The organism is Paenibacillus sp. BC26 (assembly GCF_900116125.1).
GTDB lineage: Bacteria > Bacillota > Bacilli > Paenibacillales > Paenibacillaceae > Paenibacillus_Z > Paenibacillus_Z lignilyticus.
The window spans coordinates 519043-749728 of record NZ_FPAD01000001.1 but is presented as its reverse complement, the minus strand read 5'-3'; the positions used below and the strand labels follow the sequence as shown (position 1 = coordinate 749728).

General features: G+C 51.1%; 191 protein-coding genes, 3 pseudogenes and 1 riboswitch (2 of these 195 running past the window's edge). Of the genes and pseudogenes, 40 read left to right on the top strand and 154 right to left on the bottom strand.

Annotated elements, in window-relative coordinates:
* The 13 genes from BM412_RS03155 to BM412_RS03095 form a co-directional block, all read right to left on the bottom strand.
* Positions 1 to 399, bottom strand: partial view of an alpha-mannosidase gene (locus BM412_RS03155; RefSeq protein WP_091213835.1) — the start only. Its footprint begins 2349 nt before the window's first position; 399 of the gene's 2748 nt are visible here — the first part of the coding sequence; it begins with the start codon at positions 397 to 399; its stop codon lies beyond the left edge, outside the window.
* A gap of 64 nt (positions 400 to 463) precedes the next feature.
* Entirely contained in the window at positions 464 to 2080 is a 1617-nt protein-coding gene (locus BM412_RS03150; protein ID WP_091213834.1) for an ABC transporter substrate-binding protein, read from the bottom strand.
* Between the two features lie 70 nt (positions 2081 to 2150).
* Positions 2151 to 3038, bottom strand: coding sequence for a carbohydrate ABC transporter permease (locus BM412_RS03145; RefSeq protein WP_091213832.1), 888 nt, complete (start codon positions 3036 to 3038; stop codon positions 2151 to 2153).
* Between the two features lie 37 nt (positions 3039 to 3075).
* A complete protein-coding gene (locus tag BM412_RS03140; protein ID WP_371264705.1) occupies positions 3076 to 3966 on the bottom strand; it encodes an ABC transporter permease in 891 nt (296 codons plus the stop codon).
* 328 nt (positions 3967 to 4294) lie between these two features.
* Positions 4295 to 5263: a formimidoylglutamase gene (gene hutG / locus BM412_RS03135; protein ID WP_091213827.1), complete on the bottom strand. Its 969-nt coding sequence runs from the start codon at positions 5261 to 5263 to the stop codon at positions 4295 to 4297.
* On the bottom strand, positions 5260 to 6564 hold the full coding sequence (gene hutI / locus BM412_RS03130; RefSeq protein WP_091220129.1) for an imidazolonepropionase: 1305 nt from the start codon (positions 6562 to 6564) through the stop codon (positions 5260 to 5262). The genes hutG and hutI overlap by 4 nt, the downstream gene beginning before the upstream one ends.
* Before the next feature lie 35 nt (positions 6565 to 6599).
* Complete coding sequence (gene hutU / locus BM412_RS03125; RefSeq protein WP_091213824.1) at positions 6600 to 8273, bottom strand: urocanate hydratase; 1674 nt, start codon at positions 8271 to 8273, stop codon at positions 6600 to 6602.
* 28 nt (positions 8274 to 8301) lie between these two features.
* On the bottom strand, positions 8302 to 9867 hold the full coding sequence (gene hutH, locus BM412_RS03120) for a histidine ammonia-lyase (RefSeq protein ID WP_091213822.1): 1566 nt from the start codon (positions 9865 to 9867) through the stop codon (positions 8302 to 8304).
* A gap of 241 nt (positions 9868 to 10108) precedes the next feature.
* The gene (locus BM412_RS03115; protein WP_091213819.1) at positions 10109 to 11890 is read right to left on the bottom strand and encodes a cache domain-containing sensor histidine kinase; all 1782 of its coding nucleotides are present in this window, start codon (positions 11888 to 11890) and stop codon (positions 10109 to 10111) included.
* Positions 11880 to 13451 (bottom strand): response regulator, encoded by a 1572-nt coding sequence (locus tag BM412_RS03110; protein WP_091213816.1) that lies wholly within the window; start codon positions 13449 to 13451, stop codon positions 11880 to 11882. The genes BM412_RS03115 and BM412_RS03110 overlap by 11 nt, the downstream gene beginning before the upstream one ends.
* A 122-nt stretch (positions 13452 to 13573) precedes the next feature.
* Positions 13574 to 14662 (bottom strand): WG repeat-containing protein, encoded by a 1089-nt coding sequence (locus tag BM412_RS03105; protein WP_091213813.1) that lies wholly within the window; start codon positions 14660 to 14662, stop codon positions 13574 to 13576.
* Between the two features lie 157 nt (positions 14663 to 14819).
* Positions 14820 to 15587, bottom strand: coding sequence for a sugar phosphate isomerase/epimerase family protein (locus BM412_RS03100; RefSeq protein WP_091213810.1), 768 nt, complete (start codon positions 15585 to 15587; stop codon positions 14820 to 14822).
* Positions 15588 to 15605: 18 nt separating this feature from the next.
* Positions 15606 to 16661 carry a Gfo/Idh/MocA family protein gene (locus BM412_RS03095; RefSeq protein WP_177245636.1) on the bottom strand — a complete coding sequence of 352 codons (1056 nt, stop codon included), beginning with the start codon at positions 16659 to 16661 and terminating at the stop codon, positions 15606 to 15608.
* Between the two features lie 245 nt (positions 16662 to 16906).
* Between BM412_RS03095 and cysC the strand changes: the two genes are divergently transcribed.
* Positions 16907 to 17518: an adenylyl-sulfate kinase gene (cysC, locus tag BM412_RS03090; RefSeq protein ID WP_091213806.1), complete on the top strand. Its 612-nt coding sequence runs from the start codon at positions 16907 to 16909 to the stop codon at positions 17516 to 17518.
* 780 nt (positions 17519 to 18298) lie between these two features.
* Here the strand turns inward: cysC and BM412_RS03085 are convergent.
* The 45 genes from BM412_RS03085 to BM412_RS02875 form a co-directional block, all read right to left on the bottom strand.
* Positions 18299 to 20104 (bottom strand): ABC transporter ATP-binding protein, encoded by a 1806-nt coding sequence (locus BM412_RS03085; RefSeq protein WP_091213803.1) that lies wholly within the window; start codon positions 20102 to 20104, stop codon positions 18299 to 18301.
* 15 nt (positions 20105 to 20119) lie between these two features.
* Positions 20120 to 21055, bottom strand: a complete 936-nt coding sequence (locus tag BM412_RS03080) for a phosphoenolpyruvate carboxykinase (ATP) (protein WP_091213800.1) — start codon at positions 21053 to 21055, stop codon at positions 20120 to 20122.
* A gap of 117 nt (positions 21056 to 21172) precedes the next feature.
* On the bottom strand, positions 21173 to 21313 hold the full coding sequence (locus BM412_RS31760; RefSeq protein WP_143111554.1) for a paeninodin family lasso peptide: 141 nt from the start codon (positions 21311 to 21313) through the stop codon (positions 21173 to 21175).
* 29 nt (positions 21314 to 21342) lie between these two features.
* Positions 21343 to 23283 carry an asparagine synthase-related protein gene (locus BM412_RS03075; protein WP_091213797.1) on the bottom strand — a complete coding sequence of 647 codons (1941 nt, stop codon included), beginning with the start codon at positions 23281 to 23283 and terminating at the stop codon, positions 21343 to 21345.
* A gap of 68 nt (positions 23284 to 23351) precedes the next feature.
* Positions 23352 to 24521, bottom strand: a complete 1170-nt coding sequence (locus BM412_RS03070; RefSeq protein ID WP_091213795.1) for a nucleotidyltransferase domain-containing protein — start codon at positions 24519 to 24521, stop codon at positions 23352 to 23354.
* A 12-nt stretch (positions 24522 to 24533) separates the two neighbouring features.
* Positions 24534 to 24938 (bottom strand): lasso peptide biosynthesis B2 protein, encoded by a 405-nt coding sequence (locus BM412_RS03065; RefSeq protein ID WP_091220126.1) that lies wholly within the window; start codon positions 24936 to 24938, stop codon positions 24534 to 24536.
* 37 nt (positions 24939 to 24975) lie between these two features.
* Entirely contained in the window at positions 24976 to 25278 is a 303-nt protein-coding gene (locus BM412_RS03060; RefSeq protein WP_091213791.1) for a lasso peptide biosynthesis PqqD family chaperone, read from the bottom strand.
* A 2-nt stretch (positions 25279 to 25280) separates the two neighbouring features.
* Positions 25281 to 26222 carry an HPr kinase/phosphorylase gene (locus BM412_RS03055; RefSeq protein ID WP_256256095.1) on the bottom strand — a complete coding sequence of 314 codons (942 nt, stop codon included), beginning with the start codon at positions 26220 to 26222 and terminating at the stop codon, positions 25281 to 25283.
* A gap of 83 nt (positions 26223 to 26305) precedes the next feature.
* Positions 26306 to 26437 carry a paeninodin family lasso peptide gene (locus BM412_RS31755; protein WP_143111553.1) on the bottom strand — a complete coding sequence of 44 codons (132 nt, stop codon included), beginning with the start codon at positions 26435 to 26437 and terminating at the stop codon, positions 26306 to 26308.
* A 224-nt stretch (positions 26438 to 26661) separates the two neighbouring features.
* Positions 26662 to 28602, bottom strand: coding sequence for an asparagine synthase-related protein (locus BM412_RS03050; protein WP_091213788.1), 1941 nt, complete (start codon positions 28600 to 28602; stop codon positions 26662 to 26664).
* On the bottom strand, positions 28599 to 29843 hold the full coding sequence (locus tag BM412_RS03045; RefSeq protein WP_091213786.1) for a sulfotransferase family protein: 1245 nt from the start codon (positions 29841 to 29843) through the stop codon (positions 28599 to 28601). Before BM412_RS03045 ends, BM412_RS03050 begins: the two co-directional genes overlap by 4 nt.
* 40 nt (positions 29844 to 29883) lie before the next feature.
* Positions 29884 to 32826, bottom strand: a complete 2943-nt coding sequence (locus tag BM412_RS03040; protein WP_256256094.1) for a chitobiase/beta-hexosaminidase C-terminal domain-containing protein — start codon at positions 32824 to 32826, stop codon at positions 29884 to 29886.
* Between the two features lie 21 nt (positions 32827 to 32847).
* Positions 32848 to 34188: a UDP-glucose dehydrogenase family protein gene (locus BM412_RS03035; RefSeq protein ID WP_091213780.1), complete on the bottom strand. Its 1341-nt coding sequence runs from the start codon at positions 34186 to 34188 to the stop codon at positions 32848 to 32850.
* A gap of 57 nt (positions 34189 to 34245) precedes the next feature.
* Positions 34246 to 35616 (bottom strand): sugar phosphate nucleotidyltransferase, encoded by a 1371-nt coding sequence (locus BM412_RS03030; protein ID WP_091213778.1) that lies wholly within the window; start codon positions 35614 to 35616, stop codon positions 34246 to 34248.
* A gap of 75 nt (positions 35617 to 35691) precedes the next feature.
* Complete coding sequence (locus tag BM412_RS03025; protein ID WP_091213775.1) at positions 35692 to 36657, bottom strand: polysaccharide pyruvyl transferase family protein; 966 nt, start codon at positions 36655 to 36657, stop codon at positions 35692 to 35694.
* 107 nt (positions 36658 to 36764) lie between these two features.
* Positions 36765 to 37316, bottom strand: coding sequence for an acyltransferase (locus BM412_RS32745; RefSeq protein WP_177245635.1), 552 nt, complete (start codon positions 37314 to 37316; stop codon positions 36765 to 36767).
* Positions 37317 to 37334: 18 nt separating this feature from the next.
* Positions 37335 to 38675, bottom strand: a complete 1341-nt coding sequence (locus BM412_RS03015; RefSeq protein WP_091213773.1) for a lipopolysaccharide biosynthesis protein — start codon at positions 38673 to 38675, stop codon at positions 37335 to 37337.
* 21 nt (positions 38676 to 38696) lie between these two features.
* Positions 38697 to 39596, bottom strand: coding sequence for a glycosyltransferase (locus BM412_RS03010; protein WP_091213771.1), 900 nt, complete (start codon positions 39594 to 39596; stop codon positions 38697 to 38699).
* Positions 39593 to 40642, bottom strand: coding sequence for a glycosyltransferase family 4 protein (locus BM412_RS03005; RefSeq protein WP_177245634.1), 1050 nt, complete (start codon positions 40640 to 40642; stop codon positions 39593 to 39595). The genes BM412_RS03010 and BM412_RS03005 overlap by 4 nt, the downstream gene beginning before the upstream one ends.
* A 5-nt stretch (positions 40643 to 40647) precedes the next feature.
* Positions 40648 to 41865, bottom strand: coding sequence for a glycosyltransferase family 4 protein (locus BM412_RS03000; RefSeq protein ID WP_091213766.1), 1218 nt, complete (start codon positions 41863 to 41865; stop codon positions 40648 to 40650).
* Positions 41862 to 43175 carry an O-antigen ligase family protein gene (locus tag BM412_RS02995; RefSeq protein WP_091213763.1) on the bottom strand — a complete coding sequence of 438 codons (1314 nt, stop codon included), beginning with the start codon at positions 43173 to 43175 and terminating at the stop codon, positions 41862 to 41864. The genes BM412_RS03000 and BM412_RS02995 overlap by 4 nt, the downstream gene beginning before the upstream one ends.
* Before the next feature lie 29 nt (positions 43176 to 43204).
* Positions 43205 to 44461 carry a glycosyltransferase family 4 protein gene (locus BM412_RS02990; RefSeq protein WP_091213760.1) on the bottom strand — a complete coding sequence of 419 codons (1257 nt, stop codon included), beginning with the start codon at positions 44459 to 44461 and terminating at the stop codon, positions 43205 to 43207.
* 19 nt (positions 44462 to 44480) lie between these two features.
* Positions 44481 to 45131 (bottom strand): sugar transferase, encoded by a 651-nt coding sequence (locus BM412_RS02985; RefSeq protein WP_256256343.1) that lies wholly within the window; start codon positions 45129 to 45131, stop codon positions 44481 to 44483.
* 13 nt (positions 45132 to 45144) lie between these two features.
* On the bottom strand, positions 45145 to 46044 hold the full coding sequence (gene galU / locus BM412_RS02980) for a UTP--glucose-1-phosphate uridylyltransferase GalU (protein WP_091213754.1): 900 nt from the start codon (positions 46042 to 46044) through the stop codon (positions 45145 to 45147).
* Between the two features lie 263 nt (positions 46045 to 46307).
* A complete protein-coding gene (locus BM412_RS02975) occupies positions 46308 to 46952 on the bottom strand; it encodes a CpsD/CapB family tyrosine-protein kinase (protein WP_091213753.1) in 645 nt (214 codons plus the stop codon).
* Positions 46933 to 47688, bottom strand: a complete 756-nt coding sequence (locus BM412_RS02970; RefSeq protein WP_177245633.1) for a YveK family protein — start codon at positions 47686 to 47688, stop codon at positions 46933 to 46935. The genes BM412_RS02975 and BM412_RS02970 overlap by 20 nt, the downstream gene beginning before the upstream one ends.
* Before the next feature lie 300 nt (positions 47689 to 47988).
* A complete protein-coding gene (locus BM412_RS02965) occupies positions 47989 to 48633 on the bottom strand; it encodes a response regulator (protein ID WP_091213748.1) in 645 nt (214 codons plus the stop codon).
* Positions 48634 to 48638: 5 nt separating this feature from the next.
* Positions 48639 to 49337 carry a sensor histidine kinase gene (locus BM412_RS02960; RefSeq protein ID WP_177245632.1) on the bottom strand — a complete coding sequence of 233 codons (699 nt, stop codon included), beginning with the start codon at positions 49335 to 49337 and terminating at the stop codon, positions 48639 to 48641.
* A 748-nt stretch (positions 49338 to 50085) separates the two neighbouring features.
* Complete coding sequence (locus tag BM412_RS02955) at positions 50086 to 52038, bottom strand: beta-N-acetylhexosaminidase (RefSeq protein ID WP_091213741.1); 1953 nt, start codon at positions 52036 to 52038, stop codon at positions 50086 to 50088.
* On the bottom strand, positions 52038 to 54314 hold the full coding sequence (locus BM412_RS02950; RefSeq protein WP_091213739.1) for a beta-glucosidase family protein: 2277 nt from the start codon (positions 54312 to 54314) through the stop codon (positions 52038 to 52040). The genes BM412_RS02955 and BM412_RS02950 overlap by 1 nt, the downstream gene beginning before the upstream one ends.
* Positions 54307 to 56883: a glycoside hydrolase family 3 N-terminal domain-containing protein gene (locus BM412_RS02945; RefSeq protein ID WP_091213736.1), complete on the bottom strand. Its 2577-nt coding sequence runs from the start codon at positions 56881 to 56883 to the stop codon at positions 54307 to 54309. The genes BM412_RS02950 and BM412_RS02945 overlap by 8 nt, the downstream gene beginning before the upstream one ends.
* A gap of 43 nt (positions 56884 to 56926) precedes the next feature.
* Positions 56927 to 57811 (bottom strand): carbohydrate ABC transporter permease, encoded by an 885-nt coding sequence (locus BM412_RS02940; RefSeq protein ID WP_091213734.1) that lies wholly within the window; start codon positions 57809 to 57811, stop codon positions 56927 to 56929.
* Between the two features lie 25 nt (positions 57812 to 57836).
* Complete coding sequence (locus BM412_RS02935) at positions 57837 to 58706, bottom strand: ABC transporter permease (RefSeq protein ID WP_091220120.1); 870 nt, start codon at positions 58704 to 58706, stop codon at positions 57837 to 57839.
* 249 nt (positions 58707 to 58955) lie between these two features.
* On the bottom strand, positions 58956 to 60503 hold the full coding sequence (locus tag BM412_RS02930) for an ABC transporter substrate-binding protein (RefSeq protein WP_091213731.1): 1548 nt from the start codon (positions 60501 to 60503) through the stop codon (positions 58956 to 58958).
* 95 nt (positions 60504 to 60598) lie between these two features.
* Entirely contained in the window at positions 60599 to 62218 is a 1620-nt protein-coding gene (locus BM412_RS02925; RefSeq protein ID WP_091213728.1) for a response regulator transcription factor, read from the bottom strand.
* Between the two features lie 8 nt (positions 62219 to 62226).
* The gene (locus BM412_RS02920; RefSeq protein WP_091213726.1) at positions 62227 to 63981 is read right to left on the bottom strand and encodes a cache domain-containing sensor histidine kinase; all 1755 of its coding nucleotides are present in this window, start codon (positions 63979 to 63981) and stop codon (positions 62227 to 62229) included.
* 241 nt (positions 63982 to 64222) lie between these two features.
* The gene (locus tag BM412_RS02915; RefSeq protein ID WP_091213723.1) at positions 64223 to 64891 is read right to left on the bottom strand and encodes a PspA/IM30 family protein; all 669 of its coding nucleotides are present in this window, start codon (positions 64889 to 64891) and stop codon (positions 64223 to 64225) included.
* A 2-nt stretch (positions 64892 to 64893) separates the two neighbouring features.
* Entirely contained in the window at positions 64894 to 65370 is a 477-nt protein-coding gene (locus BM412_RS02910; protein ID WP_091213720.1) for an LPXTG cell wall anchor domain-containing protein, read from the bottom strand.
* Between the two features lie 125 nt (positions 65371 to 65495).
* Positions 65496 to 66857 (bottom strand): sensor histidine kinase, encoded by a 1362-nt coding sequence (locus BM412_RS02905; protein WP_256256093.1) that lies wholly within the window; start codon positions 66855 to 66857, stop codon positions 65496 to 65498.
* Positions 66847 to 67521 (bottom strand): response regulator transcription factor, encoded by a 675-nt coding sequence (locus tag BM412_RS02900; RefSeq protein WP_091220117.1) that lies wholly within the window; start codon positions 67519 to 67521, stop codon positions 66847 to 66849. The genes BM412_RS02905 and BM412_RS02900 overlap by 11 nt, the downstream gene beginning before the upstream one ends.
* A 93-nt stretch (positions 67522 to 67614) precedes the next feature.
* The gene (locus BM412_RS02895; protein ID WP_091213717.1) at positions 67615 to 68544 is read right to left on the bottom strand and encodes an ABC transporter permease; all 930 of its coding nucleotides are present in this window, start codon (positions 68542 to 68544) and stop codon (positions 67615 to 67617) included.
* Complete coding sequence (locus tag BM412_RS02890) at positions 68541 to 69428, bottom strand: ABC transporter permease subunit (protein WP_091213714.1); 888 nt, start codon at positions 69426 to 69428, stop codon at positions 68541 to 68543. Before BM412_RS02890 ends, BM412_RS02895 begins: the two co-directional genes overlap by 4 nt.
* A 20-nt stretch (positions 69429 to 69448) precedes the next feature.
* The gene (locus BM412_RS02885) at positions 69449 to 70198 is read right to left on the bottom strand and encodes an SDR family oxidoreductase (protein WP_091213711.1); all 750 of its coding nucleotides are present in this window, start codon (positions 70196 to 70198) and stop codon (positions 69449 to 69451) included.
* A gap of 39 nt (positions 70199 to 70237) precedes the next feature.
* Positions 70238 to 70876, bottom strand: coding sequence for a succinate dehydrogenase cytochrome b558 subunit (locus tag BM412_RS02880; protein WP_091213708.1), 639 nt, complete (start codon positions 70874 to 70876; stop codon positions 70238 to 70240).
* A 174-nt stretch (positions 70877 to 71050) separates the two neighbouring features.
* Positions 71051 to 71230: a hypothetical protein gene (locus tag BM412_RS02875; protein ID WP_091213706.1), complete on the bottom strand. Its 180-nt coding sequence runs from the start codon at positions 71228 to 71230 to the stop codon at positions 71051 to 71053.
* A 224-nt stretch (positions 71231 to 71454) separates the two neighbouring features.
* Between BM412_RS02875 and BM412_RS02870 the strand changes: the two genes are divergently transcribed.
* The gene (locus BM412_RS02870; RefSeq protein WP_091213703.1) at positions 71455 to 71772 is read left to right on the top strand and encodes a nuclear transport factor 2 family protein; all 318 of its coding nucleotides are present in this window, start codon (positions 71455 to 71457) and stop codon (positions 71770 to 71772) included.
* Between the two features lie 161 nt (positions 71773 to 71933).
* Here BM412_RS02870 and BM412_RS02865 read toward each other — a convergent pair whose 3' ends face one another.
* From BM412_RS02865 to BM412_RS02855, 3 genes are all read right to left on the bottom strand, one after another.
* The gene (locus BM412_RS02865; RefSeq protein ID WP_143111552.1) at positions 71934 to 73616 is read right to left on the bottom strand and encodes a right-handed parallel beta-helix repeat-containing protein; all 1683 of its coding nucleotides are present in this window, start codon (positions 73614 to 73616) and stop codon (positions 71934 to 71936) included.
* A gap of 135 nt (positions 73617 to 73751) precedes the next feature.
* Positions 73752 to 75095 carry a glycoside hydrolase family 30 protein gene (locus tag BM412_RS02860; protein ID WP_177245631.1) on the bottom strand — a complete coding sequence of 448 codons (1344 nt, stop codon included), beginning with the start codon at positions 75093 to 75095 and terminating at the stop codon, positions 73752 to 73754.
* 29 nt (positions 75096 to 75124) lie between these two features.
* Positions 75125 to 75691, bottom strand: a complete 567-nt coding sequence (locus BM412_RS02855; protein WP_177245630.1) for a TetR/AcrR family transcriptional regulator — start codon at positions 75689 to 75691, stop codon at positions 75125 to 75127.
* A 272-nt stretch (positions 75692 to 75963) separates the two neighbouring features.
* Between BM412_RS02855 and BM412_RS02850 the strand changes: the two genes are divergently transcribed.
* From BM412_RS02850 to cyoD, 5 genes are all read left to right on the top strand, one after another.
* Complete coding sequence (locus tag BM412_RS02850) at positions 75964 to 76149, top strand: hypothetical protein (RefSeq protein WP_256256091.1); 186 nt, start codon at positions 75964 to 75966, stop codon at positions 76147 to 76149.
* Between the two features lie 157 nt (positions 76150 to 76306).
* Positions 76307 to 77350: a ubiquinol oxidase subunit II gene (cyoA, locus tag BM412_RS02845; protein ID WP_091213687.1), complete on the top strand. Its 1044-nt coding sequence runs from the start codon at positions 76307 to 76309 to the stop codon at positions 77348 to 77350.
* 14 nt (positions 77351 to 77364) lie between these two features.
* The gene (locus tag BM412_RS02840) at positions 77365 to 79335 is read left to right on the top strand and encodes a cbb3-type cytochrome c oxidase subunit I (RefSeq protein ID WP_091213684.1); all 1971 of its coding nucleotides are present in this window, start codon (positions 77365 to 77367) and stop codon (positions 79333 to 79335) included.
* Positions 79335 to 79937, top strand: coding sequence for a cytochrome o ubiquinol oxidase subunit III (gene cyoC, locus BM412_RS02835; protein WP_091213681.1), 603 nt, complete (start codon positions 79335 to 79337; stop codon positions 79935 to 79937). The genes BM412_RS02840 and cyoC overlap by 1 nt, the downstream gene beginning before the upstream one ends.
* Before the next feature lie 3 nt (positions 79938 to 79940).
* A complete protein-coding gene (cyoD, locus tag BM412_RS02830; RefSeq protein WP_091213679.1) occupies positions 79941 to 80282 on the top strand; it encodes a cytochrome o ubiquinol oxidase subunit IV in 342 nt (113 codons plus the stop codon).
* Between the two features lie 123 nt (positions 80283 to 80405).
* Here the strand turns inward: cyoD and BM412_RS02825 are convergent, their stop codons facing one another.
* Positions 80406 to 81014, bottom strand: coding sequence for a TetR/AcrR family transcriptional regulator (locus tag BM412_RS02825; RefSeq protein WP_091213677.1), 609 nt, complete (start codon positions 81012 to 81014; stop codon positions 80406 to 80408).
* A gap of 42 nt (positions 81015 to 81056) precedes the next feature.
* On the opposite strand from BM412_RS02825, the gene BM412_RS02820 reads away from it, so the two are divergent.
* Positions 81057 to 82052, top strand: a complete 996-nt coding sequence (locus tag BM412_RS02820) for an NADPH-dependent F420 reductase (protein WP_371264702.1) — start codon at positions 81057 to 81059, stop codon at positions 82050 to 82052.
* 114 nt (positions 82053 to 82166) lie between these two features.
* Here the strand turns inward: BM412_RS02820 and BM412_RS02815 are convergent, their stop codons facing one another.
* The 9 genes from BM412_RS02815 to BM412_RS02775 all read right to left on the bottom strand — a co-directional run bounded on the left by BM412_RS02815 (position 82167) and on the right by BM412_RS02775 (position 91502).
* The gene (locus tag BM412_RS02815; protein WP_091213671.1) at positions 82167 to 82700 is read right to left on the bottom strand and encodes a P-loop nucleotide/nucleoside kinase family protein; all 534 of its coding nucleotides are present in this window, start codon (positions 82698 to 82700) and stop codon (positions 82167 to 82169) included.
* A 120-nt stretch (positions 82701 to 82820) separates the two neighbouring features.
* Positions 82821 to 83936, bottom strand: coding sequence for a Ger(x)C family spore germination protein (locus tag BM412_RS02810; protein WP_091213668.1), 1116 nt, complete (start codon positions 83934 to 83936; stop codon positions 82821 to 82823).
* Between the two features lie 13 nt (positions 83937 to 83949).
* Positions 83950 to 85287: a spore germination protein gene (locus tag BM412_RS02805; RefSeq protein ID WP_177245629.1), complete on the bottom strand. Its 1338-nt coding sequence runs from the start codon at positions 85285 to 85287 to the stop codon at positions 83950 to 83952.
* Positions 85284 to 86336 (bottom strand): GerAB/ArcD/ProY family transporter, encoded by a 1053-nt coding sequence (locus BM412_RS02800; RefSeq protein ID WP_177245628.1) that lies wholly within the window; start codon positions 86334 to 86336, stop codon positions 85284 to 85286. The genes BM412_RS02805 and BM412_RS02800 overlap by 4 nt, the downstream gene beginning before the upstream one ends.
* 129 nt (positions 86337 to 86465) lie before the next feature.
* Positions 86466 to 87995 carry an alkyl hydroperoxide reductase subunit F gene (ahpF, locus tag BM412_RS02795; RefSeq protein ID WP_091213660.1) on the bottom strand — a complete coding sequence of 510 codons (1530 nt, stop codon included), beginning with the start codon at positions 87993 to 87995 and terminating at the stop codon, positions 86466 to 86468.
* Between the two features lie 14 nt (positions 87996 to 88009).
* Positions 88010 to 88573 carry an alkyl hydroperoxide reductase subunit C gene (gene ahpC / locus BM412_RS02790; protein ID WP_091213656.1) on the bottom strand — a complete coding sequence of 188 codons (564 nt, stop codon included), beginning with the start codon at positions 88571 to 88573 and terminating at the stop codon, positions 88010 to 88012.
* A gap of 180 nt (positions 88574 to 88753) precedes the next feature.
* On the bottom strand, positions 88754 to 90283 hold the full coding sequence (gene ahpF, locus BM412_RS02785) for an alkyl hydroperoxide reductase subunit F (protein ID WP_091213652.1): 1530 nt from the start codon (positions 90281 to 90283) through the stop codon (positions 88754 to 88756).
* 137 nt (positions 90284 to 90420) lie between these two features.
* Positions 90421 to 90984 carry an alkyl hydroperoxide reductase subunit C gene (gene ahpC / locus BM412_RS02780; RefSeq protein ID WP_091213650.1) on the bottom strand — a complete coding sequence of 188 codons (564 nt, stop codon included), beginning with the start codon at positions 90982 to 90984 and terminating at the stop codon, positions 90421 to 90423.
* Between the two features lie 332 nt (positions 90985 to 91316).
* Positions 91317 to 91502, bottom strand: a complete 186-nt coding sequence (locus tag BM412_RS02775; protein WP_091213647.1) for a hypothetical protein — start codon at positions 91500 to 91502, stop codon at positions 91317 to 91319.
* A 111-nt stretch (positions 91503 to 91613) separates the two neighbouring features.
* On the opposite strand from BM412_RS02775, the gene BM412_RS02770 reads away from it, so the two are divergent.
* Positions 91614 to 92012 carry a MerR family transcriptional regulator gene (locus BM412_RS02770; RefSeq protein ID WP_091213645.1) on the top strand — a complete coding sequence of 133 codons (399 nt, stop codon included), beginning with the start codon at positions 91614 to 91616 and terminating at the stop codon, positions 92010 to 92012.
* Positions 92013 to 92231: 219 nt separating this feature from the next.
* On the opposite strand, the gene BM412_RS02765 is transcribed toward BM412_RS02770, so the two are convergent.
* Complete coding sequence (locus tag BM412_RS02765; protein WP_091213642.1) at positions 92232 to 92708, bottom strand: ArsI/CadI family heavy metal resistance metalloenzyme; 477 nt, start codon at positions 92706 to 92708, stop codon at positions 92232 to 92234.
* 1049 nt (positions 92709 to 93757) lie between these two features.
* Between BM412_RS02765 and BM412_RS02750 the strand changes: the two are divergent.
* Positions 93758 to 94234: pseudogene (locus BM412_RS02750) on the top strand (SDR family oxidoreductase); the annotation flags it as partial.
* 120 nt (positions 94235 to 94354) lie between these two features.
* Here the strand turns inward: BM412_RS02750 and BM412_RS02745 are convergent.
* From BM412_RS02745 to BM412_RS02730, 4 genes and pseudogenes are all read right to left on the bottom strand, one after another.
* Positions 94355 to 94690 (bottom strand): annotated as a pseudogene (locus BM412_RS02745) (IS3 family transposase); the annotation flags it as partial.
* A gap of 329 nt (positions 94691 to 95019) precedes the next feature.
* Positions 95020 to 96432 carry a hypothetical protein gene (locus BM412_RS02740; RefSeq protein ID WP_091213637.1) on the bottom strand — a complete coding sequence of 471 codons (1413 nt, stop codon included), beginning with the start codon at positions 96430 to 96432 and terminating at the stop codon, positions 95020 to 95022.
* A 57-nt stretch (positions 96433 to 96489) separates the two neighbouring features.
* A complete protein-coding gene (locus BM412_RS02735; protein WP_177245627.1) occupies positions 96490 to 97848 on the bottom strand; it encodes a sensor histidine kinase in 1359 nt (452 codons plus the stop codon).
* A 5-nt stretch (positions 97849 to 97853) separates the two neighbouring features.
* Positions 97854 to 98537, bottom strand: a complete 684-nt coding sequence (locus tag BM412_RS02730; protein ID WP_091213631.1) for a response regulator transcription factor — start codon at positions 98535 to 98537, stop codon at positions 97854 to 97856.
* Positions 98538 to 98643: 106 nt separating this feature from the next.
* On the opposite strand from BM412_RS02730, the pseudogene BM412_RS02725 reads away from it, so the two are divergent.
* From BM412_RS02725 to BM412_RS32025, 6 genes and pseudogenes are all read left to right on the top strand, one after another.
* Positions 98644 to 98820, top strand: a pseudogene (locus tag BM412_RS02725) (arsenic transporter); the annotation flags it as partial.
* Positions 98821 to 99392: 572 nt separating this feature from the next.
* Complete coding sequence (locus BM412_RS32030) at positions 99393 to 99539, top strand: hypothetical protein (protein ID WP_177245625.1); 147 nt, start codon at positions 99393 to 99395, stop codon at positions 99537 to 99539.
* Positions 99540 to 99585: 46 nt separating this feature from the next.
* Positions 99586 to 100941 carry a cytochrome ubiquinol oxidase subunit I gene (locus BM412_RS02715; RefSeq protein ID WP_091213624.1) on the top strand — a complete coding sequence of 452 codons (1356 nt, stop codon included), beginning with the start codon at positions 99586 to 99588 and terminating at the stop codon, positions 100939 to 100941.
* Positions 100938 to 101963 carry a cytochrome d ubiquinol oxidase subunit II gene (locus tag BM412_RS02710; RefSeq protein WP_091213620.1) on the top strand — a complete coding sequence of 342 codons (1026 nt, stop codon included), beginning with the start codon at positions 100938 to 100940 and terminating at the stop codon, positions 101961 to 101963. The genes BM412_RS02715 and BM412_RS02710 overlap by 4 nt, the downstream gene beginning before the upstream one ends.
* A 25-nt stretch (positions 101964 to 101988) precedes the next feature.
* Positions 101989 to 102090: a cytochrome bd oxidase small subunit CydS family protein gene (locus tag BM412_RS32830; protein WP_371264700.1), complete on the top strand. Its 102-nt coding sequence runs from the start codon at positions 101989 to 101991 to the stop codon at positions 102088 to 102090.
* Between the two features lie 86 nt (positions 102091 to 102176).
* Positions 102177 to 102329, top strand: coding sequence for a DUF6254 family protein (locus BM412_RS32025; protein WP_177245624.1), 153 nt, complete (start codon positions 102177 to 102179; stop codon positions 102327 to 102329).
* A gap of 369 nt (positions 102330 to 102698) precedes the next feature.
* Here the strand turns inward: BM412_RS32025 and BM412_RS02705 are convergent, their stop codons facing one another.
* From BM412_RS02705 to BM412_RS02695, 3 genes are all read right to left on the bottom strand, one after another.
* Positions 102699 to 105500, bottom strand: a complete 2802-nt coding sequence (locus tag BM412_RS02705; RefSeq protein WP_091213617.1) for an EAL domain-containing protein — start codon at positions 105498 to 105500, stop codon at positions 102699 to 102701.
* Positions 105490 to 107262 (bottom strand): ATP-binding protein, encoded by a 1773-nt coding sequence (locus BM412_RS02700; protein ID WP_177245623.1) that lies wholly within the window; start codon positions 107260 to 107262, stop codon positions 105490 to 105492. The genes BM412_RS02705 and BM412_RS02700 overlap by 11 nt, the downstream gene beginning before the upstream one ends.
* Before the next feature lie 85 nt (positions 107263 to 107347).
* Positions 107348 to 107441: riboswitch (cyclic di-GMP riboswitch) on the bottom strand.
* A gap of 186 nt (positions 107442 to 107627) precedes the next feature.
* Entirely contained in the window at positions 107628 to 108707 is a 1080-nt protein-coding gene (locus BM412_RS02695; protein WP_091213613.1) for a Gfo/Idh/MocA family protein, read from the bottom strand.
* Positions 108708 to 108872: 165 nt separating this feature from the next.
* Here BM412_RS02695 and BM412_RS02690 point away from each other — a divergent pair, with 165 nt between their 5' ends.
* On the top strand, positions 108873 to 109742 hold the full coding sequence (locus tag BM412_RS02690; protein ID WP_091213610.1) for an AraC family transcriptional regulator: 870 nt from the start codon (positions 108873 to 108875) through the stop codon (positions 109740 to 109742).
* A 22-nt stretch (positions 109743 to 109764) separates the two neighbouring features.
* Here the strand turns inward: BM412_RS02690 and BM412_RS02685 are convergent, their stop codons facing one another.
* The 5 genes from BM412_RS02685 to BM412_RS02665 form a co-directional block, all read right to left on the bottom strand.
* On the bottom strand, positions 109765 to 110556 hold the full coding sequence (locus tag BM412_RS02685) for a sugar phosphate isomerase/epimerase family protein (RefSeq protein WP_091213607.1): 792 nt from the start codon (positions 110554 to 110556) through the stop codon (positions 109765 to 109767).
* A gap of 62 nt (positions 110557 to 110618) precedes the next feature.
* On the bottom strand, positions 110619 to 111338 hold the full coding sequence (locus tag BM412_RS02680; RefSeq protein WP_091213605.1) for a response regulator transcription factor: 720 nt from the start codon (positions 111336 to 111338) through the stop codon (positions 110619 to 110621).
* A gap of 119 nt (positions 111339 to 111457) precedes the next feature.
* Positions 111458 to 113239: a two-component system histidine kinase PnpS gene (gene pnpS / locus BM412_RS02675; RefSeq protein ID WP_091213602.1), complete on the bottom strand. Its 1782-nt coding sequence runs from the start codon at positions 113237 to 113239 to the stop codon at positions 111458 to 111460.
* Between the two features lie 55 nt (positions 113240 to 113294).
* Entirely contained in the window at positions 113295 to 114212 is a 918-nt protein-coding gene (locus BM412_RS02670; protein ID WP_091213599.1) for a bile acid:sodium symporter family protein, read from the bottom strand.
* A gap of 79 nt (positions 114213 to 114291) precedes the next feature.
* Entirely contained in the window at positions 114292 to 115836 is a 1545-nt protein-coding gene (locus tag BM412_RS02665) for a fumarate hydratase (RefSeq protein ID WP_091213596.1), read from the bottom strand.
* A gap of 149 nt (positions 115837 to 115985) precedes the next feature.
* Here BM412_RS02665 and yfbR point away from each other — a divergent pair, with 149 nt between their 5' ends.
* Complete coding sequence (gene yfbR, locus BM412_RS02660) at positions 115986 to 116588, top strand: 5'-deoxynucleotidase (protein WP_091213593.1); 603 nt, start codon at positions 115986 to 115988, stop codon at positions 116586 to 116588.
* A gap of 220 nt (positions 116589 to 116808) precedes the next feature.
* A complete protein-coding gene (locus BM412_RS02655; protein ID WP_091213591.1) occupies positions 116809 to 117201 on the top strand; it encodes a cupin domain-containing protein in 393 nt (130 codons plus the stop codon).
* A 382-nt stretch (positions 117202 to 117583) separates the two neighbouring features.
* Here BM412_RS02655 and BM412_RS02650 read toward each other — a convergent pair whose 3' ends face one another.
* Together BM412_RS02650 and BM412_RS02645 are read right to left on the bottom strand one after the other, a co-directional pair.
* Positions 117584 to 118579: a phosphotransferase enzyme family protein gene (locus BM412_RS02650; protein WP_091213589.1), complete on the bottom strand. Its 996-nt coding sequence runs from the start codon at positions 118577 to 118579 to the stop codon at positions 117584 to 117586.
* A gap of 30 nt (positions 118580 to 118609) precedes the next feature.
* Positions 118610 to 120418 (bottom strand): ABC transporter substrate-binding protein, encoded by a 1809-nt coding sequence (locus BM412_RS02645; RefSeq protein ID WP_177245622.1) that lies wholly within the window; start codon positions 120416 to 120418, stop codon positions 118610 to 118612.
* Positions 120419 to 120533: 115 nt separating this feature from the next.
* Here BM412_RS02645 and BM412_RS02640 point away from each other — a divergent pair, with 115 nt between their 5' ends.
* A complete protein-coding gene (locus BM412_RS02640; protein ID WP_091213585.1) occupies positions 120534 to 120737 on the top strand; it encodes a hypothetical protein in 204 nt (67 codons plus the stop codon).
* A 14-nt stretch (positions 120738 to 120751) separates the two neighbouring features.
* Here BM412_RS02640 and BM412_RS02635 read toward each other — a convergent pair whose 3' ends face one another.
* The 3 genes from BM412_RS02635 to BM412_RS02625 form a co-directional block, all read right to left on the bottom strand.
* Positions 120752 to 121285, bottom strand: a complete 534-nt coding sequence (locus tag BM412_RS02635) for a cysteine hydrolase family protein (RefSeq protein ID WP_091213582.1) — start codon at positions 121283 to 121285, stop codon at positions 120752 to 120754.
* 32 nt (positions 121286 to 121317) lie between these two features.
* Entirely contained in the window at positions 121318 to 123066 is a 1749-nt protein-coding gene (locus BM412_RS02630; protein ID WP_091213580.1) for a Rieske (2Fe-2S) protein, read from the bottom strand.
* Between the two features lie 76 nt (positions 123067 to 123142).
* Positions 123143 to 124372, bottom strand: coding sequence for an MFS transporter (locus BM412_RS02625; protein ID WP_091213578.1), 1230 nt, complete (start codon positions 124370 to 124372; stop codon positions 123143 to 123145).
* A 325-nt stretch (positions 124373 to 124697) separates the two neighbouring features.
* On the opposite strand from BM412_RS02625, the gene BM412_RS02620 reads away from it, so the two are divergent.
* On the top strand, positions 124698 to 127574 hold the full coding sequence (locus tag BM412_RS02620) for a family 78 glycoside hydrolase catalytic domain (protein WP_256256087.1): 2877 nt from the start codon (positions 124698 to 124700) through the stop codon (positions 127572 to 127574).
* A gap of 58 nt (positions 127575 to 127632) precedes the next feature.
* Here BM412_RS02620 and BM412_RS02615 read toward each other — a convergent pair whose 3' ends face one another.
* Positions 127633 to 128061: an Lrp/AsnC family transcriptional regulator gene (locus BM412_RS02615; RefSeq protein WP_091213573.1), complete on the bottom strand. Its 429-nt coding sequence runs from the start codon at positions 128059 to 128061 to the stop codon at positions 127633 to 127635.
* 157 nt (positions 128062 to 128218) lie between these two features.
* Here BM412_RS02615 and BM412_RS02610 point away from each other — a divergent pair, with 157 nt between their 5' ends.
* Positions 128219 to 129271 (top strand): oxidoreductase, encoded by a 1053-nt coding sequence (locus BM412_RS02610; protein WP_091213569.1) that lies wholly within the window; start codon positions 128219 to 128221, stop codon positions 129269 to 129271.
* A gap of 67 nt (positions 129272 to 129338) precedes the next feature.
* Here BM412_RS02610 and BM412_RS02605 read toward each other — a convergent pair whose 3' ends face one another.
* The 5 genes from BM412_RS02605 to BM412_RS02585 form a co-directional block, all read right to left on the bottom strand.
* Positions 129339 to 130394, bottom strand: a complete 1056-nt coding sequence (locus tag BM412_RS02605) for a DUF4037 domain-containing protein (RefSeq protein ID WP_091213566.1) — start codon at positions 130392 to 130394, stop codon at positions 129339 to 129341.
* A gap of 112 nt (positions 130395 to 130506) precedes the next feature.
* On the bottom strand, positions 130507 to 132441 hold the full coding sequence (locus BM412_RS02600) for a cellulase family glycosylhydrolase (protein ID WP_091213564.1): 1935 nt from the start codon (positions 132439 to 132441) through the stop codon (positions 130507 to 130509).
* Between the two features lie 222 nt (positions 132442 to 132663).
* On the bottom strand, positions 132664 to 133080 hold the full coding sequence (locus BM412_RS02595; RefSeq protein ID WP_091213561.1) for a hypothetical protein: 417 nt from the start codon (positions 133078 to 133080) through the stop codon (positions 132664 to 132666).
* A 129-nt stretch (positions 133081 to 133209) separates the two neighbouring features.
* Positions 133210 to 133740, bottom strand: coding sequence for a GNAT family N-acetyltransferase (locus tag BM412_RS02590; protein ID WP_371264697.1), 531 nt, complete (start codon positions 133738 to 133740; stop codon positions 133210 to 133212).
* A gap of 106 nt (positions 133741 to 133846) precedes the next feature.
* Positions 133847 to 135235, bottom strand: coding sequence for a DUF4832 domain-containing protein (locus BM412_RS02585; protein ID WP_177245621.1), 1389 nt, complete (start codon positions 135233 to 135235; stop codon positions 133847 to 133849).
* 484 nt (positions 135236 to 135719) lie between these two features.
* Between BM412_RS02585 and BM412_RS02580 the strand changes: the two genes are divergently transcribed.
* Together BM412_RS02580 and BM412_RS02575 are read left to right on the top strand one after the other, a co-directional pair.
* Positions 135720 to 137471, top strand: a complete 1752-nt coding sequence (locus BM412_RS02580; protein ID WP_091220114.1) for an ABC transporter ATP-binding protein — start codon at positions 135720 to 135722, stop codon at positions 137469 to 137471.
* Positions 137472 to 137530: 59 nt separating this feature from the next.
* Entirely contained in the window at positions 137531 to 139558 is a 2028-nt protein-coding gene (locus tag BM412_RS02575; protein WP_091213554.1) for an ABC transporter ATP-binding protein, read from the top strand.
* A 114-nt stretch (positions 139559 to 139672) separates the two neighbouring features.
* Here BM412_RS02575 and BM412_RS02570 read toward each other — a convergent pair whose 3' ends face one another.
* The 24 genes from BM412_RS02570 to BM412_RS02455 form a co-directional block, all read right to left on the bottom strand.
* On the bottom strand, positions 139673 to 140560 hold the full coding sequence (locus BM412_RS02570) for a metallophosphoesterase family protein (protein ID WP_091213552.1): 888 nt from the start codon (positions 140558 to 140560) through the stop codon (positions 139673 to 139675).
* Between the two features lie 28 nt (positions 140561 to 140588).
* A complete protein-coding gene (locus tag BM412_RS02565) occupies positions 140589 to 142049 on the bottom strand; it encodes a leucyl aminopeptidase family protein (protein ID WP_091213551.1) in 1461 nt (486 codons plus the stop codon).
* Positions 142050 to 142081: 32 nt separating this feature from the next.
* Positions 142082 to 143035 carry a carbohydrate kinase family protein gene (locus tag BM412_RS02560; RefSeq protein ID WP_091213549.1) on the bottom strand — a complete coding sequence of 318 codons (954 nt, stop codon included), beginning with the start codon at positions 143033 to 143035 and terminating at the stop codon, positions 142082 to 142084.
* A 47-nt stretch (positions 143036 to 143082) separates the two neighbouring features.
* Positions 143083 to 144093: a LacI family DNA-binding transcriptional regulator gene (locus tag BM412_RS02555; protein WP_091213546.1), complete on the bottom strand. Its 1011-nt coding sequence runs from the start codon at positions 144091 to 144093 to the stop codon at positions 143083 to 143085.
* 77 nt (positions 144094 to 144170) lie between these two features.
* Positions 144171 to 145064 carry a CehA/McbA family metallohydrolase gene (locus BM412_RS02550; RefSeq protein ID WP_091213543.1) on the bottom strand — a complete coding sequence of 298 codons (894 nt, stop codon included), beginning with the start codon at positions 145062 to 145064 and terminating at the stop codon, positions 144171 to 144173.
* 23 nt (positions 145065 to 145087) lie between these two features.
* Positions 145088 to 145996, bottom strand: coding sequence for a carbohydrate ABC transporter permease (locus tag BM412_RS02545; protein ID WP_091213540.1), 909 nt, complete (start codon positions 145994 to 145996; stop codon positions 145088 to 145090).
* Between the two features lie 122 nt (positions 145997 to 146118).
* Positions 146119 to 147867, bottom strand: coding sequence for an extracellular solute-binding protein (locus tag BM412_RS02540; RefSeq protein WP_091213538.1), 1749 nt, complete (start codon positions 147865 to 147867; stop codon positions 146119 to 146121).
* 86 nt (positions 147868 to 147953) lie between these two features.
* On the bottom strand, positions 147954 to 148907 hold the full coding sequence (locus tag BM412_RS02535; protein WP_091213535.1) for an ABC transporter permease: 954 nt from the start codon (positions 148905 to 148907) through the stop codon (positions 147954 to 147956).
* A 182-nt stretch (positions 148908 to 149089) separates the two neighbouring features.
* The gene (locus tag BM412_RS02530; protein WP_177245620.1) at positions 149090 to 149812 is read right to left on the bottom strand and encodes a glycerophosphodiester phosphodiesterase; all 723 of its coding nucleotides are present in this window, start codon (positions 149810 to 149812) and stop codon (positions 149090 to 149092) included.
* Positions 149813 to 149850: 38 nt separating this feature from the next.
* On the bottom strand, positions 149851 to 150618 hold the full coding sequence (locus BM412_RS02525; RefSeq protein ID WP_091213531.1) for a sugar phosphate isomerase/epimerase family protein: 768 nt from the start codon (positions 150616 to 150618) through the stop codon (positions 149851 to 149853).
* Positions 150615 to 151544 carry an aldo/keto reductase gene (locus tag BM412_RS02520; RefSeq protein WP_091213529.1) on the bottom strand — a complete coding sequence of 310 codons (930 nt, stop codon included), beginning with the start codon at positions 151542 to 151544 and terminating at the stop codon, positions 150615 to 150617. The genes BM412_RS02525 and BM412_RS02520 overlap by 4 nt, the downstream gene beginning before the upstream one ends.
* Before the next feature lie 127 nt (positions 151545 to 151671).
* Positions 151672 to 152688 (bottom strand): LacI family DNA-binding transcriptional regulator, encoded by a 1017-nt coding sequence (locus BM412_RS02515; protein ID WP_091213526.1) that lies wholly within the window; start codon positions 152686 to 152688, stop codon positions 151672 to 151674.
* A gap of 36 nt (positions 152689 to 152724) precedes the next feature.
* A complete protein-coding gene (gene iolB / locus BM412_RS02510) occupies positions 152725 to 153543 on the bottom strand; it encodes a 5-deoxy-glucuronate isomerase (protein WP_091213523.1) in 819 nt (272 codons plus the stop codon).
* A gap of 18 nt (positions 153544 to 153561) precedes the next feature.
* Positions 153562 to 154605, bottom strand: coding sequence for an inositol 2-dehydrogenase (iolG, locus tag BM412_RS02505; RefSeq protein WP_091213521.1), 1044 nt, complete (start codon positions 154603 to 154605; stop codon positions 153562 to 153564).
* Between the two features lie 18 nt (positions 154606 to 154623).
* Complete coding sequence (locus BM412_RS02500) at positions 154624 to 156069, bottom strand: CoA-acylating methylmalonate-semialdehyde dehydrogenase (RefSeq protein WP_091213519.1); 1446 nt, start codon at positions 156067 to 156069, stop codon at positions 154624 to 154626.
* A gap of 42 nt (positions 156070 to 156111) precedes the next feature.
* A complete protein-coding gene (gene iolC, locus BM412_RS02495; protein WP_091213517.1) occupies positions 156112 to 157122 on the bottom strand; it encodes a 5-dehydro-2-deoxygluconokinase in 1011 nt (336 codons plus the stop codon).
* Between the two features lie 8 nt (positions 157123 to 157130).
* Positions 157131 to 158039 carry a myo-inosose-2 dehydratase gene (iolE, locus tag BM412_RS02490; protein ID WP_091213510.1) on the bottom strand — a complete coding sequence of 303 codons (909 nt, stop codon included), beginning with the start codon at positions 158037 to 158039 and terminating at the stop codon, positions 157131 to 157133.
* 18 nt (positions 158040 to 158057) lie between these two features.
* Positions 158058 to 159923, bottom strand: coding sequence for a 3D-(3,5/4)-trihydroxycyclohexane-1,2-dione acylhydrolase (decyclizing) (gene iolD / locus BM412_RS02485; RefSeq protein ID WP_091213508.1), 1866 nt, complete (start codon positions 159921 to 159923; stop codon positions 158058 to 158060).
* Between the two features lie 167 nt (positions 159924 to 160090).
* Positions 160091 to 161659 (bottom strand): hypothetical protein, encoded by a 1569-nt coding sequence (locus BM412_RS02480; RefSeq protein WP_091213506.1) that lies wholly within the window; start codon positions 161657 to 161659, stop codon positions 160091 to 160093.
* Between the two features lie 214 nt (positions 161660 to 161873).
* Positions 161874 to 162212: a hypothetical protein gene (locus tag BM412_RS02475; RefSeq protein ID WP_143111551.1), complete on the bottom strand. Its 339-nt coding sequence runs from the start codon at positions 162210 to 162212 to the stop codon at positions 161874 to 161876.
* A 41-nt stretch (positions 162213 to 162253) separates the two neighbouring features.
* Positions 162254 to 162712, bottom strand: a complete 459-nt coding sequence (locus BM412_RS02470; RefSeq protein ID WP_143111550.1) for a hypothetical protein — start codon at positions 162710 to 162712, stop codon at positions 162254 to 162256.
* Complete coding sequence (locus tag BM412_RS02465) at positions 162679 to 163479, bottom strand: aminoglycoside phosphotransferase family protein (protein WP_091213499.1); 801 nt, start codon at positions 163477 to 163479, stop codon at positions 162679 to 162681. Before BM412_RS02465 ends, BM412_RS02470 begins: the two co-directional genes overlap by 34 nt.
* A 144-nt stretch (positions 163480 to 163623) precedes the next feature.
* Positions 163624 to 164169, bottom strand: coding sequence for a histidine phosphatase family protein (locus tag BM412_RS02460; protein WP_091213496.1), 546 nt, complete (start codon positions 164167 to 164169; stop codon positions 163624 to 163626).
* A 30-nt stretch (positions 164170 to 164199) separates the two neighbouring features.
* Complete coding sequence (locus BM412_RS02455; protein WP_091213494.1) at positions 164200 to 165822, bottom strand: stalk domain-containing protein; 1623 nt, start codon at positions 165820 to 165822, stop codon at positions 164200 to 164202.
* 216 nt (positions 165823 to 166038) lie between these two features.
* Between BM412_RS02455 and BM412_RS02450 the strand changes: the two genes are divergently transcribed.
* The 3 genes from BM412_RS02450 to BM412_RS02440 all read left to right on the top strand — a co-directional run bounded on the left by BM412_RS02450 (position 166039) and on the right by BM412_RS02440 (position 168751).
* The gene (locus BM412_RS02450; protein WP_091220112.1) at positions 166039 to 167031 is read left to right on the top strand and encodes an ABC transporter substrate-binding protein; all 993 of its coding nucleotides are present in this window, start codon (positions 166039 to 166041) and stop codon (positions 167029 to 167031) included.
* Positions 167032 to 167102: 71 nt separating this feature from the next.
* Positions 167103 to 167879 (top strand): ABC transporter ATP-binding protein, encoded by a 777-nt coding sequence (locus BM412_RS02445; protein WP_256256086.1) that lies wholly within the window; start codon positions 167103 to 167105, stop codon positions 167877 to 167879.
* 8 nt (positions 167880 to 167887) lie between these two features.
* On the top strand, positions 167888 to 168751 hold the full coding sequence (locus BM412_RS02440) for an ABC transporter permease (RefSeq protein ID WP_177245619.1): 864 nt from the start codon (positions 167888 to 167890) through the stop codon (positions 168749 to 168751).
* A 20-nt stretch (positions 168752 to 168771) separates the two neighbouring features.
* On the opposite strand, the gene BM412_RS02435 is transcribed toward BM412_RS02440, so the two are convergent.
* The 14 genes from BM412_RS02435 to BM412_RS02365 all read right to left on the bottom strand — a co-directional run bounded on the left by BM412_RS02435 (position 168772) and on the right by BM412_RS02365 (position 189966).
* On the bottom strand, positions 168772 to 169743 hold the full coding sequence (locus BM412_RS02435; protein ID WP_091213485.1) for an RNA polymerase sigma-70 factor: 972 nt from the start codon (positions 169741 to 169743) through the stop codon (positions 168772 to 168774).
* 18 nt (positions 169744 to 169761) lie between these two features.
* A complete protein-coding gene (locus BM412_RS02430) occupies positions 169762 to 171054 on the bottom strand; it encodes a phytoene desaturase family protein (protein WP_091213482.1) in 1293 nt (430 codons plus the stop codon).
* Between the two features lie 229 nt (positions 171055 to 171283).
* A complete protein-coding gene (locus BM412_RS02425; protein ID WP_091213480.1) occupies positions 171284 to 172897 on the bottom strand; it encodes a glycoside hydrolase family 3 protein in 1614 nt (537 codons plus the stop codon).
* A 21-nt stretch (positions 172898 to 172918) separates the two neighbouring features.
* Positions 172919 to 174589, bottom strand: a complete 1671-nt coding sequence (locus BM412_RS02420; protein WP_091213477.1) for a response regulator transcription factor — start codon at positions 174587 to 174589, stop codon at positions 172919 to 172921.
* Positions 174586 to 176400 carry a sensor histidine kinase gene (locus BM412_RS02415; protein WP_091213475.1) on the bottom strand — a complete coding sequence of 605 codons (1815 nt, stop codon included), beginning with the start codon at positions 176398 to 176400 and terminating at the stop codon, positions 174586 to 174588. Before BM412_RS02415 ends, BM412_RS02420 begins: the two co-directional genes overlap by 4 nt.
* A gap of 69 nt (positions 176401 to 176469) precedes the next feature.
* Entirely contained in the window at positions 176470 to 177369 is a 900-nt protein-coding gene (locus BM412_RS02410) for a carbohydrate ABC transporter permease (protein ID WP_091213472.1), read from the bottom strand.
* Entirely contained in the window at positions 177369 to 178250 is an 882-nt protein-coding gene (locus BM412_RS02405) for a carbohydrate ABC transporter permease (protein WP_091213471.1), read from the bottom strand. The genes BM412_RS02410 and BM412_RS02405 overlap by 1 nt, the downstream gene beginning before the upstream one ends.
* Before the next feature lie 90 nt (positions 178251 to 178340).
* Positions 178341 to 179702, bottom strand: a complete 1362-nt coding sequence (locus BM412_RS02400; protein ID WP_091213467.1) for an ABC transporter substrate-binding protein — start codon at positions 179700 to 179702, stop codon at positions 178341 to 178343.
* Between the two features lie 253 nt (positions 179703 to 179955).
* Positions 179956 to 180933 (bottom strand): aldo/keto reductase, encoded by a 978-nt coding sequence (locus BM412_RS02395; RefSeq protein WP_091213464.1) that lies wholly within the window; start codon positions 180931 to 180933, stop codon positions 179956 to 179958.
* A gap of 1051 nt (positions 180934 to 181984) precedes the next feature.
* Positions 181985 to 182479 carry a hypothetical protein gene (locus BM412_RS02385; protein WP_091213459.1) on the bottom strand — a complete coding sequence of 165 codons (495 nt, stop codon included), beginning with the start codon at positions 182477 to 182479 and terminating at the stop codon, positions 181985 to 181987.
* A 203-nt stretch (positions 182480 to 182682) separates the two neighbouring features.
* On the bottom strand, positions 182683 to 185616 hold the full coding sequence (locus BM412_RS02380; RefSeq protein ID WP_091213456.1) for a DEAD/DEAH box helicase: 2934 nt from the start codon (positions 185614 to 185616) through the stop codon (positions 182683 to 182685).
* Positions 185613 to 187208, bottom strand: a complete 1596-nt coding sequence (locus tag BM412_RS02375; protein WP_091213453.1) for an SWIM zinc finger family protein — start codon at positions 187206 to 187208, stop codon at positions 185613 to 185615. Before BM412_RS02375 ends, BM412_RS02380 begins: the two co-directional genes overlap by 4 nt.
* Positions 187209 to 187372: 164 nt before the next feature.
* Entirely contained in the window at positions 187373 to 189121 is a 1749-nt protein-coding gene (locus tag BM412_RS02370; RefSeq protein WP_091213451.1) for a sensor histidine kinase, read from the bottom strand.
* A gap of 170 nt (positions 189122 to 189291) precedes the next feature.
* Positions 189292 to 189966: a tetratricopeptide repeat protein gene (locus tag BM412_RS02365; RefSeq protein ID WP_091213448.1), complete on the bottom strand. Its 675-nt coding sequence runs from the start codon at positions 189964 to 189966 to the stop codon at positions 189292 to 189294.
* 158 nt (positions 189967 to 190124) lie between these two features.
* Here BM412_RS02365 and glsA point away from each other — a divergent pair, with 158 nt between their 5' ends.
* Positions 190125 to 191063: a glutaminase A gene (gene glsA / locus BM412_RS02360; protein WP_091213446.1), complete on the top strand. Its 939-nt coding sequence runs from the start codon at positions 190125 to 190127 to the stop codon at positions 191061 to 191063.
* Positions 191064 to 191148: 85 nt separating this feature from the next.
* Here glsA and BM412_RS02355 read toward each other — a convergent pair whose 3' ends face one another.
* A complete protein-coding gene (locus BM412_RS02355; protein ID WP_091213444.1) occupies positions 191149 to 192621 on the bottom strand; it encodes a DHA2 family efflux MFS transporter permease subunit in 1473 nt (490 codons plus the stop codon).
* Between the two features lie 227 nt (positions 192622 to 192848).
* Here BM412_RS02355 and BM412_RS02350 point away from each other — a divergent pair, with 227 nt between their 5' ends.
* Positions 192849 to 193454: a TetR/AcrR family transcriptional regulator gene (locus BM412_RS02350; protein ID WP_091213442.1), complete on the top strand. Its 606-nt coding sequence runs from the start codon at positions 192849 to 192851 to the stop codon at positions 193452 to 193454.
* A 91-nt stretch (positions 193455 to 193545) separates the two neighbouring features.
* Here the strand turns inward: BM412_RS02350 and glpX are convergent, their stop codons facing one another.
* The 5 genes from glpX to BM412_RS02325 all read right to left on the bottom strand — a co-directional run bounded on the left by glpX (position 193546) and on the right by BM412_RS02325 (position 198323).
* A complete protein-coding gene (gene glpX, locus BM412_RS02345) occupies positions 193546 to 194514 on the bottom strand; it encodes a class II fructose-bisphosphatase (RefSeq protein ID WP_090979418.1) in 969 nt (322 codons plus the stop codon).
* A gap of 15 nt (positions 194515 to 194529) precedes the next feature.
* The gene (locus BM412_RS02340) at positions 194530 to 195348 is read right to left on the bottom strand and encodes a pyruvate, water dikinase regulatory protein (RefSeq protein WP_091213439.1); all 819 of its coding nucleotides are present in this window, start codon (positions 195346 to 195348) and stop codon (positions 194530 to 194532) included.
* An 11-nt stretch (positions 195349 to 195359) separates the two neighbouring features.
* Entirely contained in the window at positions 195360 to 196019 is a 660-nt protein-coding gene (locus BM412_RS02335) for a CBS domain-containing protein (RefSeq protein WP_091213435.1), read from the bottom strand.
* Between the two features lie 205 nt (positions 196020 to 196224).
* Positions 196225 to 196446 (bottom strand): helix-turn-helix domain-containing protein, encoded by a 222-nt coding sequence (locus BM412_RS02330; protein ID WP_090641524.1) that lies wholly within the window; start codon positions 196444 to 196446, stop codon positions 196225 to 196227.
* 962 nt (positions 196447 to 197408) lie between these two features.
* Positions 197409 to 198323 (bottom strand): phytanoyl-CoA dioxygenase family protein, encoded by a 915-nt coding sequence (locus BM412_RS02325; protein WP_091213432.1) that lies wholly within the window; start codon positions 198321 to 198323, stop codon positions 197409 to 197411.
* 187 nt (positions 198324 to 198510) lie between these two features.
* Between BM412_RS02325 and BM412_RS02320 the strand changes: the two genes are divergently transcribed.
* Positions 198511 to 199374 carry a helix-turn-helix transcriptional regulator gene (locus tag BM412_RS02320; protein WP_091213430.1) on the top strand — a complete coding sequence of 288 codons (864 nt, stop codon included), beginning with the start codon at positions 198511 to 198513 and terminating at the stop codon, positions 199372 to 199374.
* A 78-nt stretch (positions 199375 to 199452) separates the two neighbouring features.
* On the opposite strand, the gene BM412_RS02315 is transcribed toward BM412_RS02320, so the two are convergent.
* Positions 199453 to 200238, bottom strand: coding sequence for a YhcN/YlaJ family sporulation lipoprotein (locus BM412_RS02315; RefSeq protein ID WP_091213427.1), 786 nt, complete (start codon positions 200236 to 200238; stop codon positions 199453 to 199455).
* A gap of 283 nt (positions 200239 to 200521) precedes the next feature.
* On the opposite strand from BM412_RS02315, the gene BM412_RS02310 reads away from it, so the two are divergent.
* The 3 genes from BM412_RS02310 to BM412_RS02300 are packed head-to-tail and all read left to right on the top strand — an operon-like array spanning position 200522 to position 203985.
* A complete protein-coding gene (locus tag BM412_RS02310; RefSeq protein ID WP_177245618.1) occupies positions 200522 to 201841 on the top strand; it encodes a spore germination protein in 1320 nt (439 codons plus the stop codon).
* Positions 201838 to 202896 (top strand): GerAB/ArcD/ProY family transporter, encoded by a 1059-nt coding sequence (locus BM412_RS02305; RefSeq protein ID WP_091213422.1) that lies wholly within the window; start codon positions 201838 to 201840, stop codon positions 202894 to 202896. Before BM412_RS02310 ends, BM412_RS02305 begins: the two co-directional genes overlap by 4 nt.
* A 9-nt stretch (positions 202897 to 202905) precedes the next feature.
* A complete protein-coding gene (locus BM412_RS02300; protein WP_091213419.1) occupies positions 202906 to 203985 on the top strand; it encodes a Ger(x)C family spore germination protein in 1080 nt (359 codons plus the stop codon).
* 42 nt (positions 203986 to 204027) lie between these two features.
* On the opposite strand, the gene BM412_RS02295 is transcribed toward BM412_RS02300, so the two are convergent.
* The 5 genes from BM412_RS02295 to kduI are packed head-to-tail and all read right to left on the bottom strand — an operon-like array spanning position 204028 to position 209449.
* Positions 204028 to 205173 carry a YyaL domain-containing protein gene (locus BM412_RS02295; protein ID WP_091213416.1) on the bottom strand — a complete coding sequence of 382 codons (1146 nt, stop codon included), beginning with the start codon at positions 205171 to 205173 and terminating at the stop codon, positions 204028 to 204030.
* 15 nt (positions 205174 to 205188) lie between these two features.
* Positions 205189 to 207030 (bottom strand): hypothetical protein, encoded by a 1842-nt coding sequence (locus BM412_RS02290; RefSeq protein WP_091213414.1) that lies wholly within the window; start codon positions 207028 to 207030, stop codon positions 205189 to 205191.
* A gap of 32 nt (positions 207031 to 207062) precedes the next feature.
* Positions 207063 to 207812 (bottom strand): 2-dehydro-3-deoxy-D-gluconate 5-dehydrogenase KduD, encoded by a 750-nt coding sequence (gene kduD / locus BM412_RS02285; protein ID WP_091213412.1) that lies wholly within the window; start codon positions 207810 to 207812, stop codon positions 207063 to 207065.
* Positions 207813 to 207814: 2 nt separating this feature from the next.
* Entirely contained in the window at positions 207815 to 208582 is a 768-nt protein-coding gene (locus BM412_RS02280) for a DeoR/GlpR family DNA-binding transcription regulator (RefSeq protein ID WP_091213346.1), read from the bottom strand.
* Between the two features lie 33 nt (positions 208583 to 208615).
* Entirely contained in the window at positions 208616 to 209449 is an 834-nt protein-coding gene (gene kduI / locus BM412_RS02275; protein ID WP_091213343.1) for a 5-dehydro-4-deoxy-D-glucuronate isomerase, read from the bottom strand.
* 243 nt (positions 209450 to 209692) lie between these two features.
* Between kduI and BM412_RS02270 the strand changes: the two genes are divergently transcribed.
* From BM412_RS02270 to BM412_RS02250, 5 genes are all read left to right on the top strand, one after another.
* On the top strand, positions 209693 to 210736 hold the full coding sequence (locus BM412_RS02270; protein WP_091213341.1) for a LacI family DNA-binding transcriptional regulator: 1044 nt from the start codon (positions 209693 to 209695) through the stop codon (positions 210734 to 210736).
* A 433-nt stretch (positions 210737 to 211169) separates the two neighbouring features.
* Positions 211170 to 212138 carry an ABC transporter permease gene (locus BM412_RS02265; protein WP_091213338.1) on the top strand — a complete coding sequence of 323 codons (969 nt, stop codon included), beginning with the start codon at positions 211170 to 211172 and terminating at the stop codon, positions 212136 to 212138.
* Positions 212139 to 212150: 12 nt separating this feature from the next.
* On the top strand, positions 212151 to 213035 hold the full coding sequence (locus BM412_RS02260; protein ID WP_091213335.1) for a carbohydrate ABC transporter permease: 885 nt from the start codon (positions 212151 to 212153) through the stop codon (positions 213033 to 213035).
* Positions 213036 to 213081: 46 nt separating this feature from the next.
* Entirely contained in the window at positions 213082 to 214734 is a 1653-nt protein-coding gene (locus tag BM412_RS02255) for a type 2 periplasmic-binding domain-containing protein (protein ID WP_091213332.1), read from the top strand.
* Positions 214735 to 214803: 69 nt separating this feature from the next.
* Positions 214804 to 216063 carry a Gfo/Idh/MocA family protein gene (locus BM412_RS02250; protein WP_091213329.1) on the top strand — a complete coding sequence of 420 codons (1260 nt, stop codon included), beginning with the start codon at positions 214804 to 214806 and terminating at the stop codon, positions 216061 to 216063.
* Between the two features lie 77 nt (positions 216064 to 216140).
* Here the strand turns inward: BM412_RS02250 and BM412_RS02245 are convergent, their stop codons facing one another.
* From BM412_RS02245 to BM412_RS02210, 8 genes are all read right to left on the bottom strand, one after another.
* A complete protein-coding gene (locus BM412_RS02245) occupies positions 216141 to 216968 on the bottom strand; it encodes a carbohydrate ABC transporter permease (RefSeq protein ID WP_091213327.1) in 828 nt (275 codons plus the stop codon).
* Between the two features lie 4 nt (positions 216969 to 216972).
* Positions 216973 to 217833, bottom strand: coding sequence for a carbohydrate ABC transporter permease (locus BM412_RS02240; protein WP_091213324.1), 861 nt, complete (start codon positions 217831 to 217833; stop codon positions 216973 to 216975).
* Between the two features lie 74 nt (positions 217834 to 217907).
* On the bottom strand, positions 217908 to 219260 hold the full coding sequence (locus BM412_RS02235; RefSeq protein ID WP_091213323.1) for an ABC transporter substrate-binding protein: 1353 nt from the start codon (positions 219258 to 219260) through the stop codon (positions 217908 to 217910).
* Between the two features lie 96 nt (positions 219261 to 219356).
* Positions 219357 to 220937 (bottom strand): response regulator, encoded by a 1581-nt coding sequence (locus tag BM412_RS02230; protein ID WP_091213320.1) that lies wholly within the window; start codon positions 220935 to 220937, stop codon positions 219357 to 219359.
* Positions 220918 to 222639, bottom strand: coding sequence for a sensor histidine kinase (locus BM412_RS02225; RefSeq protein ID WP_091213318.1), 1722 nt, complete (start codon positions 222637 to 222639; stop codon positions 220918 to 220920). Before BM412_RS02225 ends, BM412_RS02230 begins: the two co-directional genes overlap by 20 nt.
* A gap of 136 nt (positions 222640 to 222775) precedes the next feature.
* Positions 222776 to 225808, bottom strand: coding sequence for a discoidin domain-containing protein (locus BM412_RS02220; RefSeq protein ID WP_177245617.1), 3033 nt, complete (start codon positions 225806 to 225808; stop codon positions 222776 to 222778).
* 490 nt (positions 225809 to 226298) lie between these two features.
* Positions 226299 to 227291, bottom strand: a complete 993-nt coding sequence (locus tag BM412_RS02215; protein WP_091213314.1) for a glycoside hydrolase family 43 protein — start codon at positions 227289 to 227291, stop codon at positions 226299 to 226301.
* Positions 227292 to 227407: 116 nt separating this feature from the next.
* On the bottom strand, positions 227408 to 227854 hold the full coding sequence (locus BM412_RS02210; RefSeq protein WP_091213311.1) for a divergent PAP2 family protein: 447 nt from the start codon (positions 227852 to 227854) through the stop codon (positions 227408 to 227410).
* Positions 227855 to 228096: 242 nt separating this feature from the next.
* Between BM412_RS02210 and BM412_RS02205 the strand changes: the two genes are divergently transcribed.
* Both BM412_RS02205 and BM412_RS02200 read left to right on the top strand, forming a co-directional pair.
* On the top strand, positions 228097 to 229089 hold the full coding sequence (locus BM412_RS02205; RefSeq protein ID WP_091213309.1) for a ketoacyl-ACP synthase III: 993 nt from the start codon (positions 228097 to 228099) through the stop codon (positions 229087 to 229089).
* Between the two features lie 133 nt (positions 229090 to 229222).
* The gene (locus BM412_RS02200) at positions 229223 to 230152 is read left to right on the top strand and encodes a hypothetical protein (protein WP_091213307.1); all 930 of its coding nucleotides are present in this window, start codon (positions 229223 to 229225) and stop codon (positions 230150 to 230152) included.
* A 475-nt stretch (positions 230153 to 230627) separates the two neighbouring features.
* Here the strand turns inward: BM412_RS02200 and BM412_RS02195 are convergent, their stop codons facing one another.
* Positions 230628 to 230686, bottom strand: the 3' portion of a protein-coding gene (locus BM412_RS02195; protein WP_091213304.1) for a sn-glycerol-1-phosphate dehydrogenase. 1087 nt of this gene lie beyond the right edge of the window; 59 of the gene's 1146 nt are visible here — the last part of the coding sequence; the start codon falls outside the window, past its right edge; the stop codon is at positions 230628 to 230630.

Here is a 230686-nt window from a genome sequence, read left to right as displayed (position 1 = left end):
CAGGCTCGCAATACTCCCGAAGGAATCCGGCACATAACCGAGCATCATGGGCCTGCCTCGCATTTGCCGAATCAAATCCATGCCGATCAGCAAATTCCGAATCGTGGACTCTCCATTCTCCAGAAATTGATCGGCGAGCACGTACCAAGGTCCGGTAACCAGCCTGCCGGTCGCCATCAGAGCGGCTATCCGTTCCCTTTGCTCCGGTTTGATGGCTAAGTAATCTTCAAGCACAATGGCTTGCCCATCGAGCAGAAACCGGTAGGTCGGATGTTCGTCCATGATGCGCAGCAGCCGATCGATCAAATGAACCAAACGAACCTGAAATTGCCCTTTCGTCATGACCCATTCGCGGTCCCAATGCGTGGTTGGTGTAAGGAACATGGTTTTCTTATCCATTTGAACCTCCGTTTGTTCAAAAAAAGGGCTGCTACCTTCCGGGAGCAGCCCTCTTCCGTTATGATTACTGCGCTTGCTTGGATGCAACGAATGCCGCAGCTTGCTTCTTCACTTCCTCGAATACTTTCTCGGCGCCGGCTTTTTTGTATCTTTCGATCAGGTCGGCTACTGCGGCGTCTACGTCTTTCACCAGACCCATTTGGATCGGTGCAGAGTACTGCTTATCGATGTTCACGATATTGGCGAGCTCTGTTTTAATGTTTGTTGTGTCGATATTGAAGCCGTTCAGCAAGTATGGTGCAGCTTTCTCAAGGAGCGCTTTCTTCGTGTCGATGTATTGCTGCGTATAGCTCTCAAGCGGGGGCCATTGGTCACGGTTGTTAGACCACCAGCCTGCGCCGTACATCGGATACGGATTCGGATCGGCTTGAGCGACAACCAGCTTGCCATCGCCATTAAGCGTATAGTTTTTGCCTTCGATACCGAATGCGAGCAGCATGTTATAAGCTTTGTCTTGGTGCAGCAGGTCGATCGCCATGAGCGCTCTTTCGTAGTTCTTCGTTTTCGGCGAGAATGCGAAACCGTTGCCTGTAGCAGGACGCGTCATGACAACGCCGCTGTCTGTCAGGTTGTTGACCGCGCCAAGCTCCCAGCCTTTAGCGATCATGTCGGAGCTGTATTGCGCATAGTTTTCGAAGGCGTTTGCCCAATAGCCGGATTTGCCTTCTTTGGCAAGATCAGCCGCAGCCGTCTTCTGTGCGAAAGCGTTCTTAGGCAGCAACCCTTTGTCCGCCCAATCCTTCATCGTTTTGGCAGCGTCGATAAACTTCGCTTTGAACGCATCGTCGAGTAAGCCCGTAATCGTATAGTTCGTATCATCCGGGAAGAAACCGGTGATATACGGAGCTTCTTTAATAACGTAGTTCTTCATCAAGCCGCCGAAGATGCCTTGAATATCTGAGGCAGAACCGTCGACAGGAAGCATGCCTTTTTCATTGTCTTTCAGCGCTTGGAAGTAAGGTCCCAAGTCTTTGAACGTTTTAATTTCAGGTACATTGTACTTTTTGCGAAGATCTTCACGGATGAAGCCTGTACCAACGTCCAATTCCTTGAACGTTTGCGGAATCATGTAGATTTTGCCGTTTACGCGGGCATCCGTCCATTGGCCTTCGGACGTAGCTGATGCCGTCAATGGCATAAACTTGTTTACGTCGTCAATCGTAATTTCGTGATAACCGCCTTTGGAAGCGTTGGAGCCGTAGTTGACGTTACCGAAGATGACGTCCCAATCCTGCGGGGAAGCCAGTACGAGCGGATACTTCGTATTAATGTCGGCGAACGGAATATAAGTCAATTCAATGGTCGCGTTAATGTCTGCTTCGAGCTTCTTGTTGACTTCGGCCATGACCGCTTCGTTATCCTTCGGAGCTTCGCCGAGAAGAACGAATTTCAGCGTCACTTTATCCAATTGCGGTTTCTCTGTGTTGTCGGCAGCTGTGTTGTCGGCTCCGGCGCTGTTGTCCGTATTGCTGGCCGCTGCGTTGTTCTTCGTCTCATTGGCAGGCGTGTTGTTAGCTGTGTCTTTGTTGCCATTGTCATTCTTGGAACAAGCGGACAAGATTAACGTCAAGCAGAGCATTAGCGATAAACCAAGACTTAGTGCTTTTGATTTCTTGCTCATCTTTGTTTAACCTCCCAATTATTGAATGAACTATGTTAAACCGCCGCGTAGCGGAATTAACCAAACCCACCTATCCTTTGACTGACCCGATCGTAAGACCGGCAACGAAATACTTCTGAACGAACGGGTAAGCGAATACGATCGGCCCCGTCGCGACGACTGTCAGCGCCAGCTTGACGGTTTGCTGCGGCAATTCGATGGCGGATGCGGCTCCGTTATTCTGCAGCATCTGTTTCGCGAAGGTCGTTGAGCTCAGAATTCTGTATAGCGTGTACTGAAGCGGAAACAGGTTGTCTTTGGTAATGAACAGCGTTGCCGTATACCAATCGTTCCAATACCCGAGAGCGATGAACAGCCCGATCGATGCGAGCGCCGGCTTCAGCAGCGGGAACACGACTCTGATAAAAATGGAGAAGTCGTTCGCCCCGTCGATCTTCGCCGATTCGGAGATGGAATCCGGAATGCTGTTCGCGATATAAGTTCTCAGAATCAGGATGTAGATGACGTTAAACATCCCGTTCAAGAGCAGAATCATCATTGTATTTCTTAGCTGCAGATAGTTGGACATCAGCAGATAGTAAGGCACCAAGCCCCCGCTGAACAAGGTCGTAAAGAAGAGGTAGAAGGCCATCCCGTTACGGTATTTCACATCTTTTCTGGCCAGTACGTAAGCAGTCATCGAGGAGAAGAAGATGGATATTCCGGTACCTGCTATCGTAAGAAATATCGTGACCAGATAACTGTGGAAGATCTTCTCGGGCTCCATAAAAATGAATGTATAAGCGCCAAGGTCAAAGGTCCGCGGAAGAAGCGAGTACCCATACTGCAGGATCGAGCTCTCGGATTGGAAGGATCCCACAAGCAGCATGATGAATGGCAAAATCGTGGCGATGCCAATGAAACCTACGACGATGAATGCGATGATATTAAAGGTGATGACGTCTTTTCCCATTTTCATAGACTTGAACCGCCTTCCCTGCTCGAACCGAGAGTCACTAATAGAGCGCATAATCGCTGTTCCATTTCTTAACGCCCCAGTTTACCGCGTAGATAATGAAGAAGCTAAGCACGGATTGGTACACGCCGCCGGCGGAAGCCATTCCGAAGTCGTTCGCGAATATAAGGGATCGGAAGACGAACGTATCGATAATGTCCGTCGTGTCGGCCAAGAGACCGTTGTCGCCGATAAGTTGGTAGAACATATCGAATTCTCCGCGCATGATTCTGGATAGTCCGAGCAGAACCAGTGTAATGATGGTCGGCTTCAGCATCGGAATGGTAATGTACCAGATTCGTTGGTATAAATTCGCGCCGTCGATCTTGGCGGATTCGTAGCTCTCATGATCGATCCCCATAATCGCCGATAGGTACAGCACGCTGGAGAAGCCGATTCCCTTCCATACATAGAATAGCGGTAGGAGGAAAAGCCATATATTCGGATTGGAGTAAATGTCGACCGGCTCTGCGCCGAGCGACTTCAGCCACGTGTTGAGCGCCCCGTAATCATAGTTGAAGATGTTGTAGAAGAAGGCCGAGACGGTAACCCAAGAGATGAAATACGGCAGGAACATGAACGTCTGCGCCGTCTTCTTGAAGTACTTGCCGACCATTTCCGCAATCAGAATCGCGACGATAACCGATAGAATCGTACTAACCGTCAGAAACACGAGATTGTAAAGCACCGTGTTCTTCGTAACGAGCCACAGCTTGCCGGATTCGAAGAAATATTTGAAGTTTTCGATTCCATTCCATTTGCTTCCGAAGATGCCGCCGTCATAGGAGTACTCCTTGAACGCAATGACGATACCCGGCATTGGAAGATAAGCCAGCACGAGGAAGTAGATCCCCACGGGCAAAAACATCAGATAGAGAATACGGTTTTTCATAATCTCGTACAGGAATCCTTTTTTCTTCAGAACCCTTTGCATTCATCCACCTCTTACCGAATGTCGTTTGTTGGTTACGCTTTCATAATAAAGCGTTTTCATAATCTGTGCTACGAGATAAAATTACGATCCCTTTGCAATCTTACGCAACTTTACCAAGAGAAATTTGTCGACTATACGGCCCATCTTATCATAGGGTGGCGAACAATTGTACAATCCCAGAGTCCTACTCGACAAGAAAGCTTACCGGAATTCCCCCTCCGAGCATGGCTGCTCTTGCGGAAATTCAAGTAAGCTCAGGTTCCTTCTATAGTCACTGATTAGCGGATTATCCGTTGCGATTTGCCATTCCTGCCAAGAAGCTAAGCATAAACTGCACGGCAAGTCGAGAGGTCACGTTGCGTACGTCCACGGCTGGGTCTATGCAAACAAAATCGATCCCCTTCACCTGGGGTAAAGCTCCGAGTCGATGCAAGGCATCAAGCGCGTCCCAAGGATGCAGCCCCCCTGTCCCGATAGCCGGACAGCCCGGCGCATAAGCCTGATCGATGACGTCTACGTCGAAGCTGACATAGATCGCTTCCGTTCCGTCGCCGGCATGCGCGAGCGCTTGATCGATGACCGGATCGATGCCCATGCGACGCACATCGCGCGAGGAGAATACATGCACGCCATGGCTTTTCACATAGTCGTGATACGGCTTCGCATTCATAAATCCTCGGATACCGATTTGCGCGATATTCCGTCCATCGACGACACCGGACTCCAAGATCCCTCGGAAAGGGGTACCATTCGTAACGCCGCCGTCTTCGAAATTACGAACGTCATGGTGCGCGTCGAAATGAATAATCCCCACTTTCTTGCCCGGATAACGCCGGGAGAAAGCTTTAATAGAGGGGCAGCTTATCGAATGATCCCCGCCCAATAGGATCGGTACGATAGAAGGCTGAGCCCTGTAGATCGCGTTCATGCTTTCCTCGATGCGGCGGTGGCATTCCGCGATATCCGTAACATGCATCTGAATGTCGCCGAGGTCGCGGACGGCCATGTCCTGCAGATCAACGTCATATTCAAGCGAGTAGGTCGTGAACGACTTGAACGCCGTACGAATCGCCGCAGGCGTCGTCGAAGCACTGGATATCGAGATGGAAGGCTTGGAGAGCGGTACTCCGATGATCCCCGCCAGCAATTGTTCCTTGCCATCCCACTCTCGGATCCAATGCGCGACCTTTGTCTCCAGATGGTCTCTAAACACGGCCTGATCCGGTCTTTTCAGAAAAGGGATCTCCCGGCTCATGGAAGCGTCCCCTCCTTCTTGGCTTGCAACGGGACGATTTGCCGATCCCAAACGGCGACATTCCCGTTCTTGATCACGCCGTACGTGTGGTTGATGCCGAAATGATAGGGCAAATAAGCAAGGTTCGGCGCGTCGAATAGCGTGAGATCTGCGTGCTTCCCTACCTCAATCGAGCCAATCTGATTACCTCGGCCAATCGCATTTGCCGCATTGATCGTGCAGGCCGTCAGAATCTCCTCCGGCGTCATCTTCAAGTTGAGCGAGGCGAGCATGATGACGAGTTGAATGGATTCGGTCGGACAGGATCCCGGATTATAATCGGTTGACAGCGAAACCGGAAGGTTGAATCGATCAATCATGTCCCGCGCCCTGGCATGCTTGTTAAGTCCAAGGTTAAACGAAGTGCCGGGTAACAGCACCGGGATGACGCCGTTTGACGCAAGCATCCGCAAGCCTTCGTCGGATGCCGCCAGCAGATGCTCCGCGGAAATCGCGCCGACTTCCCCCGCTAATTCGGTTCCGCCGAGCGATTCGATTTCATCGGCATGAATTTTGGGAAGCAGTCCGAGACCCCGCCCTTCGAGCAATATACGACGGGATTGTTCTACGGTAAAAACCCCATGTTCGCAAAAAACGTCGCAAAACTCCGCCAAGCCTTGTTGCGCCACTTCGGCAAGCATGTCGCAGACGAGGTCTACGTAATCGTGAGTCCTGCCTTTATACTCGGGCGGTACTGCATGGGCACCCATGAACGTTGAAACGACGTCAATCGGATGTATTTCGTTTAGCCGTTTCGCCGTACGCAGCTGCTTGAGCTCATCATCTAAGGTTAGGCCATACCCGCTCTTCGCTTCCACCGTCGTAACTCCTTGCATGAGCATGATATCCAAGCTTCGATACGCCTTGTCATATAATTGCTGCTCGCTCGACGCCCGGGTAGCTTGAACGGTGCTTAGGATGCCGCCGCCTTGAGCCAGAATATCCAAATAAGGAACGCCGGCACGCTTAAGCGCGAGTTCATGCTCCCTCGAGCCGCCATGTACGAGATGCGTATGCGGATCAACGAGACCAGGCGTAACCAGATATCCGCGAGCATCCAGCGTCTGCGCAATTTCTACGCCTTGCAGCCGGTTTGTCACGTCTTCTTCGGAACCGACGAGCGCTATTCGCCCGCCTTGTATCGCGATCGCGGCGTTTGTAATCTCTCGGAGCTCCTTCATCTCTCCTCCGTAACGAGGTGCGTTCCCGATAGGAGTTATCAAACGGCCGATTCCTGTAACCAGTAAGTCTATCCGTTCTATGATCGTCACGCTCCTTAAGGTTATTGCGTTATCGCCTACTCGCGCATCGGGATGCGGATTCCATGTTTCTCCGCGCTGTCGACGGCTTTCTCGTAACCGGCATCGACGTGACGGATGACGCCCATTCCCGGATCAGACGTCAACACGCAGCGCAGGCGTTCCGCTGCTTCGTCGGTGCCATCGGCAACGACAACCATGCCTGCATGCAAGGAGTAACCCATTCCAACGCCTCCTCCATGATGGACGGATACCCAAGATGCGCCTGCCGAGGTGTTGATGAGCGCGTTCAGAATCGCCCAGTCGCCAACCGCATCCGACCCGTCTTTCATCGCTTCCGTCTCCCGGTTCGGCGATGCCACGGAGCCGCAGTCCAGATGATCGCGGCCGATCACGACCGGGGCTTTCAACTCCCCGCTCTTCACCATCTCGTTGAGCGCGAGACCGAACTTTTCCCGTTCTCCGTAACCGAGCCAGCAGATACGTGCCGGAAGACCTTGAAACGCTACGCGTTCGCGCGCCATCTCAATCCAGCGGCGAAGATGATCATTCTCCGGAAACATGCGGAGAACAAGCTCATCCGTCTTGCGAATGTCCTCGGGGTCGCCGGAGAGCGCTGCCCAGCGGAAAGGGCCTTTGCCTTCGCAGAACAGAGGACGGATATAGGCAGGCACGAAGCCGGGAAAGTCGAAGGCATTCGCAATCCCTTCATCGAACGCGACTTGACGGATGTTGTTCCCGTAATCGAACACGACCGAGCCGAGCCGCTGCAAGTCGAGCATCGCCTGAACATGGATTGCCATGCTTGCCTTGGACAGCTTCATGTATTGCTCCGGATTACTCGCTCGCAGTGCCGCCGCTTCTTCCAAGGAATAACCGGCCGGAATGTAACCAACAAGCGGATCATGCGCGGAGGTTTGGTCCGTCACGAAATCCGGCTTGATGCCGCGGCGCACGAATTCCGGATAAATATCCGCCGCGTTCCCCAACAGGCCAATGGCTAGCGCTTCTCCTTCCGATGCCGCTTTGTTCGCCAATGCCAAGGCTTCGTCCAGCGTTTCCGCGAGAACATCGCAGTACCTCGTTTGAATGCGCCGTGCGATACGCGCGCGATCGACTTCGACAGCGATGACGACGCCTTCGTTCATCGTGACGGCCAGCGGCTGCGCGCCGCCCATGCCGCCTAGCCCCGCCGTCAAAGTCAGCGTGCCTTTGAGCGTACCGCCTGCATGTTGACGGGCGGCTTCGGCAAAGGTTTCGTACGTCCCTTGCAAAATCCCCTGGGTCCCAATATAAATCCAGCTGCCAGCAGTCATTTGACCGTACATCATCAGCCCCTTCTGCTCCAGCTCGCGGAAGTGCTCCCAAGTTGCCCATTTCGGTACGAGTACGGAGTTGGATAACAGTACGCGTGGAGCGCGTTCATGGGTTCTGAAGACGCCGACCGGCTTACCGGATTGGATCAGCAGCGTTTCGTCGTTCTCTAATCGCTGCAGCTCGCGCACGATGGCGTCATAGGATGGCCAGTTGCGTGCTGCTTTGCCGATGCCGCCGTAAACGACCAGTTCTTCCGGACGCTCCGCAACCTCAGGATCGAGATTATTCATCAGCATGCGGAGTGCCGCTTCCTGCACCCAACCTTTGCAAGACATTTCCGTACCGCGCGGCGCTCGGATTACGCGTTTTGGTTCCGGTTGATTATACGTAGTCATCTCGGATCCTCCCCTAGAACATGATTGACTAATACAGTGGTCCGGTAATGGCTTCCACCGCGACCAGAAATTCGCCGGACAGCAATGCGTTCGCTGTTCTTTCAATATCGGCCGAAGTGGAACGGTCATCCACAACCGGCGGAACGAGGGTTCTCAGCTTCTCGTATAACGCACGCGTTGCGGGAGCTAACCCGTCTGCCCCGATAAACTCGGCTGCCTCGGCGGCACAGATCAATTCAATCGCAAGCACCTTGGAAACGTTGTCAACTACCTGTACCGCATGTCTGGCAGCCGTTGTCCCCATGGAAACGTGATCCTCCTGGTTGGCCGATGACGGAATCGAATCTACGCTTGCCGGATGGGCGAGTACCTTATTCTCCGAAACGAGCGATGCACTTACATATTGCGTTATCATCAAGCCTGATCCGATACCCGGGTTGCGACTAAGGAAAGGCGGCAGGCCACCGGATAACGCCGGATTGACGAGCCGTTCGGTTCGGCGTTCCGAAATATTCGCAAGCTCACTCATCCCGATTTTCAGAAAATCCATGGCAAACGCGATCGGTTGGCCATGGAAATTGCCTCCCGAGATGACCTGCCCATCTTCCGGGAATAAGAGCGGATTATCGGTAGCGGAATTGATTTCGATCGTCAGTTTATCCCGCACATAATCAAGCACTTGGCGAGTAGCCCCATGCACTTGCGGCAGGCAGCGAAGCGAATAAGCATCTTGTACCCGGATCTCTCCCTGCCGCGTCGTTAGTTTACTGCCTTTCAACAGCGTACGGAGATTCTTGGCTACGCCGATTTGTTCCGGATAAGGCCGTGCGAGGTGCACTTCCTCAGCGAATGCTTCCGGGATCCCGCGCAAGCTTTCCAAAGTCAGCGATGCGATCGCGTCTGCGATTTGGGCCAATCGCTGTGCTTTCATGAAGGTAAGCGTGCCGATCGAGGTCATGATCTGGGTACCGTTGATGAGCGCTAACCCCTCTTTTGCCTGCAAGGTGATGGGTTTCAGCCCTGCTTGGGCCAGCGCCTCAGCGCCCGAAAGCCGCTCCCCTTGATAGAATGCCTCCCCTTCGCCCATCAGCACGAGCGCCAGATGGGAAAGCGGCGCTAAATCACCGCTGGCGCCGAGCGAGCCTTGCTCGGGTACAACGGGATGCACGCCTAAATTGATGCAATCGATCAGCAATTGCAGCGTGACCGGACGAATGCCGGAATACCCTTTGGCAAGCGCATTGGCGCGCAGAAGCATGAGCGCCCGAACCGTTGCTTCCGGCAAGGGGCTGCCTACCGCGCAGGCGTGACTGCGAATTAAGTTGATTTGCAGCTTCGCGGCGTCTTGAGGGGAGATATGCACATCGCTGAATTTACCGAAACCCGTACTTACGCCATAAACGACTTTGCCGGCGGCAACCAGCTCTTCCACCATTTCACGGCATCTGCTCACGCGCTCGGCCGCATCCGCACACAATGTGACCGCTCTGGAATCCAATGCCACTTCCGTCACCAGTTCAGGTACCAGCTGCTTTCCATCCAATACGACAGGCGTCATGTCAACACCCCTCTCTTGTTGTTCAGCGACTAACATGCCGAGTGATCCCCTTTCTTGCTTTAATATAAGAAAGGGACCGAGCGGAAGCTTTAAGCTTCCACGCGGTCCCTTTTCGAAAAGGGGATATGCGATTGTCCGGTATCATGCTTGCGCCAATACTTCATCGCGACCCACTCGTTTCAGTTGTAGTTTTCGATTCATCTTTAATTGTCACATGCCGGTTTGAATGTTGTCAATGGGTTCTCGCGGACGCAGCACAGGAAATGGGGCCGATGGGTTACCACGGCAGCTCGATGATGACCGTGACGCCCGGGCCATCATTGCGCCGATAAGTGAGTCCATACTCTTCTCCATAAAGCAGCTTAATACGCTTATTGATATTATTTGCGCCATATCCGTGGAAGGGGTCGGTTCGATCCCGGTTGAAAATACGTTCCAGGTTTTCCTGCGAGATGCCCACCCCATCGTCTTTCACCATGATCACGATTTTGCCATGGACGGCATTTGCGCTGATCGTAATGGTCCCTGTCTCGCTTTCCGTCTCCAGAATGCCGTGAATGATCGAATTTTCGACCAAGGGCTGCAGCGTGATTTTGGGCATCGCATGTTCATAGAGCGCTTCCGGAATATCGACCACAAGCGTAATGCCGTTCTTGAACCTCGCGTTCTGAATGTCAATGTAAGCGGCAATATGCTCCACTTCATTGCGCAAGGAGACGATGTCCTCCCCTTTGCTTAAGCTAAGCTTATAGAATTTGGACAGCGATTGGACAAGATCATAGATGCCTTGCTCCTGAATGCGCATCGCCTTCCAGTAAATCAGGTCAAGCGTGTTATAGAGAAAATGCGGATTAATTTGCGCCTGCAGTGCTTTGAGCTCCATCGATTTCACTTCTTGCCCCAGCGCATACTTCTCATCGAGCAGCTGCGTAACCTTGGCGATCATCGATTTGAAGTTCCGCGATAATTCCCCGATCTCATCCTTGCCCTCGTGCTGAATTTGCAGGTCGAAATCGCCCTGCTTCACGCTCTTCATTTGCGAGATCAGACCGCGAATTCTGCGCGTACCGGACGCGGCAGCGAGAAAGGCCAGCGGCAGCAGGAACATCGCAATTAAGAAGGCAATGGCCAGCATCTGCTTCATCGCTTTCTTCTGCGAGCCCAGAATCTCCTTATACGGAGTCAAGCTGACCAAATACCAGTCCGAATCCTCGACCAGCTGCGCCCCGACCAAATACTCCGCATTGTCGAAAACCCGCTTGCCCCAGACCCCTTCCTTGAACTGATCGTTCGTGCTCCCTTTCAGAATGTCCGACTTGAATGACAGCATCCCTGCATTCGCATGGGAGGAATGAACCAAGATCTCGCCCGCCTGATTGATCAGAAATACGGAGGATTCCTTCGTAAACGCTACCCGATCGAGAATCGATTCGAATATACTCTTCGGCATATCGACGCTGAGTACCCCGATCACATTCTGGAAGCTTTCGTTATCGAAGATACTTCTTGCGATTGTAAACGTCGGCGTCTTCTCCTTCTGCAAATCATTCAGCAGAATCATGCTCGGGAATACCTCAAACGTCGTGCTGCTCTTATTCAAATTCGCATACCACGCGGTGGACGAAATCCGATTGGTGCTCATAACGTCATCGGTTTCGTTCGTGCTTGCGACAGCCTGAGAGGTATATAAGCTTGTTTTGATAATGTCTTCGCTTGGCTTCGTAATATAAAATTGCTTGCGGATGCCTTCGACATCGAAGCTCCATAACCCGTAGCTGTTGTAGTAATAGCTGGCGCTCCGATGCAAAATATCTTGGATTTTCTCATTCGAAGCCAGGATGGTTAAGAAGTTCTTGGCGACATATAGCTTAAACTCCATAAACGAACGGCTCTGTTCGAATACTTGCCGGGAGGAATACCTCGCTTGCGTCTCGAGATCCTTAGACGAGATGCGGTAATTCACGATAATAAACAATGTGAATGGAATCGCAAGCAGCAGTAAATATTGCAGGAAAAGCTTATAGTGCATTTTCAAATCGCGGTAGATGTTAACTCTCATAGAGCTGCTTCATCCTATACTCGGATGGTGTGGAGCCCGTGTATTTCTTGAAAAGCGTGGAGAAATAGTTCGTATCCGTGAGTCCGATTTCGGTTGTAATATCGTACAGCTTCTTGTTGCGGTCCTGCAGCAGCCCTTTCGCTTTCTCGATGCGAAGCGCCGTGATGAATTCATTCAGGGTACGGCCGGTCGATTTCTTGAAAAAAGCGCATAAGTACGTTTGACTCAAATACGTATGCTGCGCGATCGTCTGAATCGACAGCTGATTGCTGTCGTAATGGCTTGCGATATACTTCTTGATCTCGTCGATTTTCTCGATGCCGCCTGCCTTGCTCTCCGGCTTCATCATCGTCATTTCGATATTCGAGCGCAGAAACGCGGCAAGCTCGTTAAGGGTAATCCGCGTATCGATTTCACGCCACATATACGTCGTTTCTTGCTCGTCGCCGGAATCGGCAGCATCCCACTGCATCGTCACTTCAAACAGAATCCGCAAATGATTGAAATAGAGGTTTCTGATCTTATTCATGTCGGGGTCCTCGGCGCCGGCGATTGCTTCTGTCAACTGATTGACATAGTCGATTATTGCTTCGGGCGGGTCGCTTCTGAGCATCTTCTTAAAGCGGTTATAAACTCCTTTGTCCAGGTCATAACAGCCGGGCGCAGCAGCATTCGGAAAATAAATCCGATTCGTTCCCGCGTAAAATTGACGTCTCGCTGCTTCCGTCGCCGCCTTGTACGACAAGGAGAATGCATCGGTTCGGACCGTTTGATCGCTGCAGCCCGCAGACAGCGAATAATTCCCCTGCGAAGCCTCTTGAATCCAGTCCAGCATATGCCTGGCGAATGCATCGGCTTTCGCCTGTTGAACCGCGGCTGCATCATTGGCGATGATCGCCAAACATCTGTCTCCCACGAATCCGGCGATATAGCGTAGATCCGTGTTGCTCGGCGCATGATTCAACAGGTGAAGGATTCGCTGCTTGATCAGCGGTTTCTCGTCTTCTGCTGTGGCAGAGGACCAATTAAACAGAAATGTATAGACGCGGAAGGGTTCGCTTGCCGTTAACGGCAAAATGCCGGAGTCGACACGATCCATCCAGACAGACAGATCCGTTTTGTTGCAGATTACATCCACAACGATCTCCTCGCGCCGGTACTGAATATCTACCTTTTGGGTAGCCGCATGTTCAATCTTCTTCACAACTGCGATAAACAGCGTCTTCAGTTGCTCCATGTCGACAGGCTTGTCCAGATAATCGACGGCATGCAGCTGAATCGCCGATTTCAAATACTCCTTGTCCGAGAAGCCGCTAAGGAATACAATCTCGCACTCCGGATAGAGGTTGCGGAACCTCTGTGCCAGCTCAATGCCGTTCATCTTCGGCATGCGAATATCGGTCAGCAATATCGACGGCTTGAACTTCTCTGCAAGCGCAAGCGCCGCAATGCCGTTCTCCGCCGAATGCGCCTCTGTAATTCCCCAATCAGACCAGGGCACTAGCTCCATCAAACTATTTCGCGTCGTTTCTTCATCATCGACGATCATCAAGTTAATCACCCTGCTCCCCCTTCCTGAAATCGCTTTCAAACAACTCTATTATATAACTTAATGTTTCAGAGTGACATAGAAAAACCGCTTACCCCCATCGATGGATGGAAGTAAGCGGCTGTTGTGGCGACTCATAACTGCGGCGGCCATACAATCGTTCCGCTGCGGTTCATATATCCTCGTATATAGTCCCGCGAGTCCGGAACGTTAATATAAACCTCTGCCAACTCCCCGATGAATGAGGCCGCCCATTCGAGCTGCACCTTGATCACGAACTTGCCGGAAGTATTGATAAAGCCGTATTTCTGCCCTGTGCTTGCCGGTGCCAGACCGCCGGAGAAGGTTCCGCCCGCATTAATATTCTGGATGATCTTCTGTCCCTTCTTGTTGATATAGAAGGTTACCCCATTGCGTTCCACGAACGCCAGCCCTTCCGAGAACGGCTGCGCCATCGAGAACTGCGGCTTCAGTATATACTTCCCGGTTTTATCGATATAACCATATTTGCCATTCTCATATACAACTGCTGTTCCGTCAGAGAATGACGCTGCTTGCGTAAAACGCGGAGAGACCACTAGCTTCCCTTGTTTGTTGATATATCCGAACTTGCCGTTGAGGGCCAGTTTAACGGCCGACATTCCCTCCGAGAAGTCCGCGGTGTAACTGAATTGATAAGGAATAACCAACTGCCCCTTCGTGTCGATGAAGCCGGAAGCCTTGCCAAGATTGACTCGGGCAAGCCCCTCCGAGAAGTTGAACGCCATCCTATAAATCGGCTGAATGGCGATCTGTCCTTGGCTGTCCTTATAGCCGTACCGAAGCTCAGTCTTGCCGTTAGCGCCTAGAATCTTTTCCGAATAAATGGCCAGTCCGTCATACATCAAACCGCAACTATTCATCGCACAATCAAACAGCTTGTCTCCCGCAAGGTTATAGTACGTCTGCTTCTTCTCTGCAAGATTCGTGATGACATAAGAGTTTCCCGGCTTGTTGTCGTACCATATGCCGTCATAGATCGGCGCTACTACCGGCTCGCCTTTACTATTGATGAGACCATATTTACCATTTAATTCGACGCGATACAGCCGTTCCTCCGCTGGCTTCTGTTCCGCTGCGATCGGTTTACCCGCGACAGACACTTCTGCCTGTCCGTGCCCCAACCAAGCAAATCCCGTCATTGCAAGCATCATTGCAGCAATGACTGCGACCCTTTTCAGCATGTGATTGCCCCCTATTTTCCAATAACAAGTAGATATCTCAATATCTAGACGCAGCGGGAAGAGAAAAGTGTGCAGCTTGCCTGCAATTAAAAAGAACAGGCTGCCGAGTTATTAGCCCGGCAGCCTGTCCATATTGCTTGTATTTGATCAAGATCTATTAGAGCAAGCCTTTTTCTTTCAAGTTCAAGTAGCTGACTGTCGCCGTCTCGATGCCTGTGAGATTACGCAGCTGATCTTGCTCGACCGTCATCCATTCCACGCCGATTTCGGTAGCTGCTTCGATCGATGCTTGAATGTTGACGACGCCGGTACCGACAGCCGTCCACTTCCCAACCTCGTCTGTACCGTACACATCTTTCAGATGAATGGCCGGAACACGGCCCGCCATCTTGCGAAGGATATGCGCCGGATCCGCGCCGCCGAGCGTAATCCAAGCCACATCCATACGGAAGAACAGATGCTTCGGATCCGTATGCTCAGCCAGAATATCCAGCGAGTATACGCCGTTAAACGTTCTCTCGAATTCATGCGCATGGTTGTGATAGCAGAATCGCAGCCCCTCAGCCGCAAAACGAGCACCTGCCGCATCGTACAATTCAGCATCGCGTAGCAGCTGTTCTCTATTATCAACGACGTCCCACCAGAACGTAACGTCCTTCGTTTGCAGCGCGTGTGCCTCACGAATCAGGCGATCGACTTCCTTCTCGTCGCGAAGCAATTCCTTGCTGGGAACACTATGCGTAGCCACTTGCAATCCCAATTCATGGAATCGCGCGACATTCGCGTCGACATCTCCCTTGAGCAGCTCGCCGCCGCCTTCGATTCCCTTATAGCCGATCTCGGCTACGCGCTTCATCGTACCCCAGAAATCCTGCTTCGCTTCTTCATGAACGATTCCAATTAATCCAAGTTTCGGTCTGGTCATGGTTAGTTTCCCGCTCCTTTATTTCGTGAATTGGCCGTCATTCAGCATAGTGATGAAAGGACTGTCCGTAACGCCGGTAAGCGGAAGCTCTACCCGCGCATTGCGGCGTACCGACTCATATACTGCGAAAATAATTTCCGAAGCGCGAGTTGCCTTCTGATGCGAAGCTTCAGGCTCCGCGCCTGACTCCAAGCAGTCAATCGCATGGCGGACATAACCGATCATTTGATCGGACATCGAGGACAGCTCCATCTCAGGCTTCCAAGACGGATCGTCGTAGTTGATTCCCTTGACGATTTGCCCGTCCCACATTACTTCGATAAAACCTTCGGTGCCAATGACGCGAACGCCGGCCCAGATCTTCGTCATATCCTGACTCGGTTCCCATGTATCGATAGAGCCGGAATAGAGGCTCGCCTGTACGCCGTTCGCGAATAGAATTTGACCGGTCGCGCCGCATTCGGACGGCACGTTGAACCAGTTATATATTTCGGTAGTATCGACTGCCCCAAGCACTGTTTTCGCCGGCGTTTCGTCCATGTAGCTAATCGCTTGATCAAACGTATGGATGCCGCAATCGAGCAGATTAGGCGGAGAATAGAGGTCTAGGCGAAGCACCTGGCCGATTCGGCCTTCTTTGATAAAACGGCGCACCGTTTGATTTCCCTTAGCGAAACGTCGTTGCAGCGAGAAGGTCAGCTGGCAGCCGAACTCGTCTGCGATCTTACCCATCTCTTGGCATTCGCCCCATGTTGCCGACATCGGCTTCTCGCACAATACCGCTTTCGCGCCCGCTTCCGCACAATCGCGGAATACCGGCAGATGCAACGGTGTCCAGAGACAGATGAGAACAACGTCAGGCTTCTCCTTCTCCAGCATTTCCTTGTGGTCGGTATAGATGTTGGCTTGAAAGCCAAACTCATTATTCAGCGTTTCGGCTGATGCGGCTGAAATATCGGACAACGCGACAACCTTTAATCTGCTGTCGGTTTGTACCCCGATCGCATGTTCATGCGCACGTTTGCCGCAGCCGATAAAAGCGACTTTATAAACGGATGATGATGATGAATTCACTTCGTAATCCCTCTCCCTCAAACTCTATTCTCACAGCTAATCTTGCAACGAATTGAAACGTTTCACATACCTCCAGAATACATCAACAGTTGCAGCGCTTTCAACCCAATTTTTTCAAATCTTCGCGTTTTCTTGATGTTCTTTGCACTGCACAAGGAACGGAACAATTTGCCTGTCATGATTCGACTATTTCCTCCATGTTTAATTAATCAGGTGTACAAGTTTTTGGAGGGAGAGAGGAACCGTTGGACCACAAGAGCGACAATATCACATGGCATCACTCTAATATTTCAAGGGATGACCGGCAGAAGAGGAATCGTCACAGAAGCTGTACGTTATGGTTAACGGGCTTATCCGGCTCCGGTAAATCAACGCTGGCGTTTGCACTGGAGAAGGAATTGTATGCCAGAGGTATTGCATCTTATGTACTCGATGGGGACAATATCAGGCATGGACTCAATCGCGACCTCGGGTTCTCTGATGAGGATCGCCAAGAAAACATTCGCAGAATCGGTGAAATCTCGAAGTTGTTCGTGGATGCCGGCTTAGTTGTGCTGGCGGCGTTCATCTCTCCGAACGAGAAAGACCGCAATATGGTGAGAGAGCTGCTTCAACCGGGGGATTTCAACGAAATTTTCGTAAAATGTTCGTTAGAAGAATGCGAGAAGAGAGATCCGAAAGGCTTGTACCGCAAAGCAAGAAGCGGACAGATTCCCAACTTCACGGGGGTAAGCGGTCAGTATGACATCCCGAGAACGCCCGAGCTAATTATAGATACGGAACAGTTAACCGTTGAACAATCCATAGCGGCTATTATCGACTACCTCGAAGAACGAAACTACCTCACCGGCCACTAACCCGAAACTAACTCACTGGCAACTAACCCCCTCTGCTCGAAATAATCTTGATCTGAGAGAGCCACTTGGCTCTCTCTTAACATGTAAAGAACTTTACTGACTCTTACCTCCACCTCCACCTATCTTTCGCTCAATTGCCCGTGTCTCCAGAGGTTTGTCGAATCGATTGATACATTCCCCTGCTAGGCGGAGGGATTCTGTTTATTTAACCGTTAGACTTTGGGGAGCGACTTTCTCGGGCAGCTTTTTCGGGCAACCTTCACTCCCCTGCCGCTGTCAACATCTCCCTAGTGCGTGCCGCTTTAAAGAATTGTAGAGGCCTTTATTTTGTAGAAAAGGGCACTTCGGAATTTCTAACGAATCACAGAAGCCTTATTTTGCAGAAATGGGCACCTTCGAAATTCTAACGAATCACAGAGGGCTTATTTAGTAGTATTAAGCAGAAATGCAGGGGTTTTGGAGCAAATAAGACCTGTACGATTCGTTAGAATTCCAAAACGTGCTTTTTAGGGCAAATAAGACCTGTAAGATTCGTTAGAGCTTTCCTCGAAAATCCAACGAAGCGTACAGGCTTGCTTTATAGGAAGATTTTCTCGTCGCTGGGAATCCAGTGAATCGTACAGGTCCAACCGTTAGACTTTGGTGCAACATTCTCGGGCAACTATCTCTGGGAACCGTCGGACTTCGGGAACGACTTTCTCGAGCGACTTTCTCGGTCAGCCTTCACTTCCACTACTAGGACTCGGATAACAGACCGCGTGGTACCGCCCCACTCCCCCATTAAGGCACAACTTTATCCGATTGAAAATGCAGCAATTTGCTAAACGTGCCTTTCATGTCCGCGGAAAGCTGCTGATAGCCGCCCCGTTGAATCACTTCGCCTTTCTCCAATACAACCACTTGATCCGCGCTGCGTATGGTTGACAGCCTGTGAGCAATGACAATAATGGTCATTCTCCCTCTTAAACGACCAAGCGCGCCTTGTATATGGGCTTCATTCTCGCTGTCTAAGGCACTGGTTGCTTCATCCAGAATCAGAATACTCGGCTTCCTTAATACCGCCCGAGCCAGTACGATCCGCTGCCGTTCCCCGCCTGAAAGCCGAACCCCGCGGTCACCCAGTATGGTATCCAGTCCTTGCGGCAGGTTGCGAACAAATTCATCCGAAGCAGAGAACTGCAGCGCCTCCCACATTTGGGCCTCCGTTGCTTCCGGAGAAGCAATCAACAGATTGTCCCTGATGCTTGCATGGAACAAGAAGGGATCCTGCGAGACATAACTGACAGATCTTCTAAGCGAGAAGTTGTAGTCACTGGCCAAATTGCGTCCATCTACGAGAACCTCTCCTTCATCCGGTTGAATGAGTCCGATGATGATATCGATTAAGGTGCTTTTCCCGGCACCGGATTTTCCAACGATAGCTGTCATTCGATTAACCGGAATGGACAGGTTGATATTCCGTAAAGCGTAAGAGGATTGACCTCCATGATAACGATAAGAGATTCCTCTGCATTCGATGCCTCGCTCCATACGAACCGTTTCTTCGTTTGGCGAATGGGTTTGGACATCCAATTCTTGGGCCATGGCGCAATCCTTCTGAAGATCCGCAAGGCTCTTGAACGCGGGAAGCGATTGGGCAATTTGTTCCCAGTTGGCTTGTAAATTCGAGAACTTCGGCCACAGCCTTGAGAAGATGATGATGATCAGCATGAGCTTCTCGGCCTGCACATGAAACACTTCCAGAGATACGTAAACAAATAGCGTAATAATAATGACGGATGCCACTTTATAAATGTACTGGGACGTAGCCTGCGTTTTCCCAAAGTGAACGAGGTTATGCTCCATTTTGCCGCAAAGCGCGCGAAACCAAGTTAAATGCTGCGCTTCTGAACGATTGCTCTTAATGTCTTTCATCCCGTTAAAATGATCGGTCATCCCGCCCATATAATGCTGAGCAAGCTCGGAGGTTTCATCCCCGATGCTTTTGGACCGTTTAATGAATCGGCTTGCATACACGGCAAGGGCTAATCCGCAGATCAAGACCATAATCGTCAGTTGTGCCGACAACCACAGCGCAAAGCCGATTTGTACCGCTGTGAACAGAATCGTGGTCATTAAACGCATCGCGAGATAAGCGCCTTGGCTGACACGCGACAGCTCGTTGGTCATGATGTTATAGAAATCCGATCTTCTTCGTTGCAGATAGAACGCCCACTTGGCCTGCAGCAACCCCTGATAGATTTCCATTCGGAGATACCTGATAAATCCATGCTGAATTTCCAGATTCAAATGCGTTTGCCTGCGCTGCATATGCGCCTGACCTGCAATCAGCAGAATGAACCCGCCAAGAACAACAAGCAATCTCACTTCGTCCGGTATAGCCTCTAACGGTTTCACCAAGGCGGCAGCGAACGGGATTCCTTCCGTGTTCAACCCCAGAACCCCGATTAAACCAAGCACCGGAATCAACAGAAAGATGCCAATCCCTTCCAGAAAGCTGATTACCATCATGCCGATGAGATTGATATAGAGCTTGCTTCCGGCAAAATGATGCAATTTTTTGATATAGTTCAGCAAATGCTCCAAATTTGATCTCCCCCCTTATCCGTGCGAAATCCGCTTTCCTTCATCAATTGTATTCAAGATTCGGCTTACTAGATCGTCTACGGTAAATCCCTCAGTCGGCCTGCGCAATTGGTACATGTCAATACGATCGGCGATCGATACGGAAGCAGCGAAATGCCACTGCTCCAAGCCTAGCTGAGCGATCAGAAATTGGCGGTAGGTATGATAACGAATGGTAGGTAGTCTCTCCAGCCCTTGGAGATGACGAAACTCCGTTTCCTTCCTGTCTGCCTTCGCAAGTTCAAAGATGCCGGCTAGAGGGACAGGCTCCTTGCAGAACATGGAAGCTACAGGTATCGCATATTTGGTCTCGTACAGCGGAACATAGCGATCGGACTGCATCCCCAGCTTGTCGATGCTTTCCTGCCAAAGCTTCTGCTGCGGGTAAGAGGGAATGACGACGGGGATTCGGTCGCGGTTAAACGTTACGGCAATCACGTCGTCGGTAAGAAGCGTATAGCCGCGTTTTAGAAATGCGGCGGCAAGGGTAGATTTGCCCGCGCCGGAATCGCCGACGAACGCATAAGCCTTGCCGTTAATGACAACGGCGCTTCCGTGCAGGGGCATCAGCTTGCGCTGGAACAGCAGCGCGCCCATGCAGGTGCCGAGCAAGTATAGCCGAACAACGGGATCCTCCGCTCCGATTGTCGGAGAGACAGCGATCCGGTTCCCTCCCCGGACTCTGTAAATGGCCGTGCCTTCTATGTTCAGCATAAGTTCATCGCCGTCAAGAGCATAATAATCGTCGCTGCCGCTGCGCTCGTTCCAGGCTTGACGCAAGTCTTCCTTTTCGAAATAAACATCCGCTTCGCACGCTTGTTCCGGTCCCAGAAGTAGCTCCGGCAAGGCGATTTCGCTTGCTATCGTCAGCCCAAATGCTCTATAAATCGTTCGTTTGACAGCAGGGTTCATCTTCCTCACCTCATTTTCAGTAGAGTATCTACGACTAATTAAGAAGAAACTTGAAGAGGCCCTTATACGCTTTTCTTCGTATAAGGGCTCAAGTGGTATGCCATGTATCAGGTGCTTTTAGGATTCAAAAGCGTGTCCTTTGTTGGAACCTTTGCCGTTCTTGTCCGGGAATACACCGTTCGGTCCACCCATCGTCATGTTAACGTCGAGTACTTCGAGCATCGGTTGTTGCCATTCTTTCCGTGTTTGCTTCTCCATATGTATCACCTCCCTTCAAGCGGAATTAATCACCTAAATTGCTTCAGGAACCGGTAAGCAATCAAGCCACGCATCAATAATCTCGCATCCGGATCGTATGCATGCTCCGGCTTTGGCGCATGGCCGATTTTCTCAAGCGATGCCTTGATTTGACCCACGTTCAAATAATGCGAGGCGATGGGATCCCGGCAAAGCTTCCGAAGTTCTTCGTTAAATACGCCCCATATCGGAATCATGCGATGAACCCAATCCGCTCCTTGAACGCCGTGAATGCGTTGGTTTAACCGTACCTCATCAGGCAAATACGATTCGGTTGCCCTCCGGACTAGCGAACGGTCCATCCCGTTTTGTACATACTGCTCAATCGGCACGGACAGGCAGAAGCGAACCACTCTCGGATCGGAGGTCGGGTCCCTTTCCCAAACGCCATAGCGCAGGGAAAACTTGGTTACAGATGTGCCTTGATGGTTTGAGGTTGCCAAATTTCCGAATTGATAGTCTCTCGCCTCGAATTCATCGAACGAGGCCCCGCCCAAGCCGACGTCATGGTGTTTAAGCTTTTCGAAGACATTTGTTCTTACTGCCAAATCCGGATGGACGAGATTCGGAATTTCGTTCTTCGGTCCCTTGGAGTAAAAAGACCTGGTCGCAAATGGAAAGGCTTGTTTAGCGATAATGGGCAGCAGCCGGGATCTTCCTACATTCATCTGTCTTCCGTATTGCTTTAGCTCGCGGTAAAAATGGAACCAGCGCAGCTTCCTTAGCAGCTTGGCATAGTAGTCCATGGCCGGTCCCCAAGAAACGGAATAATTTCCCCGCGCGCCGTTGAGCAGTATGCCGACCCCATCCAGCCGCGCTTTTTCAAGAATCCCTTTGATCCAGAATGAATTCTCGAAAAACTTATAAGGCGCTTCCAGAAGCCCGACCAAGTCGTCGATTTCCCCGAACGAGTTCCTGTCCGAAAAATCCAAGCTCTTGTGCCTTATATTCCCTACGTGCCGTACCGTTGCCTCAATGTGCGGACTTTCGTCGGGCATCATGCTTCTCGAAGTCCAATCCACGAAATCGGGCGAAGGAACGTAACTGTATGTGTGCAATGGTTTCCCTTCCTTACGCAAGGGGACTGCGGCAAAGCTTATGACTGCGCCCGAATCCAATCCACCGCTTAAACTTGCGCCGACCGAACGGAATGTCCGAATCTTCGACGTTACGGCCTCTTGAAAAACATCGCGAAAAGCTTCCTCGTATTCGCCGTTTGATTTCAGCCGAAGCTGATCCCGGGGTACCTCCAGCGTCTCGTACTGCTCCAGGGTCATTTTACGACCCTCGATCGTAAAGCTGTGTGCAGGGGGAATTTGCTCCATATTCCTGTATACCGACCCGTTCACGTCGACGGAATCGAGAATAATCGGAATGGCCAAAAACTCTGCAAACCATGACTCATTAATCGCCTTCCTGACACCTGTGATCTCGAATAACGGATTGACCGCCGTGCAAAAGGCAAAGTGCCGCTCTTGCCGATGATAATAGAGTGTGCGGTTTCCCAATAAATCGCGTGCTCCGAAAAGAAGGCGCTTCTTCTCGTCCCAGATGACAAAAGCGAAATCGCCGATCAAATAGCGCGGAGCTGCCTTCCCCCACTTCAGGTATGCCGACAAAATAAGCTCACTGTCCGTCATCCCTTTCCGCCGGGAATAATCAATTCGCAGCCGGTTAAACAATTCATCCCGGTTGTCGATGATCGCATCGGCGGTAATGGCCAGTTTATGTACCTCATCATAGAACGGCAGACGTTCATGAACCGATTCCGGTGTAATCCACTGGGCATGGCATCCCAGAAATACGGACCCGCCATACCAGGTTTGTACATCATCGGCCGGGTATCTTTGCAAAGCTTGCATAAGCTTCATGCAATCCTCTATCGATACAGCCTCTTCGTTGCAACAAAGAATACCTGCAATTGCGCTCATGTTTGCCTCCGAGGTGCTTGTCATTCTTTTACGTGCTATCGTGTCATACTTGAATAGGCTGGATCCTTCTATGCTTCCTGCCTCATTTGCCGCCATAACCAGACGAACGGCCTTAAGGGAAAGTATAGAAAATGCAATTGTTTCGGAAGCGGCATCGCCTCCGTATCCCTGAAGCTGGGATATAATTGTCCGACTATATAAACCGACTTTTGCCGGGTCGTTTTCAATGCAAATAAGTAACGTTTATAGGTTTTGGCCAATTCCTGGGAACTCGGCACTGGCGAGAAGGCGACGATATCCCGGATGAAATAGAGCGAGCGCTGAGCCAACTCGCGATGGTGGCTGCCAGTGATCATCGGTTTGGCTGGGCTTGGTATCGGCGTGCCAAGCAGTGCGGAAGCGAGAATTAGAGCCTGTCCTCCAAGCTGAAGGCATTCATAGCGTCGCATAAGCGAGATGAGCGTTTCAAAGTTCACACCTTGGCGCACCAACCGATCAATATCCGCCAGCCAGCGGAGCCTAAACCAGCCGTGACGGGCGCCGTGCGAGACCAAATACATGAAGAGATCTTCGCTCCCTAGCATATAAATCTCGTTTCTCGTAAGAGAACTGCGTCTCCTCCGTTCCCAAAGCTCCTCGAATGGGGGTTCTTTCCCCATGTCGGAATTGAGCCGCCAATGAAGCTCCACTTGAATTCTCGTTTGCGGGTGCGTATACGAAATATGATGCATCTTCCACTTCCAATTGAATAACCGCGGAACGTGACTATCGCTCTCATATCCGAGCTTGGTCAACATTTCTTCCGCCGTCTCCACGCTCTCCATAGGAACAAGAATATCTAAATCTTTGGACGTTCGGAGCGAGATATCGCCATATAGCAGATTGGCAAGCACGGGTCCTTTAAGAACCAATGAAGGAATCCCTTGGTCCAGGAAGGATTGGCACACAAGGTCCATTTCGCCGCTTAAACGGAGCATTTGAAACGTATTCCTACCGTAATCCTGATGGATGGCTTGCAAAACATCGGCAGGAATCCGGTTGTTGTTCTTCAGCTTCGAATACAGCTGCGGGTAAACGCGATGATGCCGGATCAGTTTCAGAAATTGATACCAATCGATGTCAGGCATCGATGGCTTGCCCCAATGCTGCGCCTGATCGGCATTCATCTGCATGAACGCCAGCATGATGTTTAATTCTTCAGGAAAAGCGCTTAGATCCAGGGTACGATTGTTCTCCATATTGGGACACCTTCATTCCTTTCCTTGCGTTTCGTCCGATCCGAATGAAGCCACCATCGTGAACATCTTCATCTCCTCGGCCCCGGTTACGTAGAATGGCCCGCTGCGCAGCCAGGCATGCGCGATCATGTTCCCCTGCTCGTCCCTCGCCGTACCTAAGTAGAGCGTGCTTTCGATCCGGCGTCTTTTCAGCATTTTGCTCGCTGCGATCGCTCTGACCATACACTGGCTTTCCCAGAGGGTATGACGGCTCATCAACTGGATCGCCTGCGCAATTAGGCGAATCGACTTTTCGTTTACCGGATCATGCGAGTGCGGGGTTTCGAACATGCGTCTGCCCAGCGATGGCGCGAGCCGAGAAAACGGTACGGCCTTCAATATACGAGCCCAGCCTAAGTAGAGGAACGCTTCGAGCATGAACCGTTTCTTCTCCGCAGGCAGAGCGAGAAACTTCTTAACGCTGCGCTTCAAGGTTCCGAACCTCGATCAGTGATTCCTGATGCAGCTTGCGAAGGAACGCGTCAACCTGTTCCTCGCAGGTTGTCCGTGTAACGTTGTATTCCTGCAGGAGCGTCTCTACCAATTCGCTGGCCGTAGCCGGTGTCGAGATGAGCTCCCAAATGCGGCCGCCAATCATGCCGAGATTATAATATTTGCCGCTATGAATGCTGAACATGACCTTCTCCCCATTCATGTCGCTCACAATACTGTCAGGCGACTGGGTAACCTGTTGTTCCGCCAAGTAAACTTTCGTCATGACTATATGCCTCCTTCTTCGATGGTGCGAATGATTTCTGATGCAAGCTCGTTCGCCGTAAATCCTGCCGTTGGCCGAATGAGCTGATAGACGTTAACCTGATCCGCCATGCCGGACGAAACCTTGAAATGCCACTGCTCCAGCCCTAAGCGCGGGACCAGCATGTTTCGGTACGTATGCATGAGCACGATACGCAACCGATCCAGATTGGACAACCGTTTGATTGAAACCGCAGCAGCCGATTGAGACTTCACCAGCTCGAACACGCCTGCAAGAGGAACCGCCTCGTTACAAAATCTTGAAAGCACCGGCACGGCGTACTTCGTCGTTTCCCGGTATACGGATTGGTAGTGCCCCGATGCCAAGCCCAGCTGATCAATGCTTTCCTGCCACAGCTTCTGCTGCGGATAGGCCGGCAGAACGACAAGCCTTCCGCCTTCTCCCGAGAAGGAAACCGCGATGACATCGTCGCTTATGAGCTCATATCCTTTGCTTACCAGCGTGGCTGCAAGCGTTGATTTGCCTGCTCCCGAATCGCCAAGAAACGCGTAGGCTTTGCCGTCTATCACGATGGCGCTTCCATGCAAAGGCAGCACATTGCGTATCATGAGCAGTGCGCCCATACAGGTACCCAGCAAATAGACACGTACTTTCTCCTGATCTGCGCCATCAAGCGGAGCCACCGTAATGCGATATCCGTCTTCAATGCAATAAATCGCCGTCTCCGGAATGAGGAACAGGAATCGGCCGTCTTTGTACATGAAATTGCTGCCGCCAAGCTGCAGCTCGTCCCATAACTTATCCGGTTCAGCCGCATGAATGATTACATCCGGATTCTCCCCCTCTTTCATCGGACCGGATACAGGTAGTTCGGGCAGCGGAATTGTACTCGATATCCACATACCGAAAGCCTTATATATCGTGTGTTCGCCGGCAGATATCAAATCAACCTCTCCTTTCTGGGCAATAACAAAAAATCCCTTATACAATCCACTTGCGCGGATTGTATAAGGGCGCTTGGACCGAACTAGCTCGGGTTATAGATATCCATATCGTCCGTCGTTACAAAGTCAATATTCGTCATCCCTTTGCCATACATCGTTTCGCTCACGTCAAGCATTTCAACAGTCGGAACTTGCCATTCTTTTTTGTTCGTCATGGTTTTTCACCCCCTCTCAATGGAGTTAACGAGTTTATAGTTATTTTAAAAGCGATCTAAAAGTAGGAGCTTCAGGGATCAGGGATGTGCCTGCGGCCGCTGTTGATACTGTGTTCTCTATCATGAGATTAGAAGGTAACAACACACTATCAAAGGCGGCGCGTAAACTCTCCGGCACATACCCTTTCTCCCTTATGCAACTTTTAGTTGCTTCATAAAATCTTCTAAAACCGTTTTAGGAACCGGTAGATGATCAGGCTGCGCATGAGCATTCTCATCTCCGGATGGAACGCGTGCTCCGGGCGAGGCGTATCGCCAAGCCGAGAGACGGCGTCCCGGATCCGGTTGACGTGCAGGTACTGGGCTGCTGCAGGATCCGTGCACAGCTGCCTCAGTTCATCGGTCAACGGCTTCCAGGATGGCGCGATGCGGTGCACCCAATCCGCTCCTTGAATGCCGCGAATGCGCTGGTTCAGCCTTACCTCGTCGGGCAAATAATGCTTTGTCGCCCTCCGGATAAGCGCACGATCCAAGCCGCCTTGCACATACTGTTCCACCGGGACCGAGAAGCAGAACCGCACGACTCTGGGATCGCAGGTCGGATCGCGTTCCCACGCGCCGTAACGCAAGGACAATTTCGTTGCCGACGCGCCGTTCTTGTTCCCGACAGCAAGATCTTGCATCTTCTCCTTGCGCAGCTCCAGCGGATCGCTGATTGTAGAGCCGTTCACGCCGATTCGATGCTCCTGCAGCTTGGCGAACACATCCGTTCGCCTGGCAAAATCGGGATGAATCAGCATCGTCGGAATCGCTTCCGGTTCGCTCGCCTGCTGCGAACGTTTAGCCAGAATCGGGAATGCCTGCTTGCCGATCACGGATAATAAGCGCGATCTGCTTATCCCTTTATTAGCGCTGTACAGCTGAAGCTCCCGCATGAATGCCAGCCATTTCAGCTTTCGGAGCAGCGTAGCGTAATAATAGAGCGCCGGCCCCCAGGAAACGGTGAAGTTTCCTCTTGCCCCGGTGAGCAGCACTCCTGCGCCTTGTCCGCCGGCTCGCTCGTGTATCCCTTTCAACCAGTAGGAATTCTCGAAGAATTTATAAGGCATCTCGAGCATGTCCAGCCACTCGTCTACTTCGGATAACGGGCTGATCCCTTCGAAATCCATCGCTTGGTGAGAAATGTTCCCTACATGCCGAACCGTGGCAGCAATGAACCGGCTTTCGTCGGCTGCTGTGCTGCTGGGCGTCCAATCGGTGAAATCGCCGGTTGGAATGTAGCTGTACGCATGCAAGGACTTCCCTTCCTCACGCAGAGCACGTGCGGCGAAGCTGGCGACGGAGCCGGAGTCCAGTCCGCCGCTTAACGTTACCGCCACTTGACGATGCGTGCGCAGCCTTGACCTCACCGCTTCATCGAATACCTCCCGGAATGCCTCTTCATACTCTTGATTCGAAGAGAGCCGAAGCATCGACCTCGGTTCCAAGGAACCGTACCTGCTGAGCGAAACGCGTCCATCCGCGACCGTTATCGTATGAGCAGGCGGCAGCTGATGAATGTTCCGGTAAGGCGTGGAGGTGACGTCCGTCGATTCGAACATCTCCGGAATGGCCATAAACTCCGCAAGCCACGGTTCATGAAGCGCTTTGACAACATCCGGCAAGGCGAATAACGGAGCAATCGTCGTGCCGAAAGCAAACCGATCGCGGCCGTGAACATAATACAGCGAGCGATGCCCCAGCAAATCCCTTGCACCGAACAGCTCCTGCTTCGCTTTATCCCAGATCACGAATGCGAAATCGCCAATCAGATATTCCGGAGCATGACGCCCCCATTTGCGATACGCTAGCAGAATAAGCTCGCAATCCGTAATCTTACCGCGATGAGCGGGATAAACCTGCAGCAGCTCAAACAATTCCCGGCGATTGTCGAGGATGGCGTCGGCAACGATTCCAAGCTTGCGCTCGGCATCGTAATAAGGCATTCGCTCGCCTACCGACTCGGGGGAGATCCACTTCGCCCGGCAGCCGAGGAAGACCGCGCCGTTCGTCCATGTTTGAACATCATCGGCATCGTACCGCTCCATGGCTTCCATCATTCCGCCGCTGTCCCTGCTGCTGATCGGATGCCCAGTATGCTGATAAATGCCGACAATCGCGCTCATTTGTTCAGCCTGCCGTTATTGAAGTAGTTCGAAGCCAGCTGGGACAGTCGATTGCCGAAAGGAATCAGCATTTTCAGCCGATTGGCTTTGCGCTTCATGGTGTCGAGCTGCAGTTTCAGCTGTCTGCGCTCTTTGGCGCTGTTCTCCAGACGTTTCTCAAGCATGCGCACGGTCATCTGCAATTGAAGCTCCTCCGGATGCAGCCATTTCTCATCATGGTACCGTTCCGGTATCACAATATTTTCGGATGTACCCGAATCCGTTCGCATCTCGTAATCCGCTTCCCACCTGCAGCCTGTCGCATCCGCCAGTTGCTTGGTGTACAGATCGAGTAGCTCCGCATCCGGTTCAAGTTCGAAGCGTACACCCGTGAGCTTCTCCGCTTCAGCCAGCTCCTCGCTGTACCCCAGATCATGAAAGAGTTGAGCGCCAAGCACTCGGCCGTACATTTCGATCTCCTGCTTGTCCAGCACGTCTTTCCAGATCGCGATGGAATCCCGATTCGCCTCCGAATGATTCGAAACAAACGGATCTCCTACCCCCATGCTGTAATACAAGTCAGACTTGGCGGTGTTTCTAAAGTTCCCGTACTGCTCCAGTCCCTCTTCATAGGCAACGCCCAGAAATCGGCACACCTCGATCATCTGCTCTCTCGGGTTCGTCACCAGCTTCTCGTAGGACAACCGGTGCGTGAAGGGATTAGCTTGAGCGAAGTAGCGGAAATAGCGGAACAACCCGATCGTCAGATCGGCAACCTTCATATCGAAGGCTCCGTTTCGCATGTCTTCCTTCAGATTGAAGCTTGTTCCCCGCTGTCCGTTCACCTTCTTATGGGAAGCGAGCACCGCGAACGGATTGCGAATGAGCCAGATCCGCCGAGAGTGCGGAAACAGAGCATCCAGAAACTCAAGCAGATAATAATATCTGGGCGACTTGTCGATCACCATCTCCGCTCCGGCGCTGCTTTGCATTAAGCCGTTATAGACCTGGAGGGCAAAAGCTCGGCAAGCCTGCTCAAAGCTGTGTTGAGGCAGAACGCCGTTATAGAACTGGTTAAGGATGCCCGTCCCGCCATAAGCGCGGCGCTGCGGCGATTGCAGATCATACAAGCTCATCAGGAACCACATTTCCTGGGTGGCGAACAATTTACTGTGATTTTGGAGCATAACCGTGGCCAGAGAGCTTCCGCTCCTCGGCGTACAAAGTAGAAAAACAAGGTTGTTGCCGCTCGAATCGACCAACGTGTACCTCCTTCAAGGTTAGGATTGCGAAGCAATCATCTTAGCCTTTATTGAAATCATAATAAAATTTCGCGCGCTCCCCGAGCATGACCTTATAGATGTCATAGTTCGTATCCATGATCGCTTTCAGATAGTCCTTGTAAGGGCGATCCGCGACATTGACCAGGCCGGAGTTGTAATGCTCGCCTCCTTCGCCCTGCCAGTACCTGCCAAGCCCTGCTTGATCCACGTAATTGAACACATGTGCACCGACTACATAAGGCAGCGTGACTGCACCTTCCACGTAATTCCGATAGCGCATGCCCCTTTGGAACTGGTTCACTGCGGAGTTCGGAAGGAGAGGCGCAAGCCCCTGCTCGCTTGTCCCATAACCGAATTCGCTGAACAGAATCGGTTTGTTGCCGGATAGATCGTAAATCTTCTTCAACAGATCGGGTTCAAGCTTATAGGTGTAATAGTTGATACTGATGACATCCACGTATTTGCCTTCCGCTTTGGCGAGCGCGCTGCTGATTTTCTCATTATGGAACGTTGTCGTAATCCATCGATCTCCCAGAAGGAGATGGTTCGGATCGTATTTCCGATATGCACGTGACACGGTTCCGAAGAACGTATCCAGATAGTAGTCGAAGAAGGCTTCCATATCGCGCCATGATTGGGAGGTTGAAACAGGCAGTTCCGCCTCCTTCATCTCGTCGAACGATTTGAATGTCGTCTTCCAATTGGCGTTGAAGGAGCTGATGGTTTGATATTTATCCTTCAGCCTCTGGACCAATTTCCCTTTCATGGCAGCCGAGCTCGCTTTGAGCTTGGGCACATTCGTATAAAATTTGTGAAAGTCGTATTCGTTATCGATAAAATAACCGATTAGATTCTTATCATTTTTGTTCGGCGTGAGCGCATTCTTGAATGCTTTATCGATCTGCTCTGCGGCATTCGGAGCAAAGATATCGAATAACGAGAGTCCATTGATTCGAGCCCATGCCATTCCGTTAAGCGGAAGCATCCTTACGTACGGAAGCTTGCCATCCTCGCCGTATTTCTCGGGCGAATAATTGCCTACGCCGTTAAAGCCCCACTTGGGAAGCCGGGTTACCGCTTCCGAGTAGATCGCATGCTCGGTCGGGAACACGCCTTTCTTCCGGAAAACATTCGCCACGTAGAACGAATAGTTATCCTTGCCGATATAAGCGTTTTTGTTGACGCCTTGATTCGGGAGAACGGATTCGAATTTCTGCTCCCGCCCGGCGATCCGGGTGTAGGTTTCATTGGCCGTCACGCCATTCACGGCTAAGCTGAAATAGAGGTTCCCATCCGGCGTCGTCATCACTTTGCGCTCACCCATTCGCTGGATCGCGAAGTAACCCTTGGCAGCCAAATTGTATTTCTTCGCGCTGCCGGCAAGTCCGCCGTATGGATCGCGGCCTCCCGGCGGCTTCAAACTTCCGTAGTAAGCAGCATCTGCCGCCGCATCCGCTGCCAGCTCTTTCTCATCGGTCACTTTACCCGTGAAATTCGCAGTCTTCATTTGACCGAACCGATCGACAAGGATCTCGCTGCTCGCGTTCACCGTAAACTTGCGAATTGGACTTGGCAGCCAGCCGTCTTTCACCGCGTACGTTTCCAGCACGTTATACCCTTGAAGCTGGAGCGGCTTCGAATAATACACGAAATCCGGCCCTTTGTTTAATCGATAGTAAATGCGCGCACCTTTCGTAATCGAGGTCAATTCGGTCTTCACCGAAGATTCGCTTCGGGAGGTGGCCAGCTTCACGGAAGCCGTGTTCTGATTAATGACAACCTTCGAAACTTGAGGCGACCAGGCTTTAGAACCGAGCAGCACGATTTTCAAATACCTCGAATGTTCGGGCAATCCCGAAGCTTCATACGCGTATTGCTGCCAGTTTCCCGTCGGATAGCCGACAGGGTTGATCGTCACGGGAATTTGCTTGTAGTCTTTTCCGTCCGACGAGACAAACAATCGATGCTCCTCCAGCGGGTTACCGGTAAAAAAGCTGCTGTAGACCGTAAACGATTGGATGTCGTAACCCGTATGGTACACCATGCTGCCGGGGGCACTCGTCGTACGCGCGAGCCGGCCTTTGTCGTTATCGAAGTAGCCCGGTTGGTTACTGGCTACATACAGATTGGCGCGATTGGCGAGCAGCTTGAAATTATCAAGCGGATCGATTAACCCAACCGGCGGCGCCAACTGAGGAGCAGGCACATATCGATAAGTCGATACGCCTGTCGCTGCCGACTGGCCCGTGCTTGAATGGCCAACAGCCGTTATTTGAAGCAGCAAATTTTGAACGACTGCAATTGGCGAGCTGTAATGCATGCGAGTCAGCGATGTCCTCGGGTCACTGCCATCGGTTGTGTAATAGATGGTTTCACCCTTCTCGCCTTGGTTCAGCATAACCATTCGGCCGTAAGGCACTGTCCCCGAAGGCACGCTGGTGTCTGCGCTGGAAGGTCCGTTTAGTACAACCTTCCCGATGGCAGGCGATCTTGCGATACTGCTGCCCTGGTAGACGACTTTGAGAAACTTCGTGCCTGCCGGGAACTTTCTCGATTCATACACGATGTTTACCGCTCCGCTGTCTACTTCGTGCCTATCCGGTATGACCTTGATATAGGTCACGCCGTCTTTGGAGATGTAGAATGCCGGATGGTCATAGGTCTTACTCCCGTTCGGCTGATAGTACGCGTAAACCGCGAAGGACCGGAGATAACCTTCCGCCTTGTACACCATGTTCTCACCTGAAACGCCGCTGCGTTTCACTCGGGTCGGATCCGAGGTTTCGCCCGGAGCCTTCGTCAGAAAGAGCGTATCGGAATGCTTGTATACCTGCTTCCAATCTCGCAGATGGTCGATTTCAATCTCATAGTAGGAAAGCGGAGCGGCATCTCCCGTAGCGGATAACGGTATCAAGCAGCCGAGCAGCCCATATAACAACAGCAATGAAGCATTTTTTCTCACAATAAAGGCCCTCTTCATCCTTTAGTAATGTAAAGCCAATACTTCCTCCTTGACGCCTTGATTCAAGCTGGGGCGGCCGATGGAATAGTAAATGAATGCCGTACCCGCCAAATCTTCTTCTTTGAACACGTTGCGGCCGTCAATCAGAATAGGCTTTCGCAGTACTGTTTGCAGCTGATTCAGATCCACGTGAATGAATTCATCCCATTCAGTCAACAGGCAGAGCGCATCTGCATCGGCTGCCGCTTCCAATGCTCCTTCGCACCAAACCACGCCGTTCTTGCCGTACATACGGCGGAAGTTCGGAATTGCGATGGGATCATAAACCTTCACCACTGCCCCGCTGTTCACCAGATGCTGAACGATCTCGAGTGCCGGAGATTCCCTCACGTCGTCGGTATTGGGTTTAAAGGATAATCCCCAGATGGCGATCGTCTTGCCGTGGAGGTTGCCCTCAAATATCGTTTCAAGTTTTCGGATCATTTTGAACCGCTGATCCTGATTGACCTCGACGACAGCACGAAGCAATTTGAATTCGTAATCGACATGGCCGGCAATTTGGATCAGCGCCCGCGTATCCTTCGGGAAACACGAGCCTCCATAGCCGATGCCCGCTTTCAGAAACGAATGGCCGATCCGGTTGTCGTATCCCATTCCTTGGGCGACCTGGGTCACGTCTGCGCCCACCTTCTCGCAGATGTTCGCAATCTCGTTAATGAACGAAATTTTCGTAGCGAGAAAAGCATTGGAGGCATACTTGAGCATCTCGCTGCTGCGAATGTCCGTCATCACGATTTGATCCGTCAGCGGCGCGTGCAGTTTGGCCATCGTGTCTGCGGCACTCTGACTGTCGGCACCAATGACGATCCGGTCCGGATGAAGCGTATCCTGGACGGCCGAACCCTCTCTCAAGAACTCCGGCAGCGAAATGCTGTCGAACTTTTCGCTCGTCAGGCGGCGGATCCGATCTCGCACGCGTTCGTTCGTTCCGACGGGCACCGTACTCTTCACGGCGATGATCTTATATCCGTTCATCGCTTCCGCAATTTCGTCGGCAGCCTGATCGATGTAAGACAAATCCGCTTCGCCGTTTGCCAAGGAAGGCGTCCCGACCGCGATAATCACAATATCCGACAGCTGAACCGCGCGCTGCAGATCGGACGTATAGCTCAGCTTCCCGGCAGCCATATTTTTAAGCGAAAGTTCCTGCAGGTTCGGTTCGTAAATAGGTATAGCTCCGTTTCGCAAAATATCGAGCTTGGCTTGATCCTTGTCTACGCAGATGACTTGATTGCCAAGCTCCGCATAACAAACCCCCGATACAAGCCCGACATAACCAGCACCGATAACCGTGATGTTCATCTTCAACAACTCCTTCGAATTTTCGGAGAAAACGCAGCAGCGAGAGCATTCGCTTCGTTATTTCGTACAGAGCTGCATAATTTCGTTCCAATCATGTTCAAGCCTTACAATGTCCTCTTCAATCAGCTGCGAACCGGTTTGGATTTCGATGATTTCGATATCCGCCAGCGCACGCAGGCTATGTTTGTTTTCCTTCGGTATCAGGAGGACGTCCCCGGTAGTAATGGAGAATCGCTTGCCGTTAAGCACCATTTCCCCGTGTCCGGCAACCACCGTCCATACCTCGTCCCGAAGACTATGGTATTGGTAGCTCAGATTGCTTCCCTCGGAAATGAAGATCCGCTTGGTCAGCACTTCCCGGCCATCCGGATAAGTCACGTAATCGAGCACCCGATAGCGTCCCCAGCGCCGCTCTTCGTACATGGGGCGCTGCTCCGAATGTTTCATGACATCCTTGATCTGCGGACTTGATGCTTTGTCTGCCACAAGAATGCCGTCCGGACTCGCCGCAACAATGACATCGGACAAGCCGAGCAGCGTAATCGGTACTTCCAGCTCGTTAATGACATGGGTATTGATCGAATCTGCCGTAATAATGCCTTTGCCGATCAGCGAGGTTTCGATTTCCTCCGTCAACGTATTCCATGTGCCAAGATCCTTCCAGGACCCGTCATATTGAATGGCAGCTATCCGATTCGCTTTCTCCACCACTTTGTAGTCGAAGCTGATCTTCGGCAGCTTGCTATACTGCTTCAACATTTCTTCGTACTGAATCGGCAGCCCGTTCACGATCAGAATGTTAATGATCAGATCCAATTTGAATGCGAAAACACCGCAATTCCACAGCGCATCCTGACGAATCATCTCTATAGCTTCAGCTTCGCTGGGTTTCTCGCGGAAGCTCTGAACATCCATGAACGTTTGAGCGGAGTCGTCGCTTTGCTTCGGAATGATATACCCGTATTTCTCCGACGGATATGTCGGTTTAACCCCCATCAGCGCTAAGTCGGCATCGGAGCTGGCAAGCACCTGCTCTAACTCCTTCAGCTTCTCGAAGAAGCCGATCTCAACGAAGGGATCTACCGGCATGACGACAATCGCTTCGTCAAGGCTCACGCCTTCGACCGAGTAGAGATAAGTGGCTGCAAGCGCGATCGCAGGAAATGTGTCTCTTCGTTCCGGCTCGACGATCAAGTTGATTTCATTCCCAAGCTGACTTTGAATCATCTCTACCTGAGGTTTGCTCGTCGTGACGTAAGCATGTTTCTGCAAGTCGGCTTCACCGATCTGCCCCCACACTCGTTGTATCATGGACTCCAAACGGTCATCGTCTTTTTTCAAGATTTTCAAAAACTGTTTCGACCGGGCGTCATTCGACAACGGCCACAGCCGTTTCCCCGATCCTCCCGAAAGCAATACGACTTTCATGATATACCTCCTTTAATTGGGAGTTTGACGAGAGTCAAACTCTCTCAGCTATTGCTAATAGGGAGTTTGACGGAGTCAAACTCTCTCTGCGCTCGTCTGCTGCGCCAATAGCTTCGCTGAGGTTATTCCATTCGTCCAGGTGCGATAGTAGCTGGAATTCTTTCCGTAGGAATTGTCCAGCAGGATGTTCGGCTTATCCATGAGACAAGACAGAATATGTCCATGAAGCCTTGAGGTCTGCACTTTCTTGTATTTACTAAACCGGTTAACGGCTTTGTTCACCAGATAGTCGGTGTATTTGCCCCAAATCATGCTTACAGGCAATTTCCCGTTGCTTGCTGCGGACATTTTGAAAATCGCGCGAATCGATTTCTGCTCAAATCCGCTGAACAGCGTCGCCCAATCCAGATAGTCGCCTTGGCCCGAAGCTTCAAGCCGCTCCTGCTCTGCCGTCTTCTCGATGTCGATGCGAAGGAAACAAAGCAATTCCTTATCCGGGTTCGTCTGGCTCCGAATCGGCCATAATTGATGCGCCATATCCGGAGACAGGTAGACATGGCAGGTCTTGAATTTGACGGTAGCCATCTCTTGCGAGAAGGTATCGCGGACATAAAGATGCAAGTCCTTATGCTGATTGAAGATACTTGCCGTCCGGTTGAATTCCGCCTCGCTCTTGTAGAAAATCGTCTGCGGCAGCATGACTACCCGATGGCCGGGATAGTCGGACACGATTTGCTCGCGCAGCCTCTGGTGAGCCGGATACAGATCACCGAAGTTCCCGCCGCCATGCAGCACGATAATATGATCCTGCGGAATCTTCACGCCGCTTGGGAAATCAAGCACGCTGTAACGCGCCATAACGCGAATATGATTATCTTTGAAGAACGCTTCAGTGCCTTTCATGATCAACAGATCTCCACCATTACCATGAACCGGATAGTCCAGGTAATAGATCTTGGAATGGGGCGGAATCACCTGCAAAATCTGCCGAAGCCGGTCCTTGAGCTCATCCATCGGATGAGCAAACTGTACGCTTTCCATTCATCCGTCTCCTCCGTGTCTCTTCTCTCTCTCTCTCTCGAGCTTGTTCAAAAAGCGAGGCTGCAGGGTTAAGCGATGTGCCTTCCGCGCTTTTTGAACAAGCTCCGTCACTTGGTCCACTTCACGTTCTTCTTGATGGGCTTCGCGGGGACGCCTGCGACAAGCGTGTGGGCTGGCACGTCTCTCGACACAACCGACCCTGCAGCCACAACCGCGCCTTCCCCGATCGTGACCCCTTTCAGAATAATCGCCTTATTGCCGATCCAGACACGATTGCCGATAATGGTCGGCTTGGTCGCCAAGCTGCCCTCCATGCTGTGATAGTCCGTATCCATAATGGTGACATCCCACGAGATGGCGCAGTGACTGCCGATTGTTACCTGCTTCTTGCATCTGATTTCGGTTCTTCGATTAATGAACGTGTGGTCGCCGATTTCAATGACAGCCTCGTTGGAATCCAAGTAAAATCCGGTATGCTTGTGCAGGATGACGTAGTCGCCGATGAAGAGCTTGGCTCGTTTGGCCTTCGACACCGTCATGCTTCCGCCTACCCGCAGCAGCTTCCCGCATTGATCGACATGCCTCCGAAAGAACGCACCGAGCAATACGCGATACCCGAATTTGAAGTAATCCTTGATGCTTCTGTTGCTTATGTTCATGCCGGTGATGCCGCCTTCCTAAGTTTGCATTCTTCGCGAGATGTGCTCGTATAGAAAGCGCAGATCGCTTTTGTCATACAGAATGCCGAGAATGCGAACCTTGAACACGATCCTCATCGCTGCGATCGTAATCAGAATGCGGATAACCGCGCCGAGCAGCAAAGCAATTGCGATGCCGTTCAAGCCATAAAGCGGCGTAAGGATGAAAAACAACCCGACCGTGATGGCCAGCGCGATCGCTTGCCGCATCGCTACCAATCCGGGGCGTCCCATCGCATTGAAGGAAGAGGCCAGAATCCATGAACCTCCGCCGATGATGCATTCGAGGGACAGCAGGTAGAACGCCGTGCCGGCTTCCAGAAACTGCTCTCCGTACAAGAGGCCCAGCAAATAATGGCCGATGAGCATTCCCGGAATAACCGCGATGGTCATGAGCAGGAAGGACAGCCGGAAGGCTCTGCCGACGGAAGCGATTATTTTGTCCTGACTGAGCCCCGTCACCTTCGGAAAAATAACGTTCGAAATGGCCGTCTGCACGACATTGAACACGCGAGATAACGTATAAACGACCGTATAGAGCCCGAAATCCCTCGGCGTTAGCAGCGTTAAAATAATCAGCTTGTCGCACTGTGAATACAGCGTGCCGAGCAGCTCTACGCCGAACACTCGTCCACCGTAGCCAAACAGCGTTCCCAGCACGATACGATCCGAGAATTTGCGCAGCCAGTTGAACGATAATTCATGCCGCAGCCGGTACAGCGCCCAGAAGATGACCATCAAACTCGTACAGAAGAATACGAATGCGGCGCCGTGCAGCGATAATTTGCCGATCGCCCACAAGACCAGCAGTCCCAGCAGATTGCTAAGCGGAACGTATAAGCGCAGTCCGTTATAGAGCACGAATTTATCCATGCTTTGCGTGAGTGCCGTCAGCAGATTGACAGCCAGCAGCATCGGCAATGTCAAGATCGTGTACCACTGGGCTGTGCGAATGACGTCATCGGGATAGTTACCGAGCCAGACGGGCAGGCCGATCCAGGCAATAATGCCGACAAGTACGCTGACCGGCACCTGAAACATGAATCCTGCTCGGATGTACTCTGCCGCTTTCCCCGCATGAATCTTCATGTTGTAAATAAGGGAGGTCGGAAGCCCGAATGAGACAAGCCCGGCCAACAAAGTCGGCCAGAACAGAATAGCCGAGAACATCCCTTTCCCCTCGACGCCGAACAATCGTGCGGTCACGATGGAGGTTAAAGTGCTTAACACCATAATGAGCAGATTGGCGACGCTGGTATGCAGGATCGTTCGGAATACGCTGCGGCCTGCTCCCGCTCTTGTAGCAGCTAGTTGATTCATGATTCAAAACATCCTCAAAGGTTAGATTCGCTTCAGCTGGTAGCTTCGCAGCACGCCGCTGATCAATCCGTTGTTATAAATAATCTTGCTGACATTCCGGAATATTCGCCGTTTATCGAACAGGAACAAGATCGTCAGCACGAGAAAGATCGGCAGCTTCACGAGCGATTTCATGATGATCCCCGTTTTTTGCTTCGAGGACACCGCGCTGCTGACCCCTTGCCAATAAATGCGCCGCAGCAGCCACTTCCGGCTGATTCGGCTTTGCGGAATCTTGTGCAGCACGGAAGCATGAGGCGTGTAGTAGACCGAATACTGCGTACGTATACGCGCAATCAGTTCGGCCTCTTCGCTGGAGAGCAAATTGCTTCCCACTCTGCCGAGATCCTCGCGGAAGGCATCCATCGTATCGAATACCGACATCCGGAAAGCAACATTGGCTCCGAACGGAATCGCCGGCTCCTTCATCTCCACAATGTCATCCGAATAATCCAATATGCTGTAGAGGGAATGGTTATCTCGGGACAGCCACCTTGGCGGGCTGCCTTCCCATGCGGGCTCGATTTTGCCGCCGACACAGCCGATTATCGGATCCCCGTCGAACAAGTCAATGATGTCGGCAAGCCAGTCCTTCGAAGCCTTCGCATCGTCATCCAAGAAGAGAATGATCTCGCCTCTTGCCTCGCGGATCGCACGATTCCGGGCGACGGATAAACCAAGTCGTTCCTCATACACGTAGCGAACCTGAATATCGACCATGTTCCGGAAGTCCAATACCGTTTGCTTGGTATGATCGGTGGATCGATTGTCGATCACGATGACCTCGAAAGGTTGTTTGCAGCTTTGCTGCAGCAGGCTGAGCAGCGCTTCCTTCACATCTGCTGCCCGATTATGTGTACAAATTGCTATCGTCGCTTTCATGCTTTCACCTCGTGCAGCTTTGTACCGCTATAAATAGGGATCATTTTACCGGCTATCCGGCTCCAATCGAGCTCTCGCAGCTTGGCCTCAATTTGCTTCTCCGTTTGCTTCATATCCATGTCCATGGACTTTCGAAGCGCATTGCGCAAGCCGTCAGGATCCTCCGGATTGTACAGAATGCCGCATTCGCCTGTTACATACTCACCGAGCGCGCCAAGATTCGGCGCTATAACCGGCTTACGATGGGATAAAGCCAGAATCGCGCTCCCGGATGTCGTGATTTGGTTGTAAGGCAATACGACCCGATCGGCCGCTTGCAGGTAGTCGGCCAGTTCATCATCACCCACAAACTGCGGATAAACGCTTATGGCTCCATCGCTGTTGTAGGCGTCGATGAAATCCAGGCTGTACCCCTTATCGACCCTTCCTGCGATTAGCAGACTGCAATGCTCATGATTCAGTGACGCGAACGCCTCCACGAGTCGATCAACCCCTTTGTACGGATTGATCCGACCGACGAACAAGAATAGGAACCGGTCCGGCGCGATCCCGAATTTCCGGCGGATATCCGTTCCTGTACCCGGATAGGCGCCAACATAATGGCCATGCGGCGTAACCACGAGCTTCCCAGGCGAAATCCCAAACACGCCGGCAACTTCCTGCTTCACCGACTCGCTCAGAACAAAAGCCCGATGGCAAACGGTCAAAATATACTTGCGCATGATGTAGTCCCAGCGTGTTCTGCCTGAATGCGGCCAAATGTTGTGAACGGTCCAGAACAAGCGAACGCCTCTGACCCTGTAATAGAGCAGCAGGAGCGCGAAGAACAACGACTTCACGACGGTCAATGCCAATCCGGATGCATGCTGATAGGAATTACTCGGCCAATGCATGTGGACGATGTCCCCGCTGCCCGGCTTCAGCACCGTTTCTTTGTCATAATGCTCGACATGCAGTCCTGCCTGCTCAATCGATTTGGTCAGCAGCTCGCTGTATTTATTGTCCGGGCTCGCTTTGGGCCACATGTAAACGGTCGACTTGCTCATGGTGCTCATCTCCCGTTCACCCCTGCCAGCGCATATTCATGCTGGCCATATTGAATTTGTTCATAGAGATTGAGGTGTTTGTCCAACAGCGATTGCGTCGTAAAGTTACGGCAATGCTTCAGACACTGCTCTCCAATCCGTCTTCTCTCGTCGCCCCTTAAAGCATGGAACGCGATGATTTTGGCTTGGATCGCTTCCGCGCTCCCCGGAGCAAAGAGAAATTCACCCGGATTCCAGACCGCATCCGGAATTCCCCCGACCGCCGACGCGTAAACCGGGGTTCCGACCTGATAGGACTCGATGATGACCCGTCCGAAAGGCTCTTCCCATATGGAAGGGACAAACGTAACATCGACGCGTCCCATATGGCTGCGGGCTTCTTCCGGTGTAACTTTGCCGGTAAACACGAACCGATCATCGGAGCTGCACAACTCCTGAAGCTGCTGCTTCAATCCCCCATCGCCGCAAATCATCACTTGCTCTACCATCTTGCGCGGCAGGAAACGGATGGCGTCGATGAACTCGCGCACGCCTTTCTCGGCTTCGATTCGCCCGAAATAACCGATTCGCAGCGGCTCGCGCTGAAAGTCTTTCGCTCCGCTTTCGATAGCGCCGTCCACGGCGTTCGGAATGACCAGCTTTGCAGCATTAGGGAACAATCCCGCATCCGTATGGCGCTTTAGAATATGGGATGAAATTCCGACAACCGCCGATACCCGTTTGCTGTAACCAAGCGAAGTCGAGTGATACACACGCGCTAACGCCTGGTTCTTGATGGGCGAGCTGACCGGCGAGAGGAGCGAATAGTCCCGGAGCGTATGCGCCACAGGCAAGCCTTGTTCGGCGCAAGCTGACCAGATCCCCGAGCCAAGCCCGGATAAATTCTGGGTGTGCACCAGATCCGGTTTGATCGCTGACAAGAGGCTGCGGAACGTCTTGATTTGCACCGGATTGTAAAGATCGATCATCCTGCGTGCCGCTTTCATCAATGTTCCGCGTCCCTGAGGCTCGCCGATCCAGTACAGATTGTTATAAGGCAGCCGATGCACGGTGACGCCGTTGATCACTTCCGTGTACACACCGGCGCTTCGCTTCTGACCGCCAACCGTCAAGACATGAACCTCAGCGGCGGAGACCAGCGATTCCGCTAAGATTTGCGTCGATATTTCCGCGCCGCCTATGATGTACGGCGTGTATAAACTATTTACAATTAAGATTCTCATGCAATTCGTTTCATTCCCTTCATGCGCTGCATCACGCTTCCTACTGCCACGGCAGCCGGCTGTTCATTGAAAAAACCGCCTCGGATGAACCCGATCAACAGCCAAAAGTTCACAAAGGAATAGGAATCGAAGTTCATGACGAGCGAAACGCACAGCGCAAAAGCGAATTTAGCGTAAGGACTCGCACCCGCGCTTCTTAAGGCGGAGAACATAAAGCCGAAGAACAGCGCGGCACCGATCAAACCTTCCTCTGCGAACACTTTGGACAACAAATTCCGTGACGTTGCCATCTCAGGAGTGTCGAAGACGAGATCATGTACCTCTTTGAACACCAAACCATCATTGAAATTCTTCAGCAATAGTTCCGCAAAATCCCTGTAATAGAATCCTCCCCCAACGCCGAAGAGCGGGTGGTGTGCGAATTCCAAGAAACCGATAGCCGGGAAAACAACCCGGATGAAAAACGAATTATCGGTCTTGATCAGGGAATTGAAATCAAACTGGAACCGGTCCGTAAAGTAACCGCTGACGTGGAAAGCTTCTAACAGGAACGGAACCCCTACCCCTACGACAAGAACGCATGCCGCAAGCACAAGCAGCATTTTTCCCCGGTTCTTGCTCGTTATCAGCACGTAGATGAGCAGCGCGGTCAGCAATACGCTGTAGGCATAAGCCGAGAAGGATAACACCAGCAGCACCGCCGTACCGATCAGCAGCACCAAATGTTTGCGGAAACCCTGCTTGAACAGGTAAAACATCAGAATGCCGCCGCTCAGCATATGAATGGCTCCCCACGATGGCTCACCGGACAGCAGTTGAATACGTCCGCGATACACCTTCTCCGAGAACAGCCCGGTTAGAGGCAAGGAGAATCCGCTGTGAAGAACAAGCGCATCCACGAGCTGTATGAACCCGAAAGCCACCGGCGGGATAAAACCGATTAACAAGCTCTTGGCGATCCATCCTTTCAAGGCAGGATCCGTCTTCGTTTCTTCGGCGATATAGACGGACACCCTGTACATCGATAGGCCAAACAACAGCGTAATGACATGCTTCAGGCTGCTGCCCGCATCTTCATAGCCAATCGCGGCCACCAAGGAATGCCCGATGCTGTAGATAACGAATGCGATAAAGAAGAGGTCTCCCGGCCTGAACCGGAAATCGCAGAACAACAGCAGAAACGACGCTGCGAACATCGGAAACATGGCGACCGGACGATAGACCGAGAAGTGAAAATACGGCAAGCTATCGTAGGTTAAAACCGCCAAGGAGAAGAGAAATAGCATAATAATAAGATTTCGAAGGACCATGAATGCACCTGCTCTTGGCGCAATCGGAGCTATGATAAGATCAGCTCCATATGTTTGCGTGTGACGGAGCTGCTGAAATGACCTGCGACATAGCGTACCGAATTGCGCGATACTTTCTCGTTAATCTCTGGGTTGCTGAGTAGAAGCAGTACGTTCTGAACGATTTCGTCATCCGAATCGCAGATGAATAAATCCTCGCTGTGATTGGCGCTGATCCCTTCGACGCCGATCTGATTGGTTACGACCGGAACGCCCCAGGACATCGCCTCCACGATTTTCGTTTTGATGCCTGTCCCGAACAGCAGCGGAGCGATCATGAGCGCGCAATTGCTGACAATCTGCTTCACGTCATCCACTTCTCCTGTGACGACTACGCCCGGATAAGCTTCCTGCAGCTGCAGTACTTCGGCGGTTGGATTCTTCCCGACAATATAGAAGGTAGCATCCGGCGCCTTCCGCTTGATCTTCGGCCATATTCGTTCGCAGAAATAGACGACGGCGGAGCTGTTATGCGGGATGTCCATCTTGCCGACGAACACCAGCTTGTTTCGGTCATACCGGCGCGGTCCGCTGCCCTGCCGTCCATCCGGTTCGAACTTCATCGGAATGCCGTAACAGGATTCGTGGCGGGTAACCTTCTGGAAGCTTTCCGCTTCGGTCGGCGAGGTGAAGATGAGATGGTGAAAATGGGCCGCCACCCGCTTCTCGTACTTGCCAAGCAGCTGGCTCTCCAGGTTGATCAACCATTTCTGAATAAACTTCACATCCGCTAAACGCTTCAGCTTGCCCGGCAATTTGTCCGCAAACCCGCCAAGCGCGGAAGGGATATAATGAAACCATTCCAGCTGCCGCCGATAGCGCAGCGATAACAGATCATCGTAGCTCAGAACCTGTCTGCCTTGTTCCTCAGACACATATTCCGCAACGCGCACCATGTCGTACAAGATGAGCTCCGGTTTCTCCGATTGCACAATTTCCTTGATTTTCCGATGCGTCTTCCGGCTGTAATAAGCAGATACCTGAAGCGGCCATCTTCTTAGCAGCAGGGAGTATATCGCGACATTAAATAGCTTCTCAGCCAATCCCGGCAGCTCGAGACACACCAATCGATCAATTTCATCCGGCCGATGCTTGAGATACCGGTCATCATCCACGAAGGATAAATTAACGATTTCGCTGCCCGGATAAATCTCTTTCATTTGCCGAATGTATTGCAGCAGCATATTTTTCCGTCCATCCGTATTCGGGAAGGGAAACCGGTTCGTAATAAACATGATGGTTTTCATGTGCAGTCCCTACCCCCTATCAAAAAGCATCCTTGGCACCGAGCAGAAGCTTGAAGGTTTTGAAAATAATTTTCAAATCGCCTGTTACGCTTCTCTTCTGGATATATTCCAAGTCCAGCTTTACCATTTCTTCGAAGCTCAGGTCATTGCGACCGCTGACCTGCCATAATCCCGTGCAGCCCGATGTCACCGTCAGCCTGAGCTTGTCGTACTCCGAGTACTCTGCAACTTCTCTTGGCAGCGGTGGCCTGGGGCCTACCAGCGACATATCGCCTTTGAGTACGTTAACCAGCTGCGGAAGCTCGTCGATGCTTGTTTTCCGAATGAATTTGCCGACCCTTGTAATGCGCGGATCATCCTTCATCTTGAACATGGCACCTTGAATTTCATTCTTATCCAGCAAATCCTTCAGCTTCTCCTCCGCATTTGAAACCATCGAGCGGAACTTGTACATCTTGAACGGTTTCTCATCCTTGCCAATGCGAGTTTGATAGAAGAACGCCGAACCTTTCGGATCTTCCAGCTTAATCAGGATTACAATGAGCACAAACAAGGGCAGGAGGATAATTAATCCGAGCAGCGCACAGCTAATATCCATCATGCGTTTGACCAGCGTATAGAAAACCAAGTTGTTATACGTTTGCAGAGCCCGATGTTCCGACACCTTCATGACAGCTTCCTGATCAAATTGTCGATTCATGAGATACACTCGCTCTTTCCCGCTCGAGAATTTCCTCGAGCTCTTCTATTAATTGGTAACGCAGCTCGCGGTTGCCGAGCGCGAAATCGATCGTTGTCATTATGAATCCGAGCTTCTCGCCAACATCATAGCGAGTCCCCTCGAAATCGTAGGCGTATACGCCGGAATCCTCATTCAGCTTCTGAATGGCATCCGTCAATTGAATTTCCCCGCCTGCTCCCGTCTCATGCCGGCCCAAATATTCGAAAATATCCGGGGTTAGCACGTAACGTCCCATAATCGCCAAATTCGACGGCGCTTGTCCGAATGGCGGCTTCTCCACGAAGCGGTTGACGGTGCACAGCCGTCCGGCACTTTCAAGCGGATCTACGATCCCGTAACGATGGGTTTGGTGAGCGCCAACGGCTTGAACACCAATAACGGATTTTCCCGTTCGTTCATATTGCTCGATGAGCTGCCTGGTGCAAGGAACATCCGCTTTGACGATGTCATCGCCGAGCAGCACCGCGAACGGCTCGTCACCGATAAAATTGCGTGCACACCATACGGCATGCCCGAGGCCTCTTGCCTCTTTCTGACGGATATAGTGAAGCTCTACGTTAGATGACTGCTGTACTTTCCTGAGAATGTCGTGTTTCCCTTTCTCCTCGAGCGTATGCTCAAGCTCAAAGGCAATATCGAAGTGATCCTCAATTGCACGTTTTCCTTTGCCCGTGACGACGATGATGTCTTCAATACCGGATGCGATCGCTTCCTCCACGATGTACTGGATTGTCGGCTTGTCGACAATCGGAAGCATTTCTTTGGGCATTGCCTTGGTTGCGGGTAGAAACCTAGTACCGAGTCCAGCCGCAGGGATAATTGCTTTTCTCACTTTTTTCATTGATCTCACCCTATCCAATTTATTTCTGTATCTATGTCGTGTTCTAAAAACACGAGCTATGTTTTCTCGCCATGGAGTAAAACATAGCTCGTATTTCTAGATAAGAAGAATCGAATCTAAAAATAGAGTAGGGCATTGAACCCTCCCTCACGTCATACCCCTGACGATAAACGTCTAAGGCCGCTTGACCCACAGCATAACCGAGTGCCTCCGGTGATAAAGGAGCAGGAGACATTTCCTTAAATCGGCAGAGATGTTGGTTGCTAACGGCCTGCGCGATTGAGAACAGCTCCGATGACGGTTGCTTGACCATACTCCAGTGCTGCCATAGCTTTGGCCGCTATATCGTTCTTCACTTTTCCCGGCTTCACAACAAGCACGACACCATCGCTCTTGTTGGCTAATATCAGTGGATCCGTAACCGTCATAATCGGAGGCGTATCGATGATAACGATATCGAAGCGCTCCTTTGCAATCTCCAGCAATGCCGTCATCTCCAGCGAATCCAGCAGCTCAGACGGTCCATCCGGTTCCGGCCCGGCAGTCAATACATACAAATTCTCGATGCTTGTTTGCTGAATAACCGCTTCAAGCTCGCTGTGATCGGCTAATGCCGTACTTAACCCGTAACGATCGTTATTAAGCCCGAATATATGATGCTGAACGGGCGTTCGCAGGTCTGCATCGATGAGCAGCACCCTCTTATTGGCTTGAGCGTAAGTGACCGCAACATTGGCTGCCGTCGTGCTCTTCCCTTCGCCCGGCAGCGCCGACGTAATCATGACGCTCTTCAATGCTACATCCCGGTTCGAGAACGAAATTTTCGTCCGCAAGCTGCGATAAATTTCGGATACGGCCGACTTCGGATTGTTTTCGGTGATAAGACTTCTATGCATCAAGCGAGACATTGCTTTTCCTCCCTGACAGCTGTTTCATCTGAGCATTATGGCCGCTGGTGCTCTTAACGCTTCGTTTGATTTTCGGAATATCCGCCAGCACGGGAATTCCGAACTGTGCCTGGACATCTTCCTCCGTCTTAACCGTGTTATCCAGCTGATCCAGAATAAAAGCGGCTACGACGCCGGCCATCAAAGCCAGTACGAAGGTGACCATCATGTTCATCGCCGGATTAGGCGATACTTGGCTTCGGTGTTGCGTTGGATCGGCCAAGTTCAGAACCGCGATATTGTCCAATTTCATAAGCGTCCGAATTTCTTGGCGGAAGACCTCCGACATGGCGTTGGCGATATTGGCCGCTCGCTCAGAAGAAGTATCTCGGACGGTAATTGTCATGACCTGCGTATCATTGATGGAGCTGACACTCACTTTCGAAGCAAGCTCGCCCGCGCTTACGCCCAGCTCCGGATGTTCCTTTACGACTTTCTCCATGACGCGCGGCGTCCGGATAATTTCCTTATAGGTTTTGATCAGCAATATATTGGAGTTGATGGAACCGACATCAATGGTTGAATTGTTCGGATCCGCTTCCTTGCTCTGACCTACGATCAGCTTCGTCGAAGCTTCGTATTGCGGTTTCACGAAGTGGCTCGTGTAGTAGCCGACAAGCGTGCAGCTGACTATCACCATTAGAGCGATCAGCCACAGTTTCTTTCTGACAATGCCCCAATATCGTTGTAATTCCAAGCTAGTTCCTCCGATACCGCGTTCATAGGTAGAGATTGAACACTATTTTAGTCTGAATATTCTGATTTATTTATGTGTTGCTATCAGCCTTCCAGGGCTCGACCTTCCCCTTGGCGTAAGGCCATTCCTCTGTGCACCTTAATTGTATAGCGACTTCACGTCTCAAGACTATTGAACGGCAGGATAATTTTGTTGCATCGCAAGTTGTACGTCCGGCCGCCCCCAATGGATACAGTCGAATTATACTTTCGTACCATAGGCACCCCAAGAAGAACAAAAAGAGCGGCGGTCGCCCCTCTTTTAAGTAGTTCCGGATAGCTCATCCGACAATGCGTACGCAGCTACTCCCCGCGACTGCGCATAAAGAGCAGCTTGCGTGCGGTCATTTACATTTAATTTTTGAAAAATATTACTAATATGTTTCTTAACCGTGGACTCGCTGATCATCAGCTTCTGCGCCAAAGCACTGTTGGATAATCCTTCTCCCAGAGAGGAAAGCACATTGCGTTCCTTCGGTGTCAGCTTCTCGAGCGGATCGTCCGGGTCCTTACGGATTAGGACATCCATGAGCCCTTGATCAAAGTATTTTCTTCCCCGGTCAATCATCTTGATGGCGAGCAGCAGCTCCTCGGGCATGGAATCTTTCAGTACATAGCCGTCAGCGCCGCACTCCTCTGCCCGGCGAATATCCGCTTCTGCCGCAGATGAAGTAAGCATCATGAAACGGCAGCCATGATCTCGAAACTGTTCGACCACGTCAAAGCCGCATTGGTCGCCAAGTCGAATATCGACGATGGCCAGATCAGGCTCAGTCGTCTCTATGAGCTGTACAGCCTCTTCGACCGTCTCAGCCTCTCCGATGATTTCAATTCCTTCTTCCTGCGCCAGTACGGCGATCAGGCCTTTGCGGACCACATGATGGTCATCCACAATGACGATTTTCAAGTCGATCACCCGCTTTTCGTAGTTTGGCCGGTTGCTTTATGAACGCCGGTTATCGGCAGTAAGACCCGAATGACAGTCCCGCTCCCTTGCTTCGTGCTAATTCCAAACTTACCGCCCAGTGATGCGGCAAGCGTGCGCATGTTGGATAAACCGAATCCTGAATCCGGTTTGCTTGGTTTGATCAGCCAAGGGTTAAAGCCGCGTCCGTTATCTTCGATGGAGAGTTTGACAATCCGGGGCTCCACAGTCAAATGAATCGTTATCCTGCTGCTCGCTCCATGGCGGATTGCATTGCCTACCCCTTCCAGGATCATTCGATACAGCGCTTTTTGATGATTTATAGAAAGTCGGTCGTCCGAGTTAGGTGCGTGGAAACGGATTTCTACTCCGTTCAATTTGGCCTGATTGGCCAGATGTGATTGTACGATGCTGATCCAGGAAGCATTGTCGTTCTTATCGCTCTCGCGAGAGCTCAGATTGTAAATCGATGCACGCAGTTCACGGGAAGCCGCCAGTGCCGCTTCTTGAATTTCTTGCATCTGCTCTTGGGTCCGGACGTCATTCATTCCGTTGCAGTCACCTTTCATTGACTGAATGGCGTAAATGATACCGAACAAATGCTGGGAAACACGATCATGCAGTTCCTCAGCGATCCGGTTACGCTCCTCGATTAAGAATCGTTCTGACTCGATCTGAATTGCCATCGTTATCATCACCTTTCTTGCCATTCATTTGAAAACCACTTCCGGTTATGGAGTGCTCATACTATGAACAATATGAGAGAATCTTAAGTTTTCGTCATGGATATCCAAAATCGGACAATGGGCTCCTCATCTCAACATACCTTGAGAAGGTTGACATGGACATAATGCAGGAGTACTGATTTTGTTAACCGTTCGTTTACAGGTATACAGTGACCTTGGACTCAATTGCGGATACCCATCGTTTGTCGAATACGGAGTAGATAGCTAACGAACGAGGTTAGCTCCTGTAATCTTTTTGTAAGAGCAAAAACGAGATAGCAGAGCACTGCGCTAGGAAAGAGAACGATTCTCAATAGCGTCGTTCGGGCCGATTCTTGGCGCTTCTGACGATTGGGCCTCATTACCCAATTAGGGGTTATAGAGAACCTTGGCGAAGTGGGACTATGAGCAACCCTCAAAATCATATCTTTAAATAAAATTTAAGTATTATTTACATATTTTAGCTGAAACACTCCCCTTAGTAGTATCGGACATGGTGCTTTTGCACACTGCACAAGTACAAATAAGAGTTAATAATGAGAAAAAAGTGAGAATAATGAGAAGAATAATTTGCCATATCCGCCTTCACTTCGGGCAAGCCATTACTTACCCTCATCCTATTTATATGAAACAGCAGCGTTGGATTTCCAGAAAACAGAAGGCCGCCGGATCCTCATCCGACGGCCGTTAAGTTGGCATTTCGCGTTTGTTAAGATTGGTTGTTCAGCTCCTGCAGCCTTTCGGAGTATTGATTAAGCAGCTTTGCGAAAGCCGCCGTGCTGGCAGTCAATCCACCCTCGCGGTTGCGAACAAGCCATAACCGCTTGAATTCCGCTGTCGCGAGCTCAAGCTGCTCTTCAAGCTGTTCCAGCCAAGCGATCTCGGACGGTACATCAGGCAGCGCCTGACGGTAAATATACTTATGAAGTCCGGCACCTTGCTCGATCAGCAGAAGCGTGTTCACAAGCTCGTCTCTCAGTATATCCGCATCCGCTCCGGCGAGCTCGAGACAGTCGAGCTCCATGCGGCGTGCCCGCAGCCAGTCTTCCATCTCCGAGTAGCGGTAATCAAGCCGAAATGGCTTCCCGCTGCCACCGAGCATTCGGAAGACATCCACCATGATTTCCATTTCCCGTTCCAGCTTAGCTCGATCGGACAGTCCCCGATTCATGAGATGGCTCGTGTACGTCATATTCTCCATCGTGCTGCGCTCCAGATGATAGTAACGTCCCATTTCCAACAGAAGCTTAGCCCCGCCGCCGCTCCGGTCCTGCAGCATCCGCATCGCAACATGGTATTCGAACGGCAGCAGTCGATCTATATTGGTCTCGGTCTGCCAGCTTGCGCCTGCCGCATAAGCGAAGCCCGGGTAGCTGATCGGCAGCGCTTGCCAATGACCGGCATCTCCCCAATCCGCGACAATGAAACCGCCGGCACCATAGGTTTTGCCGGTCTGCGCCGCATCCGCGATGTTGCCGAGCATATTGTCGGTGCGTCCGGATATCGACGACCAGGAGCTCGTTCCCGGACAAACATAGAAAGGAATTCCGTTCTCCTGTAACATCTTGCAGCGCGGTTCGAACGGAACCGGAGCGTCATAGTTCCAGTGAAGCACGGTTACGTCCTCCGGCAGATGCTTGACGATTTCCGGATGATGAGCGAGCACGTCGCCCCACATCAATGTTTTCATCCCGTGACTGCGCGCAATGTCAAAGACCTGTTTCGCATAGTCCAAATACAGCGCACCAACCCCGATCTCGTCAGCTCGCTCCTTACTGGCACCTGTACCGAGGCCAAACGGCTCGTCCATGTTGATGTTCACGTACTCGGAAGAGAAGTTCGGCAGCAAGGCATCGAACATATCTTGTACGAGCGCTATGGAACGTTCGTCTAACGGATTCAGCGTCATCGGCGGCAGCTTGAACGGAAGCGGCGCCGGTGCCGGCAATCCGTCCGGATGTTCCGCAAGGTCTCTGAACTCCGGCTTCGCCAGCCATGGCCCCATATGGCCAAGACAGTTCTGATTCGGCACGAGATCGATATAACGCGCCTTCGCATAGATATCCAGCTCGCGATATTCGTCGGCTGTCATCGGCGTTTCTCCCGGGAACAATTCAGCATACTTGCTGTAGTTGAAGCTGAAGCCTTCCGTGTAGAGCTGAAGGTGATTGATCTTCATCCCAGACAGCAGGTCGATGAAGGCGAACAAGGTTTCCATCTTCGGAATTTTGTTCCGACCGATGTCGAGCATGACGCCCCTTACCGGATAGTCCGGCTCGTCCTCGATCAAGCAGTGTAACCATGTCGCGTATCCACGCTGACCTTCGATCATCTGCGCAGCGGTCAGCAGCGCGTAATGCAAGCCTTGGGCGGTGGAGCTTGCGAGACGCAAGCCGTTCACGTTCCATTCCACGACGTACCCTTGGGGATGAAGTCCTTCTTGGACTTCCACGACAGCTTGCACGGAAGGCGCAATGCCTTCCATTACTGAAGCGGCGGCTTGTAACGATGCTTCAAGTCGCTCCTTCACTCCGGTTTGTTCAGCGAAACGAGCAGCTTTCGGCCCCGACGCCTTCAATTCAAACTGAGCTGCGGAAGGGAAGCTTTCTCCTGAACTTGTGTAGGAACGCGGCTGCGGATACAGATAGACCGGGCATGTCATTATGATGCATCCTCCCCGTTCAAGCCGCGAATGACCGCCGCGAGCTGGATTTCCGTGAACTTGCCTCCGCTGAAAGAAAGCAGGCCGCGTAAGGGCATATGCTCTAAGAAAGCTTTGAGCAATGCGGCATGCTCGGAATGGAGCGCGGAAGCAAACGGCAAGTTCGCGATCAGTCGCTGCACGAACGCCTCGCCGGCCGGAGTTCTGCTTAGCTCCGACAGCGTGGAGTTGCGATGGAACGACAGCTTACGATCAGAAGTAGAGATTACGGACACTTCCTCTGTCAGCATGATCTCACGGGAAGAATGGCCAATAAGCAGCTTGAAGACGCCTGATTCTACCGTCCATTCCTCTGCTTCCGTATCGTAATAGGCGAAGCAGCGTTTGTTCAGCTCGAACGAGACGGTTTTGGTTTCTCCGGGTTCAAGCTCAACCTTGTCGAAGCCTTTCAGCTCCTTGTCCGGCCGAATAACCGTACTTACCTCGTCGGATACATACAGCTGCACGACTTCTTTGCCGGCACGAGGACCCGTATTCGTCACCTTTACCGAAACTTGAAGCATATCCGTATCCCTCATCGTTTTCTTGTCCAAGGTTAGATCCGAGTAAGCAAAAGCAGTATAGCTGAGTCCGTAACCAAACGGGAATAGCGGCTGCACATTCTTCTTGTCATAATACCGGTATCCGACGAAGATTCCCTCGCGGTACTCGGAGCGATCTCCCTCGCCGGGATAAAACAGATAAGACGGGTTATCGCTCAGCTGCACCGGGAATGTCTCCGCAAGCCGTCCCGACGGGTTCGCATCCCCGAACAGCAGATCCGCGACCGCGCCGCCCATGGCCTGTCCACCCAAGTAGGCTTCCAGCACGCCTTTGGCACATGCCAACCAAGGCATCTCGACAGGAGCGCCATTGCACAATACGACGATCAAATTCGGCTGTACCGCAGCTATCGCTTCTATTAAAGCAATCTGATTCGCAGGCATCCGCAGATGCCTGCGATCGAAGCCTTCCGACTCATACCGCTTCGGCAATCCCGCGAACAGCACAGCGGCTTCGGCATCCGAAGCTGCTTTTACGGCTTCCGCAGTCAATTGGGAATCCGCTTCATCCGCATCCGACTCGTACCCTTTCGCAAAAACAAGCTCCGCCGCTTCCCCTGCGGATTTCCCCAGCTCCGCGATGATATCGTCCATCTGCGTGGGCCTGATCTGGGAGCTGCCGCTGCCTTGATAACGCGGCTCCTTGGCCATCGCACCGATAATCGCGAGCTTCGAGCCTTTACGAAGCGGAAGAATATCGTCTTCGTTCATCAGCAGCACCATGCTCTCTTGCGCGACCTCCCGCGCCAGCCTATGATGGGCAGCCTGGTCGAATGTCGTTCCCGGACGCCGGCTATCGACCGCTCTGAACACGATCTTCAGGATGCGTTCAACCGCATCATCCAGCTCCTTCTCGGTCATCTCGCCGTTTCGGATCGCCTCCAATATCCGGAGATCGCCTTCACCGTTGCTCGCCGGCATTTCCAGCTCCAGTCCTGCTGCAAGCCCCTTCGCCCGGTCTTCAACCGCACCCCAGTCTGACACGACGAAACCTTCGTGACCCCACTCGTCCTTCAGAATATCGGTCAGCAGCTGCTTATTCTCAGAGGCGTATTCGCCGTTCACCTTGTTGTAAGCGCACATGACGGTCCAAGGCTGCGCCTGTTTCACCGCACCTTCGAAGCTGGCCAAATAAATTTCGCGCAGCGTCCGCTCGTCGACAACGGAGTCGGACGTCATGCGGCGATGCTCTTGATTGTTCGCCGCGAAGTGCTTCAGCGAGGCACCGACGCCCTGACTTTGGACGCCGGCAATATGACTCGCCGCCATCTCGGAGGACAGGAACGGATCCTCGGAGAAGTACTCGAAATTACGCCCGCACAGCGGCGATCGTTTAATGTTCACGCCGGGACCGAGCAGTACGCCGACCTCCTCCGCCTGACATTCAATCCCGAGCGCCTCGCCCATGCGCTGGATTAAGGCTCGGTTCCAGGAGCTGGCTACGCCGGCCGCCGATGGAAAACACGTCGACGGCACACTGTCGAACAGACCGAGATGATCGGCCGAAGCCTTCTGCTTACGAAGACCATGGGGGCCATCCGTCATCATGACCGATGGAATGCCAAGCCGTTCGATGCCGCGCGTATGCCAGGTGTCGGACCCCGAGCATAGGCTCGCCTTCTCTTCCAGCGTCATTTGCGAAATCAACGACTTCATATCACGACTTTCATGCATGCCCGATCCCCTCCGTAACTTTGGCTACCTCGATTAACTCGAACACCTCATATTGCTCCGCTCGGCGGCTGTCAGGGCCAATCATCACCCGGAATTCCCCGGGTTCCGCCGCATAACCGGCAGTCGGGGACCAGAAAATCAAATCCGCAGCTGCGATCTCGAATGTCACATTCCGATTCTCGCCCGGCTCAAGCTCAATCCGCGTGAAGCCCTTCAATTCTTTGACCGGCCGCACAATGCTTCCGCAGACGTCTTGAATATAGAGCTGTACGGTTTCAATGCCTGCAAGGCTTCCAACATTGCTTACGTTGACGCTTGCTGTGATGCTGCCGTCAAGCTCCATTACATTCGCGTTCAGCTTCACTTCGCCGTAAGCAAACCGAGAGTAGCTGAGTCCATAACCGAACGGATACAAAGGTTCGTTCGGGCCGTCGATATATTTCGAAATGAATTTCTGCTGGGTATTCGCTTGCGTCACCGGTCGTCCGGTACGGAAGTGGTTGTAGTAGACAGGCACCTGTCCGCCATGAACAGGGAAACTCATCGTCAGCCTGCCGGACGGATTAAAGTCTCCGCACAGCACATCGGCAATTGCATGTCCGGCCTGAGAGCCGAGGAACCACGTTTCCACGATGGCATTCATATGCTTGTCGAACCATTCGAGCTCCAAGGGCCTGCCGTTCGTAAGCACGAGCATCACCGGCTTGCCTGTTGCGGCAATCGCAGCCGCCAGCTCAAGCTGCGCATCGGGAAGGGAAATGCGCATACGCGACGCCGCCTCACCCGACATCTCGCTGCTTTCTCCGAGCGCAAGGATGACCAGATCCGCCTGCTTCGCTTGCGCGAGTGCAGCGTCAATGCCGCCGGAGAGCGGAGCGTTCACGCCGCAGCCTGGAGCATATAGCAGTTGATCCGGCATATATCCCTTCGCTGCCAAACCTTCGTACAGCGTGACGGTCTCCAGCCCATAGCGGGAGAATTGCCACGGTCCGAGCAGATCTTTGCTATCCGCGAACGGGCCGATCAAAGCGAGCTTCCGTGCTGCCGATTTCGCCTCCGACAGCGGGAGCACGCCGTCGTTCTTCAACAGCACAATCGATTTACGAGCCAGTTGACGGCTTGCCTCCAGATGCTCCTTGTGGAAATGAAGCTCGTCCTCCGCTTCCGGCCTTACATACCGGAACGGATCATCCATTAACCCGACCTTATATTTGAGGGTCAAGATCCGGCGCACGGCATCGTCAATCTGAGACGCCTTAAGCTGACCCGCTTCAAGCAGCTGAGGAATATGATCGAAAGCGCGAGTTACCATTTCGATATCCATCGTCGCGTCAACGGCTTTCCGGGCCGCCTCCGCGGCATCTCTTGCTTGTCCATGCTGCACGATTTCCTCAATTGCCCCGTAGTCCGAGATGAGAACGCCGTCGAAGCCGAGCTCGTTACGCAGCAGATCCTTCATGAGCGGGACGTTGGCCGCAACAGGCACGCCTTGATAGATGTTAAAAGCGTTCATAACCGAAGCTGCGTCTGCTTGAATGCCGGCGATGAACGGCGGCAGATAAACATTTCGAAGCATCGTCTCCGACAGATCAACCGAATTGTAATCCCGTCCGCCTTCCGATGCTCCGTAACCGATGAAATGCTTCAGACAAGCAACAAGCGTTTCCTTATCATGCAGCGATTGCTTCGACCTTCCTTGAAACCCTTCAACTTGAGCTTTAGCGATTAGTCCGGCCAAATAAGGGTCTTCGCCCGCTCCTTCCACAACGCGTCCCCAGCGGGGATCACGGGAGATGTCGACCATCGGCCCGTGGTTGTAGACCGTACCGGAAGCGGTTGCTTCGCGAGCGGCAATGGCGCATGCTTCCCGAATGGCTTCCATATCCCAGCTGCAGGACCAAGCCAGGGGAACCGGGAAAATCGTCTGCGCGCCATGGATGATATCCGCGTTGAATAGCAGCGGAATGCCATGCGGCGACTGTTCGACAGCGATCTTCTGCAGCTCGTATACGCGCCGGACGTCGAACGCACCGAGGATGGACCCCACTCGTCCTTCTGCAACCAGCTTCTCGGGCGGATCGGAGGCGATTTCCCCGCCGAACGAGAAGTTCGAAGATTGGCACTGACTCATCTGACCGATTTTCTCCTGAAGCGTCAACCGTTCGAGCAGCTGCTCCACCAACGCTTGAATTTCGGCTTCACTGCGGGGCTCGACGATGCCTTGCTTACGGTAAGGTGCCACCTCAGCTTGAAGCGAAGCCGATAGAGACGGTCCACGCCCCCGTTCTCCCTTCAACTCGTAAGTGCCGAACATGGGCAGATGGATGCTGCCGCTGAACGTATTTCCCTCGAAGGTCACGTGCAGCCTAATCGCCTCGTCCGGCTTCCAGAAGACATTTCCCGTTCCCTTCAGCGTGTTCCCTTGTACTTCGACTTCATCAATAAGGAGCGGCAGCGTGATCGGCTGCATCGCCATATCGAGCGTATAACCGTCTTTCCGGGACACCTTGAACTGAAGCTTCAGCTTCATTCGCGGCGTCTCGATGATCGAATACCATATGCCAAGCATGAATGCAAACCTCCTTGTATGCGCTAATCTAATTGGGAGGCAATCACCCTTTGACGGCGCCAATTGTGATGCCTTTAACGAAATATTTCTGGAAAAACGGATATGCGATCAGAATCGGCACGATACCGATGACTGCGATCGCCATGCGGAACGTTTCGCTCGGCAGCTGCTTGAGCGCCGCGCTGGAGCTGATATTGCTGTTGCTCGTCAGGAACTGAATGTTGTTCATGATGCGGTTCAGTACGTTCTGCAAGCTGAACAGATCGGGATCGTAGACGAATATGAGACCGTTGTTCCAATCGTTCCAGTAGGCAAGTCCTTGAAACATCCCGATGGTCGCCATGATGGGCATGGAGAGCGGCAGCACGATTTTCCAATAAATCCGAAACTCGTCCGCTCCGTCAATATTCGCTGATTCCAAAACCGCTCCCGGAATCGTAGTGGCAAAGAACGTCCTCATCAGCAGCACATTAAACCCGTTCATGAGCAGCCATGGAATTAACAGCGCTAAGAATGAATCGCGAATGTCGATCATCTGTGTGTACACCATGTAGGTAGGAACAAGCCCGCCATTGAACAGCAATGTAAAGAAAACAAGGAAAGCCAGCGTCTGTCCGCCCGGCAAATCCCGTCTTGAGAGCGGGTAAGCCAGCAGCGAGGTAATGATCAGGCTCGCAGCCGTCCCCACGATCGTAGTCAGTATCGTGACCCCGTAAGCGTGGAATATTTGGCCGGATTGCTGCCAGATATATTCATATGCGTTCATGCTATATTGCGATGGGAAGAACGAATAGCCGTTCGCGACGATCGTCTGCTCATCGGTGATGGATGCCATAAACAGCAAAACCAACGGAAGAATGCAGGCGAGCGAAAGTAAAATCATGATGATATGAGACATCCAGTGCCATCCCCGGTTTTCGTGATCCATGTGAGGTACCTCCTTCAATTCAGCGTTAAAACAAGGCGTTATCCTTGTTGATCAAACGGACAATATAATTAGAGATCAGAACGAGTACAAAGCCGACAAACGATTGATAGAAGCCGGCCGCGGAAGACATACCGATATCGCCAAGCTGCAGCAGGCCTCGAAAGACGTAGGTGTCGATGACATTCGTCGTCGAGAACAGTGCGCCTGCATTCATCGGCACCTGGTAGAACAACCCGAAATCGGAATAGAAGATCCTGCCGATGCCAAGCAGCATCAGCATAATGATGACCGGTGTAATCATCGGGATCGTAATCTTGCGAATCTGCATCCACTTGGATGCGCCGTCCAGACGCGCCGCCTCGTAATATTCCGGATCAATCGCGAGAATAGCGGCCAGAAACACGATGCACGAGTAGCCCGCCCCTTTCCACAGATGAACGAACGTCAAGATATAAGGCCAATACTTTGGCTCGTTGTACCAATCGATCGGGTTCAATCCGAGCGCAGGCAGCAGCGTGCGATTCACGAAGCCCGTCTCCATGCTGAGCATGGCGTAAACCAAGTAGCTGACCAGGATAATCGAGATCAGAAACGGCAATAGGATGACGCTCTGATACAGCCGCGAGGCGAGCTTGCTCTTAATTTCGTTCAACATAATGGCGATCGCGATAGCCAGCGCAAGGCCAACCACGATGAAGACCGCATTGTAAAGCAAGGTATTTCGTGTAATAACGAAAGCATCATCGGTCTTAAACAAATACTCGAAGTTACGAAAACCGATCCAATCGCTGTTCCAGATCCCCTTCGCATAATTAACATCCTTGAAGGCGATCGAGAGACCGAAGAGCGGCAAGTAGTTATTGATGATGAGATAAGCGAACCCGGGCAGCAGCATCACGTAGAGCGGTATAAAACGGCGAAGGTTTCTTCGCTTTCTGACTGGCAAAACCGTATACAATTCATTCCTCCCCTTTCTGGTTGACTGTGTCGTTAGCTTCCTCATGTTACTCGATTCATGGCAGCCCCACTACCGTTCGTACGACTTCCTCCATGCGCTTTTCCGACCTCCTGTTTAGCAAAATAAAAACCCGGCCAAAGGGATGACCGGGTCAGAAATTATGTGAGGAATTAAGGCGAAACGTTCTTATTGAGCAGCGCTCTTCGCCCACTCATCCAATTGCTTCTGCTTCTCGGCGATGATCTTATCGATTCCCGCCGACTTCAGCTTGCTGATGAATTCAGGCAAAATTTTGTCTGGATCCACACTCCCCGTCTCAAGAGGCAGCTTGTATTGGGTAACGACATTCGATACGGCCGCGTATTCCGTCTTGATCGGTGTCGAATCGAACACGAAACCAAGCGCTTTGGAGTGTTTTGCACTCTCATTGTACACCTGCATTTTGCTCCAAATTTCCGGATCATTACCATCCATGACATAGGATAGGAACTGATTTCCAAACAAATAACCCAATGGATTCGAATAGCCGAGCGTCGCAATATCGGCGCCTTCCGGATACTTGATCACATTGTCCTGTCCTTTCACATAGTGCTTGCCTTCAATACCCCAATCGAACAGATTGACGATATCCTTGTCTGTGTACATCAGGTTCAGGAACTGCATGGCTTTCTCGTGCTGCTTCGAATTGATCGGAATGCCCCACATAACGCCGGTTACGCTGCTTGTCGTTGCGACAGGTGGAATGCTCTCGGAAACCACGTAATCGATGCCTGTTGCTTGTTTCTCTTGCGCCGCAAAGCCCGGTTTCAAGGAAGAGAGCGTGCCGAAGGCTTTGCCGGACTTCACGAGCTCGAATGTAGACGTCTTGTTCGTCGCCGCATCCTTCATCGCCAGACCATCTTGATACCATTTCCGTACCTTGGTCAGAAAATCCTTATAGTCCTGTGATTCATAGAGATTTACGACTTTAAGATCGTTGTCATAGTTCGGCAGAACGCCAATGCTGTCACCCAGACGGTCAAAGAACACATAAGTGTCCAAATAAGAGTTACCTGCCGATGCCGGGACAAGCGGAGCAAAAGTCTTCTCCCCGTTCTTCACCGTCGTTAATACTTCCTCGAAGTCATCCAGCGTTTTGATGGCATTGGCGTCAATATTGTATTTGTCAGCCAGACTCTTCACCATCGAGAACCCATAGCTGACGGCCAAATCGCGAATCGTCGGCACAGCGTACGACTCCCCTTTGATTTTAGTTGCTCCCAAGTAATCTTCGCCAAGCGCCTCACGAATACCGGACCCATGTTGATCCAATAGCTCATTAAGCGGAACAAGTTGCGACTTCGCGACCATCCCGCTGTAAGCCGTACCGAACACGGGGATCAAATCCATCGCTGCATTGCTGGTGAACATCAGGTTCAATTGCTGCGCCCACTCGCCGGCACCGATGGGATTCAGTTTAACATGCGTCTGAATCTTCACTTCGGTGATTTTATTAATGGCATCCTCAACCAGCTGCGTATCTTTCTGCGCGCTGTTGATCATGGGATAGGCTACTGTAATGTTCTCGATGGGGCCGCTGTCCTTGGCCGGTGACGAGTTGGTGCTTGTCCCCGTGTCATTGGCCGCGCCGTCATTTGCTGTGTTGCTGCCGGCATTGTTGTTGCCGCCGCAAGCAGTCAGTGTCATCGCTGTAAGCAGTAGTAGGGATACAACCGCTGTTCTTGATTTTCTCATTTTCAATTCCCCGCCTTTTTATCTAGATAGTTGAAACTACTATCATTGTAAGGCAAGCTCTTGGCGGACTCTGCTCGGATCACGACTTCCATGTATCACTTTCCCGACTTTATCTGATGCCCGGAGGATTGACGGTATTCGAGCGGATTAACCTGCATGTACTTCTTGAACATACGGGAGAAATGCGAGAAATTCGCGTAACCGATCCGCTGGGCGATCGCACTGACCGACAAATCCGTATTCGCGAGCAATTCCGCGGCGATACCTAACCGCTGCTTCAGTAAATAATCCGAAATGGACATGCCTGTCTCTCGCTTGAAGATGCGGGTCAAGTAGTCCGGGTTCAAATAGACATGGCTGGCTATATCTTCCCGCGAGATAACTTCGGCCAAGTTCTGCTGAATGTAGGCTTTCACCTGCTCGACGACGCTTGGCGAATGCTCTAAGGATTCGGCAAAATCGAGCGATTTCTCTACGATATAGCGAATCCATATCCGTGCATCTTTGGCCGATCGGGACGCACGGCTCGACAGATCGACGGAAACAGGGTCGCTAAGCAGCTGATGAGCGAGTATCCCTTTGACCTGAAGCACGTAGAGGACCATCTGATTGAAATTTTGAATGAACGGGGTTAGCAGCTTCGTCGTAAGCCTCCCTGCTTGTACCTTCTTCTCGATGTAGAGCTGCGCTTCTTCAATCACTTTGCTGCGCGCGCCTTCTTTCAGCATCATTCCCCAGAGACTCATATCCGGCAGATCATGCGGGTCCGGCTTCGCAGGCTGCTCCGCGAGGAAGAAGACATGATTGTCGTAGGCAACGTTATCCGAATCAAGCCTCAGCAATCGTTGATATTGAGCGGCCATCTCATGTCCCGCAGCCTTATCCCCAATGTAGCAAGAGACATCGCATTGAAAATAGGTTTTGCAGGCTTCAATATAAGTGTCGCACAGCTTATTCATCGGACTCGGCGCTTCTCCGGCCGATGATTCTTCCTCGCCGTTTAGAACAACCAGCAGCAGATCTTCGCCCGGCGTGAGGAGGAAGCCTCGTTCCGGCCGCGCGATTAGAATCTCCTCTGCTGCTTTGCGAAGCGCGTATTCCATCGTTTTCTTGTCGCGAAGGGTATATTCCTGATCCCACCTGCGCATGCGAAGCAGAATGGGAAAGAAAATCAAATTCCCGGAATAGGGAATGTTGCGTTCTTCGGCAGCCTTCAAGATCGCCTGCTCCTGCGACGGTATCGTTTGGTTTAAGATATCCAGCCAGAATCGCTCAATCATCATCGGCTGATGCTGCAGCCAGAACTTGCCGAATTGGCTAAACTCGCTCTGCCGCCGCTTCTCGTCCAGTTTACGGATTGCTTTGACAATTACGGCTTCAAGGTCTTTATAGGGAATGGGTTTCAATAAATAGTCCAGACTGCCGAGGTGAATCGCTTGTCTGGCATATTGAAAATCGGCATGACAGGTCAGGAAGATGGTCTCTGTTGCGGGATGATGCTTGCGTACCCACTCCAGTAATTGAATCCCCGTACTCTTCGGCATTTCGATGTCACAGAGCAGAATATCGATCGTCTCCTGACCGAATACCTCGATCGCCTGATCGACGCTGTAAGCGACTAATACGCGGGATATGCCAATCGTTGACCAGTCAACCCCGGATTTCAGGCCTTCTACGGCGATCGGCTCATCGTCCACTATTAGCAGCTGCCGCATCTTTACATTCACTCCTTGTTATCCGGAATAGGTGCGTTCAGTGGGATAATGATTTCCGTCACCGCCCCCTGAGGATCGTCGTTATAACATTCCATTCGAGCTCTGTCTCCAAACTGGAGCCTCAGCCTCTCTCTTACATTCCATAACCCGATATGCTCTCCGCGCTCGTCGACAGGAATGCGCCCATCCCTGCTGCCTTCAAGAGCAGCTTCAGAATAGCCTTCACCGTTATCGCGGATCACGATATTTACCATCGGTTCTTCAGCCAGATCGTCCAGTTCGACTTCAATCGTCAGCTGTATCGGCTCATTCGTTTGAACCGCATGCTTAATCGTGTTCTCGACGATCGTTTGCAGCATGAGCGGAGGAATAGCGGTTTTCTCCAGATAAGCGGGAACATGGATATCGTAGGCAAACGTATTCGGGAACCGCATTTGCTGAATATGCAAGTAATTGCGTATATGCAGAAGCTCGTCACTTAGCGTAACAAGCGTTTGATTGCTCTGAAGCATGTAACGGAAATAGTGCACGAGACTCATCGTTGTCTCCTGGATCAGCCCGAACTGCTTGACCTGTGCCAGATTATAGAGAATGTTAAGGGTATTCATGAAGAAATGGGGATTAATTTGCAGCTGCAAATGCTTTAGCTCCGCACGCTGCTTGCTGATCTGCTCCTCGTACACATGGATCTTAAGCTCTTCAATCCGAGAGATCATCGTATTGAACGTCCGATTGACCAGCTGAATCTCGTCCGGTGCAGGCGTAGGCTCAATCCTTAAGCTGAAATTCCCTTCCCCGATGAGCCTCATCGCGCGAACCATCTTGCGAAGCGGCAGCAGAAGCACCTGCTGCAAGAACAGGAAGCTAAGCGGAAGCATCAGAAGCGCAAGTGCAATGACAATTGCCGTAGCCCGGGACAGGTACGGGAGATTCTCCAGAATCGAAAGATCGGGGATGGCTGCAGTTAAACTAAAGCCGCCTTTCCCGGAAGATTCACCGACGATGAGATAGGCGTTACTGGTGCCGGACAAATAATAATGATCGAAGCTTCGCGCGAAGTCCAATCCCTCATGGGAGAGATCCCTCGTCCCGTATAAGGTGCGGCCTTGATCATCAAGTACAAACAATGCCCCCTTCTCTCCGACCCGCATTCCCTTCAGCGGTTCCAGCAGTGTGGACACTTTCACCCAAGCGCCTACGAAAAGGTTCTGATCCCGGATGAGTCGGTACAGATAAAACTTGCCATTCATCTGCTGCACCTTCCACTGGGCATTCAAATAAAACGGCTGATTCGACAGCTGCTTGACCTTGCTTTCCATCTCCTTACGGATTCCGCTGAGGTCGGCGTAGGTCAGCGAGCCTTTATAGGCTTCGACCTCATCATGCCTCGTCATGGAATAGACATAGAACCCATCCGTATAGGGATATATCGTAAGGTCTGAGATTAACCTGCGGGAGACCGCACTCTTGGCGAGCATATAGCGATCCTCCGACACCTGTTCCCCCATCGCTTGGACGTTCAAGTCCGTCATCGTCAAACTGACCAAATGACGCTCAGCTTCGGCTAGCTGCGCATCAATCTGCTTCATATAAATGGACATTAAATTTTTGTTCGATGCAGCGACCTGATTATGAATGACGTTTACACTATAAATATTGTTGTAGATGAGCAAAGCGATAAGCGGGACAGCCATACATAACAGACCCAGTACAAGCTTGACGGGAATGGAATTCCATGGGATGAAAGCCAGTCTTCTGAACAATCGTGTGCACCCCCGAACGGCAGGAGCTTAAACTCCGCCTATCGTTTCAGATTATCCAACCGCGTTGGAATCGTCTATTGCTATTCCGACGAGTTCCTATCACTTTGACGACCTTTTGGGACGGCACTCGCGCATTCATGTAGTTTATCCCATTTTTTCTTCTGAACTCGATAAATCGAAAAGGCGCCCCTTAAGGGACGCCTCGTATCGTTAAGAAAGTTTCTCCTACATGCCCGGCCAGCTATTCCTGAGTATGTTGCTGCTTCAGCTCATCCAATTCCTTGTCGATGTCTGCCGTAAGACTTGGATCCAAATATTGAGGAGCCGATCGTTTGACCGGGGAAGAGAAATGAGCCATCGCCTCCATCTCGGCTTCGATCATCAAGATTCTGTCTTCCGCGCGGGCAAATCCTTTGGCAACATTCTCGGTTTGAAAGGATACGACATTCTGATTCAATTCCTTCAGCGAGCTGGCAACATTAGCCCGAGATGCAAGCAGCAGGCGGCGATGATTGTACTCCTCCGATTGCACAAGCAGCTGTCCGATTCTATCTTCCAGCAGCTTCGTTTGTTCCTGAATGGTTGCATGCTGGGCGCTGTAAGCCGCCAGTTTCTTCTCATGCATCAGCTTTTCTTGCAGCGCCAGCTTCGCGATATGCTCCTCATCTTGCTTCACCGCAAGCTTGGCCTGGCGATCTCGCTTCTCAATGATGGCCTCGGTCTCGGCGATTAGGGCAGCTTGTCTTTTCTCAATATACAGTTGATTCGCCAATGCCCGCTGTCCTTTTGCAAGCTCCAGTTCAAACTCGCGAATATATTGATCCACCATCTTAAGGGGTTGTTCGCACTTGTCCAGAAGCCCGTTCGTTTCCGCCAGAAACAAATCTTTTACTCGTTTGAAAATGCCCATATTCAGTTCGACTCCTTTGCATTAGCAGAATGATTTCTTTCCCATTGGTCCAGGAAATCGGAAGTGGAAGTCAGCATCGGCGCAGCTGCGCTTACATGAAGCGGCTCATGGGATTGGGATGGCGATTTCTTTCTGCGCTTGAGAATCAAGAAGAGCAATCCGGCAATTAGGATCGTGCCGACTATGGCCACGCCGGCATTCCACTCTTCGCGCGGATGTCCGTCTATGCGCATCGCTTTTACAGGTCCAAACTCCGGTCCGGCAACAACGATATCTCTCCCTTCGCCTCTGGGCATGCCGCCTATACTTCTTTCATCACCTCTTGGCAGGAATGGTTCATCCTTTAATTGCACATGCTTAATGGCGGTCTGATGAACCGATACGTCACCACCTGAAGCGAATTTCACTCCAATGCCAACAACGACAATAACAACAGCTATGAGAAGCACTCTCTTGATCCAAGATTTACCGGACCTCATCTCTCATCCATCCTCTCGCGTCAATGTTCTTCTTACAGCTCTCACTATAGACTTAGAAAGTAAAAGTACGGTAAATAGGCAAAAAAAAACCTTCCTCAACATGCATTGAGAAAGGGCCTATGATTCTATACGAGGGGAAATCTCACGATAAACGTACTTCCTTCACCTAACGCGCTTTTCACTTCGATCGACCCTTGATGGGATTCGGCAATCCATTTGGCGATCGATAGTCCAAGTCCCGCGCTTCCTTCTTCCCGCGAACGGTGCTCCTCCACCCGATAGAATCTATCGAAGATCCGAGGTATCGCATGCTCAGGAATGCCCATGCCCGTATCTCTAATCGATAGTGACCATTGTTTGGGACTGCTGCTCAAGGCGACATCAACCGTCCCGCCTTCGGGTGTGTACTTGATCGCATTGTCCAAGAGGATGTACACCAGCTGTTTGATTCGCTCCACGTCTCCCGTAACCGCCAATTGTTCAGGCAGCTCGGCCTTTAACGAAATCTGCTTCTTGTGAGCAACGGCATCGATCGTCTGCACCCACTGCCTGACCTTCGGAACCAAGTCAAACGAAGCCTTCTCGAATTCGACAGAGCCTGCATCGGATCGAGCGAGCAGCAACAAGTGCTGAACCATTCGGCTCATGCGCCCGACTTCCTCTTTCATATCCACGACGACTTCCTTGGTAAAGGCAGAGAAGTCTTGCCCATTCTCAAGCTCGATGACATCCAGCGACGTATTCATAATACTCAGCGGCGTCCGAAGCTCATGCGACGCATCTGCCAGAAACTGCTGCTGCTGCCGGTATGCTTGCTGAATCGGGATCATCGCTTTCTTGGACATGGAATTACTCAACCATACCGCGGCCATGATGAAGACGACGAGTATAAGGAGAAACACCACAAGCAGGTTTCGAAACACCTCATAATAGAAGGTCACGTCTTTGGCGGCATAAATGACGGCTATCGTACCGTTATCGAGCATAACCGGGCGCGCGCCAACATAGAGCAGCCGCTCCCCAGCCATCAGTACCCTCGGAGCTTTCGGCGTTAATTTCGGTTCGATTTCAATGTCAACGCGTTGGCGCACTTCCACATGAGTCTCCGGCTGCCAGTCCAATCGGAACGAAACATCTCGAGGATGCCACCTAATGATCTTCTGTATATTCATGTTATCCAATTGCGGATAGGCAGAGCTGCCTGCCAGCACATTTCCTTGGTCATCCAGGACATAGAAAAAGTACAAGTCGTCTCCGCGGGAGTTCGATAAATCAGGAATCGCCACGTTACCCTTCTCTGTCGTCGCAAACAACGTTGACATAATGGATTCTTGCTGCTCCCGATAAGCCATTCCCAGGAATATGGCGGAAACGATCATTGAAAATACGACCAAGAAGAGAATAATCAGCCAGGTGTACGTATAGGTTAACTTCCTTCTCGATTTAACGAACATGTCTGTCTTGAGCGCCGGTCGTTTAGGCTTCAAATCGGTAGCCTACCCCTCTGACGCTCTGGATCATCGTCTCCCCTTGTACAGCCTCCAGCTTGTCCCGAAGCATTTTGACCGTTACATCCACATTCTTGTTGGATACCTCGCTGCCAACGCCCCAGACGCGATCTAATATAACGTCCCTCGTCAGCGCATGGCCGAGATTCTGAAGAAACAAATCGAGCAGCTGGTACTCCCGCTGGCTGAGGAAGATCTCTTCCCCTCTTCGGAACAATTGACGGGACGACCGCTTCAGCATAAACTGCCCGAACGTCACCACCTCCGCCTGAATAGGGGCAAAGTTTCGCCGCGTGAGCGAGCGGAGACGGGCGAGCAACTCCTCCATCTCGAAGGGCTTCGTGAGATAGTCATCTGCCCCGGCATCCAAGCCGAGGATTTTATCTTGGAGCGCATCCTTCGCCGTTAACAGAAGGATAGCCTGACGGTATTGGGCCGCTCGCAAGCTTTTGCAAACGTCAATTCCATCCTTGCGAGGCATCATCCAATCCAGAACCAGCACGTCATAAGTCGAGCCGACCGCGTAGTGGTGCGCATCCTCGCCGTTATCTACCCAATCGACGTGGTAGTCGCCTTTCTTCTCCAGTACATATTTCATTAACTTGCCCAGCTTCTTATCATCTTCCGCCAGAAGAATGTTCACTTTCATTTCACCGCCGACAATAGCCTATTTCGTTTAGGATACCATACAAACGGTAAAAGTACGGTAAATGAAACCATAGAAAGTTTGCCGGATTCAGAAGTGAGAGAACTTCGAAAATCTCTTCTTGTACAGCTTCTCAAGCCCGATCGAGATCATATGAAAGCCGAGAATGTAGAGGAGATACGCAAGCAGCGGGATGACCAGCACCCACTGATAAATAAACAAATTACTGCGAGCCTGTCCGACCAATCCGCTCCACTCATTCGAGATACTCACATAATCGGGCGGATCGGGCGGATTGTAATAAACCGCCGTGCCGCCGACGAAGATATGGAAGATCGCCAGCTGCCCGAACAAGCCGAGGATCAAGACGATCTCTTGCACGAACAGAATGAGGAAGCTTTCTTTCAAATGCGGAAACAGATGCTTCCGGATAATGCTCCGACGGCTTGCTCCGATGGACTTGGCGGAGAGTACGAACTGCTTCTCGCGAAGGATCATCGTTTTCTCTTTCATCGTGGAGGCGACTGTCGGAATGCCCACCAGCGCCAATACGACGGATATGATGACCATCAGCTTTAAAGGCGATGCCGAAGGTTCGATAGAGATGCCGATCATAATCATCCATACCAGAATAAAGATCGGGATGCCGTTTAACAGACTCCAGAGCGGATGGCGCTTGCCCGTTGTCGTCTTGCCTTTGCCGACAAATCCAAGCAGCATCCCCAGCACGCCGCCAACGATAATCCGAAATGCGGCAATCGATAGCGACGCGATGATCGTAAATTTCGCTCCGGCCAGCAATTTGGCCATCATATCCACGCTGAACTTATCGGTACCGAACGGATAACTCGCACTCGGCGGGAACGGCGGAGCCAGAAGCGTGCCGTTGCCGTTCTCATCGACCACGTAATCCACCGTAGCCGTTTCGCTTAGATCGTGGGGAGCCACGAATTGGCCCAAGAAAGAAGCCAAGATCATTAGAATCGTAATGAACAGGCCGATAAACAACGTTTTATTCATCGTACGAACACCTTCTCCCAACCGGCAATCAGCACTTTCATGAGGAGTAACATAACGGCGTAGAGCAGCAGCAAAGTGAAGAGGCCGTTCACGACCAAATTGTACTGATAACCTTCATAGGCATAAGCATTGGAGAACACCAGCAACGTCACGCCGTTCAGGTTGTACAAATATTCGAAAATAAACAAATTCCCGAACAGGATCCCCAGAAACTTATGCACATCCGCTCTGACGAAGGGAAGCACGTTCGGCAGCGCATGAAAGAAAATAATATAGCGTTTGCCTAATCCCCGTGCTTTCGCAAAGCTGATATAATCCTCGGTCAGCGTTTGGCTCATGTGAAGAGCCACATTGCGAATCATATAGATCCCAGGAATGATGATCGTCGAAATCAACGGAAGCGCAATCGCCGGATCATCCGTAGTGAAGCTGGCGACTTGAAACATTACAAGCCCGGTCTTGTCCGCAATGAGGACGATTAGAACCTGCAGCAGCAGCACGATGACGAAATCCGGCAGCACGCTTGTCAGCTCCAGCAGCCCTTTGAGCCATTGTTTACGCGTTACCGAGAAATAGATCCCGAGCAATATGCCGAGGGTCATGCCGATAACAGCGCCGACCGCCATATAGGAGAAAGTGAGCGTAAGACTGCTCCCGATCTGCGCCCAGAACGATCGTTCCGTCTTACCGGACAGAAAACGAAACGCATCCCCGTTCGCAATACCTGCTAGATAGTCTTCAAAGCTTGTCAGTCCATTGGACCACAGAAAATGAAGCGATCCGTCCATATGCCCCTGCATGAGAACGTCGGGAATCATGGCAAACACAAACACGAACGACAGGATACCCAGAGAAATGGTACTATATTGCGCTGCTTTTATCATAGATTCAATCCCGGCTTAGGTTATACGGAACTGCTCAGCCATTCCTTATAGTGCGTCGAGCTGATGCGTGCATGATTATCGCTTGGAACCAGAGATTGATCATTCACCGCAGCTGAAGCGAAATAGAGCGCATTGTTATCCGTGACCACTTTCCGCGAATCCCCGGTCGCATGCAAGTACAGTCGAACGATTTCATCGAGACGCATCTGATCCGGACCGGCCACCTCGACGATGCCATTCACCGGTTCTTCTATAAAGTCAACCAATGCGGCCGCAACATCATCCGAAGCCATAGGCTGTGTAAGAACCGAAGGCAGCCGCACGATATCCCCTTCCGTCGCGACAAAGGCGATACTGCCGACGAACTCGAAGAACTGCGTCACGCGGACGATCGAATACGGTATTTTGGAAGATTTGATCAGCTCTTCTTGAGCCATTTTCGCACGGAAATAACCGCTTTGAAGAAGGCGATCGGTGCCCACGACCGACAGTGCCACGTGATGGCTGACGCCGGCGGCCGCTTCCGCAGCAAGGAGATTGCGAGTGGAGGTCTCGAAGAACTCCATAACCGCCTTGTCCTCAAACGAAGGCGAGTTGGATACGTCGACGACAACCCTCGCCCCGAACAGCGCTTCCTTCAACCCTTCTCCGGTCAGCGTGTTGATGCCAAGCGACGGGGATGCCGCCACCACCTCATGGCCAAGTTCACGAAGGTTGTTTACAAGTTTTTTGCCAATTAAGCCACTGCCGCCAATGACTACAATTTTCATATGAATTCCCCCTAAGATGTGTGTGAATATAGCGATTCATTAAGATGACATGAATTCATTGCCGGTAAAAGCAACGAGCGAAAGAATGAACAGCAGCGAGATCAGTGCAAATACGCCCATGCAAATATAAGCAGACAGCTTCTGCGAGCGTGGCGAAATCGTAATGCCCCAGCTGATCATAAATGCCCAGAGGCCGTTGCTGAAATGGAATACGGCCGACAATACGCCAATGACGTAAAGGATAAAGTACATGGGATTCGTGGCAATTTGATGCATGGTCGAACCAAGCTCTTCATGCGTGATGTTGCCCAAATAAATCTGAAGACGCGTGTTATAGAAATGCCAGAATACGAAGATGAACGTAAGAACACCCGTCATCCGCTGCAGAATGAAAGCCCAGTTGCGGCCGTACGAATATTGTCCCGCGTTCATATTGGACCGATAAGCCATATACAATCCATATACGCCGTGAAACAGGATCGGAAGGTAGATTCCGAATATTTCGAGCAGCGGTTTCAGCGGTATACTGTTAATCAAATGGACATAGGTAGCGAACCCTTCCGGTCCGCGTTCAAACGCCTGAAAGTTGATCGATACGTGCACAAGAATAAAACCTCCAAGAGGAATGACCCCGAAGAGCGAGTGCAGCTTGCGCCAGTAATATGCGTTTCCTTTCATGACTCCACCTCACTATGATGACTAATTTCATTGTTGTTCATTGATTAAACGATTGACACGGAGGATGTGTGACATTGCAATATTATTCTGTCGTAAAGGCGGTAAAGCGATCCGCGAGCAAAAGAAAAAGGCTTCCCCATAAGTCATCCATGATGACGATGGGTTAGCCCCTTACTATTCGCTTTGATTTTGCTTCAAGCGTATTCCTGTTAGCTCGAAAGCCTCTTTATGGATCCCTAGATGTTCCGCCTTCTTCTTCTTAATCATCATGGCCTGTTGTAAACTGGTGGCTTGAAATTCAATTGCATTGCCTGTTGAATCTTCAAATGCATAATAGCATTTTTTATTCGACATGAAGTAATGCCTCCATCTTACCCCGGTTTGAATTGCAACTATTATGTCCTTACATTCTGTTTGTATGCATTCCTTACGAAGACCGTCGCCGTCTTCCTGTCATAATCAAGGACATCTTGTTCGGTTATGGACATGAATAAGCAGCCTCCCTTATTGAAAACGGTCCCTATATTTTATCGACTTTCATCAATCCCACTCTAAAACAATCAAAGGACGTGACCCATATGTTAGAACATAATCAGCAGGCAGCTGCCAGAATCGCAGAACTGGAAGAGAGACTTCAACGTTTGGAAGACACGGAACAAATCAAACAATTAAAAGCCCGGTATTTCCGGTTTGTAGATGAGAAGAAATGGACCGAAATTGGCAACCTGTTTACGGCAGATGCCGGAATGGTTTCACAAGGCCAAGACTTCTCTTACCTCGGCGGTGCCGATTACGGGAAAATGATCGGGGATCTTGTGGGGAAGACGGTTATGGCCAATACTTCGAGACTTATCGCAAAGAGAATCATGTCTGGAAAATCAGCAGCACAGATTTAAGACGATTCCGCATTGATCCTCTGAAGAACTGGGACCCAAATACGGACCCTGTAACCGGAGAGCCTGTAGCAGCAGCCTTCTCGGCTGTGTTTACGCACATTAATCAATGGAAAACCGAGTGGGATGCTCCTAGCCATTCAAACTCGGCGCAATCCTAAATTTCATATGGAATTCCCATTAATAACCACATTACTGCAGGCCACCAGCCGAACAGCCTCCTCGAATCTTTCGAACGCCTTACCCGTTGCAGGTACGGCAATTTCATTATGGAGAACATGCAGGTCCGAGGTACTCTTTGCATGCAAAATAGGACCGGCGGGCATCTCAAAACGATTGTCTTCAATACGGACTTGTTGGTGTACCGGCTGTTCGATCGGAACCTCGCGATTCTCCGGAGCGATTAGAATGACAGGGTGTTCCTCATTGCCGCACTCCAAGAACCGGTTCATCCTAATCGTCACATCACGAACCATGCCGGACTCGAACCAGCTCTCGGCATCGTCGGCGATTAGTATGGCGCTCATGCCTGTGCGTTCAAATCGGTTGTTCTCGATTACAACCTTACGTCTTGTCGTGACCAATATGCCGCGCGTCGGAATACAAGCAAACCGATTATTGCGGATGCTGACCTCAGGAGTCCATGTAACATTCTCTACTACATCGTGTTCCTCGATCGAATCCGGTACCTGCCTGTCTAAAGTGAGCAGCCAATCTCTGGCATGAAGTCTGCTGACCGCTTCAACAGTGCGGCTGGAATAAGGAGTTAATGTACGTGCTTGAATAAACTCCAGCTCATCGCCTGCGAAGAAAGGCTCAAAACCATAGGTTTGCCCATGCATATATCGAACGACAATCTGGTTTCTTGATGGACGATCCACGATTCGCAAATGGGTGCCATGCACGTTAATGGCGTCATCATGTGCCCCTTCAAAATCACTGTTCTCGATACGGATGAGTCCGCGGCATCCCGAGACATGAATCAAATCCGCAAATCCTGCGCATGTCCGGCCGGATTCGGCGCGAGGCTTCATGCTCATCTCATCGAATGAAACATTCTCGCTGAATTGGCACACAATGCCAAGTCCATGCATGTAATGCATGCTTACCTTTGACCAGGTTACGTTCCGGCTGCGGACCACGAAAGAGCCCACTTGATCGCGGATGCCATCGCGCAGCTGGAATACGTTTCCGGCTTTCGTATCCGGCATGTCCCCTGCATAATGCAAACGCAAGCGATTCGGCTCTATCGTTTCTACTTTCACCGCGTCCATGACGGGATGCTGCGGGATGCGCCTGATCGTATGGTTCGCCGGATCATATTGCGCTGCCGGTCCCCCTTGGTATCGCCAGCCTTCTCCGACCCAGAACAGTTCCCCGTGAAGATCGAGCTCATACCACGAGTCAGGTTTGACGCGAACATCCAGATGATGACGGCCTACGGACTCGACTACCATCTCCGACATGGTCGCACGCTCGAAATCGATCGATAGATCTCGAATCTGAATGTTCTCGCAGCCATCGATGACCAGAGGCGTCATTTTCCCATGGAATACAAAGAGCGAACCGTTGCCATCGAGCGTAATGTCTTTCATGCCTTTCAACAACAGCCCGATGGTCTTGCTCACATCCGGATTCTCGGATTCGCTTGCGGTATTCGTAACATAATAGGGCACCTTCGCCGCGTGCTCGGGATAGAAATCGTATCTGCCTTTCGCGATCGATAGCGTTACCGGACTATCGCACTCTTTCATCTTCTCTACTGCCTGTTGGAAGGCCCGCACGGCATCCGTTCCAAGATCAGGCTTTATCCCAAAATCCGCCGTCATGTGCCATATTTTCTCCATCGTGGTTCACCTCGTTACAAGATTAAGAGCTTATTTGTGCAACCTGTACCGAAACTTTCGCGTCCGTAATCCCTTTCTCCTGCCTGCCACATAAATAAGACGCAGAGAGGAACTCTCTGCGTCTCTTATTCTTGGTTATCCCTTTACCACGACCGTAGTCACGCTTTCCGCTTTAAACGACCATGTACGCGGGGTTGCGCCTGTGAATACGCAAGCCAAATCGGAATCTGCGGATGTTTCGTAAATTTCTGTAGTCGTTCCCTCCACATCCGTACCGATATCGATGCCAGAGGTAACATTCTCTTTGCTGTTGTTGACGACCACAAGCGTTACGCGCTCTCCGCCGTTGTCGGTAAACGCAGCAACCTTAAGCTCCCGATGATCGGATTGAGCCTCGTTTCTTACATCGCCCGGCCGAATAAATTTACTATAATTTCCGATTGCCCAAAGCCGTTTCGTTTCCTTAATCCGGCCCTCTGCCTCATCGACATATACCAGCCCATCGCGGAAGTCGTATTTGGACACGGCGATCCAATACTGCCATGAAGTCACGCCGCCAATCGTGATATCCTCATGGACCAAATTAGCCAGATTCAGTGCCGTTTCCATGCCATAGTCCGCTCCGCCCTCCATCTCGGTCCACTCCGACATCCAAATGCTGAGTTTCGGCTGATCCCGGCGAATAAGCTCGGCGAACTCTTCTTTGTACACCGGATTAGAAACCTGCGGAACGTACGAATGGACGGCAATATTGCCGATTTGGCTCATAAGCTCCTTATCCTCTGCCAGCTTATAATAGTACATCCTAGCGCTTGTCCATTCTCCCGCTTCGATCGCGGATATGCGGACAGGCAGCCCATGCTCTTGTATTTTGCGTGCTAACGCACGATATACTTGCGCGCATTCCTCCGGCGTGTAATGACAGCCTTCTTGTCCATTCTCCGCATTCCATAACCACATGGGCTCATTGATCGGGGATATCCATTCCACGGGCAAGCCTTCGACTTCAATCAGATGCTTGACGACATCCGCAAGATACCGGGCGAACTGCTCTTCCATGCCTTCCCGGAAATTGGACTTTCCTTCTTGATGTCCGGAGGTCATCCCGCTTATGGTCATTCTAGGCGTTGGACTGTTGGCAAACGCTACAATTTGCTTGGCGCCTTTCTCAACGGCCATCTTCATGACCGCCAGAGCTTGCGCATCCTTGCTCCAGTCATATTGACCTTCGGCAACTTCGACGCTTTCCGCTCGCCGCCATACATCTTCAATTTCCTCGCCATTGCCGGCTCCGATATTATGGCGATAGATCGTCATGCCGATGCCCTTGTGGGGATCATAAAGCAATTCCAGTAATCGAGCTACTTCCGGCTGCTGCCAGCTGCCCGTATGCTGTGCCCACCATGCGCCTGAAGCACCAAAGCCCTCCATGCTTTGTTTCTTGTCTGCCTGATTGACTGCAATCCGATGTTCTCCCATATGCTCACCTTTTCTCATTGGAATGGTTATTACGGAGCCTCGCGCAAAATACCGGTAAACAGAATCTCGATCATCTCTTTCAACGCTTCGTCATAGGTCAGATTCATATCCATCAAGAACCGGTCCTTCAGCATGCGATTCATTGTCCCCGCAAGCATTTCCTTCAGTATCACGGGATGAATCGGCTTAATCCGCTTCTGCCTAATCCCTTCTTCGATTAAAGCCATCGTTTGATCCCAATCTGCCTGCAGGTGGCCTTCGATCTCCGCGAACAGCTTGGGGTACGTCTTCTCGATTTCGTAGACACGCCGGTAATCGAGTACATCTGAGACAGCAGGCATGATCGGAATAACGCGCTTCAGCTTCTCAATCACATCCAGCGATGAATCCGATATAATGCGCTGCTCCTGTTCCTTAATGCTTGCAAAAGCTTCTTGGATAAACAGACGAATAACATCTTCCTTATTTCCTATTTGCTCATAAAGTGTTCGTTTGGAGATGCCCAGCTTGCCCGAAAGATCGTCCATCGTAAACCGGATTCCCTTCTCTTCGAATACCTCTATAGCCGCTTTCATGACCCTTGATTTTAATTCCATCGCGTGCACTTCCTTTGCTTCTTCAATTAAGAAAGCATCTATAAAACTCATAAAACCATTTGAGTTTTCTTAGTTTTATATACAAAATATCATACCTCATTGGACTGTACAAGAAGGTTTCATTCCTTTTTCGAACTAAAAAACAAATAGGTGTCCATACTATAGAGGAAAAGTATGAAAAAGATCCTTTTTGAGGAAGTGGGCGTACATTGACGACGAAGTCGGTATCGAATGAAAAAACGGAACGCGAAGGAAATGCTCTGTTTCTAACCATGAAAATTGCCGCGTGGGTAGCATTTATAATTGGTGTGGTGCTGTGTCTCATCAATTATGAGAATTTCAGCGATAGCAACAGCTCTTTAATGACCGGCATCGGCTGTCTGGTCGGCAGTGTGTTCATCTATACGATCGGTACGGCGATCAACCTCGTGCATAAACGCAAAATCGAATCCGAATAAGCAGTTTCGTCTGGCTTTGAACAAGGACTGTTTCCTTCTATGGGAAGCAGTCCTTCTTTATATAGATCGGACTTGCAGCAATTGCCGTTGTAATATTGATCCGCATTCCGGGGAAAATTAAGTTAATCCAAGGTGATGTTTAGGAGATGAGGAACTGATGAATATTTCAAAGCTCACACGGCTGTTGACGACGAGCGGCGTCTTGGCCAGCATCGTCATGTTTGTATCGGGTTGCAAGGCGATGATTGTCTTCGATCCGAAAGGACCAATCGGCATCCATCAGCGTGACCTAATCTATCTCACAATGCTGCTTTGCCTGATCCTATTGGTTCCGGTGTTAATCATTGCGGCCTGGATCGTATGGCGCTTCCGCGACAAGCAGGGCAACAATGCGCCTTATCAACCGATCTGGTCTCACAGCACCAAACTGGAGATCGTCTGGTGGAGCATTCCTATCCTTGTCATTCTGATCTTGGCCATTGTAACCGCACGGTACACGTACATGCTGGATCCGGCTAAACCGATCACGTCCGACAAGAAAGCGATCACGATCCAGGTAACGTCCTTGGACTGGAAATGGCTGTTCCAGTATCCGGACCAAGGCATCGCCACCGTCAACCATCTGGTCATTCCCGAGGGGACCCCGATTAAGTTCGAGCTTACCTCAGACGGGCCGATGAACGGGTTCTGGGTGCCTCAGCTCGGAGGGATGATTTACACGATGTCCGGCATGGCGACGACGATGTATCTTCAAGCCGATGAGCCCGGTAATTACATGGGTACCGGATCTAATTTTACCGGCCGCGATTTCGCGAAAATGGGCTTTACGACCAAAGCCGTTCCGCAGGCGGAATTCGATCAGTGGGTGGCAGAATCGAAAGCCGGCGGGAATGCACTGTCCGAAGAGGGCTATCAAAATCTTGCAAAGCCCGGCACTTCGGGCCCGATGACGTTCGCGTCCATCCCGCCCGGCTTGTTCGAGCGGATCGTTCATGTCTACTCCATGAGCCGCGGAGCCCCTCCGGGATATACGCAGAAAGCCCAAACGCTAAGTGGAGAAAAATCGACTGAACATTCGGAAGGCGGCCAGCTCCCTCCCGGAAACAACGCGCAAAAGGATGCACCGGACGACTTGGAAAGCTTCGGCTCCGGGCACGCCAATCATAAATCGGACAACATGCATATGAATCATGGCAAATGAGAGGAGAGGCTTCCGTGATAGACCAAATTAAAGATTTCGTCTCGTGGTTCTTTGTCACAGGCGACCCGTTAATCTACGGGGCGGATGTGGCGATCTCGCTGACGACGGTGGCTATTGTCTTCGTGCTTAGCTATTTTGGCAAATGGGGCTGGTTGTGGAGGGAATGGCTGACGACCGTCGATCATAAGCGCGTCGGGATTATGTACATTATTGCTTCACTTCTTATGCTGTTCCGAGGCGGGGTCGATGCACTGCTGATGCGGACTCAGCTCGCTTTTCCCGAAATGAAATTTCTATCGCCGGAGCACTACAACGAGGTGTTCACCACGCATGGCGTCATCATGATTCTGTTCATGGCGATGCCGCTCATGTTCGGCTTATTCAACATCGCCGTGCCGTTGCAGCTCGGCGCGCGCGACGTCGCTTTCCCGTTCCTGAACTCGCTCAGCTTCTGGCTGTTCTTCTTCGGCGCGATGCTGTTCAATATGTCCTTCGTCATCGGCGGCTCGGCGAATGCCGGCTGGCTGTCGTATCCGCCGCTCTCCGAGATGACGGGCAGTCCGGGAGTAGGCGAAGACTTCTACATCTGGGGCGTTCAAATTTCCGGGATCGGTTCCCTGATGACGGGGATTAACTTCATTGTCACCATTGTCAAAATGCGTGCTCCCGGGATGACATGGTCAAGGGTGCCGATCTTCACGTGGTCCGTACTCTCAAGCTGCATCGCGATTATTGTCGCGTTCCCTGTGCTGACCGTAACGCTTGCGCTGCTGTTCTTGGACCGCTTCCTGGGTGCGCATTTCTTCACGATGGATGGCGGCGGCAACGCCATGATGTACGTCAACCTAATCTGGATGTGGGGCCATCCGGAGGTATACATTGTCGTTCTGCCCGCCTTCGGTATTTTCTCGGAAGTGGTGGCGACCTTCTCCAGGAAACGCTTGTTTGGTTATGGCTCCATGGTGTTTGCGATGATGAGCATCAGCCTGATGGCGTATTTCACATGGCTCCATCACTTCTTCACGATGGGCTCCGGAGCTAACGTCAACATCTTCTTCGCCATATCCACGATGATCATCGCCATTCCTACAGGCGTGAAAATATTCAATTGGCTGTTCACCATGTTCCGCGGACGGATCTCGTTTGCAACGCCAATGCTGTGGACGATCGGGTTCATTCCATGTTTCGTCGTTGGCGGCATGACCGGCGTCATGCTCTCGGTAGCACCTGCGGATTTCCAGTTCCATAACAGCTACTTCCTCATTGCTCACTTCCATCAAGTACTCATCGGCGGGGTAGCTTTCGGTTACTTTGCGGGCTTGTACTACTGGTGGCCGAAGATGTTCGGCTTCAAGCTGAATGAACCTATCGGCAAATGGGCGTTCTGGATATGGAATATCGGATTCTATGTCTGCTTTATGCCTCAGTATGTGGTCGGACTTGACGGCATGACTCGCCGGATCAATTCGTACGACTGGGATACCGGCTGGTGGGCTCTCAATTTCACGTCGACCATTGGCGGTTTCTTGATGGGTCTCGGCTTCTTGTTCCAGGTATGGCAAATCGCGCACAGCATCAAGTTTATGGAAAAGGATACAACCGGCGATCCGTGGGGAGCCCGTACGCTGGAATGGTCCATTCCGTCGCCTGCACCTCTCTATAACTTTGCGACGACACCTCTCGTTACGGACCGAGATGATTGGTGGGAGGAGAAAGAGCGCATCGCCGCAGGAAAAATGCCTAAGAAGAAGCCGGCGCTCGAGCCTATTCATATGCCGAAAAACTCACCGCTTCCTTTTATTCAATCCATCTGCTGGTTTACGGTCGGCTTTGGCCTTGTATTTCACTGGCTATGGATCGCAATTCCGGGTTTCGTTGGCATTGCGCTGACGATGCTCGCTCATTCGTTTAACTACGACACCGATTACTATATCCCGATAGATGAAATCCAACGGACGGAAGCAAATGCAAGGGGGCTTAGCTAATGGCACACGCGCATGCGCATGAGGCCGGACATGATGGCCATCACGATCTTGAAGAGCTCCGTAAATTCGGCTTCTGGATCTTCTTGATCACCGACTGTATCTTGTTCGCGACTCTGTTTGCCACCTATCTCGTGCTTCATGAGAGTACCGCAGGCGGACCGGGGGCCAAAGAAATCTTCGAAATGCCCGGCGTCATCGTCGAAACGTTCATCCTGCTGACGAGCAGCTTCACCAGCGGTCTGGCTGTGCTGGCTATGAACGCGGGAAGCCGCAAGGGACTGTTAGGCTGGCTAATTGTAACGATCCTGCTCGGTGCCTGCTTTATTGCGATGGAAGTAACCGAATTTCTGAAGCTCGTACACGAAGGCCATACGATTCATACCAGCGCGTTTCTATCCGGTTTCTTCACGCTTGTAGGTACGCATGGGCTGCACGTCTCGCTGGGCATCTGCTGGATCACGGCGTTGATTATCCAGCTGACCCGGCATGGCATTACGCCGGTCACGCAGCGAAAAGTACATATCACAAGCTTGTACTGGCATTTCCTGGATGCCGTATGGATCTTCGTATTCACATTCGTGTATTTGATGGGAGTGATGTGAGACATGGAGCACAATAACGCTATCGGCGGACACGGAAATCACGGTAACCATGCCAAGCACCACGGTTCCCTCAAAGAGTACGTCATCGGCTTCGCGCTCTCCATCCTCTTGACCATTATCCCGATTCTGGCCGTCATGAACGGCTGGTTCGGGAAAACAACGACGATCGTTGTACTGCTGGCCACGGCGGTTCTGCAATTCGCGGTGCAGCTGCTGTTCTTTATGCACCTGCGGGAAGAGGAAGGGCCGCGGTATAACCTCGTTACGCTCATTCTCGGCCTCATCATTGTCGTCGTCGTCGTCTATGGTTCAATATGGATCATGGATCATAACAAAATGTATTAAACGCGGAAGAGCCGATGCCTCCCCATCGCTATGGGCTCGGCATCGGCTCTTCTCTTATCTCGGCTTAAATTATCTATCGTAAAAGGAAAGCTTGATTGCTCATGCTTCTCTATCTTCACGCAATCATTGGAGACCTTTTATCAGCGAATCCACGAATTTCTCGCTCGCTCTCCCAAGGTCGTACGAGGAGTCCGAAAGACACCAAGTGATGAAAGCTCCTGTCAAGAAAGAGAACAGATAGTTCACGATCTCTTCTACGGATAACTCCTTTCTGAATAATGATTGTGATATTCCCTCTTCAATAGCTGTATATAACAGCTCCTGCTCCATGCAGTCGGAGAAGAACGAGGGTTCTGACGATTTCTGAGATAAGAGGACAACAAACGTGAGTTTAGTAAGTTCTTCTCCAACGATTAAGGGAAAGCCCAGTGCAACCATCATAAACGTTTTAAGTTTATCTACCGGAGAAGCATCTTTATTGTCCTGTATATACTTTCCGAAATTCTCGTCCATGTATTCGGACATATCATCTCGGTACAATTTTCTGACGATGTCCTCTTTGGACTTATAGTGAATATAGAATGCCCCTTTGGAAAGGCTGCATTTCTCGCAAATTTCATCAACCGTAACGTTGTTATATCCCTTGCTTAGGATGAGCTCCTTCGCGACGGCGAATATCTTTTTCTTCGTGGCTTTCCCCTTCAGGTACCGACTCGTTTCTTTTTCCTTCATTCCCGTAACCCCTCCACTATTACAACTATACCGTATAGGTTTTTGGTTAGTCAAAGCGCGCGCGGGGAATTGACAAACAAAAGTGACCAGAGTATACTGACTTCAGTCACATTAGAACTGACTGCAGTCATATTTGAGTGGCTACATGATAAATTCCAAGAAGGAAGGTTGTTCATAATGAAAATAGCTATTATCGGTACGGGAAATATCGGCGGTAACCTTGCACGGATTTATACTCGAAAAGGGCATACTGTCTCTATCGCGAATTCGAGTAACTCCCAAGCCTTGCACGATTTAGCCAAAGAAACGGGAGCAACGCCTGCAACGGTCAAGGATGTAGCTAAAGGCGCCGATGTTATTATCCTCTCCATTCCTACAAAGGCAATTCTCAATTTGCCGGCGGAATTTCTCGCTGGCCTCGCACCTGAAGCGGTTGTCGTCGATACCGGCAATTATTACCCTTTGCACCGCGACGGCGCAATTGAGCCCATTGAGCAAGGTTTGCCCGAAAGCCGCTGGGTGGAGCAACAAATCAAGCATCCGGTTATCAAAGCGTTCAATGCCACGAATTGGTATAACTTGACGGAAGAAATTCAATCGCAGCTTCCCGGCCGCTTCGCTTTGCCCGTGTCCGGCGACGACCCTGCAGCTAAAGCGATCGTATCGCAATTGGTGACGGAGGCCGGATTCGATCCGGTCGATGCCGGCGGGTTGGATGAATCCTGGCGCCAACAGCCCGGATCGCCTGCCTATTGCACGGATCTCGGCGTAGAGGACATGCGTAAAGCGCTGGCCCAAGCGACCAAGGAGCGCAAACCGGAATCGTCCGGCATTCGATCAAGCGAGGAAGAACTCAAAGCGGCGCAAGAGATGCAAAAAGCGTTTTTCGCGACGCTCGACCAAGCGATCCAGGTTCTGGTGGAAGCGAACCAGTGGACGGAAGCAGCAGCAACTAAACGGCTTATCGCACAATTTATGACCGGCAAATCACCGGAAGCTATTTTAGGATACGTATTCGAGCATAAACGGCTGGACTAAGAGCAAAAGCTTGGAATTATCAAATGATTATTAATTAATTGAACCTAAGAAAAAAGTGTTTAACTTTGCATGAGCAAAGTTAAGCACTTTTTTTGTTTTGTCCTCTTTGAGCAATTATTTATTCAAATACAGCAGTACATCACCTATGTAATGGTCAACCGGTTGTGAGGTGTCTACTTTGGTGCACTGCACGTGTAACGGCCTTTTGGCACGGTTGATTACCTCTTGCCACTTCTCTTCAGGAATATCGACCGGACCGATCTGGGTCATCATTCGCTCTCGGTTTTTCAGCCGATTATTCAGTTCATGGATATCGTTCAATACGCATTCTACATACTTGTATTTCGCATGATGTTTTTCAGATAATGCGGTTCCTTTCTCAACCAAGACTTGATACAAGCAAGGACTATCCAGTATAACGCTATGTCCTTGCGAGAGGTGGAAATCAACCAACGCCCATTCAATATGATACGCGACCCCGCCGGCCCTCTTGGGTTCTACCTCCTGACCCTCTAATTCAAGTCCCTCTAATAATCCTGTTTTCACGATATCATGGTCGATTATTACCGCTTTAGTACGCTTCGCAATTTCCCTGGCAAGCGTTGATTTACCCGACCCGGGAAAGCCGGACATTTGTAAAAAAAACATTTCCCATGACCTCCATCATTTCATTTCTAAAGTCAAAGACGAAGATAACAGGAAATAGGTTTCTATTTTGCTATTTCATAACAAGTAAAAATTCGGTCGTACATAATCCCTTTTCGTTCATCAGATCGTTCTTTTACCTCCATGATCGATATACACCTTCACGTTTACGTTTTTTAAGGAGGATTCATTGATCTTAATCGTTTTCCAGTTCTTTACCCTGCCTCGAAAGAGGTGGTGCCTGAAATTGTACAGATCGATTCCTTTCTTAATATTGGTCTCGTATGTATCCCTTATTTCGCGTGCAATGCTTTCAGAAACTTCATTGGCGACCGACGACTCTTCCCCTTCATCGCTCATCCATTCGACGATATTCCCATGGCTTCTTACATCAATCGTAAAGAAAACCTCTTCTCCTTTTTGGGTGAACTTAATTTTCGATTTCGCTTTCTCCATGGATACGATACCTTTAGTGACCTGTACAGGGGTGCGGATCATATCGGATTCGAACCATCGCAGCCCCATCATCCCTTTTTCTGAAATATAGCCCTGAGACTTGGTTTCGTCCATAACGAAAATCCCATCTATTTTAAGGTGCGGGTCACGTTTGTTTTGATCATTGGACCACTTCTCCGTGTCCAGCGCCAGCGCGGGAATTGTAGTTGTATAACCGGGATCAAGCATGCCGAGTACTAATTCTTGAAAGGTAAGCATCGGATAGATCGAACGTTGGCTGTGGCTGTCTCGCGGCGATTGCATGGAAGTGGTTAATGGACTTAAAGCAAAAAAGGATTGTGCCTTTAATACTTGGTCCACAGGTTCCTTTGTTCCATATACCCACGATGAGTACCGAAACTCTCGATACCTTTTGTAGGAATCGAGTCCATTTCTTCCCATATGGCTAAGCATACGTTCTGAAATCAGAACAGATCTTACGTGGCTCCATTCGAGCTTCCGCTGAGCGGTACTATACAAATCTCCTACGGCCTCGCTTGGCGTTCTGCCAACCCCTCTCCCCACCCATATTTGAGGTTGACTGCCCGAACTGCCTTGTTCGGCATTGGAAGTGGATAGGCTGATAATCTGAATATATGCAATCGTATTCCCCTTGTTATAATCGTATCCGATCGCAGTAACATAAAGGACTTCCTCGATGTTTTTGTAATCCCAGCATCCGGTCAGCAGTAAAGTTACGGTTAGGAGTAAGGCGCCCATTTTAGCACCCGGTTTGATGCTCAAGGATAGCCCTCCTTTACTTGGTTTTATCTTTGGGATGGAGCGCCTTGAAGCGTTCCCTCTTCATATGAAATGGTAAATTGATGATGGAGATGATAATCGGCTTTAATTTCATCTGACTAATAGGTTCCAGATAAGGTACGCCGAACGACTTTAATGTGGCCATGTACGCGATAACGGAAAGCGATGCAATAAAAAATCCGAATAAACCCAATATGCACGATACTAAGAGCACGTATATACGGATGAGCGTGACTGTTCCGCTTAAGGATTGGTTCACGAGCGTGAATGTAGCGACGACCGCAGACGCCGTGACCATTAACATCGAGGGCGAAGCCAATCCTGAGCGAATGGCGGCATCTCCGATAATAAGTCCGCCGACGACTGCAACCGTTTGACCTACCGCCGTCGGCAGCCTGATTCCTGCTTCCCGGAACATTTCAAACAAGCCCAGAATAATGAACGTTTCGATCGGCGCGGGATAAGGGATTCCCAATCGAGCGGTAACGAGCGTCGACAAGAGCGGGAATGGGAGTTGGTCGATATTATAAGCGAATAAACTAACCCAGAAGCCCGGCAAAAACATGGCAACCATAAGACCGACGAATCTAAGCATGCGCTGAAAAATCGTATAGTAAAACGGGAAATGAATATCTTCCGGCGACTTGATGAGCTCCAAAAAGTTGATCGGTCCGATGATGGCCATCGGGGATCCGTCAATGAGGATGACAAAGCGCCCCGTCATAAGGGCTTGAACCGCAAAGTCGGGTCGTCCGATATAATCGACAAGCGGGAAAATGGAGTTGGGCGAATCGCTCAAATACTCCTCCAGCTGAGCTGCGCCTAACAGGACATCAATGTCTATTTTGGCAAGCCGTGCTCGGAGTTCCTTCAGAATCGACTCATTGGTGATGTCTTTACAATAAAGCAGCGCTACCGTCGAGTTTCCGCGCCTTCCGATTTTCACTTGTTCGTAGTTCAGCGATGTTGTCTTCATCCGTTTGCGAATAAGCGCCACGTTTGTTTCTACTTCCTCCGTAAATCCATCCCTTGGGCCTTTGATGGAGACCTCGCTTGTCGACTCCTCAACGCTTCGGCTTCGCGGCTCGGGGAGTTCATATTTAAGCTGATCGGGGAACATCACGACAGCCCCTGCGAATATTTCCTCCGTGATGGATTTCTCAAGCGGTTTCCATTCGTTATTTTGGATCATTTGCTTCCAGTTCGGAATGACGATGGTTTTGAGCCTGTCCATATTTACTAAACTCTCGCAATATAATAATGAGATCTCGCCTATGTGCTCCAGTTTGACATCATGCGCTTCTTGAACTAAGGCTTCTACCTCTTGATTCATGTAAGTACCTTCTTTCTCACACGAATAACCCACGCGTACCCGATTATGGCCACTACAAGCCAGGCTGAATAAGGAATGTAATATTCGCCTAATACGGCTAAATAACTCAACTCCCCCCATGGAATGGCCAAGGCAATAATGAGGAGTAAACCCATTAGGAGCACCGGTAGTTTGGATTGCGGTTTAATGATGTCGCCAATCAGAAATAACATGACGGACGCATTAACTATGGTTAATGTCATCCAAATGAACACGGAAATGAAGTCCATCTTCTCGATATACTCCGTAATTTGGATTAATCGAACTTCGCTATAGATGGGGAAGGATAATCTTGCTGCTTCCACAGGTCCAAATGTAGCCAGCAGCACTGCCGCTATGATGCTGGCTACAACTCCCAGCGTTACACAATTCCAAACAAACTTTCCCCTTTTGACAGCGCCGTCCGTATGATGGGACAAAAACAACAGGAAGGCAATATTGCCCTCTCCACGCCAAGCATCCCACATCGATTCCAGCAATGAGGGGATTGGAGTGGTACCAACTGGCCGGAGAAAATTGAAGTGCACGTATTTCATAGCTAATAAATTTTGAAAAAGAACAGCGAAGAATACCGGAAAAAATACGACGGTTGCCACGATGCCGATGGGCTCAATTCCTTTAACGCCGAGATACATAGCAATACCGACTAAGGCCAATATGACGATGATTTTAGGCGTAAACGGAAGCAGCACAATTTTCGTCCACGATATAATGTCGCGGCAATCAATGAACGCATTGGTCGCTAAGTACAGTAAAGATAGCGCTTTGAATATCGCCGTAACAACGCGACCGACTTGGCGTTTCGATTCAACCATTAAGGATGTATTCGCGTCATAAGCGGCGTATACGATAAACGAAAAGGCGATAAAAGGTACGAGCGAAAGTGCAACAGCTATCCAGGCGTCACGCCCGCCTGCGCCTAATACGGGATTTACAGATGCGGTTTGTAAAAAGGAAATGACAGCGAACGTAATTAATATATAGGTTTGTGCAGCATTGATCTTCGTCACTTTTTCCACCTCCATTAGGTAGAATGCGCCAATTATGGGCCGATTATGAATATCAAGCGGGATGAATGAAAATAAAAAGCCGCCCGTATCCATCAGGATACAGGCGGCTGGAACTAATATAGAACGTTGTTAATGGCGGATGAGATAATCAAAGGCACTTAATGCTGCTGTTGCCCCTGAACCCATCGAAATCACGATTTGATTGTACGGAATGTCCGTGCAATCCCCGCCGGCAAATACGCCGGGCAGGCTTGTTGCTCCGCGCTTGTCCACGACTATTTCGCCGGAGCTAATCCGCTCAAGGCCGTCGCCGAGCCATTCGGTATTGGGAACGAGTCCGATCTGTACGAATACGCCCTCGAGCTCGACATGCTTCTCGGCTCCCGTCACGCGTTCGATGTAGGAAATACCGTTCACTTTGTCCATGCCGGTAATTTCTTTCGTCTGAACGTTCACCAGTACGGTTACGTTCGGCAGACTGTACAGACGATCTTGAAGTACCGCGTCAGCCTTCAATTCCGGAGATGATGCCAGGACGGTGACATGGCTGGCGATGCCTGCGAGATCTATCGCCGCCTCGACGCCGGAGTTGCCTCCGCCGACTACGGCTACTCGCTTTCCTGCGTACAACGGACCATCGCAATGCGGACAATAAGCCACGCCTTTATTCTTGAACTCCTCTTCGCCCGGGACGCCGATATTGCGCCAGCGCGCTCCCGTGGAGAGTATCACGGTCTTGCTCTTCAGCACTGCGCCGTTCTCGAGCTCGACTTCAATGAAGTCTCTCTTCTCTAAACGCACGGCGCGCTGCAGCTTCATAATGTCGACGTTATACTCTTTCACATGCTCTTCGAGACTAGCCGCCAGCTTTGGCCCTTCGGTATATTTCATGCCGATCAAGTTCTCGATCGCAAGCGTATCGACTACTTGTCCGCCGAAGCGGTCCGCCACGATGCCGGTGCGGATCCCTTTGCGCGCCGCATAGATCGCCGCACTGGCTCCCGCAGGTCCGCCGCCGACAACAAGCACGTCATATGGCTCTTTAACGAAGAGCTCCGAGTCGTCGCGCGTCATGCCGATTTTGGTCAAAATCTCGTCGATCGTCATACGGCCGCCGCCGAAAAACTCGCCGTTTAGGAACACGGATGGGACAGCCATGATGTTGTTGCTCTCCACTTCCGTTTTGAATGCGGCACCGTCGATCATCGTATGCGAAATGCCGGCATTTAGGACGCTCATCAGGTTCAGCGCCTGCACGACGTCCGGGCAGTTATGGCAGCTTAAACTGATGTACGTTTCAAAACGGTATTCGCCTTGAATGCTCTTGATCCGATCGATCACGTCCTGCTCGACTTTGGGAGCTCTTCCGCTAACTTGCAGCAGAGCGAGTACCAAGGATGTAAACTCGTGGCCGAGCGGGATGCCTGCAAAAACGATGCCGGTCTCCTCGCCGGGACGGTTCACGCTGAAGCTTGGCGTTCTCGGCAAATCCGCTTTCTCGACTTTGATACGGGATGACATGCCGGCAATCGCGTCCACCAGTCCGAGCATATCTGTCGATACTTGATCATCGCCTGCACATACTTTGAGCAGTACGTCGCCTTCCATCAAACCTAGGTATTGGTTTAACTGTGACTTTATCTCCGGGTCTAATACCATCGTCTATTCACTCCTTAGATCTTGCCTACGAGATCAAGGCTCGGTTTAAGCGTCGAACCGCCCTCTTGCCATTTCGCAGGGCAAACCTCGCCTGGATTATTTCGAACGTATTGAGCTGCTTTGATTTTATTAACGAGCGTGCTTGCATCGCGGCCGATGCCGCCTGCGGTAATTTCAACGGTTTGAACGACGCCGTCCGGATCGATGATGAACGTGCCGCGATCAGCCATTCCGTCCGCTTCGATCAGTACGTCGAAGTTGCGGGAGATCGTGTGCGCCGGGTCGCCGATCATAATGTACTCGATTTTGCCGATCGTATCCGAGCTGTCATGCCATGCTTTATGCGTGAAGTGCGTATCCGTGGATACGGAGTATACTTCCACGCCAAGCGATTTCAATGTAGCGTATTGATCTTGCAAATCGCCAAGCTCCGTCGGGCAGACGAACGTGAAGTCGGCCGGGTAGAAACATACAACGCTCCATTGGCCTTTTAAATTCGCTTCCGATACTTCGACGAATTGACCGTTTTGGTAGGCTTGCGCTTTGAATGGCAGAATTTCTTTTCCGATTAGAGACATCGTGTGTGTTCCTCCTGATGTGTTCTTATTTATAATTATTATAAAGTAATATTAACTATAGAATAGACTGCTGTCAATACCATTATGCTTCCAATTGAAAACAATTATCAATTGCTCGTAATAAAAAGCCGCCTGCATCCTGTAGGATACAAGGCGGCCGGAAGTGAGCATAAGCTGCAATTAATGACGAATGAGATAATCAAAGGCACCTAAAGCCGCGGTTGCGCCCGAACCCATCGAAATAATAATCTGCTTATACGGACTGTTCGTGCAATCTCCTGCGGCAAATACGCCCGGCAGGCTCGTAGCTCCGTGGTTATTCACGACAACTTCGCCGAAACGAGTACGTTCAATATGATCAGGTAGCCAGTCGGTATTCGGCACAAGTCCAATCTGAACAAATACGCCTTCGAGCTCGACATGCTTCTCGGCACCTGTATCGCGTTCGATGTAGGAAATGCCGTTTACTTTATCCGTGCCCGTAATTTCTTTCGTCTGGACGTTCTTATGCACCGTTACGTTCGGAAGACTGTACAAACGATCTTGAAGAACAGCGTCCGCCTTCAATTCCGGAGCGAATTCCAGAACGGTGACATGGCTGGTAATGCCCGCTAGATCAATTGCCGCTTCGATCCCGGAGTTTCCTCCGCCGATGACGGCTACGTGTTTACCGGCGAACAAGGGACCATCGCAATGCGGGCAATAAGCCACGCCTTTGTTCTTGAACTCTGCTTCCCCGGGAACGCCGACATTGCGCCAGCGAGCGCCCGTGGAGAGGATAACGGTTTTGCTCTTGAGTACGGCGCCGTTCTCGAGCTCGATCTCAATAAAGTCGCTCTTATCCAAACGTACAGCGCGCTGCAGCTTCATGACGTCAACGTTGTACTCTTTCACATGCTCTTCCAGGCTTGCCGCGAGCTTAGGGCCCTCGGTGTATTTCGTGCTGATGAAATTCTCGATGCCGACCGTATCCATGACTTGACCGCCGAAGCGCTCCGCCAAGATGCCTGTGCGAATTCCTTTGCGAGCTGCATAGATTGCCGCGCTCGCACCTGCTGGACCGCCGCCGACTACAAGGACGTCATACGGCTTCTTATCGAACAGCTCGGAGTCGTCGCGCGTCGCGCCGATTTTCGCCAAAATCTCATCGATGGTCATGCGGCCGCCGCCGAAAAACGCGCCATTCAAGTAAACGGATGGAACCGCCATGACTTCCTTGCTTTCGGCTTCTTCTTTAAATACCGCGCCGTCGATCATCGTATGCGAAATGCCGGGGTTGAGAACGCTCATCAGGTTTAGCGCCTGCACGACGTCCGGACAGTTATGGCAGCTTAAGCTGATGTACGACTCGAAGCGGAACTCGCCTTGGATGCTCTTGATCTGATCGATTACGTCCTGCTCGACTTTGGGAGCTCTGCCGCTGACTTGCAGCAGCGCAAGCACCAATGAGGTGAACTCGTGACCGAGCGGAATGCCCGCGAACGCAATGCCCGTATTCTCGCCTGGGCGGTTCACGCTAAAGCTTGGCGTTCTCGGCAGATCAGCCTTCTCGACCTTAATCCGGGAAGACATGCCGACAAGTTCATCCATCAGCTCGAGCATTTCTTTCGATACTTGATCCTCGCCCGCGCAGACTTGGATATGCACCTCGCCTTCCATTAAACCAAGGTATTGATTCAGTTGAGCCTTAATCTCCGGGTCTAAGACCATTTCACATTCCCTCCCAAGTGATGTTAAATGATTGCCGCGTTTCAACAACCCAAATGAGAATCATTTTCAGTTGTTGCAAGAAAAAACCGCCTGCACCCGTCAGGATGCAAAGCGGCAGTAGTCATGTACATCGTTCCTTAGATCTTGCCGACAAGATCAAGGCTCGGTTTAAGTGTAGCGCCGCCTTCTTGCCATTTCGCAGGGCAAACTTCGCCTGGATTGTTGCGGACGTATTGAGCTGCTTTGATTTTGTTAACTAGCGTGCTTGCATCGCGACCGATGCCGCCAGCGCTGATTTCAACGGATTGAACGACGCCGTCCGGATCGATGATGAACGTACCGCGGTCAGCAAGACCGGCTTCTTCGATCAATACGTCGAAGTTGCGGGAGATCGTGTGCGTAGGGTCGCCGATCATGATGTATTCGATTTTGCCGATTGTTTCCGAGCTATCGTGCCATGCTTTGTGCGTGAAGTGAGTATCCGTCGATACGGAGAAAACTTCTACGCCAAGCGATTTCAATGTAGCGTATTGATCTTGCAAGTCGCCAAGCTCAGTTGGGCAGACAAACGTGAAGTCAGCTGGATAGAAGCAAACAACGCTCCATTGACCTTTGAAGTTAGAGTCGGATACTTCGATGAATTTACCGCCTTGGAATGCTTGCGCTTTGAAAGGTAGTACTTCTTTTCCGATTAGAGACATGAGTTTGTTTCCTCCTATAGAGCATTTAATTAAAATTATTCTAAACTGATATTAATTCTCGGACGAGCATTTGTCAAGACTTTTTCGGCATCTAATTGATAATTATTTTCAACGAGCCCCCTCGACATCCGAAACCACTGCCACGTGCTAGTATAGTCTACATTAGGATCATTATACAAAAATGCCTCGATTTACGCAGCCTCTTCTAGCTCATTGTGCTGATAGCGATAACAAAGAATCTATATATAGACAAAAAATATAAATAGCCCTCCTCGTTTCTGAACTAAATGTTCAAAATGAGGAGGGCTTCCTGAATCAATAAATTACTTATGTTAACTTTTTTTGTTTTCTTTTTCCAGGTAATCTTGTAATTTCCTTTCAATTTCTTCTCTGCAATCCATACAAATTACTGCTGGATACGTGTTTGGTCCGAAATATTTATATTGATCTGGATAGGCGGTTATCCATCTTATTTCATGACAACGTGAGCAATAAATTTCTATGGAAATTTTGTCCATCTACACCCTCCTCGTACTCCATTTCTACATATGCATTTTATAAAGCCTCGAATAATATCACTAATTCAATCATAAAACTTAAAGTCAACTTCAAGTCAAGGGGTGAATGCGATGGATGAGCTTACGATTGGCCAATTAGCTGCAAAGGCTAATGTAGCCGCATCGACTCTGCGGTACTATGAGTCAATTGGTTTATTGCCCTCCCCTGAACGAAAGAACGGTCAACGGCGGTATGACCCATGTTTGCTTGAACGCATCAACTTTATTAAAGTCGCACAGCAGACAGGATTTCACATTCAGGAAATTGCGATACTACTAGAGGGATATGAAGCAGATCGCCCAATTTCCGACCAGTGGGAGCAATTGGCAAAGAATAAACGATCCGAACTAGAAAATAGAAAGAATCATGTTGATTCGATGATTCAGATTCTAGACAACTGTATAAGTAGTAAAAGCCTGAACTGGACAGAGTGTTTGGAGCAGATACAAAAGACAGGCAAGTGTTGTTAAATATGTTTTGGGCACATCCAATTCTTCAGAACAAAAAGGATGGTGTATGCCATCCTTTTTGTTTTATCTTCATTTAGTTGAAAAAATCCTTTCAAGCGCCTCCCGCTGCGGCGGTTTACTATTTAATATAGAACGAATATTTTTTGCTTTTTGTTCGGCCGCTTCGTTAATCGAATCGCGCACTTCGTTGCATTTCTACGATCCAGCTGGCCCTTCGAATTAACAGCATTTGTTTTTAACACGCATATCTGTAAGTTCCACTTTTTGTGGGGCAGGCGCGACACAGCAAGCATCTTCTTGAGTATTTACGTGATCTTCGGCTGCTTCAAACTCACTATCCTCTTTGGTATAAAACACTTCCCATGGATTACCTTCCGGATCTGATACCCAAATTTTATCCTGCACGGCATAACAGCATGTTGTATTCATTTCATCAAAAGAAACCAGTCCGGCTTCTTGCAAACGTGCTTTTGTTGCCAACACCTCTTCGGTATTCCGTACTTGAAATCCAAAATGATTTAATACCCCCCGGCTATCGTATGGACGAACGTTTAACGAAAAATGCAAAGCAGGATTATCAAGCTCAAACTTGGCGTAGTTTTCTTTGACTTTGGTCGGCACTGCATTAAAAAGCTTTTTGTAAAACTCGAGCGATTGCTCCAGATTTCTAACATTAATGGCCACGTGCATTTTCATGCTTTAACTCTCCTCTTAAATCAATTTTTTTTGATTATTCAAGCAAAAAAAAATTAGCAACACCCGTTTGGTTCAATGTTCGGTCTGAAAATACAGCATAGTGGCTCTGCTAGTAATGATCCAATTTCATCTGCATTCAATTCATTATAACTCCAAGTACCCTTTGTCTCCTTTCTAAATAGGCCGGTGCGGGATTGCTCTTCACTTTCGGCTGAACGTTGAAGCATAAAATTCTCTGGCGTATAAATATTCAGGTGTATGCTGACACCTCCGATAAATCAATTTTTATTGATTTAATAACTTAAGAAAAATTTACCACACATTTACCTTAAGATCAATACTTAATCAAAAAAAATTGATTTATAAAAAAGCAACCGATAGTACGGTTATCAACCGACACGTATCTCTTCCAAAGATTCTCTAGCGCTTCTATATTTGGCGAGTTTCTCTTTAGTGGAATTGAATATAAAACATAAAAAATGCTCCCTTTATAGCAACAGATTTTTAATACCTGTCTGCTATTGGGAGCATATCATATGAGCAGTTCTATTAAAATGCGTTAATTACAACATTGGAGGACTCATTGAAGTAATGAAGATAAGCTCATTCTGATTAAAGAGTTGCTCCTCTACTAGGATTCCGAATTCATTGATACCAGTAACAGTCATCAATACAGCAGGCGGGCTTACATCCATTGTAGCAATCTGTACCTCGTAGGTAACATTTCCTGCTATAAAAAACTCCCTAACATCATATGAGTTTGGGGGCACTATATACGAGAGATGGTATGCAGTGTAGAAAATACTGGAATCAACGGAAGCAAAAATCTGTACGATAATTGTTGCTGCGCTTGTCAAATCTAGATTTCTTGTACTTACAACAATGTTAGTTGAAGCTGTGCCAAAGTCTCTAGTATTCGTTACAGGACCAGTAGTATAAGGCATGGCGTCTCACCTCACTTTCTTAGAGGACATGCTATATTCTATGAAAATTATGAAATAGTGCTTGGGCCGAGACTATAAAATATGTAACTTTTTACATTTTTTACAATTCATCGAAACGGGCTTATGCCGATCCGTCCTATGGCTGAGGTCAACACCGACGAGTGGGACGCGATGATCGATATCAACATCAAGGGGGTACTCTATGGCATCGCCTCGGCTCTGCCGTTATTCCTTTCCAAAGGAACTGGGCACTTTATCAACGTAAGCTCGGTTGCTGGGATTAAGGTCTTTTCGCCTGGCGGCACGGTCTACTCAGGCACGAAATTTGCGGTACGCGCGATTTCCGAAGGTTTACGTCATGAAGTTGGCGATAAAGTCCGGGTGACGTCCATCGAACCCGGTGCCGTGGATAGCGACCTAAAGTACAGCACCACAGGCACATCGCAGTCTGCCGTGATGGATTTCTACAACATCGCCATCCCCGCAAGCGCGGTGGCTCGGGCCATTGTTTTTGCCATCGAACAACCAGCGGATGTCGATATTAACGAAATTGTTCTACGTCCAACCGCGCAGGACTTCTGACCTTCCCAACCTTCTATGAATTCCTTGTTGGAATCAACCGACCGAGTAACGTTCTGCGCGCAATAAAAGAAACGGCAGCTCCATTAATTGAAGTGACCCCTTAAAGTTAGACAAATATTATTAGGCAACCTGTTGGGCATGAATTCGGTATTGTACCGGACTCATGCCTTTTAATTTAGCCTTGATACGTTTGTGATTGTAGTAGTTCATGTTTTGTGCCAGTTCTAGCTTAAAGTGATCCACACTTTCAAATTCATTAAGATATAGAAACTCCGACTTCATAATGCCAAAAAAGTTCGCATGCTGGTACTGTTTCATTTGATAGTGCCAGCCTTGATCCGAATGCAGGAGAAGTTCATCCTCTTCAGATAAGCGTTTAAATGCCTGATTCAGCATTTCAGAGACTAGAGAGTAGGTAGGGCGAGACGCTACTGTATACGTAATAATTTCACCGTTAGCTTGTATGACACTGCTACCTTTTGAAACGTCCAAACCTACCACAGGTTCCATAACAACCTCCTGAACAAACTTGCCGGCACTCCCGCGATGGTTCCAAACCCATAGCTTCGCTTGTGATGCGAGGTCAATAGCCTCAACCAGCTCAAACATGGTCATTTGGGGTGTAGTGGGAAAGCAGTTTTTTATCTGGAGTCTAAGCCCCTAAAAGCCGCACGCTTTCCCGGCTACCGCCATCATAATTCGCCTATAAAAATAGGCCAACCAGTATATTCTGGTTGACCTAATAATACGAAAGGCCGCCGTCACCGGCAGCCTTCATTCCAAACCTATCTCTTATCTTTTATTACAACCATCTTCTGTGTATGATCGACGAACTCTTCAACTTCCTTTAGCACAGCTTGCTTCTTCTGATCAGCTTGTTCTTGTGTAATTTCGCCTTTTGCTTGTACAGCATCGATTTTGGCAGTGAATTCTGACATTAGCGTATCGATCAGCTTCTGACGGGATACATCATGATCCTTTGCGATGCCCGCAAATGACTTGCCTGCTTGGACCTGTTCAGAGAAAGTCGCTTTGTCAATGCCAAGCATTTCGAAAGCAGCTTGCATGTTAAATTCACCAACGCCCTGTCCTTTTGCTTCTTGTTCCATGTTAAGCGGAGTTGTGAAGACGCGCTCTGCCTCCATCGTAGATTTTTTCTTCACGTTCTCCTTTTCATCAGCTGTAAGATCATTTAGGTTTTTCGCCACAATTTCATCACTAATTTCTTTTGCTAACTCATCAATCAGCGGTTGCAGCGCTTTGCCCTTCTCTTTCGCAATGTCCGCCAGCGATTTACCAGCTTCAAGTGCCTTTTGGAAAGCTACTTTATCTAGACCAAGCTTAGAAGCAGCAATTTGTTGAAAATCAATGCTAATTCCTTCGTCTGGGTTCCGTTTATCATCCTTGCCCTGTACAGCAGAATAGCTCTCTTTTTTCTTAAATAGAGACTGTGTATGGTCGACGAAGCCTTCGACTTCCTTAAGCACTGCCTGCTTCTTCTGATCTGCTTGTTCTTGAGTGATATCGCCGTTTGTCTTAGCTCCATCGAGTTTTGCGTTTACACCGGACAATAGCGCATCGATTAGCTGCTGACGTGTTACGCCGCGACCCTTTGCAATGTCAACGAATGATTTTCCCGCTTGAACCTGGTCAGCGAAAGCAGCCTTGTCGATTCCGATTAATTTTAGTGCCGCAGCTAGATCCCATTCACTACCCTCTTGCTTATTACTCTCCTTGTTAAGGGGTTCAGTGAAGATGCGTTCTGCTTCCATTGATGCCTTCTTTTTCACATTCTCTTTTTCCTGAGCAGTAAGTTCCTTGGAATTGAGATTTGCCAGAATCGCGTCACTAATTTCCTTCGTCAGCTCATCAATGAGCGGTTGAAGCGCTTTGTCTTTTTCCTTCGCGATATCTGCAAGCGATTTACCGGCTTTCCGCGCTTGTTCGAAGGCTTCTTGATCCAGGCCGAGCTTTGATTTAGCTATGGCTTGCAAATCGAACTTAAGCTTGTTATCTTCGGCTGAATTTGACTTCTCTCCTTCCTTAACAGCTGGCGATGTCTTCTGAGCATCTGCATAGCTGGCCTTTTTGTCATCCTGCGATTTGCCATTCATGTTGTCCGCCGCCGCATATGCGGTTACCGGCACTGCAACCGCAATTAGCAGCGCTGCGCCTGCGAGCTTCCAATTTTTCTTCATTGCTTTATCCCTTCTTCATTTGAAATTTGCCTTCCATACCTTAAGAAGGCTACATGGTTAAGATAAAGAAACATTCTGAAAAGAATCTGAAATGCTCGGAAGAGATACACGAATAGTTGTCCCCACCTGTGGTGTACTCCACACTTCTATTTTTGCTCGGTGTGCATCAACGATTTGTTTGGCAATCGCAAGACCAAGACCGGTTCCTTCCGACCGGCGAGTCCGAGCTTTATCCACTCGATAAAATCGTTCGAAAATACGAGGCAGATGCTCCTTTTCAATGCCCATCCCCGTATCATTAACAATAAAAGCTACCTTCTGCGGGTTCGCTTCCAAGGAGACAGTAACACTACCGCCTTCCCGGTTGTACTGAATTGCGTTCTCGATCACTGTTAAAATGAGTTGACGAATGCGTACCTCATCCGCTTGAATTATCGTTTCATCCTCGTTCGATAAATTATGCCGGTTCTCCCAGATCAACTTCACGTGCTTTGATGCTGCAATCGGCTCTAATTGTTCCATCACTTGGCGGATTACGTGACGCAGAGAGAATCGCGATAAGACCAATTCAAGCCGCCCGTTATCGCTTCGCGCGAGCACAAGTAGATTATCCACTAACCGACTCATATGATGTATTTCCCTCCCAGACTTCATCAATACATTACGATGGAAGTCAGGCAGTTTATCGCGCTGCTCGTCTAGCACCTCGTACGCAGATTTCAAAATACTAAGTGGTGTTCGAAGTTCATGTGACGCATCAGACGTGAATTGTTCCTGTCGATGGAAGGCTTCTGAAATCGGCCTCATTGCTCGTCCCGCCAATATATAACCTGCAGCTCCACCAGCAGCAAACAAGAGCAGGGCGAACCCTGCAAACGCCCATCGCAGCTGAATTATAAGTTTGATATCATTGGTCACTTCTTGCGCGACTATTATTCTATAGTCATAGAGTTTTCCATTTGAAAGTTTAGTTCCGCCAATTCGAAATGTTCTCCCACTAGCGCTTACATTTCGGTAAATATTATCTGGTTCCATAAATACGCTTGGTAAGAGCGCCGTCAGTGGAAAATTCACCCCAACCGTGGTTTTGTTAGATGGCGAGGATTGAAATATCATTTCCCCGTTCGGATCGAGCAACCATGCCATCTGGTTTAGCTGTAAACCTCCTGGTTCGTAGAATGAGTTCACCTTTTCCCTATCCACCGAAGGATCGAATAACGCGTTCCCTTTAGGAGAATCGATTAACTTCTGAAGCTCAGACTCATACTGATCGCTTAAAGATCTAAGTTGATTATCCTCTGTCGTCGTCAACATTTGCTGTACCATCCATAAAGCAAAAACTGCAGTAATCATCAGAATAATACCGATAGTAAGCGAGAATTCTCGCGTTAGTCGGGTTCGTGTCCGTTTAAACATTGCTCTCATTCCCCACTTATCATAAAACGGTAACCAGCACCGTAGACGCTTTGGATGTATTTTGTTTCATAAGGTCCGTCCATTTTTTTACGAAGTAATCTAATTGTAGCATCAACTACGTTAAGTGTTACTTCCGATGCAAGCCCCCACACCTGATCAAGCAACTGCTCTCGGGAAAGGACTTGTCCCGCGTGACGCATCAAACAGACGAGCAATTGAAATTCACGCCGTGTCAATACGATTACTGTTTCTCTACGTGTTACCTCATATCGTTTCAAATGTACGGTTATGTCGCCTAAGGTGAAGGTATCCGAAGATTGGTAGCCTCGATCTTGCCGCCTGAACAAAGCGAATAATCTTGCTTCCAGCTCCTCAAATGCAAAAGGCTTAATCATATAGTCATCTGCCCCAGCACGTAACCCCTCCACCCGGTCTTGAACGGCATCTCGCGCCGTCAACAGTAGAATTGGAGTATGATCTTCCTTCCTTCGGATCTCCCTTACGAGCTCTAAACCGGTCATCTCGGGCAACATCCAATCAAGAACGTATACATCATAACGGCCAGACGCAATCGCTTCCTTTGCCTGAAGGCCATCGTTCATCCAATCGACAACATGATATTGCCTTTTCAACTGATGCTCAGTTAGCTCACCTAACGTCTCATCGTCCTCAGCTAGCAAAATTCGCATAATCACATTTCCCCCTGCAAGACGTTCATAGAACTAAAATATACCAAGGAATTCTGAAATAAACATGAAAAACAAAACTGCCTCGTGTCCAATAGACTATTATCGACCTGCACTGATGGTCGGCACTCTGACACTAACTGAAATGGGACTCGATCCGCTGACGCTGAAAATCTCCTATCTCGCAAGCGTTATCGGCAGTGATGTTGGTTCACTACTATTGCCGATCGGCACTCTTGGAAGGTTACCGTATTTGTCATTCCAGTCACCGTTATCGTTTCATTGGTTCTGCTTAGTTACTGGCAATGTTAAACCGGGTGGAATGAATGAGGAGGATGGCAACGATGCTGACATAATAACACCAGTTCTTCCTCAAGTCGGTCAATTCTCGATTGCCAAAATGCTTCAACAAGCAAAAGGGCTCTATGTTGAAACTTATGTTAACGGAAATATTCCTGTTAGTTCCTTATCTTAGTAACCATGTTATTGAAGCAGCAGTGAAAGCACCTATAGCGAATAGTAACTCAAAAACATTTGATGAGTTACTCCAAACGGAGGAAGGAAACATGGTCATCATCAATTTGGGCAGCAAATCCGAACGGCTCGGCATAATCAATAACGACACAGACGGAAGCAGTCCACTACTAAATCAAGCTCATATCCAGACCATCTATGCACCGAATCACAAAAAAAGTGACCTTCCCGGCTAGGAAGGTCACAAAGAAATTCATGCACAGCGGTGGTATAAAAGAATAGAGTGCCTTTTGCAGAATTCAAACCCTCGTCACAATTCATGTGAAAATAATCACATAGATCGGCTATAATAATCGTGTAACCATCAAATCACATCACATCTACATGAGAGAAGGGATTCAATTGGCCGGTCAACCGCAAAACCCGAAAGACAGAAGCCGTGTAGCCAAACAAGAGAAACGCCTTATCCTGCTTTGCATCATTGTTGCGGTCATTATGCTGCTCTCTCTGTCTCGCTATGTGTTTAAATAACTAGTAATCATGAATGACAAAATCAAGCACTTGGGAGGGATTACATATGCTGCTTAGCAGTTACGATCCGGTCATGTACAGTCGGATGCTCACAGGACTCACGCTTGCTTTCCATATTATTTTCGCAACGATCGGTGTAGGGGTCCCGCTTATGATTGCACTCGCGGAGTGGATCGGGATCAAACGCAATGATGAACACTACTTGCTCATGGCGCGGAGATGGGCGCGGGGCTTCGTCATTACGGTGGCTGTTGGCGTTGTGACCGGGACTGCGATTGGTCTGCAGCTCAGTCTGTTGTGGCCAAGCTTCATGAAAGTCGCGGGACAGTCCATCGCATTGCCGCTCTTCATGGAGACGTTCGCGTTCTTCTTCGAAGCGATCTTTCTCGGTATTTACCTGTACACCTGGGACCGATTCAAGAACAAGATGACGCATTTCTGGCTGCTCGTTCCCGTCGTCATCGGCTCGTCCGCTTCAGCCTTCTTCATTACGGTCGTCAATGCATTTATGAATGCACCTGCGGGCATCACCGTGAAAGACGGTAAAATCACTGACATTTCGCCATTCGGTGCGATGCTGAGCCCGGCAATGCCGACGAAAGTGTCGCATGTTCTCGTTACAGCTTATCTGACCTGCGCCTTCGTACTGGCTGCGATTGCAGCTTGGTCGCTGCTCAAAGGTCGCAATCATGTCTATTATAAGAAAGCACTCAAGCTAACGATGGTTTCCGCCTTTATTTTCTTAATCTCAAGCGCAATCATTGGCGACTTATCCGGCAAATATCTGGCTAAATACCAGCCCGAGAAGCTGGCGGCTATGGAGTGGCATTTCGAAACGACAAGCGAAGCACCTCTCGTGCTTGGCGGGATCTTAACGGAAGACAATGAGGTCAAATATGGTCTGAAAATCCCATTCGCGCTTAGTATTCTCGCCCATGGCGTGCCTAATGCGGAAGTTACCGGACTAAATGACATTCCGGAGGACGAACATCCGCCGCTCTTTATTCATTACCTGTTCGATTTGAAAATGGGCTTCGTTGCGATGATGGTCCTCATTGCCTCGGCCTTCATGCTTCTCCTGTGGCGCAAGCGAGAGCTCGCCTTCAGCAATAAGAGGATCCTTCGCGGCATCATATTGGCGGCTCCTCTTGCGATGCTGACCATTGAGCATGGTTGGATTTTCTCGGAGGTTGGCCGTCAGCCTTGGATTCTTCGCGGCATAATGCGCACATCGGAAGGCGCTACCGTATCCGATCATGTCGATACGATGCTTTGGGTGTTCGCCCTGCTGTACATCGTACTCGCCTTCTCGTCGGTCACCGTCTTGACTCGCATGTTCCGCAGCAACTCGGCTGAGCAAGAAATCGAGGCTAAAGGCATTAAAGGAGGCGACGCGGAATGAGCTATGAAGTACTTGGCATAACCGTCCTCTGGATCTTCCTGTTCGGTTACTTGATTGTCGCTTCGATTGATTTTGGCGCAGGCTTCTTCAGCTACTACAGCACAATTACGGGCAAACGCCATGTCATCAACAATATGATTGAACGTTATCTCTCGCCGGTCTGGGAAGTGACGAATGTCTTTCTTGTCTTCTTCTTCGTGGGAATGGTCGGATTCTTCCCGGACACAGCTTACTATTACGGAACCGCCTTGCTTGTTCCGGGGAGTATCGCCGTCATTCTGCTTGCCATTCGGGGTTCCTACTACGCCTTTAACACATATGGCACGAACAAGAACAACAGCATCTACATGCTGCTCTATGGCGCAAGCGGCCTGCTTATTCCCGCTTCCTTGTCTACCGTGATGACGATTTCGGAAGGCGGCTACATCGAGGTGAGCGACTCCGGTAAAGTCAGCTTCCTGTTCAGCAAGCTGTTCCAAAGCACGTACTCGTGGACGGTCGTACTGCTGGCGCTTGTCAGCGTACTTTACATCTCGGCCATGTTTCTCAGCTATTACGCAGACCGTGCGAATGACCGAGGCGCCTTCGAAGTCGTGCGTAAATATGCACTCGCTTGGAGTGCTCCCACGATACTAAGCAGCCTGCTCGTATTCTTCGCCATTCGCGGTCATAACGCGGAGCATTACCAGCGGATGACGGAGCACGCGTGGATGTTCGTCGTATCCTTTGCCTGCTTCCTGATCGCAGTCTATCACGTATGGACGCGCAAACGTCTCGGACTTTCGTTCATCTTCGTCATGCTGCAATTCGGCTTTGCGTTCTTCGGTTATGGCGCAGCTCATTTGCCGTACATTCTATATCCGTATTTAACGATTCACGATAATTTCACCAGCGAGCCGATGGCCATTGCGCTGATTTCCGTCTTCATCCTCGGACTGCTGCTGCTCATACCGTCGCTATACCTGCTCATGCGGTTGTTCTTGTTCGATACCAAGTATGTGCAAGGCAAGCGCGGCAAATAACCCGATTGGAGGAGGCTGAACCGAAATGGAGCAATTTCTGATCTTCGTCGCACCGCTGCTCGTTGTTGCGTTGTCTGTGGGATTTCTGTTCTGGTGGGGTGCCCGGAAGCCGAAACCGAAACGTTAATTTGTCATAAGAATCGGCTTAATCGCGCACGCTAAATGGGTACAATCCAGCGATCACACTCATTTATAAAGGAGCCTTCACCGACTATGACATCTTCGAAGAACCGCCGAGAGAACGCTTGGAAGAGCCGAAAGCAAAACCAGAAACCCCATGGCGAGGTCAAATCGTTGGCCGAGCTCTCCGATGAAGGCACTTCCGGCGTTGCCGGCTATGAGAATGCCCGTAATAACGGTGACTAGTCTGTAATAAAGAAGCCTCCAGCACAAATCGTGATGGAGGCTTCTTTATTGCTGATGATATGCCGCTCTTCTTTCTTTAACATTAACTACTACCAAGAAAATGCTGCCTTTTGTGCAACAAATGCTGAGTGCAGAGCCTCTCAAAGGTGAATATGATGCGCGTTCTGCAACATTTCAGCTTGAAATTGCCTCTGGCTGTTCTGCCGCTACGAAAATGTTGCCTTTCCTGCAACATAGAGCGACTACAGTCCACTGATATGGTCGAAATGTTGCCGTTTGCGCAACAATCTTTTACTTAACCAGTTACATCCTTCCGTACCTGCGCGAAGTGTGCCCCACAATCAACTTGAGCACTCCCCTCCCCTTCCATCATCCCGACGCAGCCGCCGCTTCTGCCCTTGCCAGGTAGGCCGCGCTCAAGTACGTTTGCTCGAACTGCCGGATCGACAACGGCCTGCTGTGCCAGTAGCCCTGCATATCCGTACAACCCAGCTGACAGAGGCGCTCGGACTGCTGCTCCGTTTCTACGCCTTCGGCCAATACCCGCAGCTTCAGACTGCGCGCCATCGCGATGATCGCCTCAACAATAGCGGTATCTTCGCCTGCACCGGAAACATCCTGTACGAAGGATTTATCGATCTTAAGCGTATCGATCGGAAACCGTCTCAGATAACATAAGGAAGAGTAGCCCGTCCCGAAGTCATCGATGGAAATCGATACTCCGAGCTGCTTCAGCGCATGGAGCTTGCCAACGATCGCCACGTTATGCTGCATGGCCATGCTTTCGGTCATTTCCACGGCCAAATACTTAGCTTCCAAGCCGGTCTGCTCCAGTACGCCAATGATCATATCCACGATTTGATCTTGATTAAACTGAATGACGGAGAAATTAACAGCCACCGGAATCCGGGGTAGACCTGCATCATGCCATTCTTTCATTTGCTTGCAGGCTTTATGCAGAATCCATTCACCCAACACGATAATATGACCGGTACTCTCCGCAATCGGAATGAACTCGCATGGCGAAATCGTGCCCAGCACCGGATGCTCCCAGCGGGCCAACGTCTCTACACCGATCAATTGACCCTGCTCCGCATTAAACATCGGTTGATAGACAAGATGGAAAGCCTGCTCTTCGATGGCGGCCGGCAATGCCTGCTCGATGTTCATACGACGCGCCTGACGATGGTTCATCGACCATTCGAAGAATTGGAATTGATTCTTTCCTTTCTCCTTCGCCGCGTACATCGCCGTATCCGCATTTTGCAGCAGCATCTCCAGCGTCTCGCCATCCTCCGGATATAGGGCAATACCGACACTCGTTGTAATGAAAATATCCTGGCCTTCCACTTGGATGGGCTCGGCTACTCGTCGAATCAGCGTTTCCGCCATGAGCTCCAGCTGCGAGCGGTCGCAATCCTGAATGATCGCCACAAACTCATCCCCGCTTAAACGCGCAACCATACGATTGTCGCCAATCGTCTCGCTAAGCACGGCCGCAAAATGCTGCAGCAGCCGATCTCCCATCAAATGCCCCATCGTATCATTAATCAGCTTGAAACGATCCAGATCGAGAAACATCAGCGCCGCCTGCTGCCCTCCCGCGCTCACGACTTGCAGCAATTCAGGATAAGAGAGGTTAAACCAGTTCCGGTTCGGCAGCCCCGTCAGCATATCATAATAAGCCAGCTGCCTGATCGTATTCTCGTAGCGTTTCTTGTCCGTAATATCCCAAGCTATCGTTTGAATCAAGGCTTGTCCGGCAAAATGAACCAGGATCGACTTCGCTTCAATGTCGATCGTCGTACCGTTGAGCTTATGCATCTTCAGCTCGATGGGATCGCCTTTAGACGTCCCGGTTTGAATGTGCTCCAGCCACTGCGCAGCGGATGCAAAGCATTCAGAATGAACCAGCTCCAGGAACCCTCTCCCGATCAAACCATCCTGCTCGGCACCGAAGATACGCAGCGCCGATTCATTCACGAAAGATATTACGCCTTGATAATGAACCAGAATCGGCTCCGGCGAGAAATCGATCAGCTTGCGATAGCGCTCCTCGCTCTCTCGCAGCGCTTCTTCTACCAGCCGCCGCTCCGTTAAATCGCGCAGATACATCGTGAAGACGGGGAATTTCTCGCTGCGAATACGAGTGACGATAATTTCCGCCGGAAACGAACATTGATTCCCTCGCGGCAGCATCGTCTCGACTCTCGTACCAAGCACTTTTTTGTCGCCGCTGCACAGCATCCCGTTCATCGACGACATATCTCGAGGCTGCTCAGGCATCAGTAACTCCTCAATGGATCTGCCGATAGCCTCGCTGCGCGAGTACCCGAAGAGAGTCTCCGCTGCCGGATTAAACTCAAATATGGTTCCTTTATGGTCGAACATAATCAAGCAATCAATTGCCGACTCCAGGATGGAGCCCTTAAGCGACAGCTGCTCTGACAGCTTCTTGTCGACATTCATCGAGCCGATCAAGCTGACAGCCATTATGACGATTGTGCCAAATGCTACGTAGACCGCCATTTCGATAAAATCCATCGCCTGCGCATCGGTCACGCGGCTAAGCATATGGACCGGCATCGACATAGTTGCCGCTGACATGCCCGTATAGTGCATCCCTGTGACTGCGATGCCCATAATGAAACCGCTCAGCCAATAGTGATTATTTCTGCGGAAGGAGAATAGCAATGCAACAATCGATGCCAACACAGCGATCAGAATGGAAAGTGAGAATATATAGGGATTATAAGTAACCGTAAGTCCCGTCAAGGCATACATCCCTATGTAATGCATGCCGGTGATAGCAAGTCCCATAATGGTCCCGCCGACAATCAGCCTCAGCGTACCGCGACCGGAGTGGCTGGCAATGCCGAAACCGATAAAGGCACCAACTATGGAAACGCCAATCGACACCAGCACGGTTACAAAATCATAGGTCACGCCGGTAGGAAGGTGGACAGCGAGCATCGCGATAAAATGCATCGACCATATCCCGACACCCATGACGACTGCTCCGCCGAACAGCCATCCTCGTTTCTTCCAGCCTTCCGACAACAGAACGCGTCTGGCTAAATTCAATGCCGTATACGAAGCGAACAGCGCAATAATAAACGACAAACAGACCAAGAACCAGTTATAGCTGCCTTCGATATGATTATGCACCATTTCGATACCCCCCGGGGAGCGTTACTTGGAACGTCGTGCCCTCTCCCATTTTGCTGGCAATAGAAATTGTCCCGCCATGGCTGGAAATGATTTTGTTGCTGATCATCAGCCCAAGGCCCGTACCCTGCTCCTTCGTCGTAAAAAAAGGTCTGCCCACCTGATCCAGCATCTCCTGAGGAATGCCGCAGCCACTGTCTGCAATCGAGGTCATCATGTGGTTGCCGACCTGTTCTGCCACAATTCGAACTTCGCCGCCGCCTTCCGTTGCTTCGATTGCGTTCTTAATGAGATTGATAAATACCTGTTTGATCTGGCTTTCATCGCAATAAATAAGCAGCTCCGGCTCCGAATATTGCAGCTTGATATCTACATTGTTTAGATTAGCCTGTGATTCCAGCAGCGTATAGACTCCGGCTAGCAGCTCGCATAGATTGGTCGCTTGAAATCGGCTGATTTGCGGCTTCGCAAGCAGGAGCAGCTCGTTAATGATGCCTTCCATCCGAACAACCTCGGACGTAATAATGGCGACATACTCCATTTTGCTCATCCCGTTCTGAAACAGCTTCATAAATCCTTTAATCGCCGTAAGCGGATTTCGAATCTCGTGCGCGATGCCTGCTGCCAGCTGGCCCGCCATCGACAGCTTCTCCGACTCTACAATGAACGCCTCTTGCTCCTTGCGCTGCGTTAAATCGGTAAAGTTGATGACGACTCCGGCTTGCTCGCCTTTGACCCGCATTGGCGTAATATGATATTCCACCGGGAACGTCGAACCATTCTTGCGGCGAAACAAATCATCCGCTACATAGTCAGCGTTGCCGGAGCGATTCACCTTCTCGACGGGATCCCATTCCTCATCCTCCGGCTTCATCGCTCGCAGTCCAACCTTACGCCCGAGTACCTCATTCGCCTCGAAGCCCGTTAAGTTCGCAGCGGCTTGATTCCAGAAGATTACCTTGCCCCGCTCGTCCAGTCGGTAGATCCCCTCGGCCACGGAATCCAGAATATGCGAATAGGCCTCATTCATCCGCTTAAGGCGTTCTTCGCTTTGCTTCAGGCGGCTGTCAATCATCAGAATGACGATTGAATACATGCAGATTACGGAAACGATCAAACTTATGCTAATGGCCAGAAAGAATTGATTTTGCGATAAAGCCACAGATTCACTTGCATATTGCGATGTAATGCCATGCATCATGGGCATGTTGCTATAATGAAGAAATTCAACGGCTGCGGATAGCGATAGTGCGTGGATGAACTGCCGAAAACGGCTTAGTTTATGGAATCGATGCTGCCTTGTGAATACGAATCCCAACACAAGTGCCAGCACGATAATGGAAACAAAACCTGTGGATGACTGATAGTGGAGTGTCGCATGGGCTTTGATGGCTTTCATCCCAATGTAGTGCATGGCTACGATGCCGCCGGTCTGTACCAAAATACCGAGAACGAGCAGGCTTGTCCGATGTCGCTGCGCAGCACGTTCGAACAAGAGAAGCGCTATCGCGGACAAGACGACTAAAACACCCATGGAGAGAAATACATAACCGAAATGATACATCACCTTGACCGGGAACGGATACGCGAGCAATGCCACAAAATGCATGGACCAAATCCCGATACTAAATACAAAAGCACCGCTCATAAGCCAAAAGATTGTCGTATACCTTGCTGCATTCATACGCCTGTACAGATGAAAGAGGATTAGAGAAGAACTGAATACGAGTACAAATGAAATGGCGACGAGTGCGACGGATGCCATGCTAACCTTCCTCCGGTTCATTGACTTAGCAGCAGAGTGTAAAATGGCAATAAAAAAACCACCCGAATAGGATGGATTCCATCTACTCGGCAACCTTGTCTACCTTAGCATCACGGTGAGTGATCCCTTAGGCCACGGCTTTGCGTCCCATAGTTTCCTATGGTTTGCCTTTATCATAGGTATTAAGTTGTAAAATTTTCCTGAAGATTAGTTTAACTCTCATTATAGATTTTTTCCCAAAACTGTACAGAGCGAATAACGTTGAACTTTGACATATTTTGTCGAATTCGAAAATATAGCTAACATCGTTAATTATTGCAAAAAAGCCGAAGATGACAAGGCCATCCCCGGCTTCAATGAATGTTTTACTCGAAGTATACAGCCTTGCCCGTACGGGAAGACTCGTAGATCGCTTCAAGAATTTCGGAAACCACAAGCGCTTGCTCTGGTTTAACGAAAGTTTCTTTGTCGTTTTTAACGGCATCGATCCACATGCTTGCTTCAAGAACTTCTGCAGTTTCGCTCGCGCCTTCATAGAAAGCAACGCCGCCGCTGTTCAGTTCAACTTTGTTTACATATAGGCGGCTGTTGTGCTCGCCATTGAAACGAAGACCGTCTTTCATGTCAGCGCCTGCTTTAGTACCGCTGAGGGATACTTTAGCCTCATCGACTTCAAGCGAGTTAAGCGCCCAGCTGGATTCAAGGATAACAGTTGCACCGTTCTCCATTGTGATCATAGCGAAAGCGGAATCTTCAACTGTGAATTGTTTTGGATCCCATGGGCCCCAAGCATTCGCAGCGTTCTCGTTTTGGGACAGCTTGTGGTAAGCGCGGCCAAGAACGACTTTCGGCTTGTAGTTGTCCATCATCCACAATACAAGGTCAAGAGCGTGAGTACCGATATCGATAAGCGGTCCGCCGCCTTGTTTCTCTTCGTCCAAGAATACGCCCCATGTCGGAACAGCGCGACGACGGATCGCATGTGCTTTAGCGAAGTAAATTTCGCCAAGCTCGCCTGCATCGCAAGCTTCTTTCAGGTAACGGCTGTCTGCACGGTAACGGTTGTTGTAACCGATGCTGAGTTTTTTGCCGGTACGTTGTGCAACTTCAAGCATTTTGCGAGCGTCAGCAGCTGTTTTAGCCATTGGCTTCTCGCAAAGCACGTGTTTGCCGGCTTCCAATGCGTCGATGGAGATAACCGCATGGGAATCGTTAGGCGTACAAACGTGAATCACGTCGATCGACGCGTCTTGAAGCAGTAGTTTATAGTCAGAATATACTTTTGCCTCTTCAGTGCCGTATTTCGCTTTTGCTTGTTCAGCCTTCTCAACAATGATATCGCAGAAAGCAACGATTTCAGCGTCTTTGACTTGGGCCAAACTTGGGAGATGTTTACCGTTGGCGATACCGCCGCAGCCAATAATGCCTACACGTACTTTTGACATTTTAAATTTCTACCTCCATGAGCCTCGAAATGATATAATTTGTAGTATGCGTGTCAGCTAGATAGAGAGACACAACTGACTACAGTATAGACGAACATGTCCACAAAAATATAGGCGCTATATAGGTATGGTTTTATGTGATTTTGTTATCGAAGGGATGGTACCGTGGAATTTTACAATGAAAAGGTCGTTTACGAGAACCCGCTGCTCTCCATAAAAGTGTTTCAATCCCTGCGGAATAACGATCTGTTTATCAATTGGCATTATCATCGCGAAATCGAATTGCTGCTTGTAATCACCGGCGAGCTTGACGTAAATATAGAAGATGAGTGCATAAAACTACAAACGGGCGACATCGCATTGATCGGCGCAAGGCAGCTTCATCGCGATCGCAGCATGAGCAGCCCGCTGAACTATATCGTCTTGCAATTTGATTTGGAGCAATTTATTGACCAAAGCTCCATGCCTTATATGCGATTCTTCTCCGAGACGAAGAACCCGCTCAGCCGGGCGAATTATATTTTCCAAGAGAATGAATCGGCACGAGCAGAAGCGTCGGAATGTATCCGCGGCGTTCTGCAGGAAGTCACGACGAAGCAAAGCGGGTATGAGCTCGCGGTCAGCATGTACATAAAGAAGCTGCTCCTTCTGCTCATTCGGGGAGATTCCAGGAAAGTGCTTGCTGATCATGATGACTTTGACCGGGCTCGTCTCCGAGGGGTAATCGACTACGTAGAGGAACATCTGACCGACCGCATCCAAGTAGAAGAAGTATCGAAGCTCGCCAATATGAGCTATTACTACTTCGTCAAATTCTTCAAGAAAGCGATCGGGATGTCCTTCACGGAGTATGTGAATTATCGCAAGATCAAATGGGCCGAGCGTATTCTGCTCACGAAGGATCTCAGCGTCTCCGAGGTCGGCGACCGGATCGGCATGCCGAATATGGCCCATTTCTACAAAATGTTCAAGAAATATAATGATTGCTCACCGAAGCAATTCCAGAAGAAAATGCTGGAGTGGAACCGAGCTTAGCCTTACAGTGAACGGCGGTGAATTAACCTATCCGCTGAAAGGCTTGTTTCATGAATGTCAGACTAGCCGGTAATTCCTCGTCCAGTCGTTGAAGGCTGCATTCCGCGGAAATTCCGCCTTTGTAGCCTGCTGCAGTCAGCTGCGCGGCAAACTCCGCATATGGATATTGCCCGGTTCCCGGTGACAACCTGCCTGTATCTGCGATGTGGATATGCGCAAGCCAGTCTTTATGTACAGTCAATGTGTCCAGCGCTTCGCTTTCCTCATCCATGTGATAGAAATCAGCCAGCACCCGAATGGCAGGATGATTGATTTGTTTCGCAAAATGTACAGCCTCGGCGACAGAGCCAATCAGATTGGTTTCTTTCTTGTTCAGCGGTTCAATAGCCAGCGTTACGCCGCTTCCCTTAAATTCCTCCGAAATCCAGCTAAGTAAGTGGAGCAGCTGGTCCTCCGCCCGATTGCGTTCCCATCCATCCGGTATGTCGCGCGCTCTGCCGCTTCCAAGCACGGAAATTTTCGAACCGATCTGATTCATCGCTCTTGCAGCACGGTACAGATATCGCCGGATACGCTCCGGATCTACATCGGGACCGACCACTTTGATGTCGCCGGGGAAAAATACGTTAAACGCGTAGACAGGCAGCGGGCTGTCCAAGTAAGCACGCAGCAATTCTTGATGCAAAACCTCATTCTCCAGCTGCAGGGCGGACAGAGGACACTCGATGTAATCAAACCCGTATTTGTGAAGAAGCTCTGCGTCCTCGATCCCTCTGCACCAACCGTAAGCAACCATTCGAAAAAACACCTCCATTAGTTTCTAAAGTGATTTTACCATTATTTGCTTCGGAATTTGCGGCAAAAAAAAAGTTCACCTTATTTAGGTGAACCTAGCTTCTTCGGCATAACCAGTTTATAGCCTACGCCGCGAATGGATTCAATTTCGACCGATTGCTGACCCAGCTCTAATTTCTTACGCAAGGAGCTGACATGTACATCTACCGTTCGCTGTCCGCCGAAATAGTCGAAGCCCCATACGACATTCATAAGATCATCGCGGGTAACGACAACGCCCGGGCGTTGAACTAGATAGAGCAGCACTTCGAATTCCTTCGGACGAAGCGGCACGGTTTCCCCATTAAGGATAACCTCATACCGTTCCGGATAAATCGATAAATCGCCGGCCGTAATGACTTTGTCCGTGGACTCCGTCAGCTTGCCGTCATCTTGGCCGGTTCTGCGAAGTACCGCAGATACGCGCGCAAGAAGCTCGGCCACGCCAAATGGCTTGGTCATATAGTCATCGGCGCCTCGCTTCAGGCCTTGCACTACTTCTTCTTCCGCATTGCGGGCTGTCAGTACGATAACCGGCGTGCGGTTGCCACTCTGACGCAAGCGAGATAAGATCTCGAAACCGTTCATGCCCGGCAGCATAATATCTAGAATGATAAGATCAAATGCGCGCTGCAAAGCAACCTGCAAGCCTTCCGCACCATGATCAATGACAGTCGTGTCATAACCTTCTTGAGAAAGGTTATACGAGAGTAATCTGGCTAACGTCGGCTCATCCTCAATGACCAACACTTTCTGTGACATGTTGACCCCCTGGCTTCCACGCATGCCGCTGCTCGTGATCGGCATGGTAACTCGTTCTACTTTCATACCCATGATAGCATTGTTCAGAGGAAGGGGAAACCCCAATTACTGGTTCGCTGCTATTGAAGGACCGGCAGCTCAATCGTAAACGTGGAGCCGCTGCCCACTCGGCTCTCTACGGAGATCGTTCCTTTGTGTAGTTCAACGAGATGCTTCACGATCGACAAGCCCAGCCCGGTTCCGCCTGAACTGCGGGATCTGGCCTTGTCCACTCTGTAGAAACGCTCGAAAATTCTCGGCAGATCTTTCTTCGGAATGCCGATACCCGTGTCCGATATGTGAATACGTACGGATTCGTAATTTTCCCCGCCAACCGGCTCCACGACGATGGAAACACTTCCGCCTTCAGGCGTGTAGTTAATTCCGTTCGAGAGCAAGTTCATGATGATTTGGCGCAAGCGGTCTTCATCCGCCTCGACGTACACATCGCGGTCTGCTTTATAGGATAACCGAATTTGCTTCTGCAACCCTTCCGCGCGCATCAGCTCTACCGTCTTCTCCACGAAGGACGCCAGCTCGATTGGCGAGAATTGCAGCGGCACGCGGCGTGACTCGATCTTGGACAATTCCAAGATGTCGCCGATAAGCCGGTTCAAGCGGTCGCTCTCATCGTAAATGATTTGCAAGAAGGAACGTGCCGTCTCCGGATCATCCACAGCTCCGCCAAGCAGCGTCTCCGCGAACCCTTTTACGGCGGTAATCGGTGTTTTCAGCTCATGCGATACGTTGGCAACGAACTCGCTGCGCATCCGCTCCAGCCTGCGAATCGCCGTCACGTCTTGAAGGACAAGCAGGACGCCGCCGAAGGAGTCATCATCCTCGAAGATCGGAACCAGGTTAAGATCCAGCAGCCGCTCCTCCGGATAATAGAAGGTGACCTCTTCGCGCAAATGCTCTTTGCGCTCGATGCCCTCTTGAATAATTTGCGACAGCTCATATTGCTGCTTGGCAACCGTGAAATGATGGCCCACCAGCTCGCGCACCGAGAAGCCGAGCACTTCCTCTGCCCGCCGATTCAACAGCACGATATGACCGCTCGCATCGATCATGACAACGCCGCTGATCATGTTGTCCAGGACGCTGGCCAATTGGCTTTCGTTCTGATGAATGCGCGTCATCTGTACTTGAAGCGAGTCCGCCATCGCATTGATGGCAAGGCCGAGCTCGCCGATTTCGTCGTTGCGCTTCACATGAACGCGCGCTCGATAATCCAAGCTCTTGATCCGCTTCGCGACACGCGTAATTTGTTCAAGCGGGCGCGTTAAACCAAGCGCCACCCGGTAACTGATCAACGCAGCCGCGATAAACAGAATGAGCAGTCCCAGCACAAGGGTGATCCAAATGCGCTGTACGCTCTCATCGACCTTTTGCAAGCTAAGCGCCATACGGATAATATCCGAATTCGGGTCATTCGGATGAACAAGCATCGCAACGTAAAGCAAATTTTCATTAATGGTATCGCTGTAACGCGTTGTTCGCCCTACGCCGTCCTTCTTGGCTTCAATCACTTCTTCTCGCTGCAGATGGTTGTCCATCGTCTGCGGATCATGATCGGAATCGCCAAGCACGACGCCATCGCCGCGAATGAAGGTGATCCGAGTATCCGTGATCTCCTTCAGCCGCTTGGCGTTGCCGGTGAAGTAGCTGTAGACCGACGCCGGCTCTCCGCTGCGCCAATCCATTTGATCGAGGATAATCTTCATTTCACGCACCATATTGTCTTGCAGCGCATCCAGATGATTTTCCTTATACGTCTTGCCCATAAATAAACCGGCTGCCAGAACGGCAAGTCCGATCATACCGATCAGAATCATCGTCAGCCGCACGCGAAAGCTGCTCATCTCATCCTACCTCCATGCCGGGGTTGCTCCATGCACCATCCATCGTACCTTGTTCTCAGCCGCCTGCGCCAGCACTGCGTTTGTTAAGTTTTTGTAAAACATAATGGTGCAGCGTGGCAAGCGGCTGTTGAATCAGAATCGACAGCACGACCGGGACGGCGGCCAGCGGGCTAAAATAGCCCATTGCAAGCACTACACCAAGCGAGATGTTCCGCATACCGGTCGCATAGGACACGGTAACCTGCACCTCGCGGCTGCGGTAATGCATGGTACCGAAATAGCCGATCGCATAACAGAGCCCCACCATAACTAAGGCTGCCGGCACTACCTTCAGCAGATCGCCGCGAAGCGCTTCTGTGGAAGGAGCAATCGCCGCTGCGTTCAGCATGACGACTGCCGTGAAGCACAGCTTGGACAAAGGCGGAGCATAAGGCTGAACGGCTTTCTGAATGCGTCCTTTGGACCATTCATGCAACGCAACGCCGATGATCGTAGGCGCCACAATCAGGAGGAGCAGATCGCCCATCATAGCCGCCGTATTGGTTTCGACGTCGGTGCGAAACAGCAGATGAATCCCGGTTGGCACCACGATCGGACTGAGCGCTGAATCAATGACGACCATAGCCAGCATGAGCGGGACGCTTCCGGCCGACATCCCAACCCACAGCACGGTTGATATCCCAAGCGGTATAATCGTGAATAAGACTAGTCCCACGACGTAAGGAGAATCGGGTCCGAACAGCATATAACCCAGCGCGTACGCCACTAACGGCGAGATGATATGCGCCAGCAGGAACGTCCAAATCATAACGCCAGGCCGGTTCAATACCGCTCGCAGCTGCTGCAGACCGCAACCGATCGCCATCGTTAGCGTAACGAAGGCGAAGCAGTAAGGTACAGCTTGCACATACTTGTGCAGGTGCGCAGAAAAAAAGAATCCCAGGATAAGTGATCCGGGGATAATAAGAAACATCCATTGCTCATACCTTCGATTGAAGGCCAGTCCGAAGCTGCGCGTACCGCATCCCTCATTCTATTGTCTACTTTGGTAATTATTTAAATACAGGCTCTTTAAATTGGGCAAGCTTAGCAAAGGAGTCCTTGTCTACATCCGCATGCAGGCTGTTGCCGTGGGAATCCATCGTTACGACAGCCGCGAAGCCCTCTGTCTTCAGATGCCACATCGCCTCCGGAATGCCGAATTCCATAAAGTCGACGCCGTTTACATTCTTGAAGCATTCCGCGTAGTACTGTGCCGCACCGCCGATGGCATTCAGATAAACCGCACCGTGCTCCTGCAGCGCAGCGAGCGTCTTCGGTCCCATTCCGCCTTTGCCGATTACAGCACGAATGCCGAATTTCTTAATGATATCGCCTTGGTAAGGCTCCTCGCGAATACTTGTCGTCGGTCCGGCTGCTTTCACATGCCAACCGTTCTCATCCTTCAGCATGACAGGTCCGCAGTGGTAAATAACGGAGCCATTCAAATCGATCGGCGCGTCATGATCCATCAGATGGTGGTGAATCGCGTCACGGCCCGTGTGCATTTCTCCATTAATAATGACGATGTCGCCAACTTGCAAGCTGCGTACATCTTCTTCGGAAAGCGGCGTGTTCAGCACCACTTCGCGGCGTGCCGCGTTCTCCGTTACCGCCTCAGCCGCTTCATCAGCCGCCTGCGATTTCATCGGTGTATCGGAGCCGTTCGGATAAATCCAGGATTTGATCTCGCCGCTGTCCGCAGAGAGCAATACGCCTTGACGGCGATAAGCCCAGCAGTTGTACGCAACGGAAACGAAATAGCTCGCAGGCAAACGGTTCATGACGCCGACTTTACAGCCGAGCAAGGTCACTTGGCCGCCGAAGCCCATTGTTCCGATGCCAAGCTTGTTGGCATTCTCCATTACATACTCTTCAAGTTGAGCAAGCTCAGGAATCGTATTCGTATCGTCGGTATGACGGAATAATTGCTGTTTCGCTAATTCATAGCCTGTCGTCCGGTCGCCGCCGATGCCAACGCCGATGAAACCCGCGCTGCAGCCTTGACCTTGGGCTTGATAGATCGAATGCATGATACATTTGCGGATACCGTCGAGATCGCGGCCGGCTTTGCCCAGACCCGGAATCTCCATCGGAAGGCTGTACTGAATGTTCTTGTTCTCACAGCCGCCGCCTTTGAGAATCAGACGCACATCGATATCGTCTTTCTCCCATTGCTCGAAGTGGATAACCGGCGTACCCGGTCCGAGGTTGTCACCAGTGTTGGAGCCGGTGAGCGAATCTACGGAGTTCGTGCGCAGCTTGCCGTCTTTGGTTGCGCGTGCGATGGCACTGCGAATCTGCTGCTTCATAATAATTTGGTTGGCGCCAACCGGCGTATGAACGACAAAGGTCGGCATGCCTGTATCCTGACAGATCGGGGAGACATTGCACTCCGCCATCTCAATGTTCGTTGCAATCGTGGAGAGCGACAGTCCGGCGCGCGTTGCGCGGTCCTCCGCTTCTTGTGCGGCTTGAATCACTTTCCGGACGTCTCCCGGCAGATTCGTAGAAGTTTCAACAATAAGGTTATACACGCTCTGTTCAAAATGCTGCATAAGGCCTAAATGGCTCCTCTCTCTATTCGTTAATCGTCTTTCCTTATATAATCAATCTATATCATACCATATCCTAATCGAGCGGGCATACCGCTTTCGAAGCCTCATATGGTCTCCTATTTCTAGAGTAGAAGGAGCATCCTGCCATTATGGACAGTCCGTTTATCGCGTATATGTACCGACTCCGTTATATCGAGAGATGGAGCCTCATGCGCAATACCACCCGTGAAAATGTTGCCGAACATTCCTATCATGTAGCGCTTCTCTCGCATATGCTTTGCGAGATCGGCAATCAGCTGTTCGGCCGCTCGCTGAATGCCGACCGCGCTGTTACGATGGCGTTGTTCCACGACGCCACCGAAGTGTTCACCGGCGATATCCCGACGCCGGTGAAGCATCACAACCCGAAGATGCTCGCGAACTTCCGCGAGATCGAGGCGCTTGCCGCCGAGCGGCTGCTCGGCATGGTGCCGGAGCCGCTGCAGGCTGCCTATGAACCGCTCGTCATCGGAGCGGCACATGACGATGAGGATAAGGCACTGCTCAAGATGGTGAAAGCCGCGGATCTGCTGGATGCCTACATGAAGTGCCTCTCCGAGCTGTCCTCCGGTAATCGCGAGTTCGCCGTCGCGAAAGGACAGACCGAGCAGAAGCTCGCTGATCTGAACATGCAAGAGGTCTCTTGGTTCCTGACTTATATGGCGCCAAGCTTCAATAAGACTCTCGATGAGCTGTCTGAGCATGATGCCTAACGGCCTTTGTGCAGGCAGCTCCCTAAACCAACCTTCACCCCCTTCTACACTCGCATTACTCTCCTGCACAAATCATCACGAACTCACTACTCTGATTCCAACCGACATCCAGGCATATCTCAGAAGAACGCCTATTATCGTTAAAGAAGAGGTGGACTGCCGATGAGTTTTGTGATCGAGGAAGAAAGGGTGACCGAAGGTGGGAGATAACCGGACTTGCATGCGTATTCGTACGAAGGGAAGCTATCAAGGGAAACAAGGGTTGGACTATCAAGAGGCGATTTCGGCCGAGAGTGTCGGCTCGACCGGGCTCTGCATGCATCTGCTAACCATCCCTCCGGGCGGCCGTGCCAAAGCGCATCTGCATGAGCATCATGAATCTTCGATTTATGTGCTATCGGGCCGGGCCGGGATGTGGTATGGAGATAGGCTGGAGCAGCATATGGAAGTCGAGGCAGGGGATTTCATGTACATTCCGGCAGGCGTGCCGCATCTGCCTTATAACCGTTCGGACTCGGAAGTTTGCACGGCGGTCATCGCCCGCACCGATCCGAATGAGCAGGAGAGCGTAACGCTGCTGCCGGAGCTTGATGACCTTTATCGTTCTATCTAATCAGGCAGTACTGTTACGCTGCGATTGGATTGGATTGCGATTCGCACCGGAACTCAGCGGCGCAACGGCTCACCATAAATAACATGCCAATGGCGTTGTAGGTGCAAGTTGCTCGGTGTCGGTCAGATATCTGAGGGAATGCGGATGATTGAGTTACCAGAAGCAAATGTTGCACATTCTGCATCATTTGTTTCGATGTTAGCGGTATTCAAGCGAAAATGTTGCTGAAAATGCAACATTTTCGCGAGTTAGGTGCCGTATAGCCATGTTTCCATCGCAAATGCTGCACATTCTGCAACATTAGCTCAAATGAGCAGCATTCTCGAGAGAAATGTTGCCTTTTATGCAACATTTCCGCTCGACCAGGGTACAAGCCACCGCCTCACACTTTGAACCTCTCCATAACCCGCTCCCCCGACAAATAAGGCCGGCACAGATTCGCGCATAATCCGGGCATGCGCTCGCGAATCCACGGGTGGACGGCTCGGTTCTCCATCTGGAACGCGTAATAACCGAGGACCGCGATCAGCATCCAACCTTCCAGCAGCACCCTTACCGTGTCCGGCACGTCGCCGGAGTTCCCGTAATACCCAGCTAGGAAATCCGGCCGTTGCTCAGGCGGGACGACCAGAGCGCCCATCCCCACATCAAACAAGTAATAGCCGCTCCCGCATAAACCGAAGTCAATGAAACAAATTTCTCCCTCCGGCGTCAAAATGATGTTGCTCATGTTCAAGTCACCATGGATGATTCCGTACGTTTCCTCAAATGTACCTAAGCGCTCGAGACGCGCGTTCACAAGACCTATCGTTTGCTCCACACAACGAAACTCGTCCTCGCCAAAAAGTCCCTGTTCTACGCCGCGCCGAATTTGAGCGATCATCAGGCTATTCCGTTCGATCCCTTGCGAAGGTCGTCTATCGAAATCAAACCGTGGGTGATAGCTTCGAAAGAACCGGTGCAGCGATGCTACATGAGCGCCAAGTTCCCTCGCGATGTCCGGATCGGATTCACAGGTTTCCTTCCTGAAAACCGTCCCCTCTACCCAGGTCAGCAGCGAACAAGGGATTCTTTTGCCCTCATGCTCGAAATGAGACAGTAGGTTGCCGGAGCTATGGCAGACAGGCTTTTGCGCTATGAGCTCGGTACGCTGTCCCAGCTCTTCAAGGAGTTGCAGCTCGGTCAACAACCCCTTATCCGTTTGCTGCAGTCCTTCGAAATTACGGGTAAAAGGTTGATGCACACGAAATAAGTAGTGTTCGCCCGTTACCGAATCAATGACCTCGTACGTCCGATTCTCATTATGCCGAAGGAATTGAAGCTGCGGCTCTTGAATGCCATAACCACGAAGGATCTCAACCATCGTATCTTCGTTCATGCCGCCGGTCCCCCCTCTCCTCCAACTCTATCAACCCGACGCGCTCTGCACCCACACATCCTTAAAATCAATCCAACCCAGCGACGACATCGTAATCCCCTTAATCCCCGGATGGTAAGAGGTGTTCGTCTTCTTGTGCAGCAAGAACACCACATGACCCTCCTCGCGAAGCCGATCCTCGATCTCGCCCATAATAAGGCGGCGCTCTTCGGATGTCTTTGAGGCTAGTGCGATATCGATTTTGTCCCTCGCCCATGCCCGGAATTCCGGATGCAGATGCTCCTTGAGGAAGCTGCCATGCTGCTCATAGGACTCAATCTCGCACACCTCATCCTGCGCGAACAAGATGCCGTACAGAATGGTGTCCGCCTCGTTGATTACGTCCCTTCTCTTGAACTCGTTGCTGTCATGCTGCTCAATATGTACGACAACCCCGTGCTCCCCGCAGCGTTCCGCAATCCACCTGGCATCCCGCATATTGAAGCTTGTTGTGTATAGCGTAATCGGCGTCCCGTCATAGCCCGACTCGCGCAGAAGCGCGCGTGCCAGCGCGGAATCGTGACGGATGCTTCTGAGCGGCGTGTTATCGTCGGGACGGAAACCGCGAGCCGCATACATCCGGTCTTCGCCAAGCTCTCGAATCATCGTATGGCGGTCAATCAGCAGATCAACCGCCTTGCGAAATAACGCGGATTGCTGTGGCCCATCCTTCCCCAAATTCCAAGTCAGCATCGTGCAGCCTTTGCACAACGTTTCCACCGTAACCCAATCCTCTTCCGGCTTCTGATCCTGCAGATCGTGATCCCAGATGAGCTTCTCCCAGCATTTGCGCGAAGAATCTCCATGCTCCGGAGGCATGAACGCAATGACGACGCCGTCCAAATGCGCTCTGCCATTGTAATAATTCTTGTTCACGGTAAGCACGAACCGATCCTCATTCCACTCCCCGGCCATGAATGGCCCCGTACCGGATGGCTTGCGCCAGAACTGCTCCTCGTCGCTCTCCAGCAATTCTCGTGGCAGAATGGACGCTGCCGGCGAGCTCATGAATCGGTGGAAAATACGGTTTGGCTTCTCCAATTCGATTCGAATGGTTCGCAGCCCTACGGACTCGATCTTACGCACCGATCGGAGAAGCCAGCTATGCGCTTTCCCTGAGCGCAGCCGCTCTAACGAGAAGATAACGTCATCGGCCGTCATTTCATGACCATGATGAAAGTAAACGCCTTTGCGCAGATGAAATTGCCACACCGTCGCTTCCTTGTTGGACTCCCATGCATGCGCGATTGCAGGGACGACCCGTCCAGCCACCACATCGTAATAAACGAGCTGATTAAACAGCTGCTTGATCATATGCGCGTCAAACGCATACAGCACATCGCCCGGATCCAGCGTCACGATCGGGGTGTGCACGGGAAGCCGCAGCGTATCCACACTGCGTTTGCCATCCAGCACTTCCGTCCGGTAGCCAAAATGCAGCTCCAGCCACTCCGAGAAACGATCCTTCACCGGCGAGCCCTTCCCATGCGTATGGATCAACTCGAACGCAGGCTTATACTCGCCTCGCTGCGCCATCCGCTGCGCGAGCTCAAGCAGCATCGTATCTCGCTCCTGCAGAAATACCAGCTGCGAGCGATTGCCTCTGCCTCGCCCGGGCAGCCAGCGTATCCAGCATTCCTCTTCCATTCTGCGCAGTACAAGCTTCACGTTACGGGTTGTGCAGAACAGCACTTGCGCAAGTTCATCGAGCGAAACCTCGACAGGTGTTCCGGTCGCCGCAATCCCTTCAGCGAATCGGCCATACAGATCCAAGTAGCGTTCAGCAGCAGCCATTTGCATGCCATCATCCCTCCTGTACCCGTGTGAAAAGGGGAAGTGTTTTACGAAGATTCTACTCTTTTTATCCCCTTTTAGCGAGCGCATAATTGAACTATAAACGAGAGGAGGAAACAACATGGTACAACACACTAACACGTACACGATAGAGAAGCTGGGACAATACCAGCAGGCGGAATTGGAACAGAACCTTCGCCGAGGATTACTGATTCATTCGGGGGAAGGCGAGGACGTGCAAACAGATGCAGAGCAAGCGATTAAGGAACGCGGATGGTTGCACAGATGGTGGAATAAAAGGCGGTTCGGCACTTCACTGAAGTGACGACCGCCCTTTTTTTATTTGAACTCGATGTCTGCTGCCGGACTGATTTGGGCAAAAGAGGAAAAACGCGCGTTATGTTCTGCTATGATTTCCTCCGCGGTGAGACCGCCGGATCCCCATGTACTGTGAGCATCGCCGGCCACGATGATCTCATAACCAAGCTCCGAAGCTCTGTTCGTCGTCGCGTTCACGCACATGTCGGTCTGGAGGCCCGCGATCACAAGCTTGCCAACTCCGCGCTCCTTCAATACTTGCTGAAGATCCGTTTCATGGAACGAATCCGGCTTATACTTCTGAATGCGCGGCTCATCTCCAACCGGAGCAATCGCAGCGTGAATTTCCCAGTTCGGTGAACCCGTTTCCAGCTCTTCGCCTTCCCCTTCATTATGCTGAACATAGATGACCGGAACGTCCGCAGCCCGCGCTTTCGCCAACAATCCGTTGATCCGTTCCAGCAGAACCTCACCGTTATATACAGGGTATGACTCCGCGAACATCGCCGATTGTACGTCAATTACCAGTAATGCCGTATTCGAATTTGCATTCATTCTTCAATTATCCCCTCTCAACAAGCTCAAATTTACTCTTCAAACAATCGTTCGCCCTTATGCAGACGCCATGCAATTTGTGCCGTATGCGGAAGCTCGCGCGCCGTCGGCGCATGTGCGGCCAGATACCTTGTACAAGCGAGGAGCATCGTTTCTTGCGCCTTTACCGCAAATTCATCTGTCCGTAGACACCAACGCTCATACTCGGCAAAAGCCGCCTCCACCATCTGGAACGTATGGAATTCCGCATCCTCGCGCAGCAACGCGTGACCAAGCGTATTCAGCAGGGCATCCATCTCGCCGCCGCTCTTCAAGTAGTTAAAGACCCACTTCGCAGCCTGATCTACCTGCTGCCGCTGATCCAGCAGTTGTAGCAGCTCTTCCGTATTCGTCGCCGCATTCGATTCGCCGGGAGCCGCTTTCGGCCGTTTCGCCGACGGCACGTTCAAGAATCGATCCAAGTACACACTCATCGCGCCATGGAATATAGCTCGCACAAGCAGCGCTTCCTCGGAACGCTGCAAGCGCTCATGCAGCGCATGCGAATAAGTGAACGTATGAAGCACCGCAATCCAGTCACGGTGATCGTTCTGCGTATGGAAGCGGACAACACGCTCGGCAGAGGCAAGCGTGACCAATTGCGCCAGCTGCGCCGGTGCTGCGCCTGCCAGGAGCAGGTCCCTCAGCAGCGCAATCGTTTCAAGCGGTTCCTCGCTTAGCAGCTGCTGCAGAACGGCTTCTTCGTCGATGACAGCCACAGCCGCATCTGCGCCTGCAGTCCTCGCCTCCGCCAACGCTTTGACAGCCTCTTGAATCGGCTCCACAAGATTAATCGGCGCCTGCCAGTGATGCTGCTCTTCGCTCCGCGATGGATTCCCCATCATATGCAGCAGCGAGGTGAGCACCTGCTTGGACTGATCAGCGCCAACAAGCTCAAGCGCCTCGAACACTTTATTGTGAAAATCAAACACATGCCCGCCGTCCAAGTAGAAATGATCCGTTGCCGCAATCAGCATCATATCGGCCAATTGCTCCGGGCTCATCCCCTTCTCAATCGCGGTTATAACCAGCTTCTCGGCGCCCTGCGTATCTCGAACTTCGATGCAATTCCGATACCAGCCCGCAAGCCGCTCGTAAGAAACGTCAGTGCTCGGCAATGCACCCAGCAAATAATGAATGCCTCGGCCTGAGCTGCCTCTTGCCACATGCACCAAGCCCTGATAGAGCGCCAGAATGCGCCCTGTCTTGTCCAGCCTCGGGATCACGCGGACCATGGCCGTCAGAATCGTCAATCCCGAATTCCAGCCGCTTCCGCTGCGAGTCCCGAAGGCGATCCCAACACCGGCAATTTCGGCATCCGGCACATTGGCTTCTACCAGACCTACGACCGCTTTGGCGATAACGATGCTAATATTTTGCTCCAAGCCTTCCATGAGGCGATCTTTATACTTCTGAATATGATTCGCGATCCTCGGTTGCGGGTTCACCCATACGGTCTCTTCCTCAACCCTGACTTCGTATGAAGGAACATCATCCGCCCAAGGATCGAGCGTCCCTCCGCTGCACACGTCGAAACGGGCATGATGCCAGTGACAGGTTAATATACCATCGCACAAGCTCCCCATATGAAGCGGAAATCCGAGATGCGGGCAACGGTTATCGACAGCGAAGATGCCTTCTTCATGCACGAAGACGGCAATACCGCCTTTAATGACAGCCGAGCCTTTTTCCTTCAATTCGCGGACTTGACCAGCCTTAATCCACTCTGCGGTTCGACTCATAATCAGCCTCCTTCAAAATGATGGTGCCTCCTGCTTCCTAACTTCCTACTCCCTACTTCTTCGATAGATGCGGAGTCTAGTCCTTCATTAACCAAAACATTGCATATTGCATGGCAGCCGTCCCTGCGACGACGACAGGAAGCCAAATCGATTCCAAGTCTTTCGAAACAAAGAGCAGCAGCGTAATCGAAATCACTCGGCCCATATTCAGAAACACTTCCCGCATGACAACCGATTCCACCTTGAGTTGTCCCTTAAGCGGCAGCTTCCCAATCAGTCTGTAATAATAGGACGTTAACGTATTTACCGCGAGCGGATTGCAAATCGAGAACGCGACCATATAGAAGACGACCGTCCATGCAGACACATCATAGAGAAGGAACGCCGCGCCGAGCAAAATCCCGCTCGTGGAATACAGCACATGCTTGCGCACCTGCTCCTTCTTCGCTTTTCGCGAGATGACATAGCCGGTTGCGACCGTTAATGCCGAGAAACATACACCTAAGTAGCCGACGAAATCTTCCCTTCCGACGGTTTGATAGAGCAGAATGTTCGGCAGAAACAGCATGATACCCTGAAATAAGCCCAGTACAAAAAACGCCAGCAGGCCTTTCACCCATTGCGCGTTCTTTCGCATGACGATGCCCATTAAGTTCAAATGATAGACGCGATGATGGGAGGCTATCGTCGGAATTCGGAAGCTGATGATCGAAGCTACGAGAAACATGATGAATGCGAGCAGGAACGTAATGATATAACCGCTCAAGCCTTCGTTAAATTGAATGATAAAGCCGGCCAGCGCAGGTCCGAGGAGGCCCGCCAAATTAAAGACGACCATATTAATCGCCAGAAATCGAACGCGGTTGTTCTCCGTCGAGACATCGTACATAAGGACAAGATAACCGGTCCAGTACAAGCCCGAAGCCAAGCCGTGAAAAATAGCAAAGAGTACGTACCACGCCGCAACCTGCTCCTGTGCAATAACGACAAGCAAATAGAAAATCGCAATCATAAGGATGCCAAGCCGATAGGTGACCATTCGATCCTTGCGTTTCGTAATCCAACCGCCCAGCGCGAAAGCAACCGGCGTGAACACGAACACGATCATATTATAGAAACCGTTAACGGCCAAATCATGTGTGAGCCGCCATAAATACAAGTTCAGAAACAACCCCGACATCGAGGCGCCGAATTGAAAGCAGCCGTGGATAATCAGCGCAACCAGCGCTTCTCTTCCAAGCTCTCGCTCCTTTGGAACCGGACTGCCTTTCATCGCATTCCATCTTATTCCGAAACTTGCCTTCATCTGTACGGGGCCACCTCCGACTAAGCTGCTACCAATTGCTGTCATTGTAACATAGCAGCCAAGACGGGTAAGCGCTTTAACCATCCACTCTGGGCCAAATAACCGCTTCTGCTAGATTCTTGCTTGAATTCCGCCGTATAATCGGTCTTTTTGCCCAGATAAAGGGGATTCTGGCTGTCATGCTCTGCTTGACTGTCGCTGCTGTCAGCAATTGATTCCGGACATGTCCGAATCGCCCTATATAAATGTCCGAAATGAACCCTTTCAGCCGGCTAGTAATCGTTTACAATGAGGGGGATGATGACGATAGAGGAGGCAAATGATTATGTGGCAAGCATCATGGATTTGGGGCAGCGGCGAGGAAAGTCCTCGCAATGAATGGCGCTGCTTTCGTAAAACCTTTTCGTTCGAGCAAACAGGCAGCGGCGAAACAAAGCTGAAACTAACGGCGGATTCTCGCTACGTTCTCTATGTGAATGGCACGCAGGTTGGCCGCGGACCGGTCCGCTCTTGGCCGTTTGAGCTTGCTTATGATGAATATGAAATCGGCCATTTGCTCAAAAGTGATGCTTTGAATACCATCGCGGTATTGGTGCTGCATTCCGGCATCTCTACCTTTCAATATTTGAGAGGCAAAGGCGGCTTGCTTCTGCAAGTCGAGGACCTAGACGGTACGGCCTTACTTTGTTCCGACGAATCCTGGACAACCGCGGTTCACACCGCTTATGATGCAACCTCATCTCGTATTTCCTGCCAGCTCCCTTTCACCGACCGTTACGACGCGCGAAACTGGGATGATACCTGGATAGAGTCGAAGTATGACGATGCAGCTTGGGAACAGGCGACCGTCATCGGCAGCGTTGGTATGGCACCATGGACAAGCCTTGTACCGAGGTCGATTCCTTATCTAACCGAAGAGCCGATTTATCCGGCGCGCGTGGAAGAGCTGTCGTTCGTCAAGCCGGTTGCTTGGAGCGCGGTATTCGATGTTCGCACGATGCTTGTTCGGGATAGCGTCAATCACGCGAATCCGATATCTTTTATCGGACTGATGGCTACCGTGCTCACGCTTCCCGAAGCGGCTGCATTTACAATTGGCACCGTGGATGGAGGAAGAGTACCCTTTCGCGTTCGAGTCGGCGGCAAGTGGTATTGCGACGACGACTTCGCCGGCGAGCGGCCTAACATGTTCCTTGAGCTGCAATTGCCGGCAGGCGAGCATTTCCTACTGTTTGATCTGAGTGGCGGCTCCCATGGACATGGCTATCACCTCGGTCTTCATTGCAAAGGATCGTTTGAGCTTCGTTCCCCGATTGCCGGGCACGCGCAGTTCAGTAAAGTGCCTTTCGCTCAGATCGGAGCCTTCGATTCTGCAGAGCATATTGACCATCAGCCCAGTGTTTCGATGAACCCGGAACAGCCTCTCTATGAAGCTGTGAAGCAAATCGACTCTGCCGAGCAGCTGAGCGAATTTGCCGAATGGATTCGTCCAATTCCGTCGCAGCTTGTACATTTCACCGACGTTTACTCCCAAACCGCATGGCGTGTCGAAGATCTGCCGCAGCCGGTTCCGGTTCAGCTGCAGCAAGCCGTTCTGGCCGGGTCAAATGCAGGTAATGTTCCGCTGCATGCGGAGCTGGATACCGAAATCCTGATCGATTTCGGACGTGAGCTTACGGGCTATGTTGCGTTTACGATCGACGCCGCCGAAGGAACGATCGTGGACGGCTACGGCTTTGAATATATGCGCGATGGCTGGCGTCAGTACACCTACGAGCTCGACAATACGTTCCGCTACACTTGCCGGGACGGCAGACAATCCTATGTCTCCGTCGTTCGCCGCGGCCTTCGTTATCTTGCTGTTACGGTACGTGGTGCGACAAGTCCGGTGAAGCTGGTTGAAGTCAAAATGCTCCAAAGCAATTTCCCTGTCGCCAATGTCGGCACCTTCCATTCCAGCAATGCGAAGCTGAATGAAATTTGGCGGATCAGCCGCGATACCACCCGGCTTTGCATGGAGGATACGTTCGTGGATTGCCCGGCTTACGAGCAAACCTATTGGGTTGGGGATGCCCGCAATGCGTCGCTGGTGAACTATTATGCCTTTGGTTCTGCGGAAATTGTGGAGCGTTGCTTGCGCCTTGTGCCCGGCTCCTCCTTCCAGTCTCCGCTCTATGGCGATCAGGTGCCGAGCGGCTGGAGCAGCGTCATTCCGAACTGGACGTTATTCTGGGTATCGGCTTGCCTCGAGCATTACCAATACACAGGCAACGAAACATTCGCGCGCGAGATGTGGCCGCATGTTCGTTTTACGCTGGAGCATTATCTGGAGAAAGTCGATGAGCGCGGCCTGCTGAACATCCGCGGCTGGAACTTGCTTGACTGGGCTGCTTTCGAGCAGCCGTGGGATGGCATCGTAGCTCCGCAAAACATGTTCCTCGTCAAAGCGCTTCGCGATGCTGCCCAGCTCGCCGATACCGCCGGCGATACGCTTACCGGGGCGGAATTCCGCAAGCAGGCTGTGCAAATCCGCGAGGCCATCAATAACGTCCTATGGGATGAGGAGCGTCATGCTTATCTGGATTGCATTCATGTCGACGGCAGTCCCTCGACTACAACCAGTATGCAAACTCAGGTGGTTGCTTGCTTGTGCGACATCGCAACGGAAGAACGCTTGGACGTGCTGAAACGTTATATCGTAGAGCCGCCTGCTTCATTCGTTCAAATTGGCAGCCCGTTCATGTCGTTCTTCTACCATGAAGCGCTGGCCAAGCTCGGCATGCAAGCTAACATGGCTGCCGACATCCTTGAGCAATACGGGGTCATGGTAGACCAAGGCGCCACTTCCGTATGGGAAGTGTACCCGACCAGCAATATTACGATCAGCTCCAAAATGCTCACGCGCAGCCATTGTCATGCGTGGTCTGCAGGTCCGGTCTACTTCCTCGGTACCGAAGTGCTTGGTGTACGCGGGCTGACACCGGGTTGGACGAAGGTTGAAATTGCACCGAAGCCGGTTGGGCTGACATGGGCTCGCGGCTCTGTCCCGGTTCCGGGCAGCGGCAGTATCAATGTATCCTGGAAGGTCGATGAACAGACGAAAGTGATGCAGCTTCGCGTCGTGGCACCATCCCATATCGAGCTCCAGCTCGTTAAGCCTGATGGATATGAGCTTGAAGTGGAACAAGTTGTTATTGGGTAGAATAAGAAGAGCCTGGCGATTACTCGCCAGGCTCTTCTTTATTTGCGGCCGCTTCGCGTCAAGGAATCAGCGGTTCCTGCAGAAGCGGCGAGGATAATACGATAAGTGTCGTTGAATCACCGAACGCGCCCAGTTTGTTTAATGCCTCCTCCAAGGATTGAAGCGATTCGGTGACCAGTTTTACAAGAAAGTTATACTGGTGTCCGCTGATGCGATGCAGCTCGACAACATCGCTCATTTCCCGGCAGTATTCCACGAAACGGTCGCATCCTTTGGTATAGAACAGTACGAAAGCGGAAATGGGCTTATTGATTTTCTCAGCGACAACTACAGCGCGATAGTGGTCGATGATCCCCTTCTCTTCCATGCGGCGCACCCGCTCCGTGACGGCAGGCTGCGACAAGGAGACGCTTTTACCCAGATCCGTCATCGAAATTCGCCCTTGCTCCTGCAGGATCAGCAATATCTGTTTGTCTAATTCGTCCATGGGCGGCGGCTCCTTTAATTTTAAGGTGAAGTTTATAGAATAAATGGATTTTATAAGAGAATACTGCTTAAGGTCTTGAAACATCTATGGGATCAATCGGGATTATTATATAGAATTCATACATAGAAAACAATTAAACTAAGGGAGTGCAACATACATGGAGAATCAAGAATTATTGCAGGCTGTGGACATCGGTCCTTGGAAACTTCGGACACGGATCGCGATGGCGCCGATGACACGCGGATTCGCAAATGACTTGACGGGGACGGTCGGAGAAGAGGTCGTCGCTTATTATCGGCGCCGAGCGAAGGACGGGGTCGGCCTCCTTATTACGGAAGGCATCACGCCATCGCCGCGAGGAAAGGGGACTTTCGGCGTGCCCGGATTATATACGAAAGAGCAAGCGGACTCTTGGCGCAAAGTAACGGAAGCGGTACATGAGGAAGGCGGCACGATTGTAGCGCAGCTCTGGCATGTCGGCAGGCTGACCCATCCCGACTTGCTCGGCGGCATGGCTCCCCAAGCACCATCAGCCCTGCAGGCGGAAGGACTCGTGCATAAGCTCCGCAAGCCTTTCGCAATGCCGGAGGCCATGACGATCGACGAGATTCGAGAGCTTGTCCGCCAGTACAAGCAGGCTGCGAAGCATGCGATGGAAGCAGGGTTCGACGGCGTAGAAATCCATGGCGCACATGGCTATATTATCGACCAATTCGCTTCGCCGGTCACGAATATCCGAACCGATTCTTATGGCAAGGATAGAGAGGGGCGACTTCGGTTGATGAAGGAAGTGCTCTCTGCCGTCGGAGAGGTTGTCGGCATGGATCGCGTAATCATTCGTTTCTCCGAGCTGAAGGACGATCAACCCGGCTACCGGTGGCAGGAGCCGGAAGCGGAGCTGGATGCATATCTCACCGTTTTTCGTGAGGCTGGTTTAGGTGTGATCCATCCGTCGACGAATTCATTCTTAAAGCCAGTGGCAGGCGGATTAACGCTGCACGAGCTAGTCCGCAAACGTTGGAGAGGCGCCTTGATCGGTGTAGGAGGCCTGACTCCTAGCTCAGCTTCGGATGCGATTCATGCAGGTGTCATCGACCTTGCCGCGTTTGGCAAGCCATTGCTGGCTAATCCCGATCTCGTGCAGCGGCTTCGGACCGATCAGCCGCTAATTCCTTACGAGCCTTCCCTTCACTTGAAACAATTACTGTGAGGATAGTAATGCTTTAGATGCATAAAAAGTAGCAGCCATGGACTTATTCTTGTCCATGGCTGCCACTTTATCTTTCATCCCCGAACTTGTAAAACTGCTTCAGGATCGACCGCGCGCTATTGCCCGCTCCGTCCTTCCACGTGTTCAGCATCCGGAAATCCGTATTATCCGTGATTAGATCCAAGCTGCCGATCAACCGGTTACGGACCAACCATTGCAGCTTCTCATCTTGAATCCGCTCAGCTAACAGTCCCCCTATATCCCCGCCATTCATGACAAGGAACGGACGCGTAAAGAAGCTTGTTACCTCATCCGATACCGGTTCTGTAATGCCAAGCTCGTTATGCATATGGGCCAGATGCTTGTAAATACCGTTCAGCCCCTGCTCCCGCTCTTTCCACACGGTCGCCGTCTGAACCTTCCATAAGAGCTGCGTCAGCTGTTCCGCGCATCGCAGCTTCCCAAACGCGGTACCGAACCATTTCGGATACGGTGCGTACTGGCGCTCCATTAGGAAACAGAGGTTCATAACGTCTCGGATGAGCCGAGTTGCGATAACGGCCGAACCGAGCTCGTCTCCGGCATAGCCGGCTCGAAGCATCAGATGCTCCTCTTGACCAATACGCTGCCATACGGAAGCCAGCAGATAATACCACACTTCATCCGGGTAGAATTGTAATTGCTCCCGCAGCTCGGCCAACCGCCCATGATCGTCATGGAACACTTCGCCCTTCGTCCATTCAAGCAGCGTTTGCGAAGAGAACGTCAGCCAATCGATCGATTCCAACGGCTTGCTAAAGTCGTGAGCAAGACAATGCCGCGTGTACTGCTGCAAGGTCGTAATTACGGTCTTTTCCGCTTCAACCGGATAACCGTAGAACGTTTCCGGCAATTTATTACTCATATAGGCGCGAAGCCGTTCGGCTAATGCCTCATCTGAATCGTGAAGAAAGATGATGGTTCGCGGACCCCAATCATGATCCTGCGACATCTCGGTATCGAAACCGAGTACTTCACTGCCGGGCCCGATGAGCGCTGCCGAGTAGGCTCTCGATGTAAATGCTGCTAGCTGTGGTTGGACGTTTTCATGGTAGAATCGCCGGCATAATTCAATCCCTTGCATCCGAAGCCCACCGTTTCGTCAATTTTTCTGGAGTAAGTCCGCTTCCATTTTATCACGAACGATGGTCTCTCCGTTATCTCATGCTTTCTTAATCGTCTCGTCAATTTCAGCTTCAAGCGGATGTCAGCAAAATGACCGCTCCATCGTTGGCAGCAAGCCGTACGATCAGGTGGTCACCGGCATCTTCCGCTTGACCGCGCCAGCAATCCTCGAGCTGCCACCCATCCGCCAGCTGCACACGAGTGGACTTTGCCTCCGGGGTGTGGTTAATGAGGATAGCGACTCGCTGGCCATCCGTAACGGGATGCTCCGTCAATCCGACTAACGGGTCTTCCTTGCTTAGAACCCGTCCCCCCACTGCCTCACGGGAAATCGCACTGTAAATTTTCCAATAGGGATTCGCATCCGGTTTGCTGCATGTTTCTTTCCCTTGCGTCATGGCCAGCTCAATAGGAATAGACATAAAGTAGACCGTTCCTTTGCCATATGCTGCCCGCGTCAGGGCCGGATTGCCGTCCTCTTCCGTCGCCAAAACTTTCGCCCGATCGCAGCGGAATGTCCAGCGAAACGAAGATGGAACCGAAATCTGATCTTCTTTCGAACCCAGGGTCACTTGTGCCGCCTCTGTCCGCCGCTGCCTGTTCATTACGGAAAGTCCGGTCAATTCCGAAAACTGAAGCATGTAGCCGTCATCGACCGACACGTACAGGCTCGCCCCCTCCTGGACACGCTGCAGCAGCTGCTCCCATCTCCGCTTTGGCATTCCCCGCACGCCTGTGACGCAAGGCAGCAAATACAGCTCTGCATCGGGCAAAGGCTGATCCTCGAATCGGAACGTCAAATCAAACCCCGCTTGCTTAGACAGCATGAAGCTGCCATACGCCACCGCCCAATGGTCTTGATCCGAATTCAAGATACACACCGCTTCGCTTCGCCTTGGAGGCAGTTCTTTGATCGGAAAAGCCGCGATATCCTGCTTTAACTTAGCCATCTCCGTCAGGACGGGCTTTACCCGGCCATCCTCCGTCAGCAAACCCAATTCGCCCTCGCAGGCCACTTCATCGTACGGTGCGTGCTTCAACTTCGTCTGATCATTCGCGCACCACCATTGCAAGCCATGCAAACCGTGTGCCCATTGGGCCAGCATGCTCGTTCGAGCGAACGCGACCGCAATTTCATCCGAGCAAACCATTGGCCCCATCGTACCCATTTCTTCGGCAAAACAAGGCTTGCCCCCGATTCCCGCATAAAATAAGCTTTCAGCGGTGGCATGCAGCGTCGCTCGCATCGTATCCATCGGTTCATAGTCCATATAAGGCGTCCAGTACGGGTACGGGTGAGTTGTCAAAATATCGGTCAGTTCCCCTTGATCCTGCATCGTCCAATTCCCATTAGGGAATAGACAATGCATGCCGGAAATGAGCGGACGGCTGGCATCGGCGCGTTTGATCGCGCCTGACAATGAAGCCGTCCACACATAAGCCTGCTCCCGGCTTTCAACTTTCCCCATACTATTGCACTCATTGCCAAGGTCCCAAGCAATAATGGCAGCATCCGATTTCATTCGCGTGACAAAATAGGATACGAATTTAACCTGCCATCGAATGGAATCCGCATCGCTTATAATCGACTTGCCGCGAAGTGCGGGCGGAACGAACAGCCTTCCGCTCATCCAGCCCGTAATTAATCCAACGATCAGCTTGATGCCGTATTTACCGGAGAGCGCTGCGAAGGCTTCAAATCGCTGCATCATCACTTCGGATACGCCGGCTTGGCCTGCATCCGTATCGGGGAAATGCTCTTCGCCGAAACGGTAAGACGAAAGATTCCCAAACTCGCGATACGTGCTCTCTATAGGTTGAAAGTCCGGCCAGAGCGGGAACACCCGCAGTACTTCGATGCCTTCGCTGGCAAGCTTCTTCAAATCCGATTCGACGATGTCAGGTCGCCAATCCGACCACATGGCCGTTCCCGCATGAGAAGCCCAATAATTGCATCCAATAAAGAAAGGACTTTCTAATTGATTCAATAGGCGATTCGCGCTCATTATGCAGCTCCATTTCGGATTTTTCTACTACCATAACGGTTTCCATGGCTTAAATTAATGGACGCAACAACGAAAAATGGACTATTCTGGCCTACACAAATAAAACCACTTCGTTAAGAAGTGGTTTAGGGTGAACGTTCTCAGGTACTGCGTATTTGCGCTTCGTCGTAGTCGCGTAAACGCTTACAATTACATCTTATTCACGATGTTGAGCATCAACCACTACGAACCACTAGGAAAGAACGTAACATGACTGATATCTTTGTTATCCGGGGTGAACAAGTCGCCGCATCCACACGCCCAGTACAGATAGCCGCCATTGCCTGCCTTAACAAAGATGTAACCTGTAAAATTGAAGTTGCTTGTCCATTTGAGGCTATTAAAATCTACTGTGATGCCATTGCTCGTGCCGGAAGATTCAAACTTGATAGCCCCGGCGTTTGAAATCGGCAAATCTTTGTCGTTACCTGAGAAGTAACAGAGATTCCATTTGGTGCAGCCCTGCACACTGCTCTGGTTTTCCTCAATTAATCCTGGTAAACCCGAGTTTGCTTGTCCCTTTGGTGCCGCTGCTGCTGTCCCGCCGAATGCTGTCAGACACAATGCGGAAAGTAGAATCAAATAGATGCTCTTTTTCACGTTTGTACCCTCCTCGAGTTATTTACGATACAGATCGTATCATTTATCTAGAGAGTTGTAAAGTCCATTCTATTAAAATAAAACTCGCAAAATTATCCCACGGCGCCTACCTTTGAGGGAGAATGCTGTCTACTCACATCCATCCCTTTGGTTTCTAGACAGCTTATAGTATATAAGCCGCTCTCGCAGTTCCCCTTCTCTCACGAACTGACAAGCTTCCAGCAATCGCCGGCATCTCACATTCGCTTCTTCGACAGTAGCTTCAATGTAAGCAAGCTTCATCACGTCGAATCCAATCCGGAGCATCGGAGCAAGCACTTCCTTCATGTATCCTTGACCCCAGTAAGCTCTGGCTAAATCAAACCCAATTTCCGCTCGAGAATGGGACGCTTCATCCCTCACCCAACAATGGTAACCGCAGGTGCCGATCAGCGATCCGTTCTCCTTGCTAAACAATCCATATCTGCAACCGCTGTCTTCAACATGAAACTGAATAATTCCCTCAGCTTCTCGGATAGACTGACAGGGCTCGATATCCATAAAAGCAGTGACTTCCGGGTCTGAGAAGTGTTTGAACACCTCCTCGGCATCGTCCGGCGTCAACTCCCTCAAAACCAATCTATCTGTCGTTATCGACGGAAAATGAATCAAAATATACACCTCAATCAATTGGTCTCGCCAGCCTATCATTTGTATCTCTGAATGACATGTTCATCCCAGATTTGAACCTCGATATATCGTTCCGGTCCGTAATAATGAAATAAACTCATTGCCACGGTGACACCACAATCTCGCCGAGCGGCGAAGGCGGCGGATCGAGCTCGGTTTGGACGTGGACGGTTCCTGCCGCGTACCAGCCATCCGGCTGTCTTCCTTCAGATGCAAGGCGGATGGCCGGCTCACCGGACAATCTATCGACTAGCGCGACTTCCAGCCGGTAATGGCCAAGCGGCATTTCCTGCGGAATGTCGAGTGACCGCTCATAGGTGATGTCTCCGGGCAGCCAATCCCGGATATCGGCGTCTGTCAGATACACCTTGCTGCAGCGCTCGTTGACAAGTCGCACCGCCAACGGAAACCTTCGATAGATTGGCGCAACGCCCAGATTTTCCCACCAGGAGGTGAAGTCGAGCTTGCCGCCGGGCTTAACGAGCTCAGGATAAGTCCACTTGCGCAGCGCGAAGCGATAGCCCATCGAGCGCAGCCAGCGATTCACCTGACTCTCCCATTCTCGCGGAACGGGCGATGATTTGGCATTGAAAGAAGACATATGCCATTTCAGCGATTGATCAATTACGTAGTCGATATCGACCCCGCGGTGGAACCATGAATACATCACCCCGCAGGATTCAAAGGAGATGTGGCCTTTCTTCCAGGCATTTTGCATCCTGCATTGAAGGATCTGCTGCGGATAGCAGTCCAGCATATGAGCCGCTCCTTCGGTCATATCGCCAAGGCAATCCATCCTATAGCCCACATTCGCCTTCATCAGGCCATATTGATTCGTATAGGGATCTGTCAGCAGCATGACTAAAGGCGTATCTATGAATGTGTCCGTATAGGCGTCTATCAGAGCCGCACGCGTTTGCTCAGTCAGCAGGTGCGAGGATTCGCCCTCTCCCCATGCACTGACAATGGACATATCTACCGTCTCCAAATCCGGATGTCCGTTATACCGATCACCCATCAGCCGAATAAATCCGCCAAAATGCTTCACGTACAGCGGATTCTCCGGGTCCACTTGCCATTTGGCATCAGGCAGCTCCCTGCTGCTACTGCCTATCAAGGCGCGAAACCATGCCGGCACGTCCTCCGATTCCCCTACGCCATACGGCGCGATGCGCAGCTGCAGAGTCTGTTTGCGCTCGCGCGCCACGGATAGCGCAGCGTCGATCAAATCCCAGCGATATTCGCCCTCTTCAGGCTCAAGATACTTCCAGTACACGCGATAATACGCGAGCGATGTCATGGGGTAATCTACATTTTCCAAGCTCCCGCTATAGGTCTGATATTCGATCGGATGTCCTTCTGTCCAATGCCTGGTGCCCGGATTAAGCGGATCTCCGTTAAAGCGCTGAAAGGTCATAAAACCGATTCCCGGATTAACGAGCACGTCACGAATCACCTTCGGATACATTGCGATACGGCTTCCCATGGCCATGCGAACACCAACCTTATTTTTAATAGACGCATCGCTACTAGAATAACATAATATGTAAATTCAGTGTGATATCGGATCTTAACAAGAAAATAATAAGCACAAGCGTTCAAATCCCCCGTTGACAGCGCCGAGGGGGCGATGATAAAGTACACACATATACTTTGAAGAACGGAAAGGAGGGTTACGATATGTTTAACCGACATATGGATGGATCATTTCTGCCTGCAGGCGGAACATACAATCGAAATGTACGTAACCCTCGCGCAAACCGACGTTAAGAGGCGGAGAATGGCAGATTCTCGCATCATAATGTTAGAAGGTGCATGGTTACGGTGACGTAATCGTGCGCCTTTTTTATTGCACTCGGGTCAGCTGGCGGCAGTTCTCAAACTGTCTCTGCTCAAACGGGTCAGGCGTATCGCTTACGGCGGTACGCCTTTTTTTGTTCCTCAGAAGTTTAGAAAGGTTGTTGATCGACGTGTTTGCTGTACTTAAGAAGCTAAGCTGGTTTTTCAAAATGCATTGGAAACGCTACACGGTTGCAGGCGTTCTGCTCACAATCGTTGGCATTATGGAGGTTACCCCTCCGAAATTAATCGGGTATGCCGTCGACAGCATCGGGCAAGGCACGATGACGACGGGGAAGCTGACCGAACTTCTGCTGTTCTGGGTTGCCCTAACAATCGCCATTTATCTCATTACTTGCGTATGGTGGTCCCTGCTGTTCGGGTCTGCCTTCATGCTGGAACGCACGCTCCGTTCCAAGCTGATGCGGCATCTTCTCAAGATGACGCCTACGTTCTACGAGCGTAACCGTACCGGGGACTTAATGGCCCGGGCTACGAACGATCTCGGCGCCGTATCGACTACGGCAGGCTTCGGGATTCTGACGCTGATTGATTCCACCGTGTTCATGACGACGATTCTCTTCGTAATGGCCGTGTTGATCAGCTGGAAGCTGACGCTTGCGGCGATGCTGCCCTTGCCGATTCTGGCACTGGTCATGCAGCATTTCGGCAAGAAAATTCATGAGCGGTTCATGGTGCAGCAAGATGCCTTCGGTAACTTGAATGATCAGGTGCTGGAATCCGTATCGGGCGTGCGGGTCATTCGCGCTTTCGTCCAAGAAGAAGCAGACCGTAAGCGGTTCAGCGACATGACGGATGAAGTGTTCAGCAAAAATATCGCCGTTGCCAAAATCGATGCTTTATTCGAGCCGGCACTCAAAATTCTGGTCGGGATCAGTTACTTAATCGGTCTCTGCTATGGCGGCGTGCTCGTCTTCCGCGGCGAAATTTCGCTCGGGGAAATGGTATCGTTCAATATGTTCCTCGGTATGCTCATCTGGCCGATGTTCGCCATTGGGGAATTGATTAATATTATGCAGCGCGGCAATGCCTCTCTCGACCGTATCAATGAGACGCTGGGCATTAAGCCAAATGTGAAGGATGCGCAATCGCCGGTAGCCATGGCGGTTCCGGAGTCCATCGAATACGCGCAACTGACGTTCCGTTACCCTTCCTCGACGATCGACAATCTGGTCGATATCTCCTTTAAGCTCCGCAGAGGCGAGACGCTCGGAATCGTCGGCAGAACAGGAAGCGGCAAGACGACGCTGCTCAAGCAATTGCTTCGCGAATATCCGATGGGTCAAGGCAGCCTGAAAGCAGGCGACGTCCCTATAACGGAGATCGAGCTCGATCAAATCCGCAGCTGGATCGGTTATGTGCCGCAGCAGCCGATCCTGTTCAGTAAGACGATTCGCGAGAACATCGCTTACGGCACTTCCGGTGTCACCATGGACGACGAGCTGCTCGGCAAAGCGCTGGAGCTTGCTGCATTCCGCAAGGATGTCACGTTCCTCCCGGATGGCCTCGAGACGCTGGTCGGCGAGAAAGGCGTTGCGCTCTCGGGCGGGCAGAAGCAGCGGGTCAGCATTGCGAGAGCCGTTATTGCCAATCCGGAAATTCTGATGCTGGATGATGCGCTATCCGCTGTCGATGCGAAGACAGAGACGGAAATCCTTGAAGGCATTCGAAGAGAACGAGCTGGCAAAACGACGCTTATTACGACTCATCGCCTATCGGCCGTGCAGCACGCGGATTGGATTCTTGTGCTGGATGAGGGCCGCATTACGGAAGAAGGCACGCATGATCAGCTGATTCAGAACAATGGCTGGTATAAAGAGCAGTATGATCGGCAGCAGCTCGCTTCCCTTGTGGAAGAATAATCGGCTGCCGGCTCGATTGTACGCATACTAGGATAAATGAAATGAAGGTGACAACTAAAATGGGTAACAACGGAAAACGATTGTTTCAATATGCCTGGCATTATAAAAGGCCAATCTTGCTGGCGCTTCTGCTGCTGGCTCTGGCCATCTCCGTCGAGCTTGTAGGACCATTCCTGGCTAAACGAATGATCGATACGAACATTATGGGGATACAGAAACCGTGGTATGAAAGCAAGCAAGACGGACAATATGCCGTTCCCTATAAGGACAGCTGGTATAAGAGAGCTGACCACTGGGAGGAAGGCGAAGTGAAAGGCCGGGAAGTGCATGTGATGCAGTCCGGGCTGACGTATTATTTTGTGGATGCAGCTGGTGTACCAAGCACCGGATCGCTCTCATTTAAGGACGGTCAGCTAACCGTCACGGCGAAGGATGACAGCACGCAGCAATTCCCTGCGGTGCAGATGAGCAGGAACGAGACCTACGGCTTCTACAAACCGGAAATTAGAAGCATGATCACGCTCGCTTCCGGTTATGTCGGCCTGCTGCTGATCGGAGCGCTACTGGCGTATGGACAGAAATATTTGCTCCAAGTTTCCGCTAACCGGATTGTGCGCAAGATGCGTAACGACGTGTTCCGGCATATTCAGGAGCTGCCGGTTCAATATTTTGACAATCTCCCTGCAGGCAAGGTTGTCTCGCGGGTAACCAATGACACCGAAGCGATTCGCGAGCTGTACGTATCGGTACTGGCGAACTTCTTCTCCGGTATTATCTATATGACCGCGATTATGGGCGCGTTGTTCGTGCTCGATGCGAAGCTCGCGCTGATTGCGCTGCCTTTACTGCCAATCCTCTACGTGTGGATCGTCGTGTATCGCAAATTTGCCTCCAGCTACAACCATGTCATACGCTCGCGACTGAGCGATATTAACGGCATGATCAACGAATCCATTCAAGGGATGCCGATTATTCAAGTGTTCCGCCGCGAGAAACAAACGATGGCGGAATTCCATGAGATGAACGACGATTATTTTAAATACCAGAACAAGCTCCTCTATTTGAACTCGTTTACGAGCCACAACTTGCTTACGATCTTCCGTAATGTCATTTTCATTGCGGTGGTATGGATGTTCGCGGGCGGCTGGCTCGGAGCGGCCGTTTCGGTCGGCGTCCTCTACGCGTTCATCGATTATATGAACCGGATGATGTCGCCGATCGTCGGTATGGTCAATCAGCTGTCCAACCTGGAAGTGGCGCGCGTATCCGCCGAGCGGGTATTTGCCCTTCTGGATGAGCCTGGCGTTCCCGTGACGGATCAGCGTTTGGACCGTTATAAGGGCCATGTCGCATTCAATAATGTTACGTTCGGGTACAAAGAAGGCGAAGACGTGCTGAAGAACATCGACTTCACGGCTAAACAAGGCGAAACCGTTGCGCTTGTCGGCCATACCGGATCAGGTAAAAGCTCGATTCTGAACCTGCTCTTCCGCTTCTACGACATCGATCGCGGCACAATCACGGTGGATGGTACCGATGTGCGCGAGATGGCGAAGCAGCAGCTGCGCCAGCATATGGGCATCGTGCTGCAAGAACCCTTCCTCTTCACGGGTACGATCGCATCCAACGTCAGTCTGGAGGATCCGACGATTACGCGCGAGAAGGTGGAACAATCGCTTCGCGATGTCGGCGCGTATGACATGTTCATGCAGCTGCCGGGCGGACTCGATGAACCGGTGATTGAGAAAGGCAGCACGCTCTCCGCAGGACAGCGCCAGCTGATCTCCTTCGCGCGAGCGCTGGCGTTCGATCCGGCGATTCTGATACTTGATGAAGCAACGGCAAGCATCGATACCGAGACGGAAGCGATTATCCAACAAGCGCTCGACGTCCTCAAGCGAGGACGCACAACCTTCGTCATCGCTCACCGTCTGTCGACGATTCGCGCCGCGGACCAGATCCTCGTGCTCGATCGCGGCCGCATCGTGGAACGCGGCAATCACGACGAGCTGATGGAGCATGGCGGCAAGTACTACGCCATGTATCAGCTGCAGCAAGGAGCAGCCGTCAGCGGAATCGTAGCCTAACAAGGCTGCTGTCTCCTGCCACAGCGGCGATTAGACTTTCGTATCTATTAAATAAGGGAGAACCCGATTGGCGGTGTATGCCGCCTCGGGTTCTCCCTTTTATTGTTGCACTGTTTATTGTTTGTGCAGTCTTATCGAAGTTTCAAACTCATGCGAACCTTCTACTAATTTAATCACGCGCGAGCCTCGTTCAAGCTTGCCGTAGGTGTTGTATCCCGTGACGCGTCCGTAACACAGCTGAATGCCGAATAATTGGCCGACATAATCATTATCATGATCATGTCCGGCGAAGGTCCCCATCACATCGCCCATCTCAAGCATGGCCGCGAATAAACCGCTATTCAATTTCGGACAGCAGACTGCCTCGCCTTTGATTCCTTCTATTGTGCCAACCTGACAAACTTGCTCGTATTCCGGGATCGGAATATGGAAGAATGCGAGTGCAGGCAGCGTATGGTTGCCGCTCTTCTCTCTCAGCGCCATCGATTCATTGCGGTACCACTCCACTTGATCCGGCTGAATCCAAGCGTACCCGCCAATGGTTTCCGGCGCATAGTCTCCGGAGTCAAAGAAATACAACGCAGCCGCAGCCTCATCACCGGCCGAACCCTCGACGGTAAGCACGTAATTGCCAATACCGTGAACGTCCTCAGGTCCATCGATGGACAGGTTATTGTCGTACTCCCGCAGAATCTCGTTCAACCGCTGACGCGTAATGCCTTTCTCCGAATCATGATTGCCATAAATGACGGCAAACGGAATGCCCGACTTCACAATTCCGGCAATGGCGCGGCGGAACGCGCCTTCTTGATCTTCAATATCGTAGCTCGCAATGACATCACCGGTAATGACGACTAAATCCGGCTGCTCATCCGCGATCATTTGGTCGACAAGCGCGAGCGTTCGGGCATCCTTCTCGCCCCCATCTTGGATATGCATATCGGTAAATTGCAGAATAGAAAAGCTGCCGTTCGATCGGAAGCGAAGTCGATTTTGTACCATGGGAAATCTCCTCTCTGAACTCTAAAAGCTATACACTCATTACGTACGCCGCCAATAAACGAGTCCCCCAGCCTGTAGCGCCAACAGCAAGCTGGCCTTTGGCGGAAGAGGAGTCCTTCGGTCCATTCATATCGAGATGAGCCCAAGTAAGCGTGGGATGCACGAATTTGCGCAAAAATAACGCCGCCATAATCGCGCCTCCGCCATTCCCGCTGCTAATATTGGACGTATCCGCATAATCGCTGGACAAGTAGCCTTCATACTCGTCTATGATCGGCAGCTGCCAGATCTTCTCGTCATAAGGCTCGCCTGCCGCCTTCAACGCTTGTACAAGCTCGTTCTCGCCAAAAGCGCCAGCCACCGCGGTACCCAGCGCGCCAACGACCGAATACGTCAGCGTCGCCATATCGATGACCTTCTCTGCGCCTAGCTGATGGGCATAAACCAAAGCGTCCGCCAGAATAAGTCTGCCTTCCGAATCGGTATTGCCCACTTGAACGGTGAGTCCGTTCGCATATCGGATGACTTCGCCCGGCAGCATCGAGCGATCGGAAGGATTGTTCTCCGCCGATGGTACAAGCACGACAAGATTGGCCGGGTACTCCGCGCGCACGACCATATCAAGAGCCCCCAGCACGCCTGCAGCCCCTGCCATGTCCATGCGCATATCGCTGATGTCATTGTCTCGTTTCAGGCTGATGCCGCCGGTATCGAATGTAATCCCTTTACCGATTAGAGCGATAAGGGGCTTCGTCTCATCCGTGCAATACCGAAGCTCGATAAATACAGGCGGATGGATGCTGCCTTTCCCGACTGCCGCCAATCCGGTAAAGCCGCGGCGTGCAATCTCCTCGCCTTCATAAACCGCAACCGTCGCCTTGGTGCCGGCGAACCGCTCTACAGTTCTCTCCGCCAGATCGCGGGGACGAAGGTAGTTGGGAGGTTCGTTCGTCAGGTCGCGCGCCCACATGGTACTCTCCGCTCGAAGCTGTCCCAGGCGAATCGCTTCAACCCCCTCCGGCGTTAGATCACCTAACAGCCGGACTTTGATCTCCGCATGCTGCTCTGCCCGCGTCGACTTATACTTATCGAACACATAAGTGCCCAGCAGCGAGCCTTCTACCCAAGCCTCCATGTAAGCGGCCATGCCGCCCGCGGTGACCCCGGCAGCAACCAATGCTTCAAAGGAAACTGCTGCGCAATCCCGTTTCTCTTTATGTATAGCACGCCCCGCATTCCCTGCCGCCTCGCGAAGAACAGCCGGATTAAACTTGTCCACTTCGCCAAGACCAACTAACATGAGGTCTGCTTGGCCGCTGTGAGCGCCATAAAACCATGTTATCGCATGGCTGGCCCCCATATACGGCAATAGGGAAGCCGTTCGCAGCACTTCAAGGTAATGGGGCCAATCCGCCCCCAAGCTATCTGCAAATACAGGTACAATTACCGTCTGATTCCCATCAATAGCATGGCTAATTTCGAAATGCATGGCTGCTCGTGCCCTCCACTCGCTTGGACGATTTATGCGCTCTCCCAGATGTCCGTCGTACAGTTGGCTTTCTGGAATAGAAATTGCTCCATAGCCGTACGATCCGGTGTTCCCGTGCTTCCGCCCGATTGCGTCACCGACAAGGCTCCGCATGCATTGCCATACAATAAACACTGCTCCGGCTTCTGCCCGCTAAGAAACCCGTAGATATATCCGGCGTTAAAGGAATCCCCGGCACCTGTCGTATCGACGACGGGGACTTGGAATCCGGAACGGAACTGGGACTGCCCGTTTACGGTTGCAACCGCACCGGTCGAACCCAGCTTGACTATGAAATGGCTGCTATAAGCGGACAGCTTCGCAATGATATCCATAATGCCGGAGCAACCGGTATAATGCTCGGCCTCGACTTCATTCATGAAGAACACATTCACTTCGCTCATTAGTTCAAAGATACCCGAAAACCATTCGCCGGTATCATCCCAGCCTACATCGATAGAGGTCGTCGCGCCAAGCGCCTTAATGCTTCGAACCACTTTCATATATTCCGCATGATTCTCTCTTCCCCGATAACCGGTCAAATGCACATGTCTTGCCAGGGCAACGCTTTCCAGATCCAACAACCCCATGCTCAGCTCCGCGTTTGATCCCATATAGGTGATGAAGGAACGATCCTTCTCCGGATTGATGGCAATGGAAATGCCGGTATTGCTGCTGCTGCTGCGGATATAGCTGGTATCGATTCCATACTGGGTCATATGATCTCGTACGAAGTGTCCGAAACCATCCTCACCAAGTATGCCGTTGAAGGCAATCTTCAAGCCCAGCTTTGCCAACGCCAAGCTGAACAATGCGGCTCCGCCGCCCACATGAATCGTCATGTTTTGAACAAGCACCTCTTGTCCGGGCTTCGGCAGCTCGTTGCAGCCGGCAACGACCAAATCGATGTTCGCGTCCCCAATTACAATTGCGTCGTATTTTTTCAAGGTTGCTTCATCTCCGCCCTACTCCTGATATGCTTGCCTCTGCTCATCTATTTCTTCCTGGGTATGCAACTCTCGCGCGCCACCAGGCGATGGTCGAGCACGAGGTCCCCGCTTGGCTCCTCGCCGGTCTCAACTTGGTGGAGCAGGAGGCGCATCGTTTCTTTGCCCATTTCATGAATGGGTTGTTCCATAGAGGTCAACGTTGGTCTCGTAAGCTCGGTTAATTGGCTGCCATCGAAGCCGATGACCGAAATATCCTCAGGCACGCGAAGATTGTGGTCGCGGATGCAATTCATCGCTCCGACAGCCATATCATCGCTGACCGCAAATACCGCCGTAGGCCGCTGGCTCACCCGCAGCAGCTCTTTCATCTGCGCATAGCCGCTTTTGACTTTGTAGTCCCCGAACCGGATATGCTCGTGAATGATCCGAATGCCTTTGCTCGTGAGCGCATTCCGATACCCGCTGTACCGGTTCTGGCCTGAAGTGATGTCTCGCATGTCGCCGCCGATAAACCCGATTTCTTCATGCCCAAGCTCGATCAAATAGGTCGTCGCATCATAAGCGGCCTTATAATCGTCGACGATGACGGATACGAATTGTTGATCCATCGGTTTGACGCTGGAGAAAATAACCGGAATCTTCATCTTATAAATGAGATTGCGAATCTCCTCGTTGATCTTCTCATGCATAATAATGATGCCTTCAACCCGCATCTCTTGAAAGACGTTCAAATATTTATATTCCTTATCGATATCCTCGCTGATGTTGCACACCAGCAAATTGTAGTCGTTTGCGCTTGCTGCTTCTTCAATGCTGCTAAGAATAGTCGCATAGAAGCTGGAGGTAATATCCGGGACGATCACGCCGATCAGGTTCGTTTTGTTACGCACCAAACTACGGGCAATATGGCTGGGAGCATACCCCAATTCCTCGATTGCAAGATTGACTTTGTGCTTGAGATCGTCCTTGACATACTTCTCGCCGTTCAACACACGGGATACGGTTGTTACCGAAACCCCCGCCAGGCGCGCCACGTCTTTAATTTTTGGCTGCACATTACTCACCCTCTTTATAGATTCAATTTGAAAACAGTTCGCCGTCTACGAAACAAACTCCTTTTCGCTTCTGAGCACTATTTACTAGTTTCGACAAATAAAGGTTGGGAAAATGCTCCGTATCCGCCTTCCAAATAGGCCGCAATGCGTACATACCCTTCGTCGCCTTTGCATTCATACGTTGCCTGGCTGATTCTTCCGGTCGTTTCCTGCAGCACCCTGCCGTCTTTCCCGAAGAACGTCACATACTTATACATTTTATCGAGCAGCTCGTTCGAACGGAGATCAATGACAATCGTATGGCCTTCCGTGCGAATGGCATCGAATCCATACCCCGTAGATACATAGAAATTGCCGTTCTTGATCGCTTGCGTAATGGCTTCATTCGTATTTTCTTCCGCCTGCACCATGTTCCAGGCTCGTTTCTCTTGACCGTACACATGCGAATCATCGTTGCCGAAACCCCATACCTTACGACCGCTCGACAACAGGGCATCCCATTTATCAAAAGCGATATCGTACTCCGGATTGCCGTCGCCGTTATACACTTCGATTCCAATATAACGTTCCAACTTCATCATATCTTCCAGCGTCCAATAATTGGAGAAGAAGCGATTCGGATGAACCAATACGGCAAACCCGCCGTTGTCGATTGCCATATCGGCCAACCGCTGATAATTCTCGATCGTAAATTCGTTGCTGTATTGATCAAGCATCGCAAGCGGCGGATTAACGAGCAGCATGTGCGTCTGGCGGCTGCTCACTTCAATGGCGTCAAACACGGTCGGAATGCTGCGCTCGCCTTCGTGTTTCGTAATTTTATCATGATCGGAAATGCCCAGAAAATCGTAGCCGCCATACATCTTGTAGACCGTTTCCAGCGGGAACCAGCCATCGCTGTTCGTCGTATGGTTATGAAAGCTCCCTCTCCACCACTTGCCCGTCTGCGTGTAGCTATTCAAGATTTTCATCTGCGATTTCTCCCTCTCTCCCGCTATTCTTTCATCGAACCGATCATAATGCCTTTAGCAAAATAACGCTGTACGAAAGGATAGATAATAATAATCGGAGCCACGACCACGATAATTGTCGCCATCTTCAGTGAATTGCCCGTAATCTGAATTTTGTCGAGCAGCTCGTATTTGGTCGTTCCGGCAGCTTGATTCAGCGTATCGCGCATCGCTTCGGCGCTTGTCAGCATTTCCTGCAGCAAAGTCGATAACGGACGCAGGCTGGCTTTGCGAACGAAGAACGCGCCGGTGAACCAATCATTCCAATGCCCTACGGCATTGAACAAACCAATTACGGCAATTACCGGCCGGCTAAGCGGCATTATGATGCGCATAAAGATGGCAAAGTCGTTGTATCCGTCAATTCGCGCCGATTCTTCCAAACTCGGATGAATTTGCTGGAAGAAGGTCCGAATAATGATCAAATTCCATGCGCTGTATAAACTCGGTATGACATACACCCAGATGTTATTCGTTAAATGAATCGACTTGAGCAGCATGTAGTAGGGAATGATGCCTCCGCCAAACAGCATCGTGAAGAAAATGAGCATCATGAAAAACTTTCCGCCGGGCAATGTTTTGCTCTTTAACGCATAGGCAGCCATTGCGGTCAGAAACACGCTGGAAACCGTGCCGACCACGGTACGGAAGATCGATATCCCGAAGGCAGATGCGATATTGGACGCTTCAAATACCTTCATGAAGTTCTCGAATGACCAGATGCGAGGCCAGAAGAAGATACCGCCCCTTTCCGCATCTTTGCCCGGATTAAATGCCAGCGCAAATATGTTCAGGAATGGAAGAATGATAGACAAGCACAAGAGGACAATCAGGATGTAATTGATGATGCGGAATATTCTTTCGCCTAGGCTGATCTTATAAAATTCATTCACTGTCTTCCCTCCTCCTACACCTCGAAGAAACCACGCTCCGAAACTACAATAGAAAGGCGGTTCTATCCGGGTCGCGGATACAACCGCCAAACCATCAGGTAATCATTTTGTGCCGGTAGATGTTATAGCTTTACTTTTGTTTTTGGATCCGCGTTCTTCTCAGCTAGAAGCTTCAAGTAATCGTCCAAGCCGGAAGCTTCCATTTGCTTCAGGGCATTGTCCAGAATCTTCTTCGCTTCGTCATGGCTTTTGCTGTAATACGCTTGGATCAGGCTGTCATTATAGTTATCGAATGCGGTTTTCAATTCGGTACCATTGCTAAACTCGCCGATGAACGAAGTCGGTTGGTAGGCATCGGATACAACGCCGTTCTTCACCTTCTCATCGAAGTTCCAGTACGTTGCGATTTGCTCTACAGCCGGGAACAGGCCTGAACTTGCATTGTCGCCATAATTGGCTTCACCGAAATCAACGAGATTATCGTTATCCGTGCTGCCGAGGATATCCCCCCAGTTGTTGCCTACGCCGCCAAAGCCGAGTTTCTTCGCTTCGTTAGGATCTTTCGCTTTTAAATCCACGACTTCTTGTTTCACCAATGGATTGCCTTTGTCGTCCAATGTGTAGTCGCGGCCTTCAATTCCGTATTTCCACAGCAGCTTGCCTTCGCGGCTTGCAAGGAAATCAGCGAATTTAACGACATCTTCCGGATTCTCCGTCGTTGTTGGAATTGCCCAAGCGGAATAACCGGACTTATAGGAAATTTGCATTTGATAAGGACCGTCTACTTGGTTAATCGGACCAAGCGGAATGTAATGCATATCTTGGTTGAATTCTTGGTAGCTGTGCGTATCGGCGATAATCGCCCATGAACCGTTCAGCGCGCCTTCCGTTGCACGGCTTTCATCAATGGTGAAGAACTCCGGATGAATAAGTTTTTCTTTGATCAGCTTCTGAACGTAGTCGACTTTCTTCATAGCAAACTCCGTTTGGGCTTCGTGCAGGATTTGACCGTCTTTCGTTTGCTTAATCCGTTGGTCGTCCGCGCCCCACTCCAGATCGTTAAACAAGGCTCCAACTTCTTTACCGCCCCAGTAGGATGGGCCGATCGGCGTTACGGGACCGCCATTGTTGTCTTTGAAATTGCCAGCTTTAATCTTCTTAGCCAAATCATACAGCTGATCGGTCGATGTAATGGTGCGCGGATCTACGCCAAGTGCATCTGCAATGTCCTTGCGGATGTATGGACCTCCAACGCCTTTCCAAGAAACTTGACCGCCTTCGCGTTGAATGTTCATATGCGTGAAATATGTAGAGCCGTTGAATTCCGGACGGAACATAACGCCGAACTGCGTATCCATTGGCAGGTAATCATCCTGCAAATACTTGCTGTACACCTTCGAATCCTTGAAGAATGGAGTCAGGTCGGTGAACATGCCTTCGCGAGCCGCTTTAAGCACGACCGGCATTTCAGGACGACCGCTGTTATTGAGGTAGAAGGCCACGAAATCCGGCAGGTCATTCGCCGCAAGCCCTGCAATCAGACCATCAATGGAGTGCTCCGCTTTCATAATTTCGATTTCGAAATCAATGCCGGTTTTCTCTTTAATTTGCGCTTTGATTTCAGGGTTCATATCCTCGGTGTAATCGTCGGTTCCCATGAATACGAGGCCTTTAATCTTACGGTCTGCAATCCATGTTGCCGGCTTTCCTTCAGGTGCATTTGTAGCAGTGGCATTGCTGTCAGAAGCGGTATTGCTGTTTGCTGCAGGTTCATTGCTCGTGTTGTTGCCGCCGTTATTGTTGGAACAACCTGCGAGTAGCATGGAAACCATAACAGGAATCGCTAAAAACTTCGTCCATTTTCTGCTCATGCGTTTTTCCCCTTTATTTCGATTTTTTTTATGAATACGTCGGTTGACGTTTCCACCATCAGAACATTACGTCATTCATGGTAGCGCTACCATAGTGAGGTCTCTGATACCTTGCGAGACAGACGATTAGCCAGTACGACCAAGATTAATCCGATTACGCCTTGCAGTAACCCAACGGCAGTTGCGTAGCCATATTGACCGCCTTGTAAGCCGACACGAATGATATAGGTATCTAAAATATCGGATAATTGCATGTTTCCCGGCGTTCGAAGCAGGTAAAGCTGGTCGAATCCGGCGGATAATATGTTTCCAAGCGATAAGATGAACAGAATGACGACAGTCGGCATAATAGATGGGAGCGTTATGTTCCAGATCTCCCGAAGCTTGCCGGCGCCATCGATCTTGGCGGCTTCGTACATATCGGGGTTGACACCTGAAATCGCTGCCATATAAATGATCGAATCCCAGCCGATCGACTTCCACAGGTGGCTGCCGAACATGATTTGGTAGAAATACTTGGGATCCATCATGTAGAAGGTGCTTCCATCGCCTCCTACATTGGCAATAAATTGGTTGAGCAAGCCTGTGTCCGGCGCGAGAATCCGCTGAATCAAGCCGATAACGACAACCCAGGACAGGAAGTGAGGCAGATAGAGCACGCTCTGCGAAACGTTCTTGAACCATTTGTTGCGCACCTCATTAAACATAAGTGCCAGTATAATCGGAAAAGGCAGGTACAGAAACAGCTTCATACTGCTGATAATCAGTGTGTTTTGGATTAAACTCTTGCTCTGGTAGGAGTTGAAGAAGGTGACGAAATAGTCAAAACCGATCCATGGGCTTCCGAGGATGCCTTTGTTGAACTTATATTCCTTAAAGGCTAACAACAGGCCGCCCATCGGAATATACGAAAAAACGATGAAGAACACGAGACAAGGCAGTAGCATGAAATACAAATACCGATGCTGCACAATGTTTTTCCACAAAGCGGCTCCGGGTTTTCTCAGCTTCACTTGCGAAGTTGTCGAGACATTTGCCATGAGTCGGGAATCACCTTCTTTTCGGAGAAATGGCTAATTCATGTTGTGCTCTGTTGCTTCTGATTCGGTTCTGATTGATTTTCTGGTAGCGATACCAGAAACGGTTAAAAAATTTACTTTCCAGTAAATCGGAAAGTAAGCGCAACCATTGGTTTAATTATAGCAACAAATTTCAATTATGGCTATACGTTTTTATACTCTTCATTAATACTTAACAGTAGTCCCGGAACCCTCGTTGTAATGGCATCTACACCGAGTCCGATCAGTCGTTTCATCTCTTGCGGATCATTCACGGTGTACACCCATACGAGCAGTCCTTCTGCATGAGCGCGATCCACTACTTCTTGGCGGCAAGTGGAGCTCTCCATGTTCAATCCTGCATAACCGCCTATTCGCGCTGTCCGGCATACGGAATCGGCAAACTCGACATAGCGCTCGCCTTTCCCTTCCAACCACGGATAAGGGGTGTTGTACATCACTTTAATATCGGGGTACTTCGCAGCCATCGTATCGGATGCCCCCGTAATAAAGACGCGTTTCTGTGCTGCGAACCGGTGGATCAGCTTAGCTGTCGGATCAATGGCATCGGTTGATTTGAGATCCAAATTGAGCAGCATGTCACGAGCATCCGATATCCGCAGAATCTGCTCCAGCGTCGCGATCTCATGCTCCGCATAGTCAGGCGAGATGGATTCCCTTACTTCAGGAGCATTCAATTCCTCATAGGTATACTTGTGCAAAGCAGGGGAATGATCATGCAGCAGTACGCACGTATCGCCAAGTGTCACATGTACGTCTACTTCCGCGATATGGGCGCCGCTCTCCATCGCCTCGAAGAACGAAGCTAACGTATTATCCGGGTGTACGCCGCAGCCCGTATGGGCTGCGGTTAATGGTTTACGCATCTTGATCGGCTCCTTCTCCTGATTGAACTCGGACTCTCTTATTTCCGTTTGATTTCCGGCTCCATGCGAAGCAAATTCTCGAAGCTTAATGCCAAGCTGTCGAGCGGACTGCCCGGACAATAATCCTGCTCCACGGCATACCATTCTACGCCGCTGGCTTCTCCCCACCGGATAATCGGAACAAAGTCGATAATTCCGCTGCCAACCTCGGCAAAATAGCTTCGCTCGTCCGCAGTCATATCTTTCAAATGGAGAATCGGCATGCGGCCGGCGTATTGTTGGATATACGAGAGCGGATTCACATTCGCTTTCTTGACCCAATACGTGTCGATTTCCGCATAGACCGGATTCTCCGGATCCAGCTCCAGCACATAATCCAGCGCGTATTGCCCGTTCATGGACGTATGGAATTCAAAATCGTGGTTATGGTAGCCGGCTCTAAAGCCGAGCGAAGTTACTTGACCCGCAACTTGACGCAGTGCTTCCCGTACACTACGATAGCCTTCCGGGTTCATGAGTTCATCCGGCAGCGAGTGGCAGATGAAATCTCTCGTTTTGAACAATCTCGCTTCTTCCAACACGGCCGGCAAATCATGTTTCATACGCTCCAGGCCGACATGCATCCCGGCGGTTTGCAGTCCGAGCTCATCCATTACCGATGCGATTTCGCGCGGATCGTTTCCATGCAAGCCATCGATTTGCACCGCCTGCCAGCCCATCTTCTTCAGTTCGCGCAGCGTGCCGGGGAAGTCTTTCTTCAATTCATTCCTTAACGTGTACAGCTGAACAGCCAGCTTCTCTCTCATACCGCAAGCTCCTCTCGTTTCAGATCCAGCCATTCCTGTTCGGCTTCGGTCAGCTCAATTTCCATCGCTTTCACGGAATCCATCAGCTCCGCATCGCTGCGCGGACCAATGATAGCCCCGGTTGGAAACGGTCGATTGAGCACAAACGACAAGGCAATGTGCAAAGCGGTGACGCCTTTGCTTTCCGCCAGCTTCTTCGCTCGTTCATAACGCTTCCAGTTGTCCTCGTTATAATAAACGCGTACCATGTCCGAATTGGTTCGATCCTCAGGCGAAAATAAACCTGTAAAGAACCCGCCTGCCTGCGCAGACCATGCCAGCAGCGGCAATTGACGACGTTCATGCCACTGAACGGCCTGTTCATCCGCCGACACGCAGCCTTCCCATCTAGGCTCATTGGCCACAGCCAGAGCAAGATTCGTACTGCTGAACATAAAACCGGATAGTCCATGCGCCTGCGCATAGTCGTTCGCTTCCTGAATGCGCTGATGCGTCCAGTTGGAAGCGCCGATCGCCCGAACGCGGCCTTCGCTCAGATGCAGGTTCAGCTCCTCCATAATCGGTCCGACCCGCGTTCCCGGCTCGTCTCGGTGAAGGGCATACAAATCGATATAATTCGTTTCCAATCGATCCAGGCTTTCGAACAAATCCTTGCGTATGGCTTCCGCATTCACGCGAGGTCCGGGGCTGCCGTCATTGTGATGAGCCCCTTTGGTCATAATGACCATTTGATTGCGGTTGCCCTTCTCCGTCATCCATTGCCCGATGATGGTCTCGGCACGACGATATTGATGTGCCGTATCTATTGTTGTTCCGCCTGCGGCCACGTACGTGTCCAACATGTCCGTTCCATTTAGCTTGCTTAAGTCGCCGGTTCCCATAATGAGCCGGGACAGACGAACGCCATTGATTTCCATGAACTTCATTGATCAGGCCCTCCTTGTGCTAATATTTATGGTACCGATACCAGAATACAGAGTCGTTCGCCCCTCGAATGGGGCTGCGATTGAATATGTCCACTACACTAAGCACCCGACCGGACAGCCGATTCCCTTAGAAGGAAATCGGCTTCCCAGTCGACTGCCGGACGACAAGCTCCGGCTTCAGCATGACACGCTTGGGCTCTCCCGGTTTCGCAGCATCATTCTTGCTCAGAACCAGGTCTACCACAAGCTGTCCCATCTGCTCCGTTGGCTGCGATACCGTCGTCAACGGGGGATCCGTAACCGTCGCCAATATCGTATTGTCAAAGCCGACGATCGACAGTTCTTCCGGAACGCGAACGCCCATCTCCTTGGCCGCTTGCAGCGCGCCGATCGCAAGCAGGTCGTTGCAGCAGAACACGGCAGTGGGGCGATCCGCATAACGAAGCAGCTCTGATGCGCTGCGCCTGCCATCGTTAACCAAGTCGCGTCCGTTCATTTTCACCATGTATTCCGGCAACTGCAAACCCGCTTCGACGACTTCGTCTTGGAAGCCGCGAATCCGCTCCCGCGAGCTGATGACTTTCCGATGCTCGGCAAGAACAGCCATTCGAGTATGACCCAGACCGAGCAAATGACGTGCCGCCATTCGGCCGCCTTCATAATCGTCTACGACGACTGTAGCCAGATCATGCCCCGGCATCTCCCTCGCGATCACCGCTAATGGAATGGACTTCTTAAGAAGCAGGTCCAGGAGCTCCCCGCTGTCCATCCCCGTGCCGATAATGATGCCGTCCACACTCTTCTGCCCAAGCAAAGTCAAATACCGTTCGACCCGTTCGTCTTTATTATCCGTGCTGCAAATCACCAAGCTGTAGCCGTGTACATCTCCCTGGTCTTCCACAGCCCGGGCGATTTCGGCGAAGAAGGGGTTGGAGATATCCGGAATGAGCAGCCCCAGCGTATACGTTTTCTTGCCGGTCAATGCGGAGGCGATGAGGCTCGGCTTATAATTCAGCTGCTCCATGACGCTGATGATGGAGGCTCGGCGCTCTTCGCTGATTTTCCCTTTCCCGTTGATGACTTGGGAGACGGCCGCAATGGAAACCCCGGCTTCTCGTGCTACGTCGTAAATCGTTGCTTTCACTCTTGTAACTCCTCCTGCTTCTATACCGCTTACCGTTTACTTGCGATTCGGGTTAACCATTATCCATTCATGATCCGGATCGTTGTGGAACTTCCACGTGCGAACCGGACCGGCCATCACATTCAAATAATAACAATCATAGCCGGGCGGCGCGGAAACCGGATGATAACCTTTCGGTACGAGCACCGCTTGCCCGTCGTTGACGACCAGCGTCTCGTCCAAGGAGCGATCGTCCGTGTACACGCGCTGAATCGCGAACCCTCTCTCCTGCTGAATCCGGAAATAGTAGGTTTCCTCGAGCAGCGACTCCGCCGGCAGCGCATCTTGGTCATGCTTATGCGGCGGATAGCTGGACCAATGTCCGTTCGGCGTGAACACTTCCACAACAAGCAGGCTGTCAGCCGGATGCTGCTCAGGCAGTATGTTGTGAATTTGACGCTCCAAGTTCCCATAGCCGCGTGTTTCCACAGCGACTTGCTCCGGCTTAATCAGCCGCGCTTCATAATGGCCATTGCCCGGAGCAGAGCAGATGGCGACTTCCAAATCCGTTACGGCGCGAATCTCGTATTTATCGTCATTCGGTACATAAACCGAATAAGGCGCTGTTCGTTCGAAAATATTCATTCTGCTTCCAATCGCGAGCCATTCTTGCGACCGAGTTGTCACATCCGCTTTCCCGCTCAGCAGGACAAGGCATACTTCTCGATCTCCGGTATCGCGGCGAAAGGCTTGGCCCGCTTCCAGCCTGATCACTTGAAATCCTACATACTTCCATCCTGCCGACCCCGGTGTAATGTTCATTATACTACCTTCGAGATCCGGTTGAACGGCCGGTGCAATAATTAAATTCGACATCGTCGACTATCTCCCCTCCTAGCTCAAGATCGTATGCTGCTCTGCCAGCTGCATCGCTTCCGCCACTTTAACGGGACGCTGCAGCATTAGCGATAACTTAGCTGCCAGCGCTGCCAGTTCTGCCTGCAGCCCGTCGGAACCGCTGACCGGAACAGGCTGATCTTGCCGGATACAGTCTATAAAGATGCGCGTCTCTGCGCGGTAAGCCTCTTGATACCGCTCCAGGAAGAAGTGCAGCGGCTTATCGCGGAACACGCCTTCGGCCGTACTGATTTCAGCTGAATTCGGATAATCGTTCGTCACCGCTACTGCGCCTTTGGAGCCAAATACCTCGACCCGCTGGTCGTATCCATAAACGGCTTGACGGCTGTTATCAATGACGCCCATCGCCCCGCACGCGAATTTCAACGTTACGATTGCCGTATCGATATCGCCATATTCCGCGAATACCGGGTCGATTAACACGCCGCCATGTGCGTACACTTCATCGATTTCGCTGCCGCTCACGTAACGCGCCATATCGAAATCATGGATCATCATATCCATGAAAATGCCGCCCGATACGCGAATGTAGTCTTTATGCGGAGGGTTCGGATCACGCGAGGTGATTTTGACGATATGCGGTGTTCCGATCGTGCCGCCCTGCACATGCTCGTTGATCCGCATGAAGTTATGATCGAAACGCCGGTTAAACCCGATTTGCAGCTTAACGCCTGCTTGCTTCGCGCTCTCAACGGCTTCCCGAGTCTGCCTGATATCCATGCTGACCGGTTTCTCGCAGAAGATATGTTTGCCCGCCTGTGCAGCTTGTTTGATGAGAGGCACATGCGTGTCCGTCGAGGAGCAGATGAATACGGCATCGATATCCGGGTGGGCAATGACGGCTCCGCTGTCCTTCGTCACAAGCGGGATGCCGCGCTGCGCAGCCCATTCCTCCAGCTCAGGTCCGGCGAATAAATCGCTCACCGCGATGACTTCCGCTTGCGGCATCTGCAGCAGGTTATCGGCATGAATTTTTCCGATTCGGCCGGCTCCGATGATGCCGATTTTGATTGTTTCCATTGCGCTATGCCTCCTCTCTTACCAGCGGGTAGTGATCATTTTCTTGCGCGTATAGAACTCTACGCCGTCGCTGCCGTTCGCGTGCAAATCGCCGTAGAACGACTTCTTCCAACCGGAGAACGGGAAGAATGCCATCGGTGCCGGTACGCCGAGATTCACGCCGAGCATGCCGGCATCGATCGTTTCACGGAACTGACGGACATTGGCGCCGCTCTTCGTAAACAAACATGCGCCGTTGGCGAAGTCCGAACGATTGGCCACCTCGATGGCTTCATCCAGCGTTTGGACGCGTACGATGGACAGCACCGGCGCGAAGATCTCATCTTCCCAAATTTTCATGCCGCACTGCACGTCATCGAACAGCGTCGGTCCAACAAAATAACCTTCACCTGCGGATGCCGCATCCTTGCGTCCGTCCCGAATTAAGAGCGCGCCTTCTTTCTCGCCCAGCTCGATGTACTTCAACGTGCGTTCTTTATGCGGTCCGCGAATAACGGGGCCGAGGAAAATCCCCTCTTCCATGCCGTTTCCGATCGTAATGCGATCCGCTGCTTCTACCAGCTTGTTCACGAGAGTATCGGCAACGTCGCCTACGGCCACTACGACGGAGCAAGCCATGCAGCGCTCGCCGGCGGAGCCGAATGCCGCATTGACGATCTCTTTGACGGTCAGCTCCAGGTCGGCGTCCGGCATAACGATGGAATGGTTCTTCGCTCCGGCAAGCGCTTGAACCCGCTTCCCGTTCGCGGATGCCGTTTTGTAGACATATTCGGCTACCGGCTGGGAGCCGACGAACGACACGGCCGTCACGTCCGGATGCTCCAGAATTCCATTCACGACGTCATGCGCGCCATGCACGATATTGAGGACGCCATCCGGCAAGCCCGCTTCCTTGAACAGCTCTGCCAGACGGTTCGCCAGAAGAGGCGTACGCTCCGACGGTTTCATGACAAACGTGTTGCCGCAGGCAATGGCGAGCGGGAACATCCAGCAAGGCACCATCATCGGGAAGTTAAAAGGCGTAATGCCGGCAACCACCCCAACAGGATAGCGGTACATACCGGATTCGAGATTGGATGCGATATCGGGCAATTGCTTGCCCATCATGAGCGTTGGTGCTCCTGCGGCGAATTCGACGCATTCGATTCCGCGCTGCACCTCGCCGTAAGCTTCACTGTAGCTTTTGCCGTTCTCGAGCGTAACTAAGCGGGCGAGCGCCTCCCAGTTGTCGACCAACAGCTGCTGATATTTGAATAGAATACGCGCCCGGCGCGGTACCGGCGTCCGGCTCCATGCCCCGAAGGCTTCCTTAGCCGTTCGAACGGCCAGGTCTACGTCTTCTTTGGTCGAAAGCGGAACCAACGCCAACACTTCCTCCGTTGCCGGGTTATACACGTTCTCGTGCGCGGCAGAGGCAGATGGGACCCAATTGCCTCCGATCCAGTTGTTCAACACTTTGCTCATCCTCGAATTCCCCTTTCGTAATCAACAGTCCGGCTGCGGCGACTATGAGGCCGTTATTTTGCCGTTATTGCAGTCTTCGATATAGCGGAGCACTTGGCTCTCCGTTGGCATGGCGTCGGAGCAGCTGTGGCTCGATATGACAATGCAGGCTGCCGCGCTGCCGAATTCCATGCACTGCTCCAGCGTCCAGCCCTGCATGATGCCGTGCAGGAAACCGGCAGCATAGGAGTCGCCGGCACCGAAGGTTTTGATAACCTTCGCCGGAAAACTCTTCGCTCGATGACTCTTATTGTCGGCTGTATAGGCGATGGAGCCCTCTTTGCCATGCTTGATAATGACGATCTTCGCGTTATAGTCGAACCACTTGGAGGCCGTCACGCTGTCGCTGTGCTCCGGATTTTGCTCGAACACCTCCATCATGTCGAACTCCTCGCGCGTCCCCAGAATGATATCGCAGTACGCTGCGGCCAGATTATAGTAAACCGCTGTTTCCTGCTTGGAAGTCCATGTATAAGGGCGGTAATCCAGATCGAAGGCGATTACGGTTCCGTGTTTCTTCGCGTACTGCAGCGCTTGGAACACCGCTTCCCGCGATGGGCTCTGCGCAAGCGCCGTACCCGAGATTAAGAGCAGCTTCGATTGCGCGATCAGCTCCTCACTGACTTCCCCTGCCTCAAGCAGCAGATCTGCCACGTTGTCGCGATACATCAGAATGCTGCAATCCGTAGGGCTCTTGATCTCCGTAAAAGCGAGCCCCGTCACCGCACCGGATCGATCGGTCACGACGTTCTCCGTTTCAATGCCGGTACGCTGCAAATAATCGAGAATGAAGCGCCCCATTTGATCATTTGCGATTTTTCCGATAAACGCCGTCCGACGTCCTAGCCTTGCCATACCAATTGCAATGTTCGCAGGCGAACCGCCGACATATTTGGTAAACGTCATGGTCTGTTCCATCGGACGATTAATCTCATTCGCGTTCAAATCGATGCAGAGCCGCCCGATCGCCGTGAAATCATGCGCTCTGTCTGCCTTGAAGGAAACATAGGTCATGGCGTTGACTACCTTCTTTCTTCCGGTATCAGAGAATCGATATAAAGCAGCGCATTCCTTGCATATTCATAGGCCGGATGCAGCGCGGGATCTTGTTCCCCTTCCAGCAATGCCCATCCCTTATAATTACGTTTGACCAGTTCAGATAGAATGGGTTCAAAATCGATGCAGCCATCACCCGGCACGGTGAACACGCCCTTGCGAATGCAAGTGATAAAGTCCGCCTGTTCGGCTCTTGCTTCCTCCAATATCTGAGGCCTGATGTCCTTCAGGTGAACATAGGCGATCCGATCGTAATGCTTCTGCAGCACAGTCAGCGGATCTGCTCCCCCATAATAGGCATGACCCGTATCGAAGAGCAGGTAGACAAGCTCCGGATCGGTCAGCTCCATGAGGCGATCGATCTCTTCCGGCCGCTCTACAACCGTTCCTCCATGATGATGGTAGGTCAATTTCAGCCCATATTCCTTGGCAATTGCGCCGGCAGCATTTAAGCCTTCAGCTAAGGACTTCCACTGTTCCTCGCTTAAACGCTGCACCTCTTTCTCACTTGGAGAACGCCGCGGATCAAAGTGCAAAGAACCTCCGGCCTCGCAGGTGCTAACAACGGTGCTTCCCATTTCCTTCAGAAACTCCACATGCGAGCGATAGGCCTCCAGTTCTGCTTCGCGAAATGCCGGATCGGAGAAGAGCACCGACTTCCATTGGGACGTCAAACTGATTCCTCTGCGCGACAGCTCACTCTTCAGCACTTGCGGATCGCTCGGGAACTTTCGTCCCATCTCCGTACCGGTCAAACCAAGCGCTGCGATGTCATCCATGATTCTCTCGAACGAAGTATCGTCACCGTGCTCTTTAACATCCTCTCCAACCCAATTAATCGGATGAATCCCTAACCGGAATGGCAGCTGTTTCATAGGCGGATAGCCCCTCTCTTATAGGAGTTGGATGGATCTGATTCTGGCATTCATCTCTTTGCCTGCTTTAATAACGTTATCGCTCTCGGAAACCTCGGGAACCGCGACGTTCCACCAGGACTCGTAGCCGCCCGTGTTGGTGCCCGGCACAACAGGAATTTCAATGAGTGTAGTCACCGTTTCTTGCTTCGCGAGCTGCAGCGCTTCCTTCAATTCTTGCTCGCTGTTCGCCTTGTAGGCTTTCGCACCGAGACTGCGCGCATGAGCCGCGAAGTCGATGGGCATAAACGAACCCGTCAGCTTGCCGGTCTCCGCCGAGCGGAAACGGAACTCATTCCCGAAGCCGTCACTTCCTTGGCTCTTCTGCAAATTGTGGATACACTGGAAGCCGTGGTTATCGAACAGCAGCACCGTGATTTTGCGTCCTTCCTGCAGGCTCGTCACCAGTTCGGAATGAAGCATCAAGTAGCCGCCGTCTCCCACAATCGCATAGACCTCGCGACGCGGTTCTGCCAGTGCGACCCCGAATGCGCCGGCGATTTCATACCCCATGCAGGAGAAGCCATATTCCATATGATAGGTTTTGGGCTCTGTCGGACGCCACAGCCGGTGAAGATCGCCGGGCAGACTTCCTGCCGCGCATACAACAACCGAGTCGGATGAGATTGTCTCCTGGATAATGCCCAGTGCTCGCGTCTGTGCCATACCAAGCTCATGCTCCATGGCAAAAAGCCGATCGACCTCGTCATCCCACACTTGCTTAATCGCTCCGATGTCCTGAAGATCATGCTCGCTCTGATAGCGTACATCCTCGAGTGCAGCTTGCAGCGCGATTAAGCCTTCTTTGGCATCCGCCGTAATGGCCACCCCGTTCAGCTTCGAGGAATCGAATCCGCTGACATTCACATTGATGAATTGCACGTCCGGATTGCCGAAGGCGGACTTAGACGCCGTCGTGAAATCGGAATACCGCGTGCCAACGCCGATGATGAGATCGGCTTCTTGTGCGATCTTGTTGGCGGCTAAAGCACCGGTGACCCCGATCGCACCTACGTTCAGCGGATGGTTCCAAGCGATAGCGCTTTTCCCAGCTTGTGTTTCGGCTACCGGGATGCGGAAAGCTTCGGCGAATGCCGCAAGCTCACTCGAAGCGGAGGCGTACAATACCCCGCCGCCGGCGATAAGCAGGGGCTTCTTCTTCTCTGCCATGAGCTTCACCGCGCGTTTGATCGCATCCGGCACCGGAGGACGACGATCCAAATAATGCACCTTACGGTCAAAGAAATGAACCGGATAATCGTAGGCTTCCGCCTGCACATCCTGCGGGAGAGCAAGCGTCACTGCACCGGTCTCTGCCGGATCTGTTAACACGCGCATCGCCTGCACGGCAGCCGTCATCAATTGCTCCGGCCGTACGATTCGATCCCAGTACTTGCTGACCGATTTGAAAGGTTCATTGGCGGAGATGGTGTAATCGCTTACAACTTCGAGTTGCTGCAGCACGGGATCCGGCTGTCTGCTGGCGAAATTGTCCCCAGGCAGGAGCAGCACCGGGATGCGGTTTACAGTTGCCGTTGCCGCCGCCGTAATCATATTCAAAGCACCCGGTCCGATCGAGGACGTACAGGCATAAATCTGCTTGCGATTGCTTTGCTTCGCGAACGCGGCTGCGGCATGAACCATGCCCTGTTCGTTCTTTCCTTGTATGTAGACCAGCTCACCTGCGCTATGCTCCAAAGCTTCACCGATTCCGGTCACATTACCATGACCGAAGATGCCCATAACGCCCTTAACAAACTTCGTTTCCTCGCCGTCTACCGAGATATATTGCTGATCCAGAAATCGCAAAAGCGCTTGCGCCATCGTAAGCCGAACCGTGTTCATTATGCTTTACTCCTCCTTAGTTAAATAAGGTTAAGCGCTATACCTTGTGGCATAAAAATAACGCTCTTCTTACTATTCCACAGTAGATTAAGCGCTTAACTTATTTTACGAAAAATGATTGCAAATCTCAATACCTATTTTTGGCGAATCTTGCCATGCCGGGCCGGTTACAATCCCTCGATCACTTGAACCGTGAGGCTCCGCTTCATGAAATCAAAGACAAATTCAATGACCGTATTATCTCGTTCAATGTCCATTGTCGCTTTCGTCGACGACCCGCTCCGCGGATATTCGTCAATCGAATAGGTCTGAGATAACGTTCCGTATGGCGCAACGGCATAAGTGTAGGAACCTTTGAACGGCATAACAAAGCTCCGTCGATAAATGCCATTGCCGCTGTAATACATCCGCGTAAGTTCACTGTTGGAGTCATTATTGAAGGCGCCAACATGATGCTGGAAGCTTCCGTATAAGATGACACGGGCCGGAAGTTTGATTCCTGTCTCGGGATCATAGCTGTCATCTGCCCCAAAGGAGGTGTTCGGCAGCGGATTGCCTGCTTTCTGCCTAAGATCCTGTTCGGATAGCCATAGCGATCTGATCTGATCTTCTTGTCCGAATCCAAGCGGACACCCTTCGCTTGCTCGATTCGCCTGGTAGCAGTTTGAACGCGCTTCTCCCTCGCCGCCGGTTGGCATTGGATGGTGATAACTGCCCAACGTTCTTCGAATCGGCATCTGCAGATAAGCGTTGGCATTGTTTACGGCCGTCCATTTGAATGCGTATTCAAGAAATTGATTGCGGCTTTCTTCATCCTGCGATGCAAACCAGGCAATCTGGTCGTACCCCCACCATTCCATCCATGCTCGGCGTTCATATGCCATGTTGTCCTGCTCATCGAAGAATTTGCCGCCCCAATTATCGAGCTCCATCAGCATCGGTAAAGAATCGCAGCTCCAGCCGCTCGGTGTCACGCCGCCTTCGCTAAAACCCTCTTGTACCAGCGCGAGCTTGTCGCCCGTTCGATCGAGGAGCGGCATCCGTGAATAGGGCATGGAATGAATATCGAAGAGCAGCCGGCCGTCAATGTTCACGCCGTGCGTATGTGCGTCAAGCAGCACAATGCCGCGTCTTGCATGCTCTCTCGCATAGTCCCGTATCTTTTGGAATAAAGAGACCGTCTTCTTGAGCCCAATGTCTTCCGCGGTATAGAGGTGAATCTGCCCCATATGAATGGCTTCATAACCGGCATTGATATAGTTTACCGCCCGATAATAGAACCAGAACTGGGTCTCCAGCTTGTTCATATTGGGAATCCCACCGTTATCGTCCCAGACAAAGCCTTGCGGCTTGCCGTCAAACAGCATATCGGTGAAACGGAAATTGCGGTCCTCAGCCGGTAAGTGGAAGGCTGTGAACACCCATTCCGGAATCTTAATCTTCTCTACACCTTCGAAAACCGCTTCGAAAATGCAAGTTTGCAGCATAATGTCCGGGTCGACTTCATGCACCCGTTCCGCTAGCGTCGCGGACTTACGGAAATGCTCGCCGTCATCCGCTTCCAGCAGCCATACGCCGGATGCGCGCCCCAGAAACTTAGCCCCGATGTTCTTAATCATCCTCAGGTCATCGTCTACCGTAGTACTGTTGACCAAGTCTGCGGCCGTAACCGCCCTGGACAGATAACCTTCCAGAACATCACGGCTGATACTTCCGTTAAACATAGAATGGTTCATTTCTACCTCCGCGGTCGTAGTAAGTCATCATCGTATCATGTTGTCTGTTTCATTTCTGGTATCGATACCAGAAACGTATATTCCTAATTTACCATCATTTTCGAATATTGGAACAACTATTTTTAGAATTTACACTTTTTTATTGTTTGGGCACAAGAAAAGAGTGATCCCTGCTGCTTTGCGCAACCAGTATCACTCTATATATAACTCCTATTTATTCCGACACCAGCGTTTGATCGAACATCGCCTTGCTCGCTTCCGGTACTTGAATGATATCCTGCACCTTATACATGTCTGAATCAGGATCTTTCACGATATCCAGCAATAGAATCTCATCATCCATCCTTAGATAGCTATAGGTTCGGAGCTCGGCTCCGGTCGCTGAGATGGCCTTTAATTGACCCAAATCATCCATGGAAAGGCTTCCCTTCAAGGCATCCGTAAAGTACACATTCAATTGCTCCAAATTTTGATGATCGATCGCGTTCTTCACGAGCATGGCCACATTTTCCGGAGAATCGGGCTGAACAAGCTTGGGGGATGAACATCCCATTATGCACATCAATCCTACTAACACTGTGAGCTTCTTTGCCGTCATGCTGCTTCTCCTAACCAATCATATAAGCGATCATAGAGCAATGCATTCGCCTGATATTTCTTCTTATCCCGAACGACGTAACCGTGTTCATTAATATCGATTTGGACATTGCGCTTATCCTTCGTCACGATGGTGATCAGCAGCGCTTTTCCATCATTTCGTATATTGGTTGAACCCAACCTGCGATAATAGGATACGCTTTCCAATATATCCATCAGCTCTTGCTGATCCTTAGTCTGCATCTCGATCGAGTTATGCTTGACGACGCCATCGTTCAAATCGTCATAATAGATGGTTTGGATATCGCCTGACAGTTTGATGATGGATTCCTCCGCCGATTTAGGTGAGTTGAAATACCAACACAGTCCTCCGATAAGCACAAGAATGGGAAATACGAGATAACGCGGCCGCAATATAATATTCAGCCCCTCTCTTGGTTGAATGTGTTCTTCCATGCTGCTTGCAATCGTTCTATGATTTCTTCCTGTTCCTTGCCTTTCATTTCATGGATGCGTACGGCTAACGTAGGCAGCTTCCATGCCTCCAGCTCAGCTTTCTTAACACCGCTTAAATCTATGTAAACCTCCAAATATACATCGTGAAAAAGCTTACGACCTTCCTGCAGCCAGCTAGGCGCATCCGGTGGTAATGCATGCGAATCCAACATCATCGAGGTTCGGCATACATCCGCCGCTTTATCGCCGATCAGAACATTCATCCAGTCGATTATGACCGGCCCATCCGCTGCCATAAGAATGTTACCCGGGTGAAAATCATAGTGACACAGCGCTTGTCCATCCGGCAATTGCTGAATCACTGCCATAATCAGTTCCTTCTGGCGATCGTTAATCGCTGGGGCTGCCAGCGTATGATAGATCATCTCTTGCTTCAGATTTGGCGTATAATCAACCTTCAGTTCATGAAGCTGAAATTGAAGCTCCGCCATCCATTTCGCATAATGAGTAATGCTCTCACGATTAGGTTCAATTCTGCTCAGCATGGAAGGAGCATGGATTCGCTCATATACGATGCCGGAGCGGCCTTCATGCTCAATTAGCCCTCCGTATCGCGGTGTCCGTATAGCCAGCCGAGAAATAAGCTCTGCATTCTTTGCTTCATTCGGAGCTTCATGGGCATGATGGAAGATCTTAATCACCTCATGCTCGCCCCATTCATACACATCTGCTGTATTGCCTCTCCCAATCAGTTTGCCAGCTTTCATATTGCGGCACCTCACTAAGGCATTGTAATTGGTATTGTATCCCATTTCATAGAGCAGTGGAGTTAAAATTCTCCCAAAGAAATAGCCGCATCGGCATAAGAGTGTCTCTCTACGCATAATGCGGCTCAATTCGATGCTATTCAATTAAACTTCGCTCGCTTTCACTTCGTATGATCTAAGCTCACAATTACCGGTGTGAAAGCCAAAGTACTCCTCGTTCGATTGTTCATTGAAATAACTATGGATCATTCTGCAGATTCCGCCATGAGTGACTAGCAATACATGCATGCCTTTGTACTTCACGACGATAGCGTCGAGTAGATTATAGACGCGTTGCGCAACCTGTAATAAGGATTCTCCACCGGATAGTTTACTCGGAAAATGCTTCTTGGCCTCAAGGAAGCCGGCATCATCACGCTTAACACCCTCGTATTTGCCGTAGTTTTGCTCCGTGAGCCTGTCCTCCACAACATAGGCTTTGCCTATCGCATCGGAAAGAATCTCAGCGGTTAGTCTTGCTCTGATTAGCGGAGATGAAATTACGAGATCGATCTTCGCATCTGATAGGCTCGCAGCCAGCGCGCTTGCTTGTTCCGTGCCTCGAATCGTCAAAGGAATGTCCGAGATCCCGCAGATGCGCCGCTCCACATTCCATTCGGTTTGACCGTGCCTCACCGCGAATACTTTCATAGGCAGCCTCATTTTCGATAGGATGATGTTCTAGCTCTGCGGATAAACGTACTTGCTCGCAGACACAGTGACGGTAGCCGTAGTCGAACCTTCCGCGAGAACGCTTATTGTTCCTTTGGCTGAATAGGTGTTGCCGGTAAATTCAAAATACTGGCCGAAGCTGTACGTTCCGGGCGGCAGGTAAAGCTCGAACTTCCCATTGTTCAGAACGACGTCGCAGATGTAACTGTTGCGGTCATTATAAATGTTCACCTGGCCGGACCGATTAACGGTTGCGTTCTCGAATAGAGCGGTTCCGGTCACATTAGGCTTCTGCAGCTGCAGCGTCTCGTTCTCAAACCTTCCGTTCTGCACGCGAATCGGCTTGTTCAGTACATTTGTCGTGCGATAAGTGCGAACGCTCACAATGTTATAGAGCCCATCAGGTAATTCCGCATAGGCTGTGAGCCCTTCCCAATTCACCCAGCGATCCAGATCGTATCTGCCTTCTGCAGACTGAATAAAGATAGTGCCGCTCTCAACCGGAACTCCCTGTGCATCATTGATATGAAGCTCCGGAATAAGCGGCTGTTTATCCTGAACCGTTAACCATTTGGTCGTGCCGCGAGAAACAGCCATGCTGTAGGGGGTATCTTGAAACCGATTTTTCTTGTAAGGATCGGCACCTGCCTTGAGCAGCAGCTGAACAATCGGGTAGCTCGACCACTGAACAGCTGTATAGAGAGAGCTGTCAAGTCCCGGATCCGCTCCATGTGCGAGCAGCGTCTGCACGATTTCCGCTTTCGGATATTGATTCACATACATGCTCTCATTGCTGGAGCGGCCAATTACGCCTGATGCGGATTCCAGATAGGTCCAGCCATCCCGGTTCGGTTTATTCACGTCATAGCCTTGCGATAGTAGAAGGTCTAACAGTTCGGCATTTTGGTTCAATATCGCCTCCGAAACCAGATCCCTCGACGACAGCTTGACATCCGCGCCATACTCCAGCAACGCTCGCGTTCCCTCCGTACTGCCCTTCATCACCGTATATTCAATCGGGACATTGTTCCCGAACATCTTGACCAACTTCAGATTCGGGTCGACGCCTCGTTCCAGCATCTTCCTGATCGTCACCGCATCGCTGCTCATTGCAGCTTCAAACAGCGTGCGCTGGTAGACTTTCAAATCGGCCTCGCTATATCCGATGACTACTTGCTGCTGTTTCGCATCGTAGTTTACGTTTTTCCCGCTCACAATCGAAACCAGCCTTGCCGAGACGTAAACACGACCATTTATGATAACCGGCGCTTGACTAAGACGAATATTCTGGTTGGCTGTTTGGAGCATCGTGTCGTTCACGCGCGCACTCCATCTATTCAATCCGCGCGTCATTTCGATTCTTCCCTGCTGTACCACTGCCTTGACGCCCAGACCGTCAAAGATCCATTTCATCGGCAGCAATAAACTGCCCTTGTACATTTGCGGCGCTGCCGTTGTTGGAGTAAGCGGCTTCCCGTCAATGACCACCATAATAGGCGCTGCTGCATTCTTCTTGGCTGCCGGAGCTGCCGCTGCGCTGACCGGCGCTTGTATTACCGCTGCCAGAAGGACTATCGCGGCCAACACCATCGCGACCACCGATACTCTTCCGGCCTGATTCTGACTTCTCATTTATCCATTCATCCCCTTAAACATGATTACAGCCTAAATCCCATAATTCGACAGTAACCGTCCAATCCCTTCCATAAAACATCCAATCAATCCCAATTATTAGCACCGTTTCTGGGCGCCTGCATACCATGTGAACATACTTATTTTTTCTGCACGACAGGCTGCCCCCGGCATGAATTGCAGAAAGTCTATGGAGGGGTTTACTTGAAAAAAAGTATGATGAGACTTTCGTTCATCGTTATCAGCTTAGCGCTTCTGCTGGCGGGCTGCGGCGGGAAAAAGTCGGAACCGACCAAGGTTCGAATCGGCGAAGTAACGCGTTCTATTTTCTATGCGCCGCAGTATGTCGCGATTACGAATGGGTTTTTCAAAGACGAAGGTCTGGACGTAGAATTGACCACGACGCCGGGCGGAGATAAAACGATGACCGCGCTGCTTAGCAACAACATTGATGTGGCATTGGTTGGATCGGAAACCTCCATTTATGTCTCGCTTCAAGGCTCCGAAGATCCGGTCATTAACTTCGCACAATTAACGCAAACCGACGGTACCTTCCTTATATCCCGCGCCAAAGTCGACAATTTCGATTGGAATATGCTGAAGGGATCCAAATTCCTTGGACAGCGCAAAGGCGGCATGCCGCAAATGGCCGGCGAATTTACGCTCAAGAAACACGGCATCGATCCGCAGCAAGACCTCGAGCTCATTCAAAATGTCGAGTTTGCCAACATCGTTCCTGCCTTCACTTCGGGCACAGGCGATTACGTTCAGCTCTTCGAGCCGTCGGCAACTATGATCGAGCAGCAAGGCAAAGGATATGTCGTTGCGTCCTTCGGCACGGAGAGCGGCCATCTGCCTTATACCGTGTTCATGACCAAACAAAGCTATATCGATGACAATCCGGATACGGTACAGAAGTTTACGAATGCGGTCCACAAAGGGCAAAAGTGGGTGCAAGAGCATAGTGTAAATGAAATCGCCGATGCGGTTGCGCCATTCTTCCCGGACACGGACATTGAGCTGATCCGCGGCGTTGTGAAACGGTACAAAGATCAAGGCTCTTATGCAACAGATCCGATCATTGACGAAACCGAGTGGGCGAACTTGCAGAATGTCATGAAATCAGCCGGCGAGCTGGATGGCCCTGCAGATTACGGCAAGCTGGTTAACAATACGTTTGCGGAACAAGCGATCGAGAATGTGAAGTAACGAGCACTTGAAGGACTTGAAATGGGCCGCCTGCGTGCGGCCTCTTCAAGCGTATGGAAGGAGTGAACGCTGTGATTCCTGTCGTGGAAGTCAAGGATGTTACGCATGTGTACGTCAATGAGAAAGGGGCAACGCTTGCCCTCGATCAGATTGCATTATCGGTCAGGAGCGGTGAATTCGTATCCCTCGTCGGTCCAAGCGGCTGCGGCAAAACAACGCTGTTATCCATCATCGCAGGCTTAATTCCGCCAACCGAAGGAGAGGTTTCGATACTCGGCCAACCCGTTACCGGCCCGACGTCGAAGATCGGCTATATGCTGCAGCAGGATTTTCTGTTTCCGTGGCGGTCCATTCGCGAGAATGTAACGATTGGCCTGGAAATCATGGGCAAGCTCACACGCGAGAAGAAGGAGTTCGCGCTTCATCTGCTCGAAGAGCTGGGACTTGGCCAGTCTGCGGCCAAATATCCCGGTGAGCTGTCAGGCGGCATGCGGCAGCGGGCAGCGCTTGCACGTACACTGGCTACCGAGCCGGATATTTTGTTCCTGGATGAGCCGTTCTCGTCACTTGATTTTCAAACCAAGCTGCAGCTCGAGAACTTGATCTCCCACACGCTTAAAGCCCGCCGCAAAACCTCGCTGCTCGTTACCCATGATATCGCCGAGGCCATCGCGATGAGCGACAGGGTGATCGTGCTTGCGCCTAATCCCGGTCGGATCAAGAGCGAAATAACCATCCCCGCGTATCTGGCAGACATGACGCCGATTGCCGCGCGTGAGCAAGATGGGTTTCAGGAATGGTTTCGAATCGTCCGGAAGGAGTTCGAATCGACGGAGAGAAGGAGATGAACACACCTATGGGGAACAACAAGTCGGGGAAAGAACCGTCTGAAAACGGACAAAGCAAAGAACCGCGGAGCACTGCCGATCCGCAGCTCATCTATCAGGCATTCAAACGAGCCAGAAATAAAGAGAAGCTGATTGTTCATATCACTCAGGTATTGCTGCTTGCCCTCTTCCTCGGCTCCTGGGAGTATGCGGGGCGAGCGCGGTTGATCGATGTCTTCCTGTTCAGTTATCCAAGCAAGATCTTCAACCTGCTGTATACAAAAGCAATGGATGGCTCGCTGCTCCCTCATATCGGGATTACGGTAGCGGAAACCGCGGCAGGTTTTGCACTAGGCACGTTATGCGGGCTGCTGATTGCAACGATCATCTGGTGGAGCCCTTTTCTGGCACGCGTTCTTGATCCGTATCTTGTCGTGCTGAACTCTTTGCCTAAGGTAGCGCTCGGACCTCTGTTCATCGTGGCGTTAGGCTCCGGCATACTCTCCATTATCGCAACGATACTCTCTATTACCGTTATCATCACCACGCTCGTCATCTATAACGCCTTCCATGAGGTTGACGCCAATTATGTGAAAGTAGTGAAAGTATTCGGAGCGACAAAAACGCAATCGTACAGCAAAGTTATTTTGCCCGCTTCCTTCCCCGCTATCGTGTCGACGCTTAAAGTGAATGTCGGCTTGGCTTGGGTCGGGGTTATCGTTGGCGAATTCCTGGTAGCGAAGGAAGGGCTGGGCTACTTGATCATTTATGGCTTTCAAGTGTTTAACTTTACGCTCGTCCTCGCGAGCTTATTCATCATTGCGGCCTTCGCAACGTTCATGTACCAGCTTGTAGCGGCCATTGAGTCTAGAATTAGTAAGAGAAGACGGTGAAGGAATCGGGCACTTCCGGGCTAATGGTCATGCGCCTGAGTTATGTGCCTGAGCTTGTCTGGGTTGACGACAATATAAAACGATGAGATTTGACCATCTATAATCTCAAAGGAATGCACGTTATTCGGCTGTCCATCCCCATCGTATCCGACAATGCCGGCTTCTCCGTTCACCTCGGACAAGACGTAGGTATAATCCTGCGGCAGCTTGGCTAGCAGTCCGAAGAAATATGCCGCGATGCGCTCGGCGCCCATAATCGGACGAATCGCCGCTTTCACCTTGCCGCCGCCATCCGAGTAAAGAACCGCGTCCGCGCGGACAACGCTGAGCAATTGCCCCATATTTCCGGACATGATGGCTTGCACGAACTGCTCCACGATGGTGGAAGTTCTCTCGACGACCGGGGGCTGCTGTGACTGCAGCGTTTCGGATGGATGCGTTTGAAGGGATGATTTCAACGCATCATCCTGCTCCGGTATACGACTGATTGCCAGCTTGGATCTACGAAAAATTTGGCGGCAATTCGTGCTGCTCTTGCCCACGATCTCCGCGATCTCGTCATACTCGTACTGCAGCACCTCGCGCAGCAGAAATACGGCACGCTCCACCCAAGATAGCTGCTGCAGCAGGAGCAAGTATGCGGTAGATATCGACTCCTTCTGCAGATACCGGTCATCCGGTTCCGCGGATGATTGCGACGCTTCTCGGACAAGCGGCTCAGGCAGCCACGACCCTACATAGACCTCCCGTTGCTTGCGAGTCGAACGCAGCAGATCGATGCAGCGGTTTGTGACGATTTTGCATAAATATGCCTTCATGCTGCTAATATGCTCCGGCTTCTTCGTGCTCATGTACAGAAAAGCTTCCTGCACCACATCCTCCGCATCCATCACGCTGCCCAACATGCGGTAAGCTAATGAAAACAGGAGAGGCCGATAAGCGAGATATTCCTCCTCCGTCGACGACGCTCCTTGGCTAGATTCCGTGTTCATGTCCCCACCTCCACGTTGTTACCTCGCAGCAGCCAAGCTCGGTGAATGCTTGGCGATAGCTTCCGATGCCCTGACGGCGCTTGCGACCGATGCGTCAGCAAGCAATTCGCCATGACCGGCCCAGTCTCCTGCGACATATAAGCCTTGAATTCCGGGAACGTTCGGCCCGATATTCTTGGACTTCTGCCCGGTACGCGGATAACCTTGCGTTACCGTAATATTAGGCAGAAATTGCTTTGCGAGCACTTCGTTCTCCCAGCCCGGCTGCAGCCAGTTCATGGTTTCCAGCAGCTGCTGCTCATCCGCCTTCGGATCGCTCTCGCCGGGACCGTTATATTTAATCAAATGGACCACAACCGCTCCGTTATCGCTCATTGTGGCATGCGCCGAATGATTGGAGAAGAAGATCGGCTGATCGAGGCCAAGCGCAAATTCATGTTCTTTGACCGGCAGCTTCTTCAGTCCAATGTCCAGGCAGGCAGCCATCGAAGCTACGGCCTCTGTCTTCCATTGGTTTAAAACCGTCGCTTCGGCTCCGGGTACAAGCTTATACGTTTCCGAAGGGGAAGCTGTACTGACCACATTCGTTATGGAAATCGATGTGCCATCTCCAAGTTCGAGCGCTGTAACCTTGCCTTCCTTATGAGTAATTTCTTTTACCGACTTGCCGGATTCGATCTGCACGCCTATCTGCTGCGCCTTCGCGCGCAGTTGATCCACGATCGTCTGCCAGCCTTTATTGAGATAGATTACGCCTTTGAGCGAGCGCTGAATTTGGCCCAGTGCCGGTCCGGCAAGCTGGCGATCCGGATCAAAAGCATACGTCGCTGTCCGGCACAGCGCATAGAACACATGCCTGACCATCGGATCTTGGACTTCGCGCTCCGCCCATTCCCGGATGCTCGATGCAGGAATGGTATCGGCGTTTAATCGCGATAATTTGACCATCAGTCGCATCAGCTGCATCTTGCTCGACCAGGTGAGCAGCTTCGTCTTCATCATGCCGATCGGATCAGCTCCCATCGGGACGAGCTGTTTGTTCCAGATCACATTCATTTTGGTGGACGGCTTGCCGCCTTCGACTCGAATCCCAAGCTCTTGCAAAACACTATTCGCACGGCCTGCCTTATATAGCGCATGACCGCCTAAATTGAGATAAACGCCGTTGTTGTGGTTCGTCATTGCACGCCCCCCGAGGCGGTTCGATCTCTCCAGCAGTACGACAGAACGGCCGCTCTGCGCCACCTTAATCGCTGCAACTAACCCGGCCAAGCCCCCGCCAATCACGGCTGTATCATAGTTTCTTTTCATTAGTGTCACCCTCCCTGTTTGCTTTCATAAGTTAAGGCGGGCCGGGAGGTTGATTTGTGACAGCTGTGATGAAAAAAGTTTTCTCGTCGCTTTCCCGCGCATGTACGGTACCTGTTACCTCTCTTTCTCTCGTTTTGCTACTTTGCCGACAAAGAGTTGCCTCTCAGCAACGCACAAAAAAAAGCTGCACAAGCCCATGGCCCGTGCAACTCTATAACATCTCAAATCTCTACTCGCCCCAGCGCCAGCCGAACGGGTACTGCGCTGACAGCGTCAGCGGCAGTCGGCCTGTTGGCGTGAACTCGCCGAGCAGCGCACCCGCGGCCGATTCCAGCGCGAGGGGACGGCATTCGTATACGGCGAGGAACGCCGATACGTCCGGGTACACGAGCAGATCGAGCGGGTTGCGGACAGATACCGCAACCGTGCGATCTCCCGCTTCCGCGAGCAGCCGCGCCGCGAGTTCGCGCTCATTCGCGTGCTTCGCCGCGTCGTAGCTCACGAACACGATCTGCTCGAACGCCGCAAGATCATGCAGCGCATCGGCATCGCCTACGCGCCGCTCCGTCACATGCGGCATGCGCGCCGCGAGTCGGCCCCCGAGCGTACCGTCGTCGGTGAGCAACTCATCCGCTTCCGACACGGTCACGATCTCGGGCCAGAGCACGAGCGTCTTCGCTTCGCGCCGGAGCGGCAGCAAGCCGCGCTCGTTCTTCACGAGCGTCGCCGAAGCCTCGCTCCAGTGGCGGGCAGCCGCCTGTTGGTCCGGCGTATCGAGCGTCGGCTCGACCTCCGCCCATGGCGCAAGCGCCTCGCCAACGGCGCGCTTCTCCTTCAAGCGCATGATGCGCGCCAGCGAAGCATCGATGCGCGCTTCGGTCAGCTCGCCGCTCTCGACGGCGGCAACAACCGCTTCGATTGCCGCACGCTGCTTCGAAGCCGTGTGGCAAATCAGCACCATATCCGCGCCTGCCTGCAGCGCCATAACCGCGCCGCGCGCCGGGCCATAGAACTTGTCGATGGCATTCATCTCCAAGCAGTCCGTCACGATCACGCCTTCATACCCCAGCTCGCCGCGCAGCAACCCCGATAATACAGTCTCCGACAAGGTCGAAGGAACGCCCGACGGGTCAAGCGCAGGCAAACACACATGTGCCGTCATAATCATATCCGTTTCGCCGGCAGCCATCTTGAACGGCACCAGCTCAATCGCATCCAGCCGCTCGCGATCATGCGTCAGTACAGGCAAATCCCGGTGCGAATCGACGCTTGTATCGCCATGTCCCGGAAAATGCTTCACAGTCGCCGACACGCGCGAGCGCTGATAGCCGCGCACGGCCGCCAAACCTAGCTCCCCGACAACCTCCGGCCGGTCGCTGTACGAGCGAACGTTAATTACCGGATTGTCCGGGTTATTGTTCACGTCGATGCAAGGCGCATAGTTCAAATTAATGCCAAGCGCGCGAAGCTGCTCGCCGCACATTGCAGCCGATTCGAACACGCCTCCGGCAGAACCTGCCGCGCCAAGGGCCATATTCCCCGGCATCAGCGTAACGCCTTTCACAAGGCGCGACACCATGCCGCCTTCCTGATCCACCGCAATAAACATCGGCGATCTCCCCGACCGCTTAGCCGAAGCCATTAAACCTGCGGACAGCGCATGCACCTGTTTCGCATCCACGATATTGCGCGTGAAATAGATGATGCCGCCGACACCGTAGTCTTCAATTAGCGCTTCAATCTCCGCAGACGGCTCATGTCCGTGGAACCCAAACACGAAGAGCTGCCCGATTTTCTCCCGCAAACTAAATTGTCTCCAACCTGCTTGTACTTGCTCTCCCATGACTCGAACGCACCTCTCCCGTTAATGCTCATCCTCTGATTCCTCGTGGACTGTTAACAGCGATCCGCCCCCCTGAACTGCCATTCGGTAGTCCGTCGGATTCTGCCCCGCATACTTCATAAATACTTTTGTAAAATACCGCCGCTCCGCATACCCGACTTCCTTGGCAATCAGCGCGACGCTCTTCATCGTTTCAAGCAGCAGCGCTTTGGCTTTTTCCATCCGCTGGCGCGTAATATATTCGATGAACGTTTCGCCATACGTTTGCTTAAATAACAGGCTGAAATGCGAGGTCGACAGTCCGACATACGTAGCTGCCTCCTCCACGCTGAGATCGCGGAACAGATGACGGTCCATGAACTGCTTTGCATCGTTCAACTGCCGCTCGGAATGCTTGCGTTTGTCCGTCGAACGCGCGACGCCTTCGCTGGAAGCTTGCCGAATCGCGGCAAACAAATCCTTCACGCCAAAATGCAAATCCATCTTGCGCCACATCGCTTCTTCCTGCTCGCGCTGCAGCAAATCCGCTTCCTTCAGCTCCCGCATCAGATGCAGCGCCAGAAAATGCAGCATCGGCTTCAGCCGGCCTTCCGCGCTGCCGCCTGCCTTATGCAACTGCTCCGCCAGTCGCCTCTGTTCGGTATCCACGCCGGCCGCATCGCCGCGCTTCATAGCTCCAATCAGCCGCTCCGCGATATCCCACAGCGTCCGCCCGGGATCAAATCCCCCTGCAAACTCGCTGCCGTATACCGCGATTGGCACCGATTCCGTAGACAGCTGCATGCCGCGCTGCACGGTTTTGTAGGCGGAGGACAGCTTGTTCATCGCTGTCATTTTATCATATATGCCCGCATGCAGCTGCAATTTGGCATTCTTGCGAACGGAGGCCAGCAGCATATCCGCCCATTGATTCACCTGCAGCTCGCGCGCCTCCGGCGAACCGTCTCCGCTTTCCGCGGCCTTCTGACCGCGAATCAAGACGCACCATTCACCGTCGCGCATTTGGATGACCGCATGATGCAGTCCGTCCAGCTGCAGCGTCTCGCGCAGCACGTTACACACGGCGAAGTTCCAGATCTTCCGCTCTTTGTCCGGCCATTCGCGCCAGTCCCGCGCATCGGCAGAACCGGCATCGATATCCAGCACCAGCAGCGTATATTGGGGCTCCCCGAGCAGCTGCTCCTGTCCGGCCATCAGCCAATTGTCCGGCGTGATATCCGTATAATCCATCAGCACGTCATACAAGATCTTCTCGTTCGCCAAATCGATCATCCGATCCAGCTTGCGCTGCTCTTCCTTGATCTGCTGCCGTTTATTGCGCTGCTCCGACATGACCCTTGCAATGACCCCTGTCAGCTCGTCATAAGGAATCGGTTTAAGGATATAATCCTTCACCCCATACTGAATCGCGGACCTCGTATACGAGAAGTCCTGGTAACCCGACAGCATAATAACGTCGCAAGCCATTCCCCGCTCCCGAATTTGACGGACCAGCTCAAGTCCATCCATGACCGGCATCCGGATGTCGCATAGAATCAAATCCGCCGGCTCCGCCCGCAGAAGCTCCAATGCTTCTACACCGTTCTTCGCGGTGCCTGTAACTTCAAGTCCAAGCATACTCCAAGGGATGACTTTCTCTAGGTTGCGAGTAATATGTTGTTCGTCATCGACAAGCAGCACTTTTCCGTTCATACCCGTTCACCTCGGTTCCGTGGAATCTTAATTCGGATAATGGTGCCGTAACCCTCCTGGCTGCACAGGAGCAAGCCATAAGGCGATCCATAATGAATCCGCAGCCGGTCTGCGACGCTGCGCAGTCCAAGTCCGCGTCTTTCCCCTTGCTCAGCCACGTTGAGGTCGAGATCCCGCTCTTGCTCGCGGCTCAATCCGTTAATGCGTTTCAAGGCTTCTTCGTTCATGCCGATTCCATTATCGGTAACGGTCAAGATGACCAAGCCTTCTTCCAGATGAACCGAAACGGAAATCATGCCGACATGTCCAAGTCCTTCGAACCCGTGCTGAATACTGTTCTCGACAAGCGGCTGAAGAGTCAGCTTCAGAATCGTGTAATCGAGCGTCTCATCCGAGATCAACAGCTCATAGCTGAATACATCCTCGAAGCGGTATTTCTGAATTTCCAGGTAGCTGCGTACATGTTCAATCTCCTGCTGCACCGTAATAATCTCCGAGTGATGCATGCTCGTTCGCAGGAGAATGCTCAGTCTGCGCACCATCTGCATGATTTTGCCGCCTTCGTTCTGGGCTGCCAGCGCATTGATCGACTCCAGCGTATTGAACAGAAAATGCGGCTTGATCTGCGCTTGCATCAGCATCATCTCGGCGCGCTGCTTCCGTTCCTGCTCGGTGCGCACCTCGTTCAGCAGACGTCCGATTGTCTCTACCATGCTGTTAAAGCTGCGCGCGAGGAGTACGGTTTCATCCTTGCCTTTTGCCGGAACGCGGGTGTCCATCATGCCTTGCTCCACGAGGCGCATCTTGCGGACAACCCGGATAATGGCTTTGGCTACCCGGCTGACGAAGAAGATATTAAAGAGTATCGCGAAAATCAAACATAGCAGCGTAATCCCGCCAATCCACTGCACGAAACGAATATTCTCGCTCGTTAACGACTCCCATGATTTCACGGAAATAAGGATCCACCCGCTGCGGTCGAGGTTATACGCCGATACGAGAGAATCCTCATGATTGAACATGGTGCGGGAGCTTACATAGCGCTGCGTGTGCTGCAATTGAAGCTGCGTTTGATTTTGAGCGTATTTTCCCTCTAATTGGTGCTTGCTATCCAGCATGACCAGACCGCCGTTGTTGATGATCAAATAACGCGTCTGCGTTTCCTGTTCGCCTGACAGCGTAAAATCACGCAGCATATTGTCCACGTCGTCGGTCTTTACCTGCGTCACCATAATGCCGGATTCGTTGAACGATTCCATATCGCGCACAATGCGCAGCTGCGTAAATAAAGCCGCGCCGGTACCGGTTAAGCCGGGCTGCTCATAGGGACCGATCCACATCGGCCGACCTCCGTACTGCTTGATCTGCGGATAGATCGAATGATTCTTCAGCATATCGTACGTAATGTTCTTAAACGTGGTCGGATCATTACGATAAGAACGGAACATCGTCCCGTCCTCCCCGTAAAGCATCACCATGCTGAGCGCCGGATTTTGCCATAACAGCTTCCCGAGCGACTTCTCATATTGGCTGATTGCGATTAGCCTGCTTGCATCATTAACTGAATTGCGGGAGCTGCGCAGCGCATCTTGAACGGTTGCGTTCGTGACGCTCGTATCGCTGAGCTGATCGAGCTCTCGGAAGAAATAGCGGATATTGCCGCCCACCGCTTTGAGCGTAATTTCGGTTTGCTCGCTATACTTCTTCTCCAGCAGCTGCTCCGAATTAAGAAAGGATACGATGCCTAGAAAAATAAGCGGAGCAACGATCAAACCTATAAATGCCAGCAGCAGCTTCGGTCGCAAATTCATAGGACGGCTCCTTTATCATTTCAGCTAATGCTACAAGCGAGCGAAATCGCGCCGGATTTCGTGCGAAGTCTAGCCCTTTACGCTGCCCGCCGTCATCCCGTCAATAATTTGACGCTGCAGGAACATGTACACGAGCAGCACCGGAATGATGCTGATAATGACCGCCGCAGAGAGCGATGCAAAATTCGTCCGATAGCCGTCATTGAAGGTAGCCATACCCGTTGGCAGCGTGCGCAGCGATTCGGTCGTGACGAGTAGCTGTGAGAGTATATATTCGTTCCAGTTGCCAATGAACGCAAGAATGAAGACGGTAACCAGTGCCGGCATCGATACCGGTATGATCACTCTGACGAACAATCCCGCCGCGCTAAGCCCGTCCATAATGCCGGCTTCTTCAAGCTCGGACGGAACGGATTGCATGAACGCATGCAGAATAAAGATCGTAATTGGCAATGCATATGTGCAGTATACCAAAATGAGCGCCTGATGCGTATCGTAGAGATGAAGATCATTCACCAAGCGGTACAGCGGGATGAACAGCGCGCCGGGAGGCACCAGCAATCCCATCAGAATTAGGCCGTAGATCCGCTTGCTTAACACTTTATATTTCATCCGGGACAAAGCGAAAGCTGTTGCGGCCGAAAGCAGAATCGTGAGCAAACAGGCAGCGACGGTTACATAGAGACTGTTAAACGCATACTCCCCAATGTGCGCGCTTTGCCAAGCAGCCTTGTAGTTGTCGAAATTAAACTTGGACGGGAATGCCCATGTGTTGACCGTGATTTCCCGATTTGTTTTGAACGATGACAAGAGCAGCCACAACAGCGGAAAAAGGATCACGATGACATACACCCAAAGCGACAAATGAAGCGGCCACTGGCTGTTGCGTACTTTGACGGAACGGTGCAGCTTCGGATTGGCCGTATCTTTCGATGGTGTAAGGTTGCCTTTTGTAAGGACACGTTCCATTAGTACTGCACCTCCTCGGATTTCGATACACGCTGCAAGATGGCCGTCATCGCCAGAATCAGAATGAACATCGCTACGCCGATTGCGCTGCCATAACCAAGCTCCAAGGAACGGAAGCCGACTTTGAGCGCATAAGTAGACATAACCTCAGTAGACTGGAAGGGTCCGCCATTGGTCATAATTTGCACGATATCAAGCACCTTTAACGTACCGGACACCGTTAGCAGCAGCATGACGAACAGAATCGGACGTACGAGCGGCAGCGTGATTTTCCACGTTTCGCTCCAAGCGTTGACACCGTCGATCTTCGCCGCTTCGCCGATTTCCTTCGGGATGTTCAGAATGGCAGCCAGACAAAGGACGATGAAGAACCCGATGTTCTGCCAAGCGTTTGCAATTAGAATCGAGAGCATGGCCAGATGAGGGTCGGAGAGCCATTCTTTCGCCCAGCTTTCGCCGCCGATCGCGCGCAAGACCTGGTTGATCATACCGGATTCATAGTTGTACAATACGCCGAACAGAATAGCGACGGTTGCCGTGGAGATCACAACGGGTACGAAAACTGCTGATTTATAGAAGCCGCGCATGCGTCTTGCTTTACTGACCATAATGGCAATCAGAAACACGAGCGGAATATTGACGATAAGGGAAAAAGCCATGAAATAGAAGTTGTTGCCGAGCGATTTCAAGAATACTTCGTCGTGAATCAATCTTGTAAAGTTATCGATGCCGATAAATACTTTCTCGGAAATGCCATCCCATTGATAAAAGCCATAAATGAAAGACACAACGACCGGATATAAAAAGAACAGACCGTAGAGCAGAAGTGTTGGAACGATAAAAGCCATATATATCCATGGGTTTCTCAGCGCTTGATACATCGGGAATCCTCCTAGCAGGTTAGGCGTATAAAAAGAGGGTGCCTGTTACGGCAGGACACCCTCCATCCATCATCCAAGTTGGGATTGCTCTTATTTTTGTGCTGCGTTCGCTTTCTCTTGGGACGCTTGGATTTTCGCCGCTACTTCTTCAGGCTTCTTCACTTTGCCGATCAGCTCTTGCAGCCCTACGCCTACATCAGCGCCAACGCTTGGTTGAACGATCGCGTCAAAAGCTTTCCAAGAAGTCGATGCGCCGCCCATTACGTTCAGAACATCGGAGATCAGCGGATCTACGCCGGACAGATCGGACAGTTTCATGGAAGGAAGAACTTTGTCTTCAAGAAGCGTACGTTTCTGGATTTCTTCGTTAAAGAAGTTCGCGATGAATTTCTTCACGGCTTCTTTCTGGTCGTCGTTCAGGTTCGACGAGAAGCCGAAACCGTTGGAGTAGGACGCATTGATCGAAGATTGATCGCCTTTACCGCCGTCGATGGACGGGAAGGAGAAGTAACCGATGTTGCCTTTCAATTCGCCTGCTTCGTCGCCTGTAAAGCGGTTCGCATCCCAGCTTCCCGTGAAGACCATCGCTGCGTCGCCTTTGAGGAATTGCGCGCCTTGCTCCGCGTACGGCAAACCAAGCGCGCCTTTAGTGAAGTAATCGTTGTTTACGAGTGTCGCGTAATCAGTGAATCCCGCTACGAAATCAGCATCGGTCCATTTTGCTTCGCCGGTCACCAATTTGCTGAAAGCGTCGATGCCGACGTGGCGCTCCATGACTGTATTCCATAGCATGCCGTTAACCCAGCCGTCTTTTGCCGCAAGCGCGAACGGCGTTTTGCCTTTTGCTTTAATAGCGTCGGCTACTTTAATCAGGTCTGCGAACGTTTTCGGAACTTCCAGGCCGTAATCCGTGAACATCTTCTTGTTATAGAACACGCCTTCGCTGTAACCGCCGAATGGAAGGCCGTACACTTTACCGTCGATTGTAAACTCGTCCAAGCTTGCGAACTTGTCTTTGATGCCAAGCTCTTCAATGATTGGCGTCAGGTCGAGCATGCGCCCTGCTTTTACATAAAGGTTCAAGTCCGCGCCGCCGAATACTTCGAAGATATCAGGCGGGTTGCCTGCTGCCATTTCCGCTTTCAGCTTCTGATCGCGGTTAACGACTTCGTCGATGCCTTCAAGGTTGAATTTGAGGCCTGCGTTGTCTTGTTCGGTTTTCGCAACAACATCTTGCAAAATTTTCAGACGCACTTTGCTTGTTTCTTTAATTTGCGTATGACGCAGGGAAAGCGTAACGTCTTTCGCCACCGGCGTTTCGTTGGTTGAGCCTTCGTTCGTCGTCGTATTTGAAGTGTTTGTTGTGTTGTTATCGTCTTTGGAACCGCATGCAGAAAGTACAAGGGATGCCGACATCAGCGTTACGGCTGCGACTGTAAATCCTTTTTTCATTTCAAGACCTCCAAATGTTAATCGTATATTTGTGTACTGCTCTTCCTTACACTTTGAATTATAGAGGGAGCAGCGAGAACGTAGGAGGTCGAAAATACAACGAGTTCGGGATACTTTTGGGCTGGGATATGAGAGAGGGATAATAATAAACGACCCACAGGAGGTAATCATCCTGTGGGTATCGTGTTCAATCAGAGAATAGTATCCTTGCTGTTAGGTTCCATGACATTGGAGCGAGTGATTGATTTATAGACTACCAAGCGTATGCGCGTGGTGCTTCTCCGCCGGGTCCCGGGAAGATCTCGTCGATCCGTTTCAGTGTCGACTCGTCCAATTCAAGCTCAACTGCACGCAGGGAGCTCTCGAATTGCTCGGCTGTCCGTACGCCGATGATTGGTGCGGTTACGGCCGGATTTGCAAGCAGCCATGCCAGGGAAACGACATCCTCGCGTTCGCCAAGCTCGTCGCAAAGCGCGCCGTATGCTTCAAGCTGAGCCGCATGCTGCTCGATGCGCTTGAGGTCACCGCTGCGTTTGCCCGCGCCGCCGCGGCGAACGTTACCAGCGAGCAGGCCGCCATCAAGCGGGCTCCATGGAATGACGCCGATGCCGAGTCCTTGGGCAGCCGGCAGTACTTCCAGCTCCGGTAAGCGGCAAAGCAGGTTATATTTATGTTGCTCCGACACTAGTCCGAGTATTCCGCGAGCTTTCGCTTCGCCTTGGGCTACGGCAAGATCCCAGCCGGCGAAGTTGCTTGCACCGACATATCCGATTTGACCCTGTGTTTGTGCCGCTTGGAATGCAGGCCATAGCTCGTCCCAGCTCACGTTGCGGTCAACGTGATGCATTTGGTACAGCTCGATATGATCCGTTTGCAAGCGCTGAAGCGATGCTTCCAGGTGACGGCGAAGCTTATAAGCAGACAAGCCGCCATCGCGGTTTGGTCCATCGTTCTTGTTACTCATGTCGCCGTAAAATTTCGTAGCCAGCACGGTACGCTCGCGGCGTCCGCCGCCTTGCGCGAACCAGCGGCCGATAATTTCCTCCGTGCGGCCGGCGTTCTCGCCCCAACCGTAAATGTTCGCCGTGTCAAAGAAGTTGATGCCCGCATCCAGCGCCGCATCCATAATCCGAAACGCTTCCTGCTCGTCCGTATCGACTCCGAAATTCATCGTTCCCAAACACAAGCGGCTAACCTTCAAACCAGAACGTCCCAAATAGGTATACTTCATCTTGATTTCACAGCTCCTCTTCCATGTATGAATGAGATAAGGAAATAAGTCCCTTTCCTATTATAAAGAAATTGAAGGGGAAAGAAAAATGAAGTTGCTGTTTAGTTTGGACAGCGCCTACGCGCCTACCGGCAATCGCAGCGCATGTGGGGCTAGCAGAGAACTACGCTATCCCTGGATGAGCTAGCTGTCTATAGAGTTGCTGCGGTGGTTATCTCCTACTCCGAGCTTCGACCAATGTAGATCCCCAGGTGAGCTTCTTTCTCCCATTCCCCCCACATTTCCGCCAATGTAGATCCCTGGATGAGCTAGTTGTCTGTCGAGTTGCTGCGGCGGTTGTCTCCTACTCCGAGCTTCGACTAATGTAGATCCCCAGGTGAGCTTCTTTCTCCCATTTCCCCCCACATTTCCGCCAATGTAGATCCCTGGATGAGCTACTTTCTCCCGTTTCTCCACATTCCCGCCAATGTTGATCCCTGGATGAGCTACTTTCTCCCGTTCTTCCGCATTCCCGTCAATGTAGATCCCGGGATGAGCTAGTTGTCTATCTAGTAACTGTGGCGATTGTGTCTGCTACTCCGAGCTTCGACTAATGTAGATCCACAGGTGAGCTTCTTTCTCTCATTCCCCCCCACATTTCAACCAATGTAGATCCCTAGGTGAGCTTCTCGTTGAGATTTGACCTGATTCTGGCGCAGGAGTGGTTCCAAGGGCAACACTTTTGCTCGAATCCGGTGATTACGGTGAATGTATTGCTCCCAGAGCTACACATTCACATGAATTTCGCGATTTTGGCATATGTATTGCCCCCAGAGCAACACATGCGCACGAATCCGAACTACTTGACTTTTCAGAGAGGTAGCAGCTACCTCTCTTGTGGCAAAAACCACAAAAATGGGCTCAAGAGAGGTAACCGATACCTCTCTTGAGCCCATTCAGGAGAAAATATGCATAGGTAAGGTAACCAGTACCCTTCATATGTATGAAGAACGAATAAAGACGGCGATAACCATCCTCGCCGCCTTCCCAGAAACTATAGTAAGCGGTGAGCTTACTCACCGCCACGCATCCCTTGAACCGAGGCGCGGATAGCGCCGTAAAAGTCGCGCCAGTGAGGCGCGGCCTCTGCTGGCCCGATCGCGTTTTCCTGCTTGCCCTGGTCGCCGGCCGACTGCTCCGCAATTTCAGTGATTTTGCCGCTTAAATGGAGGCGGCTTGATCGCTGCAACATATCAACCGCAGTCGAAGCAGCCCTCATAGCCCCGCCGCCCGCACCGACTCCACTCACATACACCGTATCGTCAGTTGCCTTCACCTCGGATTCACTCACATGCACCGTATCATAAGCTACCTCAACCTCGGTTTCACCCACATGCACCGTATCGTCAGCTGCTTTCACTTCGGTTTCACCCACACGCACCGTATCTGCAGCTGCATCCAACTCGGCACCAATCTCTCGTGCCGCGGCATCTGCCGCCGAAGCTAATTCAAGATCCTTGACCACTGCTTCATCCTCATGCACTTGATTACCCGTCCATTGTTCCATCGAAAGCGTTTCACCTCACTCACTATCGCATAGCTCCATCGGTTGCTTTATACCTCACTCACGACGGCGCTTTGCTTCATAGTTGCTCACTGTTGCGCATAGCTCCATCGGTTGTTCTGTACCTCTCTCACGAACGCGCTATGCTTCATGGTTGCTCACTGTTGCGCTTAGCTCCATCGGTTGCTCACTCACTATCGTTTCGCTTACCCCTTGAGCCGATGCTTGCGAAGCGAAAACAGCTCGCGCAGTTCGTCAGTCGACATCTCGGTAATCCAGTTCTCCGATTGGCTCACGACTTGATCGTTAAGCATCTGCTTCCGCGTAATCATGTCGTCGATCCGCTCTTCCAGTGTGCCCAGTGTCACGTATTTGTGCACCTGCACATTTCGTTTCTGACCAATTCGGAACGCGCGGTCTGTCGCTTGATTCTCGACCGCGGGATTCCACCATCTGTCGAAATGAATAACATGGTTGGCCGCCGTCAAGTTAAGCCCGGTGCCGCCGGCTTTCAGCGACAGGACGAACGCGCAGCCGGGCTCCGCTTCGTTCTGGAAGCGCTCGATCATCTGATCCCGCTCCGCCTTCGGCACTGCCCCGTACAGATACGGCGTCGGAATGCCCAGCCGCTCTTCAATGAGCCGCTTGAGCGTAGCGCCCATCTCCACATACTGCGTGAAAATCAAACAGCGCTCGCCTTCCGCCGCAATCTCCTCCACCATCTCAAGCACGCGAAGCACCTTGTTGGAGCGCTCGATATCCCATGCTGAAGGGAATAGCACCCGATCTTCCTTCAATAATAAGCTCGGATGATCGCAAACCTGCTTCAAGCGAGTCAGCGCGGAGAGGATGATCCCCCGCCGCTGCAGCGCACCGACCGCCTCCAGCTGATTCATCAGTTCAGACACAATATTCTCGTACAGCGCGCCTTGCTCCACCGTCAGCGACAAATACGTGCGCATTTCGTTCTTCTCCGGCAGCGCGAGCGCAATGGCAGGATCTTTCTTAAGCCGGCGCAGCATGAAGGGTTTGACCCACCGCTGCAGCTCTGCAATAAGCGCCTCATCGCGTTCCTTCTCAATCGGAAGCACGACCGCTTTACGGAATTCCGTCAACGTCCCCAGATAGCCCGGATTCGTAAAATCATACAGCGACCAAAGCTCCGTTAACCGATTCTCCATCGGCGTACCCGTCAATGCGACCCGGTGATGCGCGGAGAATCCGCGTATCGCGGACGATTGCTTCGTATAATAGTTCTTAATATTCTGCGCTTCGTCGAGACAAAGGACATCCCACGAAACAGCGCCAAGCTCTTCCTCATCGATCGGAGCCAGTGTATATGAGGTGATGACAAGGTCCACCTCTGCCGCTTCCGCCGCGAATTCCTCGCCGCGCATACGTTTCGGTCCATAATGAACCATCACGCGCAGCTCGGGGGCGAATCGCTCCAGCTCCTTCTCCCAGTTGCCGATAACCGACGTCGGGCAGATGAGCAGCGATGGCCCGAAGCTCCCTTGCTCCAGCACATGCTGCAAATACGCGGTAAACTGAATCGTTTTGCCAAGACCCATATCATCGGCTAAACAGCCGCCAAGTCCGAACTTGCGCAGAAACGCGAGCCATGATACCCCTTGCAGTTGATAATGGCGAAGCTCGCCTTGAAAAGCATCCGGCGTATCAACAAGCGGCAAGTCCGCCGACTCATTGAGCTGCCCGATCCAAGTAGCCAAGTGCTCATTCAGCTCGATTTCGGCCGTCAGCGCTTCTTGAAGCTCATCCTCCGGTTCAAGCTCAGCCCCGCCGCGCAGATGCATCTCCATCACATCGCGCATCGTTAAGCCGCGCTTACCGCCATTCTTCTTCAACCACTTGCGGAGCCGTTCCATATCGCCCGGATCCAGATGCACCCATTCGCCGCCAACTTGCATCAGCCTGCGGTTCTCGGAAGCCAATTTCATAAATTCCGCTTCCGTCATATCGACGTTGCCAACGGCAAGCTTCCAGTCAAAATCCACGATTTGCTGAAGGCCGAACATCGACTGCTCGGCTGAGCCGACCGACGATTTCACTTTGGCTTTCAGCTTCATCCGGCGGTTACGCGCCGCTTCCCACCAAGATGGCAGCAGCACGGAACAACCGGCGGCAAGCAGCTTCACGCTCTCCTGCTCCAGAAACGCGTATGCCTGCGCATCGTTCAGCTCAATCCGGATGTGACCGGCATCAGCATCGCCACCACCCGCCCCGTCGTCAGATCGCGTCCACTCTGGCAGCGCCGCAGCCCATTTCATCTCTTCCTTGCGCATGCGCTCGGCAAAGTGCTCCCGCCACGCTTCCGGAGCATCCGGCGGCAGCATAAACCGCTCTTCGCCATGCGCCTCACCCGCTTCATTAAGCGCAAGCGTCATCCAGCGGCCGCCATCTTCGCGGTCACGAACTGCCGGACGCAGCCGCCAGCCATGTCCGTCACTTGGTTCAAGCAGCTGCAAAGCGGTACGGAACGGCGCATTATCCTGTTTCATGCCGATGGAGACGAGCCAATCGTCCTCATCGGCCGCTTTCATCATGAGCGCTCCTTCACCGGCCTGCGATGCGGCGTTTCGCCAAGCCGCGCCTACGGAATCATCGGAAGCGATCAGCTCTTCCACGATACCGGTCAACCACCCTTGCAGCGCACCGATATCTCCCTGCTCCTCGAGCTGTGCCGCAAGCTGCTTCCATTCCATGCGCTTGCTCTCCTCATCGCGTGGCACATCGAGGCGCCAAGCTCTCGCCTCGGCCCGCCAGCGCGACCAATCCGGCGAGAACCAGCCGTGGAGCAGCGCCTCGCGCATCATCTGTGCCAGCTTGGCCAGGATGTGCAGCCTATCCGTCCATTCCACCTGCAGCAGCCTAACCGGCTTCGGGGAGGACAAATAATCCATCGCAATCGCCGGCGACAACGGCAGCTCCGTACGTTTGAGCCGCTCGTCCGTACGTTCTTCGATCTCTGCACCGAACCAAGATGCCTCGTGCCAAGCGAAGAGAAGGCGGCGCAGACGAAGCGTTATTCCAGCGACATGCCCAGCTGCAAGCACCAGGCCCTCGCCCTCTTTCCAAAATCCGTCAACGACGACCGTTTCAGTACCTGTGTACCCTCTCATGTGATGATTTTACCCCTCCAAAGCTCTTCCTGCAGCGCGCGCAGGCGCCCATGCTTTCGTACGATACCATCCACATAACGGATCCATTTATCGCCGTGCTCTTCCGCTTTATACAGCTTCTCCAGCTTCTTCATCAGCTTAACGGCTTGCTTATAGCCTTGCCGATTGCGCGAACGAATCGCGCCGTCAATGGCTTGATGATACAACGGGTACAGCACGCGCGGCGAGGCTTTGCTGATCTCCCGAACCAATTGAATATCCATCTCGTCAGGCTCGATGCCGAATAGAAGCTGCAAATCCGCCCATTTCTCGTAATGCTTGCGATCCAGCCAATGCTCGGTCAAAGCCGAATACGAATACGGCAGGAACGACACCAAATACTGCTGCCAGCTCGGGTTATCCGGCTGCTGAAGATCGGCTAAACGACACATGGACAAGAACGGTCCAAACGCCTTGGACTTGCGCTCAATCGATAAACCGCCATACAAATACCGAATCCACTTCTCCAGCTTCGCCCAATCCCGCTCCTCCAGCCGCTGCAGCGCACAATCGCAAGCAAGCAGCGCCGTCCGGTTAAATTGCGTTCTCGCAAGCAGCTCCATGGCATAATCGTCGTTTTCTTCCGCATAAGCCAGATAAGCGAGAGCCATCGGCGCGAAGAAGCTCGCATGTCCAGCGCCTTTCTCCTCTGCAAGCTTATGCTCCAGCCATTCTTTCTCCTTGCCGGTCCAAGCGGAATCATGCACAAGCTGCCCCCAGATCGAGAAATAAAGCGCCTCCCATCTGTGAAGCTGCTGCTCGCGATCCATTTCGCGTTCGTGAAACAGCTCAAGCAATTGCTCGACCCCGACACGTTCAAGCTCTGTCATGGTATCCGGCTTTAACTCCCCTGCGAGCTCATGGTAATGATTAATCCAAGGCTCCGTCATCCGCGCGAAAGCCATCTCATAATAGTAGCGGCTGTAGCTGTCGGTATGAGAATAAGCCCGTTCGGATTGCTCTACGACAAAAATAATGCCGTGCATCCAATGGAGTCTTCTCAGCCCTTCGTCCCAATTCTTCGATACCGCCTTAATCGCCTGCAGCACAGGCTGCAGCGGGTGCAGAGAATGTCTGCATTGCCGCCATACTTCGCCGTGCTTGGCTTCCATATCCTGCTGCCATAAACGCGGATCTCCTTCGAGACCGGTCTTAGCCGCAGCAACGACTGCCGCCGCCGTACCAACGGATGCCCGACCTTCCGAAAACATCGGATCGCGGCCGTATAACAAGCGGTTGTGCACCTCATCCGCACTTCTTCCCGCATATTCATAATAAGCATAGAAAACAGCAGCCATATGCTTGCAATACCCTTTTACCGGACATGTACATGTGCTAAAGCCAAACTCATCGCAGTCGAGCGTAACGGCAAAAATTGCAGCATCCCTGACGGTTCCATATACAGAGGTACCTTCCATCACTTGAACGGAAAGCACCTTCTCCCGGCGGTAATAATCAAAGCCAAGCTGCATCACCTCAAGGGGGATGCTGCTTGCGACAGCTGTTTCCAAAGCCTGCAGCCGCTGTTCATCCAGTTGAAAAAACGTGCTCACGATGCGTCCCCCGTTCCTCAATAACCATTCCAACCATTATACCACATTCGCAAACGATTTCGCTTCGAACCGGGACAGACCGGAAGAGATAATAATAAAAGCCCCTTGTCCGGACCGGCAAGTCCGAGCAAGAGGCTTTGTATAATATTCAAAAGCATCCGATCTTAATAAGGCACTTTCACGATAAAAGTCACCGTATTCGGTTCATGAATGGCTAGGTTAATGCCACCTTTGTACTTCTCCACGATGGACTTCACGATGTGTAATCCAAGTCCGGAATGGCTGCCCTTCTTGGACGTGTAACCCGCTTGGAATAACGGTTTATGCTCAAGCTCGGCTGCTCGCAGACAGGTATTGCTTACAGCAAACTCATAATAACCGGTCTTCTGACAAGCCGCGATGTGGACCGAACGTTGATCCTCCGCATAATTGAGCACCTCATCGAACGCGTTATCGATAAGATTGCCCAGCAGCCTTGTCATATCCAGTGACTTCATCCCAAGCTCCAGCTTATTGATGTCATTGAAATCCGCTTTGAATGCCACCTTGAGCACCTCAGCCTGCAAGCCTTTCGCACGAATCAGCGCAGCGATCGCCGGATTGCCGATATCGATAATATCGTTTAATTCCCGAATCTCGCCGGTCAATTCTGCCGCGTAAGACTTCAATTCGTCCGTCTTGCCAAGCTCAGCAAGCGCATGAATGGTCTGTACATGGTTGGCAAAATCATGCCGCTGGGAGCGGATCGACTGGAACAGTCCGTTAATTTCATCCAAATACGTTTCTTGCGCTTTGCGAACCAATTTGTCCTGCGACTTCCGATAAGCTGTGACGAACAGGTAAACCAAGATCAAGCTAATTCCCGTTACAACGCCGATAATAATCGCAATATTAACAAATTGCTTGTCCAATGTTTGCTGAATGGTCGCGTAATCCGATACAAGCGAGATGACGTAACGGTTTAACGGTTCGCCATTCTCATCCAGCATGCTGGCTACTTTATTCGTAATATCGACCGGTATAAACAGCTTAATCACATGCTTGCCGTTGATGACATCATTCTGATAGACCTTGATGTTCTTCTCATTCGCCAGCTTGACGTTTGCCAAATCATCGGGATCCTCATACTTATAAGTTCCATTAATGATCGGATTTTGCGTCATATGCTGAAGAACCTCGCCATTATCGGTAATGGTCGTTCTTTCACCCTCACCAAAGGTTTCCGGGTTAATGATCGTAATTTCGCTTAGCGATTTATTCTCTTTGAGCGTTTGCGAGATCAGTTTATCGACACCTGTTGCATCATCATAAGCATGCTGCCTGCTGTCATAGCTGATGTAAGGATCGATCATATAGTTGGTTGTTCCGTCGTAATAGTAACCCCATTTCTGAATGGAGCTCGTATCCGTCGTGGCAAACTCAAACGGCCCCGTCCAGAAATTCGTCAAGTGCTGGCCCCAGTCAATCGTAACCTTGTGTTCGTCGAACAGTTGGTTAAACGCCTGATACCAAGGTTTCCATGTATTCGTCTTATAGCCGAGTTGTTTCGGGCTGGACGATTTATATAAGATGATATTGTCTTTGGTTCGTTTGAGCAGCGTAATGCCAACCATATCAAGCTTCTTGGACAGCTCTGCCAACTGCGAGTTGGATACTTTCTCGACATCCGGACTAAGCGCGAATTGAGTCGCAATCGAGACAGCACGAAGCTCGCGTCCGATTTGCTCTTGGTATTTCTCTGCGCCGCCACGGGATAGCTCAATGGAGATTTCAATCTGTTTTGCAACCGATTCCATTTCATGCTCGAGGCTGTCTTCCAGTGAATCCTTGGTTGTAAAATAGTAGATTGTATTATTGACGCCAAGTAATAACGCGATCAACAAGATGGCAAGAAGCCACGCATTACGCCGCATTTCGACAGACTCTCCGATCAATTTCGATATTTCTCTCAATTATGTACGATTTCATAGAGAGTGACAATGAAAGAATTGAACATTAATGGGTGTAACGCACTAATTTTGGAGGTTTTTGACGCAAAAAAGCGGCTCAGCACCTATTACGCAATGCCGAAACCGCTTCTTTTCTAGGATGAAAGTCTTTTGAAAAAGGCCAGAAGCGCCCATTTGCGCTCTTGGCGTTTCTTATAACGAGGCAATGCTCGGTACAGTGTCCCGCATTCCACCAGCGTTTGCTTCGCATCCTCCGCTCTACCCAGCTGAGCATAAAGCATAGCAAGCTTATAGTAGGCTTCGATGGAAGAAGAATGAATGGCGCGGAAGGATTGCAAATGCGCGATTGCCTTCTCTGGATTTGTTTTGGCATAAATTCCGGCTAACCGCAAATAAGGAGTTCCGTATTTGACTCTCGGATTGATCGAAAGTGCATTCCCGATTGCGGCTTCCGCCGCATCCGTTTCGCCGAGCTGACTGAGGCATGCGCCCAGATCATCCCAGAATTCCGCGGAATGCTCCAGAGCGTCCTGCAGCGGCATGAGCCATTCCTTCGCTTCTTTATATCGCTTGCGTTCGATCAGCAGTCGCGCGAGCTCGTGTTTGGCCGGAATATCGTTTGGATTCATGAGGATTTGCTGGCGCAGTCGTCTGATGGTACCGAATCTGCGCAGCGGCTTCACGAAACTCGGCGTGAGTCCGATAAATCTGCGGTCCAGTACATAAAGCAGAGCCAGAAGGACAAGAACAGCAAGAAACGGACTGCCCGTCAGCCACCATAATAAGCCGAAAAGTAGGATTTTAACCATAATGCCTCCTGCTACCTATAATAAGGATAATTGCTGTCATCATTGTACACGATTGGCGTGGCTCTCAGATAGTGGGAATTCTTTTTCCTCTTGCAGAGCAACTCCGGGGAGCCGTACACTATGAAGTAGAAAAGGACAGCGAAGAGGATGAGACGACTATGATGATGGAGCAATTGCGAGAAACGCTGCCGCTATGGGTACAGGCAAGTCGGCTGCATGCAAGCGAAGGACAAGTGGCTTCCTATATTCCGGAGCTTGCCAAGGCACCTGCGGATGCGCTCGGTATTACGATTATGGGTGCCGACGCGGAGACCTTTAGCGCCGGAGAGACTGATTTTCCTTTTACGATGCAGAGTATTTCGAAGGTGTTCACCCTTCTCCTGGCTCTGATGGACAACGGAGAGGACGACGTGTTTGCCAAGGTTGGCATGGAGCCGACCGGCGACGACTTCAACTCGATGCTCAAGCTTGAGCTTGTTGAACCGGGCAAGCCGTTTAATCCGCTTATTAATGCCGGGGCAATCGCCATCAGTTCATTGATTCATGGCGATACGCCGGCAGCGAAGACAGAGCGCATTCTGTCCTTCTTTAATGAAGCGGCAGGCGGTGCGACATTGTCCGTTAACGAAGATGTCTTCCGTTCCGAATCCGCAACCGCACATCGGAATCGTTCGCTCGCATATTTCCTCAAGGATAACGAAGTGCTTGGCGAAGAAATTGACGTCGAAGATGTGCTCCGCGTCTACTTCCGGCATTGCTCCATCGAGGTTAGCTGCAATCAGCTTGCACGAATGGCGCTGCTGCTCGCATTCGACGGCTTCGACCCGCTGGTCGGCCGACAGCTCGTGCCGAAACGGTATGTTCAAATCGCCAAAACATTCATGATCATGTGCGGCATGTACAACGCATCCGGCGAATTCGCGATTAAAGTCGGCATCCCTGCGAAGAGCGGCGTGTCCGGCGGCATACTCGCTTTAGTTCCCGGCCGGTATGGCATCGGTGTCATCGGACCGGCGCTCGGCACCAAAGGAAACAGCACGGCCGGTGTCCATTTGCTGGAGACGATGTCGACGGCGCTTGATTGGCGAATTTTCTGATCCAATGGAATGAAAGAAGAGGCTGAACGCGGTGGGTTTCCCCACCGGTTCAGCCTCTTTCTATTTGTTGCCTATGTGATGTTACTTAACCAACGTGCATCATCATTTCAGGTTGTTTGCCGCCTTCTTCACCGGCAATCGGTGCCGGTTTGCGAAGCATCAAGCCCAGGATAGCGCCGAAGACTGCAATGAACGTCAAGATGAGGAACGTATCGCCGAAGGAGAGCGAATAAGCTTCAAGCTCACTCTTCGCTGTCGGCCCGTAGAACACCATGCGTTTCGCAAGAATCGTTGCCAAGCCTGCTACAGCGAACGAGGTCATGACTTGCTGCGCTGCATTCGTCAGGGAAGTTACGCGGCTGACGAGATCACGCGGCGCCGATTGCATCAGATGCGTGTTCAGCGGCATCATCGACATCCCCATACCTGCTCCGAGCAAGGCCAGCGGCCCCATAATCATCATTTTGCCTGAAGACGCATCAACATGAGAGAGAATATAAGCAGCGATCGTTACGATCAGCATGCCTACGAATACAAGCGGTCTCGCGCCGATCTTATCGTAGAGCATACCGCCGATTGGCATGAACAAACCTGCGGCGATGGCTTGCGGAAGCATAATAAGTCCTGTATCGAATGCAGTGTAATGCTGCGCTTGCTGCAAGAATAACGGAACTAGGAACATCGTGCCAAACAAGGCGATTTGGGAAATCCATTGCACGACAATCCCTTTCGTGAAGTCCATCGAACGGAAGACACGAAGCTCAAGAAGCGGATCTTTACGACGAAGTTCAACGATCACGAACAAGATAAGTGCTACTGCCCCAACAACAATACCGATAATCGTCTTCGATGCCGTCCAGCTTGTTGCGCCTTCACTAACACCGTACGAAAGACCGGCGAATGCGATTGGCGCCAATAGGAAGCCAAGCTTATCCAGTGCAGCTACAGCTTGACGCTCGATGCGCGGCAAGGAGCGAATACCCAGGTAGACGCCAAATGCACCGATTGGAATGTTGATCAGGAACAACCATTTCCAGCTGACATAGTCAACCAGGTAACCTGCAAGTACAGGTCCAAGCGCCGGAGCAAGAAGGATCGGAATCCCCATCATGCCCATTACCGCGCCAACCTTCTCCGGAGGGCTAAGGCGATAAATGAAAGCCATCGCGACCGGAAGCACCATACCTCCGCCGACGCCTTGAACGATACGGAAAATAATCAAGGTTTCAACGGATGTTGCCAATGCGCAAAGCAGTGATCCTACCGTAAACAGAAAGACGGAAACGAGAAATACCTGCTTCGCTCCGAAACGGTCAGACAACCAACCGGCAAGCGGTATTACCGCTGCTTGTGCCAGTGCATACCCTGTAACTGTCCAGGATACAACCTGGTACGTCGTGTTAAACTCTTGAAGCAAACCCGGAAGCGCCACGTTAACGGCTGTTCCGTCCAGCACGACCATGAAAATACCGATAATAATTGCTGCCAGCGGTCCTAATATTTTCCGAATGGAAAACGGCTCTTCGCTCCTTGCAGCAGATGTTGCTTGTGCAGACATCGTACTCTCCAGCTCCCTTTACCCGCCCTATGCCCCTTCTGATCCTTGCACTTGCATTGACCCTTCCCATGGAGAGGAGTACAATAAAGGCATTGAACCTGCATCGGAACATCTCGGTTTTTTATAAATGGACAATTGTCCGCTTTAAATACAGCTTACCTAACGCTACGCGCATTGTCAATGTAAGACAATGTGAACTTTTTTCAATTTCAGGAGGTTCATGGCATATGCAGCAACGGAGCGAACGCAAGGACGCCGCCAGACACCGCGAGCTCATACTCGATACAGCCTCCCAGCTGTTTCATGAACATGGTGTGGAAAGCGTCAGCATGCATCAGATTGCCAAGTGCGCAGGCGTCGGGCAAGGCACATTGTACAGACGATATTCTTCTAAGGCCGAGCTTTGCATGGAGCTTCTCACGGATCGCTTCGAGCGATTTGCAGCCAATATTTCCGCTTATCTTGCACTGGAGGCGCAACTTCCTGTACGGGAGCGAATGGAAACATTCCTGTCGCGCTGGATTGATTTTATCGCAACGGAAATGCAATGGTTTAATGCCATTCAACCGGATGCATGGTGTTCCGACGATCGGGAGAACATGCTCAACTCACCGCCTTTTCAATTCGTGACGGGCGTTCTCAAGAATTTACTTGATGAAGCTGTTGCGGCAGGCTTGGCACCGAGCGTGGATACCGAATTCGCAGCCTTCCATATTACGATTTCCATGAGTCCGATTGCGTTCCTCTTCTTTACCGACGATCGCGGACAAACAACGGAACAGATGAAGGCGAAGTATATTTCTTATTACAGTAGCCTATTTCTCGGGCGATAATGCAGGCGCCAAAAAGGACGCCGATGAGCCATTCCCTTGTAGGTAAAGGGTTTGCTCGCCGGCGTCCTTTATTTGGTTGACTGGTTCCCAGCTAAAGCTGGCCTAATATCGGCTTGTTGGGCAAATAATGCTGGGACTTGATGTAGCGAATGGTGCGTGTTTTCACTCGCATCACGATGGAATGGGTTTCGGCGCGCTGATCCGGCAGCATGGAGACGCCGCCGAGAAACTCACCGGGCGTAACGCCCGTTGCTGCGAAAATAACATCGTCATTGCCGATCATATCTTCCATCCGCAGCAGCTTGCGCGGGTCGGAGAGTCCCATCGCTCTGCACCGCTGCTCTTGCTCCTCGTTCAGAGGCATGAGCCGGCCTTGAATTTCGCCGCCGAGACATTTCAGCGCGGCTGCAGCAAGCACGCCTTCCGGGGCGCCTCCGGAGCCGACATAGAGGTCAATGCCGGCTTCAGGGAAAGCCGGGGCAATCGCTCCCGCAACGTCGCCGTCGGACAGAAATTTGATGCGTACGCCGACTTCTCGCAGCGAGCGAATCAGCTCCGCATGGCGCTCGCGATCCAGGATCATAACGGTTAGATCCGATACTTGTTTGTGAAGGGCAAGCGCCGCTTTCTCCACCGTCGTGCGGATCGGATCCTCCAGCCTCAGCTTTCCGGCTAACGCCGGTCCAACGGCAAGCTTTTCCATGTACATATCCGGTGCGTGCAGCAGCCGACCTTTCGGCGCGACCGCGATGACGGCCATGGCATTGTTGAGTCCTCTCGCGACAAGCTCCGTTCCTTCCAGCGGATCGACCGCCACATCTACCTCCGGTCCTTGGAGGCTGCCGACGACTTCGCCAATGTAGAGCATTGGAGCCTCGTCCATTTCGCCTTCTCCGATGACAACCGTCCCTCGAATCGAGACGGAATCCAGCATGCCCCGCATCGCATTCGTCGCTGCTTCATCGGCGCGGTGCTTATCTCCTCTGCCCATCCAAGGAGCTGCAGCAAGGGCTGCCAGCTCCGTTACCCGTACAATTTCAAGTGCCAGTTCCCGCTCCATCGTACATCTGCCTCCTCAGTTTGCTTGCTGCAGCCAACCAATAATGATGCCCGCTGTTTCTTCAATCGCTTTCTCCGTAACGTCGATGACCGGACAATTTAACGATTTCATGATGGAATGCGCGTAGACGAGCTCAGCATCTATGCGCTCTGCGGATGCGTATTTCGCGGAGAAAGGAAGTCCCATTGCTTTAAGCCGTTCGGTTCTTATTCCTGAAAGCTTCTTCGGCTGCATCGTTAACCCGACGATAAGTCGTTTGCCTTGATAGAGCTCCTGCGGTACTTTCACTTCCGGCACGAGCGGCAAATTCGCGACTCGAATGCCTTTATGGGCGAGATAGATGCTAAGCGGCGTTTTTGAAGTGCGGGATACGCCGATGATGACGACTTCCGCCAGCAGCAGCCCTTTCGTATCCTTGCCGTCGTCATATTTGACAGCGAATTCAATCGCTTCAATGCGGCGGTAATAATCATCATCGAGCGTGTGAAGCAGGCCCGGTTGACGTTTCGGCGAATCATTGAACGTATCAATAAAAGCTTGCATCATCGGTCCCAGTACATCAATGGCGCGCACGCCTTTCAGCAGCGCTTCCTCTCTCATCGTTTCGCGGAGCTCCGGCTGCACCAGCGTATAGGCGATGAAACCGCCGGCCCCGGCTGCTTCTCCGACAATGTGGACAATTTCGTCCTCCGACTTGATGTGGCCGCATCGAATCAATTTCACATCTTCAAAAGCGAACTGCCGCATCGCCGCCTTCACGACCGCTTCCGCCGTTTCCCCAACCGCATCCGAGCATATATAGATCGGCTGCACACGTTTCCCCGAGCTTCCCACGTCCTGCCTCCTTATCCCTGCCTGTCCGATTCCAGCTCCATCATCCAGCGGAGGATATTCGTTTTGCTAACCCACCCTACGACCTCATAACGATTCGCAGGCTGTTCTTCACCTGAAACGACCGGTAAACCGTCCAGCTCCTGTACGAGCATCTTCTTAACCGCGTCCATCAACGGTTGATCGGCTTGCACCGCAGCGATCGCCGGCAGACGAGACATCGCCATACTTACCGGAATCGAAGCGGCATTGCTGCTGCCCAGCGTGATTTTGAGCAAATCCTTCGGTGTCACGACGCCTACAAAATGCCGATTCTCATCCACGACGGTGAGTACCTCGGCATTGCCCATGAATAAAGTAATGACAGCATCATGGACGGACGCGGTCTCCGCCACGCTGATCGGCAATCCCTGTACATGCTTCACGCACGCATCTTCCCATCGTTTGAGCACTTGCTCTCTTCCCTGCGCCGCCGTCCCCGGAAAATACCCCACTCTCGGCTTAGCCTCCAGGAGCCGCAGCATCACAAGCAGCGATAAATCCGCGCGCAGCGTAGGCTTCCCCGTCCCCAGCATCTCCGCCAGCTGATCGCCCGTAATCGGCGCATGCAGCTTGACGAGCTTTAAAATTTCGACTTGCCTTGCCGTTAACGTGATGCCAACCACCTCATTCATGCGTCCTTATTTGATAATTAATGTATCATATTGGTTTATTAGTACACAATATATATTTGGCTATTTATGGTTGGTGTGACGATAAGCGCCTGCCTCCAATGTATTGCAAACACCGCCATAGACGTCAAAAAACCTTCTCGCAAACGTTTCCGAATAAATTCGGAAGCATTGCCAGAAGGCTGAGCAAGGTATGCGGTGATTTTCGTCAAATCTTTAATTCCCCAAGCTTTATAAGCTCGACAACCGCTTGTGAACGACCTTTAACGTTCAACTTCTGCATGACGTTGGAGATGTGGTTTCGAACAGTTTTCTCGCTGATGAACAGTTGCTGTGCGATATCCCTTGTGGTTTTATCCTGCACAAGCAGCTCGAAAACCTCGCGTTCACGATGAGTTAATAAGAACTTGCTCTTCTGGTCGCTACCCATTGATGTTTGTCACCCCTCCTTGCTCGGGTTTTTATGGTTTAACAAGGTTAAGGGATACAGTCAAAGTATAATATGATCAGGCGCCTGTAGTGGTGCGGTATATTGAAAAAATGGGCGGGTATTTGTCGCTCCATGACGGATGCCTATAATTCCGAAGAAAATGTGGTTAAATGCCCTGCTTAGCAGGAGGTATGTGCTTTGCTGAGAGCTACGTTTCCTTACTCTGAGCAGCTATTTTTTGTGATTTCGCCGGTGAGAGTTCCATTTTGGAACGCTCAGCGAATGAGCGAAGGTTAGTGGGAGCGGGCGGTTCCTGAGAGTTCCGTTTCCGAACTTTCAGTCGCTTATTTGTGTGATTTCGTCGGTGAGAGTTCCATTTTGGAACGCTCAGCGAATGAGCGAAGGTTAGTGGGGAGCGGGCGGTTCCTGAAAGTTCCGTTTCCGAACTTTCAGTCGCTTATTTGTGTGATTTCGTCGGTGAGAGTTCCATTTTGGAACGCTCAGCGAATGAGCGAAGGTTAGTGGGGGCGGGCGGTTCCTGAAAGTTCCGTTTCCGAACTTTCAGTCGCTTATTTGTGTGATTTCGTCGGTGAGAGTTCCATTTTGGAACGCTCAGCGAATGAGCGAAGGTTAGTTAGGGACTGAGAGACGGATTTCCCGACTCTCAGCTCCTTATGAAGCGTTTTCGGTGGTGAAAGACGGGTTTTCCGACTCTCAGCTTCTTTATGCAGCGTTATCAGTGGCGAGAGACGTATTTTCCGACTCTCAGTGACTGCGTAGGGGCTAATTAGGTTAGTTTGGGAGCTGAGAAGAGGATTTTCCGACTTTCAGCTTCTCAGTGCATCGTTTTCGGTAGCGGGAATCGGATTTCCCGACTCTCACTCGCCACGCTACTACCCAAAACAAAAAAACCGCGGCCCGGCCGCGAAAACGCGACCGGGCCGCAGGCCCAATTCAAGCGCCTATCGGCGCCAATACACTTCGTGCGCGTAACGATACTGCGCCGGTGGCTTCGGCGCGCGGATCGCGAATGCGCCGTTCGGCTCATAGGCAAAAGGCGTTTCGCCTTGCGCATAGGATGCGTTACTGCGGCGTTCGATGCAGTCCTGCAGCAGATGCTGCTTGAGCGACAGGTACTCCAGCGTGTGCGGGCCGAACTCGGCTTCGATTTCGCCGGGGCGGAATTCGTAGTAAACCGTGCGGCGCAGCGGGTTGCCGTCGCCAGCAGGTGAGCCATGCAGCACCTCGATGTTGTGGAAGATTACATCGCCCGGCTGCATCGGTACCGGAATCGCATCCTCCGTTGTGAAGCCGGGCTGCTTGCAGCGTTTGTCCGCATCTTCTTTGCTCCACTTATTGCTTCCCGGGATGACCCACAAACAGGTTTGCAAGTCGGCTTCATCCAAGTAGAAATCCACGTTAAAGATCGGACGCGTATCCGTACAGCCTTCAGGCACTGCCGCATCGCGATGCCAAGGAACGATAATGCCTTCATTCGGCGCTTTCAGCACCATGGAATCCCAAGTTGCGATGAAGTTGCGGCCTTGCAGCTTCTCGACGGAGCGAAGGATAAACGGATGGCCGAGCAGCGCCTTCATCGGATCGCTTTTATCTATGACATATTCGACGCGCTTAAAGACCGATTGGCCTGATTTCACACCAACCCCATACATAAAGTCCGGGTTGTCATCTACGCCTGCAGCACCTTTCTCATAAAGCGCTTGCATTTCGGACTGCACCAGTTCCAATTCTTCGCCCACGATTACATTCCGAATGACCAGAAAACCATTATCCAAGAAAAACTGCGCCTGTTCCTCCGTTATACTGTCCTGCGCCTTTGCATCGACGAAAGGAATTTCCACATTTATCGTGCCCATCCATACTCCACTCCCTCAATGGTAATGAGTGCTTCTGAGCTAAGTATAAGGGAAATGGACGGAAGGTGTATGTAGTTGAAAGTAACAAAGTGGTTGCAGAAATCACTCGAAATTGCGATAGTAAACCTGAATAGTCAATATCAGCATCTGCATCTACTTTAACGCCAATGAGGTGACCCTGACCCGTATGATGAATGTGCCGCCGCCTAAAATTCCCTTTTACCATCACGCACTGCCCGAACACGTTGCGGGTTTGTATTTTCATCCCCCATATATCACGCTTGCCCATCTGTTTCACGCGCCGCAGCATTGGGACATCGCAAGGCGAATGCTGAACAATTATCAGTTTCAATATGTGGTCGAAGGGGCCGCCGAATATCGGATTGAGGATCAAACGTACATCACTCGTCGCGGCGACCTAATCTACCACTCCCCGTCGCAGGCCCATGAAGTCCATACCATCCCTGGGGAAAAATATATTTGCATCTCCATACTCTTCGACTTCGGAGAGACAAACTACCCGGTTGAGCGAATGCTCGGCGAGGAACGGTATTTGGGCAATTTCACAGGGCATGATATTGAGAAGAAGCTCACGCAGCTGATCACCCATTATCATCAGCCCGGCTTGGCGCATCATACGCAATGTCAGGGACTGCTGATGAGCATTTTGGCCGATTTGTCGGGGATCAAGCAGGAGCAGGAAACGAAGACGGAGGGCCAGCACAAGATTAAAACCAAAATGGTGCTCATCCGAAATTACATCGCGAACCGCTTCAGTGAGAACATTCAACACAGTGAACTGGAGGCCATGTCAGGACTCAGCCGCAATTACATCATCATTAAATTCCGTCATGCATTTGGCATAACACCGTTCGAGTATTTAACGCGCGTTCGCATTGAACGCGCCAAAGAGCTCGCCATTCAAACGAATATGTCGATTGGCGAAATCGCCAATGCCGTAGGTTATGCCGATGTGCATACGTTCGGACGGATGTTCAAGAGCAAGATGGGCACAAGCTTCAGCCAGTTCTGCTCCTCCATCGTGACTTAATTAGCATCATGAAGAACAGCCAATTCACGTCGGAGAACGTGAATTGGCTGCCCCTTAAATGCTCATAGTAACTAAGACTTAAGATCCGGATCGATGAGGGAAAACACGGTCAACCATCGCATTGAATTCAGCAATGAAACCTTGAATCGGATGGCCAAGCTTCACATCGCTCATGTAAGCGTCCATGCGATCGAAGAAATCCGGATTCGCCGAAACGTACACATTCTTCACTTGCGGCGCCATCTGTTTCACTTCATTGGCAATTCTGTCTTTCAGACCGCCGGTAACATCAGCATCCCGCGCCATACGGTTCGGAGCACTAGGAACCGTTGCCGGGTTTGTATTATACACCCGCAGCATGTTCGGACCTGTAGCAATCGCACTGATCTTCGTATCCATAGTACCCGTATTCAGGTTTGGACGCTGATACGCTCGCTGCGTACGGCTGAGTGGAGTCGGTGCAGAAGGAATATTCATCGCACGAGTGCCTGCCCCCTTCATCTCCGACTTATCCTTCAGCGATACGCCGACATAGGCGTTGTCATCCGTCAGCATCACATGAGCTTTATTCACTTCAGGCAAACGTTCGAGCCGATCCGAGATGTCCTTGCTCATTTCCAGCCTGTAGTTCTTGTGAAGACCGATAATATTATTGCTGTTTAATCGGTGTCCGTCCACACGATTCATTTCATTCATTTGATCGTTTGCAAATCTGGAATTGATGATTCGGTTGCCGTTCATGTCATAAGCGATACTGTTATTTCGGATGTTGCGGTTACCAAGTTCCCCTTGGTTATCCATACAGCCTGTCAGTATCGTCGTCAACATCGCGCCGGCTGCGAGCACTGCCAATTTTCGCTGCATTCCATCTCATCCTCCGTTTCGTATGAACCGAATTGATGCGGCCCGTTTATAGGGTTAGCCGAACGTGGATGAGCTATGCTGGCAAGTTTTTAGGGGCTGTCTGCGCCATCATCGCAATTTCAACTTCTGCTTCCGCTTGATGTTCCGACAACACGCGGACCGCCGATGGCTTGAATTCGCGCCGCCCTGTTTAGATAAAGTGTGACAATCAGTAGCGATAATTAGACCAAGTCATCTCATAATTTCGATGCCCATTGCCAATACTACCCATAGGTGGTGGGTTATGGTGGAACATGTCATCGAAAAACTCGGGAAGAGTCCCGATTTTCAACATCAGCATATTGTACTCGGCGGCAAGCATGTTGAACTCTTCGCACTTTCGAGCCTCGTTGATGTCGCGGCAACCGTTTGGCGGATCAAGGAAACCGCTTCTGCCGAGTCCTATACATGGGAACAGCTGAAGTGGACACTTGGCGCTGAAGAGGCGGCGAAGGCAGGGGACCATGTTCAAGGTCTTCTGGAAGGACGTGCCCTTCTCTTTACCGCCAACCGCTCGGAGGCCATTTGGGTACAGCCCTTATCTCAGAATTTAAACCGCTCGATTAATACGCCGAACAATCAAAATATCCTCATCTCATCGCAAACTGGCTTCATCGAAGATATTATGACCAACGTGGGCTTGATTCGGAATGAGCTTCGTTCCGCACATTTGAAGCAATCCCTTGTGCTCGTCGGCTCGACGCATAAGCAGCGCATGCTCATTCTATCGCTCGATAATACAGTCGATGCCGCCCTGCTCGCGGATTGCGAGGCAGCCATTCGCGCCCATGCCAACGAAGACTTCACCTCTACTCGCCAAGTAGCAAAGTGGCTTCGCCAGCAGCCGTTATGGAGCCCGCTCCCCTGCTATAACAGAACGGAGTCGCCTCATGAAGCCTGCCACTTTCTAAAACAAGGCCGAATTGCGCTGCTGATCGAGGGTTACCCGGAAGCGATCATCATTCCCGTACATCTTGCCGACTTGTTTATCTTAGATACGGATCTGGACTTGCCTTCCGCTCTTTCCGTCATGATCATTTTCTTCCGCGTCCTCGGCGCGCTCATTGCCATAATCGCTCCTGCGGCCTATGTCGCATTGGTTTCCATCAATCCGGATGTCATGAAGCTGGAATTGATTTATTCCATTGCCCGAAGCCGTGTTGGCGTTCCTTATCCATCGTTAACGGAAGCGCTCATCCTGCTCTTTATTATTGAAATGCTCCTCGAAGCTATCCTTCGATTGCCCAAGAGCATTGGCCCGGCCATGACGATGGTAGGCGGGATCATCCTCGGACAAGCGGTTGTCGAAGCGCAGCTGGTCAGCAATTTGCTGATCATCGTGCTTGCCGCCTCCACAATCGCCAACTTCACGATTATTGGCTATCAATTCGCGCTGACGGTTCGACTGTGGCGATATATCATGCTCTTTTTTGCCGCCTTGTTCGGCCCTCTCGGTATCGTTTGCGGCTTATTTTTACTGCTCTCCCTAATAAGCAACATCACGATACTCAGTAAGCCGTTTGTGCCAACCACAGCTCCGAGGGGAGGGAAACCGAATCGATGAAGCAAGGCATCTCGGTAGCCGTTTTATTTATCGTGCTTCAATACGGTCTGCTCATGTTTATTTTCCCCCAAAGCATTATCCAGTCCCAACCTTCCGGTCATTGGATGACAGTGGTGCTTGGATGGCTGCTCCAAGGCGTCTTGCTTCGCTTGCTCATTGGGGGATTTAAGGAAAGCAAAGAGGATTTGCTGCTTTGTTTCTTACAAACGAAAACAATATCCCGCTTTATCTGGCTGTGGCTGATAACCATCAGCAACGTTCTGGTCATCACGATCATCATTCGCGGCCACTCCCAATTACTCAAAATGTTATTTCTTCCGAATACGCCGATTTGGGTGTTAATGTCACTCCTGCTCTTCTCGTCGTTGTGCATTTCGTATGCCGGGCGAAATTCGTTATTGCGTCTGTCCATTCTTGTAGGCATATTTGGACTTCCGCTCATTATCATTAGCCTCGCGAGTACGTACGGCAATCTATCGCTAAACATGATTAGTCCGCTCGTACCGACATTCTCGTTCTTGAGCGAGGCGAAAATATTGCCTTTGTTGTTTATCTTCTCTCATACGATCGGTGTAATCGGTTTCTTCGGACCGCTCTCGCAAGTTTCTAAGCGTTGGTTGTGGGGAGCTTGGAGCGTATCGTTGTTCTTTTATCTGATTATCGTTTATATCCCGCTTGGCATGTTCGGGCATGAAGGCGCAGCGCCGCTGCGATACCCGCTGATCATTGTTTTGGATTCCATCAGGGTGAATTGGTTTTTCTTTGATCGGCTTTCCTTGTTCTATGTGATGGCTGTCTTACTGAGCACACTTATGAACGTCACGGGGCTTCTTTGGCTCACCCGGGCAATGGCCAGTCGTTCATCGAGGTTAACCAAATGGATGACGAATCCAATCACCGTATCCGTGCTGGTCCTTATCTTGTCCCTATTGATCGTTAACATGGGGGATCTGGAAAAATTGTCAGAGTGGGGAGCCCCTGCTCGATTTGGGCTAGTGCTCGCGATAGCGATAGCCGGAGCTTACTACCGAAGACAAGCGCGGCTTAGGAGGTGACCTGACTCGATGAACTTCCGTCATTTTAAACTAGCAAATGTTCTCGTGAGCCTTTCGTTCGTGCTGCTGCTGAGTGGATGCTGGGACAGCCATGATATCAATCTTCGAACCATGCCCATTATCGTAGGCGTTGCGAAAGGAGAGTCTCAAGCATTCGAAATCACCTTGCAGATTCCTATTCCCGCCGAAAAAGCATTTTCGATCAAGACGATCTCGCAGGAATCCAGTTCAATCAGTTCAGCCTTCGATAATATGAGAATCAATATCGAGAATTACATCGATATGTTAGATATCGAGATGGTCGTCTTTCATGAATCGGTTGCTGTTGAAGGGCTGGAGGATGAATTCAATAATGCCATCAGAACGAGAGGAATTCCGCCCCGATCCTTAGTAGCCATTACAGACGCGAACATGAAGGAGCTGTTTACCAATACGAATCATGCCATTCAATCCGATGTGACGACTTTTTTTAAATACTCCAATAAAGCGGCCGGCTGGACACCTAAAACAGCGAAAACCAAACTGTGGGAAGCTTATGAATCAACGAAATCCTATACAGAAGACGTGATAATCCCCATTATTCGTCCAGGTAAGGAAACGGTGCTTGTCTTTCCCGGATCTGCCGTTATGCGAGAAGGAAAGATGGTGGGGCGCCTTGGGAAGGAAGAGACCCTGTTCGTTAACGTGGTTACAAACCGTTATCATGGTGCTGCGCTCGAGGTTCTAAAGAGCGCAAATCTGACGATACTAAGCGCTAAAGTGAAATGGAAAGCTCGATTATCTAAAGAAGGGCCTGTTTTAGACGCTAAGCTCTTCGTAAAAGCAGCCGTCACTGAAAGCAGAAAGGATGCCTCCGAAGAAGAATTGACCAAGGAAATGGAATCGTATATGGCCGGGCAGCTGACACGGTTAACAGCCAAGCTGCAGAAATACAAGAGCGATCCCCTTGGTTTAGGCAATCAATTTAGAAGCAAGCTTCCGCTCGATGATCTGAAGCGTTGGCGAAGCGACTATTATCCGAAGCTGAAAGTGAATTATAAGGTAAATGTAGTCATCAACAATTTCGGGAATTTAGAGCAAGAGGAATAATTAAGGGCTGTCCCGTGTGGGACAGCCCTATAGCCATTTCCATTACTCCCAAGGAATTACGCTGTCTCCTCTAAGCCTCGCCAGTCCTTCTACGAAGAAATAATCGCCGTAAATCAGCGGCACATCGACATTTTTGCGCTCCGGATAATGACTCGTACCGTGCAAAATTAGTCCTTCTTCCTGCTCGTCGTCGAAAGCTCCGTAATTGCGATAGAGCGACTCAATTATTCGCTCTCCTGCTTGCTTGTAACTGTCCGACTCCTCGGCGGGAACAAGTTCAGAGATGAGCAGCAATCCGCATGCCGCGCATGCCCCTGCGGAAGAATCGCGAAGTGTCTTTGTCTCGGATGGCGCGCGGAAATCCCATGCTGGTACGGCGTCCTCGGGCAGCTGCGAGAGGAAGAAATGCGCCACTCGTTTGGCGGCATCGATATAATCCTGACGGCCTGTATGCTTCGCAGCCAGAGCAGTCCCATAAAGCGCCCATGCTGTCCCGCGTGACCACGCAGATTCCGGAGCATGGCCTTGGCCGCCGATATATTCGGCAACCTCGCCGGACTGAGGGTCGAAGCGCACGATATGCCGAACCGACCCATCCGGGCGAATGAAATGCGCGAGCACTGTGCTCATATGCGCTTCCGCAATATGGGCGTAACGCGGATCGCCGCTTTCCCGCGAAGCAAAGTAAAGCAAGGGCAGGTTCATCGCACAGTCAATGATGGCCAAGCCTGCATTGTTATCGCCTTCCCGCCAAGGATTCCATGCGCGGATGTAATTGCCCTTCACATTAAAGCGGCCGGCCAAATGACTCGCTGCCTTGAAGGCTCGTCTGCGGGACGTTTCGCCGCCGTTCAGCTTGTAATTGAATATGCTGGTCAGCGTCCATATGAACCCAAGATCATGATCAAGGTGATCGTATCCGTCCAACACCTCATCAAGCTTAAGCTCACATTGCTCGGCGAGCTCCCGAAATCCCGGATTGCCTTCTTGCAGCAGCCACAGCATCCCCGGCCAGAATCCCGCCGTCCACCATTGCGGCTGCTCCAATCCATAACGACCGCCTTGGCTTGCATGAGGAAAGTTCGCTCCGATTCGGGCACTGGTACGCTTCACCTTCAGGATCGTCCGCTCCCATGCTTCATCCACCCACTGCTTCGATATTGTGTCCGAGTTTGCCGCTTGCACCATGCCGAGCCCACCTGCCTATTCCGGAAATTTGAAATGAAAACCAAGCTGTATTGCAGCATCGCCTTCTATCATTTCTTTCCTTCGATCCAAATATATGCGAGAATAGCTTTCTTCCTGACCGTAGTGGTTCGAATAAGTCCGCTCCTCGATCCGAACCTCGTAGCAGCCCGGATCATAGTCAAGCCGGACGGCATGGCGCTCCCCTTGCAGCAGCATTTGCCCATCTGCCAGCAATACCGGTTTGGCGCGGGTAATGAACGTTTCCGTAATAGAAGCGGGCTTCCCTGCAAAACGAAACGTATCCCGCAGCTCAAGCATCGGCCTTTCCGATCCCTTATGCCAGATGAACTGACGCCGGTACGAGGTCAGCCCGCTGCTCGGATAACACGAGGCAAGCTCCAATTCGAAGCGATCCTCTTCATCCCCGATGTCTGCTTCCAGCACAACTGCTGCACTTTGCGCGCCAACCGCTTGAAGGTGCCTGCCTATGATTGGGAGCGAATGGCCTTGCGCCCCGTTGCAATCATAGCCGTAACGACCTTCTCCGAAGTAGTCGGCTGTATATTCGCCGCTGCCAAGATCAGCTGCGAAAGCCGGGTCCTCATCAGCGAGCAGTATAAAATGGCCGACATCGATATGGTTATGCGGCTCTTGGTTCGTGCCGCCCTTGGCAGCAAACCCGAAGCTGCCGGCAGCTGAGGCGCAGCGCGAAACAAGCCATTCCGCATCCGGCAGAAACCAGCTTCCGGACTGCCAGCTTTCCGCCCTTGGCGCATGCGGCTTATGCCAGATGAAATTGCGCAGCGCATGGGCGAACCGCCAGCAATGATCATCGCTGAAGCTTGCCCGTACAGCTAGCGGAGGATATTCTACTTCTTTATAATAGGAGGCCAAATAATCGGAGAGTCCGATATGAACGTTTACATCGGGAACCGCGTCCGAGAAATTAGCCGGGCGGTTTCCGGCGAGATAGCAGCGCTGTTGGAACTGCGCAATCGATCGCACCTTATTATCGGCAAGCAGGTTCGCTTTGCCGCAGGTACCGCGATGCAGGAGATCAGCGAAAGCAACGAAATAGCCAAAGCCATAATTCCAATATCCCGGTCCTTCGAGGCATGCCCCATCTTCGCCGAAGCCGGACAGATAATGCCCCATCGTGCCGATCGCTTTCTCAAGGATAGCCGCCAATCGACCGGTATCCGATTCGAGAAGAAGTGCAGCGGAAGCGATGGATCCGGCGCATACCGAAGCCCAGTTATGATCCGCCGTTTCCCAGTGGTACGGCCCATGATTCAAATAGGGTACGAACAAACGCCGATCCACTTCAAGACGGATTGCATCCTGAAGATGCATAGAGAGATGCCCGTCACCGGATATCGTTATAACCTCTGCCAGCGCGAAACCTGTCTCCGCAGCAAACAAATCGATATGGCGATCGATCGCTTGACCTCTCATATGTGCGGGCAAGCACCATGTTGGCTCCACTAGAATAGCCACAATGATTTCTTCCAGCGCATCGATATAGCTTTTCTCACCCGGATACAGGAAGTGGCGTATCGCAAAGGCTGCCAGCCGCCTTCTCCGCTGAAAGTAGACCCCCTCGTACATCAAGCGATTCCCGGTTCTCTCGTAGAGTCCATACAGCTCAGGCGTAAGCTCCGGTATCGGCGCTTGCTCCAGAAGCTTTCCTTCCTTCTCTACTTCTCGCACCATAGCCGCATAATGAGGGGAACCTGCGATCTCCTCCCACTTGGCAGCGCTGCTCGCTTCTTCTCCGTACCTATTCTGTTCGGCCGGATCCCGCTCCGCCAGCCAGCTCAATAAATTATCCTTCGTCCAACCCAACGCTTCCGCCACAATTTCGCCTCCAGCCGATTTGAACTAGTAAGCTAGCGTGCGAGCCACCCGCCATCCACGCATAGGATGTGGCCGTTCATATAGTCGGATGCCGCCGAAGCGAGGAACACCGCCGGGCCCTGCAAATCCTTCGGCAACCCCCATCGGCCTGCGGGGATCCGCTCCAGGATCGCTTGGCTTCGCTTCTCATCCGCCATGAGCGGAGCTGTATTGCGCGTATCGATATAACCGGGAGCGATCGCATTCACTTGAATGCCTTTGCCGCCCCATTCATTGGCGAGCGCCTTCGTAATTCCCGTTACGGCATGTTTACTTGCCGTATAGCCCGGTACATTGATGCCGCCTTGGAAGCTGAGCATCGAGGCAATATTGATGATTTTGCCGCTGCCTCTGGCAATCATATGATTGCCGGCCAATTGGCTGAGGAAGAAGACGGCATTCATATTCAGATCGATCACATCGAACCAATCGGAACGGGAATGCCCGGCAGCAGGCGCACGTCGAATCGTCCCGGCATTGTTGACCAGAATATCGATGCCCCCGAAATAAGCCAGCGATTCATTAAACACCGGCTCCAAATTATCGATCTGACTCAAATCCGCGGAAATTTGGGCAGCAAGGCCGCCTTTATCCCGAATCATTTGAACCGTCTCATCGCTGTTCGAAGCCGATACCGCCACAATGGAAGCACCCGCTTCAGCCAGGCCGACCGCAATGGCTTGGCCGATCCCGCCTGATGTGCCGGTAACCAGCGCTGTTTTGCCTGTTAAGTTAAAGCTCATCCTTATGCTCCCTTCTCTCCTATAAGAAGTGTCGCTCCTTCTTGCCGGAACTGCTCTGCTGTTTCCTGCGTAATGCCGGAATCCGTAATGATCGCGCTAACCTCGTTCAATTTCGCGAAGGTGAACAGCGCGCCTTGACCGAATTTGTAATGATCCGCAACGACATAGGAGGTTTTGGCGGTCTCCAGCCATGCCCGCTTAATGTCGGCCGATTCACCGGAGTAGATCGTGAATCCGGATTGCGGATGGATGGCTGTTGCAGACAGGAACGCTCTGGCAATGTTCAGTCTGCGAATATAGGCTGCAGCCTCAGCGCCGATCAGCATGTTGCGGATCTGATAACCGCCTGGCACGACCAGACGAATCGACGTACGGCTGGCCAGCTCCGCGATAATATGAAGATCGTTCGTGACGACCGTCAGCGGCTCATCCGGCAGCAGCTTGGCAATCGCCAGCGTTGTGCGCCCGCCATCCAAGGCGATAACCTCGTTAGCTTCAATGAGCGAAACCGCCAGCTCTGCAATCTCTTGATGCTGAGCAGCGTATGGTGCTTCTTCTTGCTTCAGCGACAGGATGCCGAGCTGATTCTCCTGCGCGAGGACCGCTCCGCCATGAATGCGCTGCAGCAGCCCCTTCTGTTCCAGCTTCGCCAAGTCCTCGCGAATCGTCTTGCCTGTCACCTGCAGCTGCTCGCTAAGATCAGTGACCATCACTTCTCCGGAGGCCAGCAGCATTTCCATAATTTTCTCGTATCTGCGCAAAGGGTTCATCGAAAACCATCACTTTCATGCTTAGTTGCAGCTTTATTTTAAGTCCTTCATTGCGACGGCGTCCATGTCCTCGAAGGTTTGGTTCTCTCCCGCCATCCCCCAAATGAACGTGTAGCTGTTCGTGCCCACGCCGCTATGAATCGACCAGCTCGGGGAGATGACCGCTTGCTCATTGCGTACGACCAGGTGGCGCGTTTCGGCCGCTTCGCCCATGAGATGAAACACCGCGCCGTTATCGGGCATGTCGAAGTAGAAATACACTTCCGACCTGCGGTTATGCGTATGGCAAGGCATCGTATTCCACATGCTTCCCGGCTTCAGCAACGTCATGCCCATCACGAGCTGGCAGCTTTGAATGCCGCCTGTATGAATGTAGCGGTAGATCGTTCGCTCATTGGAGTTCTCCAAGCTGCCCAGATGGTTAGGTGATGCTTCGCTAATCGCTGCTTTCACGGTCGGATACGTCTGATGCGCCGGAGCGGAATTCAAATAATATTTGGCAGGCTGCGAACCGTCTTCACTTGCGAAGCTGACATCCTTCGCGCCGCGGCCAATGTATAGGCAATCCTTGCTGTCCATACCATAGACTTCTCCGTCCACCGTAACCGTACCCTTGCCGCCGACATTAATAATCCCAATCTCCCGGCGTTCCAGGAAGGTGGCCGCGCCGATGGTAGCCGGATCAACTGCGAGGCTCACGGAACCTATCACAGGAACAGCGCCGCCGATAATGAAACGATCCACATGCGAGTAGCTCAGTTTGAGCTCGTCAGCAACGAATAATTGTTCAATCAGAAACTCTTCGCGAAGGCGGGTAGTATCAAATGCCTTTACTTCATTCGGATGCGAGGCGTAACGAATTTCCATGTGATCGCATTCTCCTTTTTTGTTCATATAAGTTCGTTTAGTAATTTATATGTTCATTTTAATAAAGGGATGTTCATAATACAAGGAGAAAAATCCATTTGAGTCTAAATAAGTTTTTCCCGCTCTGAATACGCTTCCTCTTCTATCCGAATGGGATGGATTTGTCTTCAAACACAAGTTACAATACGTTGTGAGAGGATTGCGTCAATTGCTCGCAGTCAGCCTAGCAAGGAGGATATCGTTGTGCCTACATTGAAAGATATCGCTGAACGCGTAGGCGTTTCTATTTCGACAGTTTCTCGGGCCATTAGCGACGACACGAGCCGACCTGTGAGCGAGGAAACGAAACGCAAAATAAGAAGTGTCGCTGTCGAACTGGGATACAAGCTTGCTGATTCAGACCAACCCGGGGCTCAGAGCAGCACTCCATTGAAGCAAGTCGTATGTATCATCCCCCAGTCCCTCATGGGAGACCATCCTTATTTCTCGCAAGTACTGGAAGGCTTCCACAGGAAAATGAATGAACTTGGGCAGCCCCCGGTCATCGTTCGTACCGTTGAGGAATTAAAGGATATGCAGCGTCTTGCAGCCATGCTCGGAGAAGCAAGCGTAAAGGGAGTTCTCGCTGTCAGCTGGTACGATGAAGAATTTTTCGAGATGATGCAAAAGGAAGGTATCGTCCTTCTTGGCGTGAGCTTCAATGATGAATCCTTGTCTGTGCCGGTAGTCGACTGCGATCGCGTAGCTGCAGCCCGAATGGTTATTCGCCATCTCGTGGAGCAGGGGCATACGAGAATCGGTTACATAGGCGGACCTGCCTTCTACCGAAAGATGGAGAACGATGAACGGTATATCGGCTATCAATTCTCTATGCTGCAGTCCAATCTCACCATCAATCCGGATTGGGTCATCGACACCAACTGGAACGTGAACGACAGCTATACCCGAATGACCCAAATGCTCCTGCGTGTACCGAAGTCTGATTGGCCAACCGCCATTTTCTGTGCGAGCGATATGCTTGCTATCCCTGCCATGCGAGCCGCTCTGGAGAAGGATTGCCGCGTTCCGGAGGACATTGCCTTTGTTGGAATGGACAATATTGCCTTCGCTCAATATACATCTCCTCCACTTTCGTCTATCGATGTTCCCAAATATGAAATCGGCAGTATAGCGGCGAAGGCGATGGTGGATTACTTAGATGGACACTATTCGATTCCGCCCAAAATATTGCTTCCGTGCTCCTTGATCGTCAGAGCATCATCAGACTATCATCGAAGTGCGAACTAATTTGTTCGTCTAAGCCCGACGGTTTGCGCCGTTAGGCTTTTTTATTTGCATAAATACCAAAGCCAGCTTTGGTTATATCCAAATATCGATGTGATTCTACGCGAAATCAGTCATGATTTTGGATAAATAACCGAATTATTTGGATAAAAATTACGCAAAACTTTATAAAAACTTGACCAAACAACATATTGAAAGCGCTTAATTTTATGATAGACTATTGAAATACAACCGATGAAGAGGAGGAATTACAGCATTTTCGATGGATCATCCCTCTACCCAAGTAGTCCGCAACTTTATCCAAATTAATAATATTTTTTGGATAAAATGATTGACAGTTTAGTCCCTCAAATTCTATGATAGGTTCATGTCATGAAACATAACACCGAGATCGACGAGGCACACAGGGATTAATTTACAGACGAGGTGATAAGAAATGGCTACCCGCACTGCCCAGGCTCTGCAAAATCCCATTCGGACGACTACCAAAACGGGAAAGAGAAAAGCCTTTTGGAATCGTATCTTTCGAAATTGGCAGCTCTATCTGCTCATTTCACCCGTTCTCGCCTACTTCATCGTGTTCAAGTACATCCCCATGTATGGTGTTCAGATTGCATTCAAGGATTTCATTGCGAACAAAGGGATCTGGGGAAGCCCTTGGGTTGGCTTCGATCATTTTCATCGGCTATTCAATAGCTATTTCTTCAAACGCTTAATCAGCAATACGGTCGGACTCGGCCTTTATTCACTCGCAGTAGGATTTCCCATTCCGATCCTCCTCGCTCTTCTGATGAACGAAGTTCGAGCAGAGAAGTTCAAGAAATTCGTTCAAACCGTTACCTATGCCCCACACTTCTTATCCACCGTCGTAGTCGTTGGCATGATGATGATGTTCCTGAATCCGCGGTATGGTCTAGTCAATACCCTGATCGAACTGTTCGGGGGCAATCCGGTTAACTTCCTCACCGAGCCATCCTGGTTTAAAACCTTATACGTGATGTCCTCTGTCTGGCAGACGACAGGTTGGAGCTCTATCATCTATCTGGCCGCACTCGCCGGCGTAGATCATCAATTGCATGAAGCGGCTCGCGTAGACGGCGCAACTCGGCTGCAGCGCATTTGGCATATTAACATCCCCAGCATCCTGCCGACAATTATCATTCTGTTCATATTGGAGCTCGGAAACGTGATGTCGATCGGCTTCGAGAAGGTACTGCTTATGCAAAACACGTTAAATATGGGCAGCTCAGACATCATTGATACCTACGTATACAGAAGCGGTATTCAGGAGGCAGATTTCAGTTTCTCAACCGCAGTCGGACTATTCAGCTCCATCATCAATTTCGCCCTTCTGGTCAGCGTCAACTCGATATCCAAACGACTTAGTAAAACCAGCTTATGGTAAGGAGGTTCTCGAATGGCTGATCAGACCCGAGGTGACCGCCTCTTCAGCTTCATGACGTATTCGGTGTTAATCCTTGTCGTGATTGCCGTGCTTTATCCGCTTGCATTTGTCCTAAGCGCCTCATTCAGCGATCCCCAATACATAATGAGCGGCGAGATCGTGCTTTGGCCGAAGGGATTGACGCTGGATTCCTACAGTAAAATCTTCCATAACAGCGACATTGTCAGAAGTTTCGGCAACACGCTTCTGTATACCTCGCTTGGTACGTTCATTAACCTGCTGATGACGATATGCGGCGCTTATCCATTGTCGCGGCGTGATTTTGTCGGACGCAACGTGATCATGGCCCTGCTCGTATTCACGATGTTTTTCAGCGGAGGCCTCATCCCGACCTTCATTCTCGTCAAGAAGCTCGGCATGCTGAATACCCTGTGGGTTATGGTCATTCCAAGCGCGGTATCGATTTGGAATATTATCATCATGCGTACATTCTTCCAGCAGACCATTCCCGGCGAGCTGCAGGAAGCGGCCACAATCGATGGCTGCTCCAATTTTCAAATTTTGCGCAAGGTAGTCCTGCCTTTGTCCATGCCTATCATTGCAGTAACGATTCTCTTCTATGCGGTCGGACATTGGAATGCGTTCTTCAATGCCCTCCTCTACTTATCCGATAAAAGCAAGTTCCCGCTGCAGCTCATTCTGCGCGAAATCCTTATACAAGGTCAAACGGACGACATGATCAAAGCGTCTACGGAATCCGCAATTAAGCAGCAGCGTGCCGTTGAAGGCATCAAGTACGCCGTTCTCGTCGTTGCTAACATTCCGATGCTCATTCTCTATCCATTCCTGCAACGTTATTTTGTAAAAGGCATTATGATTGGCGCCATAAAAGGATAATTCCTTTGCGTGGATATAAATTGGATGGCTAAGGGAGGAAGAAACAATGAAGGTTGCAAAAATGGGGAGTATTCTGTTAACCTGCGCACTATCGGTATCCATGGTCTCTGCCTGCAGCAGCAATAACGGGAACAACAATGGCACCGGCTCCGCGACAAACAATGAAACGAGTGCGCCTGCAAGCAAAGAAGAAGTAGCCGGACTGAACACCGCCGGCTTCCCGATCGTGAATGACAAAATTACAGTGAAAGGGTTCGCAGCGAAGCTATTTGCCAATGCGGACTGGAACAATCTGAAGCTGTGGCAGGAATACGAGAAGATGACCAACGTTCATATGGTTTGGGACACCACGCAGAAAGACAGTCTCAAGGAAAAACGTAATATTTTGCTCGCAGGCGGTGAATATCCTGAATTGTTTTACGCATCGGCTTTCTCCCGCTCCGATCTGTTCAAATACGGGAAGCAAGGCGTTTTCGTACCGCTCAACGACCTGATCGATAATTATGCACCTCATTTCAAAGCACTCATGGATAAATACCCTATCATCGGAAAAGGCATTACGATGCCGGACGGTAATATCTACGGACTTCCAACTATCTATGATCCCGAATTCAAATCTGTTTTCTATAACACGCCATGGGTCAAGAAAGAATGGCTAGACAAGCTTGGCATAGCAGAGCCGCAAAATCTGGATGACTTCTATAACATGCTGAAAGCCTTCAAGGAGAAGGATCCTAACGGCAACAGCAAACAAGATGAGATTGCTTGGGGCGGTGTAGGCACTACCGGCCTGCTTGGATACTTGAAGGGCTCCTTCGGTCTTAATAATCACGGCAACTCCAATGCTTATGTCGATACGGATCCTTCAACAGGCAAGCTTCGTTTCGTTGCAACGGACCCCAACTACAAGGAGCTGCTCCAATATGTAAACAAGCTCTACAAGGATGGTCTGTTGGAGAAGGATATCGTTTCCGTGCAGGGTGAAGAAATTGACGCAAAAGGAACAGGCGGTCTTCTTGCAATCATCGACAACGTAGATCCTGTGGCTATTTACAATCAACAAGGTTATGTCGGTCTTCCGGTGCTGAAGGGCCCTCACGGCGATCAGACCTATACGTATATCGGTTCTCCGCTAGGAAACATCGGGATGTTCGTACTGACGGATAAAGCTAAGAATCAAGAGGCAATGATGCGCTGGATGGATTATTTCTACAGCGAGGAAGGCATCAAATTGTTCTTCATGGGCTGGAAGGATCAAACGTACAAGGAGCACGCAGACGGTACGGTCGACTACACCGATGAGATCAAGAGCAATCCAAATGGCCTCTCGCTCGATCAAGCAGTCAGCCAATATTTAGTATGGCCCGGCGGTTATTATCCGGGATTTGTAAAGCAGCAGTTCTTTAAAGGCGCAGAAGGACTTCCAACGTCGGTTGAGAATGCGAAGAAATCCGAAGCCCTTACACTTAAGCCGGATCAAATTTGGCCGGCATTCAATTTCACTAGCGAAGAGCAGACCGAGCTTACGACTCTTGCTACCGATATTCAAACTTACGTAGATGAGATGAGAGATAAATTCATCGTAGGCAACGCTTCATTCGATGAATGGGACAATTATGTTGCAACACTTAACAAAATGGGGCTTGATCGTTATATCGCAATCTACCAAGCCGCATTGGATCGATTCACATCCCAATAAATGAACTCCGCGATGTGCGAAGCTTCTTTACTGTGAGAGAATGACATATGGAGAAGGAGCACGAAGCTAATGAGTCAATTAACTGCTGTATTGATTGGTGCCGGATCTAGAGGTGCCGGGGGCTACGCGCCTTTTGCACTGGATTATCCGCATGAGCTGAAGTTTGTGGCCGTAGCGGAAGCTGATCCGGTGCGTCGTGACAAAATGGCGCAGGCGCATGGCATCCCGCCCGAGCACTGCTTCGAAACCTGGGAGGGGCTGTTGGCACAGCCGCAGCTTGCTAACATTGCCGTCATTTGCACGCAGGATCGGATGCATTATGAGCCCACCATGCAGGCGTTGAATAAGAAATATCACGTCCTTCTTGAGAAGCCGATGTCGCCTGACCCGCTTGAGTGTCTGGATATGGAACAAGCGGCCAGAGACAATGATCGTCTGTTATCCATCTGTCATGTGCTGCGGTATACGCCCTTCTGGTTAACAATCAAACAGGCGATTACGGATGGGCGAATCGGGGAGATAGCCTCCATTCAGTTGAACGAGAACGTAGGTTATTGGCACATCGCGCACAGCTTCGTTCGCGGCAACTGGAACAATTCGGACAAATCCAGTCCGATGATATTGGCCAAATCCTGTCATGATATGGACGTTCTCTCCTGGCTCATGGACAAACCGTGCACCCGTGTCAGCTCCTTTGGTTCCTTGATGCATTTCAACGCAGACCATGCTCCTGTAGGCTCCGCGGAGCGCTGCCTTGACTGCTCGGTTGAATCCTCCTGTCCGTATTCGGCACCTCGATTCTATTTGAGCAATCAGTTCAAAGGCTGGGCACGGCATTTCACGCCGGATCTGGTTAAGGAAAATATCATTCAAGGTATGCGGGAGACCGACTATGGCCGCTGCGTCTATCGAAGCGATAACAATGTCGTTGACCACCAGGTCGTGAACATGGAATTCGAAGGCGGTGCCACGGCGATGTTCAGCATGTGCGGCTTTACGTTCGAGCAGGAGCGAAGAATTCAAATTATGGGCACGCGGGGCGAGCTTCGGGCGGAAGAGGATAAAATTACGCTGTATGATTTTCTGACGCATCAGAAAACGGAAATTACGATTCCTCCCCAAACAACGGGACACGGCGGCGGCGATGCCGGAATCGTCCGCAGCTTCTTAAATGAAGTGCGACACTACAACGGTCAGGAAGGTTTGACGTCCGCTGCCACGTCTGTTCGCAGTCACTTAATGGCGTTTGCAGCAGAGGAATCGCGCCTGAATGGCGGTAAGACGATCGTGCTGACGGATTATGCGAAAGACTTGGTTTCAGCCAAATAATTAAGCCGGATATGTAAAAGGAGGAGCAAGAGTTATTCTTGCTCCTCCTTTCAAGTTAACGGTACCTTTACGGGACTCTAAGACTTCACTGTAATCTGCATCCCTTTAATAAAGTTCTTCTGAAGCGCAAAGAACAGAATTAGCGTCGGAATAGACGTTACCACGATACCGGCCATCAGCGTTGTAATTCCCGTTGAGATGTAGGTGCCCTGCATAGCCGCGAGTCCCGACATGATCGGACGAATATCATCGCTTCGCGTTAAGATTAATCCGAAGATCAGATCGTTCCATATGAACGTGAATTGAAATAAGAACAAGACGGAGATCGGCGGCACCAAGAATGGGAAAATGATCCGAAACAGAATCGCCAATGTGGAATAGCCGTCCAATTGCGCAGCCTCCACATATTCCCGCGAGATCGTCGTCATGAAGTTGCGCAGCAAGAACACGCAGAACGGAATACAGATGGCGGTATAGAACAGACACATGCCGAAGAACGTATCATAGATGCCTGCCTTCTGAAACCCCGAGAACAAAGGAACCAGATACATTTGGAAAGGAAAAATGGTACCGCTATAAATCAGCAGAAACCAGTAGAACGAGCCCTTCAAGCGAAGGACAACCAAGCCGTATGCCGCAAAAGCCGAGATCAGAATACTGGCCGATGCCCCCACTATCCCATAGGTAAAGCTATTCTTCACATATTTGGTGAGCTTGCCTGCGTTCAGCGCTTCTTCTACGTTCTGGAAGAAATGAAAACTCTTCGGCCACGCCCACATACTTCCATTCATAAAGTCGCCTATTGATTTCGTCGAATTCATCAGAACCAATATGACAGGTGCAATCCACAGGATCGCCAACGTGATGACAATGATATACTTGATCGCATTTGCAAGACGTTTCATGCCCTCACTCCTCCACTATCGTTTTCTTCAAATAAAACCAAGATGCAACAATGGACAATACCGTTAAGAGAATAGAGATCGCTGCGCCTTGACCAAAGTGGAACAGCATGAAGGATTCGCGATACATGGTTACAGCCAGCGTTTCCGAAGAACGGTACGGCCCGCCTTGCGTCATGACCCAGATAATATCGAACGTCTTAAAGCTATTCACCAGCGCCAGCCCCATCACAACGATTGTAACCGGGTTTAAGAGAGGCAGCGTTATTTTCCAGAACATTTGGAATCGGTTCGCGCCGTCGATCGCGGCAGCCTCGAATGGATCCTTCGGCAATGAACCTAATCCGACTAGGAACAGCAGCATATTCGTACCGGCTCCCTGCCATATGGAAGCAACGAGCATCGCGAATGTATTATAGTAAGGCGTGCGCAGCCAATCCTTGACCCAGGATTCAAGTCCCATGTGCGTGAGCAGGTAGTTAATTCCGCTTGAGGAGAACAGAAAGATCCAGATGACGCCGACTACCGTAAGCGACATCGCGTACGGCATATAGAAGAGATTTTTGAAAAACCGTTGCCCTTTCATTTGCTGCAGCAGAATGCTGAGCAGAAGTCCTAGTCCAACCGGCAGCACCAATGACAGCGCAACCCACATAAATGTATTCTTGAGCGAAGTAATATACGTCACATCACTAAACACTTCGATGTAGTTACTCAAACCGACCCAGTGAGATCTCGTTAATCCATCCCAGTCCGTGAAGCTGATATAGAAGGTATAGAGTACGGAGGAAACAAAAAAAACAGTGATCATCAAGGCGGCCGGTAATACGTACAGCAATGCTTCTCCATGTTTCTTGAAGTAGTTCATTTTGTCACACTCCCATGTGTCCCGATAATAAGCAGGGTTAAGAGGCAGCTAACGCCCCTTAACCCTATCGACTATTATTTATGTTCTGCCCAGTACTTCTCTGCCTTCTTCTCGATGTTGTTCAGGACATCCATGTATTGGTCCGGATTGAGCATAAAGCGAATGAATTCACTTGCGCCGTACTCGGACAGCTCGGATGGCGTTGCTTCCCAGTAACGCGTGATGGCCGTGTAGTTGCCTTTGGAAATGTTGTCTACAAGCGCCTTGATCGTTGGGCTGCTTGCTTCTACATCCTTACGAGTAGGCACGCCGCCGAACACCTTGAGCAGCTTCTCGTTGGTATCTTTTTTCGTTAAGGAAATGGCAGCTTTAATGGCGTCATCGCGATTTTTAGCATTTTGCGATACCAAGAACGGCGTGATCTCGGAGATGACGGTATTGCCGGCTTCCGGCTTAATGGCAGGCATGATGAACGAGCCATATCCTTCTTCAGGCTTCATACCTACGCCGTTCAGGAAGCTCTCGTACCAAGTACCAACCAGGTACATGCCGATTTCGCCTTTTACGAATGCCTGTGGAATTTCGGCATCCATCGTCATCGGTTTGGAGAAGTAGCCTTTGTCGTACATCGATTTCCACAGCTCCATCACTTCAACCATTTCAGGATCCGTGTATTTCGCTTGGCCGATTACAAGTTTATTGTAGAAATCAGGATAGGAATGAATGAGCAGATCCTCGAACCAGATAAAACCGTTCCAAGTATCTTTAATTGAAGTACCGAATGGCGTAATGTTCTTTGCTTTCAGCGTATCGCTGATCTTCATCAATTCGTCCCATGTTGTCGGCGGCGTTAAGCCATTATCTGCGAATACCTTCTTGTTGTAGAAGATCGTCCAGTAATGAGCGGAAGCCGGAATTCCGTAAACTTTGCCATCGACCGTCAACGGTCCTGCGAGTGAAGGCAGAATGCCATTGCCGTCCGCGCTAAGTTCTTTCCATTGCTCCGTCATATCGGCCAGGTTGCCGCTGTCCGCGAGCTCTTTTAATTTATAGCCGTTCCACCATTTGAACAGATCAGGCGCCTCTTGGGTTGTAAAACCAATACGCACGGCGGTTTGATAAGCCGTGGTGTCCGTGTATGGAACACCTTCAAAGGTTACGTTATCGGAAGTTTGAACGATAGGGTTGATTTCTTTTATGTAATCGGTGAGTGGCGCGAAATCATAATAGAATTGCGCTTTAATCGGATTAGCCTCTTCGGCTGCCGGTGCATTATTCGTCGTATTGTTTGTAGCTGCAGCTGTATTATTTTCTGTCGCTGCCGTATTGTTCGACCCGGAATTATTGTTGCTTGAGCAACCCGCTACGACAAGCGACAAGCTTGACAGCGCTACCAAACTACTGAGCAACACATTTTTCTTCTTCATTCTTTGGTTCCCCCCATTTGTTTTGACTGGACCATGAATTGTCTACTGCTTCATTGTATAGGGGGAACGGTATGGTTCCCATCTAGGAAATATAGATTATCTTGGAGTATTTATAGTTCTGTATTCTTGAGGAGATGCGCCGCAATATTTCTTGAACAGCGTGGAGAAATAAGCGGCATCGTTATAACCGACCAATTCCGCGATCTGATAGGTTTTCAAATCGGTGTGGAGCAATTGCTTCTTCGCTTCGCCCATTCGCACTTCGGTTAAGTATTCAATGATGCTTTTCCCCGTCTTCTTCTTGAACATCACACTTAAATAAGCCGAATTCATGTAAATATATTCCGAGATTGAAGTGAGTGTAATATTCTCGCTATAATGCTCCCGAATGTATTTCATCACTTGCTCCGACGTCCGGTTCTCGATTTTCCCCTTCTTGCTGTCCGAGCTGATCTCCTTCAGCACCTTGATCAGAGGATTCATTCTCGCATAGAAGGAATCCGCCGACTCCATGATGCCGAATTCTCCGCCCAGATCATACTCCTGATCGCCAAGCTCCTTGACGAAATGCCGCAGCAAGGAATGGAATACAATGATGACTTCTTTCTCCATTGCAGCAATAGCATCGAGCGTCAATTCCGCTTGCTTCAGCCCTTCGTACCATTGTTTCAGCCGCTCGATGACGGTGTCGGCTTGTTCAAGATCGAACAGCTCTGCCAGTTGGTCCATATAGGGCTTTATAGCGTGGTTCGTATTTCGGCTTGCGTGCGAATAGAAGTGGATGACATGACTGTCGGAGATGAGACGGACCTTCAGAACCCGCGTCGCTTCTCGATAACCGTTTGATAGCTGTCGCAGGTCATGCGTATCGGATATGCCAATTGAAACCGTGATTTTCAAGAGTTCTCTGCTTTTCGACACAATCTGGCTGCACAACGCATACATCTGTTCTTCGTCCATAGCGCCTTCATACAGCACGACCAGCACCTCCTGCTCGTCATAATAGCAAGGGGCATAACCTGTTAGTTCCTCTACGATGTTGTGGAGGGCATATTTCATTAAGGTCCAATCGCTTTTGCCATATTTACTCTTTGTCTCCAGCTTCTCTTCAATTTGAATGGCAAATAGCGAGTAAACGGACGCCTTCAGACGAATGCCGATATTCTCAGCTTCGGTTAGGATGGTTTCTACCTGCTGTACCTTGTCGAGCTGCATAAACGTTCTCAGAAATTCATGCCGAATGAGATACTGATTCTGATTCAATATCCCCTTCAGCTTCACTTCTTCGAGCATTTTCTTCTGCATGACCGTGAACTCGACCTCTATCTTCCCCAGCAGCTCCCGAAGATCGTGGTACATGATCGGCTTTAAAATATAATCCTTACAGTTCAATTGCAGCGCTCGCTTCGCATACTCAAAATCATCGTAGCCGCTCAGCACGATGGAACGAATCGCGGGGTTCGTTTGCATGACTTCCTCCAAGAGCTGAAGCCCGTCCTTCTTGGGCATGCGAATGTCCGTAATAATGAGATCGACACCGATATGCGAAAGCTGCTCCAATGCTTCCTCCCCATTGCCGGCCACTGCAACGACCGAGCCGTTCAAGCCCATCCGCCCTATCATCTTCACAAGCCCCTCGCGGAGCAGATCTTCATCTTCAACGATCATGATTCTCATTGCGCAGCCTCCTAGGGATTTCAATATAAAACGAAGTTCCTATGCCTTCTTTGCTTTCCAATGTAAATTCGAAATCCCCTTCGTACGAAAGCGCGATGCGATTATACACATTTTGCAAACCGATACCGCCTGACTGATCCTCATATTCCCTCAGCTTCACCATGGTTGCATCGACCGTTTGCTGATCCATCCCTACGCCGGAATCCTTGACTGAAATAAACAGCCTGCTGTCTCCGGATTCCGTTAGCTTCTCTCCCACATGAATGTTGACCAGACCTTCTTTTCCCTTCGGGACAATGCCATGGATAATCGCATTCTCCACGATAGGCTGAATCAATAGTCGAATGACCAGCCAATTATTAACGCTTTCGTCGATTTGCAGGTCGAACTGGATGAGCGGGAAACGGAATTGCATAATTCGAATATAGGTCCGAATATAGTCGCATTCTTGCCTAACCTCGACCCACTCCTCCTGGCTGCCGATCGAGTAGCGCAGCAGTTTACCGAGCAGGGAGGACATGTCCGAAATTTTATAGTTCTCATCCAGCTCCGCCTGCATCGTGATCGCGCTTAAGGTGTTGTAGAGAAAATGGGGATTGATCTGCGATTGCAGCGCCTCGATTTCCGATTTCTTGCGCCTTCGCTCCGTGTCTGTAACCGTATCGATGAGATTATGTATTCTTCGAACCATGAGATTAAAGCTGTTGGATATCATGCCGATTTCATCCTTGCGCTTGAAGCTGATCGTATCGATAATGAAGTTTGTTTTCGAAGCCTGCTGCATAATCTTGCTCAATTTCCAGAGCGGCCGCGTAATGCGATAACTGAGCAGATAGACGATGACCATGGTTAATAGGATGAAGACGATATTAGCGAGCAAAATCCATTTGCGAAGCTGATCCACTTTCTGAAACAAGAGATGCTCCGGTACCATGCCGACAAGCTTCCAGCCGGTTAATGCCGAATCATAGCTGACATGGAATTGCTGCTCTCGGTTGTCCCAATCCATCCGCTCGCCGGTTCTTTTCCCGTTGAGATCGAAGATGACGCGATCCGTTTTGTCCAGGATCAATAAATCACCCTCCTGCAGGAAGTTCTCGTTGTCCTCCTGCGTAAGGAAATTCAATTGAAAAGCGAGCTGAATCGTTGCCGTAACGTGAAAGGTATTCGGGTTAATAATCGTTCGCGTGACGGAGAAGACCGTTTCCCCATCCGCTAACTTAACAGGCGGCCAAACGAGGCTGCCCCCGTTCAGTTCGCTTGTGCGATCTATCCAATCTTTATTCGCTTCCACGTAATCCTTGCCCAGATGAAAGCGGTTTCCATTTAAGTCGACAAAATTAACGGCATAGATGTTATCATCCATTTCTCGGAGCATCGACAACCAGCCATTGATCTGTACGCGTTCATCATAGGGATAGCCGTACAGGCCATGCTTATTAAACCGATGCCTCTCGAAAATGCTCATTAGCGTGCTATCATACTCCGGGTTTTTGGTGATTCCGGTGACTAGCTGAATATAGCTATCCATCGTTCGCCCCGAGTTATTCGTAATGCCTTTGAGCCATGTAATGGCATCTTTCTGCATCTGTGTTTTTATGGTAGAGAAGGTAAGGTAATTGATGAGGACCGACGGCAGCAGCACGGTCAAGAGGATAACGAGCATTAGCCGATGCTGGAAGGAAAGGGGTTTCCGAATCATGATCGTCTCCTTAATTAGACAAATTTCGCGTTAATTCAAGTATGCTTGAAATTTGAAGAAAGTAAATATCTGTTTTGAGCGGGAACGCGAAAAAACCGCTCCATTTCCAACTTGGAAATGAAGCGGCAGCCTTGAACTAATTTACGCCGAGAACGGTAAAACCATAAGCAGGCAGTGTTACCGTATAGCTGGAAGACGTAATAGCAGCTGCTCCTCCTCCGTTTAAGAGGTCAATCGGAGTCTGTGAGGTGCCGATATCCGTGTTCGCCAGATTTACAGTAATCGTCTGCGAGGAGTTTTGGTAGTTTAAGATAACCAGCGCTTTACTGGTGCCAGTCTTGTTCGTACGTTTGAACGCGTAATACTTGTTATTATCATTCGTATTCAGCTTCACCCTTGCACCATTCGGAGACAGCGCCTTATAGCTGTTCTGCGCCTTGATCAACTTGCTTAACATCGCCTGATCGGCGGCCGGCCAGGTCGGAATGATCGATGTCGTCGGATCAATCGTATGCTGCCCGTTATGCAGGTAGAAGAACGTGCCCATCGTTGTTAAAGTTGCAATCTCAAGTAGGCGTTTGGTCGATGAGACACCGGCGATTTCCCAGCTTGGCGGCGTTTGCGTAATGCCATTCACCGCATTGATCGCATCGCGGTTGTTTTTCAAGATACCGTCTATCGCATTCGGATTCTGGTTATTAATGGCTGGAATAATCGTACTGTAACCGGAACCGCCCCAATTGGTAATATCGTAATCCTGCAGCAGGTTATAGTGCCAATCGGTGATCATCTCTTGTCCGCCTGCGCCTTCGGCGTTGCTGGAGATATCATAGTTGCGCAAAATATCCGTAATGCTCGAATTGTTGATCGAAACATTGATGCCGTCATAGACAACGGGAGCGTCCAGGACAATGCCGTCAAAGCCTTTGTCCATCCAGAAACGGAGATACTTTTTCGCTTCATCCCGCCATTCCTGGTTGGCAAAGTTATACGAAGGAATGTTGGAATCCCACTGCGGCGTTGCCGGATTATCGCCCCAATAAGCCCAGTAGTAGGCATTAGCCCTTGCGCTCCATGTCCAGCGCTCATATGGACTCGGTGTAGGGCTGAAGTGGAACCAGTAGCGTTCCTTGCTGTACACATTATTTCGGTAATCGTCAGCCGCTTTCAGGAACATCGCCGCCGTATCGCGAGCATAGCCCGGATTCAGCATGACCACGATACGAATCCCTTTGGCGTGAGCTTGACTAATTAGATTTTCCATTTCCGCCATCGTGCCCAGACTCGAGTCCACACCGTAATTATCCGTCGCTCCAAGTCCTGCCCATACATCCGGTGCCCCCGGATAAGGAGCAACGAGCTCGATTGCCCCGTACCCCTGCGACTTTAACGTATCCAGCTGACTGGTCAAGTAATTGAAGGTCTGATTATAGTATTTCGCGTAATAACGCATAACGCCGGAGGTGCTTTCCCACCATTTCGTCGTGACCGGGGAGCCGAAGCCGAATACTTTCAATTCCCCGCTGCATGCCCAGTGTGCGGCCTGCGAGTATAAGACAGTCAGTTTGATATAACGGTATGTCCCGCTTACATTGGTAACCGAGCTCGTACCGTTAATGCCGGTCCCTGACTTATCCACGAGCATCGTCCAATTCGTCTTATCCGTCGAGCCCTCGATCTTAAACTTCCAACTATCAGCGTCGAAGAAATTCTGTTCCAGCCTGGTCACGAGGCTGTTAACGCCTAAATCGACAATAATCCATTGCGGCATTGTTGCGTCGGAAGCAATCCAGTAGCTGTTTGGATTCCCGTCGACCGCAATCCATGGCTCGTATCCCGGCGCCAAGGAGGATGAAGTAACGGAAGTGCCCACTGCCAGATTACGTTCGAGCGGCGTTCCGAATACTTTGAGTTCCCCGCTGCAAGCCCAGTGACTGTTCTGCGAGAAGGTTACGGTCAATCGGACATAACGATAATTCCCACTTACGTCTTGTCCCAGGAACGTTCCGTTGATCCCGGCTCCCGTCTTATCCGCAAGCATCGTCCAATTCACGTTATCCGTGGACGCTTCAATCTTAAATTTCCAAATATCCGGATCGAAGAAATTCTGCTCCACCCGCTTAAGTGAACTGATACCGCCGAGATCAACGGTCAGCGACTGAGGCATCGCGGCATCCGTCGCAAGCCAGTAGGTGTTGGGGTCGCCATCGACTGCTTTGAAGGTATCCCAGCCCGGCTCCGTTGTGGATGCCGAAGTCGATTTCCCCAGAGCGAGATTGGCGAAGCCATATACCTTGAATTCCGTGCTGCCAGCCCAGAAACCTGAAGCGGAGGAATTGACTGTCAATCGGACATAACGGTATTGTCCGCTCACAGCTTGTTTGAAAGCTTGTCCCGCCGCCGGCGTCGTTCGATCCAGCAGCATCGTCCAGCTTGTATTGTCGAGAGAGCCTTCGATCTTAAAACCGAACGTGTCGAAATCCTTGAAATTCTGCTCCACGGCCGTCACGATGCTGGGGCTGCCCAGGTCTACCTTCAACCACTGCGGCAGACTTCCATTGCCGGCCGCCCAGTAGGTTGACGTATTTCCGTCACCGGCTTTGCCCGGCTCGTATTTGGCTAAGTTCGAGGAAGCGGTGTACGTCTTCCCATCTGATATCACGTACCCTTCATCGGAGCCAATAATCGTAAGCTCTTGGCTGGAGGCCGTATAGCCGGAAGCTGAGCTTAGAACCGTTAGCTTTACGTACCTGAAGGTTCCGTTCACGCCGTCGCTGAAGGTCCTTCCGGAAGCGCTGGTCGACTTGTCCACCAACGTCGCCCAGTTCGTATTGTCGAGGGAACCTTCGATTTTATACTTCCATACGTCGTCATTCGCGAATGTCTGGTCGATCTTGCTTAAGGTATACAGTCCTCCAAGATCAATCTGCAACCACTGAGGCATCGAGGTGCTGCTTGCATTCCAGTATGTAGCAAGGCTTCCGTCTACCGCTTTGCCTGCGGCAAAGGTGGAGCTTTGCGCTGAAGAAGCTGTCGCCGTACCCGTTAACGCCAAGTTGCCATTCGCTGCATGGGCGACATTCATTTTCACCGGTGCAAACAGCGCCATCAGTGTCATCAACATCGCCATAACGGTCATCATAGACATCCATCTGGTTTTGCGATTCATCAACGATTCCCCTTTCAATTTGAAAACGCTTTCTAACAACGCCATTATACTTCAACTCTCCGAATCGGAAGTAGCGAAAATATATTGGATTGTAGTTGAATAATTATGGGGAGTTGGAGATGTAGCTCTCTGGACGAGCTTCTTGCACGAGATTCGCTGCTTTTGCTGATATGTAGACCTTGGTGTGCTTCTTGTGTTGCTCCTAGAGCTACTCTTTGCTGAATTCCACCAATTTCTCGACAGTGTGTTGCTCCCGGAGCTACTCTTTGCTGAATTCCACCACTTTCCCGCTATTGTGTTGCTCTTAGAGCTACTCTTTGCTGAATTCCACCAATTTCTCGACAGTGTGTTGCTCCCGGAGCTACTCTTTGCTCAACTCCACCACGTTTCCGCTGTTGTGCTGCTCCTAGCAGTTAGTTCATCCGTGCATCATCTGTCTACTCCCCAAAAAAAAGGAACCCAGCCCCAAGGCTGCGTTCCCGTTCCAAACCTATTCCTTATAGGGATCGATCGGTTGGATCGTTCCATCTTCGTTGTAATGCAGCTCTGTGAATTTCACGCTGCGTTTATGATCGACTCCGCCGGATAGGGAGGCGTCATGGTAGAATAGGTACCATTTATCTTGAAACTCTACAATGGAGTGGTGCGTCGTCCAGCCGAGAACCGGCGTCAGGATCGTGCCTTTGAAGACAAACGGTCCTTCCGGATTGTCGCTCACGGCGTACACGAGCTTATGCGTGGTTCCTGTGGAATAGGAGAGATAATAAGTGCTATTATACTTGTGCATCCATGGCCCTTCAAAATAGCGGCGATCCTCATCACCTGCCGGAATCGGGTTCCCATCCTCATCGACAATTGCAATTTCTTTCGGCGCTTGTTTGAACGTTAGCATGTCGTCGCTCAGCTCTGCCACTTGAGGGCCAAGAGCCGGAGCGTGCGCGTCCGGTCCGGCGGCTTCAGGCAGGTAGGTGCCGGTCTGCCATTTCTCCAATTGCCCGCCCCAAAGTCCGCCGAAATACATATAAGCTTTGCCATCCTCATTCACGTATACCGCAGGATCGATGCTGAAGCTTCCGGGAATATAGTTCTCCTCTGCTTTGAACGGCCCGCTCGGAGAAGCACTCGTTGCGACGCCAATGCGGAAGATACCATCCTTGTCTCTAGCCGGGAAGAATAAGTAATACAGATTATTGCGATAAGCGGCATCCGGTGCCCACATTTGCTTCGACGCCCAAGGCACGTCTTTCACGTGAAGCGCTTCTCCGTTATCCGCGCAAGCCGACTCCATAGTGTCCATCGACAGCACGTGATAATCTTCCATCGCATACTGATCGCCGTTATCGTTAGTCGGACCGTCATGGTCGATGTCATGCGAAGGATAAATATAAAGCTTCCCTTCAAAGACATGTGCAGAAGGATCTGCCGTGTATATATGCGTAACAATTGGCTCATTAGGTGCGGCAACTCTTGCTTTTGTATTCATCGTAAATGCTCCTTCTCTATTTCGTAATCGCTTTCATTCTATTATAGAAATGTTTTCACCTCTCTTCATTGGGTAAAGTATTGATTTTACTTATAAAACTTTAGAACTTGCAGGCTTCACGAATAAGCATATTGGAGCAAAATACTGATCCCAATGCCAAAAAGCGCACCTACAAACACTTCGATGGGGCGATGGCCAAGCATCTCTTTTAACATCGGATCGACCTTCTCATGCCGCTGCATGGAGAGCTTCTTGGCGATCCGATTCAGGATAGAAGCATGCTCCCCCGCATGTCTGCGAATGCCCGCCGCGTCATACATCGTAATAACCGCAACCATACAGGCGATCGCGAACATACTCGATTCGAACCCCTCCTTGATACCGACTGCAGTCGATAACGCGGTTACTGCCGCAGAATGGGAACTGGGCATTCCGCCAGTGCCGAAAGCGAGCTTGAAGTCCATGGTCCGATGCGTAATCAAATATATGGGAACCTTAATAATTTGTGCGATGATGATGGCCGTCAATCCCGCGACTAATGGGTAATTATGTATAACGCTCATGTATGCCGACTCCTTACTTCGATATGACACCCGAGTAACAGTATAGGCTTTCCTTATTATGTACTTCACATGCATGCAATGCAATGGGATTATTCTTAGGCTAAAATGAGCAAAATACCGTTTTAAGGAACCCTTTCCATTTACGAAATCGATCAGTTCTCTATAGACATGTGTAATAAAAAGGTGTACGCTGGATTTATTAATATCAGATCATAGTACCTGGTACTAAGGAGATGAAGAACATGCTGCAACATCCTTTACGATCACTGGCTTCTATAACTGCTTTCGGCGCTTATGTCCCTGAACGCGTGTTAACGAATCACGACCTGGAACAGATGGTTGAGACAACGGACGAGTGGATTTTCCAGCGTACCGGAATTAAAGAACGACGGATTGCGGCAGACGATCAGTTCTGCAGCGACCTTTGTTTCGGCGCGGTTCGGGACCTGCAGCTCCGCTATGGCGTTGTGCTCGAAGATGTCGATTATATTCTGGTGGCTACGACTACGCCGGATACCTTTTTCCCCAGTATGGCAGCTCGCGTGCAAGCGGAGTTTGGTATTGCTTCGTGCGGAGCGGCAGATATACAGGCGGCTTGCGCTGGTTTTGTCTCGGCATTGCAGCTCGCCAATGGGCTGCTGCTCTCCGGTGCATACCACAAAATCCTCGTTATCGGCGCGGAGACGCTTTCCAAAGCAACGGATTACACAGATCGCTCCACCTGTATTTTGTTCGGCGACGGTGCCGGAGCGATGCTCATAGAACGCAGCGAAGACGGGGCCTTCCTCGCTTCATATAACAATACCAAAGGCAATGACGGCCAGCATCTCTACCGATCCTCGCTAGCTTCTGCCATTGATGGCGTGCCGATTCAGACGAACGGTATGATCGTTCAGAACGGGCGCGAAGTGTATCGGTGGGCGGTAACGACCGTGCCAAAAGGCATTCAAACGTTGATGGACCAGAACAGCCTGACGCTGGAGGATATCAACTGGTTCGTGCCGCACAGCGCCAATATGCGGATCGTTGAATCGGTCTGCGAGCGAACCGGCATTCCGCTGGAACATACGCTGACCAGTATGGCACAATACGGCAATACTTCGGCTGCGTCGATTCCCCTTGCTCTCGATCTTGCGATCAAAGACGATCGGATCAAAACCGGCGATATTGTCTTGCTTTACGGCTTTGGCGGCGGCTTGACGGAGTCCGCATTGCTGCTTCGCTGGACGCTATAAGAGTAGGCTGACAGCCCTTTGCCATAATGTACATGGCGGGGCTGTTTTGTTTTATTTTGTCGAATGGGGGCAAAGGAAGTATACTAGTAGAAATACGAGTATAAGTTTAAGAGAAAGTGTAGGTAGCCCGCTTATGAATGATCTGAAACAGGCTTATGAGCTGCTTGGCCTGCCGGAAGGCGCAGCGAAGGAAGATGTGGAGAAACGTTATTTTATTCTGATCCGCCGTGACCGTGTAACAAAGCAACGTGAAGCATCCGAGCATACCGAAGAGCAAAGTATCAGTCTGGACGAGATTAACCGGGCGTACAAGCTGATCCTGGAGATGGAAGATCAGAAGACGACGGAACAGTTTAATCAAGCGAATTACGGAAAATATAAGGCGATGGGGCCTTTCGTTCAGAAAACGGAGCATTTCATTAATTACTATAAGTTTCATGTTCTTGGTGTAATCGCTGTCATTCTTATTATTATTTTCGGTACGCGCGCTTATATCGATCATCGCCATGAGATGGCTGAACTCGCGAAGCTTCCGCCTGTTGATGTCAGCGTTTCCTTCTTTGGCGAATATTTTAGCGAAGACGGCACTTATCCGATGTCCGATCTTAAGCCGCTCGAGAACCGATTCCTTTCGCAGTTCCCGGATTGGAAGCGCGTCACCGTGTTCTTCACGTACGTGCCTTCCCAAATGAACAGCCAGCAGGACTCCGCCATGATTCAGAAAAGCATGATCGATCTCATGATGAACAAAGCCGATGTCTACATCATGGATCGGGATAATTTCATCAAGCTCGCTCAAGACGGCTCGTTGCTCCCGCTTGACGGAGAGAATCAAAGCAAGCTGGGACCGGGCTACAAGCCGGAGCTGGCTTTGAAAACCGTGACGGAAGACGTGCCGGAACAACATGTGTACGGCGTCGATATCTCGGGCAGCCCGCTGATGGAAGGACTTCCGGTCATCGGCAAAGAGTACATTGCCGGCATCCGAATCAACGGCGAGAAACGCGACAACGCGCTCAAGTTTATCGCGAATTATTTGCAGCCTGCCGCTGCGAAGGAATGATGGGAAGGGCCGTACCTGGGTCAACGTTGTTGACTTGGGGTACGGCCCTTTTTGTTGTTGCTTGGCGCGTAGATGCGGAGGTACTGTAAGGCGGCATACGCATGTGAAACCGACCAACTTACGCTTCATAAGCGGAATAGGCGCTTACAGCGCGCGAAACCGACCAACTGATACTCCATAAGCGGAATAGGCGCTTATTGTACCCACGCCGACAATAATTCAAGTTAGTTTTCGTGCTGAGAGTCGCTTTTCGCGACTCTCAGCACCATTTCAGCGGATTTCTGCAACTGAGAGTCGGATTCGGCGACTCTCAGCTCTCACCAACGCCGCTATTAGGCTAGTTTCCCTGCTGAGAGTCGGTTTTTACGACTCTCAGCACCATTTCGGCGGATTTCTGCAACTGAGAGTCGGATTCGGCGACTCTCAGCTCTCACCAACGCCGCTATTAGGCTAGTTTCCCTGCTGAGAGTCGGGTTTAACGACTCTCAGCTCCCGCCCGCAGCACCAGATGCTTCAAGCCCGTGTAGCGATCAC

What these genes read in the sequence shown, in the direction of transcription:
- BM412_RS02935 (WP_091220120.1), bottom strand. Translation starts at nt 58,706, where the DNA reads ATGCTGCTGCCCGGGTTCGCTTATCTCATCATCAATAACTACTTGCCG.
- glsA (WP_091213446.1), top strand. Translation starts at nt 190,125, where the DNA reads ATGATGATGGAGCAATTGCGAGAAACGCTGCCGCTATGGGTACAGGCA.
- BM412_RS02225 (WP_091213318.1), bottom strand. Translation starts at nt 222,639, where the DNA reads ATGATTCGGAAACCCCTTTCCTTCCAGCATCGGCTAATGCTCGTTATC.
- cyoD (WP_091213679.1), top strand. Translation starts at nt 79,941, where the DNA reads ATGGAGCACAATAACGCTATCGGCGGACACGGAAATCACGGTAACCAT.
- BM412_RS02765 (WP_091213642.1), bottom strand. Translation starts at nt 92,708, where the DNA reads ATGAAAATGCACGTGGCCATTAATGTTAGAAATCTGGAGCAATCGCTC.
- BM412_RS02455 (WP_091213494.1), bottom strand. Translation starts at nt 165,822, where the DNA reads ATGAGAAGTCAGAATCAGGCCGGAAGAGTATCGGTGGTCGCGATGGTG.
- BM412_RS02975 (WP_091213753.1), bottom strand. Translation starts at nt 46,952, where the DNA reads ATGTCTCGCTTGATGCATAGAAGTCTTATCACCGAAAACAATCCGAAG.
- BM412_RS02245 (WP_091213327.1), bottom strand. Translation starts at nt 216,968, where the DNA reads ATGAAACGTCTTGCAAATGCGATCAAGTATATCATTGTCATCACGTTG.
- BM412_RS02670 (WP_091213599.1), bottom strand. Translation starts at nt 114,212, where the DNA reads ATGTTTCTTATTATCCCCGGATCACTTATCCTGGGATTCTTTTTTTCT.
- BM412_RS02240 (WP_091213324.1), bottom strand. Translation starts at nt 217,833, where the DNA reads ATGAACTACTTCAAGAAACATGGAGAAGCATTGCTGTACGTATTACCG.
- BM412_RS02885 (WP_091213711.1), bottom strand. Translation starts at nt 70,198, where the DNA reads ATGAAAATTGTAGTCATTGGCGGCAGTGGCTTAATTGGCAAAAAACTT.
- BM412_RS02855 (WP_177245630.1), bottom strand. Translation starts at nt 75,691, where the DNA reads ATGGAATTAAAATCAAGGGTCATGAAAGCGGCTATAGAGGTATTCGAA.
- yfbR (WP_091213593.1), top strand. Translation starts at nt 115,986, where the DNA reads ATGGACAGTCCGTTTATCGCGTATATGTACCGACTCCGTTATATCGAG.
- hutU (WP_091213824.1), bottom strand. Translation starts at nt 8,273, where the DNA reads ATGACTACGTATAATCAACCGGAACCAAAACGCGTAATCCGAGCGCCG.
- glpX (WP_090979418.1), bottom strand. Translation starts at nt 194,514, where the DNA reads ATGGAGCGGGAACTGGCACTTGAAATTGTACGGGTAACGGAGCTGGCA.
- BM412_RS02450 (WP_091220112.1), top strand. Translation starts at nt 166,039, where the DNA reads ATGATGAGACTTTCGTTCATCGTTATCAGCTTAGCGCTTCTGCTGGCG.
- BM412_RS02650 (WP_091213589.1), bottom strand. Translation starts at nt 118,579, where the DNA reads ATGAACGAAGATACGATGGTTGAGATCCTTCGTGGTTATGGCATTCAA.
- BM412_RS02280 (WP_091213346.1), bottom strand. Translation starts at nt 208,582, where the DNA reads ATGAACCCTTTGCGCAGATACGAGAAAATTATGGAAATGCTGCTGGCC.
- BM412_RS02685 (WP_091213607.1), bottom strand. Translation starts at nt 110,556, where the DNA reads ATGGAGGTGTTTTTTCGAATGGTTGCTTACGGTTGGTGCAGAGGGATC.
- BM412_RS02875 (WP_091213706.1), bottom strand. Translation starts at nt 71,230, where the DNA reads ATGTCGAATAAAAAATGCTATTATGCATTTGAAGATTCAACAGGCAAT.
- kduI (WP_091213343.1), bottom strand. Translation starts at nt 209,449, where the DNA reads ATGGAAATTCGTTACGCCTCGCATCCGAATGAAGTAAAGGCATTTGAT.
- BM412_RS02405 (WP_091213471.1), bottom strand. Translation starts at nt 178,250, where the DNA reads ATGTATCAAGCGCTGAGAAACCCATGGATATATATGGCTTTTATCGTT.
- BM412_RS02585 (WP_177245621.1), bottom strand. Translation starts at nt 135,235, where the DNA reads ATGGGAAGCCGTATCGCAATGTATCCGAAGGTGATTCGTGACGTGCTC.
- BM412_RS32025 (WP_177245624.1), top strand. Translation starts at nt 102,177, where the DNA reads ATGACATCTTCGAAGAACCGCCGAGAGAACGCTTGGAAGAGCCGAAAG.
- ahpC (WP_091213650.1), bottom strand. Translation starts at nt 90,984, where the DNA reads ATGTCTCTAATCGGAAAAGAAGTACTACCTTTCAAAGCGCAAGCATTC.
- BM412_RS02680 (WP_091213605.1), bottom strand. Translation starts at nt 111,338, where the DNA reads ATGTCACAGAAAGTGTTGGTCATTGAGGATGAGCCGACGTTAGCCAGA.
- BM412_RS02695 (WP_091213613.1), bottom strand. Translation starts at nt 108,707, where the DNA reads ATGTCAAAAGTACGTGTAGGCATTATTGGCTGCGGCGGTATCGCCAAC.
- BM412_RS02715 (WP_091213624.1), top strand. Translation starts at nt 99,586, where the DNA reads ATGCTGCTTAGCAGTTACGATCCGGTCATGTACAGTCGGATGCTCACA.
- BM412_RS02210 (WP_091213311.1), bottom strand. Translation starts at nt 227,854, where the DNA reads ATGAGCGTTATACATAATTACCCATTAGTCGCGGGATTGACGGCCATC.
- BM412_RS02940 (WP_091213734.1), bottom strand. Translation starts at nt 57,811, where the DNA reads ATGGATCACGAAAACCGGGGATGGCACTGGATGTCTCATATCATCATG.
- BM412_RS02655 (WP_091213591.1), top strand. Translation starts at nt 116,809, where the DNA reads ATGCGTATTCGTACGAAGGGAAGCTATCAAGGGAAACAAGGGTTGGAC.
- BM412_RS02915 (WP_091213723.1), bottom strand. Translation starts at nt 64,891, where the DNA reads ATGGGCATTTTCAAACGAGTAAAAGATTTGTTTCTGGCGGAAACGAAC.
- BM412_RS02535 (WP_091213535.1), bottom strand. Translation starts at nt 148,907, where the DNA reads ATGGCAAATGTCTCGACAACTTCGCAAGTGAAGCTGAGAAAACCCGGA.
- BM412_RS02665 (WP_091213596.1), bottom strand. Translation starts at nt 115,836, where the DNA reads ATGCAGCATTTTGAACAGAGCGTGTATAACCTTATTGTTGAAACTTCT.
- BM412_RS02985 (WP_256256343.1), bottom strand. Translation starts at nt 45,131, where the DNA reads ATGAAGGTGTCGGAACATCGGGCTCTGCAAACGTATAACAACTTGGTT.
- BM412_RS02740 (WP_091213637.1), bottom strand. Translation starts at nt 96,432, where the DNA reads ATGAAGAAAAATTGGAAGCTCGCAGGCGCAGCGCTGCTAATTGCGGTT.
- BM412_RS02430 (WP_091213482.1), bottom strand. Translation starts at nt 171,054, where the DNA reads ATGAAAAGAAACTATGATACAGCCGTGATTGGCGGGGGCTTGGCCGGG.
- BM412_RS02295 (WP_091213416.1), bottom strand. Translation starts at nt 205,173, where the DNA reads ATGGTGCAAGCGGCAAACTCGGACACAATATCGAAGCAGTGGGTGGAT.
- galU (WP_091213754.1), bottom strand. Translation starts at nt 46,044, where the DNA reads ATGAAAAAAGTGAGAAAAGCAATTATCCCTGCGGCTGGACTCGGTACT.
- BM412_RS02235 (WP_091213323.1), bottom strand. Translation starts at nt 219,260, where the DNA reads ATGAAGAAGAAAAATGTGTTGCTCAGTAGTTTGGTAGCGCTGTCAAGC.
- BM412_RS02370 (WP_091213451.1), bottom strand. Translation starts at nt 189,121, where the DNA reads ATGCGGCGTAATGCGTGGCTTCTTGCCATCTTGTTGATCGCGTTATTA.
- BM412_RS02565 (WP_091213551.1), bottom strand. Translation starts at nt 142,049, where the DNA reads ATGCATTTCGAAATTAGCCATGCTATTGATGGGAATCAGACGGTAATT.
- BM412_RS03030 (WP_091213778.1), bottom strand. Translation starts at nt 35,616, where the DNA reads ATGAAAGTCGTATTGCTTTCGGGAGGATCGGGGAAACGGCTGTGGCCG.
- BM412_RS02200 (WP_091213307.1), top strand. Translation starts at nt 229,223, where the DNA reads ATGAATGATCTGAAACAGGCTTATGAGCTGCTTGGCCTGCCGGAAGGC.
- BM412_RS02420 (WP_091213477.1), bottom strand. Translation starts at nt 174,589, where the DNA reads ATGAACGGAAAAGTGCTGCTTGTCGATGACGAACAACATATTACTCGC.
- BM412_RS02955 (WP_091213741.1), bottom strand. Translation starts at nt 52,038, where the DNA reads ATGACATGCCCGGTCTATCTGTATCCGCAGCCGCGTTCCTACACAAGT.
- BM412_RS02925 (WP_091213728.1), bottom strand. Translation starts at nt 62,218, where the DNA reads ATGCGGCAGCTGCTAATAGTGGACGATGAGCCGATCGCCGTAGAAGGC.
- BM412_RS31760 (WP_143111554.1), bottom strand. Translation starts at nt 21,313, where the DNA reads ATGGAGAAGCAAACACGGAAAGAATGGCAACAACCGATGCTCGAAGTA.
- cyoA (WP_091213687.1), top strand. Translation starts at nt 76,307, where the DNA reads ATGAATATTTCAAAGCTCACACGGCTGTTGACGACGAGCGGCGTCTTG.
- BM412_RS02320 (WP_091213430.1), top strand. Translation starts at nt 198,511, where the DNA reads ATGATGAATGTGCCGCCGCCTAAAATTCCCTTTTACCATCACGCACTG.
- BM412_RS03065 (WP_091220126.1), bottom strand. Translation starts at nt 24,938, where the DNA reads ATGCTCGAAGCGTTCCTCTACTTAGGCTGGGCTCGTATATTGAAGGCC.
- BM412_RS02825 (WP_091213677.1), bottom strand. Translation starts at nt 81,014, where the DNA reads ATGAAGGAAAAAGAAACGAGTCGGTACCTGAAGGGGAAAGCCACGAAG.
- BM412_RS02870 (WP_091213703.1), top strand. Translation starts at nt 71,455, where the DNA reads ATGTTAGAACATAATCAGCAGGCAGCTGCCAGAATCGCAGAACTGGAA.
- BM412_RS02540 (WP_091213538.1), bottom strand. Translation starts at nt 147,867, where the DNA reads ATGAGCAGAAAATGGACGAAGTTTTTAGCGATTCCTGTTATGGTTTCC.
- BM412_RS02945 (WP_091213736.1), bottom strand. Translation starts at nt 56,883, where the DNA reads ATGCTTGGCATATGGTATTCGATCATCGAGACGCCGCGAATGAAGCTG.
- BM412_RS31755 (WP_143111553.1), bottom strand. Translation starts at nt 26,437, where the DNA reads ATGACGAACAAAAAAGAATGGCAAGTTCCGACTGTTGAAATGCTTGAC.
- BM412_RS02635 (WP_091213582.1), bottom strand. Translation starts at nt 121,285, where the DNA reads ATGAATGCAAATTCGAATACGGCATTACTGGTAATTGACGTACAATCG.
- cyoC (WP_091213681.1), top strand. Translation starts at nt 79,335, where the DNA reads ATGGCACACGCGCATGCGCATGAGGCCGGACATGATGGCCATCACGAT.
- BM412_RS02335 (WP_091213435.1), bottom strand. Translation starts at nt 196,019, where the DNA reads ATGAATGAGGTGGTTGGCATCACGTTAACGGCAAGGCAAGTCGAAATT.
- BM412_RS32745 (WP_177245635.1), bottom strand. Translation starts at nt 37,316, where the DNA reads ATGAACATAAGCAACAGAAGCATCAAGGATTACTTCAAATTCGGGTAT.
- iolB (WP_091213523.1), bottom strand. Translation starts at nt 153,543, where the DNA reads ATGTCGAATTTAATTATTGCACCGGCCGTTCAACCGGATCTCGAAGGT.
- BM412_RS02380 (WP_091213456.1), bottom strand. Translation starts at nt 185,616, where the DNA reads ATGAGAGGGTACACAGGTACTGAAACGGTCGTCGTTGACGGATTTTGG.
- ahpF (WP_091213660.1), bottom strand. Translation starts at nt 87,995, where the DNA reads ATGGTATTAGACCCGGAGATAAAGTCACAGTTAAACCAATACCTAGGT.
- BM412_RS02365 (WP_091213448.1), bottom strand. Translation starts at nt 189,966, where the DNA reads ATGGTTAAAATCCTACTTTTCGGCTTATTATGGTGGCTGACGGGCAGT.
- BM412_RS03080 (WP_091213800.1), bottom strand. Translation starts at nt 21,055, where the DNA reads ATGAACCCTGCTGTCAAACGAACGATTTATAGAGCATTTGGGCTGACG.
- BM412_RS02775 (WP_091213647.1), bottom strand. Translation starts at nt 91,502, where the DNA reads ATGGACAAAATTTCCATAGAAATTTATTGCTCACGTTGTCATGAAATA.
- BM412_RS03000 (WP_091213766.1), bottom strand. Translation starts at nt 41,865, where the DNA reads ATGAGAATCTTAATTGTAAATAGTTTATACACGCCGTACATCATAGGC.
- BM412_RS02460 (WP_091213496.1), bottom strand. Translation starts at nt 164,169, where the DNA reads ATGAAAGTATTCGCGGTGAGGCACGGTCAAACCGAATGGAATGTGGAG.
- BM412_RS02550 (WP_091213543.1), bottom strand. Translation starts at nt 145,064, where the DNA reads ATGAAAATCTTGAATAGCTACACGCAGACGGGCAAGTGGTGGAGAGGG.
- BM412_RS02895 (WP_091213717.1), bottom strand. Translation starts at nt 68,544, where the DNA reads ATGAATAAAACGTTGTTTATCGGCCTGTTCATTACGATTCTAATGATC.
- BM412_RS03105 (WP_091213813.1), bottom strand. Translation starts at nt 14,662, where the DNA reads ATGCTGAAAAGGGTCGCAGTCATTGCTGCAATGATGCTTGCAATGACG.
- BM412_RS02640 (WP_091213585.1), top strand. Translation starts at nt 120,534, where the DNA reads ATGGTACAACACACTAACACGTACACGATAGAGAAGCTGGGACAATAC.
- BM412_RS02730 (WP_091213631.1), bottom strand. Translation starts at nt 98,537, where the DNA reads ATGCGAATTTTGCTAGCTGAGGACGATGAGACGTTAGGTGAGCTAACT.
- pnpS (WP_091213602.1), bottom strand. Translation starts at nt 113,239, where the DNA reads ATGAGCAGCTTTCGCGTGCGGCTGACGATGATTCTGATCGGTATGATC.
- BM412_RS03140 (WP_371264705.1), bottom strand. Translation starts at nt 3,966, where the DNA reads ATGAAAAACCGTATTCTCTATCTGATGTTTTTGCCCGTGGGGATCTAC.
- BM412_RS02250 (WP_091213329.1), top strand. Translation starts at nt 214,804, where the DNA reads ATGAGTCAATTAACTGCTGTATTGATTGGTGCCGGATCTAGAGGTGCC.
- BM412_RS32030 (WP_177245625.1), top strand. Translation starts at nt 99,393, where the DNA reads ATGAGAGAAGGGATTCAATTGGCCGGTCAACCGCAAAACCCGAAAGAC.
- BM412_RS02205 (WP_091213309.1), top strand. Translation starts at nt 228,097, where the DNA reads ATGCTGCAACATCCTTTACGATCACTGGCTTCTATAACTGCTTTCGGC.
- BM412_RS02470 (WP_143111550.1), bottom strand. Translation starts at nt 162,712, where the DNA reads ATGGAAGAACACATTCAACCAAGAGAGGGGCTGAATATTATATTGCGG.
- BM412_RS03145 (WP_091213832.1), bottom strand. Translation starts at nt 3,038, where the DNA reads ATGAAAATGGGAAAAGACGTCATCACCTTTAATATCATCGCATTCATC.
- BM412_RS02890 (WP_091213714.1), bottom strand. Translation starts at nt 69,428, where the DNA reads ATGATAAAAGCAGCGCAATATAGTACCATTTCTCTGGGTATCCTGTCG.
- BM412_RS02440 (WP_177245619.1), top strand. Translation starts at nt 167,888, where the DNA reads ATGGGGAACAACAAGTCGGGGAAAGAACCGTCTGAAAACGGACAAAGC.
- BM412_RS02325 (WP_091213432.1), bottom strand. Translation starts at nt 198,323, where the DNA reads ATGGGCACGATAAATGTGGAAATTCCTTTCGTCGATGCAAAGGCGCAG.
- BM412_RS02475 (WP_143111551.1), bottom strand. Translation starts at nt 162,212, where the DNA reads ATGGGATGTTCATCCCCCAAGCTTGTTCAGCCCGATTCTCCGGAAAAT.
- BM412_RS02480 (WP_091213506.1), bottom strand. Translation starts at nt 161,659, where the DNA reads ATGAACCATTCTATGTTTAACGGAAGTATCAGCCGTGATGTTCTGGAA.
- BM412_RS02265 (WP_091213338.1), top strand. Translation starts at nt 211,170, where the DNA reads ATGGCTACCCGCACTGCCCAGGCTCTGCAAAATCCCATTCGGACGACT.
- BM412_RS02260 (WP_091213335.1), top strand. Translation starts at nt 212,151, where the DNA reads ATGGCTGATCAGACCCGAGGTGACCGCCTCTTCAGCTTCATGACGTAT.
- BM412_RS02625 (WP_091213578.1), bottom strand. Translation starts at nt 124,372, where the DNA reads ATGAAGGCAAGTTTCGGAATAAGATGGAATGCGATGAAAGGCAGTCCG.
- BM412_RS02570 (WP_091213552.1), bottom strand. Translation starts at nt 140,560, where the DNA reads ATGGTACAAAATCGACTTCGCTTCCGATCGAACGGCAGCTTTTCTATT.
- BM412_RS02425 (WP_091213480.1), bottom strand. Translation starts at nt 172,897, where the DNA reads ATGGGAGAGCAAGTACAAGCAGGTTGGAGACAATTTAGTTTGCGGGAG.
- BM412_RS02230 (WP_091213320.1), bottom strand. Translation starts at nt 220,937, where the DNA reads ATGAGAATCATGATCGTTGAAGATGAAGATCTGCTCCGCGAGGGGCTT.
- BM412_RS02645 (WP_177245622.1), bottom strand. Translation starts at nt 120,418, where the DNA reads ATGCAAATGGCTGCTGCTGAACGCTACTTGGATCTGTATGGCCGATTC.
- BM412_RS02525 (WP_091213531.1), bottom strand. Translation starts at nt 150,618, where the DNA reads ATGAGAGAGAAGCTGGCTGTTCAGCTGTACACGTTAAGGAATGAATTG.
- iolC (WP_091213517.1), bottom strand. Translation starts at nt 157,122, where the DNA reads ATGACCTATGTTTCCTTCAAGGCAGACAGAGCGCATGATTTCACGGCG.
- BM412_RS03075 (WP_091213797.1), bottom strand. Translation starts at nt 23,283, where the DNA reads ATGAGCGCAATTGCAGGTATTCTTTGTTGCAACGAAGAGGCTGTATCG.
- BM412_RS02805 (WP_177245629.1), bottom strand. Translation starts at nt 85,287, where the DNA reads ATGAATCAAGAGGTAGAAGCCTTAGTTCAAGAAGCGCATGATGTCAAA.
- BM412_RS32830 (WP_371264700.1), top strand. Translation starts at nt 101,989, where the DNA reads ATGGAGCAATTTCTGATCTTCGTCGCACCGCTGCTCGTTGTTGCGTTG.
- BM412_RS02330 (WP_090641524.1), bottom strand. Translation starts at nt 196,446, where the DNA reads ATGGGTAGCGACCAGAAGAGCAAGTTCTTATTAACTCATCGTGAACGC.
- BM412_RS02630 (WP_091213580.1), bottom strand. Translation starts at nt 123,066, where the DNA reads ATGAGTCGAACCGCAGAGTGGATTAAGGCTGGTCAAGTCCGCGAATTG.
- BM412_RS02500 (WP_091213519.1), bottom strand. Translation starts at nt 156,069, where the DNA reads ATGAGCAAAGTGTTGAACAACTGGATCGGAGGCAATTGGGTCCCATCT.
- BM412_RS02960 (WP_177245632.1), bottom strand. Translation starts at nt 49,337, where the DNA reads ATGGCAATTCAGATCGAGTCAGAACGATTCTTAATCGAGGAGCGTAAC.
- BM412_RS02880 (WP_091213708.1), bottom strand. Translation starts at nt 70,876, where the DNA reads ATGAAAGGAAACGCATATTACTGGCGCAAGCTGCACTCGCTCTTCGGG.
- BM412_RS02930 (WP_091213731.1), bottom strand. Translation starts at nt 60,503, where the DNA reads ATGAGAAAATCAAGAACAGCGGTTGTATCCCTACTACTGCTTACAGCG.
- BM412_RS02410 (WP_091213472.1), bottom strand. Translation starts at nt 177,369, where the DNA reads ATGGAACGTGTCCTTACAAAAGGCAACCTTACACCATCGAAAGATACG.
- BM412_RS02520 (WP_091213529.1), bottom strand. Translation starts at nt 151,544, where the DNA reads ATGAAGTTCATGGAAATCAATGGCGTTCGTCTGTCCCGGCTCATTATG.
- BM412_RS03025 (WP_091213775.1), bottom strand. Translation starts at nt 36,657, where the DNA reads ATGGAAAGCGTACAGTTTGCTCATCCGATGGATGAGCTCAAGGACCGG.
- BM412_RS03060 (WP_091213791.1), bottom strand. Translation starts at nt 25,278, where the DNA reads ATGACGAAAGTTTACTTGGCGGAACAACAGGTTACCCAGTCGCCTGAC.
- BM412_RS03115 (WP_091213819.1), bottom strand. Translation starts at nt 11,890, where the DNA reads ATGAGAGTTAACATCTACCGCGATTTGAAAATGCACTATAAGCTTTTC.
- hutH (WP_091213822.1), bottom strand. Translation starts at nt 9,867, where the DNA reads ATGTTAGTCGCTGAACAACAAGAGAGGGGTGTTGACATGACGCCTGTC.
- BM412_RS02215 (WP_091213314.1), bottom strand. Translation starts at nt 227,291, where the DNA reads ATGAATACAAAAGCAAGAGTTGCCGCACCTAATGAGCCAATTGTTACG.
- iolD (WP_091213508.1), bottom strand. Translation starts at nt 159,923, where the DNA reads ATGAACACGGTTCGGCTTACGATGGCGCAAGCGCTTTTGCGATTTCTG.
- BM412_RS02575 (WP_091213554.1), top strand. Translation starts at nt 137,531, where the DNA reads ATGGGTAACAACGGAAAACGATTGTTTCAATATGCCTGGCATTATAAA.
- BM412_RS03010 (WP_091213771.1), bottom strand. Translation starts at nt 39,596, where the DNA reads ATGAAAGCGACGATAGCAATTTGTACACATAATCGGGCAGCAGATGTG.
- BM412_RS02995 (WP_091213763.1), bottom strand. Translation starts at nt 43,175, where the DNA reads ATGGTCCTTCGAAATCTTATTATTATGCTATTTCTCTTCTCCTTGGCG.
- BM412_RS02860 (WP_177245631.1), bottom strand. Translation starts at nt 75,095, where the DNA reads ATGGGAGAACATCGGATTGCAGTCAATCAGGCAGACAAGAAACAAAGC.
- BM412_RS02620 (WP_256256087.1), top strand. Translation starts at nt 124,698, where the DNA reads ATGTGGCAAGCATCATGGATTTGGGGCAGCGGCGAGGAAAGTCCTCGC.
- BM412_RS02305 (WP_091213422.1), top strand. Translation starts at nt 201,838, where the DNA reads ATGAAGCAAGGCATCTCGGTAGCCGTTTTATTTATCGTGCTTCAATAC.
- BM412_RS02950 (WP_091213739.1), bottom strand. Translation starts at nt 54,314, where the DNA reads ATGCATGAAAGTCGTGATATGAAGTCGTTGATTTCGCAAATGACGCTG.
- hutG (WP_091213827.1), bottom strand. Translation starts at nt 5,263, where the DNA reads ATGAGCCGGGAGATCCCTTTTCTGAAAAGACCGGATCAGGCCGTGTTT.
- BM412_RS03035 (WP_091213780.1), bottom strand. Translation starts at nt 34,188, where the DNA reads ATGAACATCACGGTTATCGGTGCTGGTTATGTCGGGCTTGTATCGGGG.
- BM412_RS02400 (WP_091213467.1), bottom strand. Translation starts at nt 179,702, where the DNA reads ATGAAAAAAGGATTTACAGTCGCAGCCGTAACGCTGATGTCGGCATCC.
- BM412_RS02705 (WP_091213617.1), bottom strand. Translation starts at nt 105,500, where the DNA reads ATGGTGCATAATCATATCGAAGGCAGCTATAACTGGTTCTTGGTCTGT.
- BM412_RS02465 (WP_091213499.1), bottom strand. Translation starts at nt 163,479, where the DNA reads ATGAAAGCTGGCAAACTGATTGGGAGAGGCAATACAGCAGATGTGTAT.
- iolG (WP_091213521.1), bottom strand. Translation starts at nt 154,605, where the DNA reads ATGGAAACAATCAAAATCGGCATCATCGGAGCCGGCCGAATCGGAAAA.
- BM412_RS03015 (WP_091213773.1), bottom strand. Translation starts at nt 38,675, where the DNA reads ATGAATCAACTAGCTGCTACAAGAGCGGGAGCAGGCCGCAGCGTATTC.
- BM412_RS02355 (WP_091213444.1), bottom strand. Translation starts at nt 192,621, where the DNA reads ATGTCTGCACAAGCAACATCTGCTGCAAGGAGCGAAGAGCCGTTTTCC.
- BM412_RS02865 (WP_143111552.1), bottom strand. Translation starts at nt 73,616, where the DNA reads ATGGAGAAAATATGGCACATGACGGCGGATTTTGGGATAAAGCCTGAT.
- BM412_RS02350 (WP_091213442.1), top strand. Translation starts at nt 192,849, where the DNA reads ATGCAGCAACGGAGCGAACGCAAGGACGCCGCCAGACACCGCGAGCTC.
- BM412_RS02990 (WP_091213760.1), bottom strand. Translation starts at nt 44,461, where the DNA reads ATGAAAACCATCATGTTTATTACGAACCGGTTTCCCTTCCCGAATACG.
- iolE (WP_091213510.1), bottom strand. Translation starts at nt 158,039, where the DNA reads ATGAAACAGCTGCCATTCCGGTTAGGGATTCATCCGATTAATTGGGTT.
- BM412_RS02315 (WP_091213427.1), bottom strand. Translation starts at nt 200,238, where the DNA reads ATGCAGCGAAAATTGGCAGTGCTCGCAGCCGGCGCGATGTTGACGACG.
- BM412_RS02530 (WP_177245620.1), bottom strand. Translation starts at nt 149,812, where the DNA reads ATGCGTAAACCATTAACCGCAGCCCATACGGGCTGCGGCGTACACCCG.
- BM412_RS02615 (WP_091213573.1), bottom strand. Translation starts at nt 128,061, where the DNA reads ATGGACGAATTAGACAAACAGATATTGCTGATCCTGCAGGAGCAAGGG.
- BM412_RS02415 (WP_091213475.1), bottom strand. Translation starts at nt 176,400, where the DNA reads ATGAATTTGCGACCGAAGCTGCTGCTGGCATTTATAGGTTTGATCGTT.
- BM412_RS02385 (WP_091213459.1), bottom strand. Translation starts at nt 182,479, where the DNA reads ATGGAACAATGGACGGGTAATCAAGTGCATGAGGATGAAGCAGTGGTC.
- BM412_RS02300 (WP_091213419.1), top strand. Translation starts at nt 202,906, where the DNA reads ATGAACTTCCGTCATTTTAAACTAGCAAATGTTCTCGTGAGCCTTTCG.
- BM412_RS02435 (WP_091213485.1), bottom strand. Translation starts at nt 169,743, where the DNA reads ATGAACACGGAATCTAGCCAAGGAGCGTCGTCGACGGAGGAGGAATAT.
- BM412_RS02910 (WP_091213720.1), bottom strand. Translation starts at nt 65,370, where the DNA reads ATGAGGTCCGGTAAATCTTGGATCAAGAGAGTGCTTCTCATAGCTGTT.
- BM412_RS02310 (WP_177245618.1), top strand. Translation starts at nt 200,522, where the DNA reads ATGGTGGAACATGTCATCGAAAAACTCGGGAAGAGTCCCGATTTTCAA.
- BM412_RS02815 (WP_091213671.1), bottom strand. Translation starts at nt 82,700, where the DNA reads ATGTTTTTTTTACAAATGTCCGGCTTTCCCGGGTCGGGTAAATCAACG.
- BM412_RS02220 (WP_177245617.1), bottom strand. Translation starts at nt 225,808, where the DNA reads ATGAATCGCAAAACCAGATGGATGTCTATGATGACCGTTATGGCGATG.
- BM412_RS03050 (WP_091213788.1), bottom strand. Translation starts at nt 28,602, where the DNA reads ATGAGCGCGATTGTCGGCATTTATCAGCATACTGGGCATCCGATCAGC.
- kduD (WP_091213412.1), bottom strand. Translation starts at nt 207,812, where the DNA reads ATGAGCTTTAACTTAACAGGCAAAACAGCGCTGGTTACCGGCACATCA.
- BM412_RS02850 (WP_256256091.1), top strand. Translation starts at nt 75,964, where the DNA reads ATGAAAATTGCCGCGTGGGTAGCATTTATAATTGGTGTGGTGCTGTGT.
- BM412_RS03005 (WP_177245634.1), bottom strand. Translation starts at nt 40,642, where the DNA reads ATGAGCAAGTCGACCGTTTACATGTGGCCCAAAGCGAGCCCGGACAAT.
- BM412_RS02710 (WP_091213620.1), top strand. Translation starts at nt 100,938, where the DNA reads ATGAGCTATGAAGTACTTGGCATAACCGTCCTCTGGATCTTCCTGTTC.
- BM412_RS02605 (WP_091213566.1), bottom strand. Translation starts at nt 130,394, where the DNA reads ATGCAAGGGATTGAATTATGCCGGCGATTCTACCATGAAAACGTCCAA.
- BM412_RS02610 (WP_091213569.1), top strand. Translation starts at nt 128,219, where the DNA reads ATGGAGAATCAAGAATTATTGCAGGCTGTGGACATCGGTCCTTGGAAA.
- BM412_RS03070 (WP_091213795.1), bottom strand. Translation starts at nt 24,521, where the DNA reads ATGGAGAACAATCGTACCCTGGATCTAAGCGCTTTTCCTGAAGAATTA.
- BM412_RS02700 (WP_177245623.1), bottom strand. Translation starts at nt 107,262, where the DNA reads ATGGCATCCGTCGCACTCGTCGCCATTTCATTTGTACTCGTATTCAGT.
- ahpF (WP_091213652.1), bottom strand. Translation starts at nt 90,283, where the DNA reads ATGGTCTTAGACCCGGAGATTAAGGCTCAACTGAATCAATACCTTGGT.
- BM412_RS03150 (WP_091213834.1), bottom strand. Translation starts at nt 2,080, where the DNA reads ATGAGCAAGAAATCAAAAGCACTAAGTCTTGGTTTATCGCTAATGCTC.
- BM412_RS02770 (WP_091213645.1), top strand. Translation starts at nt 91,614, where the DNA reads ATGGATGAGCTTACGATTGGCCAATTAGCTGCAAAGGCTAATGTAGCC.
- BM412_RS02395 (WP_091213464.1), bottom strand. Translation starts at nt 180,933, where the DNA reads ATGAAGTATACCTATTTGGGACGTTCTGGTTTGAAGGTTAGCCGCTTG.
- BM412_RS02735 (WP_177245627.1), bottom strand. Translation starts at nt 97,848, where the DNA reads ATGTTTAAACGGACACGAACCCGACTAACGCGAGAATTCTCGCTTACT.
- BM412_RS02600 (WP_091213564.1), bottom strand. Translation starts at nt 132,441, where the DNA reads ATGAGCGCGAATCGCCTATTGAATCAATTAGAAAGTCCTTTCTTTATT.
- ahpC (WP_091213656.1), bottom strand. Translation starts at nt 88,573, where the DNA reads ATGTCTCTAATCGGAAAAGAAATTCTGCCATTCAAAGCGCAAGCCTAC.
- BM412_RS03100 (WP_091213810.1), bottom strand. Translation starts at nt 15,587, where the DNA reads ATGACCAGACCGAAACTTGGATTAATTGGAATCGTTCATGAAGAAGCG.
- BM412_RS02255 (WP_091213332.1), top strand. Translation starts at nt 213,082, where the DNA reads ATGAAGGTTGCAAAAATGGGGAGTATTCTGTTAACCTGCGCACTATCG.